General features: G+C 40.2%; 233 protein-coding genes, 2 tRNA genes, 3 rRNA genes, 5 pseudogenes and 3 riboswitches (2 of these 246 only partly in view). Of the genes and pseudogenes, 173 read left to right on the top strand and 70 right to left on the bottom strand.

Annotated features, from left to right (window positions below; genetic code table 11):
• The 27 genes and pseudogenes from FPV17_RS04970 to FPV17_RS05100 form a co-directional block, all read left to right on the top strand.
• A protein-coding gene (locus FPV17_RS04970; RefSeq protein ID WP_144558357.1) for a hypothetical protein crosses the window boundary here: on the top strand, nucleotides 1-743 show its 3' portion. The gene continues 85 nt to the left of window position 1, outside the view; only the last 743 of its 828 coding nucleotides appear in the window; its start codon lies beyond the left edge, outside the window; the stop codon is at nucleotides 741-743.
• A gap of 181 nt (nucleotides 744-924) precedes the next feature.
• A pseudogene (locus FPV17_RS04975) lies at nucleotides 925-1,854 on the top strand (RHS repeat-associated core domain-containing protein); the annotation flags it as partial.
• 7 nt (nucleotides 1,855-1,861) lie between these two features.
• Nucleotides 1,862-2,434 carry a hypothetical protein gene (locus FPV17_RS04980; protein WP_144558359.1) on the top strand — a complete coding sequence of 191 codons (573 nt, stop codon included), beginning with the start codon at nucleotides 1,862-1,864 and terminating at the stop codon, nucleotides 2,432-2,434.
• A gap of 11 nt (nucleotides 2,435-2,445) precedes the next feature.
• A complete protein-coding gene (locus tag FPV17_RS04985; RefSeq protein WP_038477502.1) occupies nucleotides 2,446-2,901 on the top strand; it encodes an SMI1/KNR4 family protein in 456 nt (151 codons plus the stop codon).
• Between the two features lie 79 nt (nucleotides 2,902-2,980).
• A pseudogene (locus FPV17_RS04990) lies at nucleotides 2,981-4,123 on the top strand (RHS repeat-associated core domain-containing protein); the annotation flags it as partial.
• A 26-nt stretch (nucleotides 4,124-4,149) separates the two neighbouring features.
• A complete protein-coding gene (locus FPV17_RS04995; RefSeq protein ID WP_144558361.1) occupies nucleotides 4,150-4,743 on the top strand; it encodes a hypothetical protein in 594 nt (197 codons plus the stop codon).
• Between the two features lie 397 nt (nucleotides 4,744-5,140).
• On the top strand, nucleotides 5,141-5,728 hold the full coding sequence (locus FPV17_RS05000) for an RHS repeat-associated core domain-containing protein (protein WP_246117133.1): 588 nt from the start codon (nucleotides 5,141-5,143) through the stop codon (nucleotides 5,726-5,728).
• A 14-nt stretch (nucleotides 5,729-5,742) separates the two neighbouring features.
• Complete coding sequence (locus FPV17_RS05005; RefSeq protein ID WP_144558363.1) at nucleotides 5,743-6,120, top strand: hypothetical protein; 378 nt, start codon at nucleotides 5,743-5,745, stop codon at nucleotides 6,118-6,120.
• An 83-nt stretch (nucleotides 6,121-6,203) separates the two neighbouring features.
• Nucleotides 6,204-6,752 (top strand): annotated as a pseudogene (locus FPV17_RS22195) (RHS repeat domain-containing protein); the annotation flags it as partial.
• A 12-nt stretch (nucleotides 6,753-6,764) separates the two neighbouring features.
• Nucleotides 6,765-7,511, top strand: coding sequence for a hypothetical protein (locus FPV17_RS05015; RefSeq protein WP_144558364.1), 747 nt, complete (start codon nucleotides 6,765-6,767; stop codon nucleotides 7,509-7,511).
• Nucleotides 7,512-7,768: 257 nt separating this feature from the next.
• Nucleotides 7,769-8,635, top strand: coding sequence for a DUF4240 domain-containing protein (locus FPV17_RS05020; protein ID WP_246117134.1), 867 nt, complete (start codon nucleotides 7,769-7,771; stop codon nucleotides 8,633-8,635).
• A gap of 88 nt (nucleotides 8,636-8,723) precedes the next feature.
• A pseudogene (locus tag FPV17_RS05025) lies at nucleotides 8,724-9,062 on the top strand (RHS repeat-associated core domain-containing protein); the annotation flags it as partial.
• 194 nt (nucleotides 9,063-9,256) lie between these two features.
• Nucleotides 9,257-9,568 carry a hypothetical protein gene (locus FPV17_RS05030; protein ID WP_144558366.1) on the top strand — a complete coding sequence of 104 codons (312 nt, stop codon included), beginning with the start codon at nucleotides 9,257-9,259 and terminating at the stop codon, nucleotides 9,566-9,568.
• Between the two features lie 303 nt (nucleotides 9,569-9,871).
• The gene (locus tag FPV17_RS05035) at nucleotides 9,872-10,738 is read left to right on the top strand and encodes a DUF4240 domain-containing protein (protein WP_144558367.1); all 867 of its coding nucleotides are present in this window, start codon (nucleotides 9,872-9,874) and stop codon (nucleotides 10,736-10,738) included.
• A gap of 49 nt (nucleotides 10,739-10,787) precedes the next feature.
• A complete protein-coding gene (locus tag FPV17_RS05040) occupies nucleotides 10,788-11,255 on the top strand; it encodes a hypothetical protein (RefSeq protein WP_144558368.1) in 468 nt (155 codons plus the stop codon).
• A 474-nt stretch (nucleotides 11,256-11,729) separates the two neighbouring features.
• A complete protein-coding gene (locus FPV17_RS05045; RefSeq protein WP_144558369.1) occupies nucleotides 11,730-12,335 on the top strand; it encodes a hypothetical protein in 606 nt (201 codons plus the stop codon).
• An 89-nt stretch (nucleotides 12,336-12,424) separates the two neighbouring features.
• Nucleotides 12,425-13,093, top strand: a complete 669-nt coding sequence (locus tag FPV17_RS05050) for a hypothetical protein (RefSeq protein ID WP_144558370.1) — start codon at nucleotides 12,425-12,427, stop codon at nucleotides 13,091-13,093.
• A 10-nt stretch (nucleotides 13,094-13,103) separates the two neighbouring features.
• Nucleotides 13,104-13,478 (top strand): hypothetical protein, encoded by a 375-nt coding sequence (locus tag FPV17_RS05055; RefSeq protein ID WP_144558371.1) that lies wholly within the window; start codon nucleotides 13,104-13,106, stop codon nucleotides 13,476-13,478.
• A gap of 27 nt (nucleotides 13,479-13,505) precedes the next feature.
• Nucleotides 13,506-14,189: a hypothetical protein gene (locus FPV17_RS05060; protein WP_144558372.1), complete on the top strand. Its 684-nt coding sequence runs from the start codon at nucleotides 13,506-13,508 to the stop codon at nucleotides 14,187-14,189.
• A gap of 9 nt (nucleotides 14,190-14,198) precedes the next feature.
• Nucleotides 14,199-14,531, top strand: a complete 333-nt coding sequence (locus FPV17_RS05065; RefSeq protein WP_144558373.1) for a hypothetical protein — start codon at nucleotides 14,199-14,201, stop codon at nucleotides 14,529-14,531.
• 6 nt (nucleotides 14,532-14,537) lie between these two features.
• A complete protein-coding gene (locus FPV17_RS05070; RefSeq protein WP_144558374.1) occupies nucleotides 14,538-15,065 on the top strand; it encodes a DUF2199 domain-containing protein in 528 nt (175 codons plus the stop codon).
• Nucleotides 15,058-15,549 (top strand): YxiF family protein, encoded by a 492-nt coding sequence (locus tag FPV17_RS05075; protein ID WP_144558375.1) that lies wholly within the window; start codon nucleotides 15,058-15,060, stop codon nucleotides 15,547-15,549. The genes FPV17_RS05070 and FPV17_RS05075 overlap by 8 nt, the downstream gene beginning before the upstream one ends.
• 323 nt (nucleotides 15,550-15,872) lie before the next feature.
• Entirely contained in the window at nucleotides 15,873-16,346 is a 474-nt protein-coding gene (locus FPV17_RS05080; RefSeq protein ID WP_144558376.1) for a hypothetical protein, read from the top strand.
• A gap of 64 nt (nucleotides 16,347-16,410) precedes the next feature.
• Nucleotides 16,411-17,343, top strand: a complete 933-nt coding sequence (locus FPV17_RS05085; protein ID WP_144558377.1) for a hypothetical protein — start codon at nucleotides 16,411-16,413, stop codon at nucleotides 17,341-17,343.
• Between the two features lie 235 nt (nucleotides 17,344-17,578).
• Complete coding sequence (locus FPV17_RS05090; protein WP_144558378.1) at nucleotides 17,579-17,923, top strand: YcnL family membrane protein; 345 nt, start codon at nucleotides 17,579-17,581, stop codon at nucleotides 17,921-17,923.
• A gap of 168 nt (nucleotides 17,924-18,091) precedes the next feature.
• Nucleotides 18,092-18,241 carry a DUF2750 domain-containing protein gene (locus FPV17_RS05095; protein WP_246117136.1) on the top strand — a complete coding sequence of 50 codons (150 nt, stop codon included), beginning with the start codon at nucleotides 18,092-18,094 and terminating at the stop codon, nucleotides 18,239-18,241.
• A gap of 12 nt (nucleotides 18,242-18,253) precedes the next feature.
• Nucleotides 18,254-18,667 carry a hypothetical protein gene (locus FPV17_RS05100; protein ID WP_144558379.1) on the top strand — a complete coding sequence of 138 codons (414 nt, stop codon included), beginning with the start codon at nucleotides 18,254-18,256 and terminating at the stop codon, nucleotides 18,665-18,667.
• 177 nt (nucleotides 18,668-18,844) lie between these two features.
• On the opposite strand, the gene FPV17_RS05105 is transcribed toward FPV17_RS05100, so the two are convergent.
• Together FPV17_RS05105 and FPV17_RS05110 are read right to left on the bottom strand one after the other, a co-directional pair.
• Complete coding sequence (locus tag FPV17_RS05105; RefSeq protein ID WP_246117191.1) at nucleotides 18,845-20,095, bottom strand: Nramp family divalent metal transporter; 1,251 nt, start codon at nucleotides 20,093-20,095, stop codon at nucleotides 18,845-18,847.
• A gap of 235 nt (nucleotides 20,096-20,330) precedes the next feature.
• On the bottom strand, nucleotides 20,331-21,041 hold the full coding sequence (locus tag FPV17_RS05110) for a hypothetical protein (protein WP_035394897.1): 711 nt from the start codon (nucleotides 21,039-21,041) through the stop codon (nucleotides 20,331-20,333).
• A gap of 153 nt (nucleotides 21,042-21,194) precedes the next feature.
• Between FPV17_RS05110 and FPV17_RS05115 the strand changes: the two genes are divergently transcribed.
• A complete protein-coding gene (locus FPV17_RS05115; protein WP_035394895.1) occupies nucleotides 21,195-21,872 on the top strand; it encodes a DUF421 domain-containing protein in 678 nt (225 codons plus the stop codon).
• 22 nt (nucleotides 21,873-21,894) lie between these two features.
• Here FPV17_RS05115 and FPV17_RS05120 read toward each other — a convergent pair whose 3' ends face one another.
• The 3 genes from FPV17_RS05120 to FPV17_RS05130 form a co-directional block, all read right to left on the bottom strand.
• Nucleotides 21,895-22,968, bottom strand: a complete 1,074-nt coding sequence (locus tag FPV17_RS05120) for a metallophosphoesterase (RefSeq protein ID WP_144558381.1) — start codon at nucleotides 22,966-22,968, stop codon at nucleotides 21,895-21,897.
• Between the two features lie 103 nt (nucleotides 22,969-23,071).
• Nucleotides 23,072-23,191 (bottom strand): YjcZ family sporulation protein, encoded by a 120-nt coding sequence (locus FPV17_RS05125; RefSeq protein ID WP_124741530.1) that lies wholly within the window; start codon nucleotides 23,189-23,191, stop codon nucleotides 23,072-23,074.
• 140 nt (nucleotides 23,192-23,331) lie between these two features.
• Entirely contained in the window at nucleotides 23,332-23,868 is a 537-nt protein-coding gene (locus tag FPV17_RS05130; RefSeq protein ID WP_035394891.1) for a GNAT family N-acetyltransferase, read from the bottom strand.
• A gap of 170 nt (nucleotides 23,869-24,038) precedes the next feature.
• Nucleotides 24,039-24,117, top strand: a riboswitch (ZMP/ZTP riboswitch).
• A gap of 41 nt (nucleotides 24,118-24,158) precedes the next feature.
• Between FPV17_RS05130 and FPV17_RS05135 the strand changes: the two genes are divergently transcribed.
• Together FPV17_RS05135 and FPV17_RS05140 are read left to right on the top strand one after the other, a co-directional pair.
• On the top strand, nucleotides 24,159-25,001 hold the full coding sequence (locus FPV17_RS05135) for a bifunctional 5,10-methylenetetrahydrofolate dehydrogenase/5,10-methenyltetrahydrofolate cyclohydrolase (protein ID WP_144558382.1): 843 nt from the start codon (nucleotides 24,159-24,161) through the stop codon (nucleotides 24,999-25,001).
• Between the two features lie 86 nt (nucleotides 25,002-25,087).
• Entirely contained in the window at nucleotides 25,088-25,981 is an 894-nt protein-coding gene (locus tag FPV17_RS05140) for a phosphotransferase enzyme family protein (RefSeq protein WP_246117192.1), read from the top strand.
• Between the two features lie 178 nt (nucleotides 25,982-26,159).
• Here FPV17_RS05140 and FPV17_RS05145 read toward each other — a convergent pair whose 3' ends face one another.
• The 4 genes from FPV17_RS05145 to FPV17_RS05160 form a co-directional block, all read right to left on the bottom strand.
• Nucleotides 26,160-27,464 carry an acyl-CoA thioesterase/BAAT N-terminal domain-containing protein gene (locus tag FPV17_RS05145; RefSeq protein WP_035394889.1) on the bottom strand — a complete coding sequence of 435 codons (1,305 nt, stop codon included), beginning with the start codon at nucleotides 27,462-27,464 and terminating at the stop codon, nucleotides 26,160-26,162.
• A gap of 109 nt (nucleotides 27,465-27,573) precedes the next feature.
• Complete coding sequence (locus FPV17_RS05150; protein WP_035394886.1) at nucleotides 27,574-27,873, bottom strand: biotin protein ligase-related protein; 300 nt, start codon at nucleotides 27,871-27,873, stop codon at nucleotides 27,574-27,576.
• Between the two features lie 44 nt (nucleotides 27,874-27,917).
• Entirely contained in the window at nucleotides 27,918-28,172 is a 255-nt protein-coding gene (locus FPV17_RS05155) for a hypothetical protein (RefSeq protein WP_035394884.1), read from the bottom strand.
• 141 nt (nucleotides 28,173-28,313) lie between these two features.
• The gene (locus FPV17_RS05160; RefSeq protein WP_144558384.1) at nucleotides 28,314-29,186 is read right to left on the bottom strand and encodes a LysR substrate-binding domain-containing protein; all 873 of its coding nucleotides are present in this window, start codon (nucleotides 29,184-29,186) and stop codon (nucleotides 28,314-28,316) included.
• A 106-nt stretch (nucleotides 29,187-29,292) separates the two neighbouring features.
• Here FPV17_RS05160 and FPV17_RS05165 point away from each other — a divergent pair, with 106 nt between their 5' ends.
• From FPV17_RS05165 to FPV17_RS05190, 6 genes are all read left to right on the top strand, one after another.
• On the top strand, nucleotides 29,293-30,279 hold the full coding sequence (locus tag FPV17_RS05165) for a YeiH family protein (RefSeq protein ID WP_035394881.1): 987 nt from the start codon (nucleotides 29,293-29,295) through the stop codon (nucleotides 30,277-30,279).
• Nucleotides 30,280-30,428: 149 nt separating this feature from the next.
• The gene (locus tag FPV17_RS05170; RefSeq protein WP_052007930.1) at nucleotides 30,429-30,728 is read left to right on the top strand and encodes a lmo0954 family membrane protein; all 300 of its coding nucleotides are present in this window, start codon (nucleotides 30,429-30,431) and stop codon (nucleotides 30,726-30,728) included.
• A gap of 19 nt (nucleotides 30,729-30,747) precedes the next feature.
• Nucleotides 30,748-31,353, top strand: a complete 606-nt coding sequence (locus tag FPV17_RS05175) for a hypothetical protein (protein WP_035394879.1) — start codon at nucleotides 30,748-30,750, stop codon at nucleotides 31,351-31,353.
• Between the two features lie 49 nt (nucleotides 31,354-31,402).
• Entirely contained in the window at nucleotides 31,403-32,110 is a 708-nt protein-coding gene (liaF, locus tag FPV17_RS05180) for a cell wall-active antibiotics response protein LiaF (protein ID WP_144558385.1), read from the top strand.
• Complete coding sequence (locus FPV17_RS05185) at nucleotides 32,107-33,153, top strand: sensor histidine kinase (RefSeq protein ID WP_144558386.1); 1,047 nt, start codon at nucleotides 32,107-32,109, stop codon at nucleotides 33,151-33,153. Before liaF ends, FPV17_RS05185 begins: the two co-directional genes overlap by 4 nt.
• On the top strand, nucleotides 33,150-33,776 hold the full coding sequence (locus FPV17_RS05190; protein ID WP_035394878.1) for a response regulator: 627 nt from the start codon (nucleotides 33,150-33,152) through the stop codon (nucleotides 33,774-33,776). The genes FPV17_RS05185 and FPV17_RS05190 overlap by 4 nt, the downstream gene beginning before the upstream one ends.
• Before the next feature lies 1 nt (nucleotide 33,777).
• On the opposite strand, the gene FPV17_RS05195 is transcribed toward FPV17_RS05190, so the two are convergent.
• Nucleotides 33,778-34,407: a copper homeostasis protein CutC gene (locus tag FPV17_RS05195; protein WP_144558387.1), complete on the bottom strand. Its 630-nt coding sequence runs from the start codon at nucleotides 34,405-34,407 to the stop codon at nucleotides 33,778-33,780.
• Between the two features lie 78 nt (nucleotides 34,408-34,485).
• On the opposite strand from FPV17_RS05195, the gene FPV17_RS05200 reads away from it, so the two are divergent.
• From FPV17_RS05200 to FPV17_RS05215, 4 genes are all read left to right on the top strand, one after another.
• Entirely contained in the window at nucleotides 34,486-35,283 is a 798-nt protein-coding gene (locus FPV17_RS05200) for a GNAT family N-acetyltransferase (RefSeq protein WP_035394874.1), read from the top strand.
• Between the two features lie 174 nt (nucleotides 35,284-35,457).
• Complete coding sequence (locus tag FPV17_RS05205; RefSeq protein WP_144558388.1) at nucleotides 35,458-36,261, top strand: ABC transporter permease; 804 nt, start codon at nucleotides 35,458-35,460, stop codon at nucleotides 36,259-36,261.
• Nucleotides 36,262-36,275: 14 nt separating this feature from the next.
• Nucleotides 36,276-37,883, top strand: a complete 1,608-nt coding sequence (gene tagH / locus FPV17_RS05210) for a teichoic acids export ABC transporter ATP-binding subunit TagH (RefSeq protein WP_144558389.1) — start codon at nucleotides 36,276-36,278, stop codon at nucleotides 37,881-37,883.
• A gap of 21 nt (nucleotides 37,884-37,904) precedes the next feature.
• Nucleotides 37,905-38,963 carry a M20/M25/M40 family metallo-hydrolase gene (locus tag FPV17_RS05215; protein WP_144558390.1) on the top strand — a complete coding sequence of 353 codons (1,059 nt, stop codon included), beginning with the start codon at nucleotides 37,905-37,907 and terminating at the stop codon, nucleotides 38,961-38,963.
• A 22-nt stretch (nucleotides 38,964-38,985) separates the two neighbouring features.
• Here FPV17_RS05215 and FPV17_RS05220 read toward each other — a convergent pair whose 3' ends face one another.
• Nucleotides 38,986-40,038, bottom strand: coding sequence for a hypothetical protein (locus FPV17_RS05220; RefSeq protein WP_144558391.1), 1,053 nt, complete (start codon nucleotides 40,036-40,038; stop codon nucleotides 38,986-38,988).
• 128 nt (nucleotides 40,039-40,166) lie between these two features.
• Between FPV17_RS05220 and FPV17_RS05225 the strand changes: the two genes are divergently transcribed.
• The 12 genes from FPV17_RS05225 to FPV17_RS05275 all read left to right on the top strand — a co-directional run bounded on the left by FPV17_RS05225 (nucleotide 40,167) and on the right by FPV17_RS05275 (nucleotide 53,203).
• On the top strand, nucleotides 40,167-40,838 hold the full coding sequence (locus tag FPV17_RS05225; protein ID WP_144558392.1) for a GNAT family N-acetyltransferase: 672 nt from the start codon (nucleotides 40,167-40,169) through the stop codon (nucleotides 40,836-40,838).
• Between the two features lie 190 nt (nucleotides 40,839-41,028).
• Nucleotides 41,029-43,095: a BglG family transcription antiterminator gene (locus FPV17_RS05230; RefSeq protein ID WP_035394867.1), complete on the top strand. Its 2,067-nt coding sequence runs from the start codon at nucleotides 41,029-41,031 to the stop codon at nucleotides 43,093-43,095.
• A gap of 20 nt (nucleotides 43,096-43,115) precedes the next feature.
• A complete protein-coding gene (locus FPV17_RS05235; RefSeq protein ID WP_035394865.1) occupies nucleotides 43,116-43,580 on the top strand; it encodes a PTS sugar transporter subunit IIA in 465 nt (154 codons plus the stop codon).
• Nucleotides 43,581-43,593: 13 nt separating this feature from the next.
• Nucleotides 43,594-43,878 (top strand): PTS sugar transporter subunit IIB, encoded by a 285-nt coding sequence (locus FPV17_RS05240; RefSeq protein WP_035394863.1) that lies wholly within the window; start codon nucleotides 43,594-43,596, stop codon nucleotides 43,876-43,878.
• A gap of 66 nt (nucleotides 43,879-43,944) precedes the next feature.
• Nucleotides 43,945-45,204, top strand: a complete 1,260-nt coding sequence (locus FPV17_RS05245; RefSeq protein ID WP_144558393.1) for a galactitol-specific PTS transporter subunit IIC — start codon at nucleotides 43,945-43,947, stop codon at nucleotides 45,202-45,204.
• 33 nt (nucleotides 45,205-45,237) lie between these two features.
• A complete protein-coding gene (locus tag FPV17_RS05250) occupies nucleotides 45,238-46,275 on the top strand; it encodes a zinc-binding dehydrogenase (protein WP_035394862.1) in 1,038 nt (345 codons plus the stop codon).
• 62 nt (nucleotides 46,276-46,337) lie between these two features.
• The gene (locus tag FPV17_RS21760; RefSeq protein WP_164468419.1) at nucleotides 46,338-46,496 is read left to right on the top strand and encodes a hypothetical protein; all 159 of its coding nucleotides are present in this window, start codon (nucleotides 46,338-46,340) and stop codon (nucleotides 46,494-46,496) included.
• 3 nt (nucleotides 46,497-46,499) lie between these two features.
• Entirely contained in the window at nucleotides 46,500-47,564 is a 1,065-nt protein-coding gene (locus FPV17_RS05255) for a galactitol-1-phosphate 5-dehydrogenase (RefSeq protein WP_144558394.1), read from the top strand.
• A gap of 512 nt (nucleotides 47,565-48,076) precedes the next feature.
• Complete coding sequence (gene abc-f / locus FPV17_RS05260; protein ID WP_144558395.1) at nucleotides 48,077-49,672, top strand: ribosomal protection-like ABC-F family protein; 1,596 nt, start codon at nucleotides 48,077-48,079, stop codon at nucleotides 49,670-49,672.
• Nucleotides 49,673-50,019: 347 nt separating this feature from the next.
• A complete protein-coding gene (locus tag FPV17_RS05265) occupies nucleotides 50,020-51,027 on the top strand; it encodes an ABC transporter substrate-binding protein (protein WP_035394860.1) in 1,008 nt (335 codons plus the stop codon).
• 74 nt (nucleotides 51,028-51,101) lie between these two features.
• Nucleotides 51,102-51,977 carry an ABC transporter permease gene (locus FPV17_RS05270; protein ID WP_318251449.1) on the top strand — a complete coding sequence of 292 codons (876 nt, stop codon included), beginning with the start codon at nucleotides 51,102-51,104 and terminating at the stop codon, nucleotides 51,975-51,977.
• A complete protein-coding gene (locus FPV17_RS05275) occupies nucleotides 51,974-53,203 on the top strand; it encodes a quaternary amine ABC transporter ATP-binding protein (protein WP_144558396.1) in 1,230 nt (409 codons plus the stop codon). Before FPV17_RS05270 ends, FPV17_RS05275 begins: the two co-directional genes overlap by 4 nt.
• A gap of 43 nt (nucleotides 53,204-53,246) precedes the next feature.
• On the opposite strand, the gene FPV17_RS05280 is transcribed toward FPV17_RS05275, so the two are convergent.
• From FPV17_RS05280 to FPV17_RS05305, 6 genes are all read right to left on the bottom strand, one after another.
• Nucleotides 53,247-53,675 carry a PaaI family thioesterase gene (locus tag FPV17_RS05280; protein WP_060705615.1) on the bottom strand — a complete coding sequence of 143 codons (429 nt, stop codon included), beginning with the start codon at nucleotides 53,673-53,675 and terminating at the stop codon, nucleotides 53,247-53,249.
• 383 nt (nucleotides 53,676-54,058) lie between these two features.
• Entirely contained in the window at nucleotides 54,059-54,985 is a 927-nt protein-coding gene (locus FPV17_RS05285; protein ID WP_060705616.1) for a S66 peptidase family protein, read from the bottom strand.
• 87 nt (nucleotides 54,986-55,072) lie between these two features.
• Nucleotides 55,073-55,717, bottom strand: a complete 645-nt coding sequence (locus tag FPV17_RS05290; protein ID WP_144558397.1) for a hypothetical protein — start codon at nucleotides 55,715-55,717, stop codon at nucleotides 55,073-55,075.
• A gap of 16 nt (nucleotides 55,718-55,733) precedes the next feature.
• Nucleotides 55,734-56,345 (bottom strand): response regulator transcription factor, encoded by a 612-nt coding sequence (locus FPV17_RS05295; RefSeq protein WP_144558398.1) that lies wholly within the window; start codon nucleotides 56,343-56,345, stop codon nucleotides 55,734-55,736.
• The gene (locus FPV17_RS05300) at nucleotides 56,342-57,460 is read right to left on the bottom strand and encodes a sensor histidine kinase (protein ID WP_144558399.1); all 1,119 of its coding nucleotides are present in this window, start codon (nucleotides 57,458-57,460) and stop codon (nucleotides 56,342-56,344) included. Before FPV17_RS05300 ends, FPV17_RS05295 begins: the two co-directional genes overlap by 4 nt.
• A gap of 197 nt (nucleotides 57,461-57,657) precedes the next feature.
• The gene (locus FPV17_RS05305; protein ID WP_035394854.1) at nucleotides 57,658-58,623 is read right to left on the bottom strand and encodes an alpha/beta hydrolase; all 966 of its coding nucleotides are present in this window, start codon (nucleotides 58,621-58,623) and stop codon (nucleotides 57,658-57,660) included.
• 204 nt (nucleotides 58,624-58,827) lie between these two features.
• Here FPV17_RS05305 and FPV17_RS05310 point away from each other — a divergent pair, with 204 nt between their 5' ends.
• Nucleotides 58,828-59,442: a GNAT family N-acetyltransferase gene (locus FPV17_RS05310; RefSeq protein WP_144558400.1), complete on the top strand. Its 615-nt coding sequence runs from the start codon at nucleotides 58,828-58,830 to the stop codon at nucleotides 59,440-59,442.
• 33 nt (nucleotides 59,443-59,475) lie between these two features.
• On the opposite strand, the gene FPV17_RS05315 is transcribed toward FPV17_RS05310, so the two are convergent.
• The 5 genes from FPV17_RS05315 to FPV17_RS05335 form a co-directional block, all read right to left on the bottom strand.
• Nucleotides 59,476-59,862, bottom strand: coding sequence for a group-specific protein (locus tag FPV17_RS05315; RefSeq protein WP_144558401.1), 387 nt, complete (start codon nucleotides 59,860-59,862; stop codon nucleotides 59,476-59,478).
• 85 nt (nucleotides 59,863-59,947) lie between these two features.
• Entirely contained in the window at nucleotides 59,948-61,099 is a 1,152-nt protein-coding gene (locus FPV17_RS05320; protein ID WP_144558402.1) for a 2-methylaconitate cis-trans isomerase PrpF family protein, read from the bottom strand.
• 12 nt (nucleotides 61,100-61,111) lie between these two features.
• Nucleotides 61,112-61,546, bottom strand: a complete 435-nt coding sequence (locus FPV17_RS05325) for a tripartite tricarboxylate transporter TctB family protein (protein ID WP_035394848.1) — start codon at nucleotides 61,544-61,546, stop codon at nucleotides 61,112-61,114.
• The gene (locus FPV17_RS05330) at nucleotides 61,543-63,036 is read right to left on the bottom strand and encodes a tripartite tricarboxylate transporter permease (RefSeq protein WP_060705622.1); all 1,494 of its coding nucleotides are present in this window, start codon (nucleotides 63,034-63,036) and stop codon (nucleotides 61,543-61,545) included. The genes FPV17_RS05325 and FPV17_RS05330 overlap by 4 nt, the downstream gene beginning before the upstream one ends.
• 14 nt (nucleotides 63,037-63,050) lie before the next feature.
• Nucleotides 63,051-64,166 carry a Bug family tripartite tricarboxylate transporter substrate binding protein gene (locus tag FPV17_RS05335; protein WP_144558403.1) on the bottom strand — a complete coding sequence of 372 codons (1,116 nt, stop codon included), beginning with the start codon at nucleotides 64,164-64,166 and terminating at the stop codon, nucleotides 63,051-63,053.
• A gap of 142 nt (nucleotides 64,167-64,308) precedes the next feature.
• On the opposite strand from FPV17_RS05335, the gene FPV17_RS05340 reads away from it, so the two are divergent.
• The 4 genes from FPV17_RS05340 (at nucleotide 64,309) to FPV17_RS05355 (ending at nucleotide 69,089) form a co-directional block, all read left to right on the top strand.
• Entirely contained in the window at nucleotides 64,309-65,178 is an 870-nt protein-coding gene (locus FPV17_RS05340; RefSeq protein WP_144558404.1) for a LysR family transcriptional regulator, read from the top strand.
• Nucleotides 65,179-65,243: 65 nt separating this feature from the next.
• Nucleotides 65,244-66,347, top strand: coding sequence for an isocitrate/isopropylmalate dehydrogenase family protein (locus FPV17_RS05345; protein ID WP_144558405.1), 1,104 nt, complete (start codon nucleotides 65,244-65,246; stop codon nucleotides 66,345-66,347).
• Complete coding sequence (tcuA, locus tag FPV17_RS05350) at nucleotides 66,344-67,852, top strand: FAD-dependent tricarballylate dehydrogenase TcuA (protein ID WP_144558406.1); 1,509 nt, start codon at nucleotides 66,344-66,346, stop codon at nucleotides 67,850-67,852. The genes FPV17_RS05345 and tcuA overlap by 4 nt, the downstream gene beginning before the upstream one ends.
• A 346-nt stretch (nucleotides 67,853-68,198) precedes the next feature.
• The gene (locus FPV17_RS05355; protein WP_144558407.1) at nucleotides 68,199-69,089 is read left to right on the top strand and encodes a protein kinase domain-containing protein; all 891 of its coding nucleotides are present in this window, start codon (nucleotides 68,199-68,201) and stop codon (nucleotides 69,087-69,089) included.
• Between the two features lie 14 nt (nucleotides 69,090-69,103).
• On the opposite strand, the gene FPV17_RS05360 is transcribed toward FPV17_RS05355, so the two are convergent.
• Both FPV17_RS05360 and ytvA read right to left on the bottom strand, forming a co-directional pair.
• Entirely contained in the window at nucleotides 69,104-69,313 is a 210-nt protein-coding gene (locus FPV17_RS05360) for a hypothetical protein (RefSeq protein ID WP_035394843.1), read from the bottom strand.
• 54 nt (nucleotides 69,314-69,367) lie between these two features.
• Complete coding sequence (gene ytvA, locus FPV17_RS05365) at nucleotides 69,368-70,150, bottom strand: YtvA family blue-light photoreceptor (RefSeq protein WP_035394841.1); 783 nt, start codon at nucleotides 70,148-70,150, stop codon at nucleotides 69,368-69,370.
• 139 nt (nucleotides 70,151-70,289) lie between these two features.
• On the opposite strand from ytvA, the gene FPV17_RS05370 reads away from it, so the two are divergent.
• From FPV17_RS05370 to FPV17_RS05380, 3 genes are all read left to right on the top strand, one after another.
• On the top strand, nucleotides 70,290-70,781 hold the full coding sequence (locus FPV17_RS05370; RefSeq protein WP_144558408.1) for a hypothetical protein: 492 nt from the start codon (nucleotides 70,290-70,292) through the stop codon (nucleotides 70,779-70,781).
• Nucleotides 70,782-70,792: 11 nt separating this feature from the next.
• A complete protein-coding gene (locus FPV17_RS05375) occupies nucleotides 70,793-71,422 on the top strand; it encodes an HD domain-containing protein (RefSeq protein WP_144558409.1) in 630 nt (209 codons plus the stop codon).
• Between the two features lie 73 nt (nucleotides 71,423-71,495).
• Nucleotides 71,496-71,717 carry a hypothetical protein gene (locus tag FPV17_RS05380; protein ID WP_052007914.1) on the top strand — a complete coding sequence of 74 codons (222 nt, stop codon included), beginning with the start codon at nucleotides 71,496-71,498 and terminating at the stop codon, nucleotides 71,715-71,717.
• Nucleotides 71,718-72,092: 375 nt separating this feature from the next.
• Here FPV17_RS05380 and FPV17_RS05385 read toward each other — a convergent pair whose 3' ends face one another.
• Nucleotides 72,093-72,770, bottom strand: coding sequence for a hypothetical protein (locus FPV17_RS05385; protein ID WP_186370738.1), 678 nt, complete (start codon nucleotides 72,768-72,770; stop codon nucleotides 72,093-72,095).
• 182 nt (nucleotides 72,771-72,952) lie between these two features.
• Here FPV17_RS05385 and FPV17_RS05390 point away from each other — a divergent pair, with 182 nt between their 5' ends.
• Nucleotides 72,953-74,185, top strand: coding sequence for a multidrug effflux MFS transporter (locus FPV17_RS05390; protein ID WP_246117137.1), 1,233 nt, complete (start codon nucleotides 72,953-72,955; stop codon nucleotides 74,183-74,185).
• A gap of 68 nt (nucleotides 74,186-74,253) precedes the next feature.
• Here the strand turns inward: FPV17_RS05390 and FPV17_RS21765 are convergent, their stop codons facing one another.
• On the bottom strand, nucleotides 74,254-74,391 hold the full coding sequence (locus FPV17_RS21765) for a hypothetical protein (RefSeq protein ID WP_186370739.1): 138 nt from the start codon (nucleotides 74,389-74,391) through the stop codon (nucleotides 74,254-74,256).
• Nucleotides 74,392-74,555: 164 nt separating this feature from the next.
• On the opposite strand from FPV17_RS21765, the gene FPV17_RS05395 reads away from it, so the two are divergent.
• Nucleotides 74,556-75,407, top strand: coding sequence for a methyltransferase domain-containing protein (locus FPV17_RS05395; RefSeq protein ID WP_060705629.1), 852 nt, complete (start codon nucleotides 74,556-74,558; stop codon nucleotides 75,405-75,407).
• A 14-nt stretch (nucleotides 75,408-75,421) separates the two neighbouring features.
• Here the strand turns inward: FPV17_RS05395 and FPV17_RS05400 are convergent, their stop codons facing one another.
• Nucleotides 75,422-75,892, bottom strand: a complete 471-nt coding sequence (locus FPV17_RS05400) for an NUDIX hydrolase (protein WP_144558410.1) — start codon at nucleotides 75,890-75,892, stop codon at nucleotides 75,422-75,424.
• A 268-nt stretch (nucleotides 75,893-76,160) separates the two neighbouring features.
• Between FPV17_RS05400 and FPV17_RS05405 the strand changes: the two genes are divergently transcribed.
• The 3 genes from FPV17_RS05405 to htpX all read left to right on the top strand — a co-directional run bounded on the left by FPV17_RS05405 (nucleotide 76,161) and on the right by htpX (nucleotide 78,078).
• A complete protein-coding gene (locus FPV17_RS05405; protein ID WP_144558411.1) occupies nucleotides 76,161-76,364 on the top strand; it encodes a hypothetical protein in 204 nt (67 codons plus the stop codon).
• Between the two features lie 68 nt (nucleotides 76,365-76,432).
• Nucleotides 76,433-77,074 (top strand): pentapeptide repeat-containing protein, encoded by a 642-nt coding sequence (locus tag FPV17_RS05410; RefSeq protein ID WP_052007908.1) that lies wholly within the window; start codon nucleotides 76,433-76,435, stop codon nucleotides 77,072-77,074.
• Between the two features lie 95 nt (nucleotides 77,075-77,169).
• Nucleotides 77,170-78,078: a protease HtpX gene (htpX, locus tag FPV17_RS05415; RefSeq protein ID WP_060705630.1), complete on the top strand. Its 909-nt coding sequence runs from the start codon at nucleotides 77,170-77,172 to the stop codon at nucleotides 78,076-78,078.
• Nucleotides 78,079-78,113: 35 nt separating this feature from the next.
• Here htpX and FPV17_RS05420 read toward each other — a convergent pair whose 3' ends face one another.
• Together FPV17_RS05420 and FPV17_RS05425 are read right to left on the bottom strand one after the other, a co-directional pair.
• Entirely contained in the window at nucleotides 78,114-79,043 is a 930-nt protein-coding gene (locus FPV17_RS05420; RefSeq protein ID WP_060705631.1) for an aldo/keto reductase, read from the bottom strand.
• A gap of 62 nt (nucleotides 79,044-79,105) precedes the next feature.
• Nucleotides 79,106-79,936: an N-acetylmuramoyl-L-alanine amidase family protein gene (locus FPV17_RS05425; RefSeq protein WP_052007906.1), complete on the bottom strand. Its 831-nt coding sequence runs from the start codon at nucleotides 79,934-79,936 to the stop codon at nucleotides 79,106-79,108.
• Nucleotides 79,937-80,360: 424 nt separating this feature from the next.
• Between FPV17_RS05425 and FPV17_RS05430 the strand changes: the two genes are divergently transcribed.
• The 3 genes from FPV17_RS05430 to FPV17_RS05440 all read left to right on the top strand — a co-directional run bounded on the left by FPV17_RS05430 (nucleotide 80,361) and on the right by FPV17_RS05440 (nucleotide 82,480).
• Complete coding sequence (locus FPV17_RS05430; RefSeq protein ID WP_144558412.1) at nucleotides 80,361-80,819, top strand: GNAT family N-acetyltransferase; 459 nt, start codon at nucleotides 80,361-80,363, stop codon at nucleotides 80,817-80,819.
• Between the two features lie 85 nt (nucleotides 80,820-80,904).
• Nucleotides 80,905-81,477 (top strand): TetR/AcrR family transcriptional regulator, encoded by a 573-nt coding sequence (locus tag FPV17_RS05435; RefSeq protein ID WP_144558413.1) that lies wholly within the window; start codon nucleotides 80,905-80,907, stop codon nucleotides 81,475-81,477.
• Between the two features lie 58 nt (nucleotides 81,478-81,535).
• Complete coding sequence (locus FPV17_RS05440; protein ID WP_081762120.1) at nucleotides 81,536-82,480, top strand: SDR family NAD(P)-dependent oxidoreductase; 945 nt, start codon at nucleotides 81,536-81,538, stop codon at nucleotides 82,478-82,480.
• On the opposite strand, the gene FPV17_RS05445 is transcribed toward FPV17_RS05440, so the two are convergent.
• The 4 genes from FPV17_RS05445 to FPV17_RS05460 all read right to left on the bottom strand — a co-directional run bounded on the left by FPV17_RS05445 (nucleotide 82,475) and on the right by FPV17_RS05460 (nucleotide 85,652).
• Nucleotides 82,475-83,125 carry a DUF6944 family repetitive protein gene (locus tag FPV17_RS05445; RefSeq protein WP_144558414.1) on the bottom strand — a complete coding sequence of 217 codons (651 nt, stop codon included), beginning with the start codon at nucleotides 83,123-83,125 and terminating at the stop codon, nucleotides 82,475-82,477. The genes FPV17_RS05440 and FPV17_RS05445 overlap by 6 nt on opposite strands.
• A 105-nt stretch (nucleotides 83,126-83,230) precedes the next feature.
• The gene (locus FPV17_RS05450) at nucleotides 83,231-83,614 is read right to left on the bottom strand and encodes a thiol-disulfide oxidoreductase DCC family protein (RefSeq protein ID WP_144558415.1); all 384 of its coding nucleotides are present in this window, start codon (nucleotides 83,612-83,614) and stop codon (nucleotides 83,231-83,233) included.
• Nucleotides 83,615-83,657: 43 nt separating this feature from the next.
• Nucleotides 83,658-84,674, bottom strand: coding sequence for a Gfo/Idh/MocA family protein (locus tag FPV17_RS05455; protein ID WP_367614628.1), 1,017 nt, complete (start codon nucleotides 84,672-84,674; stop codon nucleotides 83,658-83,660).
• A 75-nt stretch (nucleotides 84,675-84,749) separates the two neighbouring features.
• Complete coding sequence (locus FPV17_RS05460; RefSeq protein WP_144558416.1) at nucleotides 84,750-85,652, bottom strand: AraC family transcriptional regulator; 903 nt, start codon at nucleotides 85,650-85,652, stop codon at nucleotides 84,750-84,752.
• A gap of 111 nt (nucleotides 85,653-85,763) precedes the next feature.
• Here FPV17_RS05460 and FPV17_RS05465 point away from each other — a divergent pair, with 111 nt between their 5' ends.
• The 5 genes from FPV17_RS05465 (at nucleotide 85,764) to FPV17_RS21770 (ending at nucleotide 90,770) form a co-directional block, all read left to right on the top strand.
• Complete coding sequence (locus tag FPV17_RS05465) at nucleotides 85,764-86,516, top strand: sugar phosphate isomerase/epimerase family protein (protein WP_144558417.1); 753 nt, start codon at nucleotides 85,764-85,766, stop codon at nucleotides 86,514-86,516.
• 12 nt (nucleotides 86,517-86,528) lie between these two features.
• Nucleotides 86,529-87,635 carry a Gfo/Idh/MocA family protein gene (locus tag FPV17_RS05470; protein ID WP_035394825.1) on the top strand — a complete coding sequence of 369 codons (1,107 nt, stop codon included), beginning with the start codon at nucleotides 86,529-86,531 and terminating at the stop codon, nucleotides 87,633-87,635.
• 121 nt (nucleotides 87,636-87,756) lie between these two features.
• Complete coding sequence (locus FPV17_RS05475) at nucleotides 87,757-89,328, top strand: acetate--CoA ligase (protein WP_035394823.1); 1,572 nt, start codon at nucleotides 87,757-87,759, stop codon at nucleotides 89,326-89,328.
• 281 nt (nucleotides 89,329-89,609) lie between these two features.
• Nucleotides 89,610-90,572 carry a mannose-6-phosphate isomerase, class I gene (gene manA, locus FPV17_RS05480; protein ID WP_437183309.1) on the top strand — a complete coding sequence of 321 codons (963 nt, stop codon included), beginning with the start codon at nucleotides 89,610-89,612 and terminating at the stop codon, nucleotides 90,570-90,572.
• Nucleotides 90,573-90,599: 27 nt separating this feature from the next.
• Nucleotides 90,600-90,770, top strand: coding sequence for a hypothetical protein (locus FPV17_RS21770; protein WP_158331975.1), 171 nt, complete (start codon nucleotides 90,600-90,602; stop codon nucleotides 90,768-90,770).
• A 7-nt stretch (nucleotides 90,771-90,777) separates the two neighbouring features.
• Here FPV17_RS21770 and FPV17_RS05485 read toward each other — a convergent pair whose 3' ends face one another.
• Complete coding sequence (locus FPV17_RS05485) at nucleotides 90,778-92,295, bottom strand: BCCT family transporter (RefSeq protein WP_144558419.1); 1,518 nt, start codon at nucleotides 92,293-92,295, stop codon at nucleotides 90,778-90,780.
• A gap of 216 nt (nucleotides 92,296-92,511) precedes the next feature.
• Between FPV17_RS05485 and FPV17_RS05490 the strand changes: the two genes are divergently transcribed.
• From FPV17_RS05490 to FPV17_RS05530, 9 genes are all read left to right on the top strand, one after another.
• Entirely contained in the window at nucleotides 92,512-93,354 is an 843-nt protein-coding gene (locus tag FPV17_RS05490; RefSeq protein WP_035394820.1) for an ABC transporter ATP-binding protein, read from the top strand.
• Nucleotides 93,287-94,075: an ABC transporter permease gene (locus tag FPV17_RS05495; RefSeq protein WP_035394818.1), complete on the top strand. Its 789-nt coding sequence runs from the start codon at nucleotides 93,287-93,289 to the stop codon at nucleotides 94,073-94,075. Before FPV17_RS05490 ends, FPV17_RS05495 begins: the two co-directional genes overlap by 68 nt.
• Nucleotides 94,076-94,090: 15 nt before the next feature.
• A complete protein-coding gene (locus FPV17_RS05500; RefSeq protein ID WP_035394817.1) occupies nucleotides 94,091-95,062 on the top strand; it encodes an ABC transporter substrate-binding protein in 972 nt (323 codons plus the stop codon).
• 99 nt (nucleotides 95,063-95,161) lie between these two features.
• A complete protein-coding gene (locus FPV17_RS05505) occupies nucleotides 95,162-95,662 on the top strand; it encodes a DUF1648 domain-containing protein (RefSeq protein ID WP_144558420.1) in 501 nt (166 codons plus the stop codon).
• A gap of 105 nt (nucleotides 95,663-95,767) precedes the next feature.
• Nucleotides 95,768-96,637 carry a glucose-1-phosphate thymidylyltransferase RfbA gene (gene rfbA / locus FPV17_RS05510; RefSeq protein WP_060705675.1) on the top strand — a complete coding sequence of 290 codons (870 nt, stop codon included), beginning with the start codon at nucleotides 95,768-95,770 and terminating at the stop codon, nucleotides 96,635-96,637.
• A 3-nt stretch (nucleotides 96,638-96,640) separates the two neighbouring features.
• On the top strand, nucleotides 96,641-97,186 hold the full coding sequence (gene rfbC, locus FPV17_RS05515; protein WP_035394814.1) for a dTDP-4-dehydrorhamnose 3,5-epimerase: 546 nt from the start codon (nucleotides 96,641-96,643) through the stop codon (nucleotides 97,184-97,186).
• 12 nt (nucleotides 97,187-97,198) lie between these two features.
• Nucleotides 97,199-98,185: a dTDP-glucose 4,6-dehydratase gene (gene rfbB, locus FPV17_RS05520; RefSeq protein WP_035394813.1), complete on the top strand. Its 987-nt coding sequence runs from the start codon at nucleotides 97,199-97,201 to the stop codon at nucleotides 98,183-98,185.
• Nucleotides 98,182-99,036 carry a dTDP-4-dehydrorhamnose reductase gene (gene rfbD / locus FPV17_RS05525; protein ID WP_144558421.1) on the top strand — a complete coding sequence of 285 codons (855 nt, stop codon included), beginning with the start codon at nucleotides 98,182-98,184 and terminating at the stop codon, nucleotides 99,034-99,036. Before rfbB ends, rfbD begins: the two co-directional genes overlap by 4 nt.
• Nucleotides 99,037-99,110: 74 nt before the next feature.
• Nucleotides 99,111-99,680 (top strand): VanZ family protein, encoded by a 570-nt coding sequence (locus FPV17_RS05530; protein WP_144558422.1) that lies wholly within the window; start codon nucleotides 99,111-99,113, stop codon nucleotides 99,678-99,680.
• An 87-nt stretch (nucleotides 99,681-99,767) separates the two neighbouring features.
• On the opposite strand, the gene FPV17_RS05535 is transcribed toward FPV17_RS05530, so the two are convergent.
• The gene (locus FPV17_RS05535; protein ID WP_144558423.1) at nucleotides 99,768-100,442 is read right to left on the bottom strand and encodes a hypothetical protein; all 675 of its coding nucleotides are present in this window, start codon (nucleotides 100,440-100,442) and stop codon (nucleotides 99,768-99,770) included.
• Nucleotides 100,443-100,577: 135 nt separating this feature from the next.
• Here FPV17_RS05535 and FPV17_RS05540 point away from each other — a divergent pair, with 135 nt between their 5' ends.
• Entirely contained in the window at nucleotides 100,578-100,829 is a 252-nt protein-coding gene (locus tag FPV17_RS05540) for an HPr family phosphocarrier protein (RefSeq protein ID WP_144558424.1), read from the top strand.
• A 79-nt stretch (nucleotides 100,830-100,908) separates the two neighbouring features.
• On the opposite strand, the gene FPV17_RS05545 is transcribed toward FPV17_RS05540, so the two are convergent.
• Complete coding sequence (locus FPV17_RS05545; RefSeq protein WP_144558425.1) at nucleotides 100,909-101,814, bottom strand: phosphotransferase enzyme family protein; 906 nt, start codon at nucleotides 101,812-101,814, stop codon at nucleotides 100,909-100,911.
• A 215-nt stretch (nucleotides 101,815-102,029) separates the two neighbouring features.
• Between FPV17_RS05545 and FPV17_RS05550 the strand changes: the two genes are divergently transcribed.
• The 4 genes from FPV17_RS05550 (at nucleotide 102,030) to FPV17_RS05565 (ending at nucleotide 105,951) form a co-directional block, all read left to right on the top strand.
• Nucleotides 102,030-103,676, top strand: a complete 1,647-nt coding sequence (locus FPV17_RS05550) for a glycosyl hydrolase family 18 protein (protein WP_035394808.1) — start codon at nucleotides 102,030-102,032, stop codon at nucleotides 103,674-103,676.
• A 125-nt stretch (nucleotides 103,677-103,801) separates the two neighbouring features.
• Nucleotides 103,802-104,797 (top strand): YdcF family protein, encoded by a 996-nt coding sequence (locus FPV17_RS05555; protein ID WP_144558426.1) that lies wholly within the window; start codon nucleotides 103,802-103,804, stop codon nucleotides 104,795-104,797.
• Between the two features lie 63 nt (nucleotides 104,798-104,860).
• Complete coding sequence (locus tag FPV17_RS05560; protein ID WP_035398427.1) at nucleotides 104,861-105,625, top strand: CpsB/CapC family capsule biosynthesis tyrosine phosphatase; 765 nt, start codon at nucleotides 104,861-104,863, stop codon at nucleotides 105,623-105,625.
• A gap of 29 nt (nucleotides 105,626-105,654) precedes the next feature.
• On the top strand, nucleotides 105,655-105,951 hold the full coding sequence (locus FPV17_RS05565) for a hypothetical protein (RefSeq protein WP_035398429.1): 297 nt from the start codon (nucleotides 105,655-105,657) through the stop codon (nucleotides 105,949-105,951).
• 40 nt (nucleotides 105,952-105,991) lie between these two features.
• On the opposite strand, the gene FPV17_RS05570 is transcribed toward FPV17_RS05565, so the two are convergent.
• The 4 genes from FPV17_RS05570 to FPV17_RS05585 are packed head-to-tail and all read right to left on the bottom strand — an operon-like array spanning nucleotide 105,992 to nucleotide 108,642.
• Nucleotides 105,992-106,420, bottom strand: a complete 429-nt coding sequence (locus FPV17_RS05570; protein ID WP_035398432.1) for a DUF948 domain-containing protein — start codon at nucleotides 106,418-106,420, stop codon at nucleotides 105,992-105,994.
• Nucleotides 106,421-106,443: 23 nt separating this feature from the next.
• A complete protein-coding gene (locus tag FPV17_RS05575) occupies nucleotides 106,444-106,851 on the bottom strand; it encodes a DUF5665 domain-containing protein (RefSeq protein WP_246117139.1) in 408 nt (135 codons plus the stop codon).
• A 12-nt stretch (nucleotides 106,852-106,863) separates the two neighbouring features.
• Nucleotides 106,864-107,544, bottom strand: coding sequence for a class I SAM-dependent methyltransferase (locus FPV17_RS05580; RefSeq protein ID WP_186370740.1), 681 nt, complete (start codon nucleotides 107,542-107,544; stop codon nucleotides 106,864-106,866).
• Between the two features lie 57 nt (nucleotides 107,545-107,601).
• Nucleotides 107,602-108,642, bottom strand: coding sequence for a DmpA family aminopeptidase (locus tag FPV17_RS05585; protein WP_144558428.1), 1,041 nt, complete (start codon nucleotides 108,640-108,642; stop codon nucleotides 107,602-107,604).
• Between the two features lie 111 nt (nucleotides 108,643-108,753).
• On the opposite strand from FPV17_RS05585, the gene FPV17_RS05590 reads away from it, so the two are divergent.
• The 5 genes from FPV17_RS05590 to FPV17_RS05610 all read left to right on the top strand — a co-directional run bounded on the left by FPV17_RS05590 (nucleotide 108,754) and on the right by FPV17_RS05610 (nucleotide 114,591).
• Nucleotides 108,754-109,632 carry an ROK family protein gene (locus tag FPV17_RS05590; protein ID WP_035398435.1) on the top strand — a complete coding sequence of 293 codons (879 nt, stop codon included), beginning with the start codon at nucleotides 108,754-108,756 and terminating at the stop codon, nucleotides 109,630-109,632.
• A gap of 153 nt (nucleotides 109,633-109,785) precedes the next feature.
• A complete protein-coding gene (locus FPV17_RS05595; protein WP_144558429.1) occupies nucleotides 109,786-111,444 on the top strand; it encodes a M20/M25/M40 family metallo-hydrolase in 1,659 nt (552 codons plus the stop codon).
• 158 nt (nucleotides 111,445-111,602) lie between these two features.
• Nucleotides 111,603-113,105 (top strand): MDR family MFS transporter, encoded by a 1,503-nt coding sequence (locus tag FPV17_RS05600; RefSeq protein WP_144558430.1) that lies wholly within the window; start codon nucleotides 111,603-111,605, stop codon nucleotides 113,103-113,105.
• A 122-nt stretch (nucleotides 113,106-113,227) separates the two neighbouring features.
• The gene (locus FPV17_RS05605; RefSeq protein ID WP_035398448.1) at nucleotides 113,228-114,235 is read left to right on the top strand and encodes a 3-oxoacyl-ACP synthase III family protein; all 1,008 of its coding nucleotides are present in this window, start codon (nucleotides 113,228-113,230) and stop codon (nucleotides 114,233-114,235) included.
• A 17-nt stretch (nucleotides 114,236-114,252) separates the two neighbouring features.
• Entirely contained in the window at nucleotides 114,253-114,591 is a 339-nt protein-coding gene (locus FPV17_RS05610; RefSeq protein WP_144558431.1) for a hypothetical protein, read from the top strand.
• 41 nt (nucleotides 114,592-114,632) lie between these two features.
• Here the strand turns inward: FPV17_RS05610 and FPV17_RS05615 are convergent, their stop codons facing one another.
• Entirely contained in the window at nucleotides 114,633-116,159 is a 1,527-nt protein-coding gene (locus FPV17_RS05615) for a UDP-glucose--hexose-1-phosphate uridylyltransferase (RefSeq protein ID WP_144558432.1), read from the bottom strand.
• A 12-nt stretch (nucleotides 116,160-116,171) separates the two neighbouring features.
• Complete coding sequence (locus FPV17_RS05620) at nucleotides 116,172-117,341, bottom strand: galactokinase (protein ID WP_035398455.1); 1,170 nt, start codon at nucleotides 117,339-117,341, stop codon at nucleotides 116,172-116,174.
• Nucleotides 117,342-117,556: 215 nt separating this feature from the next.
• On the opposite strand from FPV17_RS05620, the gene guaC reads away from it, so the two are divergent.
• The gene (gene guaC / locus FPV17_RS05625; protein WP_060705671.1) at nucleotides 117,557-118,540 is read left to right on the top strand and encodes a GMP reductase; all 984 of its coding nucleotides are present in this window, start codon (nucleotides 117,557-117,559) and stop codon (nucleotides 118,538-118,540) included.
• Nucleotides 118,541-118,599: 59 nt separating this feature from the next.
• Here the strand turns inward: guaC and FPV17_RS05630 are convergent, their stop codons facing one another.
• The 3 genes from FPV17_RS05630 to FPV17_RS05640 form a co-directional block, all read right to left on the bottom strand.
• A complete protein-coding gene (locus FPV17_RS05630) occupies nucleotides 118,600-118,887 on the bottom strand; it encodes a CotD family spore coat protein (RefSeq protein ID WP_035398457.1) in 288 nt (95 codons plus the stop codon).
• Nucleotides 118,888-119,025: 138 nt separating this feature from the next.
• Nucleotides 119,026-119,523, bottom strand: coding sequence for a phosphatidylglycerophosphatase A family protein (locus FPV17_RS05635; protein ID WP_206698863.1), 498 nt, complete (start codon nucleotides 119,521-119,523; stop codon nucleotides 119,026-119,028).
• 29 nt (nucleotides 119,524-119,552) lie between these two features.
• A complete protein-coding gene (locus FPV17_RS05640) occupies nucleotides 119,553-119,912 on the bottom strand; it encodes a hypothetical protein (RefSeq protein ID WP_035398462.1) in 360 nt (119 codons plus the stop codon).
• A 158-nt stretch (nucleotides 119,913-120,070) separates the two neighbouring features.
• Nucleotides 120,071-120,172: riboswitch (purine riboswitch) on the top strand.
• 76 nt (nucleotides 120,173-120,248) lie between these two features.
• Here FPV17_RS05640 and FPV17_RS05645 point away from each other — a divergent pair.
• From FPV17_RS05645 to rrf, 6 genes are all read left to right on the top strand, one after another.
• Nucleotides 120,249-121,553, top strand: coding sequence for an NCS2 family permease (locus FPV17_RS05645; protein WP_144558433.1), 1,305 nt, complete (start codon nucleotides 120,249-120,251; stop codon nucleotides 121,551-121,553).
• Nucleotides 121,554-122,218: 665 nt separating this feature from the next.
• Nucleotides 122,219-123,767, top strand: a 16S ribosomal RNA gene (locus FPV17_RS05650).
• Between the two features lie 99 nt (nucleotides 123,768-123,866).
• Nucleotides 123,867-123,943: transfer RNA gene (locus FPV17_RS05655), tRNA-Ile, on the top strand.
• A gap of 12 nt (nucleotides 123,944-123,955) precedes the next feature.
• Nucleotides 123,956-124,031: transfer RNA gene (locus FPV17_RS05660), tRNA-Ala, on the top strand.
• Between the two features lie 353 nt (nucleotides 124,032-124,384).
• Nucleotides 124,385-127,321: ribosomal RNA gene (locus FPV17_RS05665) — 23S ribosomal RNA — on the top strand.
• A gap of 208 nt (nucleotides 127,322-127,529) precedes the next feature.
• Nucleotides 127,530-127,645, top strand: a 5S ribosomal RNA gene (rrf, locus tag FPV17_RS05670).
• Together the 16S, 23S and 5S rRNA genes with 2 tRNA genes alongside form the textbook arrangement of a ribosomal RNA operon.
• A 642-nt stretch (nucleotides 127,646-128,287) precedes the next feature.
• On the opposite strand, the gene FPV17_RS05675 is transcribed toward rrf, so the two are convergent.
• Nucleotides 128,288-129,211 carry a proline dehydrogenase family protein gene (locus FPV17_RS05675; protein ID WP_144558434.1) on the bottom strand — a complete coding sequence of 308 codons (924 nt, stop codon included), beginning with the start codon at nucleotides 129,209-129,211 and terminating at the stop codon, nucleotides 128,288-128,290.
• 165 nt (nucleotides 129,212-129,376) lie between these two features.
• Here FPV17_RS05675 and FPV17_RS05680 point away from each other — a divergent pair, with 165 nt between their 5' ends.
• Nucleotides 129,377-130,909 carry a sigma-54 interaction domain-containing protein gene (locus tag FPV17_RS05680; RefSeq protein WP_144558435.1) on the top strand — a complete coding sequence of 511 codons (1,533 nt, stop codon included), beginning with the start codon at nucleotides 129,377-129,379 and terminating at the stop codon, nucleotides 130,907-130,909.
• Between the two features lie 70 nt (nucleotides 130,910-130,979).
• On the opposite strand, the gene pruA is transcribed toward FPV17_RS05680, so the two are convergent.
• The gene (pruA, locus tag FPV17_RS05685) at nucleotides 130,980-132,530 is read right to left on the bottom strand and encodes an L-glutamate gamma-semialdehyde dehydrogenase (protein ID WP_035393328.1); all 1,551 of its coding nucleotides are present in this window, start codon (nucleotides 132,528-132,530) and stop codon (nucleotides 130,980-130,982) included.
• A 120-nt stretch (nucleotides 132,531-132,650) separates the two neighbouring features.
• On the opposite strand from pruA, the gene FPV17_RS05690 reads away from it, so the two are divergent.
• The 6 genes and pseudogenes from FPV17_RS05690 (at nucleotide 132,651) to FPV17_RS05715 (ending at nucleotide 140,273) form a co-directional block, all read left to right on the top strand.
• A complete protein-coding gene (locus FPV17_RS05690) occupies nucleotides 132,651-133,358 on the top strand; it encodes an NAD(P)-binding domain-containing protein (protein ID WP_144558436.1) in 708 nt (235 codons plus the stop codon).
• A 52-nt stretch (nucleotides 133,359-133,410) separates the two neighbouring features.
• Nucleotides 133,411-134,402, top strand: a pseudogene (locus FPV17_RS05695) (C45 family autoproteolytic acyltransferase/hydrolase).
• A gap of 59 nt (nucleotides 134,403-134,461) precedes the next feature.
• Entirely contained in the window at nucleotides 134,462-135,973 is a 1,512-nt protein-coding gene (locus FPV17_RS05700; protein ID WP_144558437.1) for a bifunctional metallophosphatase/5'-nucleotidase, read from the top strand.
• A gap of 32 nt (nucleotides 135,974-136,005) precedes the next feature.
• Complete coding sequence (locus tag FPV17_RS05705; RefSeq protein WP_144558438.1) at nucleotides 136,006-136,971, top strand: alpha/beta hydrolase; 966 nt, start codon at nucleotides 136,006-136,008, stop codon at nucleotides 136,969-136,971.
• A gap of 147 nt (nucleotides 136,972-137,118) precedes the next feature.
• A complete protein-coding gene (htpG, locus tag FPV17_RS05710) occupies nucleotides 137,119-138,993 on the top strand; it encodes a molecular chaperone HtpG (protein WP_144558439.1) in 1,875 nt (624 codons plus the stop codon).
• A 92-nt stretch (nucleotides 138,994-139,085) separates the two neighbouring features.
• Nucleotides 139,086-140,273 carry a cytochrome P450 family protein gene (locus tag FPV17_RS05715; protein ID WP_035393320.1) on the top strand — a complete coding sequence of 396 codons (1,188 nt, stop codon included), beginning with the start codon at nucleotides 139,086-139,088 and terminating at the stop codon, nucleotides 140,271-140,273.
• Between the two features lie 70 nt (nucleotides 140,274-140,343).
• Here FPV17_RS05715 and FPV17_RS05720 read toward each other — a convergent pair whose 3' ends face one another.
• From FPV17_RS05720 to FPV17_RS05735, 4 genes are all read right to left on the bottom strand, one after another.
• Entirely contained in the window at nucleotides 140,344-141,672 is a 1,329-nt protein-coding gene (locus FPV17_RS05720; protein WP_144558440.1) for a short-chain fatty acid transporter, read from the bottom strand.
• 150 nt (nucleotides 141,673-141,822) lie between these two features.
• A complete protein-coding gene (gene gbsB / locus FPV17_RS05725) occupies nucleotides 141,823-143,034 on the bottom strand; it encodes a choline dehydrogenase (protein WP_144558441.1) in 1,212 nt (403 codons plus the stop codon).
• A gap of 29 nt (nucleotides 143,035-143,063) precedes the next feature.
• Nucleotides 143,064-144,536, bottom strand: coding sequence for a betaine-aldehyde dehydrogenase (gene betB, locus FPV17_RS05730; protein ID WP_035393315.1), 1,473 nt, complete (start codon nucleotides 144,534-144,536; stop codon nucleotides 143,064-143,066).
• 222 nt (nucleotides 144,537-144,758) lie between these two features.
• Nucleotides 144,759-145,316 (bottom strand): GbsR/MarR family transcriptional regulator, encoded by a 558-nt coding sequence (locus tag FPV17_RS05735; RefSeq protein ID WP_144558442.1) that lies wholly within the window; start codon nucleotides 145,314-145,316, stop codon nucleotides 144,759-144,761.
• Nucleotides 145,317-145,462: 146 nt separating this feature from the next.
• Between FPV17_RS05735 and FPV17_RS05740 the strand changes: the two genes are divergently transcribed.
• Nucleotides 145,463-146,317 (top strand): glycine betaine ABC transporter substrate-binding protein, encoded by an 855-nt coding sequence (locus FPV17_RS05740; RefSeq protein ID WP_246117140.1) that lies wholly within the window; start codon nucleotides 145,463-145,465, stop codon nucleotides 146,315-146,317.
• A gap of 46 nt (nucleotides 146,318-146,363) precedes the next feature.
• Here the strand turns inward: FPV17_RS05740 and FPV17_RS05745 are convergent, their stop codons facing one another.
• The 3 genes from FPV17_RS05745 to FPV17_RS05755 form a co-directional block, all read right to left on the bottom strand.
• Nucleotides 146,364-148,949, bottom strand: coding sequence for an AAA family ATPase (locus FPV17_RS05745; RefSeq protein WP_144558443.1), 2,586 nt, complete (start codon nucleotides 148,947-148,949; stop codon nucleotides 146,364-146,366).
• On the bottom strand, nucleotides 148,950-150,290 hold the full coding sequence (locus tag FPV17_RS05750; protein WP_144558444.1) for a methyltransferase domain-containing protein: 1,341 nt from the start codon (nucleotides 150,288-150,290) through the stop codon (nucleotides 148,950-148,952).
• 189 nt (nucleotides 150,291-150,479) lie between these two features.
• Nucleotides 150,480-150,962 (bottom strand): hypothetical protein, encoded by a 483-nt coding sequence (locus FPV17_RS05755; protein WP_144558445.1) that lies wholly within the window; start codon nucleotides 150,960-150,962, stop codon nucleotides 150,480-150,482.
• 142 nt (nucleotides 150,963-151,104) lie between these two features.
• Between FPV17_RS05755 and FPV17_RS05760 the strand changes: the two genes are divergently transcribed.
• Entirely contained in the window at nucleotides 151,105-151,617 is a 513-nt protein-coding gene (locus FPV17_RS05760) for a GNAT family N-acetyltransferase (protein ID WP_081762027.1), read from the top strand.
• Nucleotides 151,618-151,775: 158 nt separating this feature from the next.
• Here FPV17_RS05760 and FPV17_RS05765 read toward each other — a convergent pair whose 3' ends face one another.
• The gene (locus tag FPV17_RS05765; protein WP_246117141.1) at nucleotides 151,776-153,221 is read right to left on the bottom strand and encodes an esterase/lipase family protein; all 1,446 of its coding nucleotides are present in this window, start codon (nucleotides 153,219-153,221) and stop codon (nucleotides 151,776-151,778) included.
• Between the two features lie 147 nt (nucleotides 153,222-153,368).
• Between FPV17_RS05765 and FPV17_RS05770 the strand changes: the two genes are divergently transcribed.
• From FPV17_RS05770 to chrA, 4 genes are read left to right on the top strand one after another with little or no spacing between them, the layout of a single operon-like run.
• Nucleotides 153,369-154,037: a futalosine hydrolase gene (locus FPV17_RS05770; protein ID WP_078440213.1), complete on the top strand. Its 669-nt coding sequence runs from the start codon at nucleotides 153,369-153,371 to the stop codon at nucleotides 154,035-154,037.
• Nucleotides 154,006-154,836 (top strand): 1,4-dihydroxy-6-naphtoate synthase, encoded by an 831-nt coding sequence (locus tag FPV17_RS05775; RefSeq protein ID WP_035393309.1) that lies wholly within the window; start codon nucleotides 154,006-154,008, stop codon nucleotides 154,834-154,836. The genes FPV17_RS05770 and FPV17_RS05775 overlap by 32 nt, the downstream gene beginning before the upstream one ends.
• A gap of 18 nt (nucleotides 154,837-154,854) precedes the next feature.
• A complete protein-coding gene (gene chrB, locus FPV17_RS05780) occupies nucleotides 154,855-155,427 on the top strand; it encodes a chromate efflux transporter ChrB (protein WP_274272165.1) in 573 nt (190 codons plus the stop codon).
• Nucleotides 155,424-155,960 carry a chromate efflux transporter ChrA gene (gene chrA, locus FPV17_RS05785; RefSeq protein ID WP_035393304.1) on the top strand — a complete coding sequence of 179 codons (537 nt, stop codon included), beginning with the start codon at nucleotides 155,424-155,426 and terminating at the stop codon, nucleotides 155,958-155,960. Before chrB ends, chrA begins: the two co-directional genes overlap by 4 nt.
• Nucleotides 155,961-155,977: 17 nt before the next feature.
• Here chrA and FPV17_RS05790 read toward each other — a convergent pair whose 3' ends face one another.
• The 5 genes from FPV17_RS05790 to FPV17_RS05810 all read right to left on the bottom strand — a co-directional run bounded on the left by FPV17_RS05790 (nucleotide 155,978) and on the right by FPV17_RS05810 (nucleotide 159,811).
• Nucleotides 155,978-156,571, bottom strand: a complete 594-nt coding sequence (locus tag FPV17_RS05790; RefSeq protein WP_144558446.1) for a GNAT family N-acetyltransferase — start codon at nucleotides 156,569-156,571, stop codon at nucleotides 155,978-155,980.
• A gap of 70 nt (nucleotides 156,572-156,641) precedes the next feature.
• Complete coding sequence (locus FPV17_RS05795) at nucleotides 156,642-157,400, bottom strand: MerR family transcriptional regulator (RefSeq protein WP_144558447.1); 759 nt, start codon at nucleotides 157,398-157,400, stop codon at nucleotides 156,642-156,644.
• A gap of 107 nt (nucleotides 157,401-157,507) precedes the next feature.
• Nucleotides 157,508-158,566: a hypothetical protein gene (locus FPV17_RS05800; RefSeq protein WP_144558448.1), complete on the bottom strand. Its 1,059-nt coding sequence runs from the start codon at nucleotides 158,564-158,566 to the stop codon at nucleotides 157,508-157,510.
• A 26-nt stretch (nucleotides 158,567-158,592) separates the two neighbouring features.
• Nucleotides 158,593-159,495, bottom strand: a complete 903-nt coding sequence (locus FPV17_RS05805) for a permease prefix domain 1-containing protein (protein ID WP_144558449.1) — start codon at nucleotides 159,493-159,495, stop codon at nucleotides 158,593-158,595.
• Entirely contained in the window at nucleotides 159,485-159,811 is a 327-nt protein-coding gene (locus FPV17_RS05810) for a PadR family transcriptional regulator (RefSeq protein ID WP_144558450.1), read from the bottom strand. Before FPV17_RS05810 ends, FPV17_RS05805 begins: the two co-directional genes overlap by 11 nt.
• 229 nt (nucleotides 159,812-160,040) lie before the next feature.
• On the opposite strand from FPV17_RS05810, the gene FPV17_RS05815 reads away from it, so the two are divergent.
• From FPV17_RS05815 to FPV17_RS05830, 4 genes are all read left to right on the top strand, one after another.
• The gene (locus FPV17_RS05815) at nucleotides 160,041-161,141 is read left to right on the top strand and encodes a type III polyketide synthase (RefSeq protein WP_144558451.1); all 1,101 of its coding nucleotides are present in this window, start codon (nucleotides 160,041-160,043) and stop codon (nucleotides 161,139-161,141) included.
• Nucleotides 161,138-161,692 (top strand): isoprenylcysteine carboxyl methyltransferase family protein, encoded by a 555-nt coding sequence (locus FPV17_RS05820; RefSeq protein WP_318251304.1) that lies wholly within the window; start codon nucleotides 161,138-161,140, stop codon nucleotides 161,690-161,692. The genes FPV17_RS05815 and FPV17_RS05820 overlap by 4 nt, the downstream gene beginning before the upstream one ends.
• Before the next feature lie 404 nt (nucleotides 161,693-162,096).
• Nucleotides 162,097-162,972: a sugar phosphate isomerase/epimerase family protein gene (locus FPV17_RS05825; protein ID WP_144558452.1), complete on the top strand. Its 876-nt coding sequence runs from the start codon at nucleotides 162,097-162,099 to the stop codon at nucleotides 162,970-162,972.
• Nucleotides 162,973-163,131: 159 nt separating this feature from the next.
• Nucleotides 163,132-163,335 (top strand): NETI motif-containing protein, encoded by a 204-nt coding sequence (locus FPV17_RS05830; RefSeq protein ID WP_035393286.1) that lies wholly within the window; start codon nucleotides 163,132-163,134, stop codon nucleotides 163,333-163,335.
• A 51-nt stretch (nucleotides 163,336-163,386) separates the two neighbouring features.
• Here the strand turns inward: FPV17_RS05830 and FPV17_RS05835 are convergent, their stop codons facing one another.
• Complete coding sequence (locus FPV17_RS05835; RefSeq protein WP_035393284.1) at nucleotides 163,387-164,121, bottom strand: hypothetical protein; 735 nt, start codon at nucleotides 164,119-164,121, stop codon at nucleotides 163,387-163,389.
• Between the two features lie 171 nt (nucleotides 164,122-164,292).
• Nucleotides 164,293-164,394: riboswitch (purine riboswitch) on the top strand.
• Between the two features lie 100 nt (nucleotides 164,395-164,494).
• Here FPV17_RS05835 and purE point away from each other — a divergent pair.
• The 24 genes from purE to FPV17_RS05955 all read left to right on the top strand — a co-directional run bounded on the left by purE (nucleotide 164,495) and on the right by FPV17_RS05955 (nucleotide 190,031).
• On the top strand, nucleotides 164,495-164,986 hold the full coding sequence (gene purE / locus FPV17_RS05840; protein ID WP_035393283.1) for a 5-(carboxyamino)imidazole ribonucleotide mutase: 492 nt from the start codon (nucleotides 164,495-164,497) through the stop codon (nucleotides 164,984-164,986).
• On the top strand, nucleotides 164,983-166,128 hold the full coding sequence (gene purK, locus FPV17_RS05845; RefSeq protein WP_144558453.1) for a 5-(carboxyamino)imidazole ribonucleotide synthase: 1,146 nt from the start codon (nucleotides 164,983-164,985) through the stop codon (nucleotides 166,126-166,128). The genes purE and purK overlap by 4 nt, the downstream gene beginning before the upstream one ends.
• Entirely contained in the window at nucleotides 166,125-167,423 is a 1,299-nt protein-coding gene (gene purB / locus FPV17_RS05850) for an adenylosuccinate lyase (RefSeq protein ID WP_144558454.1), read from the top strand. The genes purK and purB overlap by 4 nt, the downstream gene beginning before the upstream one ends.
• 28 nt (nucleotides 167,424-167,451) lie before the next feature.
• A complete protein-coding gene (gene purC / locus FPV17_RS05855; RefSeq protein ID WP_144558455.1) occupies nucleotides 167,452-168,159 on the top strand; it encodes a phosphoribosylaminoimidazolesuccinocarboxamide synthase in 708 nt (235 codons plus the stop codon).
• Between the two features lie 38 nt (nucleotides 168,160-168,197).
• On the top strand, nucleotides 168,198-168,449 hold the full coding sequence (purS, locus tag FPV17_RS05860; RefSeq protein WP_055736967.1) for a phosphoribosylformylglycinamidine synthase subunit PurS: 252 nt from the start codon (nucleotides 168,198-168,200) through the stop codon (nucleotides 168,447-168,449).
• On the top strand, nucleotides 168,446-169,129 hold the full coding sequence (purQ, locus tag FPV17_RS05865) for a phosphoribosylformylglycinamidine synthase subunit PurQ (protein ID WP_035393277.1): 684 nt from the start codon (nucleotides 168,446-168,448) through the stop codon (nucleotides 169,127-169,129). Before purS ends, purQ begins: the two co-directional genes overlap by 4 nt.
• The gene (gene purL / locus FPV17_RS05870) at nucleotides 169,113-171,335 is read left to right on the top strand and encodes a phosphoribosylformylglycinamidine synthase subunit PurL (protein WP_144558456.1); all 2,223 of its coding nucleotides are present in this window, start codon (nucleotides 169,113-169,115) and stop codon (nucleotides 171,333-171,335) included. The genes purQ and purL overlap by 17 nt, the downstream gene beginning before the upstream one ends.
• Nucleotides 171,311-172,723: an amidophosphoribosyltransferase gene (purF, locus tag FPV17_RS05875; RefSeq protein WP_144558457.1), complete on the top strand. Its 1,413-nt coding sequence runs from the start codon at nucleotides 171,311-171,313 to the stop codon at nucleotides 172,721-172,723. The genes purL and purF overlap by 25 nt, the downstream gene beginning before the upstream one ends.
• A gap of 23 nt (nucleotides 172,724-172,746) precedes the next feature.
• Nucleotides 172,747-173,784 carry a phosphoribosylformylglycinamidine cyclo-ligase gene (gene purM, locus FPV17_RS05880; protein ID WP_144558458.1) on the top strand — a complete coding sequence of 346 codons (1,038 nt, stop codon included), beginning with the start codon at nucleotides 172,747-172,749 and terminating at the stop codon, nucleotides 173,782-173,784.
• The gene (purN, locus tag FPV17_RS05885) at nucleotides 173,781-174,365 is read left to right on the top strand and encodes a phosphoribosylglycinamide formyltransferase (RefSeq protein WP_035393273.1); all 585 of its coding nucleotides are present in this window, start codon (nucleotides 173,781-173,783) and stop codon (nucleotides 174,363-174,365) included. Before purM ends, purN begins: the two co-directional genes overlap by 4 nt.
• A complete protein-coding gene (purH, locus tag FPV17_RS05890) occupies nucleotides 174,362-175,894 on the top strand; it encodes a bifunctional phosphoribosylaminoimidazolecarboxamide formyltransferase/IMP cyclohydrolase (RefSeq protein ID WP_144558459.1) in 1,533 nt (510 codons plus the stop codon). Before purN ends, purH begins: the two co-directional genes overlap by 4 nt.
• A gap of 14 nt (nucleotides 175,895-175,908) precedes the next feature.
• On the top strand, nucleotides 175,909-177,171 hold the full coding sequence (gene purD / locus FPV17_RS05895; protein WP_035393268.1) for a phosphoribosylamine--glycine ligase: 1,263 nt from the start codon (nucleotides 175,909-175,911) through the stop codon (nucleotides 177,169-177,171).
• A gap of 231 nt (nucleotides 177,172-177,402) precedes the next feature.
• Nucleotides 177,403-178,854, top strand: a complete 1,452-nt coding sequence (locus FPV17_RS05900) for a spore germination protein (protein WP_246117193.1) — start codon at nucleotides 177,403-177,405, stop codon at nucleotides 178,852-178,854.
• A 27-nt stretch (nucleotides 178,855-178,881) separates the two neighbouring features.
• Nucleotides 178,882-179,952 (top strand): GerAB/ArcD/ProY family transporter, encoded by a 1,071-nt coding sequence (locus tag FPV17_RS05905; protein WP_144558461.1) that lies wholly within the window; start codon nucleotides 178,882-178,884, stop codon nucleotides 179,950-179,952.
• Nucleotides 179,930-181,021, top strand: a complete 1,092-nt coding sequence (locus FPV17_RS05910) for a Ger(x)C family spore germination protein (protein WP_081762024.1) — start codon at nucleotides 179,930-179,932, stop codon at nucleotides 181,019-181,021. The genes FPV17_RS05905 and FPV17_RS05910 overlap by 23 nt, the downstream gene beginning before the upstream one ends.
• Before the next feature lie 92 nt (nucleotides 181,022-181,113).
• The gene (locus FPV17_RS05915) at nucleotides 181,114-182,439 is read left to right on the top strand and encodes a hypothetical protein (protein ID WP_144558462.1); all 1,326 of its coding nucleotides are present in this window, start codon (nucleotides 181,114-181,116) and stop codon (nucleotides 182,437-182,439) included.
• Between the two features lie 114 nt (nucleotides 182,440-182,553).
• A complete protein-coding gene (locus FPV17_RS05920; protein WP_246117142.1) occupies nucleotides 182,554-183,666 on the top strand; it encodes a M20 family metallopeptidase in 1,113 nt (370 codons plus the stop codon).
• Nucleotides 183,667-184,527, top strand: coding sequence for a PhzF family phenazine biosynthesis protein (locus FPV17_RS05925; protein WP_144558463.1), 861 nt, complete (start codon nucleotides 183,667-183,669; stop codon nucleotides 184,525-184,527).
• A gap of 15 nt (nucleotides 184,528-184,542) precedes the next feature.
• Entirely contained in the window at nucleotides 184,543-185,049 is a 507-nt protein-coding gene (locus FPV17_RS05930) for a GNAT family N-acetyltransferase (RefSeq protein ID WP_144558464.1), read from the top strand.
• Complete coding sequence (locus FPV17_RS05935; RefSeq protein WP_144558465.1) at nucleotides 185,046-186,140, top strand: sensor histidine kinase; 1,095 nt, start codon at nucleotides 185,046-185,048, stop codon at nucleotides 186,138-186,140. The genes FPV17_RS05930 and FPV17_RS05935 overlap by 4 nt, the downstream gene beginning before the upstream one ends.
• Nucleotides 186,112-186,747: a response regulator gene (locus tag FPV17_RS05940; RefSeq protein ID WP_144558466.1), complete on the top strand. Its 636-nt coding sequence runs from the start codon at nucleotides 186,112-186,114 to the stop codon at nucleotides 186,745-186,747. Before FPV17_RS05935 ends, FPV17_RS05940 begins: the two co-directional genes overlap by 29 nt.
• Nucleotides 186,748-186,846: 99 nt before the next feature.
• Nucleotides 186,847-187,776: an ABC transporter ATP-binding protein gene (locus FPV17_RS05945; protein WP_186370742.1), complete on the top strand. Its 930-nt coding sequence runs from the start codon at nucleotides 186,847-186,849 to the stop codon at nucleotides 187,774-187,776.
• Between the two features lie 12 nt (nucleotides 187,777-187,788).
• Complete coding sequence (locus FPV17_RS05950) at nucleotides 187,789-188,976, top strand: ABC transporter permease (RefSeq protein WP_144558468.1); 1,188 nt, start codon at nucleotides 187,789-187,791, stop codon at nucleotides 188,974-188,976.
• Nucleotides 188,973-190,031: an ABC transporter permease gene (locus FPV17_RS05955; RefSeq protein WP_035393249.1), complete on the top strand. Its 1,059-nt coding sequence runs from the start codon at nucleotides 188,973-188,975 to the stop codon at nucleotides 190,029-190,031. The genes FPV17_RS05950 and FPV17_RS05955 overlap by 4 nt, the downstream gene beginning before the upstream one ends.
• A 123-nt stretch (nucleotides 190,032-190,154) precedes the next feature.
• On the opposite strand, the gene FPV17_RS05960 is transcribed toward FPV17_RS05955, so the two are convergent.
• Nucleotides 190,155-190,697: a GbsR/MarR family transcriptional regulator gene (locus FPV17_RS05960; RefSeq protein ID WP_035393248.1), complete on the bottom strand. Its 543-nt coding sequence runs from the start codon at nucleotides 190,695-190,697 to the stop codon at nucleotides 190,155-190,157.
• Between the two features lie 249 nt (nucleotides 190,698-190,946).
• On the opposite strand from FPV17_RS05960, the gene FPV17_RS05965 reads away from it, so the two are divergent.
• The 4 genes from FPV17_RS05965 (at nucleotide 190,947) to FPV17_RS05980 (ending at nucleotide 194,477) form a co-directional block, all read left to right on the top strand.
• On the top strand, nucleotides 190,947-192,164 hold the full coding sequence (locus tag FPV17_RS05965; protein WP_035393243.1) for a quaternary amine ABC transporter ATP-binding protein: 1,218 nt from the start codon (nucleotides 190,947-190,949) through the stop codon (nucleotides 192,162-192,164).
• A complete protein-coding gene (locus FPV17_RS05970) occupies nucleotides 192,133-192,981 on the top strand; it encodes an ABC transporter permease (RefSeq protein ID WP_035393240.1) in 849 nt (282 codons plus the stop codon). The genes FPV17_RS05965 and FPV17_RS05970 overlap by 32 nt, the downstream gene beginning before the upstream one ends.
• 64 nt (nucleotides 192,982-193,045) lie before the next feature.
• A complete protein-coding gene (locus tag FPV17_RS05975) occupies nucleotides 193,046-193,969 on the top strand; it encodes a glycine betaine ABC transporter substrate-binding protein (RefSeq protein ID WP_060705172.1) in 924 nt (307 codons plus the stop codon).
• 226 nt (nucleotides 193,970-194,195) lie between these two features.
• Nucleotides 194,196-194,477, top strand: a complete 282-nt coding sequence (locus FPV17_RS05980; RefSeq protein WP_035393238.1) for a hypothetical protein — start codon at nucleotides 194,196-194,198, stop codon at nucleotides 194,475-194,477.
• Between the two features lie 110 nt (nucleotides 194,478-194,587).
• Here FPV17_RS05980 and FPV17_RS05985 read toward each other — a convergent pair whose 3' ends face one another.
• The gene (locus FPV17_RS05985) at nucleotides 194,588-194,788 is read right to left on the bottom strand and encodes a hypothetical protein (protein WP_035393235.1); all 201 of its coding nucleotides are present in this window, start codon (nucleotides 194,786-194,788) and stop codon (nucleotides 194,588-194,590) included.
• 109 nt (nucleotides 194,789-194,897) lie between these two features.
• Here FPV17_RS05985 and FPV17_RS05990 point away from each other — a divergent pair, with 109 nt between their 5' ends.
• The 3 genes from FPV17_RS05990 (at nucleotide 194,898) to ade (ending at nucleotide 198,899) form a co-directional block, all read left to right on the top strand.
• On the top strand, nucleotides 194,898-196,640 hold the full coding sequence (locus tag FPV17_RS05990) for an adenine deaminase C-terminal domain-containing protein (protein ID WP_144558469.1): 1,743 nt from the start codon (nucleotides 194,898-194,900) through the stop codon (nucleotides 196,638-196,640).
• An 82-nt stretch (nucleotides 196,641-196,722) separates the two neighbouring features.
• Nucleotides 196,723-197,040 carry a YerC/YecD family TrpR-related protein gene (locus FPV17_RS05995; RefSeq protein WP_035393234.1) on the top strand — a complete coding sequence of 106 codons (318 nt, stop codon included), beginning with the start codon at nucleotides 196,723-196,725 and terminating at the stop codon, nucleotides 197,038-197,040.
• Between the two features lie 131 nt (nucleotides 197,041-197,171).
• Entirely contained in the window at nucleotides 197,172-198,899 is a 1,728-nt protein-coding gene (gene ade, locus FPV17_RS06000) for an adenine deaminase (protein ID WP_144558470.1), read from the top strand.
• 46 nt (nucleotides 198,900-198,945) lie between these two features.
• Here ade and FPV17_RS06005 read toward each other — a convergent pair whose 3' ends face one another.
• Nucleotides 198,946-201,348, bottom strand: a complete 2,403-nt coding sequence (locus FPV17_RS06005) for a penicillin acylase family protein (RefSeq protein WP_144558471.1) — start codon at nucleotides 201,346-201,348, stop codon at nucleotides 198,946-198,948.
• A gap of 147 nt (nucleotides 201,349-201,495) precedes the next feature.
• Between FPV17_RS06005 and FPV17_RS06010 the strand changes: the two genes are divergently transcribed.
• The gene (locus FPV17_RS06010; protein WP_281284345.1) at nucleotides 201,496-202,347 is read left to right on the top strand and encodes an aldose 1-epimerase family protein; all 852 of its coding nucleotides are present in this window, start codon (nucleotides 201,496-201,498) and stop codon (nucleotides 202,345-202,347) included.
• Between the two features lie 750 nt (nucleotides 202,348-203,097).
• Here the strand turns inward: FPV17_RS06010 and FPV17_RS06015 are convergent.
• The gene (locus FPV17_RS06015; RefSeq protein WP_144558473.1) at nucleotides 203,098-203,994 is read right to left on the bottom strand and encodes a hydroxymethylglutaryl-CoA lyase; all 897 of its coding nucleotides are present in this window, start codon (nucleotides 203,992-203,994) and stop codon (nucleotides 203,098-203,100) included.
• A gap of 71 nt (nucleotides 203,995-204,065) precedes the next feature.
• On the bottom strand, nucleotides 204,066-204,359 hold the full coding sequence (locus tag FPV17_RS06020; RefSeq protein WP_035393227.1) for a hypothetical protein: 294 nt from the start codon (nucleotides 204,357-204,359) through the stop codon (nucleotides 204,066-204,068).
• Nucleotides 204,360-204,663: 304 nt separating this feature from the next.
• Here FPV17_RS06020 and FPV17_RS22370 point away from each other — a divergent pair, with 304 nt between their 5' ends.
• The 12 genes from FPV17_RS22370 (at nucleotide 204,664) to FPV17_RS06070 (ending at nucleotide 217,104) form a co-directional block, all read left to right on the top strand.
• Complete coding sequence (locus tag FPV17_RS22370; protein ID WP_274272189.1) at nucleotides 204,664-204,795, top strand: hypothetical protein; 132 nt, start codon at nucleotides 204,664-204,666, stop codon at nucleotides 204,793-204,795.
• Nucleotides 204,796-204,951: 156 nt separating this feature from the next.
• Nucleotides 204,952-205,995: a FecCD family ABC transporter permease gene (locus tag FPV17_RS06025; protein WP_035393224.1), complete on the top strand. Its 1,044-nt coding sequence runs from the start codon at nucleotides 204,952-204,954 to the stop codon at nucleotides 205,993-205,995.
• On the top strand, nucleotides 205,996-207,006 hold the full coding sequence (locus tag FPV17_RS06030) for a FecCD family ABC transporter permease (protein WP_035393222.1): 1,011 nt from the start codon (nucleotides 205,996-205,998) through the stop codon (nucleotides 207,004-207,006).
• 13 nt (nucleotides 207,007-207,019) lie between these two features.
• Nucleotides 207,020-207,850 carry an ABC transporter ATP-binding protein gene (locus FPV17_RS06035; RefSeq protein ID WP_060705179.1) on the top strand — a complete coding sequence of 277 codons (831 nt, stop codon included), beginning with the start codon at nucleotides 207,020-207,022 and terminating at the stop codon, nucleotides 207,848-207,850.
• A gap of 295 nt (nucleotides 207,851-208,145) precedes the next feature.
• Nucleotides 208,146-209,171, top strand: a complete 1,026-nt coding sequence (locus tag FPV17_RS06040) for a serine hydrolase domain-containing protein (RefSeq protein WP_144558474.1) — start codon at nucleotides 208,146-208,148, stop codon at nucleotides 209,169-209,171.
• A 302-nt stretch (nucleotides 209,172-209,473) separates the two neighbouring features.
• Complete coding sequence (locus tag FPV17_RS21775) at nucleotides 209,474-209,629, top strand: hypothetical protein (RefSeq protein ID WP_158331939.1); 156 nt, start codon at nucleotides 209,474-209,476, stop codon at nucleotides 209,627-209,629.
• Between the two features lie 211 nt (nucleotides 209,630-209,840).
• Nucleotides 209,841-210,536 carry a heptaprenylglyceryl phosphate synthase gene (gene pcrB / locus FPV17_RS06045; protein ID WP_035393336.1) on the top strand — a complete coding sequence of 232 codons (696 nt, stop codon included), beginning with the start codon at nucleotides 209,841-209,843 and terminating at the stop codon, nucleotides 210,534-210,536.
• Nucleotides 210,537-212,765 carry a DNA helicase PcrA gene (gene pcrA, locus FPV17_RS06050; RefSeq protein WP_144558475.1) on the top strand — a complete coding sequence of 743 codons (2,229 nt, stop codon included), beginning with the start codon at nucleotides 210,537-210,539 and terminating at the stop codon, nucleotides 212,763-212,765. It abuts the gene before it with no gap.
• A gap of 18 nt (nucleotides 212,766-212,783) precedes the next feature.
• Complete coding sequence (ligA, locus tag FPV17_RS06055) at nucleotides 212,784-214,799, top strand: NAD-dependent DNA ligase LigA (RefSeq protein WP_144558476.1); 2,016 nt, start codon at nucleotides 212,784-212,786, stop codon at nucleotides 214,797-214,799.
• Nucleotides 214,800-214,815: 16 nt separating this feature from the next.
• A complete protein-coding gene (locus FPV17_RS06060; RefSeq protein WP_144558477.1) occupies nucleotides 214,816-215,982 on the top strand; it encodes a CamS family sex pheromone protein in 1,167 nt (388 codons plus the stop codon).
• 83 nt (nucleotides 215,983-216,065) lie between these two features.
• Entirely contained in the window at nucleotides 216,066-216,629 is a 564-nt protein-coding gene (locus FPV17_RS06065; RefSeq protein ID WP_144558478.1) for a GNAT family N-acetyltransferase, read from the top strand.
• A gap of 16 nt (nucleotides 216,630-216,645) precedes the next feature.
• Complete coding sequence (locus FPV17_RS06070) at nucleotides 216,646-217,104, top strand: DinB family protein (protein ID WP_035393212.1); 459 nt, start codon at nucleotides 216,646-216,648, stop codon at nucleotides 217,102-217,104.
• Nucleotides 217,105-217,188: 84 nt separating this feature from the next.
• On the opposite strand, the gene FPV17_RS21780 is transcribed toward FPV17_RS06070, so the two are convergent.
• Nucleotides 217,189-217,356 carry a hypothetical protein gene (locus tag FPV17_RS21780; RefSeq protein ID WP_158331938.1) on the bottom strand — a complete coding sequence of 56 codons (168 nt, stop codon included), beginning with the start codon at nucleotides 217,354-217,356 and terminating at the stop codon, nucleotides 217,189-217,191.
• A gap of 184 nt (nucleotides 217,357-217,540) precedes the next feature.
• On the opposite strand from FPV17_RS21780, the gene gatC reads away from it, so the two are divergent.
• The 12 genes from gatC to FPV17_RS06130 all read left to right on the top strand — a co-directional run bounded on the left by gatC (nucleotide 217,541) and on the right by FPV17_RS06130 (nucleotide 225,812).
• Complete coding sequence (gatC, locus tag FPV17_RS06075; protein WP_144558479.1) at nucleotides 217,541-217,828, top strand: Asp-tRNA(Asn)/Glu-tRNA(Gln) amidotransferase subunit GatC; 288 nt, start codon at nucleotides 217,541-217,543, stop codon at nucleotides 217,826-217,828.
• Between the two features lie 24 nt (nucleotides 217,829-217,852).
• Entirely contained in the window at nucleotides 217,853-219,304 is a 1,452-nt protein-coding gene (gatA, locus tag FPV17_RS06080) for an Asp-tRNA(Asn)/Glu-tRNA(Gln) amidotransferase subunit GatA (RefSeq protein WP_060705181.1), read from the top strand.
• Between the two features lie 15 nt (nucleotides 219,305-219,319).
• Nucleotides 219,320-220,750, top strand: coding sequence for an Asp-tRNA(Asn)/Glu-tRNA(Gln) amidotransferase subunit GatB (gene gatB / locus FPV17_RS06085; RefSeq protein WP_144558480.1), 1,431 nt, complete (start codon nucleotides 219,320-219,322; stop codon nucleotides 220,748-220,750).
• A gap of 194 nt (nucleotides 220,751-220,944) precedes the next feature.
• Complete coding sequence (locus tag FPV17_RS06090) at nucleotides 220,945-221,853, top strand: diacylglycerol kinase (RefSeq protein WP_144558481.1); 909 nt, start codon at nucleotides 220,945-220,947, stop codon at nucleotides 221,851-221,853.
• A gap of 173 nt (nucleotides 221,854-222,026) precedes the next feature.
• Entirely contained in the window at nucleotides 222,027-222,800 is a 774-nt protein-coding gene (locus tag FPV17_RS06095; protein ID WP_144558482.1) for a DeoR/GlpR family DNA-binding transcription regulator, read from the top strand.
• A gap of 3 nt (nucleotides 222,801-222,803) precedes the next feature.
• Complete coding sequence (locus tag FPV17_RS06100; RefSeq protein ID WP_035393209.1) at nucleotides 222,804-223,271, top strand: PTS sugar transporter subunit IIA; 468 nt, start codon at nucleotides 222,804-222,806, stop codon at nucleotides 223,269-223,271.
• Between the two features lie 12 nt (nucleotides 223,272-223,283).
• Complete coding sequence (locus tag FPV17_RS06105) at nucleotides 223,284-223,559, top strand: PTS sugar transporter subunit IIB (RefSeq protein ID WP_035393207.1); 276 nt, start codon at nucleotides 223,284-223,286, stop codon at nucleotides 223,557-223,559.
• Nucleotides 223,560-223,664: 105 nt separating this feature from the next.
• Complete coding sequence (locus tag FPV17_RS06110) at nucleotides 223,665-224,243, top strand: hypothetical protein (RefSeq protein ID WP_144558483.1); 579 nt, start codon at nucleotides 223,665-223,667, stop codon at nucleotides 224,241-224,243.
• Nucleotides 224,244-224,344: 101 nt separating this feature from the next.
• Nucleotides 224,345-224,914, top strand: a complete 570-nt coding sequence (locus FPV17_RS06115; RefSeq protein WP_035393198.1) for a hypothetical protein — start codon at nucleotides 224,345-224,347, stop codon at nucleotides 224,912-224,914.
• Nucleotides 224,915-224,941: 27 nt separating this feature from the next.
• Nucleotides 224,942-225,175, top strand: a complete 234-nt coding sequence (locus FPV17_RS06120; RefSeq protein WP_144558484.1) for a hypothetical protein — start codon at nucleotides 224,942-224,944, stop codon at nucleotides 225,173-225,175.
• Between the two features lie 54 nt (nucleotides 225,176-225,229).
• On the top strand, nucleotides 225,230-225,508 hold the full coding sequence (locus tag FPV17_RS06125; protein WP_144558485.1) for a hypothetical protein: 279 nt from the start codon (nucleotides 225,230-225,232) through the stop codon (nucleotides 225,506-225,508).
• A gap of 97 nt (nucleotides 225,509-225,605) precedes the next feature.
• Nucleotides 225,606-225,812: a hypothetical protein gene (locus tag FPV17_RS06130; protein ID WP_144558486.1), complete on the top strand. Its 207-nt coding sequence runs from the start codon at nucleotides 225,606-225,608 to the stop codon at nucleotides 225,810-225,812.
• A gap of 108 nt (nucleotides 225,813-225,920) precedes the next feature.
• On the opposite strand, the gene alr is transcribed toward FPV17_RS06130, so the two are convergent.
• From alr to FPV17_RS06145, 3 genes are all read right to left on the bottom strand, one after another.
• Nucleotides 225,921-227,033 (bottom strand): alanine racemase, encoded by a 1,113-nt coding sequence (gene alr / locus FPV17_RS06135; protein WP_060705187.1) that lies wholly within the window; start codon nucleotides 227,031-227,033, stop codon nucleotides 225,921-225,923.
• 75 nt (nucleotides 227,034-227,108) lie between these two features.
• Nucleotides 227,109-228,242: an alanine dehydrogenase gene (gene ald / locus FPV17_RS06140; protein WP_144558487.1), complete on the bottom strand. Its 1,134-nt coding sequence runs from the start codon at nucleotides 228,240-228,242 to the stop codon at nucleotides 227,109-227,111.
• Nucleotides 228,243-228,365: 123 nt separating this feature from the next.
• Nucleotides 228,366-229,601: a PucR family transcriptional regulator gene (locus FPV17_RS06145; RefSeq protein WP_035393194.1), complete on the bottom strand. Its 1,236-nt coding sequence runs from the start codon at nucleotides 229,599-229,601 to the stop codon at nucleotides 228,366-228,368.
• Between the two features lie 161 nt (nucleotides 229,602-229,762).
• Here FPV17_RS06145 and FPV17_RS06150 point away from each other — a divergent pair, with 161 nt between their 5' ends.
• A protein-coding gene (locus FPV17_RS06150) for an alanine/glycine:cation symporter family protein (protein ID WP_035393192.1) crosses the window boundary here: on the top strand, nucleotides 229,763-230,686 show its 5' portion. 474 nt of this gene lie beyond the right edge of the window; 924 of the gene's 1,398 nt are visible here — the first part of the coding sequence; the start codon lies at nucleotides 229,763-229,765; its stop codon lies off the right edge, out of view.

Below are 230,686 nucleotides of genomic sequence, written 5' to 3' on the forward strand. Positions count from 1 at the left end.
TTCACGATTATTTAAATGAGGCGGGACAAGTCTTATCAAAGTTTATAAAGGGTTATTCTCTATATGTCATTGTGGACTTAGAAATCGACCGGCCAACAAAAGTTCAGCAAAGAAAAACTATATGGGCATCAATAGAAGAAGATTTGGAGCGTTTCATTGATTCTAAAGGTGAAAGTCATTCAACCCTAATTAATGATACGCTTTATTTACGCGGTGTGTTCACTTTTGAAGATTTTTCTTTAATGGATCAGTTAGACTTTATTTTTTCCGACGTCCACACTTACACATTACTTTTCTCTAGAGATCCTTTACATAAAGTTGATACGGACTTAAAAAGACAAATGAGCTGCTTGAAAGATTGCTGTGGTAAGAAATTACCTTCTGGCGATGAATTAACGCTCACTGCCATCACCTATGAAGATGAGTATGATCTAAAGTTAACCTTTGGTCATAACGTACAAGTTGAAGTAGATAGCTTAATAAGACAAACGGATTCGGAACAAATATTTAATATATTGTTAAGAAGTGATCTATATCAAGCTGGAGATGCAATTTCTGTAAACATGATTAAAGGTATAGATTCTATAAATAACTTTCTTTTTCTTAGAGAGGAAGAACCATATTTGTATGTTGTTGATATGGCTTCAGAGGATTATGAATGCTATCGCTTGGAAAAAGAGCATATTTTTGATGAATGGGAATTTGTGGGGAGCTTAAATGAATTTATAAAGAAACAAAACTAACCTAAGAAAATTCTTACCATTAAAGCATTTAGAAGAACTGATGAATACTTTTGTTTCCGTCAAAGGATTACCAGACTTTTTCAAACATACGTGGTTGACGCTAAAATATGTCTCATTAATAAGCGATATGAAGTTACAAAGTCCGCATGAAGATGCGGGTTTTTGTTAATTAAGGTGTTTTTTCACGTACGGCGCTCTTGACCAGCTCATGAGCGAAACGTTACGCGACGGCACGAAAAACGAATTCACTTATGACGGCTTCGGCAACCGAACCTCAGTCAAAACAACAAAAAATGGGCAAACATCAGAAACAAAAGCAAGCTATAATGTCTATAATCAGCTGACAAGCATGGGCAACGAATCGTTTACGTACGATAAGAACGGCAACCGACTCGCAACGTATGAATACGATGCGTGGGGCAACCCATTAAAAGCTGACGAAACCGCAGCGGTCAAAGACAACACGTACCGCTATGCTGGCTACCAGTACGATCACGAAACCGGCATGTACTACCTCATGGCCCGCTACTACGAGCCAAAGCACGGCGTGTTCTTATCCCTAGACCCAGATCCAGGCGATGAAGACGACATCATTACGCAAAACGGCTATACGTATGCGAATAATAATCCGGTGATGTTAGTTGATCCGGATGGGCATATCGCTTGGTTGGCAGTTAATGCTGGATGGGCAGCAATTGATGGATATAGAGCATACAAAGCTGGAAAGGGTTGGAAGGGTGTTGCTGGTGCAGCTGCATGGGGATTTATTGGCGGCAGTAAATTTAAAGCAGCAAAGAAACTCTATTCTAGTGCAAAAATAGCAACACAAAGAAGATCGGCAGTTCGGAATGCTTGGAAGCAAGAGAGAGATATGATTATAAGAACGGGAAAAGGAACAAGAAACTGGTCAAATAAAAGGAAGGCTGAGATTGTTAACAAGGGCAAGGCCAAAGGAATGATTGGGCATCATATAAATAATGTAAGACATCATCGTGATATGGCAGGAAACCCAAATAATATACGATTTGTTAGTAGAAAAAAACATTACAGATTGCATAATAACGGGAGGTGGTGGAAAAAAACTACCGGTAAGTTAATTAGAAGGAGGTAACAAATTATTGAAATTTGAATCGAAAATTCTATCATTAAATTCAATATATGAAAATGATAAAAAAATCTTGAGATCAGGAACTATATTATTTGGAGAATTGCCTGAAGGCACAGGCTGGCATTCAAAAATTAGGAGCGGTTTAACTCATGAAGAGCTTAATGATCTTGAAGCAAATGTCTATACAATACAAGGGAAAATGCCGTATAGTTTTAAAATTTTTTTAGGCTATACAAACGGTGCGTATCTATTTGACCTTATTAATATTTGTGGACTAGATCTATATGAGAAGGGAATGTCTCTTGAAGAGGAGTTGCAGCAACCTAGAGATATAGCAGACTTTGCAAAAGATATAATGCTAGATAAACGAGGCCCAACACTTTTGAAAGACTATTACTTCTTTGGGGAATCTTTTATAAATGGAACCGTGTTCGCATTTGATAAAGAGGAAAAAGTAATTGAATTTAAAGAAGGCAGCTTGAGAAAAATTCGTGAATTTGAAAATCTGGATGTTTTGTTGGATCGAGTTTTTGAAGTGGGAAAGGAACATTATGAAAATCGTATGTTTATTGATTTTTCATAAGGATGAGTCGTATGAATAAAAAGTTGACAAAGCAACTAGATCGAATTGTAGGTAGTGAAAACTACGAGTTAAATGAAGGAGCAACAATCGAACAAATCCATGCTTGGGAAGAATGTCATAAACTCTCTTTACCAGAAACGTATAAAGAACTTCTCTTGACAGGGAACGGTGGAGATTTGGATGGTCTCATACTAGCAGAATTATACGATGAACATAAAGCGTATAACCCAGAAAAAGATCTCTACATCGAGCCTGTCATAAAGACCATGTATGCAGAAGTAACAAAGGATAAGCATCTGATAATTCTAGCAATGGAATCATTTGGAGATTTGTATTTCCTTCACGTTGATAATGAGTTCGTATACCATTGGTCTCATGAGACAAATAAAGTGAAGAAGAGATGGAAAGGCATAGAAGGTTTCTTAAAAACGTACCTTGACGAAGACGAAGTAAAACTGTTTTTTTAAACGCTATAAAATGTCGTTTATAGAACGTGCCCGCATAAAAATGCGGGCTTTTGCTAATAAGAGTGGTTTTTAAGTACAATCCGCAAGCTATAATGTCTATAATCAGCTAACAAGCATGGGCAACGAGTCGTTTACGTACGATAAGAACGGCAACCGACTAACAGACGGCACGTACAGCTACACGTGGGATGCAGCCGATCAAATGACCGCTGTCACGAAAAAAGGCGAAACGAAACCATTCGTCACGTACACGTACGATGAAGACGGACGCCGCATTCAAAAAGCGGTAGGCACAACGATTACCAACTACCATTACGACGGCGACAGCCTCAACGTCCTTTATGAAACGAACGGTTCAAACGTCGTGACAAAGTCGTACACCTACTCCGACGCAGGTCAACTCGTTGCGATGAAAAAAGGTAGCGTCAAATACTACTACCACTACAACGCTCATGGCGATGTTATTGGCATTAGTGACAAAGACGGCAACCGACTCGCAACGTATGAATACGATGCGTGGGGCAACCCGCTGAAAGCCGACGAAACCGCAGCGGTCAAAGACAACGCATACCGCTACGCAGGCTACCAGTACGACCATGAAACCGGCATGTACTATCTGATGGCCCGCTATTACGAGCCAAAGCACGGCGTGTTCTTATCCCTAGACCCAGATCCAGGCGATGAAGACGACATCATTACGCAAAATGGCTATACGTATGCGAATAATAATCCGGTGATGTTAGTTGATCCGGACGGGCATTACTTCTGGCTAGCGGTGAACGCAGGATTTGCGGCATACGATGGATACAAAGCGTATAAAGCAGGTAAGGGCTGGAGAGGTGTTGGTGGTGCGGTTGCGTCAGCATTTGGACCAGGGAAATATGTTAAAGGCGCGAAAGCGGCGCTAGGGTTTGCGAAGAGCTATAAGCTCTCTAGAAAGAAATTAGCTACTCCTGTAAGGTCGTCATCTGCATACAGGAATGTAACTGAAAAAGGATCTAGATTAAAAAATATACAAACTAATACTTCTAGAAGGAATTTCGAAAAAAATCTAAGAAGAAATGGCTACAAAAAATCTATACACAACAAAGGTGTTATTTCTATGACTAAGGGAGGAAGTAGGTATACAATTAGAGGTTTCTCAAAATCAACAAAAGGACCGACAGCAGAGTTCTTTTCTAAGGGAAGCCGCAAAGCTTCAATGAAAATTAGATTAAAATAGAAGTAACGAAGGGAGTTATACTTTAATTGAAGGAATATTTCATAAATGATAAAACAGTATTTGAAAAACAAAAAAAAAGGATTACAACCTTTTTAGATGTAAGAGAAGAATTTCCAAATCAAATACTAAAATTAGAAACTTCGTTGTATCTTTTTAACGAATTTGAATGGGTTCTATCAGAAGACGGTTGGAACTCTATTAAAAGACTTTCAGAAGTATCTAGGGATAATACTATTTATATTTCAATGGTTGATGACTGGGATTACGTCGATGAAACTTTTGAAAAATATGGATTTTACTTCATGGCTAAATTACCTACCTCAATTTCAGGAGTTGAATTTGAAGAAATATTAATAGAAGACATTGGTAAGACCAATGACTCTCTAATGATTGTAGTAAATAAAGCAGTAATCTATCCTGAATCATTGGAATGGGTAATTTATGTAGAAAGAGAACATGAACTAGGGGTACTGGCTATAAATAATCATCATCTCAAGGAAAAACACGGAAAAGACTGGCTTCCTTTAGGAGAAGAAATATTTGATCTGATATCTGTTGTATTTCGCAATCAAACTGTACCACCTTGTTTTAGGTCAACCTTAGAAAAAAATTATAGATGACACTAATTTGACAATAAGACGTCTATTAGCTCATTAAGGTCGTATATGTTGTTAACAGACAGCCATTCTTAGAAAAATGTCCCTTAAAATCTTCCTAGAAAAGGGCAAAGATTTTTATGAACATGTTGTAAAACATCTAGAGGCAATGCCGAAGGATGATGAATTCAAAGAGTTGTTGACACTAGCAGCGAAAGCGTTTGAAGAAAAGACGGGGGCCAAATAGGATTATGTTCCATCAAAGGATGACGAAACGTTTTCAAACGACCGTGGCTGACGCTAAAGTTGTCTCATGAACAAGCGATATAAAGTTACAAAGTCCGCATGAAGGTGCGGGCTTTTGTTTCTTTAATAGAGAAAATTAACTGAACGTTATTAAGAACCCAGCATGTACTACCTGATGGCCCGCTACTACGAGCCAAAGCACGGCGTGTTCTTATCCCTAGACCCAGATCCAGGCGATGAAGACGACATCATTACGCAAAATGACTACACGTATGCGAATAATAATCCGGTGATGTTAGTTGATCCGGACGGGCATTATGTTTGGGCTTTAGTAGGTGGAGCTATTGGAGGAATAAGCTCTTATAAAGCAGCGAGAGCAAAAGGTGCCAGAGGTTGGAAATTAGTAGGCGCAACAGCTGGCGGTGCTGCGCTCGGTGCTGTAGGTGGGATTGGATTAAAAGCAGCAAAAGGTTGGTACAACACTGCACGTCATTGGAATAGGGGAACGTTCAAAACTAGTAGAAGTTCATTAAACTATCACCACCGCAAACATGTTGTTAAGAATAATAGATCTTATAGTAAAAAGAGATATACTGATATGTCTAGAGCTTTTTATAGATCTAATAAAGATAGAAGAGAACCCGTAGTGTTATCCAATAAGAAAAAAGGATATAAAATAAAAAATGGAGCAAAAGGAGGTTATTATTTGAGAAACGGAAAAACTGTAACCTTTTGGAATAACAAATGGAGGAAGAGAAGATAGACTGGAGGAATATGTTGTCTAAATTTAAATCATTTGATAAAAAAAAAATAAAGTATAGGTTATTAGGCTTAGATAAGTTGTTAAAAGATCTTCCTTATCCTTCAGAAATTCAGTATATAGAAAGAGAAACTAATTATGATGAAGGAGATTTTTATCTTTGTTCCGCATTGGTTGTAGGTAGTATGGATTATATACTGTCCGGAAGAAGAGTTCGTAAAAAGCAAATGGATTCTTTAGTAAATTGTAGCTTTCTTCAAGAAATGTTAGAGGTGTCTTCTAAGAACAACTTTGTTGAACTTAATTATTATCTATTATTACTTGAAGAATCAAGGAATTTAATGATAGATGTTTCTAAAAATAAGCAAAAACCTAGAATGGGATTTGAAAATTAAAAAATAATTGAACTGTATTTCATTTGTAAGTTATTTCTAACAAGTGGAATGCAGTTTCTTTAACCCAGTTCTAAGAAACCAGCGTGTTCTTATCCCTAGACCCAGATCCAGGCGATGAAGACGACATCATTACGCAAAATGGCTATACGTATGCGAATAATAATCCGGTGATGTTAGTTGATCCGGACGGGCATTGGGTATGGCTTGCAGTAAACGCAGGATTTGCGGCATACGATGGATACAAAGCGTATAAAGCAGGTAAGGGCTGGAAAGGCGCTGCTTGGGCAGCCGCATCCAACTTCGGACCAGGAAAAGTATTCAAAGGTGCGAAAAAGGCGTTAGGGTTTGTTAAAGGTATTAGGGCTCAACGCACAAATACTATTTATCTAAGAACAAATAATTACACAGGGAAACAATATGTTGGTCGCTCAAAAAGGTTTGAAAAAAGACAGAAGGAACATGCAAAAGGTGATAAAAATAAATATTCATATAAGGTATTACAGAAAACAAAACCAGGCAGACAGGCAAAGCGATACGAACAAAAATGGATTAATCGTTACGGGGGCGTTGGTAAATTGGAAAATAAGAGAAATGAAATAGCAAAGAAAAAGTGGCGAAAATATAGAGTGTAAAGGTGAAGCTAAATGGACAAATCTTTTCAATTTGAAAATATAACAATTCATTTTCCTGATGCAGTTATAAATGAATTCTGGTTTAGGGTAGATGCCGCTGAAAAATTAAATACTGAGACAACAGAGGAAGCTGTCCGTTTAATTAAAAAAAGAATGAAATTACAAGGTATAAGAAATGTCTTTGTAGACCCAGAGTCGGATGGCGTGTCTTTCTCTAGTAAAAGTGGGGAAAAGATATTTGAGCTAGCGGCAATAGTTAATGAAATGGTTTCCTCGAAACCATTTCATTACGAAGAATACCAAGCGTTGTTTAGAGAAGAAATAACAAATTATGTGCCGAAAAAAGGACAATCATTCACGATTGGCGATTTTGTTATTGTGCCAATAAAAGATGCTTATGGTATTATGCAAATTATTGATAAACATGAAGGAGATGCAATTTGCATTTTATTTAATATTTTCTTTAAGTCTGAAGCAGAACTAAAGTCTTTTGATGTGAATCTTTTTACTCAAGATAACGTATTTTCTGCTATAGGGTTACAAGATTGGTTTCTAACAGATTACACATTCAAGGTACTAAGAAAAAATGCAGAACCACTAGCAAAGGTTATTTATAACAATAGAAGAAATCGCTTAATTGAAGAATCTGTGCCCGGTTTAATAATTGGAAATTTATTTCAAGAAAAGTTAGAAAACGAAAGTTCTGAACAGATATTAAAAAACGAAAAAAAATTAAAGAATATTGAGTGGTGTTATTAATAATTTTGTTAAAGAAGTTCTTACTTTAATTTTGGACTTTTATTGATAATTAACAACGTATCAAACTGAAATAGATTTTGCTATGCTCACTTCAAAATGGACACTTAAAAAGTGAAAACTTTGGAGCGAGCATGTTTAACGAGAATATTAATAAGCCGCTGTTAATGAAGTGTATAAAAAAAGAGAAATTACATTTTGTGACAGGGAAAACACAAAAGACCAATGCCTAGATACAAGCGATAAAAGGGGAGTGACTTATGGACTTTAAGCAAGGAGATATCTATGCTTATCAGTTACCAAACGGTTATTACTCAGTAATGAAAGTATTAGAGTATAATCCGAAAAAGAAGAAGGAAGGAATATTATTTATATTGACCAGTTATTTTGACGATATCCTTCCCAACTTAGACGATGAGCGAATTGATTTACCTTATGAGAAAGATTATCGAGCTGTAGCAGAGGAAATTGATGTCGATGATTTAATTTTCGTAGGGAATAAGCAATTAAATGAACAAGAATTAGCTTTAGTGATAAAAGGAAGAAGAACGATGGGGGGGGGTTCACTATTTTATTTTCTGATTGAACCGTACAGGGATTGGTTAACTATTCATAACCCAGAAGAAAAAGAGAGGTTTTTCAAAGAGTTACGAGATAAAGAGTTTGAAGAAAATAAAAAAATAATAAGCCCCCTCCCTAGCAAAGCATTTTGGGAGATTATCAGTCTGATTGATTTAGAAGCAGATGATCCACTGGAAAAGGCGAGAGATAAGCTTGCCTTCACGACAGAGAAGCAGATCAAACAGTTTGAAGAAGCGCTTGCGCAGACACTATACAAGCTTGATACAGAAAAACATGCAAGGTCTATTGGTGAAGCGGCTTACGTGGATGAGGAGACATTTTTTTCGCCCGATTTCTTTCTCTATGCGCGCTGTCTCGCTGTCGCAAAGGGCAAAGATTTTTATGAACATGTTGTAAAACATCCAGAGACAATGCCGAAAGATGATGAATTCGAAGAATTGTTGACACTAGCAGCGGAAGCGTTTGAAGAAAAGACGGATGACGAATGGAATTATGTTCCGTCAAAGGATTATGAGACGTTTTCAAACGAACGTGGCTGGCGCTAAAATTACCAAGCGATATGGAGTTACAAAGTCCGCATGAACGTGCGGGCTTATGTTTCTTTAATAGAGAAAATTAACTGAACGGTATTAAGAAACCGGCATGTACTACCTCATGGCCCGCTACTACGAGCCAAAGCACGGCGTGTTCTTATCCCTAGACCCAGATCCAGGCGATGAAGACGACATCATTACGCAAAATGGCTATACGTATGCGAATAATAATCCGGTAATGTTAGTTGATCCGGATGGGCATATCGCTTGGTTGGCAGTTAATGCTGGATGGGCAGCAATTGATGGATATAGAGCATACAAAGCTGGAAAGGGTTGGAAGGGTGTTGCTAAAGCTGCCGCCAAAGGAGCAATTGGTGGAAGATATGTCAAAGGTGCTAAAGCGGCATATAGAGGTGCAAAATCATCAAAGCAGTACAGTCAATTAAAGGAACATTATAGACAAGCCCAGAAATATGGCAAAGGCGGTCAAGAAATAATAAGAAAAGAAATTGTTATGAGTCAGTAACTCATAACAATAAGGTAAATCAAGTCAGAATTATGAAAGGTAATAAGAAAGTACACTATAGATTTAATGGAAGAGGAAAGCTTATAAGTAAGTGGTGAGGTGTATAGATGGATTTATATTTAGAAAAAATTAAAAAACTACTTGAGGAAGCTCTGAGAGATGAAATTACACATGTATATTTAGTAGATGAATGTGAAAGCATACTATTTCTTGAAAGTTCAATGAAGATCAACGATAACTTAAAAGAGAGAGAAATAGATTTATTGCAGGAAATCTCTTTGGAGTGGATGATGTATATACAAAATACAGTAAATCCATCAATCTTAAAGCCAGGAGTTGACTTGATCTGGTTAAAAATTCCAGAGGAATGGTTGTTAAACTGGTTGAATCAGATTCAAAGGTTTCAGCTTAATGATTAATCCCAAATCCCCAAACGATAAATATATTTTTAGAGTTTGTAACGTATTAAAACTTGACTGAGACTGAAATATTCTAGTGGAAAAGTACTATAAACATAGGAAGTCCGCATAAAAATGCGGTTTCTTGCTAATAAGAGTGGTTTTTAAGTACAACCCTCAAGCTATAAATATATATTATCAGGTACAAGCATGGGCAACGAGTCGTTTACGTACAATAAGAACAGCAACCGACGACTAACAGACGGCACGTACATATTGAGCTACGGCAAAACCTAGATATAAACGATAAAAGGGGAATGACTTATGGACTTTAACCAAGGAGATGTCTATGCTTATCAGTTACCAAATGGTTACTACTCAGTAATGAAAGTATTAGAGTATGATGTAAATAATAAACGTGATGGAGTATTATTTACTTTAACAAGTTATTTTGATCATGCTATTCCTAGCTTAGATGATGAGAGACTTGAATTGCCTTTTAAAGATTATGATCGTTCTGTCGCAGAGACAATTGATGTTGACGATTTAATCTTTGTAGGCAACAGGCCACTAAATCAAAAAGAAGCTGAACGATTATTAAAAACAAGGGGCACTATAGGTGGGGTATCTCTATTTTATTTTTTGATTAAGCCCTATGTAATGTGGTTAGACAATCATGATCCAAAAAGTGCGGATCTCTATCTTGGTGAATTACGTAAGAAGGAAGAAGCAGAGAGTGAAAAAAAAGTAAACCCCCTCCCTAGCAAAGCATTTTGGGAGATTATCAGTCTGATTGATTTAGAAGCAGATATTCCGCTGGAAAAGGCGAGAGATAAGCTTGCCTCCATGACAGAGAAGCAGATAAAACAATTTGAAGAAGCGCTTGCGCAGAAACTATACAAGCTTGATACAGAGAAACATGCAAGGTCTATTGGTGAAGCAGCTTACGTGGATGAGGAGACGTTCTTTTCACCAGATTTCTTTCTCTATACGCGCTGTCTCGCTGTCGCAAAAGGCAAAGATTTTTATGAACATGTTGTAAAACATCCAGAGGCAATGCCGAAAGATGATGAATGCGAAGAATTGTTGACACTAGCAGCGGAAGCGTTTGAAGAAAAGACAGATGACAAATGGAATTATGTTCCGTCAAAGGATTACGAGACGTTTTCAAACGAACGTGGCTGGCGCTAAAATTACCAAGCGATATGGAGTTACAAAGTCCGCAAAAAGGAGAGAAACAGTGAGAACGTACATAAAAATGTTAATAGGTTTTTATAATGATGAATTAAATAGTTATGAAAATAAAGGGGATTGGTTGTATTGTGCACAAAAGACGGACAGTAAAAAAGGATTAAAACGAATGCCTAAAGGTTATCATTTTTTCGTGTCTTTAAATGAGGAAAGAACGCCATCAGAAATAGGGGTTGTTAAGAGACTCAGTACACCTATAACGGCTAAAGAACTTGCAATACTTGATTATAAAAGTAGAGGGAAAAGTGTTGAGGAAATACCTGAAAGTGAGTTATTACAATATGATAAATTTCTCAGAACAATAAATTCATATTCTGAACATACCCCAGTTGCTGTTGATTGGTCTGATCGATTAACAAATGATATGAAGAAAGAGAAATACTTATGGATACACAAAGTGTTATTCAGAGATTGGTCTAAAGAAAAAAAGAAAGAAGTTTTCGAATGGGATTTTTAGTGATCATTTAAAAAGGCTTAACTTACTATCATACTTGGTTAATAATAAAAACTCTTATAAACAGGAAGGTTAATATGGAAAAAGAAGAGAGATATAAGGAACTTATCATGAAACTTTAGATAACTAGAAATATTTTAGAGATAAATATGATGGTTCGTTACAAATGTGGCTTAATATTCAGTCTTTTAAGTATTGACCAATACAACGACATAGTAACTAATTGTGAATGAGGTGATAGGAAATTAATTTGTCATGCCAATATATACATAGATAAGTTGAAAAAAGAAGATTACTGAATTGTTTTATTGGCAGAATAGAGTGTAAATTCAAAGACTAGAAGGTAACGTATACAATTTGTCTTGATGTGAAGGCATGAGAAATAATGTATATAGCTTATATGGATTTTATACTGCATAAAAGTCAATAGGTACATTAATAACATTTAGTTTATGCTAAAGGACTTAGGGGGTATATATGGGTTCCAGAATAATGCATTTAGCTATTTCTTCTATAATATGTGAAGAATTAACGTTTGAAAAAAAATTTATATTAGGCGGGTTAGCTCCAGATGTGCAACAGCAAGGAGATTCAAGAAAGTTTGATTCTCATTTTATGAAACGAAATAGTGATGGAGAAGATAGAATCTATTTCAAAAGTTTTCTCTTTAAGTATAATACAAAATTTAATGATGACTTTGTAAAAGGTTATTATAGCCATCTTATCGCTGATAAATTTTGGCTAGAGGGTCCTTACGAGAAGTATATAAGACCCAAACCTTTAGCTGAGCGAAGACCAGTGTTGGAAAAGTTTTACCATGATTATCAAGTATTAAATTCTTTTATAATAGAGAAATATAATTTAGAGCAATTAACGTTAGAATTATTACCGGAAAACGAAACAATAACAGAGATTGAATATTCTAGGTTACCCAAAATTATAAACGAGACAAATGGTTATTTTAGAGATTATATGGATTTAGGAGAAACGACGACATTATTGAAAAAGAGAGAAATAATCGATTATATAGAAAAAACAGCAGAAAAACTCGTACAAGTTTTTAGTAACAGATTAGATCCCTAACGAGCATTAAAAGAGATATTAAATATTTTTGATTTTAGATACGGTGATGAGCCGTGGAAGTAGAGACTAGCCTAATAGAGGTGAGGAATATGAGCCGTGGACTAAATAGACAGCGTCCTGCATACAAAATTGTTAAGAATCATCCTATGAACCCGTCAACTCACTTTTTTGGAGGGAAAACATGGAACTTACCTAAGTGTAAAGTTTGTCTGGCATCTATGCACCAGATCGTTACGCTCGATGTGACTAAATTTAGTGAGCAAAATTTCGATAAAAAAATCAGTGAATTACCGCTATTCTCTTGTTTAAATTGTTCGCTTTTTTGGGAGAACCAATATTTTAAACTGGATTTCATCAGTCAATCAGCAAGCATCATAAAGCAAGATCAAGAAGACTTTGAACAGCAGGAGGAAGAAGATCGCATCCTGAATCCGCTCCCGTACATATCAATTGAATTAGAAGAAGTACACGAGAAAGACAATCAAACCGATGACGAAACGATTGATCGTCTGTTCTTTGAATTTGGAACAGCGTATGTAGGACGCGTTTTTGGTGAACCAGTTATTGCGCAAGAGCCGCTTCAAGATTGTTGTTTACGTTGCGGTGGGAAGCTTCAGTTTATTGCACAAATTACAGGGGATAGCGACATGGAAGAGATGTTTCAGGAAGATATTGATTTCTTTTTCGGTGAAACCATGCTTTACTTTTCTCTTTGTAGCCGCTGTGATTTATTGATGGTGGAGCCACAGTCAATCTAGGGGTGTGAGTATGAACAGTAGAATGTATCATCAAGTGGAGTTTACGGATGAACTAGAAATCAAGCTCGACAGGATTGCCACGATAGCTAAAAAAGTAGCAGCGAATGTAACTGAAACGTATAAGCAACCATTTAAGGAATTCGGGGTTGAATTGTTTGTCAACGTTTATGAGCCAGAGAAAGGTTGGTTTGATAAAGACTCTGAACTCACGATTCAAATTGCATTAATGGAGGAGGGTCATCTATCAGATGATGAATATATACCGATTTGGACGATTGAGAGAAAGTGGTTTAAGTTAAAAGGTTTGTTGGATTTTGAGAGTGAATTAGAGCTAGTTAAAGAGGTAGAAGAAACTATTGAGACACTCTATTCTACTTTTTCTTAGTAAAAGAACGTTGTGAGAGGTGCTGTTATGTTCTTAAAAGAGGTGGTTCTTTGGGATGAGAGTGAGGAAAGTACGCTTTATAAAGATTCACTTTGCATATCAGAAATGTTTCGATGGGAATTAAAGAAGAAAATCAAAACAGAAGATACTGAGGCGCTTTTTATTCATTGTGGGAAGTACGAAAAAGTTGCATTTATCCGAGAGGAACAAGAAGCATACAGTGTACTCGTTCCGAAAAAGAGTGTTGATGTCATGATGCCGTTTGATCAAGAGAGATACACTCAATTGAACAAGCAAGAGAAGAAAAAAATGCTCGCGGACGTGTTAATAAAAGGTGTGCTATTTGTGGCAGATAAAAAGAATTTGAACCAGGCTTTTATTAAAGATGCGTATAGAAAAATGGTGAAAAAAGAATTTAATCATTACGTTAAACCTTGGAAAAAACAGCTTTCACCGAATAAACGATTTAAAGCGTATCCAATGGTAAGACTGGATTTAGACTTTTTTGAGCTAGAGGTTGTGATCGAAAGGGAAAAGAAAGTAATTGTGAAGAAGTCCATACTGACATGTGAACCAGATTTTCACACCTTATGGTACGCTATGAGAGAGTTAAAATGGTTAAGCAATCATGAAGTTGCTTTATATACGAGGGCACATAAAGAAACATATACAGGTATAAAAATTCCGTCGCTTGAAGAGAACGGAGAGTGATCAACACATATGCTTATTCAAATGCAACACAAAGCCGAGCTTATTAAACTGTACAAACAGATTGAATCAAGGCAGCATCCATTTGAGGTGGAACAAATGGATGCATGGCTGCCTTATGACGAAGGAGAGTGTTACCTTTATTTCTCGTTAGTGATGGGAAGTTTGAGCTACGTGCTAGCTAATAGAACGATTCCAAAACCGCAGCGGCACGCTTTACAACAGTGCGTGATAGGTGACGAACTATTGAAACTCTCAATAAATCAAGATTGGAACGAACTGCGAACTTATGTTGAGCTGCATGAACGAGCAAGAAACATTATGGTACCATTTAATAAGAAATGAGGAACGATGATGAAGCAAGAGGGTTATTATTGCCACGAATGTAAGACGTTTCACGAAGAACTTCCATTCTCTTATGTGACCGAAGCGCCAATCTATTTTTACAATATGGATGAGGAAGAAAGAAAGAAGCGGTTTTATTTAAAAGACAATGTCTGTATGTTAGATAAGGAGCATTTTTTTGTTAACGGCATCATACCAATTTATGTGGAAGAGCTAGATGTCGATTTTTATTGGGGCGTTTGGGTGTCTTTAAGTAAAGAAAGCTATTATAAAGTCAAAAAAAGACGTCGTCTTGGTTTTATCGAGCCGATGTTTGGTTGGCTTTCAACTGAGATTCCGATTTATCCTGATACAGTTAATTTAAAAACCAAGGTGCATTATCAAGCAGGTGGAGAACTACCAATCATTGAATTAGAACCAACGGATCATCCCCTTGCATTAGAATATGAACACGGTATCTCATTAGCAAGAGTAGAAGAAATCGCTCATTTACTTTGTAAAATACAGCAAGAGGATGACGAAGAAAATGAATGATCCATTGCAAAAAAAGCTGAAAGAAAATCGGGAGAGGTGGGTAAGACAGAAGCTTGAGCAAGAGTTGACTTCTCTGCGATCAAAAGGACTGCATTACGAGTATGGGGACGCAGATGAAAGTAAACGATTGTTGCATACAGTTCTTTCATATGATGAAAAGAAAGCGACAATCGAATTTGAAATGGAAACCGTTGATGAAGCAAAACAACTTGTATTAAAAACAATCAATAAACTAGAGCCGAACCAACTGACGTCTCATATCTATCTGTTTCACGAAGAAAGTGACATCACAGGCGCACTCAGCATGAAAGTAAGTGAGTGTGTCATGCACATGGATGAGCTGTTTGATTTTATTCAGTATGAGGATGGTAGATTAATGAACAGCTTCATGATACTAGAGCCAAATGGCCGTTTTGCGATTTGTTTGTTTCATACCGAGTACGGACAGGAACTTCTTTACGTTAATCATCAGGTAATTGAATGATAAAAATAAAGCTCGGTCACAAGTGTTCAACACTTAATCAGTTTAATGGATAAAACCCTTTATTCGTTAGAAATTATAAACGAGAAAATATCATTCGTGGTAGGTGCTAAATGTGATTCAATTGGTGACTAAGGACGTTTTTTCCGTTATATTATCACTGAATTCGAAAATTCGTCTTGTAACGCTTGTTGCTAGCGTTACAACCATGGACAATGAACGATCAACATAAATTTTTTAATAATTTAAAAAAATATTGTGTTTTTCTGTTGGTTCAAATAGAATAAAAATGTAATTAATTACAAAAAAACATTATGAGGTTTTATATGAAAAAAATGGTACTATCTTCCGCTTTCGTTTTTTCTTTATCTCTTTTTTTTGGTCTTGCCAATGCAGAAGAATTGGGCTCTAAAGATCCTTACGGTGATATCAATTCGCCTGAGTCTATTATAGACTTTTTAGTTAACGAAGCGCATGTGATACCAAACCCACATCATTTTGAGTCAATGGCAACTATAACTGCTACATCACGAGCAGGTGTGTCTGGCGCTATTGGGCAAGTACGTGGAACCGCTACTTCATCGACAACAAGAGTAGTGGATTATGTATACGCAAGAGCTAGAATTTATCAGAGCGGCACGGTTAGAGCTGATGCTTCAGATACTTCAAGAAAAGATAATTATGCTGGAGCTGCAACATCATACGTCAGTAAAAAAAGTTCTGGATACACACGAGGAAACCATGAATACAGACATGCTGGTTATAAGACAATAAATCATGTAACTCGAAAAAATCACTAATATTTAAATAACAGTAAGCGTATAATTTTATGAAATTATACGCTTCTTCTAATAGGAGGCCAAGATGAAGAAACGTTTTCTTATTTTCTGGTTAACAACTACCTTTTTAATCAGTTGTTCCAATAGTATTGATGAAGAAGATTTTCAGCAAGTGCAAGATAATGATTTAAGAAACTATTCAACAGAAAAACAGGACATATTTGCGTTCGGACTTTATGATGATGACAGAAGAATCATTGATACCTATTTAAGCGAAAACCTTAAAGATACGTACCCATTAGAATTCGAGATGGAACAGTATTTTGACGAAGATATTGATTTTGGTTTGCTTGCTTTTGAGAATTTTGAACAGATTTCATTCCATTACGAAGGAAGGGATCGTAATTTAATTACATACCATGTACAGTCAAACAAATCAGAAACGGTTGCTTTCAACTTGAAGTTAAAAGCAAATGTGAATAGTGAAATCTCTTTTATTAGTTTTACAGATCCGTATCATTCTTTTGATTCTGAGCCTGATAATATTGAGGTAGCTTTCCAATATGAGGATATTTTTTCATTAAGAAGAGCATATAGTTCTTCAGATCCTATAGAAACTAAGTTTTTAGAGAATGTTGAAGTGAGTACAAGTCACCTTATTGAAGATAACATTATTGAAGGATTAATTATTGATACAGAAGTTGGACAATACAATTACATTACTCAGTTAACAAGTGGTGAAAATGCTTTTATTCATATAGGTAACGGATATGGAGAAGATGTTCCGTATGCGCTAATTGCTTTAAAGAACTGGGAACAGGTTGATATTAACGGCGAGAGAGTATTGTATTTCACGGTCCCAAAAGATGCTACGAAAGTAATTCAGTTTGAGACACCTAAAGTAAAATCCTTAGAACCTTTTCAGTTTTTTGCCTTCCCATATCCTTACGAGATTGAAGAAGGCTTCTATGAAGCGGATCGTATTTATTCTTCAGCGAGGATATTCGTATCACCTTAAACAAAAAAGTAGTAACGTGTTATTCGTATATCTTAACGTTGCCAATGTTCTTCAGAACACTTTTTAGTTTTTTTAATGATATTTTTTATTTTAATTTAATTACATTCGATCGTGATCGACTTTTTTGTGGAAACTTTAGAAAAACTTTAGAATTTAGAATTCTAACTGGCTGTATAATGGATATATATTGCTACAAATAGATAATAACCATTTAATCTAGAAAGCAGGAGCCCTAATGAGCCAATTTTGTCCCATTTGCGAAAAGCCCTTTACGGAAGAAGATCTCTACGATGCAAAGATCCCCTTTTCATTTAAATGTCGTGGTTGCCAATCTCGTGTATACGAAGTAAAAACATCACTATTATTACTTATACCAGCGTTAGGATTTGCTGGACTCCTTATTTTTTTAAGTGAGCAGATTAACGAATGGTTGCTACCTTTTCTCCCATTTATCGAAAATTGGCCAATAGCCTTAATTGCAATAGTCTTCTTATTTCCGATTTACTATTTTGGCGAAAATACACTTGTTAAATTAACGTATAAGCACGGAAAATTCTTTAGCCGTAAACGTGTTGCATAATTCTACTAACAAGTCATGACAAGCCCGCATGTAAGTGCGGGTTTTTAGTGCACAAAAAAAAGTAGCTTCTCGGGGGCAAGTCGTTGAATTAGTAGATTTCGATTTTCTTACAGAGTCTAATGCAGGAAAACTATCAATCTCTTTAAGAGATTTTGTTCTTATGGGGGATTGTTTAGACGATTAACAGAATTTAAGAAAGACTGGCTGCATGGAATGAATGAAGATGGCTTGTTAGTAGGCACGAATTGGAATGCTAAACTAATTGGTCTTGAGGTGGAACCTATGATTTTATATAAAGAGTTAAAAATTAAAACTTAAGCGAGGGAAAAAATGGACATTCTCCAATTTAGTAATGAGGAATTATCGATCGCGCTTATACTCGATGATTATTATAAAGAATCTGCTGATGCTGATTTAACGATAAGGTTAAAGACGAGCACATTAAATTTTTATTGCCATAGTGGACCTTATTATGTTCGAGCTTCTAGCTTGCGGAGATTTCATAAAGAGTTAGTGAAACTGACGGGCACAGGTTGGCTAAATCGCAAAACAACGGCATCATTTAGTGATGATTCTGGAGAACTGATGCTGACATTTAGTGAAGTTGATGAGAATTATGCTGTCGAAATTGAACTATCGCAACATTTACATGAGCAGCGGTACACGGCAACACATGCGCTTTCACTAGAATGTGTAAACGACTGTAAAGAACAAATTGGTACGTTTTTACAGGTGATGAAATGAGGAAGACGTTCTTGTCACTAGCAGGGCCTAACGTGATGCTCAAAAATTGCAAAGTCTGCGATCCAGTTGTGCATAAAGCGTCTAGTGCCATCTTGTTGCTTCCATTGAGACTAATGTAATACTTTATCTGATAGTTGAGCTAAAGCCAAAAACCTTAGTTTCAACTAAGGCTTTTGTTTAAAAGAAACTTATAAATACACGAATGGCGAGTAATGTTACGAGGCCAATTATGAAAAGCGTAATGATGTTGCTTGATGCGGAGTTTTGAAACCGACCCATACGATCTTTTTTGTTCGTCAACCTATAGAGTACGACTGTGAGGACAGGTAATAGTAAGCCGTTAATCGCTTGGGCCGAAATGATTAGTTCAATAGGAGAGCCTCCAAAAATCCACACCAGTGCAATGGGGATGAGACCTGTAATAATTAATATGATGCGGTTAACCGGTGCGTCTGGATTTTCTGATTGCTTGAATGCATGACCAAATAACATTGGTTGCACCGTTAAATTAAACAAGCCAGATGAAAAGCCGGCTGTCCATAATCCGATGGCAAAAAAGATGGTTGCAAATGATCCAAGAATAGGTGTTAACTGCACAGCCATATCTCCAGCACTGTTAATGGTTTGTCCTGATCCATAGAACGCAGCAGCGGAAGACAAGAGAATGGCAATAGAGATGATGGCTAACAGGGTGAAATTTATTTTTAAATCATTGACTGAAATGCTGCGAATTTGTTCTTTTGTGTAAGCGGAGTGGCGGTATTTGTCTTTCATAAAACCTGAAAGTGCTACAAGTGTATTTGGAACAAGAATGGTTGCAATTAGCGCAAGCACGATGAGTAAGTCTCCTTGCGGAATGGAAAACGTGAATCCTTGATTGATTGTTTCACCTGCGTTTGGCAGAGCAGCAAGTGCAGTTAAACAAAAGGTTAAAACAAGCATGATCATAACAATTCGGTTAATATTCTCAAGTACTTTGTAGACGCCAAACCAAGCAATGCCCATTGCCGAAACTGAAAGCAAACTAACCCAGGCAAGCATCGGAACGGATGGGAAAATAAGATTCATGGCCATGGAAGCCCCGATGAAATTGCCTGCTTGAAAGGCGAGGGCACCGAGCCATAAGCCAAAGAAAATAAGTTTGGACCATAAGCTGCTTATGTCATCTCGAATGCCTTCTAGTACGCTTGTCCCTGTTGCGACAGTCCAATTAATAACAGGTCGTTGAATAAAGTAGCCAACAAGACAAGCGAGGACAAGAATCCAAGCGACTTGAAATCCAAATTGGGCACCAGCAACGGATACGGTTGTCACAGTACCTGGACCGATAATACATGCAGCGACAATAGCGCCTGGCCCCCACGAACGATACCAAGGAATTGTCTGATTCTCTTCTAACGATGCTACAGTCACTTTCTCTCTAACCACATTCGTCAATCCAACCACTCTCCTCTATCTTGTGATTGTATCAACAAAAACATAGAATTTTCTGTATTTTTGTAAGATAATCTACGGTACATTTTGCTTAGAATCCTATGAAAGCTTTAAATGACTGAAAACAATTGGGATAGCATTAATAGCGATACGCATCTTTTTTTTATAGAAGTTCTAATCAGCACTTGAAAAAAGCCGCTCAACAAAAAGGTCGAGTGGCTCTTGTATATTACCATTGAAAGATGGCTTTTAACGTTAACAGTGAAACTGAAAACAGGAGGGACGCTATTAAAAAGGTTGGTAGGTGAGCATAATCTTCTTCAGGCAATTCTTTACTAATGACGTTAAAAATCATGGCGCCTGAACTAAAAGCGATTAATGAATCGACAAATAGACCTGTTGAAGGACCGATTGTACCAGCAATAGCACCTATGAGTGTTGTTGTGGCAAGAATGAAGCGGCCGTATTGACGGTGAACGGTTTGATTCCCATGACCAATGTGATAGGAGATACCGATAAAGTGAAGCCCAACAGCAACACCATAAAAAAGAGCTTCTACAGTTTTAACATCTGACGCAAAAACAATGTAGGAGATCATAAATGTATAAAAGGCGAAGAAAGAGATTTGGACGATATAAGATGTATTCGTGGAACGATGTTGATCGTGTTTTGTCTTGGCGATTTTATAAACACTGTAATACACGAGTAATCCGATTAACCCAAGAAAGTAAAGCTCTGAGTCTAATGCAAGATCTCCACCAAGCTGATCCTGCTCTTCGTGCATGGTCGGCAAGATGTAGACAAAAACATATGCAATCGCAACGCCTCCTGATAACGAAAGGATTTTCTGCTCTTCAAAAGGTGTACGACGAATAATCGGTAGTGCAAATAATTGAATGAGAATAAGCATTACCCCGATAAGGATAGATTCTACTGTCATGTTGTTTCCTCCTCTTGCTTCATGCTTATGTATACCCACTTTTTAATCATCGAAGTTTACAGTTTTGTAAAGAAACCATGTATAGGTCTCTGCGTCTGAAATCGTCGAATTTGGTCTATGCTGTATACGAGTGGTATGAGAGGTGGTTATGGTGTGGGAAATTTGTTACAGACAACTCTAGAATTGACGGTTGGACTATTTGCGCTCCTGATTTTAACAAAAGTGATGGGGAAGACGTCTTTTGCGCAAATAACGCCGTTTGATTTTATTTCTGCATTAATTTTGGGTGAACTCGTCGGGAATGCCATTTATGATAACGAAACGAAATTAGGGACCATTCTGTATTCAGTATTAATTTGGGGTGTGCTGTTGTTTATTATCGAGTGGTCGACGCAGCGGTTTCGGAAGACGAGGAAGTTTTTTGAAGGAAACCCGTCTATCATTATTCAAAACGGACACTTAAACCGAAAGGAAATGAAACGGAATAAACTCGACATGAATCAGCTTCAGCATCTATTAAGGCAAAAAGACGCTTTTTCTGTTCGTGAGGTTGCGTACGCGGTTTTGGAGACAGATGGACAAATAAGTGTTCTAAAGAAACAAAAATACGATCAGCCAACCTATGAGGATTTTAAACTAAAAGAAGATCCCGTTTATTTACCTGTTACCTTCATCAATGATGGCGTGGTTGACTGGGAAAATATTAAAAAAGCCGGATTAGACGAAAACTGGTTAGATAAGCAGCTTTATGAGCAGCGGATTGATCATTATCGCGATGTGTTTTATTTAGAGTGGAAGTATGATGAAGGCATTTACCTTGAAAAGATGTGAAGAGACCTCTTCACATCTTTCTTTATGTACAAGATTTGGGAATCCAACCGTAATAGCCATCTTTTTTGGCTAAGTCATATCCACTGCATTGATCATCAAGTATCGAAACGTGATCACCTTGTTTTACAGTTAAGAACGAAGCACTGACATCAGTTGTACACTGCCACTTTTCATCTTGATAGGTTAAATACTCATTTTTAATCCAATAATTCGCTTTGTTCGCTGCACTGTAGCAGAGCGTAAAATGTTCTTGTTGTTCTCGTTTTTCTACTACATAATTTGGCCAATTGATTGTCCCTTGTTTGGATTCATCTACAAAGGAGTGGACAATTTCTTTTATCTGTTCACACTCATCAACATAGGTTATGTCGAACAACCCATCTTGGAGGGTGAGGGCATTTAATTGCCCAATGGATTTGACCTGCAAGCCACCATCTAAACAAATGATTCGTTTGTCAAAGTCAATGATGGGATTTAAGTGACTTTTTTCACGACTTAAATAGTTTGAAATAGGCCAATGTCCCACAATGACGGTCTTTTCTTCATCATGCCCATGCTCATAAAAGGATGGGAAGGCATAAGCGTTTGTTAAAGATGTTTCTCTCCAATCGTTCTTTCTTTCGATACCAGCATGAATAATGATAAAATCCTCGGATTCAAGTGCATGAGGAAGCTGCTGAATCCATTCGAGTTCCGCATGATAATGGTCTAAGCAAAATTGAGCGATCTCTTTAATAGAAGAAAACTGTTTCCATTCACGGTTTTGTTCTCGAAGCATTTCATGAATAAGAGAATGAGGTTGTCGTTCTAAGTAGGGTACTAGTTGTTCGTTTTCGTTTAGAAGGTGAAGGAGGATGGCGTCATTATTTCCTAATGTTGTATAAATACGATGCGTATGACAAAGATCCATTATATAGCGAATCAGGCCAAGACTATCTTGCCCTTTCTCGCAAACATCACCATTCAGAATCAAAGTATCGTTAGCAGAATAATGTAATGTAGCGAGCAGTTTTTTAAATAGCTTTAGATTCCCGTGAATATCTGACATCATGTGGGTTCGTTGATTGTTTAAAGAAATGGTTTGTGTATGTAACATCGAACGCTCTTCCTCCGTTCTATTTGCTTTTATTCTATTGTTGCAATGTAAACAAAAAAAGACAACCTCGAAAGGTCATCTTTTTACAATCTGGAAGAACAAATTAGCAATATCCGCCACCTACATAAGAAGCTCCGATGATGATAAGCAAGATGAATAATACAACTACTAATGCAAATCCGCCACCAGCACCAGCTCCGTAACCACCGCCTGCGTATGACACTTGGCATGCCCCCTTCCTGCGTTTCTCTATATCAAGGTATGCAGGTGTACCCTAAATGGTTTGTAGTTTCTTCAAAGAAATGAAAAAGTAGGGCAATCGCCTAGCGAATAAAAACTGTATCCATGAACGAGTGGCAGTCTCTAGAGAAGTTGCTGATAGTGGGTTTGTAGTAACCCCATATGAATGATATCAATCCACCCTCCATTTCTAAAGACGGCTTCTTTTATTCTTCCTTCCTGAACAAAGCCCACTTTCTTGTAAAGATGAATTGCTTTTTCATTTGTTGAAAAGACGCGCAACGATAATCGATGTAAATTTAATTCGTAAAACGCGTATGTTAATAAGAGAGAAAGTGCTTCTGTGCCATACCCTTTGCCCCATTTGCTTTTTTCACCGATATCAAGAATGCACTCAGCGTTCCGGTTTTTGTAGTCAATTCCAATTAAAGAAATGACGCCAATAGGAGTGTCATGTTCAAGTTCTTCAATTATGTATGATTTTGACTGTGCAGAGGAAAGCATCACGTTTTCGACAAAAGATTGAGTTTCTTCATATGTGTAAACGTCTAAGACAAGGCTAGTGGAAGCCATGACCTCATGGTCGTTTCTCCACTGATGATAAAGTGAGATGTCAGTGTTTTGCATTTTACGCAGTCGTAATCGAGTTGATTGAAACATGATTTTTCCTCCCTTGTTTAATTGGCTTCATTGTATCATGAGAGAAAACGAATCACAGAAAAATTCAGAAATCACGTACAAATAGATTGATAGAGTGCATTTTTGTTCGGAAATGGAATGGTTTTAAGTGTTTTTTTTGAAAGTGTATGCTAAAATGAAACAAAAACGTAAAGACTCTATGTAACTGGCGCAATGTGGATAACCACGAGGGAGCATAGAGCGTACTTGCCGTGCGCCTGGGCAAAAGGGAATAGCCCTTTTCACGTTCAAATAACGAAAGGATGGTTTGAATGAAAACGCCCTTACTATTAGATGGAGTAGAAGTATCAAATCGCATTAAGGATGATCTTGCAAAAAGAGTGACAGCCCTGAATGAGAAAGGCATTACTCCGTCCCTCGCAACCATTTTAGTAGGCGAAGATCCCTCTTCTGCTACTTATGTGCGAATGAAAGGAAATGCCTGTCGCAAGCTTGGGATGGAATCAAAGAAAATCGAAATGCCAACAGAAACAACTACGGAAGAGCTGTTAGCAACAATTAAGCAGTTAAATGAGGATGATACCGTTCATGGTATTTTATTGCAGCATCCTGTTCCTGAGCAAATTGATGAACGTGCTGCATTTGATGCGATCGCGATTGAAAAAGACGTAGATGGCGTTACCACTCTTGGATTTGCGCAAAATGCTTTCCATTTTGCCCAATACCCTTCATGTACGCCAGCAGCCATTATGGCTATTCTCGACCACTATGACTTACCAATCGAAGGGAAACATGCTGTTGTTGTTGGCAGAAGCCCGATTCTAGGTAAACCAGTATCCATGATGTTGCTCAATCGAAACGCAACGGTAACCATTTGTCATTCTCGCACAAGTGAGTTAGAAGCCCATGTCAAACAAGCGGACATTGTTGTTGCAGCTGTTGGTCGCCCTGAATTTATTAAAGGGGAATGGATCAAGCCGGGTGCCTTCGTACTTGATGCTGGTTACAATAAAGGAAATGTTGGTGATTGTGACTACGATGGTTGTGCAGCCAATGCATCTGCCATTACGCCAGTGCCTGGAGGCGTTGGTCCTGTAACCATTTCAATGTTGTTAAAACATACGGTTGATGCAGCTGAACGAGCACAATTATAAAAAGTGATGAGAGATTAAAGGTGAAAGAGTACCTTTGGTCTCTTTTTTTGATAGGCTAATTAAAGGGAGGTGGGGTTTTGAATGAGGTGTTGCACGAAATAACAAAGAGGTATCAACTTAAGGATTGTCAATTTGTTTGCATAGGTGGCTTTTACAATCATGTGTTTTCTAATGGTTCACATGTTGTAAAAGTGTTTCATGAAAACCAAGCGAATTCGGTGCAAATGGAGCATGAAATCAATGTAATGACATACATGAATCAGCGAGGGATTCCTTCCGCAAGCGTTTTTCATTCAAATCGACAACGAACGTTTGAAGAAATCATGTATTGTGGCGAGCGTTATTTTTGCTTTGTACAGTCAAGAATAGAGGGTGAAACCATTGCCATTACTGATTTGTCGGGGGGGAATATAGCTGAGTGGGGTGCGCAAATAGGGGCAATCCATCACGCAGGAAAAGCATATAGCCACTATTATCCATTGAACCACTGGCATGAGGAATCCATTGTACAAACGGCTAGTATTGTACTTGACGATACACTACAAGCAGTGTGGCTTAATGTGTATAAGAAATTAACATCGTTAACGCAAGACGATTCAAGCTATGGACTGATCCATCATGATCTTCATCATGAAAATAGTCGTTTTCTCGGCAATAAAGCGTCAATCATTGATTTTGAGAGCACCATCCAGCATTGGTATATATATGATCTCGCAATAGCGATTTACCATGCATCACTGCATATTGAAAAAGACAAACGAGCTGATTGGTATGAATGGTTTTCCTCTATCATGCTGGAAGGCTATCAATCAACGTTCTCATTAGAAAAAAAGTGGGTAGATGAACTATCCTTCTTTATTTATTACCGCCAGTGGTACTCCTATCTATATTTCCAAGTACATCTAGAAAAAAATGAACAGGTTACCCAGATGTTAGAAAAGATGAAGTCTTATCTAGCAGCTGAGAAAACCATTATTTAGAAAAGGATGAAGGATTATTTTTTATGTTGTCGTGATGATATGCCTCATTTTCTACTTATTTTATCAAATCAAGCAAATAAGAAAAGAAAATGAAGAACTGAAAAAACAGCAGATGCTCATCATTAAAATGCTTGAATATCAACTTGAAAGGGATTCGCGTTAAAAAAAGACCAGTTGCCTAAGAATAGTGCAAACTGGTCTTTTTCGTATGCGCAAATAAGAAGTCTTGCACATAGTGCCACGTTTCTCTGGCGGCATCGGCATTCCCTTTTTTCGTGCCGCCAAAATCCATTATCATGCCACCTCCAACATGCATATAGGTTGAAGTTGGCATACCTGGTAGCCCATAGGGGAAGGCAAGGAAATGGCCACCTTCGTCATAATACAGGTGTTTGTTGTCCGTTCGTTTGCCATGAAGTTCGTGTTGAACCATTCGAGCATAATCAGCAGACGGCCAACATTCGTCTTTTTCACCTGCAATGGTTAGTAGAGGAGCATTCACTTGCTCAACTGGAATTCGAATAGCGTCTAAATTTGTTGCTTTTGCTTGTGAGAGAGACCAGATTGGTAAGAAAGAAAAAGGCTTACGTGTAAGTATGCTTTTCCCGATGTTAAGAAAATGCTTTGCTGTGTAAGTGAATTTCAAGTAAGGCAGTGGTGCATTCTGTTGTGTCCAGGCTGGAATTGGTGCATAAATCGTGTTACGTAATCCGGATGTTACATAAGCTCCTGGAGCTCCGGCAATAACCGATTGATAGTCGTCGTAAGTGGAAGCAAGCAGTAAGGCGAGTTCGCCACCTCTGGAGTAGCCAATAAGCGAAACGGTGTTATCTGCGGCATCATGGGATTTAAGCCAAAGGGTAGCTTTTTGAAAATATTCTAAGGGAATGTTTTCAAGATCTTTCGATACACCTTCCGCTCCAAAATAAGCAAGAGACAATACAGTATAGCCTTTCGATGCAAGAAGTGCAGCAGCATGTTCATTTACACCACCATCAGATCCGCCTACTACTAATACACCTGGGAAAGCTTGGGCAGTATCAGGGTGGAAGAGGGTGCCAACTAGTTCTGCTTCGTGGACAGGCACGCGTTTAACGGTTTCATCATAAAATTTTCTATGTACATGAGCTGTATCTAATAGCTTTCCAGAAGAGTCTTCAAGTGTAAATGAGTAGGTAAGCGGCTCAGCGTTCCACTTATCAAAATAATCACCGTGCTTTTTCCCAATCCGCTCCATTGACCAGACTAAACCTTCTGCATCAATGCCTTTGTAACTTCCGGACAAGGGAGCTGTTGAAGCAAGGTGGAGATTCCCATCTTGATTCGCTTCATATAATGCGCTAGCCTCAAAGATTGCATCATTGTCATCTTTCGTTTGTACTTTAATGGTTACTTTTTGCTTTGGCATTAAGTCATAAACAGATAGTTGTAATGGTTGATCGATGAGTGCACGAATAGGTGTTACGACAATACGAGGGGTCATTGGTAAACCTCCTTTCAAATGGTCTGTAATCAATCTATACGTTAGGAAAAGTGAAAATGTTCCCAATACCGAAAAAAGCCTAAGTGCTTGGACACTTAGGCCTTCTTAATTAGACTTCTACAGCAACGATTTGGTCACAGCAGATTGTAATGATGCGAACTTTTTTCTTATCACATTTACAGTGGTCGTGAGAGTGACAATCAGCATTTGCTAATTCAACTGTATCACCATCAATACCTACAAAGCTACCAGTAACTTTGTCTCCACCTTTTAAAATGACTTTTACATGCTCACCACGCGCGATGTTTTTGAAAAATGTTTCGCAACCGCAGTCTCCAGAACCGTAATTATTTGAACCGTAATTTCCACAGCCACAAGAATTGTAGCCGTAATTATTTCCGTAACCCATTTTTAATTTCTCCTTCCGCATAATCCTATTATTTTTTGAAACCATTAAACTTCTACTGCTGCGATGTCGTCACAACAAATCGTAACGATTCTCGCTTTTTTACATTTATCGTCGCAATCAACGTTTGCTAGATTTACCACGTTGCCACGTACATCTACAAATTCACCTTTAATTTTACCGCCGCCTTTAAGAATCACTTTTACGTGTTCTCCACGAGCGATGTGTTTGAATAAAGTAGAGCAGTCACAACCGTTTGAATTCGAATAATCAGAGTAACTTCCTCCGTAACCATAACCCATTAGTGTCGCCTCCCTTCGCTTTGCTATGTTAATACTGTATGTAGAGAATTCTTTCATGCATAGGCAATAGAAAGGGGACAAACGCTCGTTTTTACTAGATTAGGTCAAATGCATAGAAGAGAAGGTCGGAATAAAGTCCAATCAATCTAAGGATAATGCGTGTTTAATAAAGCGTTTTGTGTTTTTCGTAACAGGAACGCCTTGACGATGGATGAAGGAAAATTGTCTTTCGGTCTGCAAGTTTAAATGGTTTAACACTTGAAGGGATCCATTGCGGAGTTCTTCTTGAATAGCCGATTCTGAAATAAAAGCCAAGCCTAGCCCGTTTTTAACCCCTTCCTTAATACCTTGAGTGGAGCTGATGGTGATGGAGGAGTGTATGGTGAGTTGAAAGGTTTCGATTAATGTTTCAAATGATTCTCTTGTACCGGATCCCTCTTCTCTTATAACCCAGCTTTGATTTTGAAGATCATTTATTGTTTGATAGTGCTCAACATCGCGGGTTGAACAGATGATGACAAGCTGGTCATGTTTAAAAGGTGTTTGTTCAATGTTTTTTGCCTTAATGGTCCCTTCAACAAGGCCAAAGTCGACGTCAAAGTGCTGCACCTTTTGCATAATTGTATCCGTATTGGCAATTGTAATAGCAAATGTCAGGTTTGGATAAAGCCCTTTTAAAGATGCAATCATTTGTGGCAATAGATATTCACCAATCGTGAAGCTGGCACCAATCTTCAACAGCCCTGAAGCTTCGTGATGGCGAGCGTACAAGCTTTCTTGGATGTTGCGATAAATGTGTTGAATCTTTAAAGCTTCTTTATAAAAAAAATGACCATCTTCGGTAAGAAAGATCTGTCTCGTTGTTCTTCTAATAAATTGAGTTTGAAACTGATTTTCAAGATTTTTGATCTGCACACTTACAGTAGGTTGTGAAAGGGAACGTTTCTCCGCTGTTTTTGTAAAATTTTTTTCTTGTACAAGTGTAATAAACGTCTCTATTTCATCAATATTCATTGTGCTACCCCATTTTTATTATTTTCTTTAATAAATGTTATTATACTTATTTATTTTACAAATAGCGAGGAGGTTCTTATGATTAAGTGGTTAGGGAGTGAACAACATGAATACACAGAAGGCTATCGGAATAGGGTTAACCGCTTTACTTGCCACGGTAGCCACTTTGCTAGCAAAAGTGCCAGGATTAACAATAGTTGGTCCGTTAATTCTGGCGATCGTAATTGGAATGATTGTGGGGAATTATACAAAGGCGGCTCAGAATGTTGGAGAGGGAATTGCGTTTTCTTCAAAGGTTCTTTTACGAGCAGGAATTATTTTACTTGGGCTCCGGTTGAATTTTTTTGCCATACAAGGTTTGGGTATAAGTGGTCTTCTTTATGCCATCGTTTTAAGCGCTATCGCTTTTCTAACTGTATATGGGATAAGCAGGAAATTGAGAATTGATCCTTCATTTGCCGTTCTGCTCGCAGGCGGAACAGCCATATGCGGTGCTGCGGCCATTGCTGCTATTGCGCCAGTAATAAAAGCACAGGAAAAAGCAGTTGCTTTATCCATTGCGACGATCGCGTTACTAGGAACGTTTTTTACACTTATCTATACTGGACTTTATCCACTTCTTTTACCACAAGGTGAACAGTACGGTATCTTTGTAGGTGGAACATTACATGAGATTGCCCATGTCGTTGCAGCTTCTTCAATTGGTGGGATCGAAGCCGAAAATCATGCCATCATTGTAAAAATGCTTCGAGTTATGTTATTACTACCGCTGATGATCTTCATAATGTGGTGGTTTGAACGGAAGAAAAAGGTCGCTCAATCTTTTTCGTTTCGAAAGTTACCAATCCCATGGTTTGTTTTCGGTTTTTTAGCAATGAGCCTCGTGCAAACGTTTGGTTTCTTACATGAAAATGTTGTACAGTGGTTACTTGGCATTGCCTATTTCTTGTTAGCGATGGCAATGGCGGGTCTTGGCTTAAACGTGAAGTTTCGTGCTTTTCAAGAAGTGGGACCCCGTTTGTTTTTAGCAGGAATAGGGGGGACAATTGTTTTAGTTCTTTTTGGCGCACTACTTATTCCACTCTTATTCTAAAATCGCCACTCGGTTAAAGCCATTACCATTCAGGTAGTGGTTTTTCTAATATCAGCCTCTAGACTGAGAACTAAATCGTTCTTCAGCTCGTTTCGAAGAATTGGTCAGAATCGTATGCTAGTAGTAACAAATCGACAGGAGGTGACGTAATGACAACAAAAGGATGGATCATTCTCGGTGCTGTTGCACTTTCCATCATCTTGCTTTCATCATTAGGAGCGATGTTAGGATTAGTAGCAGGTGCTGGACTTGCTTACTTAGGGTGGCGTCAAGCAACATTAAGTGAAGCCGTCGTGATGAAGGTACTTTGGTGGGTTGTACTCGTTATTGGTGTCCTAGTAGGCATTAGTAGTTTGCCAGGAATTATTGGAGTCGTAGCGCTTTACTTGCTGCTAAAGCTTTACGACAAATGGAAAGAAACAAAAGATTATTCTTATGATAAATTTTAATGAATGCAGGAGGTAGAAGATGTCAATCTTAAAGCAAATAAAAGAGCAAGTATCAGCTGATATTGAAGCAGTATTAGAGAAAAGTAAAAAGAAGCCGGTAATGGATGAAAAGAGAGGTCAAGAAGCCAAGCAGCTTGATAAGCAAATGAAGTTATGGAAAGAAACAGTAAAGAAACAGCAAGAGCTTGAGCAGTATTTCTATAATGAGTGGCAAGAAGCAGAGACTATGCTAAAGAAGCGAAAAGAACAATTGGTCATTGCGGAACAATCGCAAGCGACGGATTTAATCGAACGAGCGAATTTTGAAATAAACGGTTATCAGGAGTTGGCTCGTGAGTACAAGGAATCTTATGAAGAACAGCGTGAGCGTGTGAATAAGCTCGAAGAAAAAGGAAGAGAGCTTTACTTCCTAAAAAAGAAAATGGAACGAATGAAGCTTACTGATTTTGCAAGAGCTGAAGAATCACGTGCTGAATCGCATGCGTCAAAATGGACCTATTATGCAGAAGAAAATGATGAATTTGAAGCATATGAGGAAGACAAAAGTGATCACGAGCCAAGACAGGTTCTTGATTTTGATAAAGAAATAAAAAAACTTGCTGAAAAGCAGGAGAACGAAAAGTAGTTTGTAGTATACTAAAGGCTGATTACAAACGCAGAGGAGGGCAAAGAGAGTGAAGCGAAACCGAACAGATTATGTTGCCTATATTTTCTTTGCCCTGCTTGCTGCAACGGCATTAGAGCTACTTATTAATGTAGCTCCGTTTATTGTATTAGTAGGATCTGCGGCGATGATTTATTATGGCTTAAAGCGAATGAGCAAGCAAAAAGGTAAATTCCTGTTCTACGGAGGACTGGTCATCTTTATCTTAACGCTGTTGTCTTCGTTTTTCTTTTTACTAATGGTCTTTGGTGCATTGTTTTACATGCTTTACTTGTTTTGGGAAAAAGCAAGTAAACCAACTAAAATGGAAATAGCGATTAATGAACAAGCTTCGAATGATAGTCGAGAGGCGTTTGTTAAAAACACCTTCCTCGGAGATCAGCAATTAACCCATGAAGGGTTTCGCAGTGATGATATTAATATCCACACAGGTATTGGTACAACGGAAATTCATTTTGAAAACACAGTCCTCCCAAAAGGAGACACGATTGTCATTATCCGGGGTTTTATTGGGAGTACCAAACTCTATGTGCCTTATGATGCAGGTGTATCTGTGGAGCACGCTTGTTTATTTGGTCAGACAGATCTATTTGGAAACCATAAAATAGGGTTTAATCAAAACGTAAAAGTCGTTAATGACTCGTATCAAGATGCTCCTCGGCGACTGCGAATTTATACGTCCATTGTTGCTGGAGATATTGAGGTGATGTATCGATGAAGGCCGTCCGTTCTGTTGGTATGATTGTCTTTTTCGTGCCATTACTTCTTGTAGGCTTACTTTTCTATTATGTTGAAAAAAACGGTTTAGTTAAATGGGAACAGCTATTGATTCGAAATGAATTAACGTATAACGTGCCGATTTTCGTATGGCTTATTCTGTTTTTTACAGTACTTGCACTGATTGTCTACAGCATGCTTGCTGTTATTTGGAAAAAAGACGTTCGTGCGTTACACGCTACGTTAGTGCATGTTGCCAATGGCAATACAAAGGAAAGCAAACAGCAGCTCAATCAAGTGTCTAGTGATTTTAATGATGCTAAAATGCTTATTGCAGAACTTGAAACAAGAGTTCGTAATCAAGCTGACCGTTCCCAACGTGTGATGGAACAATGGGCGGAAAATGAGTCGAAGCTGAGATCGGAACTTGTCTTTAAAGAGCGACAACGGATTGCAAGAGAACTACATGATTCGGTTTCACAGCAGCTTTATGCCGCATCGATGTTATTATCTGCAGCAGTTAATCAAAAAAACGTCGATGTAGTAGCGTTACAGACTCGGTGCGAACAAATTGAAAAAGTTGTGAATGATGCACAAAATGATATGAGAGCGCTTTTGCTCCAGTTACGGCCTATTCAATTGGAGAATCAGTCGTTTAAAGAAGGCGTAGAACAATTAACAGCAGATTTAGCAGAGAAGCACCAGATTGATTTTTCGGTTCGTATTCGCTCTCTTTCCCTTAAACCAGGTGTGGAGGATCAGTTATTCCGCATTACGCAAGAAGCCATTGCCAACGCGCTACGTCATGCTGAAGCAAATGAAATTAGCGTGTTCTATGAGCGGTATGACGACTTTGCTTTACTAAAAATTACTGATGACGGCAAAGGCTTTAACCAGACGTCTTCGCCACACGGTTACGGTCTACATAGTATGGAAGAGCGTGCAGAGGAAATTGGTGGGACGTTACGAATGATTAGTGTAGAAGGACAAGGAACGAGTATTGAAGTGAAAGTACCGATTATAGAAGGAGGGGAAACGACGTGATTCACGTATTGCTTGTGGATGATCATGAGACTGTACGCCTCGGTGTTGCGGCTTTTTTATCAACCCAAGAGGACATTTCTGTTGTTGGTGAAGCCAGTAATGGAAAAGAAGGGGTCGAACAAGCGCTAAAGCTCAGACCAGACATTATTTTAATGGATCTAGTGATGGACGGAATGAATGGGATCGAAGCAACCAGGGAAATTATTACACAATGGAAAGAAGCAACGATCATTATTGTCACGAGTTTTCTTGATAATGACAAGCTTCGTCCTGCACTAGAGGCAGGAGCGAAAAGCTATGTTCTTAAGACGTCGACAGCGATGCAGATTGCTGACGCGATCCGAAAAACAGCACAAGGAATAGCTGTACTTGATGAGAAAGTTCAGGCACAAATGATCTCTTCCTTTCGAACGGAGGAATCGTTGCACCAAGCATTAACGAACCGTGAAAAAGAAATCTTAAAGCTAATGAGTGAAGGGAAAACGAATCAGCAAATTGCCGACCATCTTTTTATTACAATTAAAACAGTAAAAACACATGTATCCCACATCTTATCAAAGCTGGATGTCGATGATCGAACGCAAGCGGTTGTGTATGCCTTTCAGCAAAAGTTATTTAAATAAGCTACCAAAGAATTCTTGTCCCGTGTAGTTCCTTTACACCTGTAGCAGCCGCAATATGAGCAGCATTATCCTTCGTTACGCCTCCACCTGGCATGATGACAATCCGTTCGTTTGCATACGTCTCATAAGCGGCTAAAGTAGAGAGGTTTTCTGTGATTTCTTTGTGAGGACCATGGGTTAAAATACGCTTTACTCCCCAGTGGGAAAGCTGGTCAATGGCTTCGAATGGGTTTTCAAGTTGATCAAACGCCATATGAAACGTAACCGTTTGTGGGTCCACAAGTTGTAACAATCTTTGCATGTGAGGCACGTGAAGTTTGTTCTCTGATGTTAGACAGCCAAAGACAAACCCGTCAACACCAATGTGTTTAAATGATGAAATCGATGCCTCCATTTTCCTTAGTTCAGCCTCATTGTAAATAAAGTCTCCTCCACGACAGCGAATAAGTGCCATAACCATTACCCCATTACTTTTGCACGTCGCGACTACTCGTTTACATGTTTCTGATGAAACAGTTGTCCCTCCGACATCTAAGTTGTCGCATAGTTCAATTCGCTGTGCTCCATATTGAATGGCTTGGTGAACGTGCGTATCATTCTCAAGACAAACTTCCTTTACTACGTTATTCATTTATCCAAACTCCTTAAAAAGACTAGCTTTACTAACAGAATACTTGTAAACTATAGAATACTTCAAGGGGGGAGACGAATGATTAGACAATTACATATGAACGATCAAGACATATGCTTAGCCTTTGTAAAGAAAAAGCCAGCGGAGAACTTGTTTATTATTGGTGATATTGAAGCATATGGAATGGAAACAGATTTTCAAACGGTATGGGGAGAATTTAATAGAGACAATCAACTAGTCGCTGTATTGCTCAAGTTTCATGCAAGCTATGTTCCGTTTGCAGAAGGCTCCTACGATGCTAAAGGATTTGCCGAAATCATAAACAATGATTCTTCCTTTAAAGGATTGTCTGGTTTGAAAGATGTGACGGAACAACTTGAACCGTATTTAAAAAAATCTCTTCTTAAAAGACAAATGTATTATGCAAAGTGCACAAAGACAAAGAGTGACAACCCTTCATTAAAGGATGTACAATCAGCCGAACCCAAAGACGCAGCCGAGTTACTAAGGTTGCTGGATCAAATTCCTGAGTTTAATCAGTCAATCCCGAAAACAGCAGAACAGAAACAACGCGAATTAGCGTCAGGTTTTTCACGAGCAAGCTTCGTACGTCAAAATGGAAAAATAGTTTCTACCGCTTCTACTACTGCGGAAAATACCCACTCGGCGATGATTGTGGGTGTCGCAACATTAGAGGACTATAAGAGAAAAGGTTATGCATCGGCTTGTGTTTACCATTTATGTGAGCAAGTATTTTCAGAAGGAAAAGTGGCATGCTTGTTTTACGATAACCCAAGTGCTGGGGTGATCTACAAACACATTGGCTTTGAAGATATTGGCTTATGGATGATGTATAATGAGAAATCAGAAGCATAGGGTAGCGGCTTTAATGAAAAAGACTTGTTAGGACTTTCTAGCAAGTTTTTTAATTGTTAACGAACGGTAACATCAAAAATAGCGATTTGAAGATGAAAGTGATATGATAGACAGGTGCAAAAAATGTCGTGCACAAGTTTGAATGGAATTTGAAAAGGTTAAGGAGTACGGATAATGAAAGCCTTATTACAATTGCTGAAAGAGCAATACGAAAATAAGCACTTAATTTGGAGACTTGCAGCGTTTGAACAGAAAAGTAAGTTTCGACTCCATTACTTAGGCGCTTTTTGGCAGTTATTTAGTCCGCTGATGCAAGTCGTGGTCTTTTTTGTTATTTTTGGACTTGGTATAAGACAAGGTCAAGATGTTGGTGATACGCCTTTTTTCGTTTATTTAATGTGCGGACTAATACCGTGGTTTTTTATCAGTCCAACAGTGCTGCAAGGATCTAACAGCATTCACAAAAAAATTAATATGGTTTCAAAAATGAAGTTTCCTGTTAGTGTATTGCCGACCATTACAATTGCCGGAAATTCAGTTAGCTTCTTTGTTATGCTTGGTATATTGTGCATTGTACTTGCCATTTATTCGGTTTTCTCAGGTGTGTACTTACTCCAATTGCCGTATTATTTTCTTTGTTTATACGCATTTCTTTATGTGTTTACCATCTTTTCAGCGACACTAGCTACCGTCGTACGAGATTATTATCAATTTCTCGAAGCGGGAATGCGAATGATGTTCTTTTTAAGTCCGATCATTTGGGCGCCTGATTCAATGCCTGAACGTTTACTTCCAATTTTACAATTAAATCCGTTTTACTATATTTTAAGTGGATTTAGGGACTCTTTTATAGGCGGTACGTGGTTTTTTGAAAACATTACGTACATGATCTATTTTTGGACAGTAATACTTTTAATTGGTTTCTTAGGTGCAACAGTCTTTAAGAAATTTAAAAACAGCTTTGTTGATTATTTATAAAGGGGATTTTGTGGATGAATCCTAAAATGAAATTAGACGGTGTTACAAAAAAATATACACTCTTTACAAGCAATAGTGAAAAGCTTAAAGCAATGTTCTTACCAAAAATGCAAAAAGAAAATCGTGATTTTTATGCACTACGCGACATTTCCCTGGAAATTTTCGAAGGGGAGACCATTGGGATTGTAGGTATTAATGGCTCTGGGAAGTCAACCATTTCAAATATTTTAGCAGGTGTTATTCCTCCTACTGAAGGAACGTTAGATGTCAATGGTGAGACGTCGTTAATTGCTATTAATGTGGGCTTAAACAATCAACTAAATGGTCATGAAAATATTGAGCAAAAATGTCTCATGCATGGTTTCTCAAAAAAAGAAATAGAGCGTCTAATGCCTTCAATTGAAGAATTTGCTGACATTGGTGACTTTATACAGCAGCCTGTAAAGAACTACTCGTCTGGTATGAAATCACGGCTAGGATTTGCGATTTCTGCTCATACAAATCCAGATATTTTAATCGTGGATGAGGCGCTTTCTGTTGGGGACAAAACATTCTATCAAAAGTGTAAAGATAAAATTGATGAATTTAAAGCAGAAGGTAAAACCATTATTTTTATTAGCCATAACATTAGAGAAATAAAAAACATCTCTGATCGGGTCCTTTGGCTTCATAATGGTGAAATGCGCTCGTTTGGCGACAAGGAAAAAGTTGTTGAAGAGTACGAAGCCTATATTAAATTTTTTAATTCCTTGTCCAAGCAAGAGAAAAAAGAGCATAAAGAAGAGCTGAAATTGCAGCGCTCGGTTGCCAAAGTCGAACAAATGGAGAGCGAAGCAGAGGGAACTGATTTAGCGCCACGGCGTGCTGGAAAAAAGAAGCACGCCAAACAAAAGGAGCAAAAGAAACATTCAATCCTCTTTTTTAGTCAGCTCGTTCTTTATGCAGCTTTATTTCTTGTTGCAGCTTATCTGGTGGCGATACGGCCACTTTTTGCTGCTGAGGCTGAGGAAAGTTCGACGGTTGTTGAGCCAGATAACCAATCTCAAACAGCTGAGGAAGAAGACGCAACCGATGATTGGATTGACTATGACGAACCTGTACAAGCAGTCATTCATTCAGACGATACTTCTTTATATACGTCGTCCGAAGCATCAACAGCTCTTATGACATTACCGTTTGGAACAGAAGTGTCTGTAGTAAGAGAGAATAGCGAACTAGGTGTTGTTCAAATTGAGAATGATGGCGACGACTTATTTATTGAATCGGACTCCTTCCATTTTCTCGAGGATGCGGAGGAATTGGAGCGGGAAAGAATTGAGGAAGAGCTCGAGACCAATGTGAGCAGCTCTTTAGATGAGATTGAAACAATATTGGCTCAACCCTACGAACAGGTGATTCAGTCTGTTTCGTTTCAAACAGCAGATGAATTTGGCTATGGTTATTATGCATACTCAGACGAACAAATGTTGAAAATAAACCAGAAAAACGAATTAGCGGCTATCATTTTGCCAATGGATGGTGGGTCGCTAGTGGAGGAAACTGCTTTTTTCATAGTAGAGGAAGAGGGGTTTTACTTCTTGTGGAATGAGGAGCAGAATCAACTACTAGTAGCTGAACTTTAAAAGGAAACGGACTGATGGACTATGGATACATCGTTTTTGTTTGAACTGCTTAAAACCCCTTCACCCTCAGGACATGAAGAGGCGATTCAAGAAAAATGGCTCACTTATATGCAACCTCATGTGAAGGATTTAACAACAGATTTAGCTGGAAATGCAATCGCAACGGTTAACCCAGACGCCCCATTTCGTGTACTCCTAGCAGGGCATTGTGACGAAATTGGTTTTATGGTGAAGTCCATTGATGAATCAGGCTTTATCTATGTAGAAGAGCTCGGTCGTTTAAGTCCTTTACCTGCATTAGGAATGGAAGTGGAAATCCACGGAAGGAACGGGAAACTTAATGGTGTGTTTGGTGCAAATGCCCAACATCATGGTGGGGCAAATGCAGACTTAACAATGGATGATTTATTTATTGATTGCGGTGCCGAGAGTGCTGAAGAGATTCAAGCGGTAGTAGCTATTGGTGATCCGATTACGTATAAAATTGAACCAACTCACTTGCGCAATAATCGTGTAGTAGGGCGCGGTTTGGACAATCGAACAGGTGCTTTTATTGTGGCTGAAGTCATGAAGCGACTTGCATCCAGTCTTCCTGAAGTGTGCGTCCAAGGGGTCAGTACCGTTAATGAAGAGACAAATATGGGTGGCGCTTATTTTGCAGGCTCAGCTTTAAAGCCAAATTTGGCAATTGCCCTGGATGTCACTTTTGCAACAGATTATCCAACCGCAGAAATGGGCAAGGTTGGCGATGTCACGTTAGCAGGTGGCCCTGTGCTTGCGAAAGGCGCCCCTATTAATAAAAAGGCAAATGAGCACTTGCAGCAAATAGCAAAGGAACGAACTATTCCAATTCAGTATGAATTAACACCAAGAAGAACAGGAACGGATGCAGATCAACTACGATTAACGGGTGAAGGTGTACCAATCGTTCTCGTATCTTTGCCATTACGATATATGCATGCGCCTCGGGAAGTTGTGTCATTACAAGACATGGAACAAGAGATTGATCTTCTTGTTGCATTTATACAAAGCTTACGTCATGACACAGATTTCCGTCCTCTCATTTGGAACGGACGTTAGTCAAAAAAAGCGCGGAGAGTCGTTAGCCTCCGTGCTTTTTCTCATGAATTATGTCTGGGTTGTTCTCGATCAATGCGCGTGTATGATCCCAAAAATAATCAACAGTGGAAAGGGTTTTTAAGGCAGCTGAATAGAGATCTTTTTCAGTCGTTATGCCAATGGATGACAAGACTTGCTTAAAGTAAGGGAGACGTTTCTCATGTAGATAAGGAGCATCATGTGCCAAGATGATATGACAGCGGCAGAAAGTGGCAATGATCCAAAAGAAACTCTCTCTATATTGATTCTTATTGATAAGTAATTGACTCCCTTCAATGACTATAGGTTTCGCAGAATGTGTAACATCGGTGGAAAAGAAGAAAGGGGTCTTGGCATGTTCGACCGCAAGGACAAAGGTCTCTTCCAACTGGTCTAAACTAGATTGTACAGTCATTTTAGTCAACGACTCTACACGTAATTGCTTAAGAAGTGTTTCATGAACGTCTTCCATGTTGTATCGTTTAAGCACTGCTTGAACCGCCGTATATCGTTTTCGTACCGTTGGGTTTTCAAGGGCTGCCGTTAAAAATAAATGGGCTAAAACCCCTGTTGGAAAGAGCCAACTCATTACTTGTTCGTGGAATGGAGCAGAAGTCGGTATAGTTGTTAATCCAGTTATGCTTTTTTCTTTTACGTGTTCACAACGACGGTGCACCCATTCCATATGATAAAAGTCTCGTGCTACCTCTGTTTGCAAAGGTACAAGAACGTCATCCACATCGCTGAGGACGATCGTATGGGCGAAGCTATAACCTACATGATAGTCTGCGAGTATCGTTTCTTTTTGAAGGAATAAACGGTAATCTAATGTAGTCACTTCGAGTAAGAGCCCTTTGTAGATAAATTTACCTAGCTTTTTATCCTGTACTTTTGTTGAGATAATCATAATATCAACATCCGAGGAAACGGGCCAAGGAGCAAGACGTGGATGTGTGAGAACAGATCCAGCTAAATAAGCACCTTTGAAGCCACGTTGATGGGAACCAACATGTTGTACCCATTCGCGGGCAATGGCAATCGCATCCTGCGTATTCACTAGTAGTCCTCCTTTCAAAAAGGGAGATCGTCATTAGTTCGACAGCTACTCAGTTGATCCTGCAAACAAGCTTAAGCATAAAAAAAGAAGTTACATACTGAGAAAGCGTGGAAGAAAGGGATTAAGAAATGGAAGAGTTACAATTTAAACCGCTAAGCGAGGAACAAATAGATGCATTAGTGCTACTGCAGGAAACGGTATTTAGTAGTCTTAAACGAAAAGAGCAACTTTCAACACTTACGAAAGAAGAATTTGAGAGCATACTAACAGGTAAAGGCTATATGGTTGGTGTGTTTTTTAAGGAGCAGCTTATTGCTGCTAGGGCATTGCTACAACCAAGTAGTGAGGAGACTGAACATCTAGGGCTTGATGCGGGTTTAACAAAAGACCAGCTGAATCAAGTGGTTTATCAAGAAATCTCCTTTGTGCACCCCGAGTTTAGAGGGCGACGTCTTCAACAGAAAATGGGGGATTGGTTGATGCAGAAACTTGTCAATGAAATGACTTCATTCTCATTCATTTGTGCAACAGTAGCGCCTACAAATCCTGCTAGTTTAATTGATAAATTTAAACAAGGGCTTGAAGTAGTGGCGTTAAAAGAGAAGTATGGAGGTAAACTTCGATTTGTCTTTTTTAAAAACCTCAACCAAACACACGATGTCGTCGTGTTAGATGAAAAAGAAGTAGAATTGACGGCACTAGATGAGCAACGCCATTTACTACAGAAGGGTTATCGAGGCATGGAATTAAAGCGTGAGAATGGGCGATATTACGTTCGCTACCAATTAAGAACAAAGTAACAAGATGGGTGTGAACATGTTGCCGTATTGGGTGTTGCAACATGTTCATCAATTTCAAATAATGGTTAAAGTTGGAATTTAGGTTGTAAAACACAATGATGTACAAAAGAAGTTCGATAAGTTGGGATGAAAGCGCATACTTTCCTGAAAGGATCGATGCTACAATCACATTAAGAAAGGAGGGATTGCATTGGCATTGAATGATCGTAGCCAAAAAATTCTCAATGAGATCATCAGTAACCGGCAAATAACAAGTGGTGTATTAGAGAAGAAACATGATCTAAGTCGGCGCCAGCTTGGTTATACCATTCAGAAAATTAATGAATGGCTTGTATCTGAAGATCTGCCTGAGATAGAACGAACAAGGCAAGGTCATTTCATTGTTGATCAGTCTGTTTTTTCAACGTTATCACGCCAGCCAGCGAATGTAACGAACAGGACGCAGGATCAAGGGTTTTTAACGGAAGAGCAGCGAAGTCATTACATTTTGTTTATGTTACTCGCTAGTGAAGAAGCGTTATCGTTATATCATTTTCAATCGGAGTTAGGGTATAGCAAGAATACCATTTTACATGATTTGAAGCGTGTACAAAGTCGATTAAGTGATTATAACCTCGATATTCACTATTCACGTCGAAATGGCTATCGCTTAAAAGGAAAAGAGCTTCATATAAGGAAGTTACTCATTTATTTAGTTGATATTGCTGTGCATTCTAGTCAAGAAACGACATGGTTGGAAGATGTAGCAACTATAAAAAAAGAAGAAATTGAAGAGTTGAAAAGAAGAATTGATAAAGTGGAGAAGCGCCTAGGTATTCGCTTTACAGATGAAAAATTGTTAGCTATGCCATACATTTTTCTTCTCGTACTAAAGCGAATTACGAGTGGATGTGGTCTGGAACCTTTTTCAATTGAATATGAAGAGCTTTCCGATACAAAGGAGTATCAAGCAACGGAGTTTATTTTTCAGAACATGACAGACGTACCTAAGCAGGAGCGGCTATTTATCGCGCTACACCTTCTTACGGCAAATGTCCATTGGGCGGATTTAATAGTAGAGGATGATTCCATTCCTGATTTACTACCAGCCCTTTCGACCATGTTACGATCCTTTGAAAAAAGTGCCTGTATTTATTTACAAGAGCGCGAAGTGTTGTTGAAAAAACTCGTTCAGCATACAAAGCCAGCGTATTATCGAATTCGTTATCAATTGACGGAGATAGAGACTGTTCAAAATCCATTTAGCGTTGAATACCGAGAATTACATCACCTTGTTAAGCGTAGTTTAGGCCCTCTTGAAGAGCTATTCGGTAAGGAGATTCCTGAGACAGAGGCGATTTACTTAACGATGCTGATCGGATCTTGGATGACACGTCAAGGTGAAAGTATAGCAAAGAAAACAAAAGCGATCGTCGTTTGTCCGCAAGGTGTATCCGTATCTCGCTTAATGTTAAAGGAACTAAAAGAACTCTTTCCAGAGTTTATCTTTCTTGATTCCCTGTCAGTGAGGCAATTCAATGGCTATGAATTATCATACGATATTATTTTCTCCCAAACACCTTTAACAACCGATAAGCTGGTATATGTGACGAAAGCCTTCTTGAGTCGAGAAGAAAAGCATCGATTAAAGCAACAAGTGATGCAAGACATTCACGGTTATAAACCGATGACGATTCAAATTGATCAATTAATGGACATGATTAGTGGCTACGCTACTATTGAAAATGAAAGCGAATTAAAAGAAGCACTCCATTCGTACTTTTTTCCTGAAGATCGTAAGACGTATCAGGATGAAGCCTTTCAAAATGGATTAGAGACGTTTTTAACAGCAGATATGATACAGCAAAAAGATACTGTACCAGACTGGGATGAAGCCCTGAAGCTAGCAGCTAAACCACTTGTTGAAAATGGAATCGTAGAACCACGCTATGTTGATGCGCTTGTCGCCAATAAAGATCGTGATCCCTATATCGTCATTGGACCTGGGCTAGCGATACCACATGCGGCACCAGAAGAAGGCGTTATACAAACGGGAATGAGTCTACTGCAGTTAGAAACCCCTGTTCATTTTTCAGAAGAAGAACAGATTAAAGTGCTAGTCGTTATCGCTGCTAAAGACAAACATCAACATATTCGGGCATTACGGCAGCTCATTAAGCTTGCCGCTACAAAGAAAGACCGGGAAGTATTTTTAGAAGCATCGTCGATTGAAGACATAGAAACGATGATCATGACTTATTCGATGGATGAGGAGTAGAGAACAGAGGTGAAATCGTAATGCGTTTAGATGAATCAACGATCTTACTCGATATTGAGGCGACGAACCAAGAGAGCGTTTTAAAGCAAATGGCAGATAATCTTGTTCGTGAGGGACTTGTGAAATCAAGTTTCGCTCAGGCTATTATCGCACGTGAGAAAGAGTACCCAACTGGCTTACCAACCGCTGGAGTGGCAGTTGCTATTCCGCACACAGATGTTGAGCATGTCAATGAAAAAAGCATTAGCATTGGTCGTTTAAAAGAACCAGTTTCTTTTGGAATGATGGGTGGCGATCCTTCTGAGCAAGTGGAAGTTAAGATTGTATTTATGTTAGCTATGAAGGAAGCGCATGCGCAATTATCGCTTTTGCAACAATTGATGCAGCTGTTTCAAAATGAAAGTAAACTCATGCAACTTGTTCATGCAGCATCAAAAGAAGAAGTAAAACAATTAATTGATGACAGTCTAGAATTGACTGCATAAGGAGGAAATTAGTATGGCAAAGAAAAAAGTATTAGTCGCGTGTGGAGCAGGTATCGCAACATCAACGGTCGTGAATAGCGCAATTGAAGAAATGGCGAAAGAACATAAAATTCCTGTTGATTTGGTACAAATTAAAATTTCTGAAGTAGGTGCGCATCGTGATACAGCTGACTTACTTGTTACAACAGCAATGACTCAAACAGAATACCCATTTCCTGTCATTAACGCCCGTTCTTTTTTAACAGGTATTGGAACCGACAAAACGAAACAAGAAATTTTAGACGCATTAAAGGCGTAAACAAAAACGAATGAGAACGGAATTTCTAGGTTCTAGAAATTCCGTTTACTTAAAGGAGGACCGACCATGGATGGATTTGTTAACTTCATTCAAGGATTTTTAGATTTAGGTGCAACGGTTATTCTACCGGTTGCCATTTTTATTCTCGGATTAGTATTTGGACAAAAACCGGGTAAAGCATTTCGTTCAGGTTTAACAATTGGGATTGCTTTTGTAGGTATTTTTCTTGTTGTTGACTTGCTTGTGAATAACTTAGGACCAGCTGCTCAAGGAATGGTTGATCGGTTGGGTGTTGAATTAAACGTTATTGATGTAGGATGGCCAGCATCTTCATCCATTGCGTGGGCATCAGTCGTTGCTGCATTTATTATTCCACTAGGGCTTGCAGTAAACGTTCTTATGCTAGTAACAAAAACAACAAAAACAATGAACGTAGATATTTGGAACTTCTGGCATTATACATTTACAGCAGCAATGGTGTACGTAGTATCTGGAAACATTTTCATTTCACTACTGTCTGCTATTCTATTCCAAGTTGTTTGTTTGAAAGTAGCTGATTGGACAGCACCTATGATGAGTAAATTCTATGATTTACCAGGTGTATCCATCGCAACAGGAAGTACCATTTCCTATGCGCCTGGAATCTTTCTTGTAAAAGGATTACAAAAAATTCCTAAAGTAAAAGATTGGAATGCTGATCCTGAGTCGATTGAAAGACGATTTGGTATTTTAGGTGAATCGATGTTTATTGGCCTTGTGCTAGGTGCAACCATTGGTGCATTAGCTGGTTACAGTGTCGGTGAAATTGTGGAGATTGGTATCGCAATGGCCGCAGTTATGGTCTTAATGCCACGTATGGTAAAGATCTTAATGGAAGGGTTATTACCAGTATCTGAATCTGCTCGTGAATGGTTAAATAAGCGTTTTGGAGATCGAGAAATTTACATTGGATTAGATGCAGCCGTAGCATTAGGGCATCCGGCCGTTATCTCAACTGCACTTATCCTTGTACCAATTACGGTAGCAATGGCGGTATTACTTCCAGGAAATGCGCTTTTACCATTTGGTGATTTAGCAACGATTCCATTTATTGTCGCTTTCATCGTTGGCGCTGCTCGCGGAAATATCGTTCACTCCGTTATCGTTGGTACGGTTATGATTGCCATTTCGTTATATATCGCGACAGATATGGCCCCTCTTTTTACAACGATGGCGCAAGAAGCAAGCTTTAACATGCCTGCAGATTCAGCCATGATATCAAGTATTGACCAAGGTGGAAACATCGTGAACTGGATTATTGTTAGATTTTTCGGTCTATTTTATTAAGTGAACGGACTGCTATGAGGAGGATGAACCACTATGAAGGCACTGGTTAAAACAGATCACGGATTTGGAAACTTAGAGATACAAGAAAAACCAGAACCTATACCGGCAGCAGAACAAGTGAAGATTAAAGTACGATATGCAGGTATTTGCGGAACCGATCTTCATACGTATGAAGGGCACTATAAAGTGGGTGTACCTGTTACACTTGGACACGAATTTTCTGGAGATGTCGTTGAGGTAGGCGAAGCAGTTACATCAGTCGCTGTAGGCGATCGGGTGACATCTGAAACAACCTATTCCATTTGTGGAGAGTGTGCATATTGTCAGACGAAAGATTATAACTTGTGTAATCGACGTAAAGGGCTTGGTACACAACAAGATGGCGGCTTTACGAACTACCTCATCGCTCGAGAAGCGAGTGTGCACAAACTGCCTGAAGGTGTCGATTACAAAGCGGCATCAATGACAGAACCACTAGCTTGTACGTATCATGCCGTTGAGAAAACGGAAGTTCAGCACGGAGATATTGTCGTCGTTCTTGGTCCAGGTGCCATTGGGTTGTTAACTGCTCAAGTAGCAAGAAGTAAAGGTGCGAAAGTTATTATTACTGGCTTGAATAGTGATAAGATTCGTTTGGAAAAAGCAAAGGAACTCGGAATTGATTATGTTGTAAACATCCAAGAAGAGAACTTAAAAGACGTTGTTGATGGCATAACCAATGGGTATGGAGCAGATATTGTGTATGAATGCTCAGGAGCAGTACCTGCAGCGAAGCAGGGGCTCGATCTTCTTCGGAAAAAAGGACAATATTGTCAAGTTGGGATTTTTGCAACACCCGAAATATCGTTTGATTTAGAGAAAATTGTTCAAAAAGAGATTCGTGTGGTTGGCACAAGAAGCCAAAAACATGCAGATTGGCAGCCATCCCTTGAATTATTAAATCGAGGGGATGTCAATGCAAAAGCACTTGTGACCCACGAATATGATATCACCCAGTGGGAAGAAGCGTATCATGCCATAAAAAGTGGTGAGGCGATTAAAGTACTACTCACTCCTGTAGAAGAGGGATAACAACAATATGAAGAAGGAAGAGGAGACTCTTCCTTCTCCCATAGTGGATGGAGGAAATAAAGATGACAGATATGTTTTTAGATTTTATGCTAGGACCAATGCGAGGAATCGGTGATTTTTATTTTGAACATCAAATGGTTTTCAACACAATTGTTGTTGGGATCGCGCTGTTTGCTCTTATTCGAAAGCGTAAAGGAAAACAAGCAAAGGAGCAATCATAAAGTATGGAGTCCTTAAAATTATATGGTGTTCAAGATATTCGTTATGAAGAGGCTCCGGTGCCAACGCTTGTTCATAACGATGATGTGCGCATTAAAATCTCAACTGTTGGTATATGTGGATCAGATTTGTCTCGTTATAAAAAGCTCGGTCCATACGTTCCTGGTACGATTTTTGGTCATGAGTGTACAGGTGTCATTGTAGAAACAGGCTCATCTGTTTCGCATCTTCAAGAAGGGATGCGTGTAGCTGTTTGTCCAACCTTTCAATGTGGTACGTGTCATTATTGTCAAATCGGAGAACCGAGTAGGTGCAGTTCTTTGCATGTTGTTGGTGCCAAACAGGATGGTGCCTTTGCAGAATATATCGTCTTGCCTTCTACTCAAGTGCTCCCTTTACCAGATGAGGTTGACGACGAAACGGCTGCGCTTATTGAACCATCAGCGGTAGTAGCACACGGTTTTTATCGCACGAAGATTCAGCCTGGAGCAACGGTGGCAATAATGGGATGTGGTAGCATTGGACTGCTAGCAATCCAATGGGCAAAAATCTTTGGGGCGCGTCAAATCTTTGCGATTGATATTGATGATGAAAAGCTAGAGATTGCGCAACATATGGGGGCAGATGTGTTAGTTAATTCAAAAGAACAATCAGCTCATGAACAAATAAGAGAATTAACTGATGGTTTAGGAGTCGATGTCGCGATTGAGTCAGCAGGGTCTCCTATTACGTCAGCTCAAGTGCTGGCCCTTCCTAAAAAAGGTGGAGAAGTGGTTTATTTAGGGATCCCTTATGGGGACGTACCTATTGAACGCTTTTACTTCGAACAGATTGTCCGAAATGAGTTAAGTGTACATGGGTCATGGAATGCGCTCTCTGCCCCTTTTCCTGGACGAGAATGGCAAGCAACGATTCATTATATGAAAACAGGCGCCATAAATGGTGCCCCAATGATTAGTCACCGACTCCCCCTCAACCAAGGACCTGACGTATTTAAGAGAATGACATCAGGGGAAAAAGGCTTCGTAAAAGTTTTGTTTTATCCGCAAGGGAAGGAAAGAAGCGTTTAGTTGTAGCTGAATCGACAAGTTAGCATACTTGCAGATTTTTGCTAGGCATGTATAGGAACAGCATGTGTTAGAAGGCTTTAAAGCGGTAGAGAGTATAATCATCGTGTAGCATGGTATCTTATCGAATAGGTAAGATACTTTTTTTACCCTATAACAAGCTATGTCAGCGAAAACGATTGCACGATGCTAGTTTTTTTAAACACGTCAGCCAACAGAGCAATTGACAAAGCGTTCTGCCTATGGCATCATTAGAGCCATCTTATAAGGAAGGAAATTGGTGCCTAATACAATGAAGCAGTAATCGAATCGACCCAACGTAATGGAATAGTCAATTATTCACTCGAGTGAGAGCTGGATAGTATTTTCATGAACGTTAGAGTAGGATTCGTCTGTTTTCATAGATTAGGTTAAAAGGAATACGACCGCCACAGGAGCTTGTGGGGTAGTGTCTTTTTGGTGACTAATTTCTTACGGGCGAACTCTCTCTAACTGTATTAGAGGGGGTTTTTTATATGCTATTGCTACAAACAACAAAATTAGAAAAACAGTTCGGTGCAAGAGTGATTTTAGATAATGAACCATTATATATTTATAAAGACCAACGCATTGGATTGGTCGGTAAAAATGGTGCTGGAAAGACAACACTGTTGCATGTTCTAGCAGGATATGGTGTAGCTGATTTTGGGCAAGTGACTCGTTATGAAAAAATGGCCTACATTCCACAGCTTCATGAGCTCTCAGCTCCATTATCAGCGAGAGAAGCAAAGCAATGGCAAGTACCAGCTCATGTTCATAAAAGTGGTGGAGAACAAACACGAGCAAAAATTGCCCAAGCGCTGGAAGCAAATGCTGCCCTTATACTAGCAGATGAACCGACCAGTCATTTAGATATGGAAGGGATGAAGCAGCTTGAACAAGTATTTACCTCATTCTCAGGAGGTATTTTACTTACATCTCACGATAAAACATTTCTTAACAATGTATGTACGTCTATTTGGGAGATTGAAGATGGAAAAGTGAAAGCATACGAGGGAAACTATGATGCATATCTAGTTCAAAAGCAAAAAGAAATGGACAAAGCGCACAAAGCCTATCAATCCTATCAACTTGAAAAAGATAGGCTCTTACAAGCGGCAAAACAAGCACAGCGCCGTTCTGATCAGATTAAGAAAGCACCGTCTAGAATGGGGAATTCTGAAGCACGTTTGCATAAACGTAGCAGCGGTGTTCAGAAAGCAAAAATAAACCGGGCAGCTGAAGCGATGGTAACACGAGCGAATCAACTAGAAAAAAAAGAAAAGCCAAAAGAAGAAACAAAGATTCAGTTTGACCTAAGTCGCTTTCCTGTTGTTCACAGTAAACAAATGATTCAATTTGAAGCCTTTCAAGTATGGATAGAGGGACGGCTGCTGAAAGAAGTGAATGGGGTTGTACCGGCAGGTAGTCGTGTTGCCATTATAGGAAAAAATGGGTCAGGGAAATCGACGCTTTTACAGCAAATCGAGAGTCGACAAATGACAATCGCCAAACCAGCAAAGATAGGTTATTTCTCACAGCATCAACACGATATTTTAGATGAGGAAACGATTCTTGAAAACGTAGGGAAAAACAGTCCTTATTCAGAAACATTTATTCGAACCGTCTTATCTCGCTTGGCTTTTCAACGAGAGGACGTCTTCAAAAAAGGGATTGACTTGAGTGGGGGTGAGCGAGTTCGTACCGCCTTAGCGAAAGTATTTTTAAGTAATGTGAATCTTTGGTTATTAGACGAACCAACAAATTATTTGGATCTAACGACAAAAGATTCCCTTAAAGAAGTAATGAACAAATTTCCTGGTACGATCCTGTTTGTTACACATGATCGGACATTAATAAGGGATGTTGCAACTCACCAGTTATCCTTCGATGATGAACGTGCACAGATTAAGGCAGTTAACCAAGTGGAAGAAGAATTAAAAAAGCCAGACGAGTCTTTATTAACCATTGAGTTTAAACTATCAGAGCTGTTGTCACGTTTATCAACTGTTACCGATGAGACTGAGAGGAATAAACTAGACCAGCAATTTCAAGAGCTGTTAAAGACAAAACGGACACTAAAAAATCAATAAGAAAGGTAGATGAGAGGCGAAGCAATGATTTATTTTGTTTCGCCTTTTTTGGTTTAACTTCGACATAATCCGGGAAAGGGTACTCACGACTTCGTTTCTAGAATTTTAGAAAAAAAGCAGGTTAAAGTCGAATTATGTCGTAAATGATTGAATTGTCGACGATTTGTAAGGGAGAAAAGCCCTACTATTCAATCCACGGTGTTTATGGCGAAAAACTCTATAAAACACATAAAAATCAAGTTTGTGAATAAGTAAACGCTTCAATATAATAAGAAGCAATCTATGCAACCTCTATCAGCATCAACACCTGAAAAAGGTGAAAAATAAAATGAAAAAGGGGTAAATAAATGAAAAAGAAAAGAATAGGTACGGGTCTAAGTCTAGTAGCGGCAATCGCCCTGCTGTCGGCATGCGGGGATGGCACTGGAAATGCAGATGAACTCTCGGTCATCACGTTTGCCGATGCAGGGTGGGAGAGCATTCGAATTCATAACGCCATTGCTCAGACCATTATTGAAGAAGGTTATGAAATGGATACGGATACAACAATGGGTTCTACTGCAGCCACTGTACAAGGGTTACGTGATGGTGATATTAATGTCTATATGGAAGTGTGGACAGATAATATTAGAGAACTTTACGATGAATCCATTGAATCAGGCGACATCATTGAAGTCTCAACAAATTTTGATGACAACGTTCAAGGTCTTTACGTGCCGACCTACGTCATTGAAGGAGATGAAGAAAGAGGGATTGAACCGTTAGCGCCGGATTTACGTCGAGTGGATCAACTTGTTGATTATCCAGACGTTTTTCCTGACCCAGAAGATTCTTCAAAGGGTCGAGTGTTGAATGCTCCAAGTGATTGGGCGATTTATGATGATATCTCTACTAAATTTGAAACATATGGACTCGGTGAGACGTTTAATTTGTTTGCTCCTGGTTCAGATTCTGGCATGGTAACAGATTTAGTGCGAGCTTATGACGCTGGCGAAGGTTGGGTTGGTTATTACTGGGAGCCGACGGGCATTACGGCAAAATACGATTTAACTTTACTGGAAGAAGATGAATACAATCAAGATCAATGGGAAGAAGACCGTTCGACTGAGTTTCCTCCAAACGATGTAACGGTTGCGATTAATCAGCATCTTCCAGACCAAGCGCCTGATGTCGTTGAATTTCTTGAAAATTACGAAACGAGCAGTGCCTTAACGGAAGAAGCTTTATTGTACATGGAAGAAGACGGATTGACGGAAGAAGAAGCAGCCATGCGTTGGTTGGAAGAGCATGAAGACGTATGGACAAGTTGGTTACCAGAGGATATCGCTGAAAAAGTAGTAAATGCGATTAAATAAAAAAAGCGGCTAGCTGTGCGCTAGCCTGCTTAGTGTTTTGAATTTTCCGAAACGAGGTGAATGGATACACCGACGTGTATCGTAAGACAATGAACAATTTTCCAGATATTCGTTTGAATCTAGGGGACTATATAGATGCATTTATTAGCTGGTTAACAGAAGCTGGTGCAGGTGTATTTGATTTTATTTATTTTATAAGCGTGAATACTATTAACGGTATTAATGATTTCCTCGACTTATTTCCATGGTGGTTATTCATATTCATTGTTATTGCGCTTGGCTGGTTTTTTCAGAAATGGAGTTCTGGTCTCATCTATGGTGCTTTTATTTTTATCATCGGAGCATTCGGGCTATGGTCTGAAATGATGACGACTTTAGCTATCATAATAGCCGCTGTCTTAATTTGCTTAATTATAGGAATTCCACTCGGTATTATAATGGCTTTTAGTAATCGTTTTTCAATCGTGATGCGTCCTATACTTGATGCCATGCAGACGATGCCAAGTTTTATTTATTTAATTCCAGCAATTTTCTTTTTCGGACTTGGAAATGTGTCCGCTATTTTCGCAACGATTATTTATGCAGTACCGCCAGTTGTGCGTTTAACTGAGTTGGCTATTAGAGGGGTTAGTCCTTCGATGGTTGAATCTGCTCAATCATTTGGCTCTTCAAAAGCTCAAACATTATGGAAGGTTCAGCTACCGCAAGCCGTTCCAACGATTATGGCTGGTGTAAATCAGACGACTATGATGGCACTAGCGATGGTCGTCATTGCCTCTATGGTTGGTGCAGGTGGATTAGGTGCGCAAGTACTAGTAGCGATCAATCGTGTTGATATTTCACTAGGTGCAGAAGCAGGACTTAGTATTGTGTTTCTTGCGATTATCATTGATCGAATGACAAATGGATTTGCAAATAAAATTCAAAGACATAGGAGAGTGACGTCATGACCATCCAAATTTCACTTAAGAATGTCTCGAAAATCTTTGGGCCAAAACCAAAATCTGTGATTCCTATGATTAAACAAGGAATGACAAAGGAAGAAATACTAGCAAAAACAAATCATACCGTTGGTGTTTATGATGCTTCTATGGATATAAAGAAAGGAGAGACCTTTGTCATTATGGGTCTTTCTGGGAGTGGGAAATCGACGCTCATTCGATGTTTCAACTTATTAAATAAACCTACTGATGGCGAAATTGTCTTAGATGGAGAAAACATTGTCGCTTACTCGAACAACCAATTAAAAAAAGTGCGACAAAACAAAATCGCAATGGTTTTTCAGCATTTTGGACTGTTTACACATCGAACAATCTTATCAAATGTCGAGTATGGATTAGAAATCAAACAAATGCCTAAAGCAAAAAGGCGCGAAATTGCCTTGAAAAATATCGAATTCGTAGGATTAAAGGGGTATGAAAATAAGTACCCAGATGAGCTATCAGGAGGCATGCAGCAACGGGTAGGTCTTGCCCGAGCATTAACAAATGATCCTGACATCTTATTGATGGATGAACCATTTAGTGCACTTGACCCACTCATTCGGAGAGAGATGCAAAGTGAACTTCTCGATATTCAAGAGCGTCTTCAAAAGACAATTATTTTTATAACCCATGATGTAAACGAAGCATTTAAAATTGGTGACCGAGTCGCCGTCATGAAAGATGGGAAAGTGGTTCAAATTGGCACCCCAGAAGAAATTATGGAAAGCCCTGCAAATGACTATATTTCCGAGTTCATAAAAGACATTGACCGTTCAAAAGTGTTTCAAGCCTCACATATTATGATGAAGCCAAACGCGATGGTTTCTGTAGAAGATGGTCTAAATGTGGCAGTAAAAGAAATGAAGCGGAATGGACTATCAAGCGTTTTTGTTGTTGACGATCGTCAGCGCTTAAAAGGTATTCTTACAATTGATCAAGCCATTAAAGGCATTAAAGAAAAGAAAGCTTTAAGTGACGTCATGTCAAAAGAGATTCAAAAAGTAACCAAAGATTGCTATGTGACAGATTTAATTCCCAAAGCATTAACCTCCGCTTTTCCATTGGCGGTTGTTACCGAAGAAGGACAATTAGAAGGGATTATCCTACGAGTGCATGTATTGTCAGGACTAATTTCTGAAGAAGTAGATGAAACAGAAGAGTACCATCCAAAAGAAGAATTAAGTCCGGTATAAGAGCTAAACAGCGTGTTGAAGGGGACACGCTGTTTTTAATTTGCTAGTTAACTTTTTTTTTCATTACAGATACGGTACAACGTGAAATACAGATGGTTTCTCCTTCTTCATTCGTTAGTTCAATATGCCAAACCATTGTGGAGCGCCCTTTGTGAAAAGGAGTGGCCGTGGCAATAAGTAAACCGTCAGTCATAGTACGAATGTGATTCGCATTTATTTCCATACCAAAGCAAACATGAGTATCCTGATCAATGTTAATAGCTGTAGCAATGGAGGCGGCTGTTTCGGCAAGAACAACAGAAGCACCACCGTGGAGAACCCCATAGGGCTGATGCACATTTGGTCCCACTGGCATTGTCATAACGACTTTATCAAGGGAAACCTCCTTATGTGTAATGCCAAGGTGCTCAATTAAGGTATTCTTCGCATGCTTGCTTAGCTGTAAAAGTTGATCGTCAGTAAAAGTAGTCATGTCTAGCCTCCATTCAATTAATAAAGCGTTTACATTTAAGTATACAAAACATTGCTCTATGAAGAAAGAGGTTAAACGATTTGGAATTACGCACCAATAAGTTTCAATTGATTCGATCAAGAGCGATTGTGAAAAAACCACAAGAATCTCGAAACATAACAGACTCGTGAATTCACTAAGGGAGTCGTTTTATAGGTAAGGCCTTAATCTTTTTTGTAGCAAGGTCATCACTGTGAAGGAATGCTGTTCTGTTCTTCATCTTACGGTAAAAAAAGAAAGGTGAACAGCCTTCATGATATGCTCTCTCCAACGTTATCACTTCAGTATCAGAGTGGCAGTTCATAGGGCCAATTCGCCTTTCGTTCCGTCACATACTTGTATGCCTAATTACCGGCTACAGTATTTTCTAAGATGGTAATCGTTCCGTTTGTTCCATCGACTCGTACATTCGCGCCGATAGGTAACGTTCCTTTATAATAATTATGTGCCGATTGAACATTCGTAACAAGAGGTTTGCCTAAAGGTACAATAAAGGCATCAATTAAATCTTGGTAACTTGTATTATAGGATACTGGACAATCCGTACATGTACCCATCAGAATAGCTACACAATCCTCAAATTTTCCTGCTGCTTCTAAGTGAGCTAAATAGCGATAAATCGTATTCGTTGCTTCGTGTGTATCTTCAAGGAAGATCACTTTTCCCCTCGTGTTTATTTCATAAGGTGTGCCTAACGAATCAACAAATGACGTTAGATTACCTCCAACTAGTTCACCTGTTCCAACTCCACCGACCTTCCCTTGTAAGGGTATTCCAGGCGGGTTAAGGAATCGGTAGGGGGCATTGCCGTTCATAGTCGCTGAAAAGAATTGATCAAAATTATATGAAGGGGTACTATCACGAAAATCAATCAGAAGTAACCCTTGAAACGTAATAAGGTCTACATACTGGTAGATGGCATTTAAAAGGATCGTTATATCACTGTAGCCAGAAATAATCTTAGGATTATCACGAATTTCTGTGAAATCAAGATAAGGGATAATACCTGCGACGCCTACACCTCCTCGCGTCGGCAAAATCCATTTTACGTCTGGGTTTAACACCATATTCATAAAGTCATTCGCTCTACTCTCAGCAGACCCAGCTAAAAACCCTGTTCGATTGAACACGCTCTCTCCTAAAAGGGTGTTAAAGCCAAGCTGCTCCAAATAATCAACCCGAGTACGAATGGTGTCAGCTGAAAGTGGGCTACCTAACGTTACAATTCCTACCGTATCACCTTGATTGAGTTGCGGCGGCGCAATGCTCATGTATTGTTTCCCCTCCTCGTATCGCTTCTATAATGAAGTATATGGATAGAGAGAAGAAATAGACAGACAAAATCAGGTTATGAAAGCCTATTTTGTCTTTTGCGGAAAAAGGGTGTATGACCATGAATAGATCATATCGGCGACAAAAACAATTCCCCATATCATGGAAATACTATAAATGGTTTCATTAGGGTAAGGTGTAGCATCAATAGGTGTATCACCGTTAAGCCAGGACCAATTTTGAAGATAAGAAAAGGCTTCGAGGATTGATTCTGTTCCTAATGAAAAGAAAATCATTTGTGCACTTAAGAAAACAACGATATGAATAAAAGCAGTATGTCGATAGTGCTTTGCTTTGTAGAATGGGTCTTTTTGTTTTTCAGCTTTGCGATTATCGTCAGCTGTCAATAGATTTACTCCACGCCACTGACCAATTTTTTTCTTCATCCAACGATCAAGTTTTCGAAAATCTTGATACCCAAAAGTAATGGCGTAAAGAACAAAGATGGTAATAATAATCTGTAGAGAGGAAATTTCTCCTGTTTCTCGATAAAGTAGCCAAGCCAGTATCGCTTCTAAAATAGTCATAAGAATAAATAAAAAAATAAAGGTGTTGCTAATCGTTTTACGGTTAAACCAATACCGTGTTAAACCGAATAACAGCAAACAGAGTAAAGAGAGAACCTCTAAAGTAATAAAAATAATTCCTCCATAGTTCAAAAATACATTCATTCCCAAATAATTCCTTTCATGTTGTTAACCAACCTTTCTCATTTGCTTTTTGCGCAGCTTCAAATCGATTCGTTGTTTGTAATTTTTGCATAGCAGTAGATAAATAATTTCGGACGGTACCAATAGACAGAAAGTGTTCTTTTGCCATCATTTCGGTCGTTTTTCCAATCAAAATGGACGATAGTAGTTGTTGTTCCCGCTCTGTTAGAGGATTGTGTTGGAGTTGAAACAACTGCTGGTGAAGCGCTTGTGAAATAACGGTATCGCCCCTATACACCCGACGTATGCCATCAACAAGGTCTTCAATCGCTTCATCTTTTAGCAAATAGCCATTTACACCAATCCGCATGGCAGATTCAATATAGCCTGCACGAGAAAAAGTGGTAAGTAACGCAATTTTACCGTTAAAACCGATGTCTTTCAGTTTAGCTGCTGTTTCAAGACCTGTTCCTTCTGGCATTTCAATGTCCATCAAGAGAACATCTACCTCTTGAATGATGGGAGATGCTAGTACCTCTTTTCCTGTCCTAGCTTGACCAATTACGTTCATATCGGTCTCTAAATGAATGAGAGAAGTTAACGCATCCCTCAGAATCGTTTGATCCTCAGCAATAAAAATTCGAATCATAGAGCGTTCCCTCCTTTATCAATTATAGGCAAGAATAGCGTGATCGTAACACCATTTCCTATGGTATGTTGATTCCATTCGCTTCTCCCATTAACGAACGCCATTCGTTCTTGAATAGATTGAATACCTGTGCCATCAAGATCTCGTTCTTGCGACATTCCAACGCCGTCGTCTTTTATTTCACACGTCAGGGTAGCATCTTTTAGTGAAAAATGGACATGAACGCGATCGGCTCGACTATGCTTGTAACAATTTAACAGAGCTTCTCGAATGCTAAGCGCTAGCATGGATTCCGTTACTTCTGATAACTGGGGAATGGAGTGCTGACCAGTAATGAAGTAGTTGATATAGGTTCCTTTGAAAAGGGATTTACCGTGCTGTAGTTCATCTTGAATGCGTATGTGCTTTAATTCTGAGACTACCTCCCGTACTTGTTTAGAAGCACCCTTTATTTCCTCAAGCACAGCTTTCATTTCAAGTTTTGCTCGTTTCGAGTCTTGATCCATTAGTCTTATGGCTAGCTCACTTTTAAATTTAATCACAGCCATGGTATGACCAAGCGTGTCATGGAGATCCCTTGCTATTCGGTTTCGTTCTTCTTCTTTTATTAGAGACTCGATTTCTTTATTTACAACAGCTAGATCCCTCTCCAAACTTTGTGTACGCTTAATCATTCGAATAACGTATGGTAATGCAAGCTGAAGAAAGAGAAAGGGGAAGAACATGGTTGTAAGAAAAGCAAAAGGATCCCCATAGGAAATGCTAGATACAGTTACATAACTCAATACCAATCCGATTTGGGTAAGCAAAACATAGGGTGTAATCTTTACATTCCCGCTGGCATCTGAAAAAACAAATAAGTAAATAAGCAAATTGGGGGTTGTTTGAATAGCTAAAAAGGTGAACAGCAAAATGCCTAGCAAACTACTTAGAACATGTAGCCACTTCTTGAAGTTCAATGTGATAACGTATAAGAAGAGGATGAGGATAAAGGCAAGTAGTCGAATGAAATAAGAAAGTTCAGACTCAGCTTGAAGCAAGATAAACAATAAAAAAGCAAAGACACTTAAGTCCAAAAAAAATAGTTTAAGCTGATTACGTGGATAAAAAAACAAAAGCAAGCCATCCTCTCTCGGTCATGATTAACTCCTTTTAGTATAGCTTGAATATAAGTGTAGAATGTAGCTTTTACCGATACTAGACATGGCTGTCATCAAAAATAAATGACAACTGTCATTTTGGTTGTTGAAATGAATGAATGTTATGAGAAAATAAAAACAAAAACCTTGTTGAACAAATAGGTCAACAAGGTTTACGAAAAGTATATGGGGTCAGAGATAAACGGTTCATGCTTGATGAAATGGCGATCTAAAAAGTTTAATACACGTTCCTCGTATTCATTTTCAAAATGAAAATAACTACGGATATGTCCGCCTTTTTCCGGTAGCCAAAGTTCGCTTCCTGAAGCACTCCGATGAATGGCTTCGGATTCCGAATACGGAATGGCTCCATCTTGCATTGAGTGAATAAGAAATAACCCTTTATCTTCTGGATACGACTGAGCGGCGTACAAAGGAGTTACGTCAGTTGGATTAAACCCAGGGACCATCACACCAATGGCACGGGTCGTTCCTGTTGCAAATGATTTTGGTAGGCCAGTCCAGTATTGAAAACTTTCAGCAGCATACTCACTTAAGTTGGCAAAGGGAGAGTCCGCAATTACCGCCTTCACTTGTTCAGACTCTGCTCCTGCCATAATCGAAGTGACAGCGCCCATAGACCAACCCATTAAGGCAATATCCTCGATTTCGTATGTTTCACTTACATAGTCAATGGCGCTTAATAAATCTGTCTTTTCATTACCGCCAAATGTTGTAGGTGCTTGCTCAGACATACCTGAATTTCGAAAATCGAACATAAACACGTGGTAGCCTTCTTTATTTAAACGACTGGCTAATTGCAGGGGACTAAACGGCATTTCAGTACGATTGTATCCATAACCGTGAGCAAAAATAACAGCTTTATCCGTATTAAAAAGGGAATTATGCTCAGATGGAATCCACCAACCACTTAATGAAATGTGGTCAAATTTATTCGAGAATTGAACTTCCTCATAGGCAAGGTCGTAATGACTAGGATTGCTTTCAAGGAGTCGAATTGCTGGATTCGTTGCTTTATAGCCAACGAACATAAGTGCCCCAGCCAATAGGACGAGTAAAGCCGCAAAGGTGGTGACAGCGTTCATTAGCCAACTTTTGAAATTGAGGCGTTTCTTCATCCTTTCCACTCCCTAGGTGTAGTTCGTTCTTTAGATGGTTTAGAGATAACCAGTTTACTAGTTTGGATTGTAGCATTATTATACGTGCTACGAAAGTTGATTACAAATGCTATCAAACAAATCAATTGTGAGAGAACCTGCTTTCTAGCGATAAGAGCGTGAAATTACAATTTAGTAACAAGAAGAAATGGAGTGAACGATCCGATGAATCTTCAAGAAAGTACGAAAAGACAAGTAAATGATAACGAAAAACCTAAGCACAACATACAGGAAAAGCCGGCTCAGCAGAACCGATCCAATCGAACAACTCAACAGGGGTTGAAATTAGAAAGACTTCGTCAAGATCACGAAACAACATTGTATCAGTTTGAACAAACCAATCGCACTTATTTTGAAACGATGGTACCGAGTAGGGGAGAAACCTTTTATCAGAAAGAAGCCTTTCGTAAAAGCTTAGAGGAACTGATAAAGGAAGAGGAAAGTGGGCAGGGCCTTTTCTATCTAATTTTCAATAAGGAAGGAGCACTTATTGGCCGTCTTAATCTAACGATAAATGGTGAAACGGCAGATGTAGGGTATCGAATAGGAGAAGCTTTCTCAGGTCGAGGTTATGCGAAAAAAGCCCTTGCGCTAGGAATGGAAGAAGCGCAGAGCCATCCTTATTTACAAAAAGTGACAGCAAAGACGACTTCAGCTCATGTAGCGTCTCAAAAAGTGCTAGTGAAAAACGGGTTTCATGAAATAGGACGTGACAACGAATCATTTATGTGGAAAGGAAAGGCACAACAGTTTGTTTACTATGAGCGATCAGTCATCTAGCTCAAGTCGTCTCAAAAAAAATGGATGGGCTCGTTACGTTGAACGAACCCATTCGTCAATGATGGTAGGAAGGTCACTTAGCTCACTATTACTATGAGTGACACCGTTAAGATAGTAGAACGTTGAAGGGTCAATCGTTGTTCTAGGGGGTGAATGAATGATAATCGGCTTATTCGTTGCAAGAGCAAGCCCTAATTCCACATGGCTTCCTTTTCCGGCAGGTAACAGTAGGATAAAAAAACGAGCACGTTCAACAGCTTGCTTTTCAAGCTCGCCGATCGTTTTTAACTCCTGAGCTTCTGAGGCACGCTGATGCTGAGTCCAATCGTATGTTTGTGTATAGCCAAGTTTCTGTAATGAAGTAGCTAGCGTGCGGACAGCTTCCACGTTTCGAAACGATGATGCAATGTAAAATGTCATCAAAACACCCTTTTTAAACTAATTTTAGCTGTCGTCGTAAAGGACGTCAATGTGGAAAGGTTTAATTCATCAGATCATTACAAACTCATGAAGACTGCCAATAAATAGAACGAGGCACATACGTATAGCCTTCCATTAACCTCCGAGACGTTCGTGCAACTGCAGCTTGCTTAATGATTGGCTCTTCATATTCTTGTTCTTCCACTTTTGCTGAAAAGCCCATCGTGCCAGAAGGATGACCAATCGTTATATTGGAGGATGATGTAGTATGATTCACATCTGCTACGACAGTCCCTTTCAACTGTGAGGCAATAGCTGTGCATAGACCACCGGTAACAGGAAAAGCATGATGCATTTTTTGCATAGACATGGCACGGCTAACAAATGAAATCCCTTCTTTTCGAACCATTTGATTGGTTGTGGTTTGATACGCACATGGTTCATGAACTAAGATCAGCTTGGGGCTTGCCGGTGTAACCGCTGTTGCTTGATCTCTCTTTTGGACAAATCCGAGCAATCTGGCACCCTCGCTTCGAATTTCTTCAAGCTGGTGAAGTTGCTCGACGGTTAATTGTGACGGTAGTTCAGTTCCCTTTAAACCAATGGATTGTGCATGTAAAAAAACAACAGCGGTCGTCACATCGAGTATACTTACTTCGACATCTCCATATGAAATAGAGAGCGTGTCTTTCCGATTGCCAGTTGGAAACAGCGAGCCTGTTACAGCTCCTGCTGCGTGCTCAAACTCAAGCAAAATCTGGGCTCCAGTACCAGGAACACCGTCAATGGAGAAATCCCCTGTAAAAACGGATCGTCCATTAAAGACAGGAACATGGGCTATGATAACTTTATTTGTATTCGTGTTATAGATGCGAACCTTCGTAATCGGTTCGACTGGAGGAACTAGCCCTTCATCGATGGCATAAGGACCAACCCCGCTCAAAATGTTTCCACAATTTGTCCCGTAATCAATTGTCTTTGTGCCAATCCCCACCTGTCCAAATGTATAAGCAATATCAGCATCCGCTCTTGTCGAGACGGATACCATTGCGAATTTGCTTGTTAAAGCATCTGCCCCACCTAATCCATCTATTTGACGTTCATCATTTCCATAGATAGAAAGAATGACTTGATCACGCACAACGGGATTGCTAGGTAGTTCATGTTCTAATATATAGACACCTTTACTTGTGCCTCCTCGTATGATGGCTGCACGGATACGTTCAAACTCTCTCACATCTATCACTCCTTAAAAACCTAGAATATTTGTTGGCCAATAAACGCCGAGCAAGCTGCTGGCAGTGGAAATGGCGACAAGCACACATACTACAGAGATGATCGTTTTCCACCAAACCATCGTTGTTTCGATGAGCAAAAAGCTAAGAATAAACAAACTGGTTGCGATAAACATACCAAAGACGTAAATAACGCCAATATAACCAACAATCCAGCCGATGTATCGTAACGGTTTAATAAAAGAAATCCGTTCATGCTCGGTGCGATTTTTATTGTAGTGAATGAGTAAAACGATAAGATAAATGATGGACAAAATGGTTCCAGCCACCGACACATAAAGTGGAAAGAATTGTGCTAGTCGAGAAAATCCTAAAGCGAGAATAGCGGCACTACCAAAAACGATGCAGAGAAATAGCGTAAAGATAATGTTCAAGATGTCTTTATTCATAGCGACATATTTCCCCCTTTTGACTCAACCGATTTACTAAACCGTTTCATTAACATTCCTCCGGTTAAGAGGAAAGCAATAACAATGCCAATGCCTATAACAATAGGGTTTGTAAGCCATTCCCAACCATAGCGCTCAATGGAAATCCAGTAGTATCTTTCAGCTGAAATCGCAAGTACGAACCCAATTAGTAATGGGGGCCTTGGCCAGTCTAAAATGGTCATCATATAGCCTAGAAGGCCAATAGCGATAAAGACGATAATATCGCCCCATGAGAAATTAGACTGATAAGCACCTAGAATAAGCAAGACAAGTAAAAACGGCACAATCTTTTCACTCGGAATAAAACTAATTTTGGATATAGGTCGTATTAAAGCCATGCAAAGTAACGCCCCGAAAATATTTGCGAATACAAGTGTCCATACAATGGATAAAGTGACAGGCAAGTCGGCACCAAGCATTCTTGGACCAGCTTCTAGCCCCATAAGAGTTAAGCCACCTAAAAGGATGGCGGTTGTCCCTGATCCAGGTATTCCAAATAATAGGGTAGGTACTAAGGAGCCTCCTTCTTTCGCATTGTTCGCACTTTCTGGCGCAATCACTCCTCTTATATCCCCTTGACCAAATGTATTGTTTTTAACGGTTTTTTGAGCAGCACCATAAGCAATCCAGTCGACAACACTACCTCCAAGACCAGGAACAAATCCAATTAATGTGCCAATAACGGCACTACGAAAAACTAAGAACTTATTTCGAAGAGAGTCCATAACGCCTTTCATAATCCCGCCTTTGATGGGTCGATTGCTCGTAATGCTTCCTTTACTTGAAAGCATTGTGATCATAATTGGAAAAGCGAAAATAGCAAGAGCAACCACAGGTAATGAGACACCGTTTGATAAATACAAAGAACCAAATGTATAGCGGTATTCGGCAACGGCAGGTGCGCTTCCAATGGAGCCTATCAAAAGGCCGAGTAAGCCAGAGATAATGCCTTTAATTGGTGACTTTCCGGCGAGTAATCCAGCCATACTTAGGCCAAGCATCGTTAACATAAATAATTCTGGAGAGCTAAAAGCCGATATTAATGGGCGGGCAAAAGGGATCATTAAATATAAAGAGATGCCACCTACAACTCCACCTACCATTGAGCAAAAGAAGGATGCTCCCATAGCTCTAGAAGCCTGCCCTTGTTTCGCTAAAGGGTAGCCATCCATAATCGTTGCCTGAGAACCTGACGTACCAGGGATACCAAGTAAGATAGAAGGAAATGTATCACCAGTGTGAACAACGGCGACCATACCGATTAACAAGGCCATACCAACAAAAGGATCTAATCCGAATACGAAGGGAAGGAGCAAAGACATTCCTACGGTTCCGCTTAATCCTGGGAGTAATCCGACAAAGATACCAATAAAAATGCCTAAGAACATAAAACCAATTCGTGATGGGTGCAAAACAATTAGTAACGCTTCCCAAGCAGCCTCTAGCATGAACAGCACTCCTTTTATAGACGATTAACATCGACGTCATAATTTTCTAACAAAAATTGTCGTACCCAATTAACTGTACTCTCGTTGACGTCTAGCATCGCGTTAATGCGATCTTGTAAATCGTCTCCAATAAACGGTTGATAGTTCTCTAATATTTCTTCTGATTGCGCTTGAAACTGTTCATCTTCTATTAATGAAATCATGGAGGAGTGAAGCTCTTTTTTATGAGCTTCTGGTGCATCATCATGAACCCAAACCGCCTTTTGTAAAGTAAATCCGGCACCGACAAATTGTTTATATGCTTCCCATGCTTCACCAGTAGGAACTTCATCATGTAATTCAATATACAGCTCTTCAATGGTAGGTAAATCAGGGAACTGAGGATCGCGGATAAGATCGCCATTTTCATCAATTTGACCAAGACTATAAAGGGGAACCGCTCTACCCTCTTCAACAAGCGGCACAACATTTCGGTTGTAGGCAGTTGTTGTCTGATAATCAATATTGCTTTCTCCTTGTTCAAAAGCTACACGTGAAGGACCTTTCCCTTCATAGCCAAGCACGGCTTTTACATCTAAATTTAGGACCTCGAAAGAAAGAAGGGTGATAAGATCTAAACCAGTTGGAGACATTCCTGCATAAAAAAGTTCTCCTGATGTCTCAACAAGTTCATGCACACCTTGAGAGGCTTTTTCTGGATTGGTGTAAACAACGCCACCTGATGGAGAGCCAATAATCGGCGTCATATTCGATAAATCGTATTGAACCGATCCTTGACCGAGAATATAAGGAATATGGGACGATCCACTCGTTGTTAAAATGTTTCTGCCATTTGGTTTACGAGTTTGTGCATATTCGTTCGTACCTGTAATGCTTCCTCCTCCAGGGATATTCTCAACTTGAACACGAGGAGAGCCACTAATATGTTCCGAGAAATAGGGGGTCATAAACCGAGCAAATACATCTGTTCCTCCTCCAGCTTGAAAGGGAACAACAAAGGAAATAACACGATCCTCGTATAAAGAGCCGGTTGTTGTTTGTTCACTTGCATCGTTTGCTTCAATGGTGTTGCACGCGGTAAAGAATATGCAGGATGAAAAAATAAAAAATGATAGGTGTTTTGTCTTCATAGCTGTAACCCCCTTGAATTGGTTCTTGAATCGAATTGTAAGCGATTGCAAAACATAAGTAAAATAGTTGTATTTTATAAAACACTATAAAATTTTTCTATGAACGGTATAATGAGGACAATTTAAAAGAGGAGTGAATGTGGTGGATCAAAAAGATTGGCATCTTATACATGAGCTTTATAAGAATAAAAATATTACAAAAACAGCTGAAAAATTATTTGTTTCACAGCCATCGATTAGCTATCGATTAAAACGCATTGAGCAAGATCTTGGGGTTTCGCTTTTCTTTAAAACAAAAAAGGGGATTGGATTTACATCAGAAGGCGATTATTTGGCACAGCAAGCACGTGAAATGATTCAATCGTATCAACAAATGAAAGATCAACTACTGAATATGCAAAATGAAGTGAGTGGTACGTTAAGAATCGGTGCCTCTAGTAATTATGCACAATATTTACTTCCACAAATGTTGAAAGCGTTTTCTGATCAATATGAAAATGTCCGTTTTCAAGTTCGGACAGGCTGGAGTACCCAGATCCTTGATCTGTTGCAAAATGATGTTGTTCATGTAGGTATTCTTCGTAATGATTTTTCTTGGCCTGGTATTAAGTTGCTCTTGAAAGAAGAACAGCTCGCGCTTATATCAAAAACGAAACTAAAAATAGAAAGTCTTCCGATGCAACCGTATTTAAGTTATCGAACGGATACTTCACTAACGGAGTCCATTAAATCTTGGTGGAATGACCGCTTTGAAGACCCACCCTATACAGAGATGGATCTAGATCGGTTTGAAACGTGCAAAGAGATGGTGAAACAAGGGTTAGGATACTCTATTGCTCCAATGATTTCTTTATCTGAAAAGGATCAACTGTACATTAAACCGTTACATTTTAAAAACAAGAAGCCTGTTATTCGCCGTACTTGGTTGCTTGCTAGTGAAGAGGCTTCAAGATTAGCGGTTGTGGAGCGCTTTATTCAATTTATACAGACGATGGAAATAGATCATAAATAAATTTTATTGGAAATGCAAAAAAAATGATATTTTATTTCATGACCTAACGCTAGTAAGCTAAAAGCATGAACGAAAAAGAAGGAGGTGCTGTCGTGCTTACGTTAGGTGTATTGCACGGTGATGGAATTGGCTATGAAATTGTTGAATCTGCAAAAGCGATTGCTTCCGCGGCTGCCTTGCATGCGGGAGTAGCTGTTCAATGGAAGACGCTACAAATGGGTGAAGAAGCGATTAAACAATTCGGAACAAGTATGCCGGATGAAACGATTGCGCACCTATCTGAATTAGAAGGCTGGTTAATGGGTCCACACGATTCACTTTCCTACCCAGCTGAATTAAAAGAACTTAGAAATCCAAGTGGAGAGCTAAGGCATCATTTTGATTTATATGCCAATATAAGACCAATTCAATCAAGTCCATTTGTACGTGGGATGATTGACGAAGCCGATCTTGTTATTTATAGGGAAAATACAGAGGGTTTTTACGTTGATCGAAATATGTTCCAAGGAGTAGGAGAAATGATGGTGACCCCAGATGTTGCTTTGACGACAGGGGTGTTTACTAGAAAAGCAATCGAACGAATTGCCCATGCGGCGTTTCAAAAAGCTCAGCGCCGACGTAAAAAGGTAACGATTGTGCATAAGGCAAATGTAATCAAATTAGGGAGCGGGTTCTTCCTGTCTCTTTGTCGGGAAGTTGGTAAGCAGTACCCTGACGTTAAAGTGGATGATTATCATATTGATGCGATGTGTGCGCACTTAGTTAGACGTATGCCTGACTTTGATGTAATTGTCACAGAAAATATGTTTGGGGATATACTCTCAGATTTAGCAGGTGAACTTGTTGGGAGTTTAGGCTTAGCAAGTTCAATTAATGCAAGCGCTTCAAAAGTGATGGCTCAAGCTGCACATGGTTCGGCACCTGATATTGCTGGGAAGGGCATTGCCAACCCTATTGGGATGATTGACTCTACTGCACTGTTGTTTGAATGGCTTGGTGAACAAAAGAAAGACCGTGATTTAACTTTACTGTCTTCCATAATGCGCGAGTCAGTAACAGCCACATTGAAAGAGGGAATAGCAACACCGGATCTTGGAGGTCAAGCGACGACAAACGAATTTACCGATCATGTAATAAACCTCATGACAGAAGGGAAGATATGTAAATGAATAGAATTCATCAGAAACAACAATGGCCAGTCGTAGTAGTTGGCGCAGGGAACGCAGCTTTATGCGCAGCGATTGCCGCAAAAGAAAGTGGTCAAGATGTACTCGTTCTTGAGCGCGCGCCGAAACAAAAACGAGGCGGAAACTCTTATTTTACTGATGGTGCAATTCGAACCGCATATGGGGATTGGCATTCCTTAAAAGAAGTATTGTCTGATGACGTAAAGGTAGAAGATCGATTAATTCAAATGCCAAACTACGGAACAGATGAATTTATGGACGATCTGCAACGTGTGACAGAAGGGCAAACCGATTCTCAATTAGCACAACAGCTTGTGACGCGCTCATTTGAGACGATTAAGTGGATGAAACGCAACGGCATCCAATTTGAATTAAACGAAAATCAATATTACATGAATGGTGAAAAAAAGCAGTTCTGGGGTGGGCTCCCGTTAAAGACAACGAATAAAGGTGTTGGTCTAATTTCGTCATTGCTAAAGAGAGTAGAAGAACTAGGCATCTCGATTGCCTATAACGCTCGACTGAAAGATCTAGATAAGTCATCATCATCCCAATTTACATTGACAGTCGGTACTGAGAAGGGAGAAGAGACAATTACTGCGAAAACCGTTATTTTAGCGTGCGGTGGCTTTGAAGCAAATGCAGCAAAGCGTATGGAAGAGTTGGGTGAAGAATGGGAACATGCCATTGTTCGTGGGACGGAATATAATACAGGTGATGGCTTAGAATTAGCTTTAAAACTAGGTGCCGTAAAATATGGTCAATGGGAAGGTTGTCATGCACATACGACGGATTATTTTGCACCGGAGACAGGGGATTTTTCTAAACCTGGTGATATTTACAAAAAATCATCCTATCCATTAGGTTTAATCGTTAATACCGCTGGTGAACGATTTGTTGACGAAGGAGCAGATTTTAGAAATTACACCTATGCCAAATATGGAAAAGAAACGCTGAAACAACCGGAGCAAAAAGCGTTTCAATTGTTTGATGGGAATGTTTTTGGAAATTTACGAAAAGAATATCGGCTCGAGGAAGCCTCGGTCTATAAAGCGGATACCATTGAGGAACTAGCTCATAAAATGGGTGTTGACGGAGATGTATTAATCAAAACGATCAATAACTATAATCAAGCTGTACAGCCTGGAGAATACAATCCGGCCATAAAAGATGGCAAAGGAACGAAGGGGATACACCCGGCAAAGAGTAATTGGGCACTTCCATTTAACCAAGCTCCGTTTTTAGCATTTCCAGTTACGTGTGGGATAACGTTTACATTTGGAGGTGTAAGAACAAGTCCAAATGGTCATATTCTTAATCAACATGGAGACGAAATTCCCGGATTATTTGCAGCAGGTGAAATGATTGGAGGACTTTTTTATCATAATTATCCGGGTGGTTCCGGCTTAATGTCTGGTGCGGTATTTGGTAAGCTTTCAGGTGAGCATGCAGGAAAGTATATAAGCGAGCAATCAGTCGAAATCTAGCTTTTACAGAGGCAATTAGCGTTTTATTAGGCTAGTTGCCTTTTTTGATTAACTTGCTATCAATTCATAATGTTGAGATACTAAAAGAGTATTACTTAGAAAGGGAAATACGACATAGAAAATTCTACTGTATAGAGATATTGAGTGGAAAAACAGAACTGAAAAAAATGGTTTAAACAGAAATTGTCCGAGTCATTTATCATACGAACCATGTTATCCAAGAGACATACTCCTTCTTTTCTAGTAGAAGAGACCGCTGAGAATCTATTACTAGAGTGAATGCGTGTATGCTGAGCGAATTGAGGAGACTATTAAAATTCAAAACACTTACATGGTCACATAGCCTATGGCGAACCATTATAAAAAACGAAACGAGTGGGGGAATAGTGTGTTCCAAGAATTAAATGGATATACGATACAGTTGAAAAAAGCGCATGATTTTAGTTGGTTACAAAGCTATGGAAAGGTCTTTGCTGTCTTTGATCAACAAGACTCTGGCAATATAAGCTTTGGTATCCAATCCGGGCAAAAACGATATTTTATCAAGTATGCAGGAGCAGAAACTATTAACGGTTCGAATACAACATCAGAAGCCATTCAACAGCTAAAAGAAGCGAAAAAGGTGTACGAAGACTTGCATCATCCTACTTTAATTACGTACATTGAAGCCATTGAACGACCGAGTGGCTATGCACTTGTTTTTAGTTGGACAGACGGAGAAAATTTACACCCACATTGGAAATTTCCTCCCCCAGAAAAATATACCCATCCTGATTCACCTTTTTATCGTTCCAAGCAATTGCCATTTGAAAAAAAGCGAAAAGCGTTTATACAAATTTTGTCCTTCCACCAAATGGTTGCAAACAAAGGCTATGTATCCATTGATTTTTATGATGGGAGTTTAATGTATAACTTTAAAACAAATACAATGACCATATGCGACATCGATTTTTATTCAAAGACTCCTTATGTTAATAAAAGGGGAACGATGTGGGGATCAACGCGCTTTATGTCTCCTGAAGAGTTTGAGAGAGGGGCTAAAATTGATCAACAGACGATGGTGTATACAATGGGTGCGATGGCATTCGCACTATTTGGAGGCGAGCAAGATCGCTCAAGAGAAAAATGGGATGCTTCAGAAACGCTCTATCAAGCATCTATAAAAGCCGTGCAAGCGAATAAACGTGAGCGCTTCTCGACAGTTAAAGACTTTCTTACATGCTGGGAAAAAGAATAAGAGTGGATAACCTCTTATTCTTTCTCTTGTTCCTTTTTTTCTTCCAATGCATCTAGACGGGCAAGAATTTGATCAAGCTTCTTGTCAATTTCGTCAAACTCTGGACCGGCGCCTTGCCGCATTTCTAATTCTTTTAATTTCATGCGGTTATTAATCAGGGTAGTGATAACTGGAAATAGAATAGCAGCCAAAGGGATAAGCACCCACCAAGGAAAATCACCCATGTTGTAGCCTCCTTATTGTATGTATCCTCTATACGGGCTCCATTCAATAATGTTTCACGTTTGGTCAAAATAGTGACGAAGAAATGCTTTAACCGAGCTTGCTGTTTTCATGCCTTTCAGTGTGGTTTCTTGAAGGCCAACCGACTGTTTTGCGAGAATCGGTGACATTCCTGTTAAGATCGTATCTGTACCTACAAGCTGAATAATATCACGTAAGCGAAAAATCCCTTCAACAACGTACTCATCAAATTCCTCTAACCCGGAAACATCGACAATTAATGTTGACAAGTCTTGCTCGGAGATTTCCTTTGTAACGGTTTCAAACATATGGTCAAAGCGCGCTTTGCCAAATTCACCAACCAGTGGGATAACCGCAATGCCATTTACTAGTGGAACAATAGGCGTTGAGATTGTGTCGATCCGCTGTACAGATTCGAAGTAGTTCAATTCTATTTCTTTTTGAACCGTAACGTCTTTTTGAATGCCGATAAAGTATTTTATATCTGGTCGATCAAGGGTGACACACTCAATGTTTAATTCATTCCAAAAATAGCTTCCGTCTTTTCGATAATTTATAATTTCAACCGAGATAGATTCTTCATTGTCTATAGCTTGCCTAATTTGGTTTACTTTTTCTTGATCGGTTTCTTCACCTTGAAGAAAACGACAATTGGTCCCGAGAACATCGGTCTCTTCATACCCGGTCATATCCGTAAAGCCTTGATTTGAGTAAACGATTGGATTATCTTTTTGGGAAGGGTCTGTTACGAGCACACCTACTTTCGTCCGATCTAGCAGTCGCGTTAAAAGCTGAGATTTGTTAAACAAATAGTCCATAAGATTTCCTCAATTCTATTCAGAGTCGATAGAAACTAGTTTCCCGAAAATGAATGATTTAAACAATAGCGGATAGGAAGCACATCGATTAAAAATCATGTAAAATAGAAAAGAATGTTAGTAGAGTGAGGTACTTAAGATGAAAGACTTTTTTCAGCAAGTAAATGTTAGTGCTCAGCTTCCTAAAAAGAAAGCCGTATTTCAACTGAATCGAATGAGAATTGGGGTCCCGTTCTTTTATATAGGCATTTTGCTTATTTTTATTTGTATTCCACTGTTGGTTCAATCGTTTTCAAATAGGGAAGGGGCGTTAGGTGATTTAGCATTACCGATTTACCTAGTCTATTTTGTTTTTGTTTTCTTTCCTATTTTCTCTGGTGCCGTTTATTTGTTGATTGCTTCCATTTCCGCAATCGCTTTGTCAGTAGCAAGATTACTAGATCGAAAATTAACATTTCTAATGATGTTTAAGTTGGCTTCATTTGCTGCTACATTTCCACTTATCGGCTACGGGATTTTACTTGTACTGAATGAATCACTGGCAACACTATGGATTTGGCCAAGTGTCGTCTTTATTTTCTTTATAGTATGCCGGTCCATTTTTTACTATCCAAAGCAAAGAAAAGGATGAGGAGGGGTTGAATGATACTTCAACATACAGAAAATTGGGTGAGACAAAGGCTAGCGAAGGATACAACCGGACATGACTGGTTTCATACAGAACGAGTCAGGAATGTAGCAAAGACATTAGCGCGTGTTGAAGAGGCAGATTCATTTATTGTTGAAATGGCTGCATTGCTGCATGATACGATTGATGACAAACTTGTAGCAAATGAGGAACAAGCGATACAAGAAGTGGTGCATTTCCTAAAAGAACAACATCTAGAAAAAAAGCAAGTGGATCATATACTCGAAATTATTCAGTCGATTTCGTTCAGCAAGGGAATGGAACTACGCACGATCGAAGCGAAAATCGTTCAAGATGCTGACAGACTCGATGCAATGGGCGCAATAGGCATTGCTCGTACGTTTCAATATTCTGGTTCTAAACAGCAAGCCATCTATGACCCGGCAATTGCTGTACGTGAAGAGATGACTAAGAATGAGTACCGTAATGGAGAAACATCAGCGATTAATCATTTTTATGAGAAGTTATTAAAGCTAAAAGACAAATTACATACACATGCTGCAAAGGAATTAGCAGAAAAACGCCACCACTATATGGAACAATTCTTAACACAGTTTAGTCTTGAGTGGGAAGGAAAGGCTTAGAAGAAAGTACGTAGAAGTAGAGCGGTAACAAACGTTAATTGAAATCACATCTACCCAGTGTAGATGTTTTTTCTTGGAAACAAGCAATCATATGCTTGATCCATGGGAAGTGTTAAAGGCGGCATCGACATTGTTGAAGCCTAGTGGTTCCATTTATGCAAGCATCCCAAATGTTGGCCATATCACGATTATGGAACAATTATTAAGCGGTACATGGACGTATACAGAATCGGGATTATTAGATAAAACCCATTTTCGTTTTTTTTACAAAGGCAGAAATTTATGCACTTTTTGACAGTCAAGGGTTTGACATTATAGCCATTAACCAACTGATGAATACGGGTGAACGGGAGACTCGTTTACTTGAGCGAACGACTGCATTTCAATACATTGTCCACGCTCGAAAAAGGGAATAAGTTGATGCAATTAACGTACAGTCACACAGCAGCTAATCAACATGCTATCTATTTTATGGATGGATCCATTTCAAGCGGCTGGCACTACCAGATTATGACGTATCAGGAAACTCAGTCTGTTCCAGTTCGGCTCTATTGGGATATCGAGGGAACGTTTCAACGAGATCATAGTGAAGAAGTGGGCTTATTTGATTGCGCAAAAACAGATGTACATGTCTTTCCATGCTATATAGCACCACAAACGAGAGGAGGCACTATTCCTCTCGTTTTGTATGGTCTGAAAAGTCTTCTTCTTTTTCTTCACTATGGGCGATTGTTTCTTTTTGTTCTTTTGTATAGCCATCTCTATGATCGGCTTGATTAGGGTCTGAGTGATCATCTCGTTCTTGTTTATCTTTATCACGATTTTGCATCGTTTTTTCTTGAGAGCTCGTGTAGGAACGCTCTTCATTCTTTAAATAATCTGAACGCTGACCGTGCCAAATCAAGTCAAAAATGGCTCTTCCGTTTGTTGGTTGCCCATCTGGTAGGTAAACAGGTATAAGATCAAAAAATACAAAATAAAAGATATAAAACATGAAGGTACTCCAAAACATATTGTCAGGAATGATTTGTGCCGCTAAGAGTGAGTTTACAATCACAGCTATAATGGTGCTTGATAAAATAGGCGACGCGTATATAAACCCATGCCAAAAACGATTTTTTGGGTTAAGCTCCTCATACTCCATCCAACTATACATAAAAAAATAACGGCGTACCTCGATGGTCTTTAATGAGAAAAGCTTGGGGCCACTTCCAACGACCAATTTTTTATTTGAAGCTCCTAGTAAAACCGCGGTTAAGTAGTAACCTGACTCACGAATAATGGTTACAATAGGTAAAATAATGATTGCAGACATGATCAACTGTGCAAGGTCAATGAATGTAAACATTATACTGTACTCCTTTCATTAGTGCCTTTACTAACGTACCCGAAAGAGAGTGAGAGCAATCTTCTTTTTTTAAAACCAAAAATTAGTCCTTTCTTTTCGGCTGCAACAGTGGCAAAATAGAAAGGAATCTACTGACAGTGGCTTTATGAAATCGATTTCATTTATTGGAGAGAAGGGGTAGCTTGGAACAAACAGCCATTACGGGACGTAAACGGTTTGGCTTAGCCTTATTGCTTGGGACATTGGCAGCCTTCGGGCCGTTAACGATTGATATGTACTTGCCTAGCTTTCCTTCTATTGCATCAGACTTACATGCCCCAGCTTCACTTGTGCAGTTGAGCTTAACTGCTTGTTTATTAGGATTAGGGGCAGGTCAGCTTGTGGTTGGACCTATGAGTGATGCAAAAGGTAGGAAAAAGCCGCTTGTTATTTCAATCTTTCTTTATGTCCTCGCTTCTCTAGCGTGTGCGCTTGCACCTAATATAGGGACGTTAATTGTGGCAAGATTTATGCAAGGCTTTACTGCTGCTGCTGGAATTGTTATTTCCCGGGCAGTCGTTCGTGATTTATTTAATGGAAGAGAATTAACAAAGTTCTTTTCTCTATTAATGCTCATTAATGGATTGGCACCTATTTTAGCACCTGTTTTCGGAAGTGGCGTGCTACTAATACCGGGAGCAAATTGGAACTGGATTTTTATCTCTTTAGCTCTACTTGGTCTTATCATTGTGCTCATTGTCATCAATCGATTAACAGAAACATTGCCATTAGAAAAGCGGACACAAAGTAGTATAGGTCATACATTGCGGACATTCAAAAGCTTACTCTCAGACCGAGCATTTATGGGGTTTGCGTTTACTCAAGGCTTAATGATGGGTGGTATTTTTGCCTATGTATCAGGAACCCCATTTGTATATCAAGGAATTTACGATGTGTCACCGCAAGTGTTTAGTCTATTATTTGGTGTGAATGGTCTTGGAATTATTGTAGGCACTCATTTAGTTGGTAGGTATGCAGGTATTATTCCTGAACGTTCATTTTTACGCTTTGGCTTAATAACAGCTACTCTTGCGAGCAGTGTCTTACTCATTATGACCATAATAAATGGCCCGTTATTTTCAATTGTTGTTCCTATTTTCTTGTTCGTATCAATGATCGGAATGATTGGGACAACGTCGTTTTCATTAGCGATGGAGTCACAAGGTGGCAGAGCTGGTAGTGCTTCTGCATTACTTGGATTATTACCTTTTGTAATTGGTGCTATAACGGCACCACTTGTTGGTATAGCTGGTGAAGATACGGCTGTACCAATGGGGGTCATTATGTTCCTTTCTAGCATCTCTGCTTTGGCGGCTTTCTATTTGCTAGCTAAAGGAGGAAAAGACGAACAGGAAGCGAATGAGAGAATGGAATGAGGAAGAGGCAGGAGGATGGCGTACATCCTTCTGCCTTTTTCATTTTAGAAGCATGTCTAGTTGCTCCGTTATTTCATAGATTGACTATTCTTTTTTGAAAGGTCTTGAAGAAATTTCTTTTCCTCTACTGTTAGCTCTCGATTTAACTTCGCTTCCATATCTTTTTTTAATGAAACAAATAAAAATTTTGCTGTTTGATCGAGCATAAGAGGCCTCTTTTCATTCTTGCTTTACAGTATATTCGTACTAATTTTAACAGATTGCTATGAAAATAGAAAGATTTTCCCTTTTTTTTAGTCTCAAAAAGAGGGAGCAATATTCTTTTTTTAGAATACATGTGGTACAGTAAATAGTTGAAAGAAGGTGACGTATGGGGGAATTGAAGAGTAAACGAGACATGGCTTCGTCTTTACTAAGACAATTAAATGGTCGATTAACATGCCCGTATTGTCAGGAAGCGTTAGAGTTAGTAGATATGTATAAACTGGTTTGTGTGCATGCCCATTCGTTTGATGTATCGAAGCAAGGGACCCTCTATGCTTTAACTCAATCGGGATCAAGTCAGTACGATAAACGTTTATTTCAAGCAAGGCAGTCAATAATACAACAGAAACAACTGTATGCGCCAATGCATGATAGGCTGGTACAAGAGCTTGATGAAGGGGATCTATTACTGGATGCCGGAACTGGAGAAGGCTCTCATCTAAATGAAATCAAAAGAAGATTTTCTACTATTCTTCCAGTTGGACTTGATATTTCAAAAGATGGTATTCAACAAGCTGCTAAGTCTTACCGGGATCATGTCTGGATAGTCGGGGACCTTGCAAATCTGCCTTTTGGTAATCAAACCATCGACATCATTATAAATATATTATCCCCGTCAAACTATGCCGAATTTAAGCGTGTGCTAACGTCTGGAGGGAAGTTGATTAAGGTTGTTCCAGGAGCAAACTATTTACAGGAATTGCGTGCTTATACTGCTGAAGCTTCAGCACAGCCGTATTCAAATTCAAAAACGATTGAGCTGTTTAACCGTCATTTTAGTGATACGGATGTGCAGACTCTCTCCTATAAAAAAGAGGTTACATCAGAGGAGCGTCAGTGGATTGTTGATATGTCTCCACTTGGCTGGACGGTCCAAGAAAGAGCAAGGTGCGACTATATCAACAAAGGAAGTTCTTCTATTACAATTGATTTAACCATTTTAATAGCAAGAACGTAATCCGAACGCTGAATTTACATCGATTCAGACGTTCGGATTGTTTCTAAAATAGATGGGTAATAGGGCAAGATATAGTCCTTGTATTCATCCTTTAATGTCGGGGGAAGGCTTTTTACAAATCGAACTTCTTTCGATTCACTCGGGTTCACTTGAAGGGTCCCACTAAAATGCTTCGTCCAATAAACAGCAGTAACGGAGTATATTTCATCACCATTGTCGATTGTAAAATGGTATGTTTCGCCTGAGAATATGCCAAGAAGTTGAAGATTTCTTACATCCAGTCCAGTTTCTTCTTTCACTTCTCTTACTGCTGTTTGTTCTAAAGACTCCCCTAGTTCCATTAATCCTCCGGGTAATCCCCAACCCCCGTCTTTTCGATTTTCAAGCAAAAGCTCACCTTGATGATTAACGATCAAAACAACGGAACCTGGTAAGATTAAAGGCTGTGTTCCAACTTTTTGTCGTAATGATTGAACATAGTCCAATGCAATCACTCCTCTCTAAGTGAAAGACTCGTTTCCTAGAATGTTGTTCTCCATCTAATGAATGCGCTTAAAACGTTAATGCATACTGTTCCTTTCTCGGTAAAGATCATAATATCCTTCTGATGTAGGATCCATTTAGGACGGAAAACCATTTGTATGTTAGTGAGGAAATATAAGATTAGGTAAAAGCATTAGGACCTTTGTCCACACAACATCGAATCCCGATGCATAAGGTATAGCAGACCCTTAGGTTTGGGAGGTGAAGCTTATGAGTTATTATGAATCTGGTAGACATGGCCACTACAAACCTGTAAAAGGTTTTTCTGCTCGAATTTGTCCAGGTTGTCGCTGTAAAAAACGGTGCGCTTCTTGTAACGAACGACCAGTAGAAACACCAGTAGAACGACCGGTAGAGCGCCCAATTCGCTTATTCACTGAGTTAGCTGATTTAAACCAAACAGATGAGAAGTAATTCTATACAAGGCTAAGCCATTGTGTAACAATGAGCTTAGCTTATTTTACTGACAGGTGATGAGAGAAATGAAGAAGGAAACCCCAAAAATACCAGAAGTTCTTGAAGAAAAATCATTGCAATCGGTCTTGGTTGAAGAGGATCGAGAATTAGTTCGTTCCAGCATATATCAAGAAGACCTCAGTGATTCCAATTTGCAAAAGCTAATCCTTTCTAAATGTATCGTTACTCGCTGTTCATTCCCGCGCTCACACATGGTGAAAGCTGATTTTACCGATGTGCGATTTGTGAATTGTGACTTTTCGAATGTAGATCTGTCAGAAAGTCTGTTTCATCGGGTTGAGTTTATTGACTGCAAATTTATCGGTAGTCAATTTACTAACGCGCATTTGTCTCACACTACGTTTACAAATTGCGTCTTAAATGTAAGCAATTTTATTGATGTAACGCTTAAGGGAACACAGTTTAGTTGTTCTTCGCTAAAGCAAGTCAATGTCGCACATGCGAAAGTGAAACAACTTATTCTTGATAAGTGTGACATTGATGATTGCTCATTTCATGAGACATCTTTAAATGGAGTCGACATTAGCACTTGTACATACAATTCTTTTCAAGCCTCACAAGATATACTGTCAGGATTAATCGTCTCAAAAGAACAAGCCATTGGGTTTGCCCGACTACTAGGGCTAACTGTTAAAGAGGAAATGTAACAGAAATGTGAACATCGCTGAATTTGATGAGATTCTATTCTGCAAAAAGGTGAGCCATGGTACACTAGACAAAAGATTTATTTTGGAGGGGTACTATGGGGAAACGAATTATGTTGTTTATCGGAACTAATATTCTTGTTCTAACAACGATCTTTATCGTTTGGTCACTCATTATACAATTTACCGGAATTGATGGTTCATTTGTATCAAGCGATGGTTCCATTCAATTTGCGGTTATTTTATTATTTAGTGCAATTGTTGGTTTTGCTGGTTCATTTATTTCATTAGCCATGTCTCGTTGGATTGCTAAAATGATGATGAAAGTCAAAGTCATTGATCCAGAGGGGCCAATGTCAAGAGAAGAACGAGCTGTTGTAGAGAAAGTCCATCGTTTATCAAGAGCTGCAGGGCTTGTGCATATGCCTGAAGTAGGAATTTATCAAAGTAACGAAGTAAACGCATTCGCAACAGGGCCATCAAAGAAACGCTCTTTGGTTGCGGTATCGTCAGGATTGTTACACACAATGGATGATGACGCCGTTGAAGGTGTTATTGCCCATGAAGTGGCTCACGTAGCCAACGGTGATATGGTAACAATGACGTTATTACAAGGAATTGTGAACACATTTGTTGTCTTTTTCTCGCGAGTTATTGCGATTGTACTGTCTCGATTTGTTCGCCCTGAACTGCAGTTTATCGTTCAATTTGCATCCATTATTATTTTACAAATTTTATTCTCAATACTAGGTAGCCTTGTTATTAGTGCGTATTCACGTCATCGAGAGTACCACGCTGACCGGGGCGGTGCAGACTTAGCTGGTCGAGACAAAATGGTCCATGCACTGCGTTCACTTCAACAGTACGTAAACCGAGCGAAAGCAAACGATCATACCGATGACACTGCTGTACAAACGATGAAAATTAATGGTGGGAAATCAATGATGAGATTGATGTCCACCCACCCTGATTTAAATGATCGCATCGCACGTTTGGAAGAACGTTAGAAAAAGAAGCCGTCGACTACTACGACGGCTCTTTTTTATGGAATAAGATTTCCTGCTGCGGCATATAGCTCTGTCCATTCTTCACGTGTTAATGGAATAGATGATCCGGCACATGCTTCTTTTACTCTAGAAGGTTTTGTCGATCCTACAATGACTTGAATGTTAGCTGGATGCCTTGTTATCCAAGCGGTTGCTATCGCTGTCGGAGTAACTTGATAGGCTTCTGCTAAGCGTTCAAGAACGGAATTTAACTCAGGGAAATCTTTCTTATTCCCAATAAACGTACCAGCAAAGAATCCGTTCTGATACGGTGACCATGCTTGTAGCGTTATGTCATTGAGGCGACAATAATCAAGCGTTCCTGCATCACGGTTAACAGCCTCGTCTGTTTTCATGTTAAGAGACATACTTGAATCAATTAATGGTGTATGCGCAACACCAAATTGCACTTGATTCACAATCAGCTTCTGCTCAACCGAACGTTGCAACAGCTGGATTTGATGAGGGGTATGATTAGACACACCAAAATGACGGACTTTTCCACTTGTATGAAGTTGATGAAAGGCTGCAGCTACTTCATCAGGCTCCATAAGTGGGTCAGGTCGATGTAATAATAAAATATCTAGATAGTCAGTGTTTAAACGCTTTAAAATCCCGTCAACAGAAGTAAGAATATGATCCTTTGAGAAATCATAGTAACCGGTCGCACCTTTGCGGATTCCACACTTACTTTGTAAAATAAGCTTTTCCCGGGAAATGTCTGTATGTGATAAAGCTTTGGCAAATAAGGATTCACATTCTCCTTTGCCATAGATATCGGCATGGTCATAAAAATTAATGCCTTGTTCATAAGCGGTTTCGAGCAGTTGTTGAATGCCGCTGTCATCTAGAGAATTAATACGCATATTGCCTAAGATTAAGTTTGAAACTTCTAAGTTTGTTCCTGGTAAGGTGAACGTCTTCATCTTACACTCTCCTTTCTTTCCTATATTCATAGTTTAAGTGGAGAAAAGAAAAGAGTACAGTGTTATTGTTCGACAATGCCCTTTGCAATGGCATGAGCAATGGTTGTTTGGTACGCGTCATCATTTAATTTTACGGCTTCTTCAGAATTTGTGATAAACCCTACTTCAACAAGGATGGCCGGAATTTTACTGTTGCGCAGAACATGAAATGTTTCTGGTTTAACACCTCTATCGATTTCACCTGTAGTTTGAAGTAAAGCTTGTTGTGTAGACTGAGCCAATACTTGACTACTCGAACTGGAGGGGTGATAAAATGTTTCAATTCCTCTCGCCTCTGTATTCGTATGACCATTTGCATGAATACTAACAAATTGATCGGCCCCCCACGAAGAAGTGGAGGAGACTCGTTCTTCTAAGGAAAGAAACACATCTGTTTCCCTTGTCATATTGACAACGTACCCTAACTCCTCTAATCGTTGTTTTGTCTTATGAGCAATAGCTAGTACGATATCTTTCTCCATTAACCCATTTGCTGCGGCACCACTATCGTGGCCACCGTGACCAGGGTCGAGCATTATGCGCTTTGGTTCTACCTCTGAATTCGTAGACGCTGCTTGTACATCAATTTTTTTGATCCAATCTAGACTAACGTAGCCCGAGCCATCAATAAGACGCCCCCAGCCTTGTCCTTCATTAATAAACTCGACGATATCGCCGTTGTATTTTACACCAATAACCTCTGCAGATGTAGATGGTCCGCTTCGTACATTTAACGTTGTATTAACTGTCACTTCGCCTTGTTCGACTGCATAGGCCGGTGTGACGGCCAGCAAGATACAAGCAAGGGTGAAAATAATCATAAAACCATTGAGTTGCCTTCTATTTGTGTTCATCAGAATGTCCTCCTCACCAACGGTATAAGAGACATTCTGACCAAACTAGTAATCTTTTAAACACAGCAGTAAACAAATCTTGTGAAATATCACTGTGTTTTAATGTATCTCTTAGCCAATAAACGGCATCGCATTAATCCTAAACCTAGTATAAAATGGAGAAAACCACCATAAAAAAAGGAAGTGTGAGTGGAATAACACGAGTGAATGGAACGGCTAGTTTCTATTACAATCGAATAGACTTACCGTTAAAAAGAGAGTGAAGTAAGAATAGGAAATGCACTGTTTTCTCTTACAATGATCGACCAAATCAAAACAGGGTGTTGTTTGAAAAGGTGTTAGTATCTTAGTATAAGATTGATAGTACGAGCTTGATAGGTGCAACTGATTTGAGAATGTGTAGCCATTTAGTTGGGGGTAGAAAATGATACGTGAACTACAAGTGAGAAATAATGATCAATCAAAAGCATTATACGGTCTTCAAAAAGCGGCTTATCAAATTGAAGCAAATATGCTAGACTTTCACGAAATTCCTCCGTTGATGGAGTCGTTTGCACAGTTTCTTAAGACTACAGAAATGTTTTATCTATACATAGAAGAAGGTTCCATTCTAGGCGCTGTTTCCATTGATGATGATTCTAACCAAGCGATTGAAGTCACAAGGATGATGGTCGACCCGAGGCATTTTCGCAAAGGCATTGCGACGAAGCTTTTGCAACATATTGAAAAGCTCCTGAATGAGCCATGTATGTTGAAAGTGGCGACGGGAGCAAAAAATATACCTGCTATTCAGCTTTATCAATCTCAAGGCTATCAGCTTGTAGAACGTAAAGTTGTTAAAGGCGGCGTTGAATTAGTTTATTTCGAAAAAAACATAAACTAACATGTAATTTTCAGAAAAGTATTGACAAGAGCGATTGGTAGCGCTAATGTATTATTTAACCAGTGGTCAATTAGGTGGGGTGAGAATGACGCCAAGACGAACAATAGCAAACGAATTAACAAAAGAAATGATTGTTGAAGTTGCTAGTCAACAGTTTCAAACAAAAGGCTATCAACACGTATCAATGCGTTCACTTGCAAAAGAACTACAGTGTAGCCACGGTGCGCTTTACTATCATTTTAACAATAAAGCTGAGCTTTTTTTTGAAGTTGTGTCTCGTTACTTCGAGAAATTAAATGACTTGATAAAAAAGGTGCAAGCCAAATCAGTTAAGAACGAAGAGAAACTAATTGAACTACTGCTTTGTTATCTGGAGTTTGGACTACACTATCAAGTTCATTATGAATTCATGTTTATGATAAAAGATCCAGCTATTGACGCACTATCTAAACGGGCGGCTAATCAAAGCTATGATCTCTTTGCTAAAGCGTTAGGTAGTTTTTCTAATAACGATGCGTCCATTGGAGATGTCTATTCAACATTTGTATCTCTTCATGGGTTTGTTGCACACTATATTCATCGTGTAAACAACTTCTCAGAGGTAGAAGAAGCTGCTAAGAAACATGTTCAATTTTTAACGAAAGCGATTTTGTCATAAAAAAGCCGACATGGCTTTTTTATACCATTAATTGACCAGCGGTCAGAAAAGGGGATATATGATGAAACAAGTGACGGTTTTAGGGGCAACTGGAGGAGTTGGCTATGCATTAACAAAGGAATTGTTAAGTCGAGGAATGGAAGTCGTTGCATTTGCTCGAACAAAAAGCAAACTAACTGCTATGTTTGGAGGGAATAAAAAGGTTCAGCTTATTTCAGGAGATGTATTGAAGGAAACCGATCTCCTTGCAGCGGTTAGAGGGTCAGATGCAGTCTATCATGCCGTTAATTTTCCTTATCAGCAATGGGAAGAAAAGCAGATGGTTTGTCTTAATCGGTTAATAGCTCATGCTGAAAATACAAACATGAGCTTAATACTTGCGGATAATATTTATGCTTATGGTGACAAAGATAGCTATGTAGCAGAAACGTCAAAAAAAGAGCCGTCCACAAAAAAAGGCACCATTCGTCTGCAAATGGAGCAACAATTATTGGAAAGTACGACACCAGCACTTATCGTGCATTTGCCTGACTTATATGGTCCCTATGCGGTTAATACGCTCTTGCATGAGACATTGCGCAATGCTGTAGTAGGGAAGAAAGCGAACTACATTGGCTGTCCAACGATCAAACGAGAATTTCTTTATACACTTGACGCGGCGAAGGCGATTGTCGACCTCTCCTTTCAGAACCGTGTGTACAACCAAGTTTGGAATGTAAGCGGTGTGACAATAAGAGGGGAAGATCTGCTTCAGCTTATTCGTAAAGAAACAAGGACTACAAAAGGATTTCGCGTTGTAAAGAAAAGAATGATTCGACTTCTAGGTATACTTTCACCTCAAATGCGCGAACTTGTTGAAATGATGTATCTAACTGAACGGCCTGTTTATTTAAACAGTGAGAAGTTAGTGAATGAGTTGGACTATTGGCAGCCGACCTCTTTTGAAGTGGGCTTGAGAGAAACGATTAAAGAACTAAGAAATGAAAGCATTCAATCATTATAAAAAGCGGTCGCCTCCCTCATAAAAAAGCCCAGTTAAAACAGCGCCAATTGCTTGAAGAATCGTGCCAATTTCGTAAAACGATTCGCCATTTCCTCCACGAAGCTCTGTTATACCGGCATAGGCCTCGAAGCCGTTGCCAAAAAGTTGTAATAGCGCTGAATAGAGTGTATAGATCTGGAAGCGCGTAGGGTTTTCCGGAGGTACAACACCAAATAGAGCATAAGAAGTGCCAAGTGCTTCGATGAATGATCCTTTTACTTCGGTCTGTATAGCGACCTCTTCTGTTAGATTGCCAATATCTGCGTAAAGGGCAAACAGTGTGCCAATTGTGATGATATAGCTCCCGTATTTGTCTGGACCACCTGATGCAAATCCTTCTGCAACTAATGCATTGCCTGTTGCTTCAAAGCTATTGCCATATATAGAAAAATTCGAACGGAGAGCGTCTTCTAAATCTGCTTGTGTTGTAGCAGCGATGGCGTTAAAAATCGTACCAATGGCACTCACCCACAATCCAAAAAAGATAAGGGAATGATTGTCTTCAGGGCCATCGTCAGTCGCTACTTGAGGTTGATCAGGGTAGCGTCTTTTCTTTTCGTCTCGAAGTAAATCAAAAATAGATCCAGAGCGGTTATCTGTAGACAAGGAATAAACCCTCCTTAAGTCTATAGGCTGTTGTGCTATCATATGCAAAAAGGTAAGAAGGGTAACGCCAAAAACGGCTTAGCGAGGTTAGTGCTAAACCGTTTCTTAAATAAAATCAGGACGTATATATTCAGTTTGACCAAACCATGCGTGTCGTCGATGGGAGACAAATTGGTAGACGATCTGACCGATTGCTTCAACAGCTGCTGGTTTCATTAACAAGGCAACCCATATTAGACTAGGTAATGATGAGAGGATTTCACGAATGGCTGGGAAACCAACGAGCACATGACCGTGTTTTGTTAATACATAGATTTCTTTTTCCATATCAGCAAAATACGTGCGAGCTTTTTGCCTTGTTGAAGGTCGGACTTCTTGAACAGGAATCCAACGTAGACAATTGTCTCGATCAAAAAAACGCAAAGTTTTTTTGATGGTCTGGCATAAAGGACACTGGGCATCGTAGAAAACGGTATGTTGTTGGCTCATATTTTTTCACCTCATCCATCCCATTTCCCTTAGGTTGTTTACGTTAAACCGTTGTATGCTTTTTATTCCCTAATTCAATCCGCTTACCAGCTTCAGATGACTGAATAGCTGCTTCGTTTATACGTGTAAGTAAGCGCATATCCTCTCGTGTTATGCGTGGTTCTTCTCCATTCTCAATGTGCGCAACCCATTGGCTCATCGCACTTGGAGCTTGTTCAGGTAACTCTGGAGTGATCCATCCACTTTCATCTAAATGAGTTGATTGGATACGTAATGAACGCTCTTCAACAAGAATGGTTCCGTCCGTTCCGTGTAATTCAAGAATAAATGGACTCTTTGAGGCGATAAAACCGGCTTCAATGGTTGCGGTTGCACCGGAAGCATAGCGCACGATCACCGTTGCATGATCATCTACAGGTTTGTCTGTGTAGGATGCCATATCGGCATAAAGGGATACAGCATCGCCACCAAATCGATTTGTTAAATAAATAGGATGTGCGCCAAGGTCGATTAAAGCACCACCACCACATTGTTCTTTATTAAAGAAATGAGAAGGGAGCCAACCGTTAGGATGTGATTCTGTAGGAAGCGCTCCACCATGTTCAAGGCGACAACGGATAGATGTAAGCTCCCCAAGTAAACCTTCTTGTAGCGCTTGTTCTGCATAGAGATAGGTTGGATCATTTAAACGCGGTAAAGACAGCATTAACGAGACGTTGTGCTCATCCACACTAGTAAAAATGTCTTCAACATCTTCCTCCGTAAGCGCTAACACTTTTTCGGAAAAAATATGCTTCTTAGCTTTCGCTGCCGCAAGGATGACTTCTTTATGCATGGCGGTAGGTGTGTCTACGATGACGGCATCAACATCTTCTCTTGCTAAGGTATACTCTAGGCTGTTTTCAAAATCAACACCAAGCTCATCCGCCCATCTTTTTCCTCTAGCAGGGTCTTCATCCCAAATCACTGTAATAGCAATTGATGGATTCTTACTTGCTTCTCTAGCATAGTCGTCAGCATGAACATGCCAACGGCTTAATAAAGCAACTCGTATCATCATAAACTCCTCCTCGTTTTGAATTACCATTCATACTAGCTATCGATTTCAAAACTGTCAAGACAAAAAAGTTTTATTTTATAACGACTTACTCGTAACCTTTTTGAAGCGCAAGGGAGATATGTGCTTTGCTTGCTTAAACTGAGAAATAAAGTAACTTGTGTTTGTATAGCCAACAGAAGTGGCAATATCCGTAATCGACAAGTCCGTTGTTGTTAGTAGTTTTTCAGCCTCCGTAATGCGAACGTAATTAAGTAATTCAGTAAAAGAGCGCCCAGTAGTGGCTTTAATTTTTCTTGAGAAGTAGCTATAGCTTAAGTTACATGCATGTGCCGCTTCTTTTGCTGTTAAAGGAGTATGGTAGTTGCTTTCAATTAATTGAAAGGTTTGTCGCATAAGCTGAAGGTCGTCTTCACTCAAATCATCGTTTATGCCGACGGTTATCCCAACATCCCGCCAATGTCTTAGGACAGCTAAAAAGATGGAACAAATATGAATACGGATAGCAAAATCAAACCCAAAGTCCTGCTTTGAAAACTCGGTCATAATGTTTGTAATACTTTTTGGAATACTGGTGTTGGCAATTTCTTCTTTTTGTAGAAGAGTTTGTGGGCTTGATTTACCCATTGTGAACGGTAATACATATTTAGATTCAAATAAGGAGCGAGACGTTGAATATAACACTTCAGGTTCAAGCTTAATAACGATATATTTAACGTCTCCTCCTTTCTCCGCATAGATGCCATGAACCTCTTGAGCGTTGATAATGATTAAATCACCAGGTTTGAGTCTAAACGACTGACCGCTAACAAACACATACGCCGTTCCTGAAAAGCCATAAAGTAACTCGATGGCATCGTGAAAATGAGGACTTGCAATACGTCGATCAGGGAGGCTTTGTTCAATGTGACAATGGATGGGTTGTTTGATTTCATTTTCAAGTAACTTTTTTTCTTTGTATGCTTTACTTTGATCAAACATAAAAATGCTCCTTCATGACAAAAATTTTATATAATTGAATAGTTTTAGTATATAATCAATTGTTGAGTCATGATAGTCTATTAGTAGATTCAGTACATTGGAGGTGGATTGATGCCAAAAATTGGGCTGCAACTATATTCTATAAAAGAACGTTGTGCAGAGGATTTTTTTGGTGCGTTAGAGAAGGTTGCGGAAGCAGGCTATGATGGCGTTGAATTTGCAGGGTACTATGAGAAAACAAGCACGGATCTTTATAACACGTTAAAAGGTATCGGTTTACAAGCAGCAGGCAGTCATATATCAATTGAGCAGCTCGAATCAAATTTGGATCAAGTTATTGAGTACTCACACAAAATTGAAAGCCCTTACATCATTTGCCCAGGTTTACCTGATTCGTATCGCGATAATGCAGATGCTTATAAAAGAACGGCGGAGCTATTTACTAAAATAGGCGACAAAACGTCAGAGGCAGGCATTGCATTTGGTTATCATAATCATGACATTGAATTAAAGAAATTTGAAGGTGAATATGGATTAGATTTGCTCTTTCGTTATTCAGATCCAAAAGCGGTATTTATGGAATTAGATACCTTTTGGCTAGAAGCAACAGGGTTGAAATCTGTCGATTGGATTCGTAAATATAAAGAACGTGTGAAGCTACTTCACATGAAAGATATGAATAATGCACAAGACTTGCGAAATGTAGAAGTTGGATCAGGCATAATGGATTTTCATGCTATCCACCAAACGGCAAAAGCATATCAGGTAGACTGGTACACGGTGGAGCAAGAGGAATTTGATAAGGATGAGTTTGTCTCAATAAAAGAAAGCGCTACATTTTTGCAGCAACTACTTAAAGCATAGAGGTGAATACGAATGGAAAAACGTACGATTCGAATTGGAATTATTGGCTGTGGAGGTATTGCGAATGGGAAACAAATGCCAAGCCTTGTTAAGCAAAAAGGTGTTGAACTCGTTGCCTTTTGCGATATTGTGAAAGAAAAGGCAGAGAAAGCGGCTGCTGATTATGGTGTTGAAGGCGCAGATGTCTACACCGACTACCAAGAATTATTAAAGGATACATCAATAGAAGTTATTCATGTATGTACACCGAATAAATCACATGCACCTATTTCGATTGCTGCTCTAGAATCAGGTAAACATGTTCTTTGTGAAAAGCCTATGGCAAAAACAGCCGCTGAAGCAAGGGAAATGGTTGAGACGGCAAAACGTACAGGTAAGAAATTAACAATTGGTTACGACAACCGCTATCGTCCAGATTCTCAGTATTTAAAGCAGCTAGCAGAAGAAGGCGAATTTGGGGATATTTATTTTGCTAAAGCGCATGCGATCCGCCGTCGGGCAGTTCCGACATGGGGAGTGTTTTTAAATGAAGAAGAACAAGGCGGGGGTCCATTAATTGATATTGGTACACATGCACTTGATCTAACGCTTTGGACACTGGATAACTACAAAGTAAAAAGTGTTGTAGGAAATGTGTACTATAAATTATCAGACACAGAAAATGCTGCAAATGCCTTTGGACCTTGGGATCCAAAAGAATTTACAGTTGAAGACTCTGCATTTGCTTTCATTACAATGGAAAATGGAGCAACGGTCACGTTAGAAGCAAGTTGGGCATTAAATACGCTAGATGTGGATGAAGCGAAAACGACGCTTTGCGGTACTGCAGCAGGAGCAGATATGCGCGATGGTTTGCGAATAAATGGTGAGAAATTGAGCCGTTTGTATGTAACGAAGCCGGACCTACAAGCTGGGGGTGTAGCGTATTACGATGGTGGCAGTGAAACGCAAGCAGACAAAGAAGCTAGACTGTGGATTGATGCGATTCGAAATGACACAGAACCAGTCGTTAAAGCGGAGCAAGCGCTTGTCGTAAGCGAAATTCTAGAAGCGATTTACGAGTCAGCTAAAACTGGGAAAGCGATTTATTTTAATGAGAAAAATCAAGCTCTCGTTTAACGAGTAGAAAGTAGGTCGGATTTCAAACCGACCTGCTTTTTTATTGTAAACAAGAATAGCGTTTTATTCTTTTAAAAAAACTGAATTATTTATATAATGGATGCAAAGAGGGGTGATAAGAATGGTACAGGACACATTAGTTATTCCAGAACATTACAACGTAGCCGTTGAAGTGGAGAAGAATGCGAATGGTAATCAGAAGGCAATACTATGGCAAGGTCAAAACGGCAAGCAGATTGAATGGACATACAAAAGATTAATTGAATCCATGAACCAATATGCGAATACATTCGCATCTCTTGGATTACGTAAAGGAGACCGGGTTCTCTTGTTATTTCCGCGTGTTCCAGAGGCGTACGCTACTTATTTAGCCTGTATAAAAGCTGGATTGGTTATCATTCCTTGCTCTGGTATGCTCCGTGCAAAGGATTTAGCATATCGGATCCAACATGCGGAAGCCGCTGCCGTTATTGCTTATACTGGCTTAACGGATGAAGTTGACAAAATGGATTCTACTCCGACATTAAAGGTGAAGCTAGTCGTTGGTGATCAAAAAAGTGGTTGGGAAGATTTAAGATCGTTAGCGGAAAATGAAAGCGTTTCCTTTGAGTGTAGCACTCATAGAGATGATCTGGCCTTTTTACCATATACATCTGGTACAACCGGAAATCCCAAAGCAGTTGTACATACACATGGTTGGGCTTCTGCCCACCTGCGAACGGCTGCAACGGAATGGCTTGGTGTTAAGCAGCATGATATCGTATGGGCAACGGCTGCACCTGGATGGCAAAAGTGGGTATGGAGTCCATTTTTATCTGTTATCGGAAAGGGCGCAACAGCATTTATTTATGACGGACCATTTGATGCCAAAACGTATTTATCTCTTATCGAAGAGCATAACGTTTCTGTTTTTTGTGCGACACCAACGGAGTATCGAATGTTAGCAAAAGAAGAGACGTTATCTACGTATCGTTTGTCTTCCATTCGGGAAGCTGTTTCAGCAGGAGAACCGCTAAACCGAGCTGTGATCTCTACCTTTGGAGATTTATTTCGTATCACCGTTCGTGACGGTTACGGACAAACGGAAAACACGCTTTTGATCGGGACAATGATTGGTATGGAGGCGAGACCTGGATCAATGGGAAAGCCTACAGCAGGGAATGGCGTGCATATTATTAATGAGGAAGGACGAGAAACAGATGTAGATGAAATTGGCATGATTGCTGTTCATAAAGATTCACCAGCGTTGTTTAAACGATATGATAAAGATGAAGAAAGAACGAAAGCATCTTTTTTAGGGGATTATTATGTAACTGGTGATCAAGCAAGAAGAGATAAAGACGGCTACTTTTGGTTTGAAGGAAGAGGCGACGATATTATCATCTCGTCTGGTTACACAATCGGTCCGTTCGAAGTGGAAGATGCGCTAACGAAACATCCAGCGGTAAAAGAATGCGCTGTTGTCGCAAGTCCTGATGAAATAAGAGGGAGCATTGTAAAGGCGTACGTGGTACTTAATCAAGAACCGTCTTCGTTAGACGAACTTACCGTCACATTGCAAGAGTTTGTGAAGCAAGAAACAGCGCCCTACAAATACCCTCGTCAAATTGAATATATAAAAGAACTGCCGAAAACGATATCAGGAAAAACAAGAAGAATAGAATTACGTATGCGAGAACAAGGAAGAGGTTAAGAAGTAGCATTAGGGCTGTGTGGCAAGGTAGAATATCCTTTTACCATAGCCCTTTTTCGAATGGATCAATAAGATAAGGGATAATGATGATTTGAATGATTTCTACTGAGTGTGAGTCTGTGTAAACGAGCAATGTATAGATTGAGTAGTTTGGAGGGTCTCCGTAATAAAGAGAAGGAGTTTGATTTTTAAGCTAATGTCCTTTTCATGTAGATAATCAGGAAACGAGTAGGGCAAAAACAAAGAATATGGTAGGCTTAAAGAGAGAAAGGGTAAAAGGAGTGAGTGGGTTGACAACAGAACCAATTTTTTTTTCCCCCGTTCTGCAAGAACGAATTTGGGGTGGACAAAAGCTAGCGCAATTTGGGTATGACTTACCGAGTTTACATACAGGAGAATGTTGGGGAATATCTGCGCATCCAAATGGATTAAGTACAGTACGTAATGGGCTTTATAAAGGGAAATCATTGCTTGAGTTATGGGAGAATCATGCGGAACTTTTTGGAGGAAACACAAAAGGGAGCTTTCCTCTATTGGTTAAAGTGCTAGATGCTTCGGCAGATTTATCGGTTCAGGTTCATCCAAATGATGCTCAAGCGGCTCAACTTGAAGAGAATGAAGCATACGGAAAAACCGAGTGTTGGTATGTTATTGAAGCAGAAGAAAATGCAGAGCTTATTTTAGGACATACGGCAAAATCAGAAGCTGAATTTAATGAGAAAATAGAAGCGGGGGAATGGAATGAGCTATTTCATCGCATTCCAATTCGATCTGGCGACTTTTTTCATGTTCCAAGCGGTACGATTCATGCAATTGGAGCAGGAACACTCATCTTAGAAACGCAGCAAAGTTCAGATACAACATACCGCGTATATGATTTTGATCGTACAGACGAAAAAGGAAATAAGCGTCAGTTGCATCTTGAGAAAGCGAAGCAAGTAACGCAAATTCCAGATAGAAAAGCGCGAACAAACACAAAAACGGTAAGAAAAGATAAGGGTTGCACGATTACAGAACTGGTTGCATCACCCTATTTTACAGTGTATCACGGTCAAATCACCTCTTATTGGAATGCGGCGGTTGAAGCCGATTATCTTTTAGTGTCTGTAATTAAAGGATCTGGAGAATTAACGGTACGAGATAAGTCTTTTCCATTAAAAAAGGGGGACCATTTACTGTTACCAGTAGATGCGACAACGTTTGAGATATATGGAGAGCTAGACTTCATCGCAAGCCATGCGTAAAAACGACTGATTCGATAGGGGATAAACATGAATGGTTCGCTTCTTGTCAGCATGTTAGCTGGAATAGTCCTAGGGTTTGTAGCGGCTGAATCCATCGGAGCTTTGTTAGGGTTATGTGCAGGTATACTTTTTCACATTGCTAATAGGCTTGATTCCATACATCAGGTCATAAAAGAAAATGAAAAAAGAAGCGAGTGAGGATGCCTCACTTCGCTTCTTCTTTCTGTTGAATACGTAATAGTCGTTTCGCTGTCAACGGAGCTAGCCAGAGTGTTGGTAGCATAAAGAGGGAAACCGGAACAGCGGTAAGAACGATGAAGGACTGTAGCGAATCAATACTACCTTCACCAATATAAAGAAGTGCAGCAGCAACAGCTCCGAAAATGAGGGCCCAAAAAATCCGGATAAATCGATCTGGTGTTTCCTTCCCAGTTATAATCATTGAAATGGAGTAAGAGATTGAATCTGCCGTTGTTGCTACAAACACGCATGTGACAAAAATAAACAAAAATGCAAATAAAGCACCTAGTGGTAGCTGATTGACAATGGCAAAGATGGAAGCAGGAAGGCCACCCTCATTTAATGGATCACTAACAGATCCAGGTTCGTTCATTTCGTAAAAAATGCCTGTACCGCCAACGACAGTAAACCAGAAGTTCGTGACAACAGGTGCTAAAAATGCAACCGTTAAGAATAGCTCACGTATGGTTCGTCCGTCGGATATTCTAGAAATGAAAATCGCCATAATCGGTCCATATCCAATAAACCAGCCCCAGAAGAAAATAGTCCAGCTTGAAAGCCACCCTTCATCTCCTCTATATAAGCTCATTGGAAAGAAGTTTTGCATGTAAGAGCCATAGCTCGTTACAAATGAATCAATAATAAAACGGGCGGGTCCTAGAATCAAAATGGCAATAGCAAGAATAACTGTAATAATGACGTTAAACCGACTTAACCATTGAATTCCTTTATGGATTCCAGTTGCTGCTGATACTGCTGCAATGCCGACTAAAAAGAAAATCATCGCAAAATGTATCGCAAATGTGTCTGGTAAGCCGAAAAGCATATTCAAACCGTATCCAGCTTGTAATCCTAAAAATCCAATTGGTCCAATTGTTCCTGCACAAGCGGCTAAAATAGAAAAGACATCAATCAGTGTGCCTAAGACACTTTTATGCATAATCTTTTCTCCAAAGAGTGGATAAAGCAGTGCTCGTGGCTTAAGGGGCTGTCCTTTCTTTTTTGCATACATGAGAACAACAACGCCAAGTGTACCTAAAATACTCCAAGCAAGAAAGCCCCAATGCAAGAATCCAGTTGACAAACCAGCCTGAATGGCTGTAGCCGCACTACCGGTTTCACTGTACATAGGCGGAGTATCTAAATAATGATACATCGGTTCGGCCGCTGCCCAAAATACCCCACCACCAGCAAGAAGTGTAATCATGATCATTGAAAACCATTTAAAGAAAGAAAACGTTGGTTTGGATGAATCGCCTAATCGTACCTTTCCTAATTCGGTAAGGCTCATGAAGACGGCGATAATAAATGTAAGAATCATCAGTACTTGCCAGAATGCACCAAAAGTTAAAGATGACCAGGCAAATGCTGTATTGACTAGGTTACCGACGAAGCCTGCATTTACGAGTGAAGCAATAACGAATACGAGTAAAAAGCCACCAGATATCGCAAAGACAGGCCAGTCTAATTTAAAATTTTTCAATTGTTCCTCCTGAATTCAGTCATAAGTTTGGAATGTTATCATACATCCATCACTGTGACAAGTAACAGTAATCTATTCCATTATTTTGAATAAAAAACATGATTTTATCCGAAGCGAATGATTCTAATTGACGATTATCGTGACATCCCTTACACTTAAAAAAAACTATAATTCTTATTATATTAGTAGGTATTATTGGTATTTGGGGGTGCAAAGATGCAAATTCAATTAAATCATGTAGAGAAATCTTTCGAAAAAAATAAAAAACAATCGCTACATGTATTAAGCGATATTAACCTAACCATTAAAGAAGGAGATTTTATTTCATTATTAGGTCCTTCTGGATGTGGAAAATCAACGATCCTTAATCTAATTGCCGGACTTGATACACCCTCTACTGGAGAAGTCATTGCAGGTGGGAAACAGGTGAAAAAACCAGGCAACGACAGAGTGGTTGTCTTTCAAGAAGCTGGCCTTTTTCCATGGATGAATGTCCTTGACAATGTGACGTACGGCTTACGACTGAAAGGCGTATCAAAAGCAGAAAGTGAAGAAAAGGCAATCGAAGGATTGAAAACGGTGCATCTAGGAAATTTCACTAAATCTTTTCCACATGAGCTTTCTGGGGGAATGAAGCAGCGGGTGGCGATTGCTCGGGCACTCGTTATGGATCCAGATATTTTACTAATGGATGAACCGTTTGCTGCGTTAGACGAGCAAACACGAATGGTCTTGCATAAAGAATTGCTTGAAATTTGGGCAAATACAGGTAAAACCATTCTATTCATTACTCATAATATTCGGGAAGCGGTGATGCTTTCCAATCGAATTGTACTTATGGGGACGCGCCCAGGAAAAATAAAACGAGAATTCCCTGTTCAAGCTGCACTCCCAAGAGATCCTGCTGACAGCAATCTAGTTGATTTAGAACGAAGAATATTAGCTGAACTTGAAGAAGAAATGGAGAAAGTGTTGAAGGAGGAGTTTGGAGATGACTACAGCTATAAGACGGATCGTATTCATCGCGATGATCGTGGCTATATGGGAGATAACATCTAGGGTAGGTAACTTCCCGCCAGGCTCATTTCCACCTTTACTATTTCCGTTAGATCCCGGTGGTACAACGGTTATAAATACATTTGTAAGTGGACTCCTATCTGGACAGATTTTAACAGCCACAGGAATTACATTAGGACGATTGTTACTCGGGTTTACCATTGCCATTATTGTCGGTCTTACATTAGGATACTTAATTGCTCGATATAAACTCGTTGACGATACCCTCGGCTTTTTAGTGACGGCACTTCAATCAATACCAAGTATTGTCTGGCTTCCGCTTGCTATTATTTGGTTTGGATACGGAAATGCCTCTTTACTATTTATCGTCACAATAGGGGCTACATGGACGGTGACAGTTAGTTCGAGCACGGGCTTTAAAAATGTACCGACTCTCTATATGAACGTTGCCAAAACCCTCGGATCAGGAGGAAGTCATTTATTGCGAACGGTCATTTTACCCGCTTCAGTGCCTCATCTCATTTCAGGTGTACGGACAGCATGGGCATTTGCATGGCGTGCTATTATGGCCGGTGAACTATTTGTAGCTGCTGGTGGTCTTGGCTATTTATTAACAGTTGGCCGTTCGCTTGGCCAAATGGATTTAGTGCTTTCTGTCATGATTGTTATTGGTATTATTGGAACCATTGTGGATAACCTTGTGTTTTTACGTGTAGAGAGATCGGTACAGAAAAAATGGGGATTAAAACCAGGTTTACATTAAAAGGAGAGACATGCTATGAAAAAAGTAATACAAGGATCTTTACTTGCTTTAGGGGCTGGCATTACACTTGCAGCTTGCGGTAATAGTGCAACGGAAGGGGAAGTACGCATTGCCTATTTTCCTAACTTGACTCATATCTCCACAATTGTTGCATTAGAAAATGACTATTTTGAAGAAGCATTTGGTGAAGATGCTCGTTTTACGACAATGACTGTACCAGATGGAGCGCAGTTTATGGAAGCAATGTCGGCAAATGAAATTGACATCGGTACCGTGGGACCAGTGCCAGCAATGAATACGTACACAAGAAATCCAAGCCATTCCATTATTGCAGGGGCTGTGAACGGTGGAGCCGTTATTATGGCTCGTGCGGATTCAGGAGTAGAGTCTGTTGCAGATTTAGCAGGAAGAAATGTTGCCATCCCGACCATTGGTTCCACTCAAGATATCATGTTACGAAAAGAGTTAGCAGATGCAGGTGTTGACGCAGACGATATTAATTTTGTTCCGCAAGCACCAGCAGATACGTCGATTTTATTTTCACAAGGTGACGCTGATGCTGCTGCCACTCAAGAGCCTTGGGGTAGCTTTCTTGCAGATAATTTAGACGCCGCTTTTTTAGTTGATGCAGACGAATTTGCTTGGGGAGAGGATTCCACTAATACGGTGGTAACCGCAAGTCATGAGTTTTTAGAGATAAATGAAGATTTAGCACGTGCCTACCTACGTGCACATACAGAAGCGGTAGAGTTTGTCGCTACCAATCCTGATGAAGCGGCACAAATCTTTGTGGACCATATTCAAAGAGAAACTGGGAACGAATTAGACTACGACGAAATACGTCTTTCTCTGGAACGCTTATTTCCAACTGTGGATGTAAATGAACAGGTACTTCAAGAAATGGCTGCCATTAGTGAAGAAGCAGGACAAATGGCTAGTACGGACATTGATGGTCTTGTTGATTTACAGTATGTAGAAAATGAATAACGGAATTGAAACGCTTTAGCGAAAGCTAAGGCGTTTTTATTTTATAAAAATGAAACGTTGAGCAAACGGAAGCGTATATTAGGGAGGGGGGAGTTGTATATGATTGAAATAGAGATTCCAGTTGTCCGGACAACGAGACTTGAAAAAGGGATGACAACGATAGCGGCCTTTCTATTGATTGGCTTTTGGGTTATGTTTATCATTATCTATCCTAAGTTGCCGACGGAGGTACCCATTCATTCAGCTTCGTTTACTTCAGAGGCTTATACATATGGCAACAAAGGATTATTATTTTTACTGCCAGTTCTCACAACGGGTCTTTCACTCATGCTGTTTGCATTACGTTTTGTTCCCTCACTCTTTAATTTTCCGATTAAGGTAACAGAGGAGAACATTACGATCCTTATACAGTTAACACGAAATATGGTCGCTCAAACGAATGTCATCATGGTGCTGTTATTTTTATGTGTATTTATCGATTTTTCATTTGTAGCATTTGATCAACCAATAGATGGTCTTGGCTTCCTTCTAATTGGATTGCTTGTGTATTTAGTAGCACTCGTTTTCTATTATTTCGTTATCATCATAAAAAAAGGCTAACAACAAAGCCGAGCAAAAGAAAAAAATCTGCATAAATGATGCAGGTTTTTTGTTTTGCTTGCATAGATTCCTCTATATGGATTTTTTTCTAAGGCGGTGTTTAATCTGAAAGGAATTATACTGGCAGGAGGAAGTGGAACAAGGCTTTATCCTATAACGAAAGCTACGTCCAAACAGTTACTTCCAATCTATGATAAACCAATGATTTATTACACCTTATCTTTACTCATGCTCGCAGGTATTAGGGAATTTCTACTCATTTCTACACCAGAAGATACAGGACGTTACAAGCAAGTGTTGGGAGATGGTGCCCAGCTCGGACTTTCAATTCAATACGAGATTCAACCAGAACCTGGGGGATTAGCGCAAGCGTTTATTATTGGTGAGAGGTTCATAGGGACATCGAATGTCACTCTTGTACTAGGGGATAATCTGTTTTACGGACACGGTTTACCAGATCGCTTAAAGAAGGCGATGCAACAAAACAAGGGAGCAACAGTATTCGGCTACTACGTAAGTGATCCAGAGCGATTCGGTGTTGTTGACTTTGATGAAAAGGGTGAAGCCATTTCAATCGAAGAAAAACCAACTCAGCCAAAATCGAATTATGCAGTAACAGGACTCTATGTCTTCGATCATCGTGTTGTTGAATATGCAAAAGCGATCAAGCCATCAGCTCGAGGAGAATTGGAAATCACAGATGTAAATGTTATGTATTTAAACCAGGGGCAATTGCATGTAGAGAAATTAGGAAGAGGAACAGCATGGTTAGATACTGGCACCCATGAATCGTTGCTCGAGGCTTCGCAATTTATTCATACTGTAGAAAAACGTCAAAGTTTAAAAATTGCATGCATTGAGGAGATTGCTTTTCGAATGAAGTATATATCAAAAGAAGAATTACTTACACTTGCACAACCGCTAAAGAAAAATGAGTATGGTCAGTATTTGTTGCGTATAGCAAAAGGAGGGTGAACAATGGAGGTACATGAAACAAAATTAGAAGGTGTCTATTTACTAGAACCAAATGTGTACGCAGATGACAGAGGCTATTTTGTGGAAACCTATAACGAAAATGTGTTTAAAAAGGCAGGCATTAAAGAAGTGTTTCTGCAAGATAATCAATCGTTATCAAAACAAGCAGGAACGTTGAGGGGTCTCCATTATCAGTTAAACCCTGATTCACAATTAAAAGTAGTTCGATGTGTTACAGGAGCAATTTTTGATGTAGCTGTTGACATTCGTAAAAAATCACCAACGTACAAACAGTGGGTAGGGGTCGTTTTAAGTGAGCACAATCAGAGACAGCTTCTCGTGCCAAAGGGATTCGCGCATGGATTTTGCACGCTAGTGGACCATACAACAGTTGCCTATAAAGTGGATCAACTCTACTCGCCACTTCATGATCGGGGTATTCGCTGGAATGATCCAGAGCTTGCAATCGAGTGGCCGTGTAGTCAACCTATTTTGTCTAAAAAAGACCGTGCGCATCCGCTGCTTCATAAAGCAGAAACTAATTTTTAAAGGGGAATGATCATGAATCTACTGATTACAGGAGGAGCAGGGTTTATTGGTAGTGCATTTGTGCGGTTACTCGCTAAAGATTATCCAGAAGACAATCTGATTGTGTATGATAAGCTAACGTACGCCGGTAATCTCGATAACTTAAAACGAGTGCGTAACGCCATTCGCTTTATACAAGGGGACATCTGCGATAGTCATCAAATAGAAAGCGTATTTTCTACTTATGACATAGATGCCGTTGTTCACTTTGCTGCAGAGTCTCATGTAGATCGCAGTATTGTCAATCCAGGTGCATTTGTACATACAAATATGTATGGCACGCAACTATTATTACATGCAGCTAAACGCGCCGATGTGAAGAAGTTTGTACAAGTATCGACAGATGAAGTTTACGGTAGTTTAGGAGAGACAGGATTTTTTACAGAAGAAACGCCATTGCAACCGAATAGCCCTTATTCGGCGAGTAAGGCAGGAGCAGATTTATTAGTGCGCTCCTATTACGAAACATTTGGAATGAATGTAAACATAACACGGTGCTCAAATAATTATGGACCCTATCATTTTCCCGAAAAATTAATTCCACTTATGGTAACAAACGCGTTGCGAAATAAGCCGCTTCCTATTTATGGAGATGGTCATCAAGTACGAGACTGGCTCCATGTAGACGATCATTGTCGAGGTGTTAATTCCGTATTACGTAATGGTAAGCCTGGTGAAGTTTACAACATCGGTGGGCGAAATGAACGAACGAATATTGAGATTGTCCAGCGGATTGTCCAGACATTAGGCGTATCAGAAGCCCTTATTCATCATGTGGATGATCGACTTGGTCATGATTTTCGTTATGCTATTGATGCGTCAAAAATTGAAAGAGAGCTTGGCTGGAAAGCAACATACTCTTTTAATGAAGGATTAGCGGAAACGATCGATTGGTATATTCAAAATAAAAAGTGGTGGCAGGATGTGTTATCAGGTGCGTATCGGGGGCATACACTATGAAGCTTCTTGTAACAGGAGCCGGCGGGCAACTAGGTTCAGCTATTTTAGCTTTAGCTACATCACAACAGATTCCATGTATTGGGTTGACAAGGGGAGAGCTTGATATTACAGATGTTCGTAAAGTGGAAAGTGTGCTGACCACCATTCAACCTGACGTCATCATCCATTGTGCTGCCTACACACAAGTGGATCAAGCGGAAGAAGATGAGATGGAGGCGTATCGAGTGAATGCAGCTGGAACTCGGAATCTCTGTGTTGTAGCAGAGCAACTAGCCGCAGTTTTTGTGTACGTAAGCACAGACTATGTCTTTGACGGTAGCGCAAAAGAGCCAATTGATGAATGGACCCCGCCTGCGCCACTCGGCGTATATGGGCGATCCAAGCTCGCAGGTGAACAAGCTGTCCAACAATTTCATTCAAAGTTCTTTATTGTTCGGACATCATGGGTCTTTGGACATCGTGGAAAAAACTTTGTGAAAACGATGCTGGCTTTGGCTGAAAAAGAATCTCCTTGCCATGTTGTTGATGACCAAATTGGTTCACCAACCTATGCACCTGATCTTGCCGAAATGCTTTTTGCACTCATCGGGACAAAACGATATGGCATTTACCATGTGTCTAATAGCGGTAGCTGTTCATGGTACGAGTTTGCCCATGAGATTTTTATGAAGCAGGGAGTTCCTGAATTAGTAAAACCTTGCGCAACAATCGATTATCCTACTGTAGCATCTCGTCCTGCATATTCTGTATTTGCTCATAAAAATTTGCAGTTAAATCAATTCCCACTAATGCGACACTGGCGCGAGGCTATTCATGCATTTCTAGATTGTGAAAAAGATAAGAGTTTGTGAGAAAATTTACATTTATAGACGATTCAATATCAAAAAAGCGTATAATGGACGGAACAAAAAAATGAGGTGAGTCTTTGTCACGTCCCGTAAAAGTTACGATTTTCAGCCTTTTTCTACTCATAGCAGTGTCTGTCATTGCGTTTTCAAGTTCTACACCATACGGAAATCAAGATATACGTGGTATATTAAGTCATCTACCGATTCAGTGGATTGAACAAACAAGAATTGCTCACATTTCGTTTCCATATGGCGAGCGAGTGATTAGTTTAGAGTATTTGTCAGTAGAATCATTTGTGGAGTTTTTTCTTCGGAAAGCGGCTCATTTCTTCTCATTTTTATTTATTGGTTTGATTGGCACACGGCTACTTGCTTACTTTACACGCTTACGTTACGCTAGTGCAATGTCGCTATTTTTTGTTGTTTTTTACGCAAGTATTGATGAATACAGACAGTCTTTTACCCCAGGTCGGTCACCGATGATTGAGGATGTACTGGTAGATACGATGGGTGGTCTGGTAGGTATTTTGATTGCTATGTTTTGGATTGTGTACGTACGCTCAATCAAACCATGTGAAGAATGTGGAAATAGTCAAACGAAAACCCATGTTCACAAGAAATGGGAAGACATAAGAAAACAAGCCTAGTAATTACTCTCTCTTGTAAAGGAGAGAGTAATTTTTGTTTACACGAAAAAGACTTACCGTTCACGAGATCGGTAAGCGGCAAGTGATTTAGGAGCTAACTTGTTTCTCAAACTCAGCTGCTTTTTCATACATTTTTGAAAAACGGCGTTCTCCGTTGTACTGGTAAAAACGATATTGCTGAAGTACGTGCTGTTGTTCCAATTCAAATAAGTTAATCGCTTCTTTCATGGAGTCTGCCCGTTGATGAAGAAAATAAGTTTCAAATTTTGCTAGCGCATACGTCTTTAAATAGTACATAGGAATAGTGGTTTGGTCGGTTAGTGTATGCTTCAGCTCGTATTCTACTTCTTTCGCTTCTTTTAAAGCCAGTAATACTTCATTTTCTTTATGATCATAATAAAGCCAACGCTTAAACAACTTATTTATACTCCAAATCAGAAGGAAGTAAGCTAGAATAGGCATGAAAACAAAAAGAACAAACAGACTGATGACTGAAATGAACAGTATATCGATACGAGAAAAGAGTTGATAAATGGTGATAAGCGAGGCTGAAAAAACGGTGTGAAAGACGAATAGATACACTAAAATGGAAACAGCAAACAAGCTGTTTAAGTCTTTAACGTGATACAAACTACGTAAAGGACCTCGTTCAAGTTGTTGTTGTTTTGCTTCCAAATCTTTTTGTTGCTCTAGAATGTCTTCGATCTTTTTTGCTAAAGGGGTAATACGTTGAATATGGGAGAGGCATTGAGTGTTTTGCATGTTGCCACCTTCCTTCTTGTCCTAGTTATTCTATACGTATGTAGAAATGAATCTCACCATGACTGAAAAGAAACTTTCATATGAAGAAGTTTTTCGCATATATATGGAAGGGCAAATAAAGAGGAGGAAGACTTTATGGAAAAGACAGTAAAAGTAGGGTTATCCCAAGGGTTGCACGCTTCTAATGCTGCGGCACTAGTAGAAAGAGCGAGTCAATTTAAGGCAGATGTTCATTTGAAAAAAGGGAATTCGATTATTAATGTTAAGAGTATTCTCGGTTTAATGAGCATCGTGTTAAAGCCAGGAGACGACGTTCAGCTAACGGCTGACGGGCCTGATGAGGAAGAAGCAATAGCAGCTATTGAGGATTTTCTTACCCACAAGTAAAAGCTGAAAAACGTAGGCTGGGGCTAGCCTGCGTTTTTCGTCGTTATGACCAAAGCGTCAACCTAAGAATGGGAAACTACTAGCGAAGGTGAATGAGTTCATCAAAAAGTTGTCTGTTCTCATAAAGCCATAGAAACATGGAGCGATTCTTTTCCATACGTTCTTCATCGTGACTAAAAAAAGCGATCATAACAGCTTCAATGCTTAGAAGTGTTAGCCAGAAAGCCTTTCGTTCTTGGATGGTGAATGGGTTTTCTTGATGATAGGCGCGGAAAAACGCTTTTATTGCTGGAAACCAGCGATCCACATCTGCTGGGCTCGAATAGACATCCCTTAACACACTGGTCGCAAAGTAACATGGGTCTAACACGCGTATATTTTCTTCCACCAATTCTAAATCGATAATGCCATTTACTGTATCCTCAAAATAAAGAAAGTGACGATAGTGAGGATCTCGATGAATAAGCTGAGTTGGAAGTTGTTCCAATAGGAGCATCTCGTCTGCCAGTTCTGTTAAAAGATGAACGACATCAAGGGCAATCGCTTCTTTTTTCATAAATGGAATAATATTATGATATAACGATGTGTAAACGTGACGTTTTCTGAACGGGTGATAATCGCTTACTTCAAGTAAAGCATTGTCTAATTTTGCTAGTGCATAGCCAGATTGTTTTACGAGTGCTTGCTGATCTAAAAGGGTTTCAGCTGCGATTAAATGACCGTCCAAATAGGAGTAAACGACATAAAAACTGTCTTGACTTTGAACAGTATATTCATTAGAGGTTGTTTTTAAAGGAACTGGCACAGGTTGTTCTTTTCTATGCAAGTCTTGAAGAAGTTGAGCTTCCATTCGTGCTCGCTCTTGATCGGATTTCTTTTTTAAAATGAACGTTTTCTTTTCATTTGTATGAATAAAGTCAACTCGATTTGTTACTTTATCTGTGTATCGAATGGATAGTTGGAATGCTTGATCAATTTTACGCATAGATCATCCCTCGCTTTAAAAATAGCCGCAGAACTAAATAGATATAAAGACTATTCTAACACTATAGTCTTGGGAAAACGAAGAAACAATAGCTATTTAGACACATTTCATGAAAATAGGAAGAGAGATTCCTAGTTATATCTGATTATTTGGAAATAAAAAGGAGGATTTTGCAGAATCATTGTGCAATTGTTTTAGTAAAAGGAGGAATGGTCATGAGAATAAAACGAACGTCTTTACTTTTTATCATTATAACGTTATTACTTTTTAACGGAAGTGATCAAGCTACATGGGCAAATGAACAACAACATGAAGCGTTAAAAGTTGTTGGGTATTATCCTTCTTGGGTAGCCGAAGAAAGAGGCTATGAAGTGAAGGATCTCCCAGCAGAGCAAATGACTCATATTATGTATGCGTTTGCCAATGTATGTTGGGAAGGGGTTCACGGGAATTTAGATCCGTCAGGGCCGAACCCTAGAGAGTGGATCTGTGAAGATGAAGCTGGACCGATTGACGTGCCGAATGGAACAATTGTGTTAGGAGATCCAGAACAAGATGTGCGTAAAGTGTATCCTGGTGACGATGAGGAAGAGGCTATTAAAGGGAACATTAATCAACTAAATCAGTTAAAGGCAGAACAGCCTCATTTGAAAACCGTTATTTCTGTTGGGGGATGGACGTGGTCTAACCGTCTTTCATTAGTGGCTGCAACTGAAGAAACGAGAGACACATTCGCTCAATCTGCTGTTGATTTTGTAAGGGCGTATGGATTTGATGGACTCGATTTGGATTGGGAGTACCCAGTTAGTGGCGGGATGCCTGAGAATGAGCGTAGTCCAGAGGATAAGCAAAACCATACGAAACTTCTAGAAGCAACGAGAGAGGCGCTAGATAAAGCTGGTCAAGAAGATGGTAAAGAGTATTTACTTACCATTGCGTCCTCAGCTTCACCTAGTTATTTAGAGAATAATGAAATGGAAAAGCTTGCGAATATTTTAGATTGGATTCAAATTATGACATATGATTTAAACGGCACATGGCAAGCACAAAATGGGCACAATGCGCCTTTGTTTTATGACGAAGAAGCAACTGTTCCTTGGGCAGATGCGTTAAATGTTGATGCTGCGATTACGGGGCATTTACAGGCAGGAGTTCCAAAAGAAAAATTAATAATGGGGATGCCTTTCTACGGATATGGGTGGACAGGGTGCGATGCTGAGAATAATGGCGAGTATGCTTTCTGCGATGGTCCTGCTCAAATTGGAACATGGTCAAATGCCACTTTTGACTATCAAGATTTAAAAGACCATTATGTGAATCAAAATGGCTACAAGCGTTATTGGAATGATGCATCGAAAGTTCCTTTCTTGTTTAATGAAACAGATGGAACCTTTATTACGTACGATGACCCAGAGTCTATTGCCCATAAAGCAAATTATATCGTTGACAAAGGCTTAGGTGGTGCTATGTTCTGGGAAGCAAGTAATAATCGAGATGGTGATTTAGTTCAGGCCATTACCACTGTATTTAATGGGGACGAACAGCAAGGTTGTGATGTTTCTGAATGGTCGGAAAATGCGATTTATGTAAAAGGGGATCGAGTATCAAAAAACGGGTTTATTTATGAAGCAAAGTGGTGGACACAAGGGGATCATCCGCAACATTCAGGAGAGTGGGATGTTTGGAAAAAGGTGAGTGTGTGTCAAGGAGAAACAGAAACGAGCATTTGGTCGAAAGATACAATTTATATAAAAGGAGATCAAGTCGAGCATAATGGCATGTGGTACGAAGCAAAATGGTGGACACGTGGAGAAGAACCTAATCAATCAGGAGAATGGGATGTCTGGAAACATGTAAACTAATAGACCTGTGTAAAAAAGCCGTGTGAAAACGGCTTTTTTTGTTTGCAAGAAACGAATATACGGTGGCGCGTTTGAGACAAGCAAAAAAAAGGAATGAATGGATAAATGGACGAAGGTGAAGTAGCATGAATATCTTTTTATTGTTAGGAATCGTTTGTGGGCTTGTTTTTTTACTGAGTATGCAGATTGAGAAACGTAGTATCTTTAACGGTATGTTTTTAACCTTAAGCTTGCTGTTGTTTTTAGGAAGTGGACTAGCTGTTGTGACAACTGGACCTGTGAGTAGATATGATCATCTTATTCTTATACTCTATTTTCTATTTGCACTCATGCTCCTTTTATTTTTACTTTTTGTGATAGGGTACGTTATACGAAATACATGGAAGTTAATACGAAAAGAAGGACGAAAGCGGAATAATTTTTTTTCACTGCTAGCGAGCTTAGGTATGTTTAGTTTTCTTCTGCTCATCCCGACAACGTTCCTTACCATTGAGCCTCTTGCCATTACCATAACGATATACATTGGGTTTTATGGGTTTCTGTTTCTATCTTTTCTCGTTTCTTCTATTTTATATCGCTACAATCGACCCTATTACAATCAACATTATATAGTGATCTTAGGGGCTGGCTTGTTAAGGGGAAAGAAGGTTTCACCTATTTTAGCAAGTCGATTAGAAAGAGGAATTTATTTCTATACGATGCAAAAAAAAGTGGCACCTCCTCCCCGTATCATTGTGACAGGAGGGCGAGGGGAAGATGAGATTATAAGCGAAGCGGAGGCAATGAAAGCCTATCTAGTTCACAGACATATTCCACCTCAATCAATCATTATAGAAGATCGAGCGCGCAATACGTACGAAAACTTTTTGTATACAAAAAAAATAATACCTGATCACCAAAAAGTCGTGTTTGTTACGAATCATTTTCATGTTTTTCGATCGAGCTTAATCGCAAAACAGTTATCGATGGCAGCTGAAGGAATCGGCTCCCCAACGGCCTGGTATTTTCAGCCTAACGCCTATACGCGTGAATTTATTGCTGTTTTAGCAATGAATAAAAAACCCCATCTTCTATTATTTAGTTGCTTCCTTCTGCTACTCGCTTATTTTTATTTCTCTTAATCGAAGAAAGAAGGAACTTATAAGAACAATGTCTAATTGATGATAATAAAAGGAGGAGTGCATATGTTTGATGTATGGAAAGAAGGACTACCGGAAATTAGTGGTGTTTCACGATCACGCTCAAAGTTACTTGAACAAATCCATTTTCTGCGCGACCGACACATGCAATCGCTCTGTTACATTCCACTTTTTAAACGCGAACATCCTGCAACGTGGGGAGACGAGATTACAAAGACAGTAAAAGCGTATAACGAGAGATTGAATGACATTACGCTCTTACCAGGGCAAGTGTTGCCGCTTAATGACGATCTTCTTACTGACTTGAAAGCGGGCAAAGCAATTCCTCTAAACAAGACTTTATTTGTTCTTGTTACCCTTAATGGAGAAGATCTACAGGGCGCAGCAGAAAAGCTGTACCGACTTGCCGTGGCAGGTTATTATCCGGTATTGCTCTATCCAGAAAAAGATACCCGCATACAAAAGAATCCCGATTTATTATACAAATTAGTGAAGCAAGGAGCGTACACAATAATGGACGCGACAAGCTTACTATCAATAACAGATAAAGGAAGAAGAAAATGCATCCGTGCATTAGTAAGTGGAAACTTAATTCATATGATAGGGAACTATTCAGAAATTTTTACAAAGTACGATGAAGACAAGGTAGAAGAAATAGACATGGTACTATCAAAAATAAATCCAGCGCAAAAGGAACAGATGAAAGAAAACTTGGGGAATTTGCTCTCCTCTAAATCCATTCGAATTGAAGAACCGCTTCATATTGATAAACGATCGATTTCCTCCTTTTTTAGTAAATCAAAGGCGTGATACACTAAAAAGGTAAGGAGGGGCAGAAAATGGAAGAGCTTGCTGAAGATATTATTGTAACCATCCAAGCAGAAGAAAAAGACTGGCTAAGAACGTGGGACGTACAAGGATATATTCCAATGGATCAAGGTGTGCTCTTATATGTAACGCGTAAAGACGGTCAAAAGGTTGTTGTTAGTATTCAAACGAGGGATCATTTCGTTTACCAACTGGAACTATTACGCAATAACGACAAGTTTGATCGCATCGTACTAGGTGGAACTTACGATGTCGAGAAAGATCAACTGGGGGAACAGATTAATCAACTCCTAACTGTGTATCATTAAAAAAGACGAGTCGTCCTCTTAAAGAGGAGACCCGTCTTTTTTATACGTTATTCTGCTGTTTTTTTGCTTTTCGAAAATAATATAGAAAGGCGATGCCTTTAATAATACCAGAAACTTGATCAGGTTGAGCCGTTACAGCTTCTTGTTTCGCAGCATTCACTCTTGTAAGCGTATATGTAGATAAGGCGCTTGAAGCTCGATGTGCAGCTTCTCCAGAATCATGAATGATATCAAAAAGCGGGTTTAGTTTTGACACTTTTTCGTTTACATCCATAATCGTTTCGTTTGTATTATGGAGGGTGACTTTTACTTCACCTGTAATATCGTCTAAACTTTTTTCAAGCTGCGCCACGGTTGTTGCAGTTTTATCAAGGGTTTTCGCCAAATTACGCATAGCTGGTAATAAGCAAATAACGGCGATAAGAAACGCAACCGCAAAAACAAGTACGCCAATTCCTAACCAATCCATTTCTAAAAACCTCCTTCGTCAACTTATCGATTTGCTTCAATGATGTTCGCTAAATTGGCGAGCCATTCCCCAATAATCGGTAATGGTTCGAACAAATTAAGTATAGCAAGAAGTAGAGAGACAAAAAGTGCTACTCCAATCGTTAATCCTACACCTCTAGCAATACCAGCGATTAAGTTTGATTTTACCACTTGTTTTGTATCTGTAAAATGAAAAGCCATATCTTTAAGCCTTCCATTCGTGGTAACATCCTCTAGTTTGTCCAATAATTCATGAAATCGGTCATTTTCATCCGATTGTTTTTCAATTTCACGCTGGCGATGCTTCGATGGCAACATTCTACTTTTTTGTTCATCGGTGAGCGGCAAATGAATCCCTCCAATCAGTTCATCTACCTTACTATAACCGTTAGTTGGGAGGGTTAAACCCAAAGCCACCCGAACTTAAACGGATGGCTTTGCTTTTAACATATATTGATACGCAGTCGTTTGTTCATAGAAATGTGTTGTATTTAGCCCGGCTAATTGTCCAGCTTCAAGTATTTTTTGCATGAGCAGTTGTTGGTGGGGAAACAGTACTTGATTATTCACAATCGTTTCTACTTGATAGCCGCTCGTATGAAATAGCTTTTCAATTTCTGATTTTGTGAAAAATCGAAAATGTGTCTTATCAAGTAAACCAGCATCTACATAATTCCAAGTGCCTTGAATCAACTCCTCAATAATGGATATATGACCGACATTTGGGATGCTTGCGTAAATGGCACTGGTTTTTTTTAAGTATGGTTTTACTTTTGCTAGTACTGACCAAGGATCTAACGTATGTTCTAATACGTCTGCGAAAATAATCGCATCAAATTGTTCATGTTCAAATGGAAGAGGATCAGACTCAATATTCCCCACAGTAACAGAGTCGAGTTTTTTTTCAGCTTGGACGGCAGCATGTTGAAACAATTCAAAGCCATGTACGTCTGCGCCATATGCGGCTTTGATTGCAGCGCCAAGGGCACCTTCTGCACAGCCAATATCCAGTACCATTTCGACCTTTGGATCAATTAAAGAAAACAGCTGTTGGTTTATTCCTTGATAGTAAGCAGTTGCTTTTTTCTCATACTCTTTATCCACCTTTAACGCCTCCATTCCTGCCTATTGTATGCAGTGGTTTAGGCTAATGTGCAGGAACTATCTCTTTAGAGCGTCACGTATGCTCAAGCAGGTATGTCCGTTAAATCCTGTAGTGGTCGTGGCTGAGCATAACGAATTAAGAATAGCTTCCTCCACACTCTCTGCAGCAGCAGCAAACAGAATTGACATGGATGCGTCGCTATCATGCAAGAATGTATAGGTTTGTAAAGGTGCAAGTGGGTGATGAGGCACCCGATTTGCTGTTGAAAACGCAATGACAATATCACCACTTCCATTAGCCGCAAAAGATGCCGTACGTCCGAGGCCAAGCGCAGCTCTTTTTGCTAGTCGTTTTAATTGGCGAGCATCTAACGGTGCATCTGTGGCGAGCACGATAATAATGGAACCATCTGGCGTTGGCATGGAGGTGCCATTTCCATCTGAGATGTTTATTTTCCTTCTGTGGCGACTGTAGATCCAGTCTTGCTTCTGTCCATAATTCGTCAGGACGAGGCAGCCAACCGTATAAGAAGAAACGAGACGTGAACTTGTGCCGATACCACCTTTAAACCCGAGACATGACATACCAGTACCAGCCCCAACAGCCCCCTCTTCAACAGGTTGTTCACTCGCGGCTTTAATGGCAAAAATTGCGTCCTCTGGTTTAACGATCATTTGTCGAATATCATTTAGGTAACCATCGTTACATTCTGCTGTTAGAACATTGACGGTGCTCGTTGTTGTACCGATTTCTTGATTATGAGCAAGTAGATAGGAAAGTGTGCCTTCTGTAACAGCGGGAACGGAAAGGGTGTTTGTTAACATAATGGGGCTCTCGATAACTCCAAGTTCTTCTACTTGCACAAGGCCAGTTGTTTTTCCGAAGCCATTGAGTATAAAAGAGCTGGCAATGGTCTTTTCCGCAAACAGATTTTTTGGATGGGGAATAATGGCGGTTACGCCTGTCTGAATTTGTTTCCCATCTGTGAGCGTACGATGACCGACCAGTACACCAGCTACGTCGGTAATACCATTCATTGGTCCAGTAGGCAAACCAGGAAAAGAAAAGCCTGCGCGTCTTGCAGATGAATGATTCATTGGAAACTCCTTTTTCTTTTATTTTGCAAAAAAACAGATAAAACGTAAAGAAAAAAAAGATTCAGAGTGCTATAATCTTTACTAGTTAGATGGGTAGGAGGAGAGAAGAAGATGGATAGTGCTCGATATGGTGGTTTGGAGGCAGGCGGAACGAAAATGATCTGCGTGGTGACAGATAAAAATGGGGAATGGCTCGATCAATTAACACTGCCAACGCTGTCGCCTGAAGAAACGATTCCCCCTATTGTTGATTTTTTTAAGAGGAATTCCATTACTAGTTTAGGAATAGGCAGCTTTGGTCCTCTTGATCTTAAAGAAGGGTCACATACATACGGTTCTCTTGCTAGTACCCCAAAAAAAGGGTGGGAAGGCTATCCATTATTGGACGCTTTTAAATCACTTCATGTACCAATCTCATTAACAACAGATGTAAATGGTGCTGCACTTGCTGAAGCCACTAAGGGGGCAGCAAAAGGGCTAGATAGTTGTATGTATATTACCGTTGGTACGGGAATTGGAGCAGGTGCCGTTGTAAATGGGAATATCTTAGAAGGATTCTCTCATCCAGAAATGGGTCATGTGCCTGTTAAGCCACATGAAGACGATGTGTTTTTAGGTCACTGCCCATACCATGGAACGTGCGCAGAAGGTATGGCTGCTGGACCTGCAATACAGGCACGCTGGGGGAAAGCCGGAGTTGAGTTAGCAGATGATGACCGCGTCTGGCAATTAGAAGCTTACTATCTAGCTCAAGCAATTGCGGCATATACCTACATCTTGTCACCAAAAAAAGTGATTTTAGGTGGCGGAGTAATGAAGCAAAAGCAATTGTATTCCCTTGTTCGTGAAGAATTAATACGTCAGCTAAATGGCTACTTGGATATTGGCGATCCAGAAGAGTATGTAGTAGCTCCTGGATTAGATGAGCACGCAGGTATAGAAGGTGCATTACTATTAGCGAGACAAGCAGAAGAAATGGCGCATTCATAAATAAAAAACTGCAATGGACCATCTAGGTTCTTGCGGTTTTTTATTTTCCACAAGAAATAAAGGGAATTGTCGAATCAAGAGCGTATTTGTAAAAGGAACAGCATTTCGAGAAATTCATATGATACGTTAGCATAGTCACAGGAGGTTTCGCTTATGTCTTATTCTCATTACAACACGTACGCTTATTCTGATCGGGTTCTAGCATTGACGAAAGAACTCGTTCAACAGCCTAGTATCTCTGGTACGACACAAGAAAACCAAATGGCAGATTTAATCTGTACCATTTTAATGCGAAATCCTTATTTTAACGCGCATCCATCATCTATTAAACGCATCCCCCTTAAACAGGATCCATTAAACCGTTGTGCCGTCGTTGCTATGCTGGAAAAGAAGCCATCTACAAAACAAGCAACGATTTTACTTAGCCACTATGATGTAGTTGGTGTTGATGATTTCGGGCTATATAAAGAGGAAGCGTTCCAGCCGGAAGCATTAAAAAAGCAGTTAGAGGAAGAACAAGAAGGGTATTTAGACGAATCCGCAAGAGCCGATTTGGATTCAAACGACTATTTGTTTGGAAGAGGCTCGATGGATATGAAAGCCGGATTGGCGATGCAGCTTTCAATCATGGAGGATATTGCACGTGATGAAGAATCAACTGAGAATATTTGCTTAGTAGCTGTACCAGATGAAGAAAAGTTATCACTTGGAATGTTTGCGGCGGTAGAGGAACTTGCAAAATTACAGGAAAGTGGCTGGCAATTTTCTGCATGTATTTGTTCCGAACCGAATTTTTCTGCTTATCCCAATGACTTCAATAAATATATTTATACTGGTTCAACAGGAAAGCTGCTCCCGTTTATTTATTGCTTAGGAAGAGAAACCCATGTTGGGCAACCGTTAGAGGGGATTAATGCATCGGTTATGGCAGCGCAGCTTGCTGTAGAAATGGAATGGTCAGACGCATTTTCTGATCAATTAAACGGAGAATCCTCCCCATCGCCTACTTGTTTACGCATTCGAGACTTAAAAGAAACGTACGATGTGCAAACGCCAAATGAATCCTATTTGTTTTACAATGTATTAACCTTACATTCAAGTCCAGAGCTTGTAATGGAGAAGGTGAAGCGAGCATGCCAGCAAGCAAGTGAAGCAATCTATGAGCGTCTTGTAAAGCATAGGCTTGCTTTTGGAACAGATGCACTAGCTGCGGCAGTTCCACAACCGAAGGTCTATACAATTGCTGAGCTGTACCAACGGGGAATCAAAAAATTCGGCACGAGCTTTAAGCAGTCATATGAAACCATCTTACATGACAGTATTCGAGATAACGAGACTTTTACAGAACAAACGTTATCCATTGCTCGTCATTTATCAACCTATTTTCTGGATCAGGCACCTTTTTATTTATTGCTTTTACAGCCGCCCTACTACCCACACGTAAAGTTAAATGAGAAGGAAGACCAAGCGTTACTAGCGTTAACAAACGATTTACAGAAAATTGGTACAGAATCCTTTCAAGAGTCGATTGTGTTAAAAACCTTTTTCCCAGGTTTATCTGATGTTAGCTACTTACGTTCTCAAGGAGAGACAAAAGTGGAAACAACCCTCGACACATTTATGCCACTGTATCAACAAAATTATCATATTCCAATGGAAGCCATACAACAGCTTAACATTCCAACCATAAACGTGGGACCGTTCGGAAAAGATGCTCATAAGCGAACCGAACGATTGCAACTTTCTTATTCAACAAAAGTGGCGCCTGTTTTGTTACGCTATGCCACACAACAATTAGCAAATAAGCTTTAGTAGACAGATTTACTTTGTACAGTTTGCATGAGAAAGAAATCATGCGAACTGTACATCTTTTACGATCCATCGTTTATTTTTTGTAGGATGTAAAGCTTGTATTAGTGTAAACTAATAGAGTGAAAAGATTGTAGTGTCATTAAGTAAGGAGTATACATATGAGAACACCATCACTGGTAACAGCAGGACTTTTACTCGGAATTTTTATGGCGGCAATTGACAATACAATTGTGGCTACAGCAATGGGTACCATAGTAGGCGATTTAGGCAATTACGATCAATTTGTGTGGGTAACAGCTGCCTACATGGTAGCCATGATGGCAGGTATGCCGATTTATGGTAAATTATCTGACATGTATGGGCGAAAGCGATTCTTTTTGTTTGGTTTAATCGTTTTTGTACTTGGTTCAATACTGTGCGGATTAGCCAATTCTATGAGTCAATTAATTGGGTACCGTGTGATCCAAGGAATAGGTGGTGGAGCATTAATGCCAATTGCGTTCACCATTATTTTTGACATATTTCCTCCTGAAAAAAGGGGAAAAATGACAGGATTAATTGGAGCTGTATTCGGTGTATCAAGTGTATTCGGTCCATTAATGGGAGCCTTTATAACGGAAACATTAAGCTGGCATTGGATTTTTTATATTAACGTACCGATTGGTGCTGTGGCGCTCTATTTAATTGCTCGACATTATAAGGAAACGCTTGAACCACAAAAGCAAAAAATAGACTGGCTCGGTGCTTCGACGTTAGTAATTGCTGTGGTTTGTTTAATGTTTGCATTGGAACTTGGTGGAGAAGCCTATAGCTGGACGTCACCATCACTTATCAGTTTGTTTGGGTTCGCTTTTGCCGCTTTTATTGTATTTATTTTTGCAGAAAGACGTGCTGAAGAGCCAATCATTTCCTTTTGGATGTTTAAAAAAAGATTATTTGCCACATCGCAAATCATTGCTTTTATTTACGGTAGTACATTTGTTGTGTTAGCTATTTTTATTCCCATCTTCGTGCAAGCAGTCTTTGGAGGATCAGCATCAAGTGCCGGTACAACGTTAATGCCGATGATGATTGGCTCAGTTGTTGGGAGTATGACAGGCGGGCTTTTACAAACGCGTATTCCGTTTCGAACCATGATGATCTTTTCAGCGGTTTGTTTTTTAACAGGTATGAGTTTGCTCGCAACAATGACTCCTGAAATATCAAGAGTCATGTTGGGTGTTTATATGTTTCTAGCAGGAATAGGTGTTGGGTTTTCATTTTCGTTATTGCCAGCAGCTTCGATTAATAATCTGCCGAAGCGCTATCGTGGCTCAGCGAATTCCACCAACTCGTTTCTTCGTTCATTTGGAATGACGGTTGGAATTGCTATCTTTGGCACGATTCAAACGATGACGTTTTCCAATCGCATGAGAGAATCATTGAGCGGTATAGAGACAGAAGGGATTGAGCTAGATCCTCAAGAACTTTTCACTCCGGAAAGCCGTGCACAAATTCCAGAAGATGCACTAGCGACGATCACAACGACAATGTCTGATTCGATTACCTCTATTTTTACTCTAGCATTAATTCCGATTAGCTTAGCGCTTATTACGACATTTTTTATGGGTGGCGATAAAGTCGAAACGAGTAAAGATTTGAAGATAAAGGGGTCTGAGTAGCGTTTTCCCTAAAGAATCTTTATAGAGCCTATTTCTTGAAGAATTTACATGCTGAGCTATTAACAATTCTCGAAAATTGTCGATATGCATAGTGTAGGTTAATAAAGAGAGGAGAGCTACGCTTGAGTAGTGTAATCGTTAGAAATGTCGCTAAGTATTTACCTAAAACCGTTAAGAATCGTGAAGAAATGCGTACTCATTTTGCGTCTGTTGGCGCTCAAGTTGACTCTCTATTCGATGTTGGTGGTCGTGAAAATCATCCATACATAGAGGACTACCGGAAAGAGACATCGGTTACAATGGCTACGAAAGCATGTGAAGCGTTGCTTGAAAAGGAAGGACTTTCTTTACAAGATGTACAGGGATTTTTCTTTGTATCAGATGCGCCAGAGTATACGGTTCCGTCAAATGCCATCACAATTGTCAATGCATTAGGAGATGGAAATGATGGTGCCGTTAAATTTGTAATGGATTTGAACCAGAACTGTACAGGATTGCTCTCTTCATTTGATATGGTAAGCGCGTATATGAAAACTCGAAAAGATCTTAAGCGCTGTGTGCTTGTAAGTGTGTTTAATTCGACTCACATCTCTCACAAAGAAGATCCTGCGACATATGGTTTTTTAACAGACGGCTCTAGTGCACTACTACTTGAAAAGATCGACCAAGGTGGAAAAGGTATCCTCGATTCAGATACGTTAATTGGCTCAGACGGTTGGGAGCTGATGAGCTTTCCTTCTGCTGGCTATTCAAAAGTTTTTAAAGAAGAGACATCGTTACGTGAGCGAACGTTACGATGGGATGTAGGGCCGGCAGGATGGATTCCGGATAAATATATGGAAGTGCTGCCTGGTTTACTAGAACGCAATGGCTTAACAGAATCAGATGTTGACTATTTTATTTGCTCGCAATTCCACGAAGGTCTAGTGAAACGAACGTGTGAGTTAATGAATTCTACTATGGACAAGTGGTTATTTGTTAGCAGATCATATGGCTATGCGGGAAATGCTTCTCCAGGCTTTGCGTTTGAAGAAGGTTTGCGTTCTGGTAAGTTCACTGAAGGAAAAACAATTGTGTGGTTTTCATTTGGTGCAGGTTACACACTCTCTGCATTGCTATACAGATTTTAATAAGGGGTGGATTGATTATGTATTCGATGAGTATTGATGAAAGAAAAAAACAATTTACGATTGTCGTGAGCGGATTTATTACAGAAGAAGAGGCAGATGCGTATAAGAAGGATTACATTATGCATGCCGCATCTATAGACTGCTCAGATTATACACTTATTCTCGATGGAAGCGATATGATGGTTTCAAAGCAGTCCATGCTAGATGGGTTGAAGGCATTAATTCAGTCTTATGTCAATCACGGCTACAAGGAAATTTTATTTGTACAAGCAAAGTCACCTTCTGCTCGTGCACAATTACGCCGTATTGATGTGTTAATGAAAAATGTTCGTTTAATTGAAGTAAACGACGTATAAGCTTGAAAAAGGAGTAGTCAAATGATAGACTACTCCTTTTTTTATTTTGACCAAGATTCTTGACAATGCGCCCAAAATCGTAAAAATCCTTTCTCACCTTCAGAAGAATCTTTAAAGATTCCAGCGTGTTCGAGCACGCTGGAAAAAATCGTACCGACCTCTTTCTTTAATTCTCCCATTACGTTCTCTTCCTTTAAATCTTGGCCTAATCGATTCTTTAATTTCAATGCCCAATGAGTATGTTTTTCAGTGTAAGGTGATGTGCTAAGTAGTTGTTCAGCGTGCTCGCTTAAAAGATATTTAGAAATCTCTTCTAATTCCTGTTTTAAGCGTCCTGGCAAAATGGCTAAACCCATTACCTCAATTAAACCAATGTTCTCTTTTTTGATGGCATGTGTTTCTTGATGTGGATGAAAAAGACCCAGCGGGTGGTCTTTTGTTGTTCGATTATTTCGTAAGACTAAATCAAGCTCATAATTTCCCTCTTTCATCCGTAGCACAGGTGTAACAGTGTTATGCGGTTCTTCGTTTGAAAAAGCATAGAGTTCAGCTTGAGGATCTGTATACGAGCGCCACTCTGTAAGAATATGGGTAGATGTAGTAATAAGTGCTTGACGATCCTTACCGGTTAAACGAATAACAGACATGGGCCAGTCGACAATACCAGCTCGAATAGATTCGTTTCCAAAAGGTAGCAAATCTTGTTTAAGTGGGGCCTGTGCCATTGGAAAATCGTACACGCCACCTTGATAATGGTCGTGCTCTAGGATCGAGCCACCAACGATTGGTAAGTCTGCATTTGATCCAATAAAGTAATGCGGAAATTGATCGATAAAATCAAATAACCGCATAAATGTTTTTTCGCTAATCTTCATTGGTTGTTGTTCACCAGAAAAGACAATAGCATGCTCGTTGTAATAGACATATGGAGAAAACTGAAAATACCATTGCTCACCTGCTAAGGATAAAGGAATAAAGCGCAAGGTTTGTCTGGCGGACTGAGTTAGTGAGCCTGCATACCCAATGTTCTCTTTTGCCAGCGGGCCAGAAGGATATACGTTTTTCGTTTTCTGCTTACGAGCTTCTGCAAGAGCTTCAGGATCTTTTTCTGGTTTTGACAGATTTATCGTAATTTCTAACGGACCATATGGCGTTTCCACGTCCCAACTCTCGTTTAGAGCAATGCGATCAACTCGTATATAATGAGCATCTTTATTGAACTGATAAAAGGCCTTCGTTGCATAGGATGGATCGTATTGTTGATACTGTGAAAAAAATGTGTGCGAGACATCACTCGGTCTCGCTAGCATAAGATCCATTAAAGCGGTGTCGAATAAATCACGGTGTGTCGTTGTATTTGGTCCAAATAACCCTTTATTGTAAGCCCAATCTAAGAGAGGCGTTAAAATCTTTTCAAGATCATCTTCCGCTGTGACCTGAGTTTCTTCGGGTGCTTGTAAGCCTAGAAAATGGAGGAGACGGTTATGGATGTACATTTTATCTTCAGGTAAGAACAGCTTTCTTTGTAATCCATACAAAAGTAACTTTTCAATTAAATCGTGAATCATTCGCCATCTCTCCTAATCCAATTTTTTAACGCCGTCACCAGCTAGACTCACATAAAAATCGGGTTTAATGGATGTTTTCTGTTCATAAAGGAACGAAACATTTTCTTTAAAAGCATCAATATACTCTTGATGGACGAGGCTGACTGTACAACCTCCAAATCCAGCGCCAGTCATTCTTGTGCCGATACAACCTTGCTGCTCTTTTTGGATTGAATAAAGCAAATCGAGTTCGTAGCCAGTTACTTCATAGTCATCAGCAAGTGATTGATGAGACTCATTCATGCATGCCCCTAGGCTTTTTAAGTCATGTGCTTTTAAAAAAGTCACAGCTTGTCTCACGCGTGAATTTTCGGTCACAACATGATTCACGCGTTTTTTTAAACTGTTATTTGTTACTACCGTTTTAGCTTGCGCCCATGTCGCTGTAGTTAAATCACTTAATGAGTCTAAAGGATAGCCTTCTTTTTGTAGAATGTGTAACCCTTGTTCACATTCTGAGCGGCGTTCATTGTACTTTGAATCAGCAAGTCCACGTTTTTTATTGGTATTTGTAATAACGATCGAGTAAGAACCTAACGCAAGTGGAACGAGTTCGTGTTCAAGTGTACCTGTATGTATAAACAGCGCATGTGCCTCTTTTCCAAGACCAACAGCGTACTGGTCCATAATGCCGCTGTTTACACCGATGTAGTCATTTTCAACCTTTTGGCAAAGTTGAGCAAGTTGAGTACGACTTAGCCCGGCATCGAGTACATCGTTTAAGAAAAACGCTGTAACCATTTCAATGGATGCGGAAGAAGAGAGTCCAGCCCCGTTAGGAAGTGTTCCATAATAGAGTAAATTCATTCCCGGTAAGGTATAACCAAGTTCTTGAAATGCACGCATGACACCTTTTGGATAATTACTCCAGCTATGTTCACTTGAATAAGACAAAGAGCTAGTCAAATGAGTATAGGATTCTGGGAAATTTTCGCTTTTCATTTGAATCGATTGATCAGGTCTAAAGCTAATTGCCAAGTAAGTTCCCATGGTAAGGGCAGCTGGAAATACATAGCCATTGTTATAATCCGTATGTTCGCCAATTAGGTTAACGCGACCTGGAGAAAAGTAGATACTTGAAGGTGGTTCGTTAGCAAATGCTTGAAAGGCTTTAGTAAGAGAATGTCGTTCAATGGTTTCCATGTTATCACGCTCCTACCGTTAATGTTACTCATTCTAACGGGAAAAGATATGGATAAAATTGCGCTTTTTCACCATTATATTGTCAGTCTGCTCGTAAACGCTTTCGTAAATTGTACGAAAGCTTTGACTTCCAGTAGAAAATCATGTATATTACCAAATGGGCGAACGTTTAAATCGTCTACAGAGTTTAATATTCGTTTTTAGGGGTGTCATAGATGGAAAATGTATTTGATTACGAAGATATTCAATTAATTCCCGCTAAATGTGTGGTGAATAGTCGATCAGAATGTGACACAAGTGTAGAATTAGGTGGTCGAACATTTAAGTTACCTGTTGTGCCAGCAAACATGCAAACCATTATAGATGAGAACATTGCACTTTATTTAGCTGAAAACGATTATTTTTATGTCATGCATCGTTTCCAGCCAGAGAAACGGTATAACTTTGTAAAAGAGATGCAAGAACGAGGACTATATGCATCGATTAGTGTAGGAGTAAAAGAGGAAGAATATGGATTCGTTGAACAACTAGCTGCCGATCAAGTTATACCAGAGTACATTACAATTGATATTGCACATGGTCATTCAAATGCTGTCATTCAAATGATTCAACATATAAAAAAGTACTTACCGACTAGCTTCGTCATCGCTGGGAATGTTGGTACGCCTGAAGCAGTACGTGAGTTAGAGAACGCAGGCGCAGATGCAACAAAAGTTGGTATTGGACCGGGAAAAGTCTGTATTACAAAAATTAAAACAGGATTCGGTACAGGTGGCTGGCAATTAGCCGCATTACGCTGGTGTGCAAAAGCTGCTAGCAAGCCAATTATCGCTGATGGCGGTATTCGTACAAATGGTGACATTGCAAAATCGGTTCGATTTGGCGCATCCATGGTGATGATCGGGTCGCTATTTGCAGGTCACGAAGAATCGCCGGGTGAGACAACGGAGATAGACGGGAAACGTGTAAAAGAATATTTTGGCTCTGCATCTGAGTTCCAAAAAGGCGAAAAGAAAAACGTTGAGGGCAAAAAAATGTTCGTAGAGCATAAAGGCTCTTTAAAGGACACATTAGATGAAATGCAACAAGATCTTCAATCCTCCATTTCCTACGCCGGAGGCACGAAGCTTGAATCCATTCGAAACGTTGATTATGTAGTTGTGAAAAACTCCATTTTTAATGGCGATAAAGTTTATTAAAGCGTAATTAGAAAAGCAAGCCTGTAAAGATTCATTCTTTACAGGCTTTTCTTCCTATATTAAAGAAACCAGCCCCAGCCTCGTCTTGGAGGACGATTTTGGTGATTTTGACTACACGGTACATTCTCTGTATGTTGTTCTTCTTCTACAATGATTTTTTCTGGATAGTGATGAACATGTCGGAAAATTTTTTTGCGTTTGACGATGGTTTCGATTGGATGTACTTCGGGCACAATTACGACTTCAACTTCTTCCACAATTCTTCTTTTCGGAGAGTGGATAATAGGATCGGTTTCCGATATGTGGACATTTTGCATGTTGCCGCATTTCGAGCATCGATGACCCATTTTATTTACCTCCTTGCAGCAAGTAATACTGATAGACTATGTATGATTTCCGGGATTGGATTGGTTAGGTGTCTAGCAAAAAAAGAAACAGGCGCATAAAAAAAGCAGTGGATTGGTTTCCGCTGCTTTTAGCTGTTATTAATCACGCACACCGGCGCCTTCTTCGGAATGAGCAAGGCGACTTGACGCAGCCGCTGCAATAGCGCCGACAATGTCGTCAAGAAAGGTATGGCATTTTTCTTGATTATGATCGTTTAATTTTGCCAATATACCTGGTTTGATTTTGTCCACATAACCAAAGTTTGTTAAGCCGATCGATCCGTACACATTGACGATGGAAAGAGCGATAATTTCATCAATTCCATAAAGTCCTTCATCCGATTCAATAATTTCTTGTATAGGAGATGACAGCTTTTTTTGTTCGGCTAAACGATCCAACTCAATTCCTGTTAATAATGCATTTTGTACTTCACGCTTCGCAAGCACTTTCATCACATGATTGCGGCACATTTCCTTCGTTAAGTTTGGAACATAAGGTGTTTGAAGATCATAGACTAGGTCCATAATGTCTTCAATGGTGACACCGCGATCTTCTAGATTTTCTATCGCTAATTCAATTGTAATGTTGTGAATCAACGTAAGTACCCCCTTTTTTTATCTACTATTTAGTTACTATACCCTTTTTTTCGACTTGGCCATAACCATTCACTAGAAATAATTTGAATCCCTGAACCTTTAGTCGGAAGTATTCGTCTAACAGTTCGACATGCCATGGACTCATAATCCTCTAGATAGCGGGTTGTTTTTAAGTCCGGCACGAGTATTTCTATAGTTGCGGTTGCAGCCACTTCATCATATTGATTTCGCCAATATTTATAGTTTTCGAGGTGAAGAATTCTTACTGTATTGGTAATGGTTTTTTTGTATTGGGATTCAAATAACTGCTTTGTTTCTTCTATATTCATATCTTGTTTGCCAACATGAATATATAAAGTCGTTTTACATGTTGCTTTGCAGACGTACATGAAGCTCCTCCATACGTTTATCGTACGCCAAGTATACAAGAAAACCTGAAAAATGGAAATCAATAGGTTAATGACGAATGTTATCGCTTATTAACTTGATATTGTTCGTATTTTTTGTTGACAAGTCCGGAGCCTCTTGCTACACTAAATTTCGTACTAAATCACATAAACATTTCAGTCGTATATACGCAGAGATAAGGTCTGCACGTTTCTACCGAGCTACCGTAAATAGCTTGACTACGATGTGAGAGGCATTGTTTGCATAAAACAACCTTGTCACGTCAACTCTAGGTAGAACATCCTAGGGTTATTTTATTTTAGGGGGAAAAGAAAAGAATGGATCGATTCTTTCAATTAAGTGCAAACAAAACATCAATACGACAAGAAGCAATAGCAGGGCTAACAACGTTTCTTGCAATGGCTTATATTTTGTTCGTAAATCCAGATATATTAGGTGCAGCTGGAATGGATCAGGGCGCTGTCTTCGTGGCCACTGCATTAGCAGCAATGGTCGGTTCGATCATCATGGGCTTACTAGCTAATTACCCAATTGCACTGGCACCAGGAATGGGCTTAAACGCCTTCTTTGCATACACAGTCGTTATCAATTATGGTATGTCTTGGCAAGCAGCATTATTTGCTGTATTTGCTTCTGGTGTTATCTTTATTTTTATTACGATTTTTAAACTTAGAGAAAAAATTATCAATGCCATTCCAGAGGAACTTAAGTATGCTGCTGGGGCGGGGATTGGATTATTTATTGCGTTTATTGGTTTAAAGAACGCTGGAATTGTTGTTGGAGATGAAGCAACGCTTGTTACAATGGGAAATCTTCAAACACCTGGAACATTACTTGCGATTTTCGGGATTGTCGTGACGATTATTCTTGTTGTGATGAATATAAAAGGCGCTGTCTTTTACGGTCTTGCTTTAACTGCATTAGTAGGAATTATTACTGGAATGAACAGTTTGGATGGTGGAATTATTTCCATGCCACCAAGCTTAACCACCTTTGGGGCTGCATTTCAACCTGTAAGCTGGACAGAAGAAATCTTTACGCTACAAATGCTGATTGTCGTTTTAACATTCTTATTCATTGTATTCTTTGATACAGCAGGAACATTGTTTGCAGTAGCGACACAGGCAGGTTTTGTAAAAGATAACCGTTTACCGCGAGCTGGAAGAGCGTTATTTGCAGATGCTAGTGCCACAACAGTTGGAGCGATCTTCGGAACATCGACAACGACGGCTTATGTTGAATCTACATCAGGTGTTGCTGTTGGTGGTCGGACAGGACTTACCGCTATTTTTACGGGATTGTTTTTCTTAGTCGCATTATTCTTCTCGCCACTTTTATCCGTTATAACTGGAGAAGTGACGGCACCTGCTTTAATTGTAGTTGGTGTGATGATGGCTACATCATTGCGTCACATTGATTGGACTAAAATGGAAATTGCTGTTCCCGTGTTCTTTACTGTTGTAACGATGCCGTTAACATACAGTATTGCAACTGGTATTGCACTTGGCTTCGTTCTTTACCCATTAACAATGGTTGTAAAGGGACGAGGAAAAGAATTACATCCGTTAATGTACTTGTTGTTTGTAGCTTTTGTTCTTTTCCTATTTTTCTTACCACATTAATAGAATGAGTAGTAGAAACGGCTGGCCGCTAGGGCTGGCCGTTTTTGCTCTTCCAAAGGGTGTGTAGGCGTCTATACGAGGAACAAATTGTGAATGCTACATACCTAGGAATAAGTTATCTTTGAGACTTTATTTCCTGACTAGGATGAATGACTTCAAGGAGTTACATATTACTCTAACCTTATCATGTAGAGTTTTAAAGATTCGCTAAAAAGAAAAGATGGCAAGTAAAGAGAGCGATAGGGTTTATTTCATGTTAAAGGTTTAGCTAAATAAATAAGAACGTTCATTTATTGTTGATAGGTATATGGAGATGAGGAAATTGTGAACCACGTACGTTTGCTGTTATTTGAATAAATCAGAGGTTGGTAAAAGTACTCTATTTTTAATGTAAAACAATTTAAAAAAAACTTTTAATATTTTTTTGTAAAATAGTATTGACGATAGATGTTGAATCTTGTTATTATATCTAAGTCGCCAACAGATGGCGCAAACGAGTTCTTTGAAAACTGAACAAAAGCCAAGCGTAAAAAGAGATACAAGGTATCTCGTCAATGAAGTTAGACACAGCTTTAAAATGTGCAACAGCTTAGGATCTTCGACTAAGATCGCAACGTCCATGTTGCAACGTCGAAGTCAACACATCCGTGTGTAAGTAAACACTTTTAACGGAGAGTTTGATCCTGGCTCAGGACGAACGCTGGCGGCGTGCCTAATACATGCAAGTCGAGCGGACAGAAGGGAGCTTGCTCCCGGAAGTCAGCGGCGGACGGGTGAGTAACACGTAGGTAACCTGCCCCTTAGACTGGGATAACTCCGGGAAACCGGAGCTAATACGGGATAATAAAGAGAATCACCTGATTCTCTTTTGAAAGACGGCGTCTAGCTGTCACTAAGGGATGGGCCTGCGGCGCATTAGCTAGTTGGTAAGGTAACGGCTTACCAAGGCGACGATGCGTAGCCGACCTGAGAGGGTGATCGGCCACACTGGGACTGAGACACGGCCCAGACTCCTACGGGAGGCAGCAGTAGGGAATCTTCCGCAATGGACGAAAGTCTGACGGAGCAACGCCGCGTGAGTGAGGAAGGCCTTCGGGTCGTAAAGCTCTGTTGTGAGGGAAGAACAAGTACCGGCGTAACTACCGGTACCTTGACGGTACCTCACCAGAAAGCCACGGCTAACTACGTGCCAGCAGCCGCGGTAATACGTAGGTGGCAAGCGTTGTCCGGAATTATTGGGCGTAAAGCGCGCGCAGGCGGCTTCTTAAGTCTGATGTGAAATCTCGGGGCTCAACCCCGAGCGGCCATTGGAAACTGGGAAGCTTGAGTGCAGAAGAGGAGAGTGGAATTCCACGTGTAGCGGTGAAATGCGTAGATATGTGGAGGAACACCAGTGGCGAAGGCGACTCTCTGGTCTGTAACTGACGCTGAGGCGCGAAAGCGTGGGGAGCAAACAGGATTAGATACCCTGGTAGTCCACGCCGTAAACGATGAGTGCTAGGTGTTAGGGGTTTCGATGCCCGTAGTGCCGAAGTAAACACATTAAGCACTCCGCCTGGGGAGTACGGCCGCAAGGCTGAAACTCAAAGGAATTGACGGGGACCCGCACAAGCAGTGGAGCATGTGGTTTAATTCGAAGCAACGCGAAGAACCTTACCAGGTCTTGACATCCTTTGACCACTCTGGAGACAGAGCTTCCCCTTCGGGGGCAAAGTGACAGGTGGTGCATGGTTGTCGTCAGCTCGTGTCGTGAGATGTTGGGTTAAGTCCCGCAACGAGCGCAACCCTTGATCTTAGTTGCCAGCATTTAGTTGGGCACTCTAAGGTGACTGCCGGTGACAAACCGGAGGAAGGTGGGGACGACGTCAAATCATCATGCCCCTTATGACCTGGGCTACACACGTGCTACAATGGATGGTACAAAGGGCAGCGAAACCGTGAGGTGGAGCCAATCCCATAAAGCCATTCTCAGTTCGGATTGTAGGCTGCAACTCGCCTACATGAAGCCGGAATTGCTAGTAATCGCGGATCAGCATGCCGCGGTGAATACGTTCCCGGGTCTTGTACACACCGCCCGTCACACCACGAGAGTTTGTAACACCCGAAGTCGGTGAGGTAACCTTTTGGAGCCAGCCGCCTAAGGTGGGACAAATGATTGGGGTGAAGTCGTAACAAGGTAGCCGTATCGGAAGGTGCGGCTGGATCACCTCCTTTCTATGGAGTTTTTACTCTAGTCGATGTATGACCTCGGGTCATATAGCGCTTTGGATCTTTTGTTCAGTTTTGAAAGAACTCATTCTTTCTTATTAAAATGGGCCTGTAGCTCAGCTGGTTAGAGCGCACGCCTGATAAGCGTGAGGTCGGTGGTTCGAGTCCACTCAGGCCCACCATTTTAATAAAACGGGGCCTTAGCTCAGCTGGGAGAGCGCCTGCTTTGCACGCAGGAGGTCAGCGGTTCGATCCCGCTAGGCTCCACCAATTCGATACCCTTTTTAAGGGATTTATTTTGTTCCGGAAGAATGTATCTTCTGATCAAGAATGCGAAGGTAGTAGATACCGCTCTAAGAGCGTTTGGTACCTACATCCTGTAGGCATGGTTCTTTGAAAACTAAATCATAATCAATCAACTCAAATTAGTTTTGTTCATCGGTGTTACAACTGTTTGAACGAGACGTCAAGAATTCATAAACCTTTTTGGTTAACTGTTTGATAAAGAGACCCAAGTAGATCAAGGGTGGGAAATGCTTGATGGAAGGAGCGTAGTTCGCTACGTAACTGACAGAAAGACAGGAACCAGACGAAGAGATACGAAGGGAATCTGAAGTAAAAATGGATAAGTTAGAAAGGGCGCACGGTGAATGCCTTGGCACTAGGAGCCGATGAAGGACGCGACGAACAGCGATATGCTTCGGGGAGCTGTAAGTAAGCTTTGATCCGGAGATTTCCGAATGGGGGAACCCACCATCCGTAATGGGATGGTACTCCTGCCTGAACACATAGGGCAGGGTGAGGCAGACCCGGGGAACTGAAACATCTAAGTACCCGGAGGAAGAGAAAGCAAATGCGATTTCCTGAGTAGCGGCGAGCGAAACGGAATCAGCCCAAACCAAGAGGCTTGCCTCTTGGGGTTGTAGGACACTCTATACGGAGTTACAAAGAAACGGAGTAGGTGAATTGTCTGGAAAGACAAGCCGAAGAAGGTAACAGCCCTGTAGCTGAAACTTCGTTTCCTCCAGAGTGGATCCTGAGTACGGCGGGACACGTGAAACCCCGTCGGAATCCGGGAGGACCATCTCCCAAGGCTAAATACTCCCTAGTGACCGATAGTGAACCAGTACCGTGAGGGAAAGGTGAAAAGCACCCCGGAAGGGGAGTGAAAGAGATCCTGAAACCGTGTGCCTACAACTAGTCAGAGCCCGTTAATGGGTGATGGCGTGCCTTTTGTAGAATGAACCGGCGAGTTACGATAACGTGCAAGGTTAAGCTGATGAGGCGGAGCCGTAGCGAAAGCGAGTCTGAATAGGGCGAGTAAGTACGTTGTCGTAGACCCGAAACCGGGTGATCTACCCATGTCCAGGGTGAAGGTCGGGTAACACCGACTGGAGGCCCGAACCCACGCATGTTGAAAAATGCGGGGATGAGGTGTGGGTAGGGGTGAAATGCCAATCGAACTCGGAAATAGCTGGTTCTCCCCGAAATAGCTTTAGGGCTAGCCTCGAGTGATGAGTTTTGGAGGTAGAGCACTGATTGGACGAGGGGTCCCCACAGGATTACCGAATTCAGTCAAACTCCGAATGCCAAAAACTTTAACTCGGGAGTCAGACTGCGAGTGCTAAGATCCGTAGTCAAGAGGGAAACAGCCCAGACCATCAGCTAAGGTCCCCAAGTATACGTTAAGTGGAAAAGGATGTGGAGTTGCTTAGACAACCAGGATGTTGGCTTAGAAGCAGCCATCATTGAAAGAGTGCGTAATAGCTCACTGGTCGAGTGACTCTGCGCCGAAAATGTACCGGGGCTAAACGTATCACCGAAGCTATGGCAATCCCAGTAGGGATTGGGTAGGGGAGCGTTCCAAGGACTGTGAAGCTAGATCGTGAGGACTAGTGGAGTGCTTGGAAGTGAGAATGCCGGTATGAGTAGCGAAAAGAGGGGTGAGAATCCCCTCCGTCGAAAGCCCAAGGTTTCCTGAGGAAGGCTCGTCCGCTCAGGGTTAGTCGGGACCTAAGCCGAGGCCGAAAGGCGTAGGCGATGGACAACAGGTTGATATTCCTGTACCACCTCGTATTTGTTTGAACGATGGGGGGACGCAGAAAGGTAGGGTGAGCGCGCCGCTGGCTGTGCGCGTCGAAGCATGCAAGGCTGGAACATAGGCAAATCCGTGTTCCGCGAAGGCTGAGCTGTGACCGTGAAGGACCCAAGGGTCCGAAATCCCTGATCCTCCGCTGCCGAGAAAAGCCTCTAGTTAGAATACAGGTGCCCGTACCGCAAACCGACACAGGTAGGCGAGAAGAGAATTCTAAGACGCTCGGGAGAACTCTCGTTAAGGAACTCGGCAAAATGACCCCGTAACTTCGGGAGAAGGGGTGCTCTATTAGGGTGTTAAAGCCCGAGAGAGCCGCAGTGAATAGATCCAAGCGACTGTTTAGCAAAAACACAGGTCTCTGCGAAGCCGTAAGGCGAAGTATAGGGGCTGACACCTGCCCGGTGCTGGAAGGTTAAGAGGAGGGGTTATCCCGTAAGGGAGAAGCTCTGAATTGAAGCCCCAGTAAACGGCGGCCGTAACTATAACGGTCCTAAGGTAGCGAAATTCCTTGTCGGGTAAGTTCCGACCCGCACGAATGGTGCAACGACTTGGATACTGTCTCAACGAGAGACCCGGTGAAATTATAGTACCTGTGAAGATGCAGGTTACCCGCGACAGGACGGAAAGACCCCATGGAGCTTTACTGTAGCTTGATAGTGAGTGTTGGTACCATTTGTACAGGATAGGTAGGAGCCTTGGAAGCCGGAGCGCTAGCTTCGGTGGAGGCGTCGGTGGGATACTACCCTGATGGTGCTGACATTCTAACCTCGACCCGTGATCCGGGTCAGGGACATTGTCAGGTGGGCAGTTTGACTGGGGCGGTCGCCTCCTAAACAGTAACGGAGGCGCCCAAAGGTTCCCTCAGAATGGTTGGAAATCATTCGTAGAGTGCAAAGACATAAGGGAGCTTGACTGCGAGACCTACAAGTCGAGCAGGGACGAAAGTCGGGCTTAGTGATCCGGCGGTGCCGTATGGAAGGGCCGTCGCTCAACGGATAAAAGCTACCCTGGGGATAACAGGCTTATCTCCCCCAAGAGTCCACATCGACGGGGAGGTTTGGCACCTCGATGTCGGCTCGTCGCATCCTGGGGCTGAAGTAGGTCCCAAGGGTTGGGCTGTTCGCCCATTAAAGCGGCACGCGAGCTGGGTTCAGAACGTCGTGAGACAGTTCGGTCCCTATCCGTCGCGGGCGTAGGAAATTTGAGAGGAGCTGTCCTTAGTACGAGAGGACCGGGATGGACATACCGCTGGTGTACCAGTTGTTCCGCCAGGAGCATCGCTGGGTAGCTACGTATGGACGGGATAAGTGCTGAAAGCATCTAAGCATGAAGCCCCCCTCAAGATGAGATTTCCCATGGCGTAAGCCAGTAAGACCCCTTAGAGATGATGAGGTTGATAGGTCAGAAGTGGAAGTGTGGCGACACATGGAGCGGACTGATACTAATCGGTCGAGGGCTTATCCTAAATTTCTTGAGTTTGAGTAGATGATTTGATTTAGTTTTGAAAGAATCACCGATTCTTTTAACAAGAAGGATTTCATTCCTTTGACAAAGAGCAACAAGAAGATCGAGGACTAGAAGTGCTTGAAGGAAGGAGCGTACTTGCGTACGTGACTGACAGAAAGACACAAATAGGACGAAGAGATTCGCCGTTGATCTGACGTCAAAATAAGTCTGGTGGCAATAGCAAAGAGGTCACACCCGTTCCCATGCCGAACACGGTCGTTAAGCTCTTTTGCGCCGATGGTAGTTGGGGGCTTCCCCCTGTGAGAGTAGGACGTTGCCAGGCAATGAGAAAGACACCTGAAAAGGTGTCTTTTTTTTTAGAGAGAAAGACGCAAAAGAGCTGCGCTTCGACAGAAGGGAGTTAAACAAAGAAAACGGCCGAAAAATACAAGCACAATAAAAAAGAACAACAAGAAAAAACATCGAAGGGAAAGCAGCGTGCATCCCCCAGTGAGACGAAAGGGTTGTTTTCATAAAAGCTTCATGGGAAGCATCGTGGATCAATCAACAAGAGGAACAACCCCGAAGAAAACCACCCTGAAGCCAAGGGACGTTGCCAGGCAATGAGAAAGACACCTGAAAAGGTGTCTTTTTTTGCATAGAAAAGAAAGACGCAAAAGAGTTGCGCTTCGACAGAAGCGAGTCAGACAAAGAAAACGCCGTAAAATACGAGCACGATAAAAAAGAACAACAAGAAAAAACATCGAAGGGAAAGCAGCGTGCATCCCCCAGTGAGACGAAAGGGTTGTTTTCATAAAAGCTTCATAAGAAGCATCGTGGATCAATCAACAAGAGGAACAACCCCGAAGAAAACCACCCTGAAGCCAAGGGACGTTGCCAGGCTATTGCGTATAAAGGTATATACTGTACAAAATCAAACGTAAAACACCTCCTTGAGTAGAAGGTGTTTTAGATTAGTGACGATTTATTTTCCGAAAAAACCTCTAACGGCAAATGCAATATTTTGTGGTCTTTCTGCTAAGCGCCTCATGAAATACCCGAACCAATCTGTGCCGAACGGTACGTAAGAACGGACTTTATACCCTTCATCAATCAATTCCTTTTGAAGTTGCTCTCTAAAGCCATACAGCATTTGAAATTCGAATTGTTCCTTTGAAATGTTCTGTTCGATAGCGAATGCTTTTACCTTCTCAATAATCGTATGATCATGAGAAGCTATGGCCGTGTAGCTTCCGTTGTTTAAATGGATCTTAATAATGTTCAGATAATTTTTATCGATTGTCGCCTTATCTTGATAGGCAACAGTCTCTGATTCTTTGTAAGCCCCTTTTACCAGACGGAGTGGAACCCCTTTTAGGCTCTTTACATCGTCTTCTGCACGATGGAGGTAGGCTTGAATCACGGTTCCAACGTTGTCAAACTGATGTTCATTTCGTAGAATGGACAAAATACGCAACGTTTGCTCACAATGTGAGTAGTCTTCCATATCAATACGAATAAAAATATTAAATGCTTGGGCGACTTCGCAAATTCGTTTCATATTATATAAACAAAAGCTTTCATCGATATCTAGTCCAAGTTGTGTCATCTTTAATGATAAATTGCACTCAACGTTCGTTTCGTGGATTGCACGTAAAACGGCTAAACAAGCCTCGGTAGATTCAATGGCTTCTTCTCTTTCTGTGACAAATTCTCCTAAATGATCAAGGGTACAGGCGACTCCTTTTTCATTTAATAATTGAACATTTTTAATGGCATCCTCTAAGGTAGCTCCTGCTACAACTTGAGAAGCGCCAAACTTCAGTCCCCATTTTTTTGCGGCCTTATTTAACGATTTATTTTTAGCTAGCTGCATAAATACTGAACGAAGTGGTTGTTCTAGGACCATAATTCATTCCTCCTACAAATGATGTAAACGCTATACACTTCTTAATGCAAAAAGTGTGCCAACTTAAAAAGTGTTAACAGTAGTGTTTTTTCGGTAAATCGTCTAAAATATAGACATTAAGTGACAAATGTGTCTAATGTGTATAATGAATAAGGAGGGTCGCCTTTGCAAACCTCATTAAAAGATGTAGCAGAACCGTACACTGGTAAAACTGAAGAAGACAGCTGGACATTACCAGAGTCAACGTTACTCATGAATTTACCTGCTTTTAGCGATCAAATAACGACGATCTATACAGTAAATGAATTAAACGATGTTGTAGGCAGAGTGAAAAAAGAACTCATCCCCTCACTTCTTCTTTATGAATTAAAGCGGTATCATTCTTTTCACGAAACGTTAGTGACGGCAATGAATGACGCAGTTACAATTGTGAATCATGAAAGTGAGATATTAGCGATTAACCATCGATCTGAAGAACTTTATCATTTAAATAATGAAAACGTTAAAAAGAAACCGTTACAACAGTTTTTTGAAGAAGATGCTCTCGTACTGTGGTCAGTTCTTCGAGATAAGCAGCCGGTTATGAATCAATATAATCAGCCAAAACAAGGTTTACACGTTATTGTGAATACAGTCCCGGTATTCTTAGGTGTAGAGTGTATTGGTGGCATTTCAATAGAACGAGACATAACCGATGTTGTTAAGTTAAACGAAAAACTATCATCGACAACAGCGAGCTTACATGATTTAAACGGGCAAGTAGCTGACGAACCTTTTCAAAAGATCATTGGTAGGAGTAAACCAATAACTCAAGCGATCGATATGGCACGTAAAGTGGCTAAAACAGAAGCTAATCTATTGTTAACTGGAGAAAGTGGTGTAGGAAAAGAACTATTTGCAGAGGGAGTACATCATGCTAGTAAGCGGGATAAAGAGCCATTTGTAGCGATTAACTGTGGCGCGATCCCATCAGCGCTGTTTGAAAGTGAACTATTCGGCTACGTTCCGGGAGCTTTTACAGGGGCCGTTAAAGGCGGAAAGAAAGGAAAGCTAGATGTTGCAAAAGGGGGGACTCTTTTTTTAGATGAAGTAGCAGAGATGCCCCTCGAATTACAGGTGAAACTTTTGCGCGTTTTACAGGAACGGGTATTTTATCGTGTAGGCGATCATAAGCCAATTCCTCTTGATGTTCGTATAATTGCTGCAACGAATCGAAATCTAGATGAAATGATTCAAGAAGGAACCTTCCGAGAAGATCTTTATTATCGCCTGCATGTGATTCAAATTCACGTGCCACCTTTACGTGAACGACTCGATGATTTACCGGAGTTAATGCAACGATTCGCTCACGAGTTTGCCATTCGCTATGATAAAGTTGTCCCAACGTTTGATCCAGAAGTCATGTATATGCTTATGAATCATCGTTGGGAAGGGAATATTCGTCAATTACGTAATCTAGTTGAGCGGGTGATCATTTTAACAAATGATACAGAGGACCGTGTGCATTGGTATCACTTACCCGAATCTTTTCAAAAGCAGATGAATCATGTCTCCTCTGCAAATTATTCAAGAAACGATGAACGAAGCGAGATACTAGCCGCTTTGGAAAAAACGTTCGGCAACAAATCGGCTGCTGCAAAATTGCTTGGTGTTTCTAGAGCGACCTTATACAATAAGCTAAAGCACTATAATCTGTAAAACGAATTGTCTAGTTAGACAGTTTTGTATAGACAAAAAAAGACACGCTTCGGAGCGTGTCTTTTTCATTTTAGTACATTTCCGAGATTGTTTTTGCTTGCATATGAAGGACTAAATAATCTGGGCCGCCTGCTTTTGAATCGGTACCGGACATTTTAAAACCACCAAATGGGTGATAACCAACAATGGCACCTGTACAGTTACGGTTGAAATAAAGGTTTCCAACGTGGAAATCATATTTGGCTTGCTCAATTTTTTCGCGGTTATTTGTAATAACGGCTCCAGTCAACCCATATTCGGTATTATTGGCAATTTCTAACGCCTCATCATAGCTCGTCGCTTTACTAATTGCGAGAACAGGACCAAAGATCTCTTCTTGCATGATTCGCGCTTTAGGATCAACGTCAACGAACACAGTTGGGTGAATAAAGTAGCCTGTTGAATCATCGCTTTGTCCACCTGCTGCAAGCTTTCCTTCTTCTTTGCCTATTTCAATATAACTAGTAATCTTATCAAAAGCAGCTTGATCAATAACTGGTCCCATATAAAGATTTGTTGGTTCTGCAGGGTTTCCAACAGTTAATTCTTTTGTGCGTGCTACGACTTTTTCAACAACTTCATCATAAACATCTTCATGAATAACTGCACGAGAACCTGCTGAACACTTTTGGCCTGAGAAGCCGAAAGCAGAAACGACAATAGCGTCTACAGCTGTCTCAATATCTGCTTCACTGTCAACAACAACAGTATCTTTACCGCCCATCTCTACGATGACACGTTTTAGATGATTTTGCTCTTTTTGAACGATTGCTGCTTTCTCATAAAGACGAACACCTACATCGCGTGAGCCAGTAAAGGAAATAAGAGCTGTTTTCGGATGTTCAATTAGGTAATCACCAATTTCGCTACCGCTACCAGGAACAAAATTAATGACGCCTTTAGGAACACCGGCTTCTTCAAGAACCTCAACAAATTTAGCCGCAATAACAGGTGTTGTACTTGCCGGTTTTAAGAGTACCGTATTTCCTGTAACGAGCGGTGCTACCGTTGTACCTGCCATAATGGCAAAAGCGAAATTCCAAGGTGAAATGACAACCGTCACCCCTGTTGGCGTGTAGATGTAGTTATTTTGTTCTCCAACGCGGCTATTAACTGGTTTGCCGTTTGCAAGTTCAATCATTTGACGCGCATAGTATTCAAGAAAATCAATACCTTCTGCCGTATCTCCATCAGCTTCTTTCCAAGGCTTACCACCTTCTTTTACAAGCATAGCAGTAAATTCATGCTTACGGCGGCGAACAATGGCTGCAGCACGAACTAGGATGTTGGCGCGCTCTTGTGGCGTTACTTTTCTCCAAGATTCAAATGCAACACTTGCAGCTTCAATTGCTTGCTCTGCATGTTCTTTAGTCGCTTTTCCAGTTGTTCCAATAATTTCAGCTTTATTGGAAGGGTTATAAGACGTTAATTTGTCGGTAGTATCAACACGCTCACCATTAATAACAAGTGGGTAGTGACCACCAAGCTGAGCTTCGACTTGTTTAATCGCATCTAATAGGTCTTTCTTATTTTCTTCAATTGTAAAATCAGTGAATGGTTCATGTGTGTAAGGTAATAACATCGTAATCCTCCTCAATAATCAGTTTCAGTAATTCTAATGCAAGAAGCGTGCCAAGTCTTTTGAGATTGTAGGAAATCGTGAAAAAAAGGTATACTTTTCTTAAGAGTAGGAGGTTTAGCAATGGAAAAGCAGCGAGTAGCTATCATTGGAACAGGTCGAATGGGAAAAGCGATCGCAACACAGATTCATTCCTATTTTCAGTTAACCCTTTTAAATAGAGGCTCTAAACAAGGTAAGGAATTAGCCGCTTACTTGAAAGTAGCCTATTCAACAGACTTTCGTTGTTTAAACACAATGAATCTTATTTTGTGTTGCGTGCCTCAAGATGCAACAACGTCTGTGCTGAATCGCATTGCGCACTACGCTAGCCCTAACACCATTATTATGAATTGCTCAACAAAAGCATGGGTTGATAAGGAACTTAAACAAGCTTACAGTAAGTTGCATTTCGTAGAAGCGAAAATTATTGGTCATGCGACATCGATTGAGGCTGGAAAACAGGCTGCTATTTTTGCAGATGCGACGAGCAAAAGCGTGCAGGAAGACATTTCCTCCCTTTTTTCTCCGTTTGCAACCGTTGTGTTTGAACATCCTGCAGTAGTTGAAAAGCTAAATCAAGTTGCGACAGAAATTGGCATTCTAGCTGCTGTGACAGTAGAACAAAAGGTGGAAGGGGAAAATCTTTCTCCTTTTATAAAAGAAGTCTTGATTGACAATGTATGCGCCGGTGTGATGAGTGCCTATGTACACAATGATTTAGGGCATTTTGCAAAACAGATAGTAGCTGATTTACAGGGAAGGAAAGATACGAATGAAAGAAATCTATAGCAACATCGTTCAGTTTAAAGGCGATCATGAAACATTTGGGTATGAACAAGGCATGGAAATCAAAGCGTCACTAATCATTAAAAATCGTTCAAATCAATGGAATGTGCGCAAGCAGCGTTTTTCAATTGATGTACACGAAGCGAAGCGGGAAATAAGCGCTATATCGGCTGAAATATGGCAAGAACTTCTCGGAATGCAGCAAGCACTTGAGTGGTCGATGGAAGAGGTGTTGAAAGAGTTTGGTGGCTACAGAGTACCTTATTTAAAGTCGGGGTGTTCCATTGCTACAGGTGATCATTATTTGATTCGCAACTATGATTACCATCCTAAAACATATGAAGGTCGGTATACCTTATTTAAACCGACAGATGGTGGATTAGCGGTTGCAGCTCCCAGTCAGCGTATAAGCGGTCGAATGGATGGAATGAACGAAGCGGGATTGGCAATGGGCTACAATTTTATGAATCGTAAGAAACCTGGTGCTGGATTCATTTGCTGTATGATTGGTCGGTTTATTTTAGAGACATGTGAGACTGTCGACAAGCTGTTACGCTACTAAAAAAAATCCCACATCGCCATTCGTTTAGCTATATTGTCTATGATCAAAGTGGTCGAACCGTTATTATTGAGGCAACACCTAGGGAAGTAGCCATCCGTTCAAGTATTCGGTGCACGAATCATTTTGAGGAACTTGTTTCTGAAAACCGTCACCATCTCGTTGACTCAACAAGGAGGCTGGATGTCTTAAAAAAGAATCAACAAACGGTTATGTCAGCGAAGGAAGCGTATCACTTATTTAATTCTGCAAATAAAGGCTTATTCTCGGATTTATACGATAGTTGGGCAGGGACGATCCACACATCGGTTTACTTTCCTTCTTCATTACAGGCATGGTTTACTCTTGGACCGGATCAAGAGCCGACTGTAATCGATTTTAAAAAGTGGTTAAATGGAGAGCCTATAGCGTTGGATCGAATAACAGGAACGATTGATACAAATGTGCCTTTTTTACATATGGATGACCCTGCGGATTGGTATCGGTAAAACGTGTGATACAATACTTCATTCTGTACATCCTAATTTAGAAAGAAAGGGTGGAAGGAATGAAGTTTTTACTTAGTATCCAAATCGTTTTTTTAGTGTATTTTCTAATGGGTGAAAATCCTGCCTACGGTGCGGAAGGGGAAATGGTTCGCATCCTACATACAAATGATATTCATGGCAGGATGGTGGAAGGGGAAGGCTTCGGATTTGCAAAATTGAAGACATTGATCGATTCAAACTGTGAAGGAGACTGCCTTCTCGTTGATGCAGGAGATACCTTTCATGGAACACCATTTGTTCAAGCTTCTAAAGGAGAAGTAGCAGTTTCGTTAATGAATGATTTGCATTACGACGCTTTTGTACCAGGTAATCATGATTTTAACTATGGTTTTGGACATCTTCTTCATTTACGTAAGCAAGCAAGGTTTGTCTTTTTAAATGGCAATCTATTTTATAAAGGAAGGAAGGAGCAGCCTTTTTCCCCATTCATAATAAAAACCGTCGCAACTAAAAAAATTGGCCTTTTTGGCTTAACAACAACAGAAGCGATAACCAAAACAAATCCAAACAATGTAAAGGAAATTGAACTAAGAAATCCATTTGAGCAAGCGGCAAACATTGTTGATCAATTAAAGCAGGCGCAAGTGGATCTTATTGTTGCAGTTGTGCATCTTGGTATGGAAGGGAGTCCTGAAACAAGTAAACAATTAGCAGAAAAGGTTCCGGATATTGACGTCATTATTGATGGGCATAGTCATACGTTGTTACCAACTGGTCATGTCGCTGAAAACAACACGTTGCTTGCAAGTACAGGAGCGCATCTTCAAGCCCTTGGCCTTGTGACAATTGAGTATGACAATGATCAGCTTATTAAGAAGGCGCAGCTACTCAAACCGTCTTCCACAACAAGGGAGCATCTCGTTACGAAAAAGAAGCTTCACATTGTAGCTGAGCGTATAAACAAGGATGGGAAGAGAGTGGTTGGATTTACTCCCGTTGCCTTAATAGGCGATCGTCAACATGTTCGCGTGGGCGAAACGAACCTTACTCAATTTCTAACAGACGCCATTCGTAAAAAGACTAATGCAGATATGTCTCTTTTAAATGGTGGAGCCATCCGTTCTTCAATTCCAAAAGGCACTGTGACGAAAGCAGATCTCCAGTCTGCGTTCCCTTTTAATAGTTCAATTGTAACGGTCGATGTTAGTGGTCAAGTGTTAGTAGATATGATTGAACACGGTATACGTGGTTACCCGTTAGAAAATGGGAAATTTCCACATGTAAGTGGAATGAAGGTAACCGTTAAGTGGGAAGAAGGTACGCCAGTTGTTGACGCAATAAAACTAGATGGTGGTACGTTTAATCCATCATCGTGGTATACGGTTGCTACAAGTGACTTTATTTATAGTGGAGGCGATGGTTACCCAATTCAACCTGGTCGGTTTATTCACAAATACGGTCCTATTCAAGACGGTTTTGTGGATTATATGAAAACGCAAAATCCTATTGCAACGATTCATAATCGGATTGTAGGTCTAGAAACGAACGAAAGCGGGAAGAGAAGGGATTAAGAAAAACGGGTTATAAGCAGGGGGGAGCAAGCGTGAAGAAAAAAACGAAAAGGATGCTCTGGAGTATTGGCGGTGTATCGGTTGTACTTGGTGGGACACTTGTTGCGGCTAGTTATTATTTATTTACTATGGCAATTGCAAGGAGTACAAGCAATGTCGATCTTTATGCGGGAGAGGAAGAAGCGAAAGAAGAGCTCGAGAACATCGCTGAATTAATGAAGCGTGGCGAACAATGGCTAGCCACAAAAGAGGTGGAACGAATCGAACAACAAACGTATGATGGATTAACGCTTTACGGTCGCTATATAACGAATGAAGAACAAACAGGGAAACTGGCTTTGCTTCTCCACGGCTATCGAGGCGGAAGTAGTGAAATGGGACTGGCTGGAGAACTGTATGAAGAAGAGGGCTTTGATCTTTTTTTACCGGATGCACGAGCACATGGTGAAAGTGAAGGCGATTATATAGGCTTTGGCTGGCTTGAGCGCCAGGATCAACTAAACTGGTTAAACAAATTAATTGATGAAAAAGGGCTAAAGCAAATCGTGATTCATGGAGAATCTATGGGTGCTTCAACAGCTTTAATGGTGGCTGGTGAAGTGGATTTACCAAAGGAAGTTAAGGTCATTATTGCAGACAGTCCATATACAGCAGTAGATGAGGAATTGTCGCACCAGATGCAAAACTTGTTTCAAATCCCGAGTTTCCCACTCTTACAGATGGGGAGTGCACTAACGAAACTAGCAGCTGGTTATACCTTTGGAGAAGCTTCAGCCCTTGTGCAAGTGAAAAACGAGACACCACCGCTGCTTTTTATTCATGGTAGTGCAGATGATTTAGTACCCACATACATGTCTAGAGAGTTATACGATGCTGCAGCTACGAAGGAGAAAGACCTTTGGATTGCAGATGGTGCAGACCATGTTGGCGCAAAGTTTACAGAGCCAGCCGTTTATTATAAACAGATATGGTCTTTTGTGAATCGATATATAAAGTAACAAGTTGAACGTGATTGCGTACCCTTTTTTGATTGAAGTAGACACTACCTATTGACGTATGTCGTGAATTCGGTACAATAAGAAATGAGTTAGCACTCGGAGTGATCGAGTGCTAAAATGGTGTTAGATGATAAGGGGTGTACAAAAATGGAAAAGAAACAATTTCAAGCAGAGTCCAAACGCTTGCTAGAGATGATGGTCAATTCGATTTACTCGCAAAAAGAAATTTTCCTTCGTGAGCTAATATCAAACGCCAGCGATGCGATTGATAAAATGTACTACCGCTCACTGACAGACGAAAATCTTCAGTTTGAACAGGACAAGTATGCGATTTACGTCCATGCAGACAAAGAAGCAAGAACGTTAACTCTTCGTGATACCGGGATTGGTATGACGAAAGAAGAGCTTGAAGCAAACCTTGGGACGATTGCCAAAAGTGGCTCCCTCGCCTTTAAGAAAGAAAATGAAATTAAAGATGGTCATGACATTATTGGACAATTCGGCGTTGGTTTTTATGCGGCATTTATGGTGGCAGACCAAGTCGCTGTCGTAAGTCGTTCGGTCGATAGTGATCAAGCCTATTTATGGCAATCAGACGGTACGGACGGCTATACAATTGAGCCAGCCGAAAAAGATGAAGTCGGAACAACTATAACACTTTATTTAAAAGAGAATGGTGAGGAAGAATCATTTGATGAGTATTTAGAGGAATATCGTCTCAAGCAAATCATTAAAAAATACTCTGACTTTATCCGCTATCCAATTAAAATGAATGTGACGGTCAGTAAGCCAAAAGAAGATAATGAAGAAGAGTATACAGAGTTTGAAGAAGAACAAACGCTTAATAGCATGATTCCAATATGGCGCAAAAATAAAAGTGAACTAACGGATGAAGACTATGTTCAATTTTATCAAGATAAGCGCTATGGTTTTGATAAACCGTTGGAGCATATCCATGTTGCGGTTGATGGAGCCGTTCGGTATAATGCCATTTTATTTATCCCTGAAAACACGCCTTATGATTATTATTCGAAGGAATTTGAAAAGGGTCTAGAGTTATACGCAAATGGCGTCTTAATTATGGAAAAGAGCGCTGAACTTGTACCAGATTACTTTAGTTTTGTAAAAGGAATGGTTGATTCAGAGGATTTATCCCTTAATATCTCTCGTGAAATGCTGCAGCATGATCGTCAGCTACAGTTAATTGCAAAAAATATTAAATCGAAAATTAAGAGTCAGCTCAAAACGATGCTAAAGAAAGACCCAGAGAAGTACGACAAGTTCTATCAAGCATTTGGCCGTCAATTAAAATTCGGTGTCTACAACGATTTTGGTGCGAATAAAGATGACCTTCAAGACTTATTGCTATTTCATTCTTCTACAGAGAAAAAGCTGGTTTCGTTAGCAGACTATGTGTCTCGTATGAAAGAAGATCAAACCCAAATTTACTATGCAACGGGTGACTCTGTTGAGAGAATTGCAAAACTACCACAAACGGAAATGGTTGCAGATAAAGGATATGAGATTCTATATCTTACAGAAGATGTGGATGAGTTTGCGATTAAGATGCTCCGCGAATATGACGGCAAAGAGTTCATTTCGGTTTCAAGTGCTGACTTGAAAATAGATGACGATGAAAAAGCGGAAGAAGAAACAAGCGAAGAAGATACAGCGATGTTTAGCAAGATGAAGGACATCTTAGCTGGAAAAGTAAAAGACGTACGGACATCAAAACGTCTTAAGACGCATCCAGTCTTCTTAGCGGCTGATGGTGACATTACGATTGAAATGGAAAAAGTTCTCCAAGCGATGCCAGATAATCAGCACGTGAAGGCTGAAAAAGTATTAGAGTTAAATGGCAATCATGATGTATTTGCTTCGTTAAAACAGGCGTACGGACAGGATGAAGAGAAGTTTGCGCTCTACACGAATCTTCTTTATAGCCAAGCGCTGTTAATTGAAGGGTTACCGCTAGAAGATCCAGTTGAGTTTACAAAAGACATGTGTAAAGTAATGGTATAACGAATAGATGGAGGATCATTTAGGTGATCCTCTTTTTTTGGCAGGAAAAGTAGAGAACAGTTTCGAAATAAATGTAGAGAGGGGTGACGAGTATGTCAATTGTGTTGAATAAAAAAGAATTTCATCAAGAACCATACGAATTTTACAAGGAGATCCGCCCTCATGACGCGTTCGCAAAGGTGAAATTAGTGAGTGGTATTCATGATTCATGGGTTGCATTTACATATGAAGCGGCCGATGCGGTCTTAAAAGATGAACGGTTTGTTAAAAATCCAAGAACGGTTTTTCCAGATGTAAGTGAACACGAATTGATGCCGATTACTCATAGCATGTTGTTTGCTGATCCGCCAGACCATCGACGGTTGCGAAGTCTTGTTCAGCGTGGTTTTACACCGAAAATGATTCAGCGCTTACAAGGCCGAATTGAAGAAATTGCAAAGATACAAGTCGAACAAATGAAGGGGAAGGGAACGGTTGATTTAATTGCTGACTATGCATTCCCCATTCCCATTATTGTTATCTGTGAACTACTTGGTGTCCCTCCAGAAGATCGCTTAGATTTTCAACGATGGTCTAACAGTATGGTTGAAATAAACGATGATCCAAGCTTCTATGAGCAAGTTGAAGTGCATATAAAAGAATTTCAGCTTTACATTGAACAATTATTAGCCGAGAAGCGAATCCATCCTCAAGACGATCTGCTTTCAGAATTGATCCGTGCAGAAGAAGATGGGGATAAGCTATCGGTTCAAGAGTTATATGGAGCCATTATGCTCATGATCGTTGCTGGACACGAAACGACTGTTAATTTAATCGCGAATGGAATGCTCGCCTTGTTCACACATCCCGAGCAGTTAAAAAAATTAAAAGAATCACCAAATTTAATTGATGGAGCGATTGAAGAAATTTTACGGTTTAATGGTCCAGTTGAATTTAGTACCGATCGCTATGCAAGAGAATCGTTTACATTTATGGGGAAACAGCTCCAAAAAGGAGATCATGTTCTCGTTTCCCTAGCGTCAGCAGATCATGATCCTACGGTTTTTTCAGGGCCAGACAAACTCGATATCACTCGTGAAAGAAGTCCGCATCTTGCATTTGGAAAAGGAATTCACTATTGCCTAGGTGCGCCACTCGCACGATTAGAAGGGAAAATAGCGATACAAACCTTGCTTAACGCCTTTCCAGAGATTCAAATTAATACAGCTCTGGCGAACCTAGAGTGGCGACAAAGCTTCGTCATTCGCGGTTTAAAAGAACTTCCAGTGAAACTGAAATAATGCTTGAGGGGCACTTTCTATCCTCAAAAGCCCACGTGTATGCTTACACATGGGCTCAAACGAACAACGATTAAAAAAATAATAACCCAATTGAAATCGGGACAAATGACCAAATTAATAAGATCAAACAGAAGCCCATGATGTCACGTACTTTTAAGCCAGCGATGGCAAGAACAGGTAATGCCCAAAACGGTTGAATCATATTGGTCCATGCGTCTCCCCATGCAACGGCCATTGCTACCCGAGCCGTATCAGCCCCAAGTTCGATGGCGGCTGGTATCATAATAGGCCCTTGTACTGCCCACTGGCCACCTCCAGAAGGAATGAACATATTAATTAACCCTGCACTGATAAACGTTAAAAAAGGGAGCGTCGTTTCGGTTGAAATATGAACAAACCAGAGCGCAATCTTGTCAGATAGACCAGAAGCGACCATCATGCCCATAATTCCTGCATAAAAAGGAAATTGAATGATAATACCGCCTGCATTTTTTACACCTTCATTAACTGATTGAAGCAGGCGTTTAGGCGTACGATGAAACAGAATCCCAAGAAATAAAATCGTGAAGTTGACGATGTTAATATTTAGATCAAGGCCGTTGTTGGCAAAATGAAATACGACAAAAAGAATCCCAGCGCCTCCTATAACGAATGACAGAATGTGACTATTCTCCAAGCGCTCAGCAGGAGTTGCTGCGCTTTCTTTCGTTACGGCAAGCTCATTTTTTATTTCTGTTTCTAAGAACAGAGGGTCTATGTAGGTTTTATGCTTAATGGATTTCAATGAAAAGTAGTTAATAATGGGCAATGTTACAATTAACGTAGTAACGATAAATATGTTATAAGGACTTAATAAGGTTTGTGTAACAGGAATAATCCCTAAGGACTCTACTAGAAAGTGCTCTTCACTGGCAATCGTTAGTGGGATAGAGGCAGACAAACCACCATGCCATACAAGGAATCCGCTATAAGCAGCTGCAATAAGTAAACGGTAATCAACAGTTGGCACACGTCTAACCACATGCTTAGCAAATAAGGCACCAACAACAAGACCGAAGCCGTAGTTTAGTAAACAGGCGAGAGAGGCGACAACGGTGACAAGAATAACTGCTTGTCCAGGTGTGTGTGCAAGTAGCGCTAAGCGTTTCATTAAGGAGGACATGACGTTTGTACTTGCAAGAATATAACCAGTCACTACGATTAGTGTCATTTGCATTGTGAAGGCGAGCAAATCCCAAAATCCACCTCCCCAGTAATGAATCATGTCAATCGGATCACTACTTGTCAATCCTACACCGAGTACAAAAACAACAATGGTTAACAAAAGAGCAAAAATAAAGGCATCAGGTAAATAACGCTGAACAATGCGGTCAAAAAAACGAATAACAACACCAAACATAGCAAAAAACCACCTTTCTCTTTCTTTCATTCAGTGAAATGTATGCGCTTTCTTATACGTTATAGTAGTTTTGAAAAAGAGTCAATCGATCAAAAAAAGCCCCTCTCAGACGAATGAGAGGGGTGTTGGTTATAGACGAGTATCCTTTGACTAGCGTACTGTACTTGGAACGTTATTAAAACAACGCTCGTAAATCCATACATAATCTTTTTTCGTTAAATCACGAGGATTTCCAATAGTTTGTGGGTCTTTTAAAGCTTCTTCAGCCCAACGATCCACTTGTTTAGGATCAACACCTTGTTCTTCAAGTGTCGGCACTTCTAATTCTTCTACAAGATCATACATGTACTGAACAGCGGCTTTTGCAGCTTCTTCTGTTGTCATGTCTGTTGTGTTAATACCGAACGCTTGCGCAATCCTTGCAAAACGTCCTGGCGCGCCTTTCCAGTTAAACTCCATTACTGGTCCCATCATCGCTGCCACACATTGACCATGGGCAACCGGTACGATACCACCTAGAGACTGACTCATTGCGTGGGCGGCTCCGGCTGACTCACTTCCATAAGATAAGCCTGCTAACATGGCTGCTTGAGCCATACCATAACGTGCCTCTAGGTCATCGCCGTCTGAAAATGCCCGACGGATGTACGTAGCCGCATATTCAATGGCAAGAAGAGCCACAGCATCGGTTACAGGTTGTGCATATTTCATGGTATAACACTCTACGGCATGAGCAATGGCATCAATACCAGTCATTGCCGTTACGTGTGGCGGCATCGATGTGTGAAGTTCAGGGTCAATAATGGTTAAGTGAGCTGCGATTAATGGCCCGCCCGTATTAAACTTATACTCTCTTTTTTCATCCGTAATGACTGCCCACTGAGTTACTTCTGAACCAGTGCCTGCAGTTGTTGGAATGGTTGCTAGTGTAGGAATTCGATGTTCCAGAGGCTTTTTCCCATCTGCTGCCTCATAATCCAAGACACGTCCTTCATGGGATACCTCTACTCCAATTGCTTTAGCCGTATCCATAGAAGAACCTCCTCCTACAGCAACTAGACCATCACATTTATTATCGAGATAAAAAGCAGAGCCACGTGCAATTAATTTCGTCGGTGGGTTTGGTTCAACTTCATTAAAAAGTACCACTTCGACACCTGATTCTTTTAAACTATCTTCAACTGGCTTTGTTACACCAGCTTGATAGATTCCCGGGTCCGTAACAAGAAGTACTCTCTTTGAACCGAATGCTTTTATTTCATCTCCAAGATGTTTAATAGCCCCAATGCCGTGCTTAATAGCAGTTGGTACCTCAAACGTGTGATAGCTTAACATGGATTCCACTTTCATATGCATACTCATAATACATCGCTCCTTTTATTGGTGGTTTTTTAAGATTGAAACCAATTGACTGGTTGTGGCTGCTTATTACGGAAAATGTGTTTTACTTCGGTATATTCTTCTAACCCGATTTTGCCCAACTCACGTCCAAAGCCAGATTGTTTGTAGCCGCCCCAAGGTGCTTGAGCAAAATAAGGATGGAAGTCGTTAATCCAAACAGTCCCCATGCGTAATTTGCTGGCAACATGTTCAGCTTTATCAATATCGGCTGTAAAGACAGCTCCTGCTAAGCCGTAAATCGTATCGTTTGCTTTAGCAATCGCTTCTTCTTTTGACGTAAACGTTTCGACGGTTAACACTGGACCGAAGACTTCTTCTTGCACAATGCGCATATCGTGCTTACAGTTTGTAAAGATCGTTGGTTCTAAAAAGAATCCGTTCTTCAGTTCATCGGCATCTGGTCGTTTACCGCCGACGGCAAGTGTAGCGCCTTCATCTAATCCAATCTGAATGTAGCGCTCTACTTTCGTTCGATGTTCAGCAGAAATCAAGGGGCCGGATTCGGTACTTTCATCAAAACCGTTCCCTAGTTTAATGCGCTTAGCACGTTCAATTAATGCTTGAACAAATCGATCATGAATCGATTCCTCAACGAGCAGTCTAGAGCCAGCAGAACATACTTGCCCAGCATGGAAGAAAACGGCATTTAATGCTTGGTCGACTGCTGTATCGAAGTCTGCATCAGCGAATACTATGTTTGGATTTTTACCGCCTAATTCAAGGGCAATCTTTTTAACATTGCCACTTGCTGCTTGCATAATTTTCTTACCTGTTTCAATTCCTCCTGTAAATGAAACAAGATCGACATCATGGCTTTCGGATAAGACTGAACCAACTTCTGTACCTGTTCCTAGTACAAGGTTAACAACACCTTCTGGGAATCCTACTTCTTCAAAAAACTCAAACACTTTTGCTGTGGTGAGAGGCGTTATTTCACTTGGCTTCATAACAAGTGTATTTCCTGCTACTAAAGCAGGGGCTAGCTTCCATGCTGCCTGTAACAATGGGTAGTTCCACGGTGTAATTTGCGTGCAAACCCCGATCGGTTCACGAACAACTCTACTGGTCGAATCAGGAATTGGACTTTCAATGATTTCACCGCCATCTTTATCGGCAAGTCCGGCAAAGTAGAAAAATACATTTGCAATATCATCCATATCTCCTAAACTTTCTTCGAGAGTCTTGCCAGTATCCAACGTTTCTAAATGAGCGAGTTCCTCGCGATGATCTTTAATTTTTTGACCGACAAGACGAACCATTTCCCCTCGTTCGCTTGCTGGCATGTGCGGCCAATTCCCTTCATCAAATGCGGTTCTCGCAGCAACAATAGCTCGTACCGCATCGTCTTTCGTTCCTTCTGCAGCAGTGGCAATCGTTTCTTGATTGAATGGGTTAATAATCGAGCGAGTCTGTTGGTTTTCTGCATGTACCCACTTTCCATTAATGAATAGCTGGACGTTCATAGCAAATAACCACCTTTCATTTTGTTTAATATATTTTAAACGATTAATACAAAATTAACTCTATCATTGTCTTTTTTGATTGTCAAAGGAAAAGGAATTTCACAATGTGTAGTAGCAAGCGAGCCTTTCTTTTTAACAGGAGTATAAAAAAGATGAACATCCTACAGCCTAGGACATTCATCTTTTACGTACACGAATTGGAGTTGTCTAACGCAGTTAAACTTATTTATTCGCATCTTTATATCTTTCAACAAGTTCTTTTGCTAGATTACCTGTTCGAAATTGGGTGACAAGCATATCAAGAAATTCATAGTAGGCAAGAGAGGAATGAATTTTATCTAACGTAAATGAAGCTTCAGCTTGAATCTCTTCAGGTACCTCTTCGTTCTCAATGAGTGCTTTATAATAGGGAACAGCTTCTTTTATGGCTGCCATGTTCACATCCCGCTCTCGTTCCCAGCGGCGAGTGAAAAAAGAAGTGAAAAACTGGAAGAAGTCTTGTTCTGCTTCATATAAATCCTTTCGTTCCCCTTTGCGATAGACTCGGTGAATAATATTTTCGTCCAATAACTTACGAACACCAATACTCATACTCCCTTTACTCATACCAAGTTCATCTCGAAGTTCGTTCAAATTCATTGGGTCGTCACTCAAATAGAGGGTAGCATATAATTGTCCGATCGAACGATTTACGCCGTAAATGTCCATCGTATCGGCAATGCCGTCTTTAATAATAGCGTGTATACGATCAAGTTCTTCTCGAGCTTGTTCTTTATCCATGTTTTATGTCTCCTTATTAATAGCTACATCTTAGAAAAAAGTGTAAGCGTTTTTGTTTGACAGATCAAGTAGCTATGTTACGATTATATTTAATTCGTTTAAATCGTTCTAAACAAATTTTACAAAAAGAAATGGAGAGATGCAAGTTGAAAAAACGATTTTGGCCAATCATTGCTATTGTACCATTCACGTTAGCCGCGTGTGGAACGAGTGAAAGTCAGTCTTCATCGGACAAGGAAATTGAATTAACATATGTTGCGTGGGATTCAGAACTTGCATCGAATTACGTGATAAAAGAAGCGTTTGAGCAAGCGGGCTACGATGTTACATTAACGGTTGTGGAGCAAGCAATTATGTGGCAAAGTGTGGCTGATGGTAGCGTTGATGCACACGTAGCCGGATGGTTGCCGGACGACATGAAGGCAGATTATGAGCGTTATCAAGAGGAGATTGTCGATTTAGGTGCGAATCTTGAAGGGGCACGAACCGGACTTGCTGTTCCAACATACATGGATGTGACAAGTATTGAGGAATTGAATGCTGATGTTGTGTCGGAAATAACCGGAATTGATGCTGGTGCAGGGATTGCTATCGCAACAGAAGACGTAATTGAAGCGTATAATCTTGATATAGAGCAAACGCTAAGTACAGATGCTTTTATGACGCAACAGTTGCGCAATGCTTACGAAAATGAAGAGCCGATTGTTGTTACAGCTTGGGAGCCTCATTGGAAATTTAATTCGTTTGATTTACGTTTTCTAGATGATCCGGAAGGAATTTATGCAGAAGAGGGTGAAATTCGAACGATTGTACGAGAAGGGTTAGAAGAGGAAGATCCTGATGCCTTCCGCATTCTTGATCAGTTTTACTGGACAGCAGATGATATGAATGAAGTGATGTTGTTAATTGCTGAAGAGGGGATGGACCCAGAGGATGCAGCAAAGCAGTGGGTAGAGGAGAATCAAGAGAAAGTGACTGAATGGCTAGAAGGTGTTGAATAGCAGTAGAAGAACAGCCTCTCCTGAATAGGAGAGGCTGTTTGGTTATTTACAAACGAGGATCAACGGGATCGCTCTCGAGAGCCAATGTAGCAAGAATACATTCGTGCACCCGTTCTACCGATTCGCCGGCAACAAAGCGATTAACTGCTTCGATTCCAAGTGAAAATTCTTTTAAGGCGAGCTTCTGCTTTTTAGCGCTGTTTCGTTTTTTCAATCGCTCAAGGTTTTTTGGTTCTAAATAATCCATCCCGTAAATGATATGAAGGTATTTTTGTCCACGGACTTTTATCGCAGGCTGAATGAGTTTTCCTTTTTGTTTACAAATAAAGGATTCTGGTTTAATAATGATGCCTTCTTGCCCATCGTCGGTTAAGTCTTCCCACCAAGAGATGACTTCAGCCGCAGAAGTATCCGAATCAATTAATTTCCATTCCGTCTGTACAAATAAAGGGGAGAGCTCTGAAAATAACTGATTTTGCTCCATATGCCAAGTATGGGGATGATTAAAGAATGACCGATTACTATGAGCTAACACATGAAAGGGAGCAATTTGGATGCTCTCTAAGTTCTCAACTTCCCAACAATAGTGCTGATAAACTTCTTCAAAGATGTCTGCATGATTTAACTTTTTTTCGTATTCACTTACCCAGCTAGCAAGATCATGATCCAAGCTAGTTGATTGCAATTTCGAAAGGAGCTGCATTCGATCCAATCGAGCGTTTTCAGCGACATGCGCATATTGTTTACGAATGAGTTCTTTTGCTTTTAAATTCCAAGGCATAATTTCAGCATCTAAAAGAACAAAATCCGTATGGTGCTCTTCAAAGTAAGGCTGTAAATCCTTGTTAAGCTTTTCAAGAATAGCTTGTTCTGTTGTTCTATCAAAGAATGCCCTACCTTTTCTAGTATAAATAACGCCAAGGCTTGGTCGATCAATATAGGACGATGCGACTTCTTTTGTTTTAAATAAAAGCAAAACAGCACGACTACCCATATGCTTCTTCTGGGCAACCATTCGCGTAATTCCCTTTTGCTTATAGTAGTCAATGGCCTCTTGTGGATGTTCTAAATATCCCTCTAATGACGATGGCATTGGCGTTGGGCTCATTGTTGGAGGGATGTAGACAAGTTCTTCTAACGGCAAAGTGACATGGGATAGGGCGTCAAAAGCTGGTATGACGTGTTCTTCCCCTATATGGATGTTGCCGAGTAACTCAGTCGACGCAGTGTAACCTTGGATGTATTTAGCGATGTTCGGTACAGCAAATCGTGCTTTTTCAAGTTCGTGCAATGGGTTGTGATCCCCATTAGAATAGTCGGTTTCGACGTCCACAGACAATGTGTCTCTTTCCGGGTAACGAAGCGCTGTAAGTTCACCACCAAATACTGCACCTTGATCAATATTAATCGTACCATTTACCACCATTGCTTTTTTTCGCGGATCATGTCCCCAAATAATAAGAGGACTCGTCTTATGGTGAACAGTCCAGTCTTTACGGATAGGTTTATTGGCGTCATCAAAACCGTCTGTTTCCCCATATCTAGCGACATCACTAATTTCATGAGACTGCTTTCCAATCCACTCATCTCGTATACCTGCATGAACGCAGACTGCTGTAGCAACCCCATTTTTCTTTAAAACATAATGAGAAGGAGCTTTTAGTAACAGGTCTTTTAACTGTTTTTTTAATTCGGTTGCTTTCTCTGAACCGTGTGTGTGTTCATAGGTGAGAAATTCCTGTTCAACCTTTTCGTCTCCATGCGTTAGTTGAACATGTTGACCATCGAGCCAGCGGGCGATCTTCCAGCCGTGATTGCTATCCACCATATGCGCTAAGCCGGCCTGAATGTGATTGTGAAAAAACTGAAGGGTTTGGAGCGATTTAGGACCACGACTCATGATGTCTCCTAATGAGAGAAACGTTCTTCCTTCTGGATGAATATAGAAACCGGCTTCATTTTGTTGATAGCCCAATCTATGCAGGAGAGTAAGAAATTCATCAAAACAGCCGTGTATGTCGCCGACAATATCTAGCCCTTTACCAACATCCAATTCAATTGGAGATTCTACAGGACGAATAAGGTGAACAATCTCATCTTCATAAATGGAATAGGATCTCGCGTATCGCTCTTTTTTTAGGAGGCGGAGCTGTTGCTTAAAGGTTTGAAGCTGCTGCTTTACACGTTTTTTCCCCCTAGGCTCATCACGTTCACTATCTCGAAGAAGAAGAGTAGCTTCCTTTGTATGAAAAAGAAGCGTGAGAATAGGCAGGTGGTGTGATCGAGCTATTTTGCGGTAGCGCTCACGGTCATCTGGATGAAGGTGAGTAGCGTCCACAATCGTCAGCTTGTTTAAGCGACATCTTGATTCAATGACTGCATCCATCGTTCGAAAAGCCTCTGCTGATTGGATTTGATACTGTTCCATTAACGAACTTGCCTCATCTCTTGGACGACTTTTCCAATCAAGAAAACGCACATCACCAACACGTTCACGGTAATCATCAGAGCTCACAATTTCAGATGATTTTACTTGTTGGGTTTGCACCCAAGACTCAAGCAACGTCGTTTTGCCACTGTTAGATGGACCGACACATAATACGATTCCAGCATAAGGTACATACACATCCATTTAAACAGACTCCTTTCTTTGGAAGTGACATAGCTGAGTAGGGTGACCAAACTGCCTGTGTTCTTCCCCAATCCCTGTAAACTCTAAGTTGTAAAAGCCAGTATTAACCGCCTGGCACCAAGTTTGAAACTGATCTCTTGTCCACTCAAAGCGATGATCTGGGTGACGATAGCCTTCACCCAGATTGTAGAGTTGGTTGTACTCATAATTCGGTGTCGAAATGAAAAGTGTTTGTGGGCGGTAATCGCTGAGAATCATCTTCATCATTTTTGGCAAGCGGAATTCTTCAATATGTTCAATCACTTCACATAGGATAATGACGTCTTTATTTTGTAAACGATTATCGTAATAAAATAAAGAACTTCTTAAAGGGGTTGGCTGAAGAAATTCCAATTCTTTCGTGCGTTTTGTAAATTGCCTTAACGCCCGAGTCATTGCCATTTCAGACGGTTCTACCGCTAATAGCTCTTTAATCCCTTTTACATAGCCTAATTTGACCGTTAACTTTCCCTCACCAGAACCAAGGTCTACAACACTCGCTTTTTGATGTAAGTCAGAAACTTTCTGAATAATCGTCTCATAGCGCTTATCGTTTAGTCGGATCATTGTCTCTTTCACTGGTTGAACGTCTTTATGTTGTGTATGTTCATAAATGGCTTTAAATCGTAGGGCTTTTTCGTAAATATAAGCTCGTTCTGGATGATTCTCAAGCCAGCCTTCTCCGTAACGCTTCATTTTATCGACTTCTTTTTCGTCAATAAAATAATGTTTATAGTCATCAAGAACAGGGATGAGAACAAATAGCTGTCTAATTCCTTTTTGTAAGGTGGTGCGTCCTTTTAACGTTATCATTTGAGCCGAGCTTCTATCCTTTATACTTAGCGGCGCCTTCTGTTCCGCAAAAACAGTACTCACGGAGAAGCCGATGGGTTCAAACAGACGCTTGAGAAGAGATAAGCTGGTTGCACTGGCCAATGGTCCAAATGAAAATTCAAACGAAAATGGATGGTCTACCCATGGCAAGTATGGATCCCTTGGTTTTCCATTAAGAGCTGTACCAAGTGCTGAACGAAGAAACGTGCAAAAGATACTGCTCACAGCAAATTCACGATCATTGATATAAGAAGTAATATCAAATGCACGTGCACTATTACGAGACAGTTCAATTGGATCAGGTGTAACAAAGATCGTTGTTTCAACAAAATCTGCGGAAAAATGAGAAAAAAATAACCGAACGAGGTGACCGTTCACATCACGTTCGTATAAGCGGTAAGGGTTTTTGGCAAGTAAATGTGATAAAACGTCAACATGCTCTCCCCTTGCTTTTATTGTTAATTGCACGCCGTTCTCTCCTTTTTTAGTAATCGTATATAGCCCTATCTTACTATGAAAATATGGTAAAAGGGATAAAATTCACAAGAGGAGAACTAAATTGAGGTGAGACGAGGTAAATTCCTGAATGAATAATCAAACAGTGCCTTATTCTGTTAAGACACTGATCTTGTAAAAGGACCCTACTGGAAAAGAAGACTAGTTTAGGTGCACAGAAAAGATTGTTTGAATCCGACCGATCGTTTCTTCATTTTCGTTTAGAAACCGTGTGACAATCGCATACTGAATGTCGCCTTGACCATGGACCTCGAACGTTTCATTCTCTAATTCTTCTTCGGTTGAAGAGGAGCCATCAAAAGAGACAAGTTGGTGCGAAATGGTGTGGGGGGATTCATAATGGAGAGCGATTTCCATTGTTTCGCCTAGTTCAGCTTCATTTGAGGCGTTGCTGTTTTGGACTCTTCCTTCTTCATTTATCGGGGATAAGGTAGCTTCATCACAATAATTCCAACAGATAGCAAATGAAGTCGCTTCCATTTCTTCATTGTTCGAATTGTAAATAGAAACAATGGGAATTTCGTTCATTAAAGGATCGGCTAGAACAACATCATGAGAGAGATCATTATCAGAACAACCTATAAGAAAGAACAGCATAAAAAAAGATAGCCGTTTGTTAATCATTTTTCACCTTCTTTTCAATTATATGGATATACATTTGATTACCCATAATACGTTAGGAGAAAACGTAAATAGGAATCAAAATCTCTAATTAGTGAATGACTGCGCATTGTTTGATAGAGTGTAGGAGAAAGGTGGAATAGTAATGAGGTGGAAACAAAAATCATTTCAACAGCTAACAACGATGGAACTATACGCTATTATCCAAGCGCGAATGGATGTTTTTGTTGTTGAACAGCAAAGTATGTATCAAGATTTAGACGGTATTGATCTACACGCTACGCATTTGTTTTTATCTGACGAAGATGGTTCAGTCCAGGCTTATGCGCGTTTAATTCCAAGTGGAGTCCTATACCGTGAAGCATCGATTGGACGGATCTTGACGAGAAAAGAAAGTCGTGGCAAGGGATTAAGCCATTTATTGATGCAACAAGCCATGACGGTTTTACTAGAGGAACAAAAAGAAACCGCTATACGTTTACAAGCGGAATATTATATACGAGCTTTATATGAACAGTATGGGTTTGTTCAAGTGTCAGAGGTTTTTATAGAAGATGGCATTGAGCACGTGTATATGATTTTAAAAAATGTTCATGCCTATCGTAAGATGAAAAGTTCAGAGAACAACGGCAAAGACACAAAGACGAAATTTTTATAACAGATACAAAAATGCAGGTGATGCCTTCAGAAGAAGCGCAGCCAAGAGAGACTTAAAGGGGGCGAGACCATAACTAGGCTTACGGTCTTGCCCGCATCGATTTTCAGTGTAGCTAGTTATTTACACGTTTATCAAACGATGTTTATTAAGGGGCGTGGCTAATGAAAGACATTCCCTCTCTCATCAGTGAAGAGGTGTTCTACAACGGTTCGCTCAAACGGCGTTCCATCCTTTGTGATGCCGTTGTAATCCGTCGTAATCGTTTGTGATGTATTGCTCTTCATTGGCAGATGGAATGTGTGAAGCGCGTCAAGAGCTTCATCTTCTACATAAAGCTCATCATTTATATGAACTGAATAGGTGACATCAGCTGGATTCGTATTTAGTGCGCTCACAACATCTTTTTCAAGCTGAAGCGTATTGGTTAACCCACCGTCAATCGATGCCACAGCGAAGTAGCCGCCTGCTGTTGTGCTGTTCATTTCTACTGTCCACGTTCCGCTTTCTGGTTGATCCAATTCAATAAAATGACTATAAGCGCCAGCAAAAATACTTTGCTCGTGTTCTTTTTCAATTGCTTCGACAAGATGTTCATCGCCATTTGGAGAGATGAGCGTTACGTTTTTTAATGATTCGTGAGCTAAGACTGAAAACGTAACGGCTTGGATCTCGTCTTCAAGCTGAAAGGTTTGGGTTGCTGTACCATTTAGTTCACCGCCACGAATAATGGTTCCATAGTCTGCTTGTTGTGTTTCAACCTCTTGCTCGTTGGTGGCAAGACGAGGTTGTAAGTAGCGGAATACACGATGACCTTCTGCAATCGCATAATGATCAAGGGAAAGGGATGCCAGTTCGTTTGCATAAGAGAGTCTAGAACTGTCAACTGTAACTGCACCATCGTTTGTTCCATAACTATTTAAATAGACACCACCGAAATAAAGAGATGTTCCAAAAGAGCCCCATGAGCGACCTGATAGTGTTTGAAAGGGAACAGAATGGGCACCTACAAGTCGATCGGTTTGATTTCGAAAAGCAGCCATCGTTCCTGTTCGCAATGAGTCTGTACCAGGAGAGCGCATGCCAATAATGCCTGCGAGCCAGCCAGCCCAGTTACTATATGCTAGATTAGCTAATTGACTTCCATGATGTGGCGTGCCTAAGGTAAAGACTTTTGAAACATAGCGTTCAGCACCGTAATGGAGGAGCGCTGTTTGTGTATCCACGCCACCTTTACTATGACCGACAACGATAATCTTTTCGCCAAAATGGTTATACATTTCGGCTAATTTGCTGGCGAGCATTTGACCATTATCCCAGTATGATTGATCAGGGTAGAGATTAATAAAGGCAGCAGGATGACCAGCATCGCGAGCTTGTCGGTACATATCGTTTGGCTCAAACCATGTTGCTCCTGAGCCAGTTAAACCATGTACAAATAAAATGGGACTGCCTGTTTTTACATGAGGTGCATCACCTATGTACCAAGTGCCGGGCGGTGCAGACGGATCGGGTTTTCCTTTACTGAAACCATAAGATAGATTCGGTTGCATAAAGAAGAAAACAAGGATAACCGTTAAAAAGATCAAACTTATTTTTTTGATCATTTTACTCACCTCTTCCAAAGAATTACTAAAAGCGTATGCGTTAGAAAGAGGGAAATGTCTGATTTTCTTACATTGCATTCCTTCAGCGTAGCAAAGAATTATATGCTATACTAATTTGTTAGAATCGTTAGAAAGGCTTGGTGCTACATGTTGGATAAGCTTCCAGTCTTACTTGCTGTCTCTGTAGAGCAAGAAAAAGAAGCATTGGAACAAGGGTTGGGAAAACAATCGACGATTGAAGTAATTGTTTGTGGGGTTGGTTTTGCAGCAGCAGCAGCGAATACAGCAAAGCAACTCTCAACAAAGCCTTACCGAGGTGTGATAAATATTGGAATTGCCGGTGGTTTTCCGAAGCGTGCTGCTATAGGATCGATTGTGGCTGCATCTAGTATTATTGCTCCGGAAATAGGTGCAGAATCTCCAGAGGGGTTTATTTCTATTGATGAGTTAGGGTTTGGAACACAAAAACAACAAGCGAGAATTGATCGTCAGCTTGTTGGGAAATTAAGCCATTCTTATCACGTACATGAAGGAATCATTTTATCTGTGCTAACAGCAACAGGCACAGAAAAAACATATTTGGAGAGAGAAAAGTTAGGTGCCATTGCTGAGGCGATGGAAGGATACGGAGTCGCAGCCGCAGCCAAATCATTTAATCTACCTTTCTCAGAATTACGAACCATTTCAAATGAAGTAGGTGTTCGTGACAAATCAAAATGGAATTTCCCACTTGCTTTTAAAGGGATTAAAAAAATTGGTCAAACGATTAAGGAGGTTGAACAAGATGAATATTGCCTTTTCTCCGTGTCCGAATGATACATTTGTTTTTTATGCGTGGGTACATGGGAAAATTAAAGGTGCACCACCATTAGAAGTGACATATGCAGATATTGATAAAACCAATTATTGGGCAATCGATCAAACTGGACCTGACGTGATGAAAATATCGTACGCGGCGTTACCATATGTATTAGATCACTATCAACTTATTCCAAGTGGTGGCGCTTTAGGAAGAGGATGCGGTCCACTTGTGTTAACAAAAGAAAAGCAATCCATTAAGTCGCTTGAAGGTAAAACGGTAGCAGTGCCAAGTGATCGTTCAACAGCATACTTATTGTTCCGTCTTTGGACTGCACAAGCATTGACAAACAATACGATTACAATTAAAGTGATGCCGTTTGAAAAGATCATGCCAGCTGTAAAGGATGGTATTGTTGATGCTGGGTTGGTCATTCATGAAGCACGGTTCACCTATCAAGAATATGATTTGTGTTTATTGCAAGATTTAGGAGAATGGTGGGAAGAAGATACTGGTTTTCCGATTCCGTTAGGCGCTATTATTGCGAAACGTTCATTAAGTAAAGAGCAATTTACGCATTGGGCAACTGCATCAGTAGAATATGCCTGGCAGACACCAGAAGAAACGAAGGATTATGTGATGAGTCATGCACAGGAGCTTTCAAGTGAAGTTGCTCAAGCTCACATTGATTTATACGTGAATGAATTTACTAGAAACCTTGGTGATCGTGGCTATGAAGCAATAGAAAACTTGTTAGGACGAGCGATGGAGCAAGGACTTATTCCTACATTTGATCTAGAGAAAATTAGAAACTAACGAAAAGGGAGAATCAAAGTGGCGTATAAACAACTGGCATTAGCAATGTTTCGAACAGGTGTATTAGGGTTTGGCGGTGGTCCTTCTGTTATGCCGCTTTTTAGGCATGAAGCAGTTCAGACATATAAATGGATGAGTCATGATGACTTTGGGGAGACCTTAGCGATTGCAAACACGCTTCCTGGACCGATTGCCACAAAAATGTCTGCTTATTTAGGCTATCAACAAAAAGGATGGCTAGGAGCCATATGGGCAACCCTTTGGCACATTCTTCCGACAAGTATTGCCATGATCTTGTTGTTTTCGGTAGTGGATTTAATAAGTGACTCACCAGTTATTGCAGGGATGATTGGCGCTGTTACACCAGTTATTGCCGTGCTGCTCGGGCAAATGGCGTATGACTTTGGTAAAAAAGCAGTGCAGGGCTTCGGTTGGCTCATGGGAATTGGTACGTTTGTTTTAGCATTTGTACTCCTTCAAGGACTAAATATTCACCCTGGGTTTGTTATTATTGCCTTCATTATCTATGGCTTATTTCACTATCGATTGGTTGATAAATGGCGTAAGCGGCAGCAAGGAGAGTCAGAATGATTTATGTCTATCTATTTTTTGCTTTCTTCATTGCCAATTTATTAGGGTACGGTGGTGGACCAGCATCCATTCCACTTATGTTTGAAGAAGTCGTTAACCGTTTTGGATGGTTATCGAGTGAAGAATTTAATAATGTACTTGCTTTAGGAAATGCACTTCCTGGCCCCATTGCAACAAAGATTGCCGCATATGTTGGTTTCAGTATAACCGGTTGGGGAGGGGTGGCTGTAGCGCTTGCTGCAACCATTGTTCCATCTAGTGTTGCCGTCATTTTATTAATGAAGGTTTTGCAAAAATATCGTCAATCTCCTGTTGTTAAAGGACTTTCTTTAGCAGTACAGCCTGTCATCTGTATGTTAATGTTGCTTTTAACTGTAACGATCTTTAATGATGCGCTCCAGTCGATTGGGTGGATTCAGTCCATTGTTATTGCGGCAGTCGCTTTTCTGCTATTAACAAAGCTAAAGGTGCATCCAGCCCTTGTGATTGTAATAGCATTTGCATACGGAGGAATCGTCATTCCATTTTTATAATGCTAAAAAATCGACATTCAGGAGAATGTCGATTTATTTTGTGTAAACGTCGAGTGAAATAACACGTAAATGCATGTATCGGCATACCCAGTTGTGACGGTAGCGCGCTCATTTTCTTTTAAAATGGCTTCTAGTGAAAAGCCTAATTTTTCTGCTAAAGCACGGCTTTTTTTGTTTGAAGGATCACAACGTAGTTCTAGTCGATGAACACTTAATTGGTGAAAGGCAAAAGAAAGTAAAGGTTGTATGGCTTCAAACATATAGCCCTTTCCTTGAAATCGTACATCAAGCCAGTAGCCAATTTCCATACGTGGGACATGCCATTTAATTTCGTGAAATCCGACAGAACCAACAAAAGAAAGTGTGTCTTTTTCAAATAAGTGAAACCGTAAATCTGTTAAATCAATAAATTGTTGATGAGCATATTGCACTGCATCTTCTGCTTGAGAAGACGACACCATTTGATTCACCCACGGTAACCATGTAGATAAATTTTGTTTAGAAAACTGTACAGACTCATATAGTTTATCCCCGTCTCCTTTCATGGGAGGACGAATAAACAGTCGTTCCGTTTGAAAAGATGGTAAGGACGGAGGGTATACATTCATCATTTCTAGCCTCCATTATCATCAACGTCCTTAAACATATGCTGGAGGCTACTTGACTTATGAATGACTCTTCTTATGGAGCTAGCGTGTTACGAATCGCAGTTCGTAAAATGGATGCCGCATTTGATGCAATTGCATCGTAATAGCGCTTAAAGCGCTCATCCTCAACATATAAATCTGCTAAGCCAATATGTGCTTGTTCACTGTACGTAGACCATGAGAACATAATCCACTTTTTGTGAAGCTGAGTAATCTCCTGCTCTGTTTCTTTCGTGATAACCAAGGAATTGGATGCCTCACGCAATCGCTCGGTTAGTGCATTTTCTATTTTTTGTCTCTGTAGATAGTCAGATTCTGTTAGCTGTAAGAGGTGGTTATTGGTTTCATTAACCGTGTCTTCTCCATATTCTTTACGTATTTCTTTTCCGTAAAGCCTTTCATTTTCCTTGATTTGTTGCCGTTTAAAAGCAGCGAATTTACTCTGATTGGACATAGGTTCTCCTCCTTTTGTAGAAGCGATGGTTTGCTCGAGGGTTTGAAGAAGCTGATTTAAACGATCTCGCTTTTGTTCTAAATGAGCTTTATGCTGTAGCAAAGCCTTTTCAACGTGAAACGTATCCTCATTCATCAACGTCATGATCGCGTCTAGACCGACATCAAGCTCGCGATAGAATAGAATATGTTGCAAGCGATCTATTTCTTTTTGACCGTAGATTCGATAGCTAGCTGAATTCATTCGTTTCGGTTTAAGCAGACCGATCTCATCGTAATAACGGAGCGTTCGGCTGCTGACGCCAGCGAGGTTCGCTAATTGTTTTACTGTGTACTCCATAATCGCACCTCCTTTAGTGGAATCGTAAAGGGTAACGTAACGGTAAGGTCAAGAGGTCGTTTACGATAACATGGTGGCAAAGCATAAAAAACCAAACAGTGACCCCGTTAGTCTGTTTCTTTTGCAATGAGAGGGATCTCTTTTTCGTCCCCACTGACTAAATCATGTCGATGGATGGAGAACGTATTGCCGTCACGATACGCATCGGTGCGTTTTACGTAATAGAGAATGTCCTTCGTAGGAATACTACGAAGCGCTTCAATGTCGTGACCACCTATTCGAAGACGGTTTCCTTCTTCTTGCGTTTCAAAAGAATATGGAACCAAGTCATAGTCAAATGAGCCATCTGATTGTTCGTAATTAAAAATGGTCTGATAAATGAGCCCGTCTTTCACTTGGACAAAGCTTGTAATAGGAGCTGTCTTTTCATCGCTAGAGAATAGTTCAAGATTAAGTGGAGTAACGGTAGGGTCGGCGATATAGATTCGTTCTATGGATTCATAAATAGTATCAACCGTCCAGTTCCCTTGATCATCAGGGAGAATCATCATGAGTTGCCCATCTTTTGCTGCTTGCATGGAGCTAGGTACAGCATAAGAGCCTTCATAAATGAGTTGGAGTTCCCCATCTGCAGCGTTATACAACGCTGTTTTCCTTGTTTCTTGCGCTTCTGGCTCTATATGTTGACTAACGTTGTCTCCCGTCACGATGAATTGATCCGTAGTCGGAATATAAATGAGGTCTAAGAGAACGCCACGAGTTTCAACAAGGGTCGTTATTTCTTCTGTAACGAAATCAACAATAGAAATAGCGCTATAGGCAAATTCAGACGACGTCTCATAAGGGTCGCTTCCTCGTTCATAGCCTGTTGTGTGTATAAATGCAGCCGTATGCTCATCAATAAATATAGGACTGTAAAGAAAAGCCTCCGAATCAGATGTAAACAAAGAGAGGGCGCTTTCATTATTTGTCTGTAAGAATAATGTGTCAACTGAATTTTCTGTTGTGACATACAGTAAGTCTTCCATTACATTGACGTCATATTCCCCTGTGAAAGCGGGTTCAGTCTTTTGAGTAGCGTTGACGAGAAAACCAATGGTTATAAAGAGCAAACATGAACCAATGATAGTTCCAACTGACAGAAAAAGCATTTTCTTATTCAACAATGACAAGACCTCCGTTAGCGAAAGAATCAAAAAGGGAATAAAAAGTTCGTTAAAAGATTGTTTAAATCGTTACTTAGAAAAGCCGGGAAATAAAGAGGAAGAACAAAAGCAACGATATAAAGTAAGGTGTAAAACCAGAGTGTATAACTAAGCTTCATCCACTTAGATTTTTTTGTAGCTAGTCGAATTTGGATTGCATAAACAAAGCCCCACAATATAAAAGGAAGAAAAAGGTTAATGGCAAACAGCCAATTAAAGCTACCAAAAAAAAGAAATGAAAACAGCACAAAGCCATTCGCCACTAATAGCAAAAACCCTAATGTAATGTTGACAGAGTGAATCAATCGCTTCTGACCTATATTGCTTCCGCCTTGAGAATAAGTTAACGCAGTTCTGTATATTAAGAAAATAGACCCTCCAAGAATCATGTAATGAAGCAGGTTCCAAATGATATTGTTACTGAAAGTAGGGTTAGCAAAAGTAAACATTAACAGAATGTTCAATACAAGAGAAGCGTTTAGCCATAATTTTCGGTTAACAGCATACGTTTGATTTAGTGCGAAAAAAACCAGGAATGTATGAGCGATTGCAGGGAGAAACAACCAGTTATTTGCGACATGCTCAACGAAAAGAATAGAAAAGTATTGAACACAAATAAAGATATAGGAGCCAAGTGCTAATACGAGCAAAAATTCTCGTCGGTATGGAAACATTGCTTGTTGGAGTTCATCTCCAATTGCTGCCTCATGACCAAATGCCCTTATGGCCATCTCCTCCGATTCTTGTTTGGAATAGCCTTTCTCCATATAATCATTCTGTATGAGTGTTAAATGGTCATACATCTCATCATACATTTCTTGTCGTTCTGCTGTTGAACAATCGGTTTGATTCACAATTCGAGTGATATACTGATTGATCTTAGAGCTCATAAGACTCTCCTGTTCGTTTGATCAACAAATTTAACGTAGCCCAATCTTTTTTCTTTCGTTGTAATTCTTGTTTGCCGTCGTCTGTAATCGTATAGTACTTTCTTCGTGTGCCTGTTTCTTCATTCCAATAGGAGGAAATCCACTGTTTTTTTTCCATTCGTTTTAATGCAGGATAAAGTGTACCTTCACTCATCGAATAAGTTTCGCCACTAAGATTTTTAAGTTTCTTTGTCATTTCGTAGCCGTATAAATCGTGGGCATCAATAAGGGTTAATAGTAAAAAATCAATACTACCCTTCATCATTTCTTTGTCCATTTCGCATTCATCCTTTCTACTTATACATCGTATAACAAGGTATTATACATACATCGTATAACAAGGTATTATACATACATCGTATAACAATGGTGTTGGAAAGACAACCCAATTATTAATGAAAAGTGTGTAATGGGAAAACGATTTTTATTTGGAAAAAGTAGTCATACTGCTCATACATTGTCAGCCTTTGGATAATCTAATAAGACTATATTGAGGAGGACTACATATGCCCGCTATATTGTCTGTTGCCACTGCTGATCTACCACACGAGTTACCACAACATCAAACAATGGAATTCGCAAAAGAGTTATTTTCGGAGAGCTTTCATGATATTGAACGTTTATTAAAGGTGTTCGCAAATGGGGAAATACGCAAACGTCATTTCTCCCAGCCAATGGAATGGTTCAAAAATGATCACACATTAGGTGAACGGAATCGTTGTTACATTGAGGATGCTACGACATACAGTGTAACGGCAATTGAGTCATGTTTAAAAAGCAATACGTTTTTAAAGAAAAGTATACAACCTACTGAAATTGATGCGATTGTATTTGTTTCAAGTACAGGCATGTCTACTCCATCATTAGATGCTCGGGTTATGAACAAGCTTCCTTTTCGTACAGATACAAAGCGAATACCGTTATGGGGACTTGGTTGCGCAGGTGGAGCCGCAGGGTTGAGTCGGGGCTATGAGTATTGTTTGGCTTATCCTGAATCAGCAGTGCTCGTCGTTTGTGTTGAGCTTTGCGGGTTAACTTTTCAAAAGGATGATCATTCTAAAAGCAATCTTATTGGCACATCCCTGTTTGCTGATGGAGTAGCTTGCGCATTGCTAGTAGGCGATGAATCACCACTTCTGAAAGAACGGAAACAAAAACAGTATGTAGCCATTCAGTCCACTCAATCAACGTTAATGCCAGATTCTGAAGATGTAATGGGGTGGGATGTGCAGAATAATGGTTTAAACGTTGTTTTTTCAAGAAGCATTCCATCTATTGTTTCAAATTGGCTAGAACCCATTGTCACAGACTATTTGCAACAAGAAAATGTAGACCTTGAGGACATTGACGCTTTCATTGCTCATCCTGGTGGAAAAAAGGTGCTTGAAGCCTATGAGAAGGCTCTTAAATTTTCGTCTGAGAAAACCGCGCTCTCACGTCTCGTATTGAGTGAATATGGAAACATGTCATCGCCAACTGTTTTATATGTTTTAAAAGCGTGTATGGAGCAGGAACATGAACGAGGAGAAAAGGGATTAATAGCTGCACTAGGGCCTGGCTTTTGTTCAGAAATGCTTTTAGTAGAATGGAGGGGTGAGGAATCTTGATATGGGTATATGGTATGATATCCGTTATCATAGCGCAACGATTGATTGAAGTTGTTGTAGCAAAAAGAAACGAACGTTGGATGAAAAGCAATGGCGGTATTGAAGTAGGTAAAACGCATTATCATTGGATGGTTGCTCTTCATGTCAGTTTTTTTATTGCCTTACTTTTAGAAGTGACCTTTACTACGCCAAGCTTTACGAGTATTAGTGTGGTGGCACTATTAATCGTTATTATAGCCCAATGTATTCGTATTTGGGCGTTAACTTCTTTAGGACGGTATTGGAATACAAAAATTATTGTGTTGCCCGATGCGCCTGTCGTTGAAAAAGGTCCGTATCGCTTTCTTCGACATCCGAATTATGCAGTCGTCATGACCGAAATAGCGTTTGTCCCTCTTATCTTTCAAGCGTATTGGACAGCAATCCTCTTTACAGTGTTGAACGCGTGGATGTTAAGTGTGCGCATCCGAGTAGAGGAAAAAGCTCTTTATCAAATGACAGGTGATTATACGGAGAGGTTTGAGCGGAAAAAGCGATTTTGGTTTGTTTAGTTTAATGATCAGTTGATTGTGCAAAAAGGCTAAAAAACAATAGAGGGAAAGAGTTTTCTTTTTATCAATGAGCGTTGTTTCGGCATAGCTTCGTTGATGGAGAAGGCTCTTTTTTAATGAGGTAAAAGTCATAAAATTAAATCTTCTATATACTTATTTGAGTTTTTAGATTAGTATACTTTATAAACTAACTTTTATAACTATGGGTCGATAAAAGACAAAATTTCCTTGTTTTATAAAAAGAAGATTTTTTTACTCTATCTTTTTAAAGGAATATTGATAAGTCAAAGCGTACTGTACGTATAACTCTTTTATTAAGAAATTACGTGAAACCATTAACAATCAACTGAACGCAAGAAGCAACTACCCTTATATGATTCAGGTGAAAAAGGAGAGAAACGATAATGAAAATAGGGATTAGTTCGTATAGTTTGTACCAAGCGATGCAAGCTGGGGAAATGACGATTTTGGATGTGATTGATTATGTAGCCGATGCAGGTGCAGATCATATTGAGATTGTACCGGTTGGATTTGACCTGCTCAATAACATTGAGTTAGTAAATGATATAAAAAACAGAGCGAATGATAGAGGATTAGAAATTTCAAATTATGCAGTAGGAGCAAATTTCATTCAACATTCTAAAGAAGCATACGAAGAAGCCATTGACATAGTCAAGCATCATGTCGATATAGCCGCACGACTGGGTGCAACGCGAATGCGTCATGATGTAGCAAGTCGTAGTCTTCATGAAACATCGTATGCTTTTTTCGAAAAGGATTTGCCATTGCTTATTCATGCTTGTCGAGAAATAGCAGACTACGCAAAGCAATATAGCGTCATTACAAGTGTTGAAAATCATGGCTTTTATATTCAAGCAAGTGAACGAGTGCTACGGCTTGTTCGAGCCGTTGACCGAGATAATTTTAAAACAACCCTTGATGTAGGGAATTTTCTCTGTGTAGATGAGGATCCAATCGTTGGTGTAGCGAATAATCTCCCCTATGCGTCAATGGTTCATTTTAAAGACTTCTATTATCGAAAGGCAGACGAATTGCCAATTAAAGAAGGATGGCTACAAACAACCTCAGGTCGATACTTGCGAGGTGCCATTGTTGGACAAGGTGACATTCCGATTCGAGAGATTGTTACGTATATGCAAGAAAAGAATTATGAAGGCTATGTCTCAATTGAATTCGAGGGAATGGAAGCGTGCCAAAAAGGAGCAAAGTTGGGCTTGGATGCAATTAAGCATTTATGGAAAGAAGGCGTAAAGTCGTAGCAGGAAAACAGACCGTCTTGTCAGTGAAGCGAGCTAGCCCAAAAGAGCCTAATTGGGTTCAGCTCTTTTTTTTGATTGTCGTAAAATCCCCCCTTAACTGGAGTTGAAATAAATTATGATACACTACATGTAAGTACGTGAAAAAGGTAGGGCATTAAAATGAAGAAAAAGCAGCGGTTTGAAGTGAAGGAAGGCGAATCAATTGACGAGTGCTTGCAGCGAATGCAACAGCTTGGTTATCAACCAATAAAACGAATGGAAAAACCTGTTTTTACAGAAGTAAAAGGAAAAGAGCCAGTCTGGAAAAAACAACAAATTATGTTTGAGGGTATTCTCATTGATAACCAACAGGAAAAGAGCTAGCTAAACTTGTAAAGCCCTACTGTCGTTCATTTGCAGTAGGGCTTTTTCGTATTAACTTCTTCTTTTGATAAATGCTTGAGTGAAATAATGTGGAAAGACTGCATGAGCAAGCATGACGATACCGTTTAGCATGAGCAGCAAAGCGAAAAAGACAACGAGCATATCGTTATGCGTAAAAAGCAACGTCAATAAATAAAGGAAAAAACCATTTAAGATCATTGATGGTAGTAGCGATTTAGTTAAACCTATTAGAAACGTAGATGGAGCAGCAATGAGTAAAAAAAAGAACATAAAGGCTAATAAATGCAGGTCATTTATTCCAAAAAACACAACAAGAATAGGCGTGGCCCAACATGCCATAAGCACGCCAATCGTTATAGATGAAAGCCAAAATGAATCAACCTCCAACTCTTTCTGGAAGAACCCTCGCCAACCAATCTCTAATAACGCAGTAATGAAGAAGAGATAAAACCACCATTGATGAAACAGTCCGAATTCACTTGGAAAAGAGATGCGATATATTCCAATAAAAGCGAGTGGAATGATTAGGCTCAGCAGCCACGCTAGCGTTGGTTTTGCTGTTAAAAATAGAGAGTGAGCTAAAGAGCGGTTTGTAGTCGACTCGTGCACAATGACAGCAGATACAGCTGGTGCAAGACAAGCAAAAAATAAAAAATATTGAGGAGGCAGATCAGGTCTCGCTAACAGTAACGCAACCATACTCCAAGATAAGCCGAAAGCAATAAACAAAAATGACCGTTTAATTCGTTGTTCAAAGGAGCGCACCCTATTTCCTCCTTATATAGGCATTTACCATAGCTTATGCAAATGTAGAGAGAAAGTGAGTCTTTTTCCTTTTGTGTTAAAAGCGAACATTGTGAAAAGACATTTGTATAAATGTTCGACTATATGTTGACATGAGACAGATTCCTGCGTAAACTGAAAGTGCGAATTGGAATGAAAACGAATATATCACCTCATATAATCTCAGGAATAAGGCCTGAACGTTTCTACCTAACGACCGTAAATTGTTAGACTATGGGGAAAGACAAAAGCGCTTATTTAGGCTTTAACGACACAGTAGTCGTCTTTTCTCTTATGTAGATTATGGACGAACTGTGTTTTTTCTTTTTTTAGAAAAAGGTATCGGGGGATGAAGATGAACCAACCACGAATTGGCGTCATAATGGGAAGTACGTCAGATTGGCCGACGATGAAACATGCATGTGATGTGTTAGATGAATTAGGCGTAGCGTATGAAAAAGAAGTTGTTTCTGCTCATCGAACGCCAGATTTAATGTTTGAATATGCAGAGCAAGCCCTTCATAAAGGACTAAACGTGATAATTGCTGGAGCGGGAGGCGCAGCTCACTTACCTGGTATGGTAGCCGCTAAAACGACAGTACCTGTCATAGGTGTGCCCATTCAATCGAAGGCATTAAATGGATTGGATTCTCTTCTTTCGATTGTACAAATGCCTGGAGGTGTCCCGGTTGCTACTGTTGCAATTGGAAAAGCAGGAGCAACGAATGCAGGACTTTTGGCAGCACAAATTCTTGGAATAGAAGATACACGTATACAGGAACGCTTACAGGCAAGAAGAGAAAAAATTAGACAGACGGTGATGGATCATCGGGGTGATTTACAATGACCATTGTTCAACCAGGAAGCACGATTGGCATTATTGGTGGTGGTCAGCTAGGGAGAATGATGGCGTTGTCTGCAAAAGCAATGGGGTATCGAATTGCTGTGCTTGATCCGACTCCGGACGCACCTTGTGCTCAAGTGGCAGATCATGTCATTACGGCTTCTTACGATGATTATGAAGCTTGCAAAGAACTGGCAGCAATGAGTGATGTCATTACGTATGAATTTGAAAATATTGATGAACAAGCAGCCGCGCAATTATTGGCGGTTAGTGACTTTCCACAAGGATATCAAGTGCTGGCGACAACACAGCATCGATTAAAGGAAAAACAGGCATTACGTCAACTTCATGTGCCTGTTGCTCCGTTTGCTTCTATTCAATCTCTTCATGATCTAGAAGAAGCCGTTGCGATAACGAACTTTCCGGCGGTATTGAAAACGTGCCGAGGTGGTTACGATGGAAAAGGACAGAAAGTGGTTCATACATGGGATGAACTGACAGAGGCCGCAGAGAACCTCCTTACTTATGGTGAGCTTGTTTTAGAAGCTTTTGTTCCCTTTACTTGTGAAGTTTCAGTGATTGCAACAAAATCTCGTCATGGTGAGATTGCGATTTTTCCAGTAGTGGAAAACGAACACCAAGACAGTATTTTGCATCGTACGATTGTGCCAGCTCGTGTTAGTGAATTAGTGGAAAAGGAAGCAAAACAAATTGCCATGCAGATTGTTGATGGACTCGAAGTGGTTGGGACATTAGCGGTTGAGATGTTTGTAACAGTTGAGAACAAATTAGTTGTGAATGAACTTGCCCCTAGACCGCACAATTCTGGGCATTATACAATAGAGGCTTGTAAGACCTCTCAATTTGAACAGCATATCCGTGCCATTTGTGGGTTACCACTAGGGGAAACGACGTTGCTAACTCCTGCTGTTATGGAAAATCTACTCGGAGAGCATGTTGCACCGCTTATGGAACGTTTGAATGAACTGAACAGCATATCCCTTCATTTATATGGAAAGAAAGAAGCCAAATGGAAGCGGAAAATGGGTCATTTAACAGTGCTCGGAGAAGATACAACAAGGTGTTTGCAAACCCTTGATGCCTTTTGGGAGAAAAAAATGAAAGTCTTGGAGGAAATAGAATGATTGAACGTTATACTCGTCCTGAAATGGGTGCCATTTGGACCGATGAAAACCGTTATCAAGCGTGGCTAGAAGTGGAAATTGTTGCGTGTGAGGCGTGGGCGGAGCTTGGCGAAATTCCGGAAGAAGATGTGAAAAAAATTCGTGAAAATGCGAGCTTCGATGTGAACCGAATCTTAGAAATTGAAGAGGAAACGCGCCATGATGTTGTTGCATTTACTCGAGCCGTTTCAGAAACATTGGGTGAAGAACGCAAGTGGGTGCACTACGGTCTTACATCAACAGATGTTGTTGATACAGCGTTATCCTACTTACTGAAGCAAGCAAATGATATTCTTGCAGCTGATCTTAATCGATTCTTAGACATTATTAAACAAAAAGCGAACGAACATAAATTTACCATTATGATGGGCCGTACTCACGGTGTCCATGCTGAACCAACGACGTTCGGTTTAAAGCTTGCTCTATGGTATGAAGAAATGAAACGTAATATTGAACGTTTTGAACATGCTGCAGAAGGTGTTCGTTTTGGAAAACTATCTGGAGCTGTCGGAACCTATGCAAATATTGATCCACGTGTAGAAGAAATTGTTTGTAAGAAACTTGGGCTAAATCCAGCGCCAATTTCTACACAAACGCTACAGCGTGACCGTCATGCGGAATATATGGCGAGTTTAGCTCTTATCGCTACGTCGATTGAAAAATTCGCTGTTGAAATTCGTGGACTTCAAAAAAGCGAACTTCGAGAAGTAGAAGAGTTTTTTGCCAAAGGGCAAAAAGGCTCATCAGCAATGCCACATAAACGAAATCCCATTGGCTCTGAAAATATGACTGGCTTGGCTCGACTCATTCGCGGCTATATGAATACTGCTTATGACAATGTTGTACTTTGGCATGAGCGTGACATTTCTCACTCGTCAGCTGAGCGTGTTATTTTACCAGATGCAACCATTACATTAAATTACATGTTAAATCGTTTCGGAAACATTGTGAAGAATTTAACGGTGTTTCCTGAGAATATGAAGCGAAATATGACACGTACGTACGGGTTAATTTATTCCCAGCGTGTATTGCTCAGTTTAATTGATAAAGGGATGGTACGTGAAGAAGCGTATGATTTGGTTCAGCCAAAAGCGACTCAAGCTTGGGAAGAAGGCGTACAATTCCGCGAACTCATTGAAAATGAGCCGAAAATTACCGACGTGCTTTCGAATGAAGAATTAGATGAGTGCTTTAATTATGAACACCATATGAAACACGTGGATACCATTTTTAATCGTTTAGGAATAAACGAGTAAAATTCGTTAACGAAGGGCTGATGACAACGTGACAAAACAAGACTTGCTCTATGAAGGTAAGGCAAAACGCATTTATCGGACAGAAGAAGCAGACACACTTTGGGTGGAGTACAAAGATGAAGCAACAGCATTCAATGGTGAAAAGAAAGATACAGTTCTAGGCAAAGCAAAGCTAAATAACGAGATTTCTTCGCATCTTTTTATGCGTCTTGCCGAGCAGGGGATTCCGTCTCACTTTGTTCGGAGATTATCTGACACAGAACAGCTTGTCAAACAAGTAACGATTATCCCGTTAGAAGTGGTTGTCCGTAATGTGGTAGCAGGCAGTATGGCAAAACGTCTTGGTATAGAAGAAGGAACAGCCCTTCCAAGACCCATTGTTGAATTTTACTATAAAGACGATGCCCTCGGTGATCCTTTGATCACTGAGGACCATATCGGTCTTTTAGCAGCAGCAAGTCAAAATGAAGTAGAAACGTTAAAAAGGATGGCATTAGCGGTCAATGAACAGTTGAGTGAATTATTTGACGGTATTAACGTTCGTTTAATTGATTTCAAACTTGAATTCGGACGCACAAAAGAAGGAACGATCCTTTTAGCGGATGAAATCTCGCCTGATACATGTCGATTGTGGGATAAAGATACGAACCAACGACTTGATAAAGATTTGTTTCGACGTAATATTGGTAATCTTCAAGAAGGTTATCAAGAGATTTTAAACCGACTCACCGTTTAAAACAAGCAAACTATTAATCTACCTATGGGGGTAACGACATGTATAAAGTAAAGGTGTATGTAACATTACGTGAAAGTGTTTTAGATCCACAAGGAGTTGCTGTAAAAGATGCACTCCACACAATGGACTATGCAGAAGTAGCAGATGTTCGAATTGGGAAGTATTTAGAACTACAGCTTGAAGATGTGGCAAATGTAGATGAGCGAGTAAAAGAAATGTGTGAAAAGCTACTTGCGAATACGGTTATTGAAGATTATCGCTTTGATGTGGAGGAGGTTGTCCCATCATGAAGTTTGCAGTCATTGTCTTTCCTGGTTCCAACTGTGATGCCGACATGTACCATGCTATTAAAGATGGATTAGGTGAAGAGGTAGAGTATGTATTTCATACTGAGACATCATTAGATGGTTATGATGCTGTGTTATTGCCAGGTGGATTCTCCCACGGAGACTATTTGCGTTCGGGTGCAATTGCTCGGTTCGCTCCTATTATGCCGGCTGTTGTGGAGGCAGCGAACGCTGGAAAGCCGGTGCTAGGTGTATGTAACGGATTTCAAATTCTACTAGAGTCAGGCTTATTGCCAGGAGCAATGAAGCGTAACATTGACTTAAAATTTATTTGTCGTAATGTCGAGCTTCGAGTTGAAAACAATGAGACAGTATTCACATCTTCTTACAAGCAAGGCGAAACCGTCCTTATTCCAGTTGCCCATGGTGAAGGGAATTATGAGTGTGATGATGAAACGTATGAGAAAATGCTAGCCAACAAGCAAATCGTTTTTCGCTACAACGAGCATGTAAATGGTTCAAAAGCGCAAATTGCCGGAATTGTAAATGAACAAGGGAATGTGCTCGGTATGATGCCACACCCTGAGCGAGCTGTCGATTCACTACTCGGAAATCAGCAAGGTCTGGCGCTATTTACATCGATTTTATCCAACTGGAGGGAATCTTATGTCACTACTTCTTGAGCCAAGTGCAGAAACAATTAAAGAGAAAAAACTTTATAAAGAAATGGGATTGACGGATGAAGAATTTACGTTAGCGGAAAGTATTGTCGGGCGCCCTTTAAATTTCACGGAGACTGGTTTATTCTCTGTCATGTGGTCTGAGCATTGTAGCTATAAAAATTCGAAAGTTTTGTTGAAAAAATTTCCTATAGATGGTGAAAAAGTACTGCAAGGACCAGGTGAAGGTGCTGGTATTATCGATATTGAAGACGAGCAAGCGGTTGTATTCAAAATTGAGAGTCACAATCACCCATCAGCGATTGAACCATATCAAGGCGCGGCAACAGGTGTTGGTGGAATTTTACGTGATGTGTTTTCAATGGGTGCTCGTCCAATTGCCTTGTTAAATTCTCTACGATTTGGAGAGCTACAGTCACCTAAAGTAAAGTACTTGTTTGAAGAAGTAGTAGCGGGTATTGCTGGCTATGGCAATTGTATAGGCGTGCCGACTGTGGGCGGAGAAGTCCAATTTGATCCTTGTTATGAAGCGAATCCGCTCGTGAATGCGATGTGTGTCGGTTTAATTGATCACAAGGATATTCAAAAAGGACAGGCTAAAGGTATCGGCAACACAGTTATGTATGTAGGTGCAAGTACTGGTAGAGATGGCATTCATGGCGCCACGTTTGCGTCAGAAGAATTAAGTGATTCATCCGATGAAAAGCGGCCAGCTGTGCAAGTGGGGGATCCATTTATGGAGAAGCTGCTTCTTGAGGCATGCCTTGAAGTGGTGAAATGTGACGCATTAATTGGAATTCAAGATATGGGTGCAGCAGGACTAACGTCTTCATCAGCAGAAATGGCGAGTAAGGCAGGTTCTGGTATTGAAATGAATTTAGATCTTGTTCCTCAGCGTGAAACAGGCATGACGCCTTACGAAATGATGTTATCTGAATCACAAGAACGAATGCTATTAGTCGTAGAAAAAGGGCGAGAAGACGAAATTAAAGCCATTTTTGAACACTGGAATCTCCATGCTGTTGAAGTTGGTGTTGTAACGGATGATCGTCGCTTACGTCTTCTTCACAACGGAGAAGTGGTTGCGGACGTGCCTGTAGATGCACTTGCGGAAGATGCCCCGGTTTATCACAAACCATCCCAGGTGCCAGCTTATTTTGAGGAATTTCAAGCAGAAGCACCATTTGTACCAACTATTTCTGATGCAAAAGAAACGCTTGTTCACTTGCTTGCACAACCAACGATTGCAAGCAAAGAGTGGGTTTACCAGCAGTATGATCATATGGTGCAGACGAATACGGTTGTGTCGCCTGGATCAGATGCTGCGGTTGTAAGAATTCGTGGAACAAAGAAAGCACTTGCCATGACAACAGATTGCAACTCACGCTACTTATACTTAGATCCTGAAGTCGGTGGAAAAATTGCGATCGCAGAAGCAGCAAGAAACATTGTTTGTTCAGGTGCAATACCACTTGGAGTGACCGATTGCTTAAACTATGGGAATCCAGAAAGACCAGAGATTTTTTGGCAACTAGAAAAATCAACAGACGGATTGAGTGAAGCGTGTCGAGTGCTTGATACACCTGTAATTGGAGGGAATGTTTCGCTCTATAATGAACGCTCTGGAGGTGCAGTCTACCCAACGCCAGTTATTGGTATGGTTGGTCTCGTTGAAGATGTATCATACATTACAACGCAAACGGTAAAAGAGGCTGGAGACATTTTATACGTCATTGGTGAAACGAAGCCAGAGTTTGGTGGGAGCGAGATCCAAAAAGTAATCCAAGGCAATTTATCCGGAAAAGCACCAACCATTGATTTAGAAGTGGAAAAAGATCGTCAACAGCAATTATTATCTGCGATTCGAGCAGGCATCGTTGCTTCTGCACATGATGTTGCTGAGGGTGGAATGGCTGTCGCCATTGCAGAAAAGCTATTCGGAACATCATTTGGCGCACAGGTGAATTGGACGAATGATGTAGCCGACTTATTTGCTGAAAGTCAGTCACGCTTTGTTGTAACAGTAAAAGAAGCGCATAGACAGCAGTTTGAACAAGTCGTTCGCGATGCAAAGCGTATTGGAACTGTAACAGCAGAGGAAACGCTTCAAATAACGACGGATGGAGAAACCATTCTGTCTGCTGCGGTAAAAGAACTTGAGTCAGCTTGGAAAGGGGCTATCCCATGTTTGCTGAAATCAAAGGATTAAATGAAGAGTGTGGTGTGTTTGCTGTATTTGGCCATAAAGATGCCGCGCAAATAACGTACTACGGCTTGCACAGTTTACAACATCGTGGGCAGGAGGGAGCTGGTATCGTCGTTTCTGACGGCGAAAAACTCTCTGCTCACAAAGGGCTTGGTCTCGTAAATGATGTCTTTAATCCAGATATTTTAGCAGGCTTGCACGGAAAAGCAGCGATTGGGCATGTTCGCTATGCAACAGCAGGTGGGGGTGGCTATGCGAACGTTCAGCCATTGTTTTTCAACTCGCAAAAAGGCGGCCTAGCTATTGCTCATAATGGAAACTTGGTTAACGCGAATCATCTTAAGCACCAGCTTGAAGCACAAGGATCGATCTTTCAATCGACGTCTGATACGGAAGTGCTTGCTCACTTAATAAAACGTAGCGGCTATTATAGTTTAGAAGATCAAATGAAAAATGCGCTCTCCTCTTTAAAAGGTGCTTATGCATTTGCCGTATTAAATGAACGCCAATTAATGGTTGCGTTAGACCCAAATGGATTACGTCCACTATCGATTGGACGGTTAGGTGATGCTTATGTGGTTGCGTCTGAAACATGTGCGTTTGATATTGTAGGGGCATCGTTTGAGCGTGAAGTATTGCCTGGAGAACTATTAGTCATTGATGATACAGGGATGCGAAGCGAGCGCTTTGTTTCCCCTGGCAATCGTGCTATTTGCAGTATGGAATATGTGTATTTTGCAAGACCTGATTCGAATGTGGATCACATCAACGTTCATACGGCTCGAAAAAGTTTAGGAAAGCAGTTAGCCATTGAGTCCCCAATTGAAGCCGATGTGGTGACAGGTGTCCCAGATTCGAGTATTTCGGCAGCCATTGGCTATGCAGAACAAGCGGGCATTCCTTATGAACTTGGCATGATTAAGAACCGGTATGTCGGAAGAACGTTCATTCAACCATCACAAGAGTTAAGAGAGCAAGGCGTTAAAATGAAACTTTCCCCTGTTCGTGGTGTGGTAGAAGGAAAACGTGTCGTTATGATTGATGACTCTATTGTGCGTGGGACGACGAGTAGACGAATTGTCAACATGTTACGAGAAGCCGGTGCCGTTGAAGTTCATGTCCGTATTTCATCACCACCAATAAAGAATCCGTGCTTTTATGGCATTGATACATCAACAACAGAAGAACTCATTGCTTCTTCTCATTCAATCGAAGAAATGAGAGAAATGATGGGTGCCGATAGCTTGGCATTTTTATCAACGGAAGGGTTAAAAGTAGGAATTGGTCGCTCAGAAGCGATGCATAACTGCGGACAATGTTTAGCTTGCTTTACAGGAGAGTACCCAACGGAAATTTATGCGGATACGCTACATCCACATGCAAAACTTTAAGAGAAGAAGTGGAGGAATTCAATGTGTCACAAGCATATAAACAAGCAGGCGTTGACATAGAAGCTGGTTACGAAGCTGTAAAACGTATGAAAGCCCATGTAGAACGGACAAAACGACAAGGTGTATTAGGTGGTTTAGGTGGATTTGGTGGGAATTTCGACTTATCCCATCTAGGGCTGAAAGAACCTGTTCTTGTTTCGGGGACAGATGGTGTGGGAACGAAGCTTATGCTTGCCTTTATGGCGAATCAGCATGATACAATCGGCCAAGATGCAGTTGCCATGTGTGTGAATGACATCGTTGTTCAAGGAGCAGAGCCGCTGTTCTTTTTAGATTATTTAGCTCTTGGCAAAGCCGATCCTGCTAAAATTGAAGCAATTGTCAAGGGTGTTGCAGACGGATGCGAATTAGCAGGTTGTGCTCTCATTGGCGGAGAAACGGCGGAAATGCCTGGGATGTACAGTGAAGAAGAATATGATTTAGCTGGTTTTTCTGTCGGTGCCGTTGAGAAAAGCCAGATGATCACTGGACAGTCTATCGAGGCTGGTGACGTACTTATTGGTTTGGCTTCAAGTGGACTTCATTCAAATGGTTTTTCGCTTGTCCGTAAGCTATTGCTTGAACAGGCCGGTCTTTCGTTGGAGAGTGTTCCTAAAGAGCTAGGAAAGCCGCTTGTGGAGGAACTGCTTACACCGACTAAAATTTACGTCAAACCTGTTCTTGAAGCTGTCCGGTCGCAGCTTGTAAAAGGGGCAGCACATATTACGGGTGGTGGGTTTTATGAAAACATCCCAAGAATGCTTCCAGAAGGTTTAGGCGCAGAAATTGATTATGGATCATGGCCAATTCCTGCGATTTTTTCATTTATAAAAGATCAAGGATCGTTGTCGGATCAGGATCTGTTCTCAACATTTAATATGGGTATTGGTATGGTGCTTACAGTAACAGAAGAACGCCTTCATGAAGCAATTCGCTGTCTAGAAGACGCTGGAGAGAAAGCCTATATTATTGGTAGAGTGACTGGTCAATCAGGTATTACAATTGGAAGTATTCAGCCATGAGGCTAGCGATCTTTGCCTCTGGCTCTGGTACAAATGCGGAGAATCTGATTAAACAAACACAAAATGGATCAGCTAAAGGAGACGTTGTACTCGTTGTCAGCGATAAACGACAGGCGCCTGTTCTTAAAAAAGCAAGTCAATTAGGAGTAGAGACTGCAGAAGTCATTCCGAACAGCTTTGTAAATAAACAAGCATATGAAGGACACTTGATTGAACGATTAAACGCAGCTAAAGTAGAGCTGATCCTATTAGCTGGCTATATGCGTCTGATTGGATCTGTACTCTTGCAAGCGTATGAAGGAAGAATCGTAAACATCCATCCTTCTTTGCTGCCGCATTTCCCAGGTCTTGATGCAGTTGGACAAGCACTTGAAGCAAAAGCAAAGGAAACTGGTGTTACCATCCATTACGTCGATGCAGGCATGGATACAGGTCCGGTGATCGCCCAAGAAAAAATAGCGATTGCGTTAGATGAAAATCATGCTTCATTAACAAAAAAAATTCAAGCAGTCGAGCACCAACTTTACCCACAGGTTGTCAATCAGCTTGTGGCAGAAAAGACTAGGGGAGAAAACGAATGAAAAAACGTGCACTCGTAAGCGTATCAAATAAAGATGGACTGATACCATTTGTTAATGGGCTAGTAGAAAAGGATATCGAGATTCTTTCAACGGGTGGAACAAAGCGCTCGTTAGAAGAAGCAGGAATTCCAGTAAAGAATGTATCGGACGTCACAGCTTTCCCAGAAATTTTAGATGGGCGAGTGAAAACGTTACACCCTTCCATCCATGGCGGATTACTTGCTAGACGTGATAAAACCGAACATATGGAACAAATTGACGAATTAGCGATTACACCGATAGATTACGTAATTGTCAATCTTTACCCATTTGCCGAAACGATTGCAAAGCCAGATGCTTCTTTTGACGATGCAATTGAAAACATCGATATTGGTGGGCCAAGTATGCTACGTTCTGCAGCGAAAAATCATGCTGATGTGACAGTTATTGTGGATCCAGCTGATTACGAGACCGTTCTTGCTAGCTTAGAAGAAAGCGATGAGCAACAACGTTCTTTTCGTAAAAAGCTAGCTGCTAAAGTATTTCGCCATACCGCTGCTTACGATGCTCTAATTGCTTCTTATTTAACAGGAGCGGTGGGCGAGCGTCATCCAGAATCGTTTACTGTTACATACACTCATAAGCAAGCCTTACGTTATGGTGAAAATCCCCATCAAAAAGCGGCATTTTACGAGAAAAGCACTGGATCAGCCTCTTCTATTGCAAAAGCGAAACAGCTACATGGAAAAGAGCTTTCTTACAATAATATTAATGATGCAAACGCGGCACTTGAAGTCATAAAAGAATTTACAGAACCAGCTGCTGTTGCCATTAAGCATATGAATCCATGTGGTGTAGCAACTGGCGAGTCAATTGCTACCGCCTTTAATCGCGCTTATGAAGCAGATTCAAAATCAATATTTGGTGGCATTGTAGCCCTTAACCGTGAAGTGGATAAAGAAACAGTACAGACAATGAGTGAGATTTTCTTAGAGGTCATTCTTGCTCCACAATTTAGTCCAGAAGCGAAAGCGATTTTGACGAAGAAAAAGAACATTCGCTTACTAGAAGTAGCAGTAGATAAAGGCGAAACAGAAGATAAGCTGACGTCCATTCACGGTGGCTTATTGTTACAAGAAGAAGATACGCTAGGGTTGGATGATGCGGAACTTCATGTTGTGACAAAGCGCGAGCCGACTGAAGAAGAGTGGACAGCGTTATCTTTAGGATGGAAAGTCGTCAAGCATGTTAAATCAAATGCCATCGTTTTAGCTAATGGTGAGATGACAGTCGGTGTTGGTGCTGGACAAATGAATCGTGTTGGTTCTGCAGCAATAGCCATTGAACAGGCAGGCGAGCGAGCAAAAGGGGCGGTGCTTGCATCTGATGCGTTTTTCCCTTACGGTGATACAGTAGAAACAGCAGCGAAAGCAGGCGTAACAGCGATTATTCAACCTGGAGGATCTGTTCGAGATGATGAATCGATCCAAAAGGCAGATGAATATGGCATTGCGATGGTGTTTACTGGATTACGTCATTTTAAACATTAAGGGGGACACGATTCATGAATGTATTAATCATTGGAAACGGTGGAAGAGAGCATGCGATTGCTTGGAGTGCAGCAAACAGCACGCTTGTTGAAACGGTCTATATAGCACCAGGTAATGATGGCATGGCTGACCTTGGGGTTTGCCTTGGGCTTGAATCAACCGATCACGATGCACTTGTGCAGTTTGCCATACAAAGTGACATTGGCTTAGTTATTGTCGGACCAGAGATTCCTTTATTAGAAGGGTTAGTCGACCGATTTGAGCTTGAAGAGATACCTGTATTTGGTCCAAGGAAAGAGGCGGCCATACTTGAAGGATCTAAGTCGTTTGCAAAAGAATTAATGCATCAGTACAGTATACCCACAGCAGTATCAAAAACGTTTACTGAGTTTGAAGCCGCAGCAAGTTATGTAAGGGCAGAGGGAGCACCAATTGTTATAAAAGCAGATGGTCTTGCGGCAGGAAAAGGCGTAACTGTTGCATTAACTGAAGAAGAAGCCATTGGTGCACTTCATCATATTCTAGTCGATCATGGGTTTGGCGAAGCTGGTGCCAAAGTCGTCATTGAAGAATACCTTGAAGGGGAAGAACTATCATTAATGGCATTCGTTAAGGGGACAACTGTCATTCCACTGGTTCCGGCGCAAGATCATAAGCGAGCATATGATGGAGATAAAGGTCCAAACACAGGTGGCATGGGCGCATACTCACCCGTACCTCAGTTTTCAGACCATGACGTTGAAGAGGCTGTAAGAAAAATTCTACAACCAACAGCCGATGCGATGGTGGAGGAGGGGCGCTCTTTTACTGGCGTTCTTTATGCAGGCTTAATGATGACTGCTCATGGCCCAAAAGTCATCGAATTTAATGCGCGCTTTGGTGACCCAGAAACACAAGTAGTCTTGCCACGTTTAGAATCGGACTTAATTGACGTGATGCTACGTGTTCTAAACGAACAACCGGTTCAGTTAAAATGGAAAAAAGAAGCGGTGGTGGGTGTTGTTCATGCAAGTGTAGGATATCCACAGGGCTATGCAAAAGGTGTTGTCATAGAAGGAATAGAAGAAGCAGCTAAGGCAGGGCTTGTTTTCCATGCTGGTACAAAACAGTCTTCGACAAATTGGAAAACAAACGGTGGTAGAGTCCTACTCGTCGCTGGTACAGGAGAAACCATTGAAAAGGCGCAGCAACACGCGTACCAAGTAAGCGAATATGTTACGAGTGAAGGCTTATTTTACCGTAAAGATATCGCGCATAAAGCGTTACAGTCTATTTAACACGAAACCAAGATAGCCAGGGGATGGGTTATCTTGGTTTTTTTAGGGAAAGGTTACTAGTAATTAACAAAATTGAATGGCAGTCCTAGATAAAGCAAGACCAAAATTGCCTAGAGAAGAGGCGATTTTGGTTTTTTGTATGGAAGAAACATAAAAAAACCTATTTGTGGCATTCCTAAATGAAGGTGATGTCATTTTAGCCGAAAAAGGGGAGGGATTCGTTTGGGGAAAATGGATATACAGACAACGATTGCGACTCTGTCGAAGTCAGCGGACTTTGTCGTTGACAAGACGCACTCTAATCAGTCATTGCGTTATTATTACCTCTCTTCTCTTATGAGAGACAAGCACTCCTTTCACAAAGTGATTGAATACATAAAGACGAATAAACATGTTCCCATTGAAGAACTAGGAGCTCATTTACCAATTGAACGAGTAGAATCTGTGCATACAGGTGAAGAGTTTAGCACGCAAATTATGCGCGGGGCTCTATTAATTGGAAATCCAGACAAGCTCAATTCCTTTATCGCCCTACCATTAAAAAAGCATGATGGTCGTGAAGTAACGATTACCGAAAATGAGTACACCGTAGCCGGTCCAAAAGAAGGCCTTATTGAAGATCTTGATGTGAATTTAAACTTAATTCGGAAACGAATTGCGGTTCCTGAATTAATTGTAGATGAAATGACGGTAGGTAGGTTAAGCAAGAGTAGGTTGGCGATGATTTATATAGAAGATGTTGCTGATAATCAACTTGTTCAAACGGTAAAGCAGCGACTTGCAGACATGGATTACGATGAATTCGTTGACATTACACAAGTAAGCCAGCTTATAACGGATAATCCCAATTCTCCCTTTGCCCAATTATTAGAAACAGAACGACCTGATCGGGTTGCTTCAAGTATTACAGAAGGAAAAGTCGTTCTAGTTCTGGACGGCTCGCCTCTTGCTTTAATTGGTCCAACCAATTTAATTGAATTCTTTTCTTCACCGGATGATTACTATGATCAATGGCCAGTAGGAATGTTTATTCGTTTATTAAGAATTTGTGCGGTTATTTTTTCAGTCATTGCCACTTCTTTCTATATTGCAATTACAACATTTCACCATGAACTCATACCAGATGACTTGCTAATTACAATGGTGGCGACAAGGATAGAAGTTCCGTATCCACCGATTATTGAAGTGCTTATTTTAGAGCTGACGATTGAATTGTTACGGGAAGCAGGAGCAAGACTCCCTGAAAGAATCGGTCAAACAATCGGAATCGTTGGGGGTATCGTAATCGGTACTGCCATTGTTGAAGCATCGCTTGCCAGTAGTGTTCTTTTAATTATCGTGGCGTTAACGGCCCTTGCATCCTTTACCACACCGATTTATCAAATGGGAAACACCATTCGACTCCTACGTTTTCCGTTTATCTTGCTTGCGCAGCTCTATGGGTTTATCGGCATTTCCATTTGTCTATTGCTTTGTATCTATCATTTACTAACCTTGAAATCTTTTGGCCACCCTTATTTAACACCTGTGTACCCATTACGTATTAAGGACTTTAAAGACTCTTTTTTTCGATTGCCTATTTGGTTTCAGGGAAAGCGACCTGAGACATTACGGACAAAGAAGCAAGATCGATTTACACGCCATAAAAAAGTAAAAGCGAAGCAAGATATTGAAGAATTATAAGCATGAGAAGACGGAAGGAGGTTCACCATGAATATAAAGAACCATCAAGTCTCATCTTTTTTTGCGCTTTTCCTTGTGTTCTTTATGCAAATTGGTGTTGGTATCTTTACGTTTCAAAAAAGTATAGCAGGAATTGTTGGAAATGATGGATGGATCGCCATTATGTTTTCAGCGGCAAGCGTTTTGGTGGTTATTCGTCTCATTTATTACATCTTGGATGATGGAATGACAATTGCAGACATTCATACTCGTTTTTTTGGTAAGTATGTCGGAAAGATAGTCGACGTTTTCTTTATTCTCTATTTTTGTTTGTTCGCTTCTACCATCGTTGTTATTTATGTGGATATGGTCATCATTTGGGTATTTCCTGACATGTATCATGGAATTTTAATTTTTATTATGCTAGCACTAGCTTTGCTGTTCACACGTTCAGGCTTTCGAACCATTATGGGCTTGAGTGTGTTAACCATTTTTATGACAGTCCCGTTATTGCTGTACTCTAATTATCCTCAAGGCCTATTGCAAGTCCATAATCTTACCCCTGTTTGGAATCATTCCATACGTGACGTAATGAGTGCATCAAGAGAGATGACGTTTCAATTTCTAGGATTTGAAGTGTTGTTAGTAGCGTTCCCTTTTATTAAAAATGCAAAGCATTCTGCTAAGTGGGCACAATTGGGTGTTATATTGAGCATGTGTGTTTATTTATTCACGTATATTCTCGTTTACCTTGTATTCACAGAAAATCACTTAGTTAATATCATATGGCCTACGTTATCCGTTTGGAGAATGGAGTATCTAGGTATTTCAATTTGGCTTCTTATCTTGCTGCCAAATATTTGTATGTATTTATGGGCCGCAAGCTATCTTGGGAAACGAACAATCGGTTGGAAGCAAAAGCATTGGCTATTGGTACTTGTCATCCTTGTTTTTACGAGTGCTTTGCTTGGAAGGCGTTTTTTTAGCTTAACTGAGGTGCAGCATGTCATTAATGAACTAGGCTTTTACACCTTGTATTTTTACATCCCCTTTCTCGCGGTTCTAACGTTTATTTTTAAAAAAAGGATGAGACGCCATGCAAAAAAGAAGCATACTTAGTGCGGTTTTCATTGCTTTATTACTTTTATCTTCGTGCACACCCCATATGCAACTAAATGAAGATATTCAGTATTTACAAGCACTCGCTCATGATTTGAAAGACAACGGAGATGTGGAAACGACCGGAATTACAACCATCATTGTGCCTGCGGATGAAAAGCTACCTGAGAGTGAATTAATAAAAATAGAAAACCCTCATCTCGCTGGATTGTTTCAAGGTTTACAAGCTGAAACCCCTCGTCTTGTTGATACAAGTCGAACAAGGCTTCATATATTTAGCGAGAAATTTGCAAAAGAAGAAGGGCTATTTAGCACGTTAGATTCAATTCAGCGAAATCCTACCATTGAGCAAAATTTAAAGCTGCTGATTAGTAGAGGCAATGCAAGTGATCTCTTTAATGCTGAGTTTCCATTCCAATCAACGGCTCAACAACACATACTCAATCTTATTGATAAAAATGAAATTGAACAGTTACCTAAAACGAGCATGCATGAGTTTTTATACCGCTATTATGCGTCAGGCACTGATCCTTTTTTGCCTATCATTGACCACATTGACAATCGTGTAAAGGTAACGGGGCTTGCTTTTTTTAAAGAGGATCAGTATAAAACTGAAATAAACTTGGAACAAAGCAGCTATTTTAGAAAATTATTTGAAAAGACCACACAAGGAAATGCGTACGTTCCCCTAGGAGAAGATAGAGGGATTGTGTACCGCTATTTAAAGTCTAAACCAAAGTGGCAAGTGAATGTCATGGATGATGACCAAATAAACATTTCCGTAGAAATAAAGATTGAAGGTACTCTTAGACAAAAAAAAGAAATAGGAATTGAAGAATTTAGTACAAGCGATCTCGAAGAAAAATCTAAAAAGCATTTCCAAGAGGCGTTTCAAGAAATGATCACGTTTTTACAAGAAAACAAGCTCGACCCAATTGGTGTCACAGAAGTTGTAAGGCAACATGTTCGCGGAATAGATAGTGAAAAGTGGAAGGAAGAGGAATACCCTTTCACTACTATCGATGTGGATGTTCAATTCCAAATTAATAATATGGGTGCCGTTAAATAAAGAAAACAAATGTCACTCTATTCGTTTACTCTGGTCAATTAGCAACATTTCAGGTACGATTACAGAGTTACTTGATAACCGGAGGAATGAATGTGCAACGCTTTTACTACGGAATGATTTTATTACTTGTTTTTATTGGGCTAGCCCTTCAAGCGAGTCTATTACTGTGGATAGGCGGTTTATTGACACTCCCGATGCTCGTCTATTCCTTTTTTCGCTCAAATCGTTTATTTCAAGGTATGGGATTGGCCTTTTTATCTGGTGGCGCATTGTTCGTTCCTTTTAGCAATGTATCTTTACAAGACATCCCGCCATTATTCTCAAACAATTTAACCCTTGTTGTTTTTGTGGCGATTGTGCCTCTTATGCAAGCGGCAATTGAAACCCTTCATTACGATAAGCAAGTACAGACATGGTTATTTAAAGGGGCAACTACAAATGGGAAATTACATACACGTTCTCTCCTAACGACATATGGATTTGTTCCTTTTATGAACTTGTCAGTTCTCCCCTTGTTGCAACATACGTTAAAGGAAAAATTAACTGCCATTACTAAAAAAGAGCGTGATGTATTAATAAGCCAAACGACGTTACGTGGCTATGCACTAGCGCTTGTTTGGATGCCAATGGAAATTATGGTTGTGACAGCAATTGGCTTAACAGGAGAGAGTTACTTTTCTCTTATACCGTACTTACTTCTCCTGTCAGTATTGATGACGTTCGTTGAAATAGGAAAGCGTGCTATGCGGCAGAATGAACGACTCTCTATTGTTTTCCAAGAAGAAGGTGGTCGCTCGAAATGGTCGCTCATTAGCGCAGTGATCGTTTTTTTAATACTTGTTATGGCTCTAGGAGAATGGCTAGATCTTTCCTTTATTTTAACTGTCGTCCTGCTTATACCACTTTTTTCTTTAGCGTGGACATCCATGTTAGGGAAAGGGAGGGCTTTTCTTAAAGAAGGTCTTTTTTCCTTAGGGAAACAGCTACAAACGGGCATTCATCCCTTTATTGTGTTATTTGTCTCACTTGGTTGGTTTACCGGAATGCTTAATCAAACAGAAGTGCTTCGTTATGTGCAAGAACCCCTTTATCAATTAGGCGAACAGCCGGTACTATTACTTGCAATCATCCCGTTGAGCTTTTATTTACTTGCAATGATTGGGATTCATCCCATAGCTTCAATGGTACTTGTCCATGAAGTCATTGGACCCATCCTTATGCCAATTATGCCAATACCGTTAACGGTGATGTACATTGTCAGCGCCCTGGCAACATTCACGATGTCTCCATATGGCATTATTGTGACGATGACAGCACGTCATACAGAGCAAAATCCTTATCGCATTATGATGACAAACGTACCCTTTGCTTTACTTTTTGCCGCAATTTCCATTAGTATCATGCTATTATTTTATTAAAAGCAATCACCTATGATCCTACTCGTAGGTTCTTCCTTTTAGAAAAGGATGTCAGAAAAATATGAATGTATGAAAGTAGTGATAAGAGTGAGCAAACAAAAAGAGATGCTACATATGTTAAAAGAATTAGTGATGATGGATAGTGGTTCATATGATAAGGCAGGAGTGGACAAGGTTGGTTCCTATTTAATAAATGCCTTTAAAGAACTAGGATTTGTAGAAACCATGTTCAAGCAAGAGGAGTATGGTCACCATATCTTGTTGAAACAAGAGAAAACAAATAAACAACCCTCCATCTTGCTCATGCTCCATATGGATACGGTCTTTCCAATGGGAACTTCGGCTGCTCGCCCTTTTGTGGTGAAAGAGGATAAAGCTTATGGACCGGGTGTAGCAGATATGAAAGGAAGCCATGTCACTACTTACTTTGCGCTTAAAACGCTTCATGAAACCGATCCTGCGATTCTAAACCAAATCGAAGTATTGTTAACAAGCGATGAAGAAATTGGTGCACCATCTGGACGTAGCATCATTGAGGAACAGGCAATCGGGAAGAAGGCTGTTCTTGTTATGGAGCCAGCACGAAAAGACGGATCGGTGGTGACGTTTCGTCGTGGTGGAGGACGATATGTTATGCGTGTTGAAGGGATTGCCGCCCATTCTGGCAATGACCCTGAAAAGGGGGCAAGCGCGGTAGAAGAATTAGCCTACAAAATTATCGCTTTACATCAGCTATCTGATGCTACAGCAGGAACTCATGTGAACGTTGGGGTTATAAGAGGCGGAACAGCGGTTAATACAGTTGCAGATTACGCAGAAGCTGACATAGACATTCGTATTTCAAAAATGGAACAAGCAAGAGAACTTGAAGCAGCTATCCAGACAATTGCGAATGAAACGAGAATCAAAGGCACATCAACGTCTGTTAAAGGAGGGATTACGAGACCGCCAATGATACGATCGAATAAAACGATTCAGCTGTACGAACTTGTGCGAGAACAAGCCCGCTTAGAAGGGATTGAAGTGGGAGAAACGTCTTCAGGTGGAGGATCCGATGCTTCATACACATCAGCACTCGGTATTCCAACAATCGATGGAATGGGTCCAGTGGGTAGTGGCTTTCATAGTGAAGAAGAATGTTTACAAGTCTCTTCATTAGAAGAACGAACAACGCTACTTGTTAACGTCATTCAACGGGTTCTGTCTAAAGAAGTGGTGTTTAAGTAAATGAAGCAAATTCCCTTTTATATAGTAGATGTGTTTACTGATCAAGCATTTTCAGGCAATCAACTCGCAGTTTTTATTTTGGATGATAATCTTGAAGTCTCTATTCGACAACAGCTGGCAAAAGAACTTCATTTTTCAGAGACGATTTTTCTTCAGTTAACGGAAAATCACATAATTGATGCATGGATTCATACACCTGAAGAAGAGATTCCATTTGGAGGGCACCCTCTAATAGGGGCTGCTTTTATATGGCATTCACGCTACGGGAGTACTTCAAATAAGATGGTGTTCCGAACAAAAAGTGGTCTTGTGCCTGTTTTAATCGATAATCAGACCTCGATTTATTGGATGACTCAGCAAACACCTCAATTCAGCCAAGTCATACCACCTTGTGAAGCTGCTAAAGTATTAGGTTTAAAAGAGGTTGATTTTCACCCATTTTGGCCTGTTCAAGAAATTTCTACAGGGCTTCCTGTTGTAGTTGCACCGGTGAAATCTGTAGAAGTCCTGAAGCGAACAAAACTGAACCATTCAGCTTACGAAGCGTTAATTAGCCGCATTGAAGCAAAAGGAATTTGTGTTTTTGCGATGGAAGGGGATCGATCAGATCTTTCTGTTCGAGATTTTGCACCATACTACGGCATTCCAGAAGACGTGGCAACAGGTTCTTCAAATGGTGCCATTTTAGCTTTTATAATGAAACATGAAGCTGTGTCACGTTTGTCGCTTGTATCTGAACAAGGAGTATTCATGAATAGGCCCTCCACCCTTCATTTAAAAGGGGAGAAAAAAGTCAATTCTTTTGACATACATGTTGGTGGACAGGCTGTGCTGCTTGCTTCGGGTACGTGGAATGTATAGAAAAGGAGCCTACTCATGATCAAACAAATTTACCATTTAACAGCGTATAAAAAAGAGTTGAGTCAGTTGTTAACAGAATGTGTTAACGAAGGAGCCTCTATAAATTTTTTAGCACCAATATCAATAGAAAAAGCAGAAGCTTACTGGGATACGGTTGAGATAAAAGATACGTTAATGGTATTTATAGCGATGGAACAAGGGAAACTGGTTGGTACTGTACAACTTGCTTGTAGTGAAAAAGAGAATGGTCGACACCGTGCAGAAATTGCAAAAGTAATGGTTCATCCAACGTTTCGCGGACGCGGGTACGCAATGCAATTATTGAAGGAAGTAGAGGTAGCGGCAGTTGCTAAAGGAATAACGTTACTTGTACTTGATACGGAGAAGGGATCATCGGCAAATGAACTCTATAAAAAATTGGGCTACACGTTTGCGGGGACGATTCCTCAGTTTGCAAAATCCGCACGATCCCATCAATTAGAAGCAACGAATTACTATTATAAAGAGATTGGTTCTGTATGAATGGCTGGCTTCCAATATGCTTTATCGTTATTGCGAATGGCGTAGTCGTTTTTCTTGACCCTTCGCTATTGGCGAATGCTTTTTTTTGGATTCTATTAGGCATAATGATAGGTGGAGTATGTTCTGAGCCATTATGGTCCAATGGCGTCTATCTCTATATTCTTTTAGCACTCGTGACAATGATTACTTTTCCTGGAGAACAAACGTGGTTGATCGTGTTACTACTTGTATTGCTGCCTTACTTTTCACAAATTGTCGCTAAACGCTACAATTTCGCTTTTGGCGCAATCCTTCTCTGTTCGGTTCTGCTAAGTGAAGGTACGTTATCAATGACTACGATAGCGCTTTTCTTATCTTTTATAAGCCTTTACTGTGCGGTTTATCTTAACAAACAAATACAACTGAATCATGTAAATCAGGAACAAGTGAATACACTTTTGTATGAAAAACGTTTACTTAAAAGGCAGCTTGTTGAAGAGGAAGATACCGTTAAACAAGCAGAACGGACAAGGATTGCACGAGACGTCCATGATTCTGTCGGTCATCAACTGACGGCGCTTGGAATGCAGCTGCAGATGGCTGAACTGCAAAATGGGATCGAAAATCCTTATTTAAGTGAGGCAAAACAGACTGCTCGGCAAGCGCTAGATGAAATGCGCAAAGCGGTGCGCGCTCTTGAGATGGAGGAAATTCGCGGTGTGGCCATGATTCTTCGATTGATTCGGAAGCTTGAAGCAGAGAGCCACGTACACGTTCGCTTAACGACCGAGGCAGGGGCTCTATCAAAAGGGTTAACAAATGAGCAAAGCACGGCTCTTTACCGATTTGTACAAGAAGGATTAACCAATGCAATGCGCCATGCTTATGCAAAACAAGTAAATGTAACGTTATCAGTCTATGCAGACTATATGTACGTAGCCATTTTAGAAAACGAAGCTGAAAAGAAAAGGTTTCATGAAGGATTCGGGCTCACTCAACTTCGAAATCGATTTGAAGAATTAGATGGGCAATTTTATGCACATTTTAATGAAGACACTTTTTACATGAAAGGGGTGTTTCCTATTGATTCAAAAACAAATTCTGCTCGCTGAAGACCAGCTCATTGTTAGACAAGGATTAAAAATGATGCTCGAATTTGATGGTATGTATAAAACGTTGGAAGCAAATAATGGGTTAGAAGCGGTTCAACTAACTATGACCCATCATGTTGATTTAATACTAATGGACGTCCGTATGCCGATGATGAATGGAATTGAAGCAGTAAAAGAAATTCGTAATACAAACAAGGAAGTAAGAATTGTCATGCTCACAACCTTTGCTGATGAAGAATATGCACTTGAATCATTGAAGTTAGGAGCGAACGGATACATATTAAAAGATGCAGATCGAGAAAACCTTCTCATGTCAATTGAAAAAGCGTTAAAGGGTGAGTTTATTCTCGACGGACAAGTAGCGGCGAAAGTTATTCCGACTTTGCTTGAACGGAAGCAATCAAGTCGTACAGAGATTCCTTTTTTAAGTGAACGAGAAATAGAAATTACTAGAATGGTAGGAGAAGGGCTAAGCAACGCCGAGATTTCCGAAGCTTTATTTTTAACGATTGGGACTGTCAAAAATTACGTTAGTCAACTATTCACGAAACTAGATGTCCGGGACCGTACACAGCTTGCGATCTATGCAGTTAAACACAACATATGACTCCAGTCATATAAAACAAGACAAAAGAGTGACTCTAGTGAATCGCGAGCGCTCTTTTTTTCGTTTACACTTGTCGTAATGAGTAGGAGGTGACCGATTTTGATAGAAGCAGAGCAACTTACAAAATCGTTTGGATCGGTTCATGCGGTCAATGGAATGGGTCTTTATTTAAAGAAAGGTGAATCCGTAGGCTTACTGGGACCGAATGGAGCGGGAAAGTCGACGTTAATCGAGATGTTATCGAGCTTAAGCAAGCCAACGAAAGGAAAGATCTTTTTTAATGGAAAGTCTATTCATTCACAATTAAAATCATTTCGAGAAAAAATCGGTGTCGTTCCACAAGATATTGCGCTTTATGGTGAATTAACCGCTCGCGAAAATCTACAATTCTTCGGAAAAGCTTACAAATTAAAAGGAGGAGCATTAACAGAACGTGTCAATGAATTATTAGACTTAGTGGAGCTAGAAGAACGAAAGAATCATCAAGTTAAAACCTTTTCAGGAGGAATGAAACGACGCTTAAATTTAGCCGTTGCCCTTATTCATCAGCCAGAATTCCTTATATTAGATGAACCGACTGTTGGCATTGACCCGCATTCAAGAAGGCACTTGCTTGATTTAATCCGTAAATTACAACAAGAAGAAGGAAAAACCATTCTGTATACCAGTCATTACATGGAAGAAGTTGAATTCTTGTGCGACCGTATCTACATTATGGATCGTGGATCCATTATCGCATCGGGTACAAAGAATGAACTAAAGCAAATTCTAAGTGTGGAACGTACGTATGAATTAATCGTCCGTGTACAGAAGAAAACATTGGAACAACAGTTACAAGCATTGGAGGATGTGAAATCTGTCGTTGAGATAGAGAGCGGTTATCGAGTCGTTTCTTACAAAAAAGAATTATTTAAAGAATTGTTACAAGTGGCGCAAGGAGAGAATGTTGAAGTGCGTGCTATAAAAGTAGAAGAGTCGACTTTAGAAGATGTATTTCTTCATTTAACAGGTCGTACTTTACGCGATTAAAGGAGCGTTATCATGAGTATTTTTCAAAAAGAATTAAAACAACTCGTTCATGATAAGGGAGCGCTTTTATCAACATTGTTGCTACCTTTTGTATCTACTATGATTTTAGGATTTGCATTAACGAATTCGTTTTCCTCAGAGGTGAGTTTTGAGGACGTCTCAATTGCTGTAATCGAGACATCCACACTTGAAGAAGATCTACAGATAGCATCTGAAAGGTTTTCTGTTCATGAAGACGAATTAAAGCCGTTAGCTGTGCCTGACTCTCTTTTTGCTTACATGGATGGTGACATAAGCGTCGATTATTATTCACCTGATAGTAATGTGGTGCATGAAGATTACACTGCTGTCATAGAAATTCCGTCAGAGTATCGACTGATGCTTTGGCATGAGCAGCTTGTAGGAGGTTGGTCAGAACAGGTAGAGTCTTTTCAATTATACGTAAATCAAGAACAAAGGCAGCATGCGATGATGGTTGAAACGATGATGAATTCGTACATGGAGCAAGTGTATGCACATACAGAACTCGCTGAAAATGATGAGGGGATAATTGATTTCGGGAACGTTGTGGTTCAAGGGACATCACCTCTTACATCATTTGAATATTACACATATGGAATGGGTGTTTTGTATGTTTTTTTTACTGCCGGACTTATGGCGAATTTCGCATTTTCCGAGAAAAAAGGAAAAATTTATGGGCGACTAGTCATAGCAAATGTTCAACCTGCAAACTATTTACTGGCGAAATTTGCGACTTCATGCGTAATTGTCTTTCTTCAATTATTGGTTTTGTTTGGTCTATCTATGCTGATTTTTCAAATTACAATCACAAATTGGCTAAGCTTTATGGCTGTTGCTATTGTGCTTTGTTTAGCAGTAGGAAGTGTTGCCTCACTCCTTGTTGCAATCCAGTTTCGAGCAAATACAGAAAAAGTAGCGAACGTTTTTATGCTTCTTGTTGTGTCTATTTTAGGGTTTTTAGGTGGGAGTTTTTTTCCGTCATCTAACTTATCACCATTACTTAATGAAATCGGACAGTTTACACCAAATGGACGGGCGCTTCAAGCGTTCATCCAAGCCGGTCAAGGTGAATCGATTGCACAACTTTCGAACTCACTTCTTTACTTGTCCATCTTTTCACTTGTGTTGTTTGTCGTTGCGTGGGTTGTGTTTCCATCTAAAGGAGGCATAGAGTCATGACAGCTATTTTTTATCAATACACGAAAGAAATTATACGTTCTCCATTTACCTTGCTTCTTATGATCGGTATGACTGTGTTTTTTACGCTTATCATGAGTAGCGCAGGATCTTCTCACATACATGTGACGGTTTACTCGGATTCGTTAGGAGAAGATGTACTAAATGAACGAGTGTCTTTATTAAATCGCAATTATGAAGAGTATGTATTTGAAGCGACAAGCAAACAAGAAGCAAATCGGCTTTTAAGTGCACAAGGCGTGGAGGCGGTTGTGGAGTTAAAAGCATCATCCTACGTGATTCATAGTGCTTTTGAAAATGCTCCTCTTATGTACATGGTTCAACCAGTACTTGAGTCTCATTACTTACTACACTATGTGGAACAGGTAGGTACGGCGGAAACGAATGACGATGTATTTGCATTTGAATCACAGGCAATGGAGCAAAAAACAAAGGTAGATGAGCAGCTTCGAAGTTTATTTGGCTTTACGCTTTTCTTTTCCTTTTTCACTATGGGTTTTACAATTTTAACGATTCTTGAATTAAAAGAGGACGGTGTATGGAATCGATTAATTTTAACATCGACTACAAAAACCGAGCTCTATCTGAGCAACTTGCTTGTGGCATTTATGCTTTCCTTTGCGCAAATTACCATTGTACTCGTTTTGTTTGCAACGGTATTTAATGTAGATTTCTATGGAGGGTTTTGGTCACTCTTTCTTGTCATGGTGCCTTATTTATTTGCAACGATGGCGTTTGGGATTTTTATGAGTGGGATTGTCACATCTTCACAACAGTTAACGGCAGTCATTCCATTATTCGGAACAAGCTTTGCTATGTTAGGTGGAGTTTTTTGGCCATTAGACATTGTGGATTCAGAATGGATGCTCGCATTGTCCTATGGTAGTCCACTTCGGTATGGGTTAGAGATGATGGCGGGTGCAACATATGGTAATTGGTCGATAGACGAATTTCTATTCCCGAGTGCGGTACTTATTTTCATGGGTCTCGCATTTACTGGAATTGGTATTCGTTTAATGGAGAGAAAGTCTGTTTAGAAGAGAACCTGAACTTCATAAAGTTCAGGTTTGTTTGGATTTCTGCACGCTTCAAAGAATAATATGTACACGGTGCGAGGCGAAGACACGGTCACAGTCTCACGCCCTCGCCTCACTCGTGCATTACTTCTTTGGTAATATTTTGAAAATTACCCCGCTTTCAAGGGTGGTAACAAAGTCATCGATCCAATCATAATAGCCGTTTGCGTGCTGGAGTTTTATTAAATCAATTTTAATTTGATCTGTTAAGTGAGGGGCTTCCTCTAGAAGAGACTGTAACTCCTGTTCCATTTCTAGACTGGCTTTACGATTGCGTTCTATAGCCGTTCGCCATTGCTTTGTAAAAATGGCTATAAAGGAATTATACCAATCGTCTTCTGACGTATAGAGGTCTTTTCGTACACCCTTCTGCCATACCTTTCTGGCCATATTCGCTTCCGTTAGCTGACGAATACTCGTGCTCATACTTGTCTTGCTCATACCTAAATGATCACTCATTTGGTCGAGGGTTAGGGCGTTTTCTTCAAATAGGAGTGCTCCGTAAAGACGACCAGTTGATTCATTCATGCCGTATAGATGAAGGTTTGTGGATAGCTCATGGATGAATGTTTCACGTATATGTTGGAGTCGTTCATCTAAAGATGGATCATAGTTTGTTGTCTCCATAATATTCCTCCAAAAGATTGATAAATAAAGTGTAACAAAATACAAAAAAAGAGAACACTAAGAGAAATGAGAGGATTTATTAGGATAATGGAGCATTTCAAAGGAAAGGTACGATTAAATTCGTTTAATAAAAACTGTACAAACAATACTAACGGATAGAATGCTTTATTCAGTTTGATTACATTTTGATTTATAGGGTATAGTTACATAGTCATAAAGACGCAGGAATTGTATAAAGAGGTGGAAGATTTGTCGAAAATAAAGGTTGAAGGTTTAACTAAAGTGTTTGGCAAAAAACCTAAACGAGCCTTAGATATGCTAAAAGAAGGTAAGAAAAAACCTGAGATATTAGAGAAAACTGGATTGACCGTTGGGGTTGATCGGGCGAGTTTCGAAGTTGAAGATGGCGAAATTTTCGTAATAATGGGACTTTCTGGTAGTGGGAAGTCAACGCTAGTTCGACTTCTAAATCGCTTAATTAATCCAACAGTCGGAAGCGTTATGGTCGATGGGGAAGATTTAGCGAAAATGGACCAAAAAAACCTTCGCGAAGTTCGACGTAAAAAAATGAGCATGGTGTTTCAAAAGTTTGGTTTGTTTCCAAACCGTACCATTTTAAGCAATGTCGAATATGGTCTTGAAATTCAAGGTATTCCGAAAGAAAAAAGAAAAGAGACAGCTCAAACATCATTAGAACTTGTTGGATTAAAAGGATATGAAACAAGTTATCCTGATCAACTCTCTGGTGGTATGCAGCAACGTGTTGGTTTAGCACGAGCGCTTGCAAATGATCCGGACATTCTTTTGATGGATGAAGCATTTTCGGCACTTGATCCACTTATTCGTAAAGATATGCAAGATGAATTACTTGATCTACAAGAAAAAATGAATCGCACGATTATCTTTATTACGCATGATTTGGATGAGGCGCTTAGAATTGGTGACCGCATCATGATCATGAAAGACGGTTCTGTTGTTCAAATTGGGACGCCCGAGGAAATTTTAACAAAGCCGGAAAACGAATATGTTGAGCGCTTTGTTGAAGATGTGGATCGTTCGAAAGTTTTTACTGCTGAAAACGTCATGATTCGTCCAGAGACGATTAATCTTGAAAAAGATGGTCCTCGTGTGGCGCTGCAACGAATGAAAGATGCAGGCATCTCTAGTATTTACGTGACAAAGCGTAATCGAGACCTTGTTGGTATTATTCATGCTACAGATGTTTCTGAACTGATCAAGCAAAATGTTAACAGTGTAGAATCCATTATTATTGAAGATATTCCAAGTGTAGAAAAGGATACGCCTTTAAATGAATTAATGGACCGTCTAGCAGTGAGCGCTGTACCGCTTGTTGTTAAAGAAGAAAATAGATTAAAAGGTATTATTGTACGAAGCGCAGTTCTAGGTGCGTTATCAGGAAGTGAGGTCGATTTTAATGGATTTTCTACCCCGTCTGGAAGTAGGTGAATGGGTTGAGGTCATTGCCGACTGGTTAAATCGAAATGCAGATTGGTTTTTTAGTGCGATTGTCTTTTTAATTGGTCAATTAATTGATGGAATTTATTGGGTTATATCATTACCGCCTAGTTGGCTGTTTATTATCCTTATTGCTATTGCAACGTATTTGTTAAATCGTGGTAAATGGGGACTTGTTGCCTTTGTAACCATCGGTTTAGTCTTTATTGATAGCTTGAATTTTTGGAATGGAATGCTTGATACATTGTCCATCGTTCTCTCGGCAGGTGTCATTTCGGTCATTTTAGGGGTGCCGTTAGGGATTTGGATGGCCAAAAAAGATGGTGTTGAAGCGTTTTTCAAGCCTATACTTGATTTCATGCAAACGATGCCCGCATTTGTATACTTAATACCAGCTGTAACATTCTTTGGTGTTGGAATGGTACCAGGGGTTGTGGCATCTGTTATATTCGCGATGCCTCCAACTGTCCGAATGACTAATTTAGGGATTCGTCAAGTATCCACCGAACTTATTGAAGCGTCAGAAGCGTTCGGGTCAACGAGTACACAAAAATTATTTAAAGTCCAATTGCCACTTGCAAAAGGAACGATTATGGCTGGAATTAACCAGACTGTAATGCTCGCTCTTTCAATGGTCGTTATTGCTGCGATGATTGGTGCATCGGGTATTGGCCGTGATGTGTATCGTGCTGTTGGTCAAAACGATATTGGAGCTGGATTCGAATCAGGGATTGCTATCGTAATCGTAGCTATTATTCTTGACCGATTAACACAAAGCTTTAATAAAAAGCAAGAAGCACGAGGTTGATGCGTAGGGGGAGGTTTCCCCCTTCACATAAATAGAGAAAACAAATTTGGAGGTCGATTGACGTATGAATTGGAAGCATATAGGAACGACAACAAGTCTTGCACTAGTTGTAACATTAGCTGCATGTGGTAGTGACGACAATGGTGATGGTAATACAGGTTCAGTTGAAGATGAAGCAGATATGTTGTCTCAAGAAGAGATTGCAGAGAATTTAACAGCTATTACGGGGATTGAACCTGGAGCAGGTATCATGACTGCAACAGAAGATGCGATTGAGCATTACAATTTAGATTTAGAGTTAGATGTCTCAAGTAGTGCGGTTATGACACAGCAACTTGCGAATCATATTGAAAATCATGATCCAATTGTTGTGACAGGTTGGTCACCACACTGGAAGTTCGAATCATTTGATTTAAAATACTTAGACGATCCAGATAATATTTATGGCGACGCAGAGAATATTCATACGATTGCACGTCTTGGTTTAGAAGAGGACATGCCAGAAGCGCATCAAATTTTAACGAATTTCTTCTGGACACCAGAAGATATGGAAACCGTCATGCTAGAAATTGAAGAAGGCGCAAGTCCTGAAGAAGCTGCGCGTAACTGGGTGGATGATAACCAAGATACAGTTAGCGAATGGACTAATGGTGTCGAGGAAGTAGATGGCCAATCTATTACGTTATCCCTTGTGAACTGGGATTCAGAAATTGCCTCTACTAATGTGATCGCGACAGTTCTTACTGATATGGGCTTTGAACCGAATTTAATGGACATGGAAGCACCATATATGTGGCAATCTCTTGCAACTGGTGATTCAGACGCGAGTGTAGCGGCTTGGTTACCATTAACACACGGACATTTCATTGAAGATTATGAAGGTGACTTAGAAGATCTAGGTGCAAATCTTGAAGGTACTAAAATCGGTCTTGTTGTGCCTGAATACATGGATATTGACTCTATTACAGATTTACCAACAAATGAATAAGTAAACATATAAGAAGGCTATGCTTAAACAAGAAGCATAGCCTTTTTTCTGTCTGCTCTTTTTTATGAATTCGTTTTTCTTTTGCCATACGTTGGTAGTGTATAGCGATGTAAACAGCATTATTCTTCCTACCTTTAGATGAACGGTATAGATAAAGTGATAAATGAAGAAACTATCAAAAAGCCGTTTCTGTATACGAATCTTACGTAAGAAGGAGGAATGGTTCATGTTCTTATTTATTGTTTTGTTAACGGTCATACCAGCTGCAATCGTTATTGTAGTGAGGCAATCGATTATTGCCGAAAAAGTAATGGCCTTTTTAGCAGTGATTAGCACAATCGTTTTTGCTGCGATAACGATGTCCGCCATTCAACAAATTCTTCTCGATCAAACTGTCTTTATGACGTCTATACATGGTGTGTTCTTAGACCCCCTCTTTTTAACCTCTGGTGGCTATGTTTTGTTTTTCTTTGTGTATCGGTTAATGTATCATTTGTTGGAATGGTAATGGTGTTACTTTTTTAGAAAAGAAAAGAAGGCTACGACATATTACCTAGCCTTTTTCTCTTTTCCGAGTATTTTTATTTGTATTAAAGAACGTTCTTTGGTACAGTAAAGCTAAGACGGATTTATTACATTTGGTTGTATATGGTTTTTCTTTTTTTCTAAGCATAGTTCCATCCATTTAATGATACCAAAGAAAATGAGGATACACCGGATGACTGTCAATTGTTTAATGGGTTTTGCCGACAGTAAAAGGAATACGACTGTTAAGAAAAATGAAATGAGTGTAAATGGTTGATTTAATCTGTTGATCATAGTGAAAACCTCCAAAAAAAGTTGTGATAAAATGTCACAATTCAACATAAATTTTACCCAGATATATGGTAAGATAAGTGAAAGATTGACAGACGAAATGAGTGATATAATGACGACTGAGCGAATACAGCGATGGACGAAGACTAGGCTAAGAGAGCATCTAAGTGTTATTCGTGGTGAACGACCACCAACCTTAGTACTCAAACATGCCACTTATTTAAACTTTGCAAGAAGAAAATGGCTCGAAGCCAATATATGGATTGCTGATGATCAGATTGTTTATGTTGGACAGGAGATGCCTGAGACGTTAGGCGATGCCGAAGTAGTAGACTGTACAGGTCAATTTATTGTTCCAGGTTATATTGAACATCACGCCCATCCATTTCAATTATATAATCCCCTTAGTTTAGCTCAATATGCATCTGAGCGCGGGACTACCACATTGATTAATGACAATCTAGTTTATTTTTTAAACTTAGAAAAAAAGAAAGCGCTTTCTTTGATTGAAAAATTGGAAGAGCTACCGACAACGATGTATTGGTGGACGAGATATGATTCTCAATCAGAATTGCTTAAAGATGATATGTTTTCTAATTCGAAAATTAAAGCATGGCTGGAGCATCATCTCGTCGTTCAAGGTGGAGAGCTTACTTCTTGGCCGCGAGTTTTACAAGGTGACGACACAACTTTACATTGGATGCAAGAGACGACCCGTCTAAGAAAACCAATAGAAGGGCATCTGCCGGGAGCATCTGAGAAAACGCTCTCGCAAATGGCGTTATTAGGTGTTACTTGTGATCATGAGGCCATTACAGGGGAAGAAGTTGTTCGGAGACTCGATGTTGGTTATACAGTGTCACTCCGTCATTCTTCTATACGACCAGATTTACCACGGCTATTTAAAGAATTAAAAGAGCTCGGTGTTGATTATTTTGGGCGCTGTTTGATGACAACAGATGGCTCACCCCCTTCATTTTACGAAGAGGGCATCATGAATAAATGCATACAGATTGCCATTGATTCTGGAATTGATCCAATCGATGCTTACGGGATGGCAACATATTATGTAGCGCGCTACTATAATATTGACCATAAATTAGGAATGATTGGACCTGGTCGCACTGCTCACCTGAACTTCTTGTCTGCAAAAGATTCGCCTACCCCTGTTAGTGTGCTTGCAAAAGGTCAGTGGATTTTACGCGATGGAGAAGCTGTTACGAAAGAAGCGAGTTTCCCATGGTCTGATTATGGTATTGCACCCATTGAATTTAATTGGACGCTTTCAGAAAACGAACTTCATTTTTCGATGCCAATGGGCATCGAAATGACAAATGCTGTTATCCTAAAGCCGTACCAAACTATGTTAGAAACAGCATCAACCGCCCTATCAACGGATCACGATGAATCCTTTTTCGCCATGATTGATAAGAAAGGTAAATGGCTAGTGACGACAACGCTTAAAGGATTTTCTACGTCTGTGATGGGATTGGCAAGTTCCTACTCATATACTGGGGATGTTATTTTAATTGGTAAGTCTCTTAAGGCGATGGTGCAAGCCTTTAACGAATTGAAAAAGCAAGGTGGAGGATTAATCCTTGTAGAAGAAGATCAAGTTATTGACCGAATTGAGCTCCCCTTACTTGGCATGATGTCGGATAAACCGATGGAAGTCATTATGAACCAAGAACAAAGCTTTACGAAGAAACTAAGAGAACGTGGCTATAAACATGAAGATCCGATGTATAGTTTGCAATTCTTTTCATCCACTCACTTACCCTATATTCGGGTAACACAGAAAGGGATTTACGATGTTCGAAAGAAAAGAATTTTATTTCCGGCAATAATGAGGTAAAATGAAACTACTTTGGTGCTTTACCACTTTAAAAAATAAGCGCATCGTAGAGAAGCACTTAACTCGAAAGGTGTGACGGTTGTTGCAAATTAATAAACTTAGAGGAAAAGAATTGGATCAGTTGTTTCAAGCGATTCTTTCTTTAAAAGACGTTGAAGAAGCGTACGAGTTTTTTGATGATCTTTGTACGATTAATGAAATACAATCACTTGCTCAGCGTCTTGAAGTAGCACGTATGCTAAGAGACGGTTACACGTATCATAAGATTGAAACCGAAACAGGCGCAAGTACTGCAACGATTTCCCGAGTCAAGCGTTGTTTAAACTATGGGAACGATGGCTATCGAATGACGTTAGATCGGATTGACGCCCAGGAGCTTGAAGAAACACAGGATGTATAACGATTAAACCGCAGGCTCTTGCCTGCGGTTTTTTTATGCAACAATAATCTTGCTAATTAGATTTCTAAAAAAGGATGGTACTAAGCGTCGAGATTCGCTACAATAGTCGTTAAAAACAAAAGGAGCCCTGTATGAGTGAACCTACGTCTTTAAAAAACCAATTACGTGCGGCAAGTGGAGAGCAAGCATGTGATCTGCTTTTACAAAATGCAACAATTGTTGATGTATACACATGTTCAACGTTTCAAGGGAATATTGCGATCACAGATGGCATAATTGTTGGAATTGGTGCGTATACGAGTGGCAAAAAAGTAGTGGACGTTAAAGGGAAGTGGATTTGCCCTAGTCTTATAGACGGGCATGTACATATTGAATCAGGGATGGTTCGTCCAGAAGAGCTTGCTCGCGTTCTCATACCTAGAGGAGTAACAACAATTATTGCGGATCCTCATGAAATCGCGAATGTTGGTGGAGCAGATGCGGTGCGTTACATGATTGAAGCTTCAAAAGATATGCCACTAGACATAAAGATGATGGTACCATCGAGTGTCCCTGCTGCATCGTTTGAAGAAAACGGCGCAACTCTTTCTAGTAAGGATGCGGACGCCCTTTTTAAAGAAGGCAACGTCTATGGGCTAGGAGAAGTGATGGATTATCCGGCAGTATGTTCAGGGGACGACGAAATGTTGAGAAAGATATCTTTAGCAAAAACAGCAGGCCACCCAATTGATGGTCATGGTTCTGGCTTAGGTGAAAAAGCGCTTAATGCATATCGAGTTGTTGGGATTGAAAATGATCACGAAGCGATTACTGCTGAAGAGGCACTTGAACGAGTGAGAAAAGGCTTTTATGTCCTCATGCGAGAAGGAACGGCAACACGAGATATGGAAGCCATTATACCATCTGTAACGCCATTCAATAGTAGACGTTTTGCTTTTGCTACAGACGATAAGCACTTAGACGATTTAATAGAAGAGGGCAGCATTGACTTTAATGTTCGTAAAGCGATTGAGCTTGGTCTTAATCCTTTGCAGGCGATTCAGCTAGGAAGTTTAAACGCCGCAGAATGCTTTCGATTACAGGATCGGGGTGCCATAGCCCCTGGAAAGAAAGCGACTTTTCTTGTTGTAAATGATTTGAATACGTTTGAGGTAGATAGTGTGTATGTTGAAGGTGAGAAAGTAGCTGAAAAAGGGACATTGCTGTCATCTTTGCGTTCACACGTAGAAGTACCATTACAATTGCTAAACAGCGTTCGTGTGAAGCCATTTACAAAAGAGAACCTTCAGCTCCCACTAAAAAATAGTGACAAGGCAACCATTATTGAAGCGTCTTTAACCTCTATTGTGACGAAGAAAGCAGTCGAAAAAGTAGAAATAGAAAACAACTGCTTTAAACCAAACAAAAACCAGTTAAAGTTAGTTGTGATGGAACGTCACCATCAAAAAGGAACAATCGGAGTTGGGATCTGTAAAGGCATACCTATTAAAAAGGGGGCAATTGTTTCGACAGTTGCACATGATTCACATAATATTATTGCCTGCGGTGTCGATGATGACAGTCTTTACCATGCAATAAATCATGTAGTGGAAATCGGTGGCGGAATGGCAGTAGTAGACGGCGACCGTGTTCTTGCAACCCTTCCACTCGCAATCGGAGGGTTGATGTCCACACAGTCGACTAGTCAAGTGAAAACGGCGTTAAATAAACTTCAAGAAGCGTTAAAAGTAATAGGCTATCATGAGGAGATTGACCCTTTTCTGACGTTAGCTTTTCTAGCGTTACCTGTTATTCCTTCTATTAAGTTAACTTCAAAAGGGTTATTCGATGTTGAAGCGTTTTCCTTTATTGAACAATAAGTTGATAGAAAAAATAGTTCTCATTTTATGAGAACTATTTTTTGTTTTATTGCGGTATTAATGTAAGGTGCCGATCTGTTGATTGATAAATCGTTGGATCAATTGATGTCACGTGGTAGTCTCCGTGGACCCAAGCTTCTCGCTGGTTATGATACGAATCGCTAAAGACATGGCCAGATTGACCGGGACCAACAAGGTGATGTGTATTCTCTAGATCCGACAAATCCATTACACCACGCCAGCCAGCTCCATTGGTTACTACGCCGGTATCCGTATTGTAGCTTGCTGCTTTGACGGTTATACGGCTTCCATCAACGGGTAAAGGAGAACCGTTAAATAAATAATTTAAAGGAGATATGGCAGCAAGTGGGTGATTGAAAACAACTTTGTGAAACGCCCCCCACTCCCAGTCATTAGGCGTTGTCCCTTGAAGTTCTGATGCCCGTTCAACGGCTTGTTGAAAACTTTTGTAAGCAAGGGTATCCAATCCACCTGCTTTTTCTATCCAAGGTCCAGGTTGCCCTTGACTCGCTGCCCGAATCATTTCATCAACAATGTTTGCTCTTCCTTCAAAGAGTCCGTAAAGGTCAGTTGGGATGTCGTCTTCGAAAAGTTGCTTTGTCAGGCCATCCATCCAAAAATGGAACAAGAGTGGTCCTGGTTCTTCTTTTCGATCTTCACGATTCCATGACTGAAGCATGGTTACTGCTTGTTGTTCGACGTCCGTTAACTCGCTCATTTCAAGTGCTTCAATAAGAATAGGGACAAATTCTTCTGCCTGCAAATTCACCACATCCATTTGCAGATTCATCATGTCTTCTGCTGTATGATCATTTGAAGCATAGAGCACGTCAATAATTCGTTGATGTCGATAAGGTTGTGCCCATGTATGTGTAATGTGGTAAGGGTAGTCTTCCCCAACAATCTGATTATTTGCTGTTGAAATAATGCCTGATTCAGGGTTAATAATAGTTGGAAGTTCGTCCCAAGGAATGTAGCCTTTCCACTGATATTTAGGGTCCCAACCTGGAACTGGTACTAATGCATCGTCTTCATCGGGGCGAATGGGGATGAGTCCGTTTGCTCGATAGGCAATCGTTCCATCCTTACTAGCAAACACAAAATTTTGCGCCGGAGCTTGAAAAGACGTCAGCGCATCGGCAAATGTATCCCAGTTATCGGCCCGATTAAAATCGAGAACAGCTTGTAATTCTGTTGTTGCCTCATGAGCTGTCCAGCGCATGGAGAGCGCATATTCCGCCTCTTCTTCAAAAGATGCATACTCTGATAAGAGAGGACCGTTTTTTGTAATCGTAATTTCATGTTCGTATGGCTCTTGATCTGCAACGAGGATGGTTTCTGTTATCACTTCCGCTTCATACCACTCATCGTCATACAGAAACATTGATGCATTATCAGGATGACGCTGCTCAAAATAAAGTTGCTGAACATCAGGCCCTACATTTGTTACGCCCCAAGCAATATCTTCATTTGATCCGAGGATAATTCCAGGAACACCCGCAAAAATCACCCCTGTTACATTTACAGATGGAGACGTTAGATGGGTTTCGTACCAAATGCTTGGTGTCGCTAACCCTAAATGCGGATCATCAGCAAGGAGAGGCTCACCGGAAGCTGTTCTTTCGCCAGCTAAAACCCAATTGTTACTACCTGAAAAAGGGTGTGGCAAGTAATTTGTCGTTGTTGCAAAAGCGGTTTCAATGTCGATCGGAACCGACTTGGCTAAATCTAGTATGACAGGCCCATCATTCGGGTAGGCAGGCATTAAATCAAGAGCCTCTTCTTCTGTCACATGTTGCGCCAGCCAATGTCTGAACGCCTGGCCTTGCCAATTCCCGCTTAAGTCATAGGCCATATATTTGCCGATTGTTAAAGAATCTAACGGTTCCCACGGGGTGGGTTCGTATCCAGCTAGCCGAAACTCAATGGGAAGTTCTCCATTATCAATAGCGCGTTCCATAAACGCATTAACCCCAGCCGCATACGCTTCTAAATAACCGTATGTTTCTTCATCATATGCTGCCTCTGATGCTTCTGCTGCTCGTCGTAATCCAAATGTACGGAAGTAACGGTCTTGATCAAGCATGCTCTCACCAATGACTTCTGCTAATTGACCAGATGCTTGTCTGCGACTGAGATCCATTTGAAACAAACGATCTTGAGCCGTAACAAAACCTTGTGCGAAATAAAGGTCATAGTCGTTATTTGCTTCAATATGCGGAACCCCTTGATCATCTCGATAGACAGATACTTCCGCTGATAATCCATTCAGCTCTAACGTTCCTAACTCTTGTGGAATGGGCTTTTGAATTTGCAGATAAGCCCAAACGAGGACTGCTAGAACGATAAAGATCAACCCGCCTAGTGTAATAAAGATCGTTTTTTTCCAAGGAAACTGTTTTGGTTGTTTCGTTTTTATCGTTTCCATTTGACCCTCCCTTTTTTAAAGAAAACGCTTTCGAATAGTCATTTCGAATCATTTTAGCAAACTCCTGCATATTCGTTGCGTTTTTTTTAGACTCCTTCATACTAAAGATACACTATGCTTGAATGAGGAGGAATACATATTATTATTATTGAAAATGACTTGTTGCAAGTTGAAATTGCTCATAAAGGTGCAGAAGTTCAGAAGGTTACTCATAAAAGCATGGCTCAAAATAGAATGTGGTCGGGTGATCCAGCTTACTGGGGAAGAGTATCCCCCATTTTATTTCCTATTGTGGGTGGGTTAAAAAATGAAACGTATTCGTATAAGGGAAAGTCATATACACTTCCTCGTCACGGGTTTTTACGGGATCAAATATTTGTAACCGATTCACTATCAAAAACGAAAGCAAGCTTTCATTTTGAATCCTCTGGGCAGTTTGCACATGTGTATCCATTTGAATTTACTATTTATATCCAATATGAATTGCATGAAAACGCTTTACATGTTCATTGGCAGGTAGTCAATGATTCCAACGAAGACATGTTGTTTTCAATTGGAGGACATCCAGCTTTTTCCCTCCCAATGAAAGAAGGCGCCAAAGCAGAAGACCATATCCTTACATTGCAATCAGAGAAAGAGGTAACGTCGTTTCAAGTAACGAACAACTTGCTGAAAAAGGTAGAGTCATTACCACAGTCGTTTTCCCTTGCACCACATTGGTTTAAAGACGATGCCCTCGTATATAAAGGAATCGATACTGTGGAAATTGTTTTGAAGGAAGAAACCAAACTACGTGTTGATCTTCACGGTGCGCCTTATGTTGGCATCTGGTCACCATATAAAGAAGAAGAGGAAGAACTTGCATTTGTTTGTATTGAGCCTTGGTACGGGATTGCTGATAAGTGGGATGCTACTGGAAACTTAGAAGATAAAGAAGGAATCCAGAGGTTAAAACCAAGTAACCATTTTAAAGCGTTTTATCAGATAAGTTTTAACTAAATAGATGGTTTAATTAACAAAAGTAGAATAATAGATTGTTAATCATACTTTTGAAATAAATGGAGAGGCTTTAGTTTTATTTAAAGTCACTCTATTTTCTAGGTTGTTGTTAAGAATACCAAGATTGATATGTACTTCTTATCGCATCAAATAAAAGAAATGAAGCTGAAGCTTTACATAGTTCCGATAGCAAACAAGTCACTTAGAGATTAGAACTTTTAAACTAGATTTAATAGAAATTACAGAAAAGTATACTATTTTATAATTATTTATGTTAAAATTAAATTCAGAAAATACATAACTTTTAATATGGAGGGCGTCAACATGAAAAAAATAAAAAGTCTATTAATTGTCTCATTGTCAGCCACTGCTTTTTTGCTAACGTCTAACGACGATGTCCAGGCATCTACTACCACTAGTCATCAACAACTTACATCGGTAGGAGAAGAAATTTCGATAGAGTCTTCTTCACGATATGTTCAAGTCTCAAGGTTCTATAGAGATGGTCAAAGTATTCCTACTACTATTAGATACAATAGCAATGGTTATTCTGGAACACTAAGAATTCAACAAATTGTTAGAGCCGATGGTGGCTGGGTCTACATATATCATGGAAATGTCACATGTTCTGGCAATTGTCCGATTTCCTAATTAGTGTAAATTATTGTGATAATCATTAAAGAATAAACTGAATTGATTTCCAGTCAATTCAGTTTATTTTTTAATGTATTTAAACGCTAGTGGTGCTAATCAATCTGTTAATGCACTTGTTTTACCTGCTTTCATAACCATACCAGGCAGGGGCTGAGGGAACCAGTTTTGGATCATCTGAGCCGTTTGAATAAGACGATCAAGGTCTACACCTGTTTCTACATCCATCTCGTGAAACATATGTACCATATCTTCGGTACAGACATTTCCTACTGCGAGTGGTGCGTATGGACACCCTCCTAAACCACCAACTGATGCATCAAAATGGCGAACGCCAGCCTCGTAGCCAGCAAGGGTGTTGGCTAGAGCTAAACCACGCGTATTATGAAAATGGAGACCAAGTTTTAATTCGCTTCCAAACTCATCATACAATGAAGCGACTCGTTCTTTTACCATAGAAGGGTTTGCCATGCCAGTTGTATCTCCGAGGACAATCTTACTTGCACCTGCTGTTAAGAAGCTCTCAACCATTTTCAAGAGAGAAGAAGAAGGAATCATCCCCGTAAACGGGCAACCAAAGGACGTAGCAAGAATTGCTGTCACTGGCTTCAGTTGTTGTGCTTCTTTAATATGGGGCAGGAGGTCTTCCAAGCCTTCCTGAACAGATCGCTTTGCGTTTTTTAAGTTAAACGCATCGCTGACAGCAATAGATGTGTGTAAATGGGTGATGGAGGTCATCATGGCACGATCGATACCGTGACTATTAAGAGCAAGTCCGGCTACTTGGATATGAGACGGGCGGTTCCATTGGGCCAAAATTGCTTCAGCATCAGCCATCGCAGGAACCAGTTTTGGATGGACAAAAGAAACCGCTTCCAATTTTTCGAGACCAGAATGGACTAGATGTTCAAGCATCTCAATCTTTTGTTCCGTCGTTAATAGAGTCTTTTCATTTTGTAATCCGTCACGAACACCTACTTCAAAGATTTCAATCATATAAGCAGCTCCTTCATGAATAGACTAGAATACAAAGAGGGCTATAGGCAATCGTGACTATAGCCTTCCGGTTAAGCTTGCATAAACAGGTAACGAAAAAAAGTGACAGCTGCGATAAACCCAATTCCGATTAAATAAATAATCGCCAGCCGGCGTTCACGTGAATCTGACGTTTTAAGCGCATGTAAAATTAAAAGAGCAGCTAAAACGATATTTAAGAGCGATACAATGAAAAAAGGGAAAATGCTTTGATAAAGGTTTTGTGAAGCGATCCCTACTAGATTTACAAGTGCAACAAGAATAAAAATCCACATGTAAATCATCATAACGAGGGAAGGTCTTTCTTTCTTTTGTTTAGTCGTCATAGGAGTCTTCCTTTCAATACATGACCGTCGTATGAACGTACGACCTAATGGGTATAGAGAAATAATAAAAGAGGGAAAAAGGAAATGGCATGTTCAAACGAGAAAAGAATAAGGAAGAATAGATGTTTCTTATTAACAAATTTTTTCTCAACAGGCACCCCTCTCCTGCAAGTGTAGCATATGCTACTACTTTTATGCCTGTATTTTCAAGTGTTAATCCTTACAAAATCTTAACCTTTTATTAAACTGAACAACAAGGTTGGCTCATATACTAAAAGTAAGAAAGATAAAGGAGGGTTAAACGATGGAAGAAAAAATGCAAAATGAAACAGGCGAAAATTTAGTTGTTGGTGCTTTATGGGCTCTGCTAATGAGTATACCACTATGGATTGGTATTGCGTACGTCAGTTACAAGCTTTTTCTTTCGTTTTCATAATGAATGTTCAGAAAAAAATACTAAATAAAATGAATCAATCACCTTAAAAGGGTAAACAAAGACGAGATTTCTTGTTTTTTGTTTACCCTTTTCTCATAATGATGTATGATAATGATTATCAATAGAATGTAGCAAGTGGAAGAGGAAAATGATCGTATGGGGAGACAATCAGCAGTAACAACTTTAGAAAAAGCAAAAGCGCGCTCAAAACCTAGTCACGCTATTCTTGTGATCGGTTTTGGTTTTGTTCTTTTAACTGCTGCACTGGTTTTATCCATTTCGTTCGGTGCTGCTAACATTAGTGTCGGAACGATTTGGGATGCTATTACAGCATTTAACCCAACATTAACGGAACATCAGATTATTTATGATATTCGTATACCGAGAGCGTTAGGAGCAGCATTAGTTGGGAGCTTCTTGGCTGTATCTGGAGCTATAATGCAGGGCATGACGCGAAATCCTTTAGGAGAACCTTCCATCATGGGTGTAATGGATGGCGCTGCCCTTGCTATTGCCATTATGTTCGCATTTAGTGCAAGTATTTCTGGCACGAGCTTAATGGTGGCCGCGTTTATAGGAGCAGGTGCTGGGGCAGCATTTGTCTTTTTCATTGGGTCCTTTGCCCGAGGTGGACTGACTCCGGCTAAGCTTGCGCTAGCTGGTGTTACGGTGGGAGCTTTTTTAAGCGCAATCTCTTCTGGTATTGCGATTCACTTTAATGTCGCTCAAGATATTAGTTTTTGGTTTGCTGGTGGTTTAGCTGGCATGTCGTGGTCAAACTTGCAAATGATTGTGCCGGTCGCCATTGGCGGATTGACACTTGCTATTATACTCTCTCGCTCTGTAACCGTATTAAGTCTAGGAGAAGATGTAGCAAAAGGATTGGGGCAACGCATTCGTCTCATTAAGACCCTTGGTGTCATTGTGGTGTTATTGCTCACAGGCGCTGGCGTAGCAGTAGCAGGTGCGATTGGTTTTATAGGGTTAGTTATACCGCATATAACAAGAGGTTTAGTAGGTGTTGATTATCGCTATATAATCCCTTGCTCTGCAGTTCTTGGCGCATTGTTACTCGTGTTAGCGGATTTAGCTGCACGAATAATTAATGCACCGTTTGAAACACCAGTCGGGGCAATGACAGCTTTAATCGGCGTTCCGTTCTTCCTGTATCTCGCTAGACGTGACGGGAGGAAATTATAAATGAATGCATTAATAAAAAAGCCAGCCTTTAAAATCGTTACCCTTATCTTACTCATTCTTTTAACGTTTATCGTCTCTTTACAAACAGGAGCCATTCAAATTCAACCTGTAGATGTGCTGCGTACATTAGTCGGACTTGGTTCCGAACGAGATGCCCTAATTTTATTCGAATTTCGACTACCACGAATGGTTATTGCACTTCTTGTCGGTGCAGCCTTAGCCGTTTCAGGAGCTATACTACAAAGTATCTCTCAAAATGAATTAGCTGACCCTGGAATTCTTGGAATTAATACAGGAGCAGGTCTCGCTGTTGTCATTTTTATTTACTTTTTTCAAGGCTCTTTAACAGGAGTGAGTCAACTTTCCATTTTCATTATGCCGCTCTTCGCTTTTATTGGCGCGGCATTTGCCGCCTTTTTAATTTATATATTTGCCTGGAAAAAAGGCATTACACCAGTTCGGCTTATTTTAGTTGGTATTGCCGTCAACGCTGCATTTAGTGCTCTTCTTATCGTTATACAATTAAGGATGGCACCAAATGATTTTATGCAAGCAACGATTTGGCTTACCGGTAGTATTTGGGGGTCAACGTGGTCTTATGTAGTAACGATTTTACCTTGGTTACTCATTTTGGTCCCTCTCGCGATCTATAAAGCGAGAACATTAAATGTGATGCAGGTCGGAACTGAATCTGCCATATCATTAGGGGTATCAATGGAAAAAGAAAGACGTTTCTTGCTTATCCTTGCAGTAGCACTAGCCGCCATTTCTGTTGCAGTAGCAGGTGGAATCGCCTTTCTAGGATTAGTTGCCCCACATATTGCTCGTAAGTTAGTTGGACCGCAGCACCAAATTATGATTCCAACAGCGACCCTTGTTGGAGCGTTCATTTTATTGGCAGCTGATATGATTGGGCGAAATGTGTTAGCACCTTCCGAAATTCCAGTTGGCATTGTCATTGCGATTATTGGTGCACCGTACTTTTTATATCTATTAATGAGAACACCTTAGGAGGGGAAAACGATTGTCACGATTAACTACTGAACAGCTTTCCATTGGATACGAGAAACGAGAAATTGTACGTGATCTACATTTGAATATACCAGATGGGAAAATAACAACGATTATTGGACCAAATGGTTGTGGGAAATCAACCATTTTAAAAACAATTGCTCGCATTTTACAAGCTTCAAAAGGGGCTGTGTATTTAGATGGAAAGTCCATTCATAAGCAGTCCACAAAAGAGATTGCGAAGAAGATGGCCGTGTTACCTCAGTCACCTGAAGCGCCAAGTGGATTAACGGTAGAAGAATTAGTGGCTTATGGTCGTTATCCCCATCAAAAAGGTTTCGGTCAATTAACAGATTACGATAAAGAGTTAATTCGTTGGTCGCTAGAGCAAACAAACATGGAAGAGTTCGCAGACCGTTCCATTGAAGCACTGTCTGGAGGACAACGTCAGCGTGTGTGGATCGCGATGGCGCTCGCTCAAGAGACAGATATCCTCCTTTTAGATGAACCAACGACTTATTTGGATTTAGCTCATCAGCTTGAAGTATTGCAGGTATTGGAGCGTTTAAATCAAGAGCAAAATCGGACAATCGTTATGGTTATTCATGATTTAAATCATGCGGCTCGTTTTGCAGATTATATGGTTAGTATTCGTTCAGGTGAAATTATAAAAGAAGGAACGCCTGAAGAGGTAATGAACGCGAAAGTATTAAAAGATGTTTTTCAGATTGATGCAAGTATTGTCGCAGATCCACGCACAGGGAAACCAGTTTGTCTGACATACGATCTTCTTCAAAAAGAAGTCACTCTAAGACAAGAAGAAAAAATACCAGCGTATGCATAAACCGCTTTATTGACAGCTTATCAACCATGTTGGTAGGCTGTTTTTCCTACATTATGCTTGCGGTTTCCTTTGTCATATTGTTTATCCTCTACTTTTCTTAGGCTGTTCATTGTAAACTGCACGCTTCATGACTAAAAAATGAAGATTGATAATTGAAAAAAATCAATTTGGATGCTAAGCTCAAATAAGTAAAGGGGGAGAGCAGAATGATTCGTTTTCAAATGTGAAAAGGCTAATTGAATGTGTTTAAAAAGGCCATGTTGCTTGCTAAAAAACACATTCAGGAGGAATAAAAATGAATAAACAAATGAACTGGACTAATCTTACTGAAAAACAAAAGGAACTGCAGTTCTCTGGGAGTATCTATGTACGCAAGAATGGTATTGAACTAATCTCAGATGGCTTCGGTCATGCAATCCGTTCAGAAAAAATAAAAAATCAACCACAAACTCGTTTTTCCATTGCGTCTGGTAGCAAAATCTTTACGTCTGTTGCCATTTGTAAGCTAGTGGAAGAAGGGAAACTCACATTCGACACGACTCTTAAAAACTGCTTACGTGTGGATCTCCCGTATTTTGACAACTCGATTACGATCCATCATCTCTTAACCCATACATCAGGAATTCCAGACTACTTTGATGAGGAGAAAATGGATGACTATGAGGAGCTCTGGGAGACTTTCCCTATGTATCAAGTCCGTTCTGCAAAAGACTTCCTGCCAATGTTTCGGTTAGAAAAAATGCAAGATAAGGTTGGTCGGTCTTTTAAGTACAATAATACAGGCTATATTCTTTTAGGACTCGTTATTGAGGCAATAAGTGGAATGGATTTCGATGCCTATATTGATAAAACGATCTTTACGAAGATTGGTATGACGAATTCAGGCTATTTTTCAGTGGATGAACTTCCTGGGAATGTTGCATGTGGCTATATTGAAAAACCAGATGGAACAGTGAAAACAAATGTGTTTTCACTACCTGCAAAAGGCGGACCAGATGGCGGTGCTTATGTGACTGCACTTGATATAGGTATTTTCTGGGAAGCGCTTATGAATGGTAAACTTTTGTCTGCTGAAATGACGCGAAACTTTATGGCTCCTCAAGAACATGTTGATGAAGACATATTCTATGGGTATATCGGATATATGGAGTCAAATGAACAGGACGTCGTAAAATTTATACAAATGGGCTATGATCCAGGCGTTAATTATCGTTCTGTCTATTACCCCGAGCAAGGTCTTGCGATCGTTGTTTGTTCAAATCAATCAAATGGTGCTTATGAAATTCTTAAAGAATTGGAACGAGTAACCGTAAATAAATAATGAGAGAATAAGGGCAAATTCTTTAGATTTGCTCTTTTTTTCTTCAAATTAGAACTTGTGCAAGCCGTTTCGCCTTTAGTGACAAAAAAGAAAGAGAAACAATTTGACATTGATAATGATATTCGTTATCATTTAGAAAGAACGTGACACATACACGTCTAGTTAATAGACCCCTTTTGGACCCTTGCAAAGCCTAATGCAGGGGTTTTTTTGTTATTTGGAGTGACGATTCTTAGTTGACACATGAAAGGTGTAACTGTGGGTAATCCTAATCGTATGATGCTAGAAAAGGGGCTAAACTGATGATTACGGATGACGAACGACTTATTTTTGAGAGAGAATTAGTGCAGCTTGAAATGGAAAAGCAAAGCAACCAACTCAATAAACGCTATAAAATGTACATAGAGGAACAGATTGAGCTGCTAGAGAGTGTTATATATGGAGATAAACAAGAATAAGTAGAGGCTGTTTCCAATTCTAGAAATATCATATAAAACGTAAAAGCTCTTCTAATGCTTAAGTGCAAAAAAGATAGAGCTTTTTTGAGTGAATTTCCGTTAATTTCACGCAATGGATACACGACATGCGTGGCTAACTTTGTTATAATAATGTGCAGAACGAACGTGCGTATATGTGCTCGTTAAAGGGAGGCACGCGTGAAAACCGATGATGAATAACATAAATGAGTGGTCGCATGTATTTAAGCTCGACCCTAATAAAGAATTAACAATAGATCAACTAGAACGTTTATGCGAATCAGGAACCGACGCGGTGATTGTTGGTGGAACTGATGGTGTGACGTTAGATAATACATTAGAACTACTTGTACAAGTGCGACGATACCCCATAACCGTTGCGCTGGAAGTCTCAAATATGGATTCCATTACACCTGGATTTGATTATTATTTAATTCCAACGGTTTTAAATAGCCGCAACCCTAACTGGATTATTGGTCAACATCACCAGGCAATGAAGGAGTATGGCGAATTAATTGATTGGGATACGTTCATTCCTGAGGGCTATTGTGTGTTGAATCCCAATGCAAAGGTAGCAGAGTTGACGGATGCTACCACTGACTTGTCAGTTGAAGATGTAACGGCTTATGCAAGACTGGCAGAAAACATGTTACACTTGCCGTTCTTCTATATTGAATATAGTGGACAGAAAGGTTCTGTTGATGTGGTGAAGGAAGCGAAAGCTGTCCTCTCTTCAACAAAACTAATTTATGGTGGTGGAATTGAAACGGCAGAAGAGGCAAAGCAATATGCGCAGTATGCTGATGTGACAGTTGTCGGTAATGCTATTTATACAAATTTTAAAGAAGCAGTGAAGACAGTAAAAGCAGTAAAAGGTGGTGCCTATTAAATGCAAGATACAATCATAGAACGAATGTTAGAAGGTCTAAACCCAGAGCAACGAAAAGCGGTTGTACACACAGATGGTCCAGTCTTACTTATGGCTGGAGCTGGTAGCGGAAAGACGCGTGTTTTAACACACCGAATTAGCTATTTGTTACGTCATAATCAAACGCCTCCATGGGCAGTGCTTGCCTTGACGTTTACAAATAAAGCAGCACGAGAAATGAAAGATCGAGTTGCGCAATTAGTTGGTCCAATCGCTGAAGATATTTGGATTTCCACTTTCCACTCCATGTGCGTTCGTATTTTAAGAAGAGACATTGATCGAATTGGTTACAATCGTAATTTCTCCATTCTAGATTCGGCAGATCAACTTTCCGTTATTAAGCAAATTTTAAAAGCACAAAACATTGATACAAAAAAGTTTGATCCTAAAGCAATACTTAGCATGATTTCTAGTGCGAAAAACGAACTTAGATCTGCGAAAGCTTTCGCGAAAACAGCTGAAGGCATGTTTGATCAAGTAGCCGCAGATGTGTATTTAGAATTTGAGAAGCGTTTAAAAGTAAACAATGCGTTAGACTTTGATGATTTAATCATGAAGACGATTGAATTGTTCAGTGATGTGCCGGAAGTCCTCGAATTTTATCAACGCAAATTTCAATACATTCATGTCGATGAGTATCAAGATACAAATAAAGCGCAATATAAGCTTATAAAGCTAATGGGCGACCGTCTACAAAATATTTGTGTTGTAGGTGATTCCGATCAGTCGATTTACAAATGGCGAGGAGCGGATATTCAGAATATCCTCTCGTTTGAAAAAGACTATCCAGATGCAACAGTCATTATGCTAGAGCAAAACTATCGTTCCACAAAAACGATCTTGCAAGCTGCTAATAAAGTCATTGGAAATAACGGGAACCGGAAGCCGAAAAATCTTTGGACAGAAAATGACCAAGGGAAAAAGATAACCGTTTATGAAGCGGCATCAGAGCAAGCTGAGGCACAATTTGTTGTGGAAAAAATAAAAGAAACAGCTGCAAAAGAGTCAAGTTTTTCCTATGCTGATGTGGCTATTCTTTACCGGACGAATGCCCAATCTCGAATTATTGAGGAATTCTTTATTAAATCGAATCTAGAATACACGATTGTTGGGGGCACAAAGTTCTACGATCGTAAAGAAATTAAAGATGTTCTTGCTTATCTGCGATTAGTGTCCAATCCAGAAGACGACATTAGTTTAGCACGAATCGTTAATGTTCCAAAAAGAGGAATAGGAGCCACAACGGTAGATAAAATCGCTGCATACGCCACTCAAAATGGTCTGTCGATGTACCGGGCTTTAGCTGAAATTGATCATATTGGTGTGACAGCTCGAGCTAAAACAAAACTTGTTGAATTTCGTGATCAAGTTAGCGGGTGGGTTCAACAACAAGATTATTTATCGGTAACAGAGCTTGTTGAAGAGCTTCTAGACAAGGTAGGTTACCGAGATATGTTAAAAGCAGAACAAACGATAGAAGCCCAATCACGCTTAGAAAATATTGATGAATTTATTTCTGTTACGCAGGAATTTGAAAAGCGTAGTGAGGAAAAGGATTTAGTTTCTTTCTTAACAGATTTAGCTTTAGTTGCAGATATTGACCAACTTGATGATGATAAGGTGGAAGCACCTAAAGAGGCTATCACACTTATGACCCTTCATTCAGCTAAAGGATTAGAGTTTCCTTACGTGTTTCTAATTGGGATGGAAGAAGGTATTTTCCCTCACAATCGTTCATTATTTGATGATGAAGAAATGGAAGAAGAGCGACGTTTAGCATATGTTGGTATAACAAGAGCTGAAAAAGAGTTGTATGTAACGAGTGCAAAAATGAGAACATTATACGGACGAACCAATACGAATCCATCGTCACGTTTTATTGCAGAAATTCCAGAAGACTGTAGGGAAGAGCACGGTGTTCCGGTTTGGAGTAGAGGGAGTAAACAAGGAAATAGCGCAGCTTCAATGGCAGCAAAGCGAACAAGCGCCATGTCTTCAAGGATGACCAATACAGGTGGAGACAGCTTTGAATGGGCGGTTGGCGATAAAGCGTCTCACAAAAAATGGGGCGTCGGTACAGTTGTTAGTATAAAAGGAGAAGGGGATTCAGTCGAACTTGATATTGCGTTTACGCCACCAACAGGGATTAAACGATTGTTCGCTAAGTTTGCCCCGATTACGAAAGTATAAGGTAAAGGAGATACATGAATGGACAAGCAACAAGCTGAGGGCAAGATGAAAGAGTTGAAAGAGCAATTAGAGGATTACGGCTACCATTACTATGTCCTTGATCAACCGAAAGTTCCTGATGCAGAATATGATCGCTTACTGCAGGAGTTAGTTCACTTAGAGGAAGTGTTTCCTGAGTTAGCAACAGACGATTCTCCGACGATGCGTATTGGCGGGGAACCTGCATCTACATTTAAAAAAGTAACCCATCGTGTCCCGATGATGAGCTTGTCTAACGCTTTTTCAGCCGATGATTTACGTAGTTTTGACCGTCGCGTGCGCCAAGCAGTTGGTGATCAGGTTTCGTATGTGTGCGAGCTGAAGTTCGATGGTTTAGCCGTCTCCTTAACGTATGAAAACGGTTCGCTTGTACGAGGCGCGACAAGAGGAGATGGAACTACGGGAGAAGAGATTACAAGCAATTTGCGCACAATCCCTTCTATCCCATTACGCTTGAAAAAGCCTGTTTCTATTGAAGTTCGCGGCGAAGCCTATATGCCAAAACAATCGTTTGAGCGGTTAAATGAAGCGAAGGAACAAGCTGGGGAAGAGAAATTTGCGAATCCTAGAAATGCGGCAGCTGGTTCATTACGACAGCTTGACCCTAAGATTGCAGCTAAACGGAATTTAGCTATGTTTGCTTATTCAATTGGTGAATTAAGCGGTCAGACCATTACCAGTCATCATCAAGGATTGGCGTTGTTAGATGATTTAGGTTTTAAAGTAAACAAAGAAGCGACAGTGTGCCAGGACATCGATGAAGTCATTGCTTTTACGGAAAAGTGGGTGGAAAATCGTCATGAACTCCCTTACGAAATTGATGGAATCGTAATTAAAGTGAATGATCTTGCTCAACACGAAACGTTGGGCTTTACAGCTAAAAGTCCACGATGGGCGACAGCATATAAATTTCCCGCTGAGGAAGTAGTGACAACATTATACGATATTGAATTAAACGTAGGACGAACAGGTGTTGTGACGCCAACCGCTATTCTCGAACCAGTTGTTGTTGCAGGGACAACCGTAAAGCGAGCATCCCTACACAACGAAGATTTAATTCGAGAAAAAGATGTTAAGCTTGGCGATACGGTGATCGTTAAAAAAGCAGGCGACATTATTCCTGAAGTCGTTGGTGTCATTATAGAAAAGCGCACTGGAAAAGAAATTGATTTTCATATGCCAACGGAATGTCCAGAATGTAGGAGCGAACTAGACCGGATTGAAGGCGAAGTAGCATTACGCTGTTTGAATCCGAAATGCCCAGCACAAATTCGAGAAGGGCTGATTCATTTTGTTTCAAGAAACGCGATGAATATTGATGGATTAGGTGAAAAAGTCATTAGCCAGCTGTTCTCTCATCAATTAATAGCCGATGTAGCCGATCTTTATACGTTAGACCGTGATGAACTGCTTTCACTCGAACGGATGGGGGAAAAATCCGTAGACAATTTGCTCGATGCAATCCAACGATCAAAAGACAATTCACTTGAGCGTTTATTGTTTGGCTTAGGGATTCGTTTTGTTGGCGCTAAAGCGGCAAAAACCCTCGCATTGGCGTTTGATTCGATGGGTAACCTTCGTCAAGCCTCTGTAGATGAGCTGCTGAGTGTAAATGAAATCGGCGAAAAAATGGCAGATTCGATTGTGTCTTATTTCGATAAACCGGAAGTAGATGAGTTACTTGATAAATTGAAGCAAGCGGAAGTGAATATGCAGTATAGAGGTGCAAGACCAGTCATAGAGCAAAGCGATCTTGAGTCGCCTTTCGTTGGGAAAACAATTGTATTAACAGGAAAATTAAGTCATTGGAACCGTAAAGAAGCCCAAGAAAAAATCGAAGCACTTGGTGGAACTGTAACAGGCAGCGTCAGTAAGAAAACCGATATTGTTATTGCTGGAGAAGATGCCGGCTCAAAGCAGAAAAAAGCGGAGAGTCTTGGAATTACGATTTGGACAGAAGCGAAATTTGTTCAAACAATGGAAGATTTAGATTAAGAGAGGGGTACGTTCAATGAAACGTTGGGGGATCATTGGGCTAAGCACCATGCTTTTGGCAGGGTGTTCGATTTTTGGAGGAAATGATGATGGGGAGCAAGATGTACCAGAAGTGGAGATAACAGATGATTCTCTTAGCGTTATTCCGCCTGTTGCTTCCGAAGAAAATCATTATTCAAGTGTGTTGAAAGACGGAGCCTATCTACATGGAGAAACACGAGGCTACGGTGTAAACACAATGAATCGCAGTAATTTAGACTGGTTTGAATTAGGACTAGAAGAAATTGCAAAGGATACGTTTGAACCAGGCTCCTATTATTTTCAGGAGGGGCAACATCTAACAAGAGGAACGGTCGTTAACTGGATTAATCGTTATAGTGAGACAAATCCAGATGGTTTAAATCCAGAACTAGGAGTGGATGATGAGGAGGTGGATCTACAAGAATCCATTGATGCTCGTAAGCAAGATCCACTTATTTTAAGAAATATCTTGGAACATAATTATATGCAGCCAAGCGAGAATGGTACGTATGAGACAGAGGGCATTGTTATTGGGTTAGCGCTCTATAGTGTCTATTCCTTTACGTACGAAGGCACACCGGATTCTCAAGAGATCTCTGCAAACCAACAGGAGCAAGCTGGGAGAGAAGCGGCGGAGAAGATCGTGGAGCGTTTGCGTGATGGTGCAAGTGCGTTAGAAGAAGATATTAGTGATGTCCCAATTGTTGTTGCTTTATTTGACGATAAGCCAAGCAACGATCTTAATGCTGGGAATTTCTTTATGAAAGGTGTATTTGAACCTGGACAAGGGGGAGAATGGACAGACATTAATGAAACACATATCCACTTCCCATCTTCAGACGCTAACAATGATTACCAATATGATGCTGACCGGTTTTCTAAGTTTCAATCAGACATTCAAGGCTTCTTTGAGAATCACGTCGGGGTTGTCGGTAAAGCTCGCTATGAAGAAAATCGTTTAGCAAAATTAGCGGTTACGATTAATATTCAATACAAAGGAAAAGCAGAGGTTGTAGCACTGACCCAGTTTGCAGCTTCAAAAGCAGAAGAATACTTTGAAGAAGTACCGGTAGACATTGAAATATCTTCGATGTCAGGTGTGATTGAAGGCATTGTGTCTTATTACCCTGATCGAGATCCGTTTATTTTCGTAACGAATTAAAAGCTGGCCAGTTCTTAGACGAGCTGGCTACCTATCTGCATTTTATTTTCAAAATGTTCATTTTTTATTTTGGGGGTATGAATATGGATCCGATATTACGTCACTTACCAGAAGAAATAAATACAGATCGATTACGAATTCGCGTTCCAAAAAAAGGAGACGGTGAAGCGGTTTATACAAGTATCCAGCGTTCAAAAGAAGAGTTGAAAAAATGGCTTCCTTTTGCTACGAAGGAACAGACAGCGGCAGAGGTGGAACAAAATTTACGTGAAGCATATGCAAAATTCCTATTAAGGCAAGACATTCGATTACTCTTATTCGAAAAAAGCAATGGGGAATTCGTGGGATCTTCTGGGCTACATAAATTGGATTGGGAAGTACCAAAATGTGAGATTGGCTATTGGATTGATTCTCGTAAAAGTGGATATGGGTTCGTGACAGAAGCAGTAGAGGCAATTACAGCATATGCTTTTACTCACATTCAAGCAAAACGGGTGTATATTCGCTGTGATTCAGCGAATCAAAACAGTCGTGCAGTTGCAATGCGAGCAGGCTTTCAACTGGAAGGCATATTAAAAAATGATGAGTGGTCTGTTGACAAAACAATGCTAACGGATACGGCTATTTATGCTAAAACGGTAGAGTAGGGGGGGGCAACCATCAATGAAATTGTTTTTTCACTATAATTGGCAAGTTCGTGAAGAGTGGATAAATTGGTGTGAACAATTAAGCCAAGAAGCCTTTTTAAAAGAACGAATTGGAGGTGTTGGTAGTTTTGCCAAAACGTTACACCATATTATTGATGTAGAGTGGAGCTGGATTAGACGATTGGAATGTAAGCCAGATCCAGAAGCAACGTTGTCACAGGAAACAACACTTCTAGACATACGGCAGCTTCATCAAACCTACCATTATGACGTGCAACCGTTTATTGAGCGTTGGACGCCTTCGTATGAGCATCGTATATACGATGATGGCCATCCACCTTACGATACGTGGGGAGTTATTATGCGGCATATCATCGCCCATGAAATTCATCATATTGGACAATTGTCTATATGGGCAAGAGAGCTCGACTTAAAGCCCGTTTCAGCAAATGTCATTGGAAGAAAGCTTAGCTAATCATATGTAAAGCTCTTTATATAAGCCTATATTGGGTGAAGCGATGTTGTGGTTTGGGAAGGGTATCACCAGAGTGAATAGAGGTTAATGATACGGCTTTACTTCCCAAGGTGGGGGTTTGGTAAGATGCACATTGAGTTTGTAGGCAAAAGCTTGCGCCGTTTCATAGGAATCGAAAATGAGCGGTTGTTGATCACTAGATTTTAATAGAACCGTGACCGAGTTGTTTGTCGTTCGTTCCAATCGGTACATACATACCTCCTTTTCCATGCTTTTCTACTTAACGTTACTCTCATAAAGTATCGCAGAAAAGCGGGCAGAAAGATAGCGTTTTCAGAAATATTGTGAAATTATTAAAATGATGCTTTGTTGCTTGAGTGTGTTGAATTTGGTATTATTAATCATATTGTCAAAAGTTCGTTTTGGAGGTGCCATTATGTCTAGAATTTCACAAGAACAAGTTAAACACGTCGCTCACCTTGCGCGTTTATCCATAACAGAAGAAGAAGCAGAACGTTTTCAGGGGCAGTTAGAAGCCATTATTACTGCCGCAGAGCAATTAAACGAAGTTGATACAGAAGGGGTTATCCCGACAACTCATGTGCTAACGATGCAAAATGTTATGCGTGAAGATAAGCCAGTTGAAGGTTTGAAAGTAGAAGAAGTGTTAAAAAACGCGCCAGATCACGAAGGCGGACAAGTCCGTGTTCCTTCAGTGTTTTAATGGTTGTTTAAGAGGAGGACTAGCATGTCATTATTTGATCATTCGATAAAAGAGCTGCACCATAAGTTAGCAGCAAAAGAAATTAATGTGAGTGACCTTGTTGATACGTCGTATAAGCGTATTGGAGAAGTAGACGATAAGGTTAAAGCGTTTCTAACATTAGATGAAGAACGAGCTCGTACTTTAGCGAAGCAATTAGATGAAGTGGATGCATCTGCAAAAGATGTATTGTTCGGAATGCCAATTGGGATTAAGGATAATATTGTTACAAAAGACTTACGTACAACATGTTCAAGTAAAATGCTAGAAAACTTTAATCCGATTTACGATGCGACAGTCATGAACAAGCTAAGAGCGGCTGAGACAATTACAATCGGGAAAATTAATATGGATGAGTTTGCGATGGGTTCTTCAAATGAAAACTCAGCGTTCCAAACAACAGCAAATCCATGGAATACAGACTACGTTCCTGGTGGATCGAGTGGTGGTTCTGCGGCTGCGGTTGCTGCTGGCGAAGTACCATTTTCTCTCGGTTCTGATACAGGTGGTTCCATTCGTCAGCCTGCAGCGTACTGTGGAGTTGTTGGTTTAAAACCTACATATGGTCGTGTATCAAGATATGGTTTAGTTGCGTTTGCATCTTCCCTTGATCAAATTGGTCCAATTACGCGCTCTGTAGAAGACAATGCGTATCTTTTTGAAGCAATTGCTGGTCACTGCCCTTCTGATTCTACGTCAGCACAATTACCGGTTCCGCCGTATCATGAATCTTTAACAGGTGACATTAAAGGTTTGCGAATCGCAGTGCCATCTGAGTATCTTGGAGAAGGTGTCGATCCAGATGTACGTCAATCGGTCCTTGATGCGCTAGCTGTTTTAGAAAAACAAGGTGCCGTATGGGAAGAAGTTTCTTTACCGCACTCTAAGTATGCTCTTGCTGCTTACTATGTAATTGCATCTTCAGAAGCCTCTGCCAACCTTGCTCGTTTTGATGGTGTTCGATATGGTTATCGTGCTGAAGGGGCAAAAGACTTACTCGATCTTTATAAGAAAACGCGCTCTGAAGGTTTTGGAGATGAAGTGAAGCGTAGAATTATGCTTGGCACATTCGCATTAAGCTCAGGGTACTATGACGCTTATTATAAGAAAGCACAGCAAGTTCGTACGCTCATCAAGAAAGATTTTGATGATGTATTTGCTTCTTACGATGTCGTTATTGGTCCGACAACACCTACACCTGCATTCCGCATTGGGGATCAATTAAATGATCCAATGACGATGTATGCAAACGATATTTTAACCATTCCTGTTAACCTTTCTGGTGTGCCGGCATTATCGGTTCCATGTGGATTTAAAGATGGCTTGCCGCTAGGCTTACAAATTATCGGTAAGCACTTTGATGAAGCAACGATTTACCGTGTTGCCGATGTGTACGAAAAAGCAACATCATTTTCTAAAGAAAAGCCAGCATTGTAAGGGAGGGAATTCGTGATGAATTTTGAAACAATTATTGGATTAGAAGTACACGTAGAGTTAAAAACAGAATCAAAAATTTTCTCACCGAGCCCTAACCATTTCGGTGCTGATCCCAATACAAATACGAGTGTGATTGACCTTGGCTATCCAGGTGTTTTACCAGTATTAAATGAACGAGCTGTTGATTTTGCAATGAAAGCTGCTTTAGCCTTAAATTGCCAAATTGCGACAGATACAAAGTTTGATCGAAAAAACTATTTTTATCCAGACAATCCTAAAGCCTATCAGATATCACAATTTGACAAGCCTATTGGTGAAAACGGATGGATTGAAATTGAAGTAAATGGAAAAAAGAAAAAGATTGGTATTACGCGTCTGCACATGGAAGAGGATGCAGGAAAGCTTACGCACGCTGATGATGGCTATTCTCTTGTCGACTATAACCGTCAAGGAACACCGCTTGTCGAGATCGTTTCTGAGCCAGACATTCGCACGCCAGAAGAAGCATATGCTTACTTGGAAAAGTTAAAAGCGATTATCCAATATACAGGTGTATCTGACTGTAAAATGGAGGAAGGTTCTTTACGTTGTGACGCAAACATTTCTCTTCGTCCAATAGGGCAAGAAAAATTCGGTACAAAAACAGAGTTGAAGAACTTAAATTCATTTAACTTTGTTCGTAAAGGCTTAGAGTACGAAGAAAAGCGTCAAGAACAAGTGTTAGTAGCTGGTGGTGTAATTGAGCAAGAAACACGTCGCTATGATGAAGCTGGAAACAAAACGATTCTCATGCGTGTCAAAGAAGGGTCAGACGATTACCGTTACTTCCCTGAGCCAGACTTGCTTAATCTATATATTGATGACAGCTGGAAAGAGCGAGTTCGTCAAGAGATTCCTGAACTGCCTGATGCGCGAAAAGAACGCTATGTGCGTGACCTTGGCTTACCTGCATATGATGCGCATGTATTGACGTTAACAAAAGAAATGTCGGATTTCTTTGAAGAGACATTGCAACAAGGGGCAGACTCTAAGCTTACTTCAAATTACTTAATGGGTGACGTACTTGCTTATTTGAATGCAGAACAGAAGGAATTAGTTGATGTTGCGTTAACACCAGCTGGTTTAGCCGGCATGATTAAGCTTATTTCAGAAGGTACGATTTCTTCAAAAATTGCTAAAAAAGTATTTAAAGAGCTTATTGAAAACGGTGGCGATGCGGAACAAATCGTTAAAGATAAAGGACTTGTGCAAATTTCTGATGAAGGTGAACTGCGTAAAATGGTTACTGACGTATTAGATGCAAATGAACAGTCCATTATCGATTACAAAAACGGAAAAGATCGTGCGCTCGGATTCCTTGTCGGACAAATAATGAAGGCATCAAAAGGAAAAGCGAATCCACCGATGGTAAATAAGCTATTAGTGGAAGAGATGAACAAACGGTAAGTAACAAAAACAAGAGAGCCAGCGTGTTCTCTTGTTTTTTATGGCGAAAGCGTTTAGTATGCTGATCTTTAGGGAAAAATAAGGAAGATGTTTACTAGTTTTTACATCTTTTCAGTCATTCTTGCATACGTTTCTCTTGGAAAATAACGTACAATGAGAATGGGATAAAGTGAAATGGAAAAGTAGGGATTGCAATGAAACGAGCGCGATTAATTTATAATCCGAGCTCCGGTAGAGAGCAATTAAAGAAAAATTTAGCCTATATATTAAATCGATTAGAACAAGCTGGTTATGAAGCATCTGCCCATGCGACAACACCTGAAGAAGGCTGTGCCATTCGAGCAGCGCGACAAGCAGGGGAGCGAGGGTTTGATTTAGTTATTGCAGCAGGAGGCGATGGGACGATTTTTGAAGTCGTTAACGGCCTAGCTGATTTGGAAACGCGTCCGATGCTCGGCATCATTCCAGCAGGAACAACAAATGACTTTGCTCGTGCGCTTGAGATTTCACGTGATATAGAACAAGCGATGAATGTCATTTGTGACGGTCATTATGAGCCAATTGATATCGGGCGAATGAATAATAAATACTTTACAAACATTGCTGCAGCCGGAACGCTTACTGAATTAACCTATGAAGTTCCAGCAAAGTTAAAAACGATGGTTGGACAAATGGCTTACTACATAAAAGGAATTGAAAAACTTCCTCAAGTAAAACCAACCGCGGTACGAATTGAGTATGATGGCAAGTTATTTGAAGGCGAGATTATGATGTTCCTCGTCGCAAATACGAATTCGGTTGGAGGCTTTGAAAAGCTAGCGCCAAGTGCATCTTTACAAGATGGTATGTTTGACTTCCTTGTAGTGAAAAAAACATCATTCCCAGAATTTGTTCATTTGGCATCCCTTGCATTAAGAGGGGAGCATATCAATCATTCCAAACTTCTGTATGTGAAGGCAAATCGAATTAAGGTAGAGCTGCTCGAAAATCATGAAATGCAATTAAATTTAGATGGTGAACGTGGTGGCGTGCTACCTGCGGAATTTGTAAACATGTACCACCATTTTCAATTATTAATGCCAAAAAACCGAAAAAAGCGCTAGCATAGAAGAGAATAAAAAAGAGATGTCGAACGAGGACATCTCTTTTTTTATGATAGTTTCTTGCTTTTTATTTGCTTTTATAGGTTTTTTACGATTTAAGCAACATTAATCAAAATAAAAAGTTTGCTTTTGTTGTCATTGTTGAGTATAGTATAGAAAAGGAGTGTGATTTCATGCTTGCAGAGGAAAGGCAAAAACAAATTATGCAAGACTTGTATGAATCTCAATCTGTTAAAATTTCGGATCTTATTGAACGTTTGCAAGTGACCCGTGAAACGATTCGCAAAGACCTATATGATTTAGAAGAAAAAGGATTCATTCGTAAAGTTCACGGCGGTGCTGTGTTGAATAAATCCAACATTCAAACAGCTTATACAAATCGTAAATCGGTGAATGAAAAGGAAAAACGAGGGATTGCTAAAAAAGCAGCAGCGTTTGTTGAAGAAGGAGACACGGTCTACATTGACTACGGTACAACCGCCCTTTATCTCACTCAAGAACTAATGCTCCATGCTAAAGACCTAACGATTGTTACGAATTCGTTAGCAATTGCTAATGAAGTCGTGGACGGCTCCGATTTTGAACTCATTTTAATTGGTGGAAACGTACGTCGAAATGAACGGTCAACCGTTGGCCCGATAGCAACACGAACGATGAATGATTTATTTGTTGATATTGGATTTTTTAGTGCTGGTGCATTACATCCAACACATGGTTATACAAGCGTACACTTAGGTGAAGCAGAAGTTTCTAGATTGATGCTGCAACATACGCACAAGCATGTGATGATGATTGATTATTCGAAGTTTGGAACAGTGCATATGAATCGTGTTGCAAAAATAGAAGAAATCGAGCGTCTCATAACAGACGAAAAAGCAGATAACGACATGCTTGAAGAAATTGAACAAAAGACAAAAGATGTTGTGATTGCTAAAAGTTCAGAGTAATCGATGGATCATTTCTTATTTGATGCGTCATTCGTCTATTTGAATCAATCGATTCACACAAAAACAGAACTACTTACAGCTCTCGGCACACAGATGGAAACTTCACGATGTGCCACTTCTGGCTATACGCGAGCTTTACTTCAACGAGAACAAGAACATCCGACAGGTATTCCGTTTCAACCAACAGGAGTTGCCATTCCACACAGTGATGAGACGTTTATAGTGAAAAGTAAAATTAGTCTGCTTACATTACGGCGACCGATTTATTATGAACAAATGGGAACAACGAGTACTTTTATTCCTGTGTCCGTTATTTTTTTATTAGGCATTAAGAATGATCAAGCAGCTCGTAAAACGGTTCTCACCCTCTTGGAAAAAATACAAAACCGTCATTTTTTATCTACCATTCGTTCACTATCATCACCCTATGAAGCAAGTCAGTATTTAAATAAGCATGTACAAAACCTATAAGGAGGAATTGATGTGAAAACGATTATTGTTGCATGTTCTGGAGCTTTGGCTACTTCGATGGTTGTTGCTGGCAAAGTAGATAGATTGCTTAAAGACAACAAAATCACAGCTACGATCGTAGAATGTCGTCTCACTGAAATTGAAGATAAGCGTGACCAAGCTGATCTTATTATTACGACAACCAATGTCTATCGTTCATATGGTGTCCCTACTCTTCATGGCTTGCCCTTTCTATCAGGTGCCGGAGTTAGTAAGGTCAGTGACGAAATACTCTCCTATTTAACTTAACTTGATGAAAATGCTCAATGAGACTTGTCGTATAGATTCTTGATATCTTTTCGTTCTTCCCGTATATATATGTAAAGAAAGGAAAAACGATAAGGGGAGAAGTTCATGTCAGAAGCAGAGATACGTCATCTTCGATTAAAGTACTGGCTATGGTTAAACGGATTACTCTTTTCGATGTACATTCTTGGTGTTTTCAGTTTGGTGCCAGTAGATGGATCTATCTTTATAGGTGTCTATTGTTTTGCTAGCCTGCTAGTGCTGGCAATTGGCTTATTTATACTGTTTAAGCGGAAGCATCTACTTCATTTTCTGCCATCTCTACAACAACTTCATCGTTTTCATATTCGCATATTGGGGGGACGTTGGACGTATTGGCTCATGGTTCAAGGCTTATTGCTATCTATAATTGGTATAAGTGCTTTGCTTTATTACAGTAGACCATTTCTTATAAATGATTTTCAGCTAACAAAAGGCTATGTCTTTTCTTTTCCCTTTTTTATCATTGTCTTTACGGTATTGTGCAATGTCTCTTTGTTCTTAGAAACAATGTTTATTAATCATCACCGGGGAAAAGGTAGTAAAACAAAGCCGCTCCTTCTTGCTTTGTTCGTTCCAGTTGTTGTCGTTGCTATTTACTTATTTAGCTATACAGCTATTTTAACGATAGTAGACTATTTAGTTTAGTAATAAGAGCTGATCAGCTCTTATTTTTTTATCCTACGGTTTTCTAAAGAAGGTAAAATTTGTTATAGTTCTTATAAGGGTTGATAAGGGAGGGAGACGGATTGTTAGATATACGTAAAGAACGACGAATAGAGTGGGTCTTTGAAAATGCCGTTATCTTACTAACCATGAGTATTCTTTTCGTCAGTTATTATTTTAGAATCTTTGAGATGGTGATCCTTTTTTTTCTAGTCAGTCTAATAGTCGTTTCGGTTATAAGAGCGGTTAAACCAGAATGGCCAAAACCTTTTTTTAAATGGCAAGAAACGCTTCGAGCTCATGAAATTACTTATTACGGCTATGCGGTTTGGAAGAATAGAAAAAGGTGGGGGCATGCTTTACTACTCGTTCTAGTAGTGATCCTTAGTTTTTTCATCGGTCCTTCTATGATTAATCCTAGCAATCAGTCTTTCTATAGTAATACTATACTAGTTGAAATACTTGTTCTCTATCTAATGATTTTTGTTTTATCTAGAAACATTGGTCATATCGTTCGCAAAAGCTATATAGATGCTTTCTTTGGTCATGATAGTAAAGGTTTTACCCTTAAAGGAAAAACGTTGTGTTTGGGTATAGCAATGTTGATTGTTTGGGTATTATTTGGCGTAATCATCTATTTCTTCTTTTCTTAATGCCAGAACAAAGGGTGACGGTTAACGATGAATGAACACATACAAAAAGCAAGAAGACAAGAAGTATTGTGGCTAAACGTATTTCTTTTATTGTTCGTCATACTATTTGTAGTTCATGTTCAAGGGCATATATCGTTCGCCACGCTGGTTGGTGTTACGATTATCATTCAACTTGTGTTAACGATCTGGAATATGGTTGCCGTTCAAAAGAGCTTGCTTCCCTTACGATGGCAACAGCTATTGGTCGAGCATGAGATTTAGCAATACGGGGCAGACGAATGGATAAGGAAGCAACGAGTAGATGGAGTGTTTTATTTGCTTTCAGCTATCTGCCTGTTCTTCCTAACGAATTCACAGCCAATGAGGTTGGACGAGGCGAGTGCGGTAGCTGTGTTTTTCATTTTTATTTGTATTTTCGTACCTATTGTAAACATTAGTAAGATTTTAAAAGGGAGAGCTGTTGATTCATGGCAGGTTGAGAAAGAAAAAGATTTTGTTATAAAAGGAAAGTCTTTCGCGCTGATACTCGGAATCGTATGTGCTTGGGTACTAGTAGCAGCAATTGGTTGGATGTGGTTATCAAACCGTTTATGAAAGGGGATCGTATGTCAACTTTACTACGAAAAAGAAACTATCCCCTTGGAAATGGCACCGTAAATTGATGAAGCATAAAGAGGAGCGGGGCAATTCTGTGTCTGCTTTAGTTGTAGTAACCGTCATTATGTCCATACCAGGTATTCTCTTAATGATAAACAATTGGCCACCATTCACGCAGCCTCCAATGAGTCTTACGACAAACGATGTGCTTATTTATTGCATCTACTTCTATGTAGGGCTCTCGTTAACAATGTTATTTATTTTTTCAACGCACAAAAAGTCGATCAAGAAGATCCATTAAAATGGAAGGGAAAACGTCTCACTGTTCTTGTTCTCATTCCGTTGTTTTGGACGGCAACAGTAATGGTAATCGGCTACATTGTCTAAATCTACAAAAAAACCGCCTCATTTAGTGGGCGGTTTTCTTGTAATAACGTGGGACACGCTTTGTCAAGGCGCAAACGATCTCGTAGTTAATGGTATCGGTACTATCAGCCATATGATCAATTGAAAATTCAACCACGTCCCCAGGTTGGACCCCATTTATGTCTGTTACATCAATCATCGTTTGATCCATGCAAACACGACCAAGAATAGGTGCTTGTTGCCCAGAAAGCAAGGCATATCCTTTGTTGGAAAGAGCACGAGAAAGGCCGTCTGCATAGCCAATAGCAAGCGTGGCAATTTTTCGGTCATTCTCTAACATATGTGTTCGACCATAGCTAATCGTTTCGCCTTTATGAACGGATCGGACAGCGGCTACCATGGCATATACATGCATAGCTTGTTGCAGTGGTACAGGAAACGTAAGTGCTGTATCTGGGCGCAATCCGTACAAACTAATACCGACACGTACCATATCCATATGCTTCTCTGGATGATAAAGGGTTCCAGCGCTATTGCAGCAATGCTTAATCGGGATCGTCATATCTTCAGCTTCTACAGCTTGAAGAAATTCACAGAATCTAGAATACTGTTCATTTGTAAAACGAGATTCAAGACAATCGGCTTCCGCAAAATGAGTAAAGATGCCTTCAAGGTGAAGAGAAGGATGTGCGTGAACTGCTTTGGCAGTTTCTACTAATTGATCTGGGGATTGCATACCAATTCGCCCCATGCCTGTGTCAACTTTTAAGTGAACGTTTGCTTGTTTCTGTAATGTAGTAGCGGTATGTCCTAATGACTGCACATGCTGTTTATCAAACAACGTAATTGTAATATCCTTATTAATAGCGGTGGAGAAGGCTTCAGGTGGTGTATAGCCGAGCACGAGAATAGGTGCTGTAATTCCAGCTTCTCGAAGTTCAACGGCTTCATCTATTATGGCAACACCTAAATAGGTTGCGCCATGTTCAAGTGCTTCTTTGGCAACAGGAACAGCACCATGGCCGTAGCCATTCCCTTTTACAACCGCCATTAGCTGACAATTCTCCGCTAGTAGCTTTTTAAACGTACGTGTATTATAAGCAATGGCACTGAGCTCGATCGTAGCATATGTTTGACGATAACTTGTTTGTGTCATTTCTTTACTCCTTTTCCTATACAAGAAAGCCCCTCATCATACGATGAAGGGGCTTATGTGTGCGGTAGAAGGATATTATGCTTGTGCCGGCGTTTTTGCTAATGCATCTGCAACGGAAACAAGCTCATATCCAAGATCACGTGCAACAGCACTATACGTAACGTCACCATTTGCAACGTTTAGTCCAAGCGCTAAAGCAGGATTATCTGCTAATGCTTGTTGAACCCCTTTATTCGCAATTTGCATCGCGTAAGGAATTGTTACGTTGGTAAGTCCGAGTGTTGATGTACGAGGCACAGCACCAGGCATGTTCGCTACAGCGTAATGAACTACACCATGCTTCGTGTATGTTGGGTTATCATGAGTTGTAATTTTATCTACAGTTTCAATGATACCACCTTGGTCAATAGCAACGTCAACTACAACGGATCCAGGGCTCATTGATTTGATCATTTCCTCTGTCACAAGCTTAGGTGCTTTTGCGCCTGGAATAAGAACGGCACCAATCACAAGGTCAGAATCTTTGACTGCTTCGGCAATATTCAGTGGGTTGGACATTAATGTTTGAATGTCGTTTCCAAATTGGTCATCAATTTGACGAAGGCGGTCTGCACTTAAGTCAATGAGTGTAACGTCAGCACCTAAACCAACTGCAATTTTCGCTGCATTTGTTCCAACAACACCGCCACCAATAATGGTAACCTTCCCACGTTTTACGCCTGGTACACCAGAAAGAAGAATCCCTTTTCCACCTTTTAATTTCTCTAGGAATTGGGCACCAATTTGAGAAGCCATACGCCCAGCTACTTCACTCATAGGTGTAAGAAGTGGAAGCGTGCGATTTACTTCAACTGTCTCATACGCAATGGCAATTACACCACTGTCAACTAACGCTTGACCAAGCTCAGCTTCAGCTGCTAGGTGTAGATACGTGAATAGAATCAATCCTTCACGAAAGTAGCCGTACTCACTTGAAAGAGGTTCTTTAACCTTCATAATCATATCTGACTGAGCCCATACCTCTTTTGCTTCTGAAAGTATCGTTGCGCCAGCTTCAGCGTAATCGGCATCTTCAAAGCTAGATCCGACACCTGCGTGTTTTTCGACTATTATTTGGTGACCAGCTTTTGTTAAGGCTACAACACCGGCAGGGGTCATTGCCACACGGTTTTCATTATTTTTAATTTCTCTAGGGATTCCAATAATCATCTATAATTCCTCCAAACAAGATAGTGTGAATGTGTACGTTTAGTATAAATCCACAAATGAAGGAACGCATTGTTACAAAAAAACAAAATGGAACCGGTTATTTGTTTAAATCAACAAAAGGCTTTAGTGTTTTTTTCTAACTAACTTTAGGTCAAAATAAAGACCAATTTTTTGGACTGGATTTTTAATATCAATCATCGTAATTTCTTTTATTCGCTTTAAGCGATAATTTAACGTGTTTACATGACAGTGAAGTTTTTTAGCAGCTTTAGTTAATTGATCTTCATAATCAAGAACGGTCTCTAATGTCTCCATTAAATTGGTTTGATTTTCACGATCATACGTGACTAGCTTCTCTAATGCTGGGTTCGTCGCTAGCTTTTGAAGCTCAGGTGTGCGTTTTAACAAATCAACATAGCGGAAAGCCCCCAACTCATGATAGAAATAGGCACTTTTTAATTCCCTAGGAAATAACTGTTTTAATCGCAGAACAGCGGTGGCTTCATTGTAACTTTCATTAATAGTACGCACATCTTCTTTAAGATAACCGCAGCCGATAGCTTGTATGTCTTGATCAAATCGATCGTTTACTTGTTTGAGGAAAGAATGAAGAAATTGTTCCGTTTCTTCTACAAAAGTCCGTTTATCTTTAGGTGTTACTAACAGTATTAACTGATCATCATCGAATGTGTGAATTAAGATTTTCATTTTCTGCGTGGTGTTTGTAAGATACGTCAATTGTTTCATAACGTCCTTTGACAAGTCTTTTATTGAAAAGATCACAATGGCAATGGACTGATCTAGCTGGTGCCCAATCCGAAGTAATTGCTCCTTCATTCTTGTGTAGTTGGCGATTTCTCCAGTAATCATTTGCCAGAGTAACTCTTGTTCATTGCGCTCTTTTTTCTTCTTTTGTAAATTGAATTGTAGGAGCTGATTTCGGGCTTTCCGCGCAGCCATTTTTAATAGTGCTAAGCTTTCCTGATTAAGAATGCCGCGAACGTCTACAACCCAGATATAACCTAGTACTTCTTCATTTTTTCGAATGGAGATGGCGACGCGGTTACCAAGTCCGATTTCATCAATTGTAGGAATAATAAGTGGTTCGTCGCTGTAATTAAGCTTGGGGATAACACCATCTTTCCAAAAACGATTAATGACTCGTTCGGGTACTCTACGTCCAATAATGGTCGAAACCCTTGCTTGATCGGTTTCATCATCATGTGAACTATAAGCTAGTAAATAATGGTTGGCATCTTCTATCGTAACGGGACATTGCAAGTAGTCACTAATTAAGTCAGCAAAGTCCTCTAAAGAATCGAATGAACGATTAAATTGTTGCTGTAAATTATCGAACATCGCTGGTCCTCCTTCATTGGGAAATGGTAGATTGTGTGAAAAAACGAAGGAAACGTTTTCAGATTGTGGAGTTTCACAAATACAAGTATAATCTAGCATGGTAGAATAACTAACAACTAGTAATACTATCATACAATAGCTTTTGGTTCAGGAGTGACAAGATGAGCATTTTAGACATCATAGAAAACATTAACAGCTTTTTATGGGGCCCACCAGGATTAATTTTGTTATTTGGTACAGGTCTATTTTTAACCCTTGCATTAAAAGGTCTTCAATTTCGCAGGTTACTTCATGCATTTAAACTAGCATTCGGGAAGGAAGACGAAAAAGATTCCTCAGCAGAAGGGGATATTAGCCACTTCCGTACGTTAATGACGTCTCTTTCAGCAACTATTGGAATCGGTAACATCGCCGGTGTAGCAACAGCGATAAGCTTTGGTGGTCCGGGAGCTATTTTTTGGATGTGGGTTGTCGGTTTACTTGGAATGGCAACCAAGTATGCTGAAGCACTACTTGCTGTAAAATTCCGCGTGAAAAATGATCGCGGTGAATATTCAAGTGGTCCTATGTATTATATTGAAAAAGGATTAGGGAGTAAATTTAAATTTTTGGCAATTGGTTTTGCGCTGTTCGGTGCTATCGCTGCGTTAGGAATTGGAAACAGTGTTCAATCAAATACCGTTGCCGATGTAGCGAACAACAGCTTCTCCGTTCCAAATCTACTAACGGCTGTTCTTTTAGTTATACTCGTTGGCCTCATCATTTTTGGCGGCATTCAGCGAATTAGTTTATTATCAACAATTTTTGTTCCTACCATGGCGGTTCTTTATATGGGTGGCGCTTTACTTATTATTTTTCTGAACTATGACATGATTATCCCAGCTTTTGAGCTGATTTTCTACCACGCTTTTAATCCAGTAGCGGCAACAGGTGGTTTTGCAGGTATTATCGTCGCTGAAGCGATTCGAAACGGATTTGCAAGAGGAATTTTTTCAAATGAAGCTGGACTTGGTACAGCAGCACTTATTGCAGGGAACGCTCGTGCCGATCATCCTGTAAAACAAGCGCTTGTTGCCATGACAGGC

The organism is Shouchella miscanthi, from assembly GCF_007725405.1.
Lineage (GTDB): Bacteria > Bacillota > Bacilli > Bacillales > Bacillaceae_D > Shouchella > Shouchella hunanensis.

Bases quoted from the DNA above. Each gene is read 5' to 3' on its own strand.
- FPV17_RS04985 (WP_038477502.1), top strand. From the start codon at position 2,446: ATGAATAAAAAGTTGACAAAGCAACTAGATCGAATTGTAGGTAGTGAA.
- FPV17_RS05000 (WP_246117133.1), top strand. From the start codon at position 5,141: ATGGCCCGCTACTACGAGCCAAAGCACGGCGTGTTCTTATCCCTAGAC.
- FPV17_RS05015 (WP_144558364.1), top strand. From the start codon at position 6,765: ATGGACAAATCTTTTCAATTTGAAAATATAACAATTCATTTTCCTGAT.
- FPV17_RS05020 (WP_246117134.1), top strand. From the start codon at position 7,769: ATGGACTTTAAGCAAGGAGATATCTATGCTTATCAGTTACCAAACGGT.
- FPV17_RS05030 (WP_144558366.1), top strand. From the start codon at position 9,257: ATGGATTTATATTTAGAAAAAATTAAAAAACTACTTGAGGAAGCTCTG.
- FPV17_RS05035 (WP_144558367.1), top strand. From the start codon at position 9,872: ATGGACTTTAACCAAGGAGATGTCTATGCTTATCAGTTACCAAATGGT.
- FPV17_RS05045 (WP_144558369.1), top strand. From the start codon at position 11,730: ATGGGTTCCAGAATAATGCATTTAGCTATTTCTTCTATAATATGTGAA.
- FPV17_RS05050 (WP_144558370.1), top strand. From the start codon at position 12,425: ATGAGCCGTGGACTAAATAGACAGCGTCCTGCATACAAAATTGTTAAG.
- FPV17_RS05055 (WP_144558371.1), top strand. From the start codon at position 13,104: ATGAACAGTAGAATGTATCATCAAGTGGAGTTTACGGATGAACTAGAA.
- FPV17_RS05060 (WP_144558372.1), top strand. From the start codon at position 13,506: ATGTTCTTAAAAGAGGTGGTTCTTTGGGATGAGAGTGAGGAAAGTACG.
- FPV17_RS05065 (WP_144558373.1), top strand. From the start codon at position 14,199: ATGCTTATTCAAATGCAACACAAAGCCGAGCTTATTAAACTGTACAAA.
- FPV17_RS05070 (WP_144558374.1), top strand. From the start codon at position 14,538: ATGATGAAGCAAGAGGGTTATTATTGCCACGAATGTAAGACGTTTCAC.
- FPV17_RS05075 (WP_144558375.1), top strand. From the start codon at position 15,058: ATGAATGATCCATTGCAAAAAAAGCTGAAAGAAAATCGGGAGAGGTGG.
- FPV17_RS05080 (WP_144558376.1), top strand. From the start codon at position 15,873: ATGAAAAAAATGGTACTATCTTCCGCTTTCGTTTTTTCTTTATCTCTT.
- FPV17_RS05085 (WP_144558377.1), top strand. From the start codon at position 16,411: ATGAAGAAACGTTTTCTTATTTTCTGGTTAACAACTACCTTTTTAATC.
- FPV17_RS05090 (WP_144558378.1), top strand. From the start codon at position 17,579: ATGAGCCAATTTTGTCCCATTTGCGAAAAGCCCTTTACGGAAGAAGAT.
- FPV17_RS05100 (WP_144558379.1), top strand. From the start codon at position 18,254: ATGGACATTCTCCAATTTAGTAATGAGGAATTATCGATCGCGCTTATA.
- FPV17_RS05110 (WP_035394897.1), bottom strand. From the start codon at position 21,041: ATGACAGTAGAATCTATCCTTATCGGGGTAATGCTTATTCTCATTCAA.
- FPV17_RS05120 (WP_144558381.1), bottom strand. From the start codon at position 22,968: ATGTTACATACACAAACCATTTCTTTAAACAATCAACGAACCCACATG.
- FPV17_RS05130 (WP_035394891.1), bottom strand. From the start codon at position 23,868: ATGTTTCAATCAACTCGATTACGACTGCGTAAAATGCAAAACACTGAC.
- FPV17_RS05135 (WP_144558382.1), top strand. From the start codon at position 24,159: ATGAAAACGCCCTTACTATTAGATGGAGTAGAAGTATCAAATCGCATT.
- FPV17_RS05145 (WP_035394889.1), bottom strand. From the start codon at position 27,464: ATGACCCCTCGTATTGTCGTAACACCTATTCGTGCACTCATCGATCAA.
- FPV17_RS05150 (WP_035394886.1), bottom strand. From the start codon at position 27,873: ATGGGTTACGGAAATAATTACGGCTACAATTCTTGTGGCTGTGGAAAT.
- FPV17_RS05155 (WP_035394884.1), bottom strand. From the start codon at position 28,172: ATGGGTTATGGTTACGGAGGAAGTTACTCTGATTATTCGAATTCAAAC.
- FPV17_RS05160 (WP_144558384.1), bottom strand. From the start codon at position 29,186: ATGAATATTGATGAAATAGAGACGTTTATTACACTTGTACAAGAAAAA.
- FPV17_RS05165 (WP_035394881.1), top strand. From the start codon at position 29,293: ATGAATACACAGAAGGCTATCGGAATAGGGTTAACCGCTTTACTTGCC.
- FPV17_RS05170 (WP_052007930.1), top strand. From the start codon at position 30,429: ATGACAACAAAAGGATGGATCATTCTCGGTGCTGTTGCACTTTCCATC.
- FPV17_RS05175 (WP_035394879.1), top strand. From the start codon at position 30,748: ATGTCAATCTTAAAGCAAATAAAAGAGCAAGTATCAGCTGATATTGAA.
- FPV17_RS05185 (WP_144558386.1), top strand. From the start codon at position 32,107: ATGAAGGCCGTCCGTTCTGTTGGTATGATTGTCTTTTTCGTGCCATTA.
- FPV17_RS05195 (WP_144558387.1), bottom strand. From the start codon at position 34,407: ATGAATAACGTAGTAAAGGAAGTTTGTCTTGAGAATGATACGCACGTT.
- FPV17_RS05200 (WP_035394874.1), top strand. From the start codon at position 34,486: ATGATTAGACAATTACATATGAACGATCAAGACATATGCTTAGCCTTT.
- FPV17_RS05205 (WP_144558388.1), top strand. From the start codon at position 35,458: ATGAAAGCCTTATTACAATTGCTGAAAGAGCAATACGAAAATAAGCAC.
- tagH (WP_144558389.1), top strand. From the start codon at position 36,276: ATGAATCCTAAAATGAAATTAGACGGTGTTACAAAAAAATATACACTC.
- FPV17_RS05215 (WP_144558390.1), top strand. From the start codon at position 37,905: ATGGATACATCGTTTTTGTTTGAACTGCTTAAAACCCCTTCACCCTCA.
- FPV17_RS05225 (WP_144558392.1), top strand. From the start codon at position 40,167: ATGGAAGAGTTACAATTTAAACCGCTAAGCGAGGAACAAATAGATGCA.
- FPV17_RS05235 (WP_035394865.1), top strand. From the start codon at position 43,116: ATGCGTTTAGATGAATCAACGATCTTACTCGATATTGAGGCGACGAAC.
- FPV17_RS05240 (WP_035394863.1), top strand. From the start codon at position 43,594: ATGGCAAAGAAAAAAGTATTAGTCGCGTGTGGAGCAGGTATCGCAACA.
- FPV17_RS05245 (WP_144558393.1), top strand. From the start codon at position 43,945: ATGGATGGATTTGTTAACTTCATTCAAGGATTTTTAGATTTAGGTGCA.
- FPV17_RS05250 (WP_035394862.1), top strand. From the start codon at position 45,238: ATGAAGGCACTGGTTAAAACAGATCACGGATTTGGAAACTTAGAGATA.
- FPV17_RS21760 (WP_164468419.1), top strand. From the start codon at position 46,338: ATGACAGATATGTTTTTAGATTTTATGCTAGGACCAATGCGAGGAATC.
- FPV17_RS05255 (WP_144558394.1), top strand. From the start codon at position 46,500: ATGGAGTCCTTAAAATTATATGGTGTTCAAGATATTCGTTATGAAGAG.
- abc-f (WP_144558395.1), top strand. From the start codon at position 48,077: ATGCTATTGCTACAAACAACAAAATTAGAAAAACAGTTCGGTGCAAGA.
- FPV17_RS05265 (WP_035394860.1), top strand. From the start codon at position 50,020: ATGAAAAAGAAAAGAATAGGTACGGGTCTAAGTCTAGTAGCGGCAATC.
- FPV17_RS05275 (WP_144558396.1), top strand. From the start codon at position 51,974: ATGACCATCCAAATTTCACTTAAGAATGTCTCGAAAATCTTTGGGCCA.
- FPV17_RS05280 (WP_060705615.1), bottom strand. From the start codon at position 53,675: ATGACTACTTTTACTGACGATCAACTTTTACAGCTAAGCAAGCATGCG.
- FPV17_RS05285 (WP_060705616.1), bottom strand. From the start codon at position 54,985: ATGAGCATTGCGCCGCCGCAACTCAATCAAGGTGATACGGTAGGAATT.
- FPV17_RS05290 (WP_144558397.1), bottom strand. From the start codon at position 55,717: ATGAATGTATTTTTGAACTATGGAGGAATTATTTTTATTACTTTAGAG.
- FPV17_RS05295 (WP_144558398.1), bottom strand. From the start codon at position 56,345: ATGATTCGAATTTTTATTGCTGAGGATCAAACGATTCTGAGGGATGCG.
- FPV17_RS05305 (WP_035394854.1), bottom strand. From the start codon at position 58,623: ATGAAGAAACGCCTCAATTTCAAAAGTTGGCTAATGAACGCTGTCACC.
- FPV17_RS05310 (WP_144558400.1), top strand. From the start codon at position 58,828: ATGAATCTTCAAGAAAGTACGAAAAGACAAGTAAATGATAACGAAAAA.
- FPV17_RS05315 (WP_144558401.1), bottom strand. From the start codon at position 59,862: ATGACATTTTACATTGCATCATCGTTTCGAAACGTGGAAGCTGTCCGC.
- FPV17_RS05325 (WP_035394848.1), bottom strand. From the start codon at position 61,546: ATGAATAAAGACATCTTGAACATTATCTTTACGCTATTTCTCTGCATC.
- FPV17_RS05330 (WP_060705622.1), bottom strand. From the start codon at position 63,036: ATGCTAGAGGCTGCTTGGGAAGCGTTACTAATTGTTTTGCACCCATCA.
- FPV17_RS05335 (WP_144558403.1), bottom strand. From the start codon at position 64,166: ATGAAGACAAAACACCTATCATTTTTTATTTTTTCATCCTGCATATTC.
- FPV17_RS05345 (WP_144558405.1), top strand. From the start codon at position 65,244: ATGAACGAAAAAGAAGGAGGTGCTGTCGTGCTTACGTTAGGTGTATTG.
- tcuA (WP_144558406.1), top strand. From the start codon at position 66,344: ATGAATAGAATTCATCAGAAACAACAATGGCCAGTCGTAGTAGTTGGC.
- FPV17_RS05355 (WP_144558407.1), top strand. From the start codon at position 68,199: ATGGCGAACCATTATAAAAAACGAAACGAGTGGGGGAATAGTGTGTTC.
- FPV17_RS05360 (WP_035394843.1), bottom strand. From the start codon at position 69,313: ATGGGTGATTTTCCTTGGTGGGTGCTTATCCCTTTGGCTGCTATTCTA.
- ytvA (WP_035394841.1), bottom strand. From the start codon at position 70,150: ATGGACTATTTGTTTAACAAATCTCAGCTTTTAACGCGACTGCTAGAT.
- FPV17_RS05370 (WP_144558408.1), top strand. From the start codon at position 70,290: ATGAAAGACTTTTTTCAGCAAGTAAATGTTAGTGCTCAGCTTCCTAAA.
- FPV17_RS05375 (WP_144558409.1), top strand. From the start codon at position 70,793: ATGATACTTCAACATACAGAAAATTGGGTGAGACAAAGGCTAGCGAAG.
- FPV17_RS05385 (WP_186370738.1), bottom strand. From the start codon at position 72,770: ATGTTTACATTCATTGACCTTGCACAGTTGATCATGTCTGCAATCATT.
- FPV17_RS21765 (WP_186370739.1), bottom strand. From the start codon at position 74,391: ATGCTCGATCAAACAGCAAAATTTTTATTTGTTTCATTAAAAAAAGAT.
- FPV17_RS05395 (WP_060705629.1), top strand. From the start codon at position 74,556: ATGGGGGAATTGAAGAGTAAACGAGACATGGCTTCGTCTTTACTAAGA.
- FPV17_RS05405 (WP_144558411.1), top strand. From the start codon at position 76,161: ATGAGTTATTATGAATCTGGTAGACATGGCCACTACAAACCTGTAAAA.
- FPV17_RS05410 (WP_052007908.1), top strand. From the start codon at position 76,433: ATGAAGAAGGAAACCCCAAAAATACCAGAAGTTCTTGAAGAAAAATCA.
- htpX (WP_060705630.1), top strand. From the start codon at position 77,170: ATGGGGAAACGAATTATGTTGTTTATCGGAACTAATATTCTTGTTCTA.
- FPV17_RS05420 (WP_060705631.1), bottom strand. From the start codon at position 79,043: ATGAAGACGTTCACCTTACCAGGAACAAACTTAGAAGTTTCAAACTTA.
- FPV17_RS05425 (WP_052007906.1), bottom strand. From the start codon at position 79,936: ATGAACACAAATAGAAGGCAACTCAATGGTTTTATGATTATTTTCACC.
- FPV17_RS05430 (WP_144558412.1), top strand. From the start codon at position 80,361: ATGATACGTGAACTACAAGTGAGAAATAATGATCAATCAAAAGCATTA.
- FPV17_RS05435 (WP_144558413.1), top strand. From the start codon at position 80,905: ATGACGCCAAGACGAACAATAGCAAACGAATTAACAAAAGAAATGATT.
- FPV17_RS05440 (WP_081762120.1), top strand. From the start codon at position 81,536: ATGATGAAACAAGTGACGGTTTTAGGGGCAACTGGAGGAGTTGGCTAT.
- FPV17_RS05450 (WP_144558415.1), bottom strand. From the start codon at position 83,614: ATGAGCCAACAACATACCGTTTTCTACGATGCCCAGTGTCCTTTATGC.
- FPV17_RS05455 (WP_367614628.1), bottom strand. From the start codon at position 84,674: ATGATGATACGAGTTGCTTTATTAAGCCGTTGGCATGTTCATGCTGAC.
- FPV17_RS05460 (WP_144558416.1), bottom strand. From the start codon at position 85,652: ATGTTTGATCAAAGTAAAGCATACAAAGAAAAAAAGTTACTTGAAAAT.
- FPV17_RS05465 (WP_144558417.1), top strand. From the start codon at position 85,764: ATGCCAAAAATTGGGCTGCAACTATATTCTATAAAAGAACGTTGTGCA.
- FPV17_RS05470 (WP_035394825.1), top strand. From the start codon at position 86,529: ATGGAAAAACGTACGATTCGAATTGGAATTATTGGCTGTGGAGGTATT.
- FPV17_RS05475 (WP_035394823.1), top strand. From the start codon at position 87,757: ATGGTACAGGACACATTAGTTATTCCAGAACATTACAACGTAGCCGTT.
- FPV17_RS21770 (WP_158331975.1), top strand. From the start codon at position 90,600: ATGAATGGTTCGCTTCTTGTCAGCATGTTAGCTGGAATAGTCCTAGGG.
- FPV17_RS05490 (WP_035394820.1), top strand. From the start codon at position 92,512: ATGCAAATTCAATTAAATCATGTAGAGAAATCTTTCGAAAAAAATAAA.
- FPV17_RS05495 (WP_035394818.1), top strand. From the start codon at position 93,287: ATGACTACAGCTATAAGACGGATCGTATTCATCGCGATGATCGTGGCT.
- FPV17_RS05500 (WP_035394817.1), top strand. From the start codon at position 94,091: ATGAAAAAAGTAATACAAGGATCTTTACTTGCTTTAGGGGCTGGCATT.
- FPV17_RS05505 (WP_144558420.1), top strand. From the start codon at position 95,162: ATGATTGAAATAGAGATTCCAGTTGTCCGGACAACGAGACTTGAAAAA.
- rfbC (WP_035394814.1), top strand. From the start codon at position 96,641: ATGGAGGTACATGAAACAAAATTAGAAGGTGTCTATTTACTAGAACCA.
- rfbB (WP_035394813.1), top strand. From the start codon at position 97,199: ATGAATCTACTGATTACAGGAGGAGCAGGGTTTATTGGTAGTGCATTT.
- rfbD (WP_144558421.1), top strand. From the start codon at position 98,182: ATGAAGCTTCTTGTAACAGGAGCCGGCGGGCAACTAGGTTCAGCTATT.
- FPV17_RS05535 (WP_144558423.1), bottom strand. From the start codon at position 100,442: ATGCAAAACACTCAATGCCTCTCCCATATTCAACGTATTACCCCTTTA.
- FPV17_RS05540 (WP_144558424.1), top strand. From the start codon at position 100,578: ATGGAAAAGACAGTAAAAGTAGGGTTATCCCAAGGGTTGCACGCTTCT.
- FPV17_RS05545 (WP_144558425.1), bottom strand. From the start codon at position 101,814: ATGCGTAAAATTGATCAAGCATTCCAACTATCCATTCGATACACAGAT.
- FPV17_RS05550 (WP_035394808.1), top strand. From the start codon at position 102,030: ATGAGAATAAAACGAACGTCTTTACTTTTTATCATTATAACGTTATTA.
- FPV17_RS05555 (WP_144558426.1), top strand. From the start codon at position 103,802: ATGAATATCTTTTTATTGTTAGGAATCGTTTGTGGGCTTGTTTTTTTA.
- FPV17_RS05560 (WP_035398427.1), top strand. From the start codon at position 104,861: ATGTTTGATGTATGGAAAGAAGGACTACCGGAAATTAGTGGTGTTTCA.
- FPV17_RS05565 (WP_035398429.1), top strand. From the start codon at position 105,655: ATGGAAGAGCTTGCTGAAGATATTATTGTAACCATCCAAGCAGAAGAA.
- FPV17_RS05570 (WP_035398432.1), bottom strand. From the start codon at position 106,420: ATGGATTGGTTAGGAATTGGCGTACTTGTTTTTGCGGTTGCGTTTCTT.
- FPV17_RS05585 (WP_144558428.1), bottom strand. From the start codon at position 108,642: ATGAATCATTCATCTGCAAGACGCGCAGGCTTTTCTTTTCCTGGTTTG.
- FPV17_RS05590 (WP_035398435.1), top strand. From the start codon at position 108,754: ATGGATAGTGCTCGATATGGTGGTTTGGAGGCAGGCGGAACGAAAATG.
- FPV17_RS05595 (WP_144558429.1), top strand. From the start codon at position 109,786: ATGTCTTATTCTCATTACAACACGTACGCTTATTCTGATCGGGTTCTA.
- FPV17_RS05600 (WP_144558430.1), top strand. From the start codon at position 111,603: ATGAGAACACCATCACTGGTAACAGCAGGACTTTTACTCGGAATTTTT.
- FPV17_RS05610 (WP_144558431.1), top strand. From the start codon at position 114,253: ATGTATTCGATGAGTATTGATGAAAGAAAAAAACAATTTACGATTGTC.
- FPV17_RS05615 (WP_144558432.1), bottom strand. From the start codon at position 116,159: ATGATTCACGATTTAATTGAAAAGTTACTTTTGTATGGATTACAAAGA.
- FPV17_RS05620 (WP_035398455.1), bottom strand. From the start codon at position 117,341: ATGGAAACCATTGAACGACATTCTCTTACTAAAGCCTTTCAAGCATTT.
- guaC (WP_060705671.1), top strand. From the start codon at position 117,557: ATGGAAAATGTATTTGATTACGAAGATATTCAATTAATTCCCGCTAAA.
- FPV17_RS05630 (WP_035398457.1), bottom strand. From the start codon at position 118,887: ATGGGTCATCGATGCTCGAAATGCGGCAACATGCAAAATGTCCACATA.
- FPV17_RS05640 (WP_035398462.1), bottom strand. From the start codon at position 119,912: ATGTACGTCTGCAAAGCAACATGTAAAACGACTTTATATATTCATGTT.
- FPV17_RS05645 (WP_144558433.1), top strand. From the start codon at position 120,249: ATGGATCGATTCTTTCAATTAAGTGCAAACAAAACATCAATACGACAA.
- FPV17_RS05675 (WP_144558434.1), bottom strand. From the start codon at position 129,211: ATGGTCCTAGAACAACCACTTCGTTCAGTATTTATGCAGCTAGCTAAA.
- pruA (WP_035393328.1), bottom strand. From the start codon at position 132,530: ATGTTATTACCTTACACACATGAACCATTCACTGATTTTACAATTGAA.
- FPV17_RS05690 (WP_144558436.1), top strand. From the start codon at position 132,651: ATGGAAAAGCAGCGAGTAGCTATCATTGGAACAGGTCGAATGGGAAAA.
- FPV17_RS05700 (WP_144558437.1), top strand. From the start codon at position 134,462: ATGAAGTTTTTACTTAGTATCCAAATCGTTTTTTTAGTGTATTTTCTA.
- htpG (WP_144558439.1), top strand. From the start codon at position 137,119: ATGGAAAAGAAACAATTTCAAGCAGAGTCCAAACGCTTGCTAGAGATG.
- FPV17_RS05715 (WP_035393320.1), top strand. From the start codon at position 139,086: ATGTCAATTGTGTTGAATAAAAAAGAATTTCATCAAGAACCATACGAA.
- FPV17_RS05720 (WP_144558440.1), bottom strand. From the start codon at position 141,672: ATGTTTGGTGTTGTTATTCGTTTTTTTGACCGCATTGTTCAGCGTTAT.
- gbsB (WP_144558441.1), bottom strand. From the start codon at position 143,034: ATGAGTATGCATATGAAAGTGGAATCCATGTTAAGCTATCACACGTTT.
- betB (WP_035393315.1), bottom strand. From the start codon at position 144,536: ATGAACGTCCAGCTATTCATTAATGGAAAGTGGGTACATGCAGAAAAC.
- FPV17_RS05735 (WP_144558442.1), bottom strand. From the start codon at position 145,316: ATGGATAAAGAACAAGCTCGAGAAGAACTTGATCGTATACACGCTATT.
- FPV17_RS05745 (WP_144558443.1), bottom strand. From the start codon at position 148,949: ATGGATGTGTATGTACCTTATGCTGGAATCGTATTATGTGTCGGTCCA.
- FPV17_RS05755 (WP_144558445.1), bottom strand. From the start codon at position 150,962: ATGATTAACAAACGGCTATCTTTTTTTATGCTGTTCTTTCTTATAGGT.
- FPV17_RS05760 (WP_081762027.1), top strand. From the start codon at position 151,105: ATGAGGTGGAAACAAAAATCATTTCAACAGCTAACAACGATGGAACTA.
- FPV17_RS05765 (WP_246117141.1), bottom strand. From the start codon at position 153,221: ATGATCAAAAAAATAAGTTTGATCTTTTTAACGGTTATCCTTGTTTTC.
- FPV17_RS05770 (WP_078440213.1), top strand. From the start codon at position 153,369: ATGTTGGATAAGCTTCCAGTCTTACTTGCTGTCTCTGTAGAGCAAGAA.
- FPV17_RS05775 (WP_035393309.1), top strand. From the start codon at position 154,006: ATGAATATTGCCTTTTCTCCGTGTCCGAATGATACATTTGTTTTTTAT.
- chrA (WP_035393304.1), top strand. From the start codon at position 155,424: ATGATTTATGTCTATCTATTTTTTGCTTTCTTCATTGCCAATTTATTA.
- FPV17_RS05790 (WP_144558446.1), bottom strand. From the start codon at position 156,571: ATGATGAATGTATACCCTCCGTCCTTACCATCTTTTCAAACGGAACGA.
- FPV17_RS05795 (WP_144558447.1), bottom strand. From the start codon at position 157,400: ATGGAGTACACAGTAAAACAATTAGCGAACCTCGCTGGCGTCAGCAGC.
- FPV17_RS05805 (WP_144558449.1), bottom strand. From the start codon at position 159,495: ATGAGCTCTAAGATCAATCAGTATATCACTCGAATTGTGAATCAAACC.
- FPV17_RS05810 (WP_144558450.1), bottom strand. From the start codon at position 159,811: ATGGACAAAGAAATGATGAAGGGTAGTATTGATTTTTTACTATTAACC.
- FPV17_RS05815 (WP_144558451.1), top strand. From the start codon at position 160,041: ATGCCCGCTATATTGTCTGTTGCCACTGCTGATCTACCACACGAGTTA.
- FPV17_RS05825 (WP_144558452.1), top strand. From the start codon at position 162,097: ATGAAAATAGGGATTAGTTCGTATAGTTTGTACCAAGCGATGCAAGCT.
- FPV17_RS05830 (WP_035393286.1), top strand. From the start codon at position 163,132: ATGAAGAAAAAGCAGCGGTTTGAAGTGAAGGAAGGCGAATCAATTGAC.
- purE (WP_035393283.1), top strand. From the start codon at position 164,495: ATGAACCAACCACGAATTGGCGTCATAATGGGAAGTACGTCAGATTGG.
- purK (WP_144558453.1), top strand. From the start codon at position 164,983: ATGACCATTGTTCAACCAGGAAGCACGATTGGCATTATTGGTGGTGGT.
- purB (WP_144558454.1), top strand. From the start codon at position 166,125: ATGATTGAACGTTATACTCGTCCTGAAATGGGTGCCATTTGGACCGAT.
- purS (WP_055736967.1), top strand. From the start codon at position 168,198: ATGTATAAAGTAAAGGTGTATGTAACATTACGTGAAAGTGTTTTAGAT.
- purQ (WP_035393277.1), top strand. From the start codon at position 168,446: ATGAAGTTTGCAGTCATTGTCTTTCCTGGTTCCAACTGTGATGCCGAC.
- purL (WP_144558456.1), top strand. From the start codon at position 169,113: ATGTCACTACTTCTTGAGCCAAGTGCAGAAACAATTAAAGAGAAAAAA.
- purF (WP_144558457.1), top strand. From the start codon at position 171,311: ATGTTTGCTGAAATCAAAGGATTAAATGAAGAGTGTGGTGTGTTTGCT.
- purN (WP_035393273.1), top strand. From the start codon at position 173,781: ATGAGGCTAGCGATCTTTGCCTCTGGCTCTGGTACAAATGCGGAGAAT.
- purH (WP_144558459.1), top strand. From the start codon at position 174,362: ATGAAAAAACGTGCACTCGTAAGCGTATCAAATAAAGATGGACTGATA.
- purD (WP_035393268.1), top strand. From the start codon at position 175,909: ATGAATGTATTAATCATTGGAAACGGTGGAAGAGAGCATGCGATTGCT.
- FPV17_RS05900 (WP_246117193.1), top strand. From the start codon at position 177,403: ATGGATATACAGACAACGATTGCGACTCTGTCGAAGTCAGCGGACTTT.
- FPV17_RS05905 (WP_144558461.1), top strand. From the start codon at position 178,882: ATGAATATAAAGAACCATCAAGTCTCATCTTTTTTTGCGCTTTTCCTT.
- FPV17_RS05910 (WP_081762024.1), top strand. From the start codon at position 179,930: ATGCAAAAAAGAAGCATACTTAGTGCGGTTTTCATTGCTTTATTACTT.
- FPV17_RS05920 (WP_246117142.1), top strand. From the start codon at position 182,554: ATGTTAAAAGAATTAGTGATGATGGATAGTGGTTCATATGATAAGGCA.
- FPV17_RS05925 (WP_144558463.1), top strand. From the start codon at position 183,667: ATGAAGCAAATTCCCTTTTATATAGTAGATGTGTTTACTGATCAAGCA.
- FPV17_RS05930 (WP_144558464.1), top strand. From the start codon at position 184,543: ATGATCAAACAAATTTACCATTTAACAGCGTATAAAAAAGAGTTGAGT.
- FPV17_RS05935 (WP_144558465.1), top strand. From the start codon at position 185,046: ATGAATGGCTGGCTTCCAATATGCTTTATCGTTATTGCGAATGGCGTA.
- FPV17_RS05950 (WP_144558468.1), top strand. From the start codon at position 187,789: ATGAGTATTTTTCAAAAAGAATTAAAACAACTCGTTCATGATAAGGGA.
- FPV17_RS05955 (WP_035393249.1), top strand. From the start codon at position 188,973: ATGACAGCTATTTTTTATCAATACACGAAAGAAATTATACGTTCTCCA.
- FPV17_RS05960 (WP_035393248.1), bottom strand. From the start codon at position 190,697: ATGGAGACAACAAACTATGATCCATCTTTAGATGAACGACTCCAACAT.
- FPV17_RS05970 (WP_035393240.1), top strand. From the start codon at position 192,133: ATGGATTTTCTACCCCGTCTGGAAGTAGGTGAATGGGTTGAGGTCATT.
- FPV17_RS05975 (WP_060705172.1), top strand. From the start codon at position 193,046: ATGAATTGGAAGCATATAGGAACGACAACAAGTCTTGCACTAGTTGTA.
- FPV17_RS05980 (WP_035393238.1), top strand. From the start codon at position 194,196: ATGTTCTTATTTATTGTTTTGTTAACGGTCATACCAGCTGCAATCGTT.
- FPV17_RS05985 (WP_035393235.1), bottom strand. From the start codon at position 194,788: ATGATCAACAGATTAAATCAACCATTTACACTCATTTCATTTTTCTTA.
- FPV17_RS05990 (WP_144558469.1), top strand. From the start codon at position 194,898: ATGACGACTGAGCGAATACAGCGATGGACGAAGACTAGGCTAAGAGAG.
- ade (WP_144558470.1), top strand. From the start codon at position 197,172: ATGAGTGAACCTACGTCTTTAAAAAACCAATTACGTGCGGCAAGTGGA.
- FPV17_RS06005 (WP_144558471.1), bottom strand. From the start codon at position 201,348: ATGGAAACGATAAAAACGAAACAACCAAAACAGTTTCCTTGGAAAAAA.
- FPV17_RS06015 (WP_144558473.1), bottom strand. From the start codon at position 203,994: ATGATTGAAATCTTTGAAGTAGGTGTTCGTGACGGATTACAAAATGAA.
- FPV17_RS06020 (WP_035393227.1), bottom strand. From the start codon at position 204,359: ATGACGACTAAACAAAAGAAAGAAAGACCTTCCCTCGTTATGATGATT.
- FPV17_RS22370 (WP_274272189.1), top strand. From the start codon at position 204,664: ATGGAAGAAAAAATGCAAAATGAAACAGGCGAAAATTTAGTTGTTGGT.
- FPV17_RS06025 (WP_035393224.1), top strand. From the start codon at position 204,952: ATGGGGAGACAATCAGCAGTAACAACTTTAGAAAAAGCAAAAGCGCGC.
- FPV17_RS06030 (WP_035393222.1), top strand. From the start codon at position 205,996: ATGAATGCATTAATAAAAAAGCCAGCCTTTAAAATCGTTACCCTTATC.
- FPV17_RS06040 (WP_144558474.1), top strand. From the start codon at position 208,146: ATGAATAAACAAATGAACTGGACTAATCTTACTGAAAAACAAAAGGAA.
- FPV17_RS21775 (WP_158331939.1), top strand. From the start codon at position 209,474: ATGATTACGGATGACGAACGACTTATTTTTGAGAGAGAATTAGTGCAG.
- pcrB (WP_035393336.1), top strand. From the start codon at position 209,841: ATGAATAACATAAATGAGTGGTCGCATGTATTTAAGCTCGACCCTAAT.
- pcrA (WP_144558475.1), top strand. From the start codon at position 210,537: ATGCAAGATACAATCATAGAACGAATGTTAGAAGGTCTAAACCCAGAG.
- ligA (WP_144558476.1), top strand. From the start codon at position 212,784: ATGGACAAGCAACAAGCTGAGGGCAAGATGAAAGAGTTGAAAGAGCAA.
- FPV17_RS06060 (WP_144558477.1), top strand. From the start codon at position 214,816: ATGAAACGTTGGGGGATCATTGGGCTAAGCACCATGCTTTTGGCAGGG.
- FPV17_RS06065 (WP_144558478.1), top strand. From the start codon at position 216,066: ATGGATCCGATATTACGTCACTTACCAGAAGAAATAAATACAGATCGA.
- FPV17_RS06070 (WP_035393212.1), top strand. From the start codon at position 216,646: ATGAAATTGTTTTTTCACTATAATTGGCAAGTTCGTGAAGAGTGGATA.
- FPV17_RS21780 (WP_158331938.1), bottom strand. From the start codon at position 217,356: ATGTACCGATTGGAACGAACGACAAACAACTCGGTCACGGTTCTATTA.
- gatC (WP_144558479.1), top strand. From the start codon at position 217,541: ATGTCTAGAATTTCACAAGAACAAGTTAAACACGTCGCTCACCTTGCG.
- gatA (WP_060705181.1), top strand. From the start codon at position 217,853: ATGTCATTATTTGATCATTCGATAAAAGAGCTGCACCATAAGTTAGCA.
- gatB (WP_144558480.1), top strand. From the start codon at position 219,320: ATGAATTTTGAAACAATTATTGGATTAGAAGTACACGTAGAGTTAAAA.
- FPV17_RS06090 (WP_144558481.1), top strand. From the start codon at position 220,945: ATGAAACGAGCGCGATTAATTTATAATCCGAGCTCCGGTAGAGAGCAA.
- FPV17_RS06095 (WP_144558482.1), top strand. From the start codon at position 222,027: ATGCTTGCAGAGGAAAGGCAAAAACAAATTATGCAAGACTTGTATGAA.
- FPV17_RS06100 (WP_035393209.1), top strand. From the start codon at position 222,804: ATGGATCATTTCTTATTTGATGCGTCATTCGTCTATTTGAATCAATCG.
- FPV17_RS06110 (WP_144558483.1), top strand. From the start codon at position 223,665: ATGTCAGAAGCAGAGATACGTCATCTTCGATTAAAGTACTGGCTATGG.
- FPV17_RS06120 (WP_144558484.1), top strand. From the start codon at position 224,942: ATGAATGAACACATACAAAAAGCAAGAAGACAAGAAGTATTGTGGCTA.
- alr (WP_060705187.1), bottom strand. From the start codon at position 227,033: ATGACACAAACAAGTTATCGTCAAACATATGCTACGATCGAGCTCAGT.
- ald (WP_144558487.1), bottom strand. From the start codon at position 228,242: ATGATTATTGGAATCCCTAGAGAAATTAAAAATAATGAAAACCGTGTG.
- FPV17_RS06145 (WP_035393194.1), bottom strand. From the start codon at position 229,601: ATGTTCGATAATTTACAGCAACAATTTAATCGTTCATTCGATTCTTTA.